Annotated in this window: 199 protein-coding genes, 3 tRNA genes, 2 rRNA genes, 1 other RNA gene, 1 pseudogene and 2 riboswitches (2 of these 208 running past the window's edge); of the genes and pseudogenes, 101 read left to right on the top strand and 105 right to left on the bottom strand. The window is 64.7% G+C overall.

Annotation, left to right across the window (positions count from 1 at the left end):
* The 3 genes from DL238_RS06995 to DL238_RS07005 form a co-directional block, all read left to right on the top strand.
* Window positions 1-2291 (top strand): 23S ribosomal RNA (locus DL238_RS06995); it begins 499 nt to the left of the window's first position.
* Between the two features lie 116 nt (window positions 2292-2407).
* A 5S ribosomal RNA gene (gene rrf, locus DL238_RS07000) occupies window positions 2408-2522 on the top strand.
* Window positions 2523-2623: 101 nt separating this feature from the next.
* Window positions 2624-2700: transfer RNA gene (locus tag DL238_RS07005), tRNA-Met, on the top strand.
* A 270-nt stretch (window positions 2701-2970) separates the two neighbouring features.
* Here the strand turns inward: DL238_RS07005 and cobU are convergent.
* From cobU to DL238_RS07050, 9 genes are read right to left on the bottom strand one after another with little or no spacing between them, the layout of a single operon-like run.
* A complete protein-coding gene (cobU, locus tag DL238_RS07010) occupies window positions 2971-3474 on the bottom strand; it encodes a bifunctional adenosylcobinamide kinase/adenosylcobinamide-phosphate guanylyltransferase (RefSeq protein WP_181883854.1) in 504 nt (167 codons plus the stop codon).
* Complete coding sequence (locus DL238_RS07015) at window positions 3471-4928, bottom strand: cobyric acid synthase (RefSeq protein ID WP_115491600.1); 1458 nt, start codon at window positions 4926-4928, stop codon at window positions 3471-3473. The genes cobU and DL238_RS07015 overlap by 4 nt, the downstream gene beginning before the upstream one ends.
* On the bottom strand, window positions 4916-5851 hold the full coding sequence (cbiB, locus tag DL238_RS07020) for an adenosylcobinamide-phosphate synthase CbiB (RefSeq protein ID WP_115491601.1): 936 nt from the start codon (window positions 5849-5851) through the stop codon (window positions 4916-4918). The genes DL238_RS07015 and cbiB overlap by 13 nt, the downstream gene beginning before the upstream one ends.
* The gene (gene cobD / locus DL238_RS07025; RefSeq protein ID WP_115491602.1) at window positions 5844-6827 is read right to left on the bottom strand and encodes a threonine-phosphate decarboxylase CobD; all 984 of its coding nucleotides are present in this window, start codon (window positions 6825-6827) and stop codon (window positions 5844-5846) included. Before cobD ends, cbiB begins: the two co-directional genes overlap by 8 nt.
* Window positions 6824-7534 (bottom strand): adenosylcobinamide-GDP ribazoletransferase, encoded by a 711-nt coding sequence (locus tag DL238_RS07030; protein ID WP_115491603.1) that lies wholly within the window; start codon window positions 7532-7534, stop codon window positions 6824-6826. Before DL238_RS07030 ends, cobD begins: the two co-directional genes overlap by 4 nt.
* The gene (locus DL238_RS07035) at window positions 7531-8106 is read right to left on the bottom strand and encodes a histidine phosphatase family protein (protein WP_115491604.1); all 576 of its coding nucleotides are present in this window, start codon (window positions 8104-8106) and stop codon (window positions 7531-7533) included. Before DL238_RS07035 ends, DL238_RS07030 begins: the two co-directional genes overlap by 4 nt.
* The gene (gene cobT, locus DL238_RS07040; protein ID WP_115491605.1) at window positions 8103-9119 is read right to left on the bottom strand and encodes a nicotinate-nucleotide--dimethylbenzimidazole phosphoribosyltransferase; all 1017 of its coding nucleotides are present in this window, start codon (window positions 9117-9119) and stop codon (window positions 8103-8105) included. The genes DL238_RS07035 and cobT overlap by 4 nt, the downstream gene beginning before the upstream one ends.
* Window positions 9116-9526: a DUF1636 domain-containing protein gene (locus DL238_RS07045; RefSeq protein ID WP_115491606.1), complete on the bottom strand. Its 411-nt coding sequence runs from the start codon at window positions 9524-9526 to the stop codon at window positions 9116-9118. The genes cobT and DL238_RS07045 overlap by 4 nt, the downstream gene beginning before the upstream one ends.
* Entirely contained in the window at window positions 9523-11442 is a 1920-nt protein-coding gene (locus DL238_RS07050) for a TonB-dependent receptor plug domain-containing protein (RefSeq protein WP_115491607.1), read from the bottom strand. Before DL238_RS07050 ends, DL238_RS07045 begins: the two co-directional genes overlap by 4 nt.
* 171 nt (window positions 11443-11613) lie before the next feature.
* Window positions 11614-11805, bottom strand: a riboswitch (cobalamin riboswitch).
* 72 nt (window positions 11806-11877) lie between these two features.
* A riboswitch (cobalamin riboswitch) is annotated at window positions 11878-12087 on the top strand.
* Between the two features lie 209 nt (window positions 12088-12296).
* Between DL238_RS07050 and DL238_RS07055 the strand changes: the two genes are divergently transcribed.
* The 14 genes from DL238_RS07055 to DL238_RS07120 all read left to right on the top strand — a co-directional run bounded on the left by DL238_RS07055 (window position 12297) and on the right by DL238_RS07120 (window position 34687).
* Entirely contained in the window at window positions 12297-12899 is a 603-nt protein-coding gene (locus tag DL238_RS07055; RefSeq protein ID WP_147290997.1) for a hypothetical protein, read from the top strand.
* Entirely contained in the window at window positions 12896-13510 is a 615-nt protein-coding gene (gene cobO / locus DL238_RS07060) for a cob(I)yrinic acid a,c-diamide adenosyltransferase (RefSeq protein ID WP_115491609.1), read from the top strand. Before DL238_RS07055 ends, cobO begins: the two co-directional genes overlap by 4 nt.
* Window positions 13507-14805, top strand: a complete 1299-nt coding sequence (locus tag DL238_RS07065) for a cobyrinate a,c-diamide synthase (protein ID WP_115491610.1) — start codon at window positions 13507-13509, stop codon at window positions 14803-14805. The genes cobO and DL238_RS07065 overlap by 4 nt, the downstream gene beginning before the upstream one ends.
* Window positions 14806-15039: 234 nt before the next feature.
* Complete coding sequence (locus tag DL238_RS07070) at window positions 15040-15513, top strand: RNA polymerase sigma factor (protein ID WP_115491611.1); 474 nt, start codon at window positions 15040-15042, stop codon at window positions 15511-15513.
* On the top strand, window positions 15513-16490 hold the full coding sequence (locus DL238_RS07075) for a FecR family protein (RefSeq protein WP_115491612.1): 978 nt from the start codon (window positions 15513-15515) through the stop codon (window positions 16488-16490). The genes DL238_RS07070 and DL238_RS07075 overlap by 1 nt, the downstream gene beginning before the upstream one ends.
* 93 nt (window positions 16491-16583) lie before the next feature.
* The gene (locus DL238_RS07080) at window positions 16584-20027 is read left to right on the top strand and encodes a TonB-dependent receptor (RefSeq protein ID WP_147290998.1); all 3444 of its coding nucleotides are present in this window, start codon (window positions 16584-16586) and stop codon (window positions 20025-20027) included.
* Window positions 20028-20117: 90 nt separating this feature from the next.
* The gene (locus DL238_RS07085) at window positions 20118-22868 is read left to right on the top strand and encodes a M16 family metallopeptidase (protein WP_115491614.1); all 2751 of its coding nucleotides are present in this window, start codon (window positions 20118-20120) and stop codon (window positions 22866-22868) included.
* Window positions 22869-23145: 277 nt separating this feature from the next.
* Complete coding sequence (locus DL238_RS07090; protein ID WP_115491615.1) at window positions 23146-26637, top strand: CHASE domain-containing protein; 3492 nt, start codon at window positions 23146-23148, stop codon at window positions 26635-26637.
* 108 nt (window positions 26638-26745) lie between these two features.
* A complete protein-coding gene (locus DL238_RS07095) occupies window positions 26746-27114 on the top strand; it encodes a response regulator transcription factor (protein ID WP_115491616.1) in 369 nt (122 codons plus the stop codon).
* On the top strand, window positions 27114-28247 hold the full coding sequence (locus tag DL238_RS07100) for a YaiO family outer membrane beta-barrel protein (RefSeq protein WP_115491617.1): 1134 nt from the start codon (window positions 27114-27116) through the stop codon (window positions 28245-28247). The genes DL238_RS07095 and DL238_RS07100 overlap by 1 nt, the downstream gene beginning before the upstream one ends.
* A complete protein-coding gene (locus DL238_RS07105; protein ID WP_115491618.1) occupies window positions 28244-29221 on the top strand; it encodes a HEAT repeat domain-containing protein in 978 nt (325 codons plus the stop codon). Before DL238_RS07100 ends, DL238_RS07105 begins: the two co-directional genes overlap by 4 nt.
* Before the next feature lie 68 nt (window positions 29222-29289).
* Window positions 29290-30645, top strand: a complete 1356-nt coding sequence (locus DL238_RS07110) for a glycosyltransferase family 2 protein (RefSeq protein ID WP_234031001.1) — start codon at window positions 29290-29292, stop codon at window positions 30643-30645.
* A gap of 161 nt (window positions 30646-30806) precedes the next feature.
* Window positions 30807-33638, top strand: a complete 2832-nt coding sequence (locus tag DL238_RS07115) for a TonB-dependent receptor (RefSeq protein ID WP_115491620.1) — start codon at window positions 30807-30809, stop codon at window positions 33636-33638.
* Window positions 33602-34687 carry a phytase gene (locus DL238_RS07120; RefSeq protein WP_234031002.1) on the top strand — a complete coding sequence of 362 codons (1086 nt, stop codon included), beginning with the start codon at window positions 33602-33604 and terminating at the stop codon, window positions 34685-34687. The genes DL238_RS07115 and DL238_RS07120 overlap by 37 nt, the downstream gene beginning before the upstream one ends.
* A gap of 116 nt (window positions 34688-34803) precedes the next feature.
* On the opposite strand, the gene DL238_RS07125 is transcribed toward DL238_RS07120, so the two are convergent.
* From DL238_RS07125 to DL238_RS07135, 3 genes are all read right to left on the bottom strand, one after another.
* Complete coding sequence (locus DL238_RS07125; protein ID WP_115491622.1) at window positions 34804-35562, bottom strand: TorF family putative porin; 759 nt, start codon at window positions 35560-35562, stop codon at window positions 34804-34806.
* A 104-nt stretch (window positions 35563-35666) separates the two neighbouring features.
* Entirely contained in the window at window positions 35667-37007 is a 1341-nt protein-coding gene (locus tag DL238_RS07130) for an ammonium transporter (RefSeq protein ID WP_115491623.1), read from the bottom strand.
* A gap of 11 nt (window positions 37008-37018) precedes the next feature.
* Window positions 37019-37357, bottom strand: coding sequence for a P-II family nitrogen regulator (locus DL238_RS07135; RefSeq protein WP_115491624.1), 339 nt, complete (start codon window positions 37355-37357; stop codon window positions 37019-37021).
* Window positions 37358-37528: 171 nt separating this feature from the next.
* Here DL238_RS07135 and DL238_RS16335 point away from each other — a divergent pair, with 171 nt between their 5' ends.
* The 3 genes from DL238_RS16335 (at window position 37529) to DL238_RS07150 (ending at window position 41705) form a co-directional block, all read left to right on the top strand.
* Window positions 37529-37852: a helix-turn-helix domain-containing protein gene (locus tag DL238_RS16335; RefSeq protein WP_234031003.1), complete on the top strand. Its 324-nt coding sequence runs from the start codon at window positions 37529-37531 to the stop codon at window positions 37850-37852.
* Window positions 37853-38042: 190 nt separating this feature from the next.
* Window positions 38043-39485, top strand: coding sequence for a class II fumarate hydratase (locus tag DL238_RS07145; RefSeq protein WP_115491625.1), 1443 nt, complete (start codon window positions 38043-38045; stop codon window positions 39483-39485).
* A 129-nt stretch (window positions 39486-39614) separates the two neighbouring features.
* Window positions 39615-41705, top strand: coding sequence for a malate synthase G (locus DL238_RS07150; RefSeq protein WP_115492818.1), 2091 nt, complete (start codon window positions 39615-39617; stop codon window positions 41703-41705).
* Between the two features lie 4 nt (window positions 41706-41709).
* On the opposite strand, the gene DL238_RS07155 is transcribed toward DL238_RS07150, so the two are convergent.
* The gene (locus tag DL238_RS07155; protein WP_234031004.1) at window positions 41710-42735 is read right to left on the bottom strand and encodes a radical SAM protein; all 1026 of its coding nucleotides are present in this window, start codon (window positions 42733-42735) and stop codon (window positions 41710-41712) included.
* Window positions 42736-42739: 4 nt separating this feature from the next.
* Window positions 42740-44161, bottom strand: a complete 1422-nt coding sequence (locus DL238_RS07160; RefSeq protein WP_115491626.1) for a dihydrolipoyl dehydrogenase family protein — start codon at window positions 44159-44161, stop codon at window positions 42740-42742.
* Between the two features lie 84 nt (window positions 44162-44245).
* On the opposite strand from DL238_RS07160, the gene DL238_RS07165 reads away from it, so the two are divergent.
* Entirely contained in the window at window positions 44246-45298 is a 1053-nt protein-coding gene (locus DL238_RS07165; protein WP_115491627.1) for a methyltransferase domain-containing protein, read from the top strand.
* The gene (locus DL238_RS07170; protein WP_115491628.1) at window positions 45295-46332 is read left to right on the top strand and encodes an SDR family oxidoreductase; all 1038 of its coding nucleotides are present in this window, start codon (window positions 45295-45297) and stop codon (window positions 46330-46332) included. The genes DL238_RS07165 and DL238_RS07170 overlap by 4 nt, the downstream gene beginning before the upstream one ends.
* Before the next feature lie 15 nt (window positions 46333-46347).
* Here DL238_RS07170 and DL238_RS07175 read toward each other — a convergent pair whose 3' ends face one another.
* Window positions 46348-47094 carry a glycosyltransferase gene (locus DL238_RS07175; RefSeq protein ID WP_234031005.1) on the bottom strand — a complete coding sequence of 249 codons (747 nt, stop codon included), beginning with the start codon at window positions 47092-47094 and terminating at the stop codon, window positions 46348-46350.
* Window positions 47073-47648 carry a TIGR04282 family arsenosugar biosynthesis glycosyltransferase gene (locus DL238_RS07180; RefSeq protein ID WP_115491630.1) on the bottom strand — a complete coding sequence of 192 codons (576 nt, stop codon included), beginning with the start codon at window positions 47646-47648 and terminating at the stop codon, window positions 47073-47075. Before DL238_RS07180 ends, DL238_RS07175 begins: the two co-directional genes overlap by 22 nt.
* Before the next feature lie 50 nt (window positions 47649-47698).
* On the opposite strand from DL238_RS07180, the gene DL238_RS07185 reads away from it, so the two are divergent.
* Window positions 47699-48511: a sterol desaturase family protein gene (locus tag DL238_RS07185; RefSeq protein ID WP_115491631.1), complete on the top strand. Its 813-nt coding sequence runs from the start codon at window positions 47699-47701 to the stop codon at window positions 48509-48511.
* Here the strand turns inward: DL238_RS07185 and DL238_RS07190 are convergent.
* Window positions 48498-49895: an MATE family efflux transporter gene (locus DL238_RS07190; RefSeq protein ID WP_115491632.1), complete on the bottom strand. Its 1398-nt coding sequence runs from the start codon at window positions 49893-49895 to the stop codon at window positions 48498-48500. The genes DL238_RS07185 and DL238_RS07190 overlap by 14 nt on opposite strands.
* A gap of 115 nt (window positions 49896-50010) precedes the next feature.
* Here DL238_RS07190 and DL238_RS07195 point away from each other — a divergent pair, with 115 nt between their 5' ends.
* From DL238_RS07195 to arsC, 4 genes are all read left to right on the top strand, one after another.
* Window positions 50011-50775, top strand: coding sequence for a class II aldolase/adducin family protein (locus DL238_RS07195; protein ID WP_115491633.1), 765 nt, complete (start codon window positions 50011-50013; stop codon window positions 50773-50775).
* The gene (locus DL238_RS07200; RefSeq protein WP_115491634.1) at window positions 50772-51002 is read left to right on the top strand and encodes a hypothetical protein; all 231 of its coding nucleotides are present in this window, start codon (window positions 50772-50774) and stop codon (window positions 51000-51002) included. The genes DL238_RS07195 and DL238_RS07200 overlap by 4 nt, the downstream gene beginning before the upstream one ends.
* A 12-nt stretch (window positions 51003-51014) precedes the next feature.
* On the top strand, window positions 51015-51569 hold the full coding sequence (locus DL238_RS07205; protein ID WP_115491635.1) for a (2Fe-2S)-binding protein: 555 nt from the start codon (window positions 51015-51017) through the stop codon (window positions 51567-51569).
* Window positions 51570-51712: 143 nt separating this feature from the next.
* On the top strand, window positions 51713-52057 hold the full coding sequence (gene arsC / locus DL238_RS07210) for an arsenate reductase (glutaredoxin) (RefSeq protein WP_115491636.1): 345 nt from the start codon (window positions 51713-51715) through the stop codon (window positions 52055-52057).
* A gap of 45 nt (window positions 52058-52102) precedes the next feature.
* Here arsC and DL238_RS07215 read toward each other — a convergent pair whose 3' ends face one another.
* Together DL238_RS07215 and DL238_RS07220 are read right to left on the bottom strand one after the other, a co-directional pair.
* Window positions 52103-53509, bottom strand: a complete 1407-nt coding sequence (locus DL238_RS07215; protein ID WP_115491637.1) for an MFS transporter — start codon at window positions 53507-53509, stop codon at window positions 52103-52105.
* A 52-nt stretch (window positions 53510-53561) separates the two neighbouring features.
* On the bottom strand, window positions 53562-54386 hold the full coding sequence (locus DL238_RS07220) for a glycerophosphoryl diester phosphodiesterase membrane domain-containing protein (protein ID WP_115491638.1): 825 nt from the start codon (window positions 54384-54386) through the stop codon (window positions 53562-53564).
* Between the two features lie 59 nt (window positions 54387-54445).
* Between DL238_RS07220 and lipB the strand changes: the two genes are divergently transcribed.
* Together lipB and DL238_RS07230 are read left to right on the top strand one after the other, a co-directional pair.
* Window positions 54446-55102: a lipoyl(octanoyl) transferase LipB gene (gene lipB, locus DL238_RS07225; RefSeq protein ID WP_181883856.1), complete on the top strand. Its 657-nt coding sequence runs from the start codon at window positions 54446-54448 to the stop codon at window positions 55100-55102.
* Complete coding sequence (locus DL238_RS07230) at window positions 55102-55359, top strand: hypothetical protein (RefSeq protein WP_234031006.1); 258 nt, start codon at window positions 55102-55104, stop codon at window positions 55357-55359. Before lipB ends, DL238_RS07230 begins: the two co-directional genes overlap by 1 nt.
* A gap of 18 nt (window positions 55360-55377) precedes the next feature.
* On the opposite strand, the gene DL238_RS07235 is transcribed toward DL238_RS07230, so the two are convergent.
* Window positions 55378-56487 (bottom strand): alkene reductase, encoded by a 1110-nt coding sequence (locus DL238_RS07235; RefSeq protein ID WP_115491640.1) that lies wholly within the window; start codon window positions 56485-56487, stop codon window positions 55378-55380.
* Window positions 56488-56655: 168 nt separating this feature from the next.
* On the opposite strand from DL238_RS07235, the gene DL238_RS07240 reads away from it, so the two are divergent.
* Window positions 56656-57465, top strand: coding sequence for a DMT family transporter (locus DL238_RS07240; protein WP_325048439.1), 810 nt, complete (start codon window positions 56656-56658; stop codon window positions 57463-57465).
* Between the two features lie 2 nt (window positions 57466-57467).
* On the opposite strand, the gene DL238_RS07245 is transcribed toward DL238_RS07240, so the two are convergent.
* Complete coding sequence (locus DL238_RS07245; protein ID WP_115491642.1) at window positions 57468-58790, bottom strand: DUF2254 domain-containing protein; 1323 nt, start codon at window positions 58788-58790, stop codon at window positions 57468-57470.
* A 159-nt stretch (window positions 58791-58949) separates the two neighbouring features.
* Between DL238_RS07245 and DL238_RS07250 the strand changes: the two genes are divergently transcribed.
* A complete protein-coding gene (locus DL238_RS07250; RefSeq protein WP_234031007.1) occupies window positions 58950-59891 on the top strand; it encodes a bacteriorhodopsin in 942 nt (313 codons plus the stop codon).
* Between the two features lie 88 nt (window positions 59892-59979).
* Here the strand turns inward: DL238_RS07250 and nadA are convergent, their stop codons facing one another.
* Together nadA and DL238_RS07260 are read right to left on the bottom strand one after the other, a co-directional pair.
* A complete protein-coding gene (nadA, locus tag DL238_RS07255; protein WP_115491643.1) occupies window positions 59980-60969 on the bottom strand; it encodes a quinolinate synthase NadA in 990 nt (329 codons plus the stop codon).
* Between the two features lie 92 nt (window positions 60970-61061).
* The gene (locus DL238_RS07260) at window positions 61062-61907 is read right to left on the bottom strand and encodes a hypothetical protein (RefSeq protein WP_234031008.1); all 846 of its coding nucleotides are present in this window, start codon (window positions 61905-61907) and stop codon (window positions 61062-61064) included.
* Window positions 61908-62041: 134 nt separating this feature from the next.
* Between DL238_RS07260 and DL238_RS07265 the strand changes: the two genes are divergently transcribed.
* Window positions 62042-64030, top strand: coding sequence for a BCCT family transporter (locus DL238_RS07265; RefSeq protein WP_115491644.1), 1989 nt, complete (start codon window positions 62042-62044; stop codon window positions 64028-64030).
* Between the two features lie 17 nt (window positions 64031-64047).
* Here the strand turns inward: DL238_RS07265 and DL238_RS07270 are convergent, their stop codons facing one another.
* From DL238_RS07270 to DL238_RS07285, 4 genes are all read right to left on the bottom strand, one after another.
* On the bottom strand, window positions 64048-64770 hold the full coding sequence (locus DL238_RS07270; protein WP_115491645.1) for a DUF4230 domain-containing protein: 723 nt from the start codon (window positions 64768-64770) through the stop codon (window positions 64048-64050).
* 15 nt (window positions 64771-64785) lie between these two features.
* On the bottom strand, window positions 64786-65658 hold the full coding sequence (locus DL238_RS07275; RefSeq protein WP_115491646.1) for an MBL fold metallo-hydrolase: 873 nt from the start codon (window positions 65656-65658) through the stop codon (window positions 64786-64788).
* A gap of 72 nt (window positions 65659-65730) precedes the next feature.
* Entirely contained in the window at window positions 65731-66189 is a 459-nt protein-coding gene (locus DL238_RS07280; RefSeq protein ID WP_115491647.1) for a DUF1465 family protein, read from the bottom strand.
* Between the two features lie 177 nt (window positions 66190-66366).
* Complete coding sequence (locus DL238_RS07285; protein ID WP_115491648.1) at window positions 66367-66564, bottom strand: YdcH family protein; 198 nt, start codon at window positions 66562-66564, stop codon at window positions 66367-66369.
* A 220-nt stretch (window positions 66565-66784) separates the two neighbouring features.
* On the opposite strand from DL238_RS07285, the gene DL238_RS07290 reads away from it, so the two are divergent.
* From DL238_RS07290 to tilS, 5 genes are all read left to right on the top strand, one after another.
* Window positions 66785-66940, top strand: coding sequence for a YdcH family protein (locus DL238_RS07290; protein WP_115491649.1), 156 nt, complete (start codon window positions 66785-66787; stop codon window positions 66938-66940).
* 87 nt (window positions 66941-67027) lie between these two features.
* Complete coding sequence (ptsP, locus tag DL238_RS07295) at window positions 67028-69301, top strand: phosphoenolpyruvate--protein phosphotransferase (protein ID WP_115491650.1); 2274 nt, start codon at window positions 67028-67030, stop codon at window positions 69299-69301.
* A gap of 121 nt (window positions 69302-69422) precedes the next feature.
* A complete protein-coding gene (locus tag DL238_RS07300) occupies window positions 69423-70265 on the top strand; it encodes a helix-turn-helix domain-containing protein (RefSeq protein ID WP_115492823.1) in 843 nt (280 codons plus the stop codon).
* Window positions 70266-70393: 128 nt separating this feature from the next.
* Window positions 70394-71302 carry a tetratricopeptide repeat protein gene (locus DL238_RS07305; RefSeq protein WP_234031009.1) on the top strand — a complete coding sequence of 303 codons (909 nt, stop codon included), beginning with the start codon at window positions 70394-70396 and terminating at the stop codon, window positions 71300-71302.
* Between the two features lie 28 nt (window positions 71303-71330).
* The gene (gene tilS / locus DL238_RS07310) at window positions 71331-72326 is read left to right on the top strand and encodes a tRNA lysidine(34) synthetase TilS (RefSeq protein ID WP_234031010.1); all 996 of its coding nucleotides are present in this window, start codon (window positions 71331-71333) and stop codon (window positions 72324-72326) included.
* Here the strand turns inward: tilS and DL238_RS07315 are convergent.
* The 3 genes from DL238_RS07315 to rimO form a co-directional block, all read right to left on the bottom strand.
* The gene (locus tag DL238_RS07315; protein ID WP_115491652.1) at window positions 72323-73168 is read right to left on the bottom strand and encodes a L,D-transpeptidase family protein; all 846 of its coding nucleotides are present in this window, start codon (window positions 73166-73168) and stop codon (window positions 72323-72325) included. The two genes, tilS and DL238_RS07315, sit on opposite strands and share 4 nt — an antisense overlap.
* 136 nt (window positions 73169-73304) lie before the next feature.
* Complete coding sequence (locus tag DL238_RS07320) at window positions 73305-74102, bottom strand: transglutaminase-like domain-containing protein (RefSeq protein WP_115491653.1); 798 nt, start codon at window positions 74100-74102, stop codon at window positions 73305-73307.
* A gap of 40 nt (window positions 74103-74142) precedes the next feature.
* Window positions 74143-75552: a 30S ribosomal protein S12 methylthiotransferase RimO gene (gene rimO, locus DL238_RS07325; RefSeq protein WP_115491654.1), complete on the bottom strand. Its 1410-nt coding sequence runs from the start codon at window positions 75550-75552 to the stop codon at window positions 74143-74145.
* A 75-nt stretch (window positions 75553-75627) separates the two neighbouring features.
* Here rimO and DL238_RS07330 point away from each other — a divergent pair, with 75 nt between their 5' ends.
* On the top strand, window positions 75628-76044 hold the full coding sequence (locus DL238_RS07330) for a DUF1761 domain-containing protein (protein WP_115491655.1): 417 nt from the start codon (window positions 75628-75630) through the stop codon (window positions 76042-76044).
* On the opposite strand, the gene DL238_RS07335 is transcribed toward DL238_RS07330, so the two are convergent.
* From DL238_RS07335 to serS, 3 genes are all read right to left on the bottom strand, one after another.
* Window positions 76041-77174 (bottom strand): potassium channel family protein, encoded by a 1134-nt coding sequence (locus DL238_RS07335; protein ID WP_181883857.1) that lies wholly within the window; start codon window positions 77172-77174, stop codon window positions 76041-76043. The genes DL238_RS07330 and DL238_RS07335 overlap by 4 nt on opposite strands.
* A 70-nt stretch (window positions 77175-77244) precedes the next feature.
* Window positions 77245-78006 (bottom strand): 5'/3'-nucleotidase SurE, encoded by a 762-nt coding sequence (gene surE, locus DL238_RS07340; RefSeq protein ID WP_115491656.1) that lies wholly within the window; start codon window positions 78004-78006, stop codon window positions 77245-77247.
* Window positions 78007-78124: 118 nt separating this feature from the next.
* Window positions 78125-79408: a serine--tRNA ligase gene (gene serS / locus DL238_RS07345; RefSeq protein WP_115491657.1), complete on the bottom strand. Its 1284-nt coding sequence runs from the start codon at window positions 79406-79408 to the stop codon at window positions 78125-78127.
* 146 nt (window positions 79409-79554) lie between these two features.
* Here serS and DL238_RS07350 point away from each other — a divergent pair, with 146 nt between their 5' ends.
* The 3 genes from DL238_RS07350 (at window position 79555) to DL238_RS07360 (ending at window position 85623) form a co-directional block, all read left to right on the top strand.
* Window positions 79555-80895, top strand: coding sequence for a sulfotransferase family protein (locus tag DL238_RS07350; protein WP_115491658.1), 1341 nt, complete (start codon window positions 79555-79557; stop codon window positions 80893-80895).
* 237 nt (window positions 80896-81132) lie between these two features.
* Complete coding sequence (locus DL238_RS07355; protein WP_115491659.1) at window positions 81133-82707, top strand: hypothetical protein; 1575 nt, start codon at window positions 81133-81135, stop codon at window positions 82705-82707.
* Window positions 82708-82836: 129 nt separating this feature from the next.
* The gene (locus DL238_RS07360) at window positions 82837-85623 is read left to right on the top strand and encodes a TonB-dependent receptor domain-containing protein (protein ID WP_115491660.1); all 2787 of its coding nucleotides are present in this window, start codon (window positions 82837-82839) and stop codon (window positions 85621-85623) included.
* Window positions 85624-85973: 350 nt separating this feature from the next.
* On the opposite strand, the gene DL238_RS07365 is transcribed toward DL238_RS07360, so the two are convergent.
* Genes DL238_RS07365 through DL238_RS07385 form a run of 5 tightly spaced genes read right to left on the bottom strand, consistent with a single transcriptional unit; the run spans window position 85974 to window position 99279 of the window.
* Window positions 85974-87572, bottom strand: coding sequence for a hypothetical protein (locus DL238_RS07365; protein ID WP_115491661.1), 1599 nt, complete (start codon window positions 87570-87572; stop codon window positions 85974-85976).
* A gap of 20 nt (window positions 87573-87592) precedes the next feature.
* Window positions 87593-91204 carry a hypothetical protein gene (locus DL238_RS07370; protein WP_115491662.1) on the bottom strand — a complete coding sequence of 1204 codons (3612 nt, stop codon included), beginning with the start codon at window positions 91202-91204 and terminating at the stop codon, window positions 87593-87595.
* Window positions 91201-93501 (bottom strand): hypothetical protein, encoded by a 2301-nt coding sequence (locus DL238_RS07375; protein WP_115491663.1) that lies wholly within the window; start codon window positions 93499-93501, stop codon window positions 91201-91203. Before DL238_RS07375 ends, DL238_RS07370 begins: the two co-directional genes overlap by 4 nt.
* Window positions 93498-98069 carry a DUF6603 domain-containing protein gene (locus DL238_RS07380; protein ID WP_115491664.1) on the bottom strand — a complete coding sequence of 1524 codons (4572 nt, stop codon included), beginning with the start codon at window positions 98067-98069 and terminating at the stop codon, window positions 93498-93500. Before DL238_RS07380 ends, DL238_RS07375 begins: the two co-directional genes overlap by 4 nt.
* Window position 98070: 1 nt before the next feature.
* The gene (locus DL238_RS07385; protein ID WP_115491665.1) at window positions 98071-99279 is read right to left on the bottom strand and encodes a ComEC/Rec2 family competence protein; all 1209 of its coding nucleotides are present in this window, start codon (window positions 99277-99279) and stop codon (window positions 98071-98073) included.
* 680 nt (window positions 99280-99959) lie between these two features.
* On the opposite strand from DL238_RS07385, the gene DL238_RS07390 reads away from it, so the two are divergent.
* Window positions 99960-100157 (top strand): hypothetical protein, encoded by a 198-nt coding sequence (locus tag DL238_RS07390; RefSeq protein ID WP_115491666.1) that lies wholly within the window; start codon window positions 99960-99962, stop codon window positions 100155-100157.
* Between the two features lie 396 nt (window positions 100158-100553).
* Here the strand turns inward: DL238_RS07390 and DL238_RS07395 are convergent, their stop codons facing one another.
* The 5 genes from DL238_RS07395 to DL238_RS07415 are packed head-to-tail and all read right to left on the bottom strand — an operon-like array spanning window position 100554 to window position 104594.
* Window positions 100554-101168 carry a class I SAM-dependent DNA methyltransferase gene (locus tag DL238_RS07395; RefSeq protein ID WP_115491667.1) on the bottom strand — a complete coding sequence of 205 codons (615 nt, stop codon included), beginning with the start codon at window positions 101166-101168 and terminating at the stop codon, window positions 100554-100556.
* Entirely contained in the window at window positions 101158-101886 is a 729-nt protein-coding gene (locus DL238_RS07400; protein WP_115491668.1) for a PIG-L deacetylase family protein, read from the bottom strand. Before DL238_RS07400 ends, DL238_RS07395 begins: the two co-directional genes overlap by 11 nt.
* Complete coding sequence (locus DL238_RS07405; protein ID WP_115491669.1) at window positions 101883-102977, bottom strand: acyl-CoA dehydrogenase family protein; 1095 nt, start codon at window positions 102975-102977, stop codon at window positions 101883-101885. The genes DL238_RS07400 and DL238_RS07405 overlap by 4 nt, the downstream gene beginning before the upstream one ends.
* On the bottom strand, window positions 102970-104052 hold the full coding sequence (locus DL238_RS07410; RefSeq protein WP_181883858.1) for a glycosyltransferase family 2 protein: 1083 nt from the start codon (window positions 104050-104052) through the stop codon (window positions 102970-102972). Before DL238_RS07410 ends, DL238_RS07405 begins: the two co-directional genes overlap by 8 nt.
* Window positions 104053-104099: 47 nt before the next feature.
* Window positions 104100-104594: a YciE/YciF ferroxidase family protein gene (locus DL238_RS07415; protein WP_115491671.1), complete on the bottom strand. Its 495-nt coding sequence runs from the start codon at window positions 104592-104594 to the stop codon at window positions 104100-104102.
* 297 nt (window positions 104595-104891) lie between these two features.
* Here DL238_RS07415 and DL238_RS07420 point away from each other — a divergent pair, with 297 nt between their 5' ends.
* The 5 genes from DL238_RS07420 to DL238_RS07440 all read left to right on the top strand — a co-directional run bounded on the left by DL238_RS07420 (window position 104892) and on the right by DL238_RS07440 (window position 111388).
* Window positions 104892-106985, top strand: a complete 2094-nt coding sequence (locus tag DL238_RS07420; protein ID WP_115491672.1) for a catalase — start codon at window positions 104892-104894, stop codon at window positions 106983-106985.
* A gap of 17 nt (window positions 106986-107002) precedes the next feature.
* The gene (locus DL238_RS07425; protein ID WP_115491673.1) at window positions 107003-107659 is read left to right on the top strand and encodes an SRPBCC family protein; all 657 of its coding nucleotides are present in this window, start codon (window positions 107003-107005) and stop codon (window positions 107657-107659) included.
* A complete protein-coding gene (locus tag DL238_RS07430; protein ID WP_115491674.1) occupies window positions 107659-108852 on the top strand; it encodes a zinc-dependent alcohol dehydrogenase in 1194 nt (397 codons plus the stop codon). The genes DL238_RS07425 and DL238_RS07430 overlap by 1 nt, the downstream gene beginning before the upstream one ends.
* Window positions 108849-109643 (top strand): SDR family NAD(P)-dependent oxidoreductase, encoded by a 795-nt coding sequence (locus DL238_RS07435; RefSeq protein ID WP_115491675.1) that lies wholly within the window; start codon window positions 108849-108851, stop codon window positions 109641-109643. Before DL238_RS07430 ends, DL238_RS07435 begins: the two co-directional genes overlap by 4 nt.
* 713 nt (window positions 109644-110356) lie before the next feature.
* Window positions 110357-111388 carry a HEPN domain-containing protein gene (locus DL238_RS07440; protein WP_115491676.1) on the top strand — a complete coding sequence of 344 codons (1032 nt, stop codon included), beginning with the start codon at window positions 110357-110359 and terminating at the stop codon, window positions 111386-111388.
* A gap of 10 nt (window positions 111389-111398) precedes the next feature.
* Here DL238_RS07440 and DL238_RS07445 read toward each other — a convergent pair whose 3' ends face one another.
* From DL238_RS07445 to sppA, 7 genes are all read right to left on the bottom strand, one after another.
* The gene (locus DL238_RS07445) at window positions 111399-111977 is read right to left on the bottom strand and encodes a type II toxin-antitoxin system VapC family toxin (RefSeq protein ID WP_115491677.1); all 579 of its coding nucleotides are present in this window, start codon (window positions 111975-111977) and stop codon (window positions 111399-111401) included.
* Window position 111978: 1 nt separating this feature from the next.
* Window positions 111979-112347 carry a hypothetical protein gene (locus tag DL238_RS16240; RefSeq protein ID WP_199798039.1) on the bottom strand — a complete coding sequence of 123 codons (369 nt, stop codon included), beginning with the start codon at window positions 112345-112347 and terminating at the stop codon, window positions 111979-111981.
* Between the two features lie 96 nt (window positions 112348-112443).
* Complete coding sequence (locus tag DL238_RS07455) at window positions 112444-115752, bottom strand: DEAD/DEAH box helicase (RefSeq protein WP_199798040.1); 3309 nt, start codon at window positions 115750-115752, stop codon at window positions 112444-112446.
* 186 nt (window positions 115753-115938) lie between these two features.
* Window positions 115939-116715, bottom strand: coding sequence for a Hachiman antiphage defense system protein HamA (locus tag DL238_RS07460; RefSeq protein ID WP_115491678.1), 777 nt, complete (start codon window positions 116713-116715; stop codon window positions 115939-115941).
* A gap of 412 nt (window positions 116716-117127) precedes the next feature.
* Window positions 117128-117817 (bottom strand): helix-turn-helix domain-containing protein, encoded by a 690-nt coding sequence (locus tag DL238_RS16340; RefSeq protein WP_199801464.1) that lies wholly within the window; start codon window positions 117815-117817, stop codon window positions 117128-117130.
* A 173-nt stretch (window positions 117818-117990) separates the two neighbouring features.
* A tRNA-Val gene (locus DL238_RS07470) sits at window positions 117991-118065 on the bottom strand.
* A gap of 64 nt (window positions 118066-118129) precedes the next feature.
* Entirely contained in the window at window positions 118130-120016 is a 1887-nt protein-coding gene (sppA, locus tag DL238_RS07475; RefSeq protein WP_115491679.1) for a signal peptide peptidase SppA, read from the bottom strand.
* A 113-nt stretch (window positions 120017-120129) separates the two neighbouring features.
* Here sppA and DL238_RS07480 point away from each other — a divergent pair, with 113 nt between their 5' ends.
* Together DL238_RS07480 and DL238_RS07485 are read left to right on the top strand one after the other, a co-directional pair.
* Entirely contained in the window at window positions 120130-121173 is a 1044-nt protein-coding gene (locus tag DL238_RS07480) for an aspartate carbamoyltransferase catalytic subunit (RefSeq protein WP_115491680.1), read from the top strand.
* 10 nt (window positions 121174-121183) lie between these two features.
* Window positions 121184-122416 (top strand): dihydroorotase, encoded by a 1233-nt coding sequence (locus tag DL238_RS07485; protein WP_115491681.1) that lies wholly within the window; start codon window positions 121184-121186, stop codon window positions 122414-122416.
* Window positions 122417-122425: 9 nt separating this feature from the next.
* Here DL238_RS07485 and DL238_RS07490 read toward each other — a convergent pair whose 3' ends face one another.
* From DL238_RS07490 to DL238_RS07500, 3 genes are read right to left on the bottom strand one after another with little or no spacing between them, the layout of a single operon-like run.
* Entirely contained in the window at window positions 122426-123808 is a 1383-nt protein-coding gene (locus DL238_RS07490) for an SPOR domain-containing protein (protein WP_115491682.1), read from the bottom strand.
* Between the two features lie 5 nt (window positions 123809-123813).
* On the bottom strand, window positions 123814-124479 hold the full coding sequence (locus DL238_RS07495) for a hypothetical protein (RefSeq protein WP_115491683.1): 666 nt from the start codon (window positions 124477-124479) through the stop codon (window positions 123814-123816).
* A gap of 11 nt (window positions 124480-124490) precedes the next feature.
* On the bottom strand, window positions 124491-125204 hold the full coding sequence (locus DL238_RS07500; protein ID WP_115491684.1) for a ParA family protein: 714 nt from the start codon (window positions 125202-125204) through the stop codon (window positions 124491-124493).
* Between the two features lie 301 nt (window positions 125205-125505).
* Between DL238_RS07500 and DL238_RS07505 the strand changes: the two genes are divergently transcribed.
* The 5 genes from DL238_RS07505 to bfr all read left to right on the top strand — a co-directional run bounded on the left by DL238_RS07505 (window position 125506) and on the right by bfr (window position 129542).
* A complete protein-coding gene (locus tag DL238_RS07505) occupies window positions 125506-126762 on the top strand; it encodes an SPOR domain-containing protein (RefSeq protein ID WP_115491685.1) in 1257 nt (418 codons plus the stop codon).
* 104 nt (window positions 126763-126866) lie between these two features.
* Window positions 126867-128219, top strand: coding sequence for a DUF418 domain-containing protein (locus DL238_RS07510; protein WP_115491686.1), 1353 nt, complete (start codon window positions 126867-126869; stop codon window positions 128217-128219).
* Window positions 128219-128599, top strand: a complete 381-nt coding sequence (locus tag DL238_RS07515; RefSeq protein ID WP_147290999.1) for a hypothetical protein — start codon at window positions 128219-128221, stop codon at window positions 128597-128599. The genes DL238_RS07510 and DL238_RS07515 overlap by 1 nt, the downstream gene beginning before the upstream one ends.
* Window positions 128600-128709: 110 nt before the next feature.
* Entirely contained in the window at window positions 128710-128898 is a 189-nt protein-coding gene (locus tag DL238_RS07520; RefSeq protein WP_115491688.1) for a (2Fe-2S)-binding protein, read from the top strand.
* A gap of 140 nt (window positions 128899-129038) precedes the next feature.
* Complete coding sequence (gene bfr / locus DL238_RS07525; RefSeq protein ID WP_115491689.1) at window positions 129039-129542, top strand: bacterioferritin; 504 nt, start codon at window positions 129039-129041, stop codon at window positions 129540-129542.
* A gap of 37 nt (window positions 129543-129579) precedes the next feature.
* Here the strand turns inward: bfr and DL238_RS07530 are convergent, their stop codons facing one another.
* Complete coding sequence (locus DL238_RS07530) at window positions 129580-130077, bottom strand: DUF2721 domain-containing protein (protein WP_181883859.1); 498 nt, start codon at window positions 130075-130077, stop codon at window positions 129580-129582.
* Window positions 130074-131471: a ribosome biogenesis GTPase Der gene (gene der, locus DL238_RS07535; protein ID WP_115491690.1), complete on the bottom strand. Its 1398-nt coding sequence runs from the start codon at window positions 131469-131471 to the stop codon at window positions 130074-130076. Before der ends, DL238_RS07530 begins: the two co-directional genes overlap by 4 nt.
* A gap of 228 nt (window positions 131472-131699) precedes the next feature.
* Here der and DL238_RS07540 point away from each other — a divergent pair, with 228 nt between their 5' ends.
* Window positions 131700-132377 (top strand): CHAP domain-containing protein, encoded by a 678-nt coding sequence (locus DL238_RS07540; RefSeq protein ID WP_115491691.1) that lies wholly within the window; start codon window positions 131700-131702, stop codon window positions 132375-132377.
* 6 nt (window positions 132378-132383) lie between these two features.
* Here the strand turns inward: DL238_RS07540 and DL238_RS07545 are convergent, their stop codons facing one another.
* Together DL238_RS07545 and DL238_RS07550 are read right to left on the bottom strand one after the other, a co-directional pair.
* A complete protein-coding gene (locus tag DL238_RS07545; protein ID WP_115491692.1) occupies window positions 132384-132713 on the bottom strand; it encodes a DUF3297 family protein in 330 nt (109 codons plus the stop codon).
* 90 nt (window positions 132714-132803) lie between these two features.
* Window positions 132804-133031 (bottom strand): hypothetical protein, encoded by a 228-nt coding sequence (locus DL238_RS07550; protein WP_115491693.1) that lies wholly within the window; start codon window positions 133029-133031, stop codon window positions 132804-132806.
* A 199-nt stretch (window positions 133032-133230) separates the two neighbouring features.
* Here DL238_RS07550 and DL238_RS07555 point away from each other — a divergent pair.
* Together DL238_RS07555 and tig are read left to right on the top strand one after the other, a co-directional pair.
* Window positions 133231-133315, top strand: a tRNA-Leu gene (locus DL238_RS07555).
* A gap of 56 nt (window positions 133316-133371) precedes the next feature.
* A complete protein-coding gene (gene tig / locus DL238_RS07560) occupies window positions 133372-135009 on the top strand; it encodes a trigger factor (RefSeq protein WP_115491694.1) in 1638 nt (545 codons plus the stop codon).
* 103 nt (window positions 135010-135112) lie between these two features.
* Here the strand turns inward: tig and DL238_RS07565 are convergent, their stop codons facing one another.
* Window positions 135113-136660: an amidase gene (locus tag DL238_RS07565; RefSeq protein WP_115491695.1), complete on the bottom strand. Its 1548-nt coding sequence runs from the start codon at window positions 136658-136660 to the stop codon at window positions 135113-135115.
* A 51-nt stretch (window positions 136661-136711) separates the two neighbouring features.
* On the bottom strand, window positions 136712-137329 hold the full coding sequence (locus DL238_RS07570; protein ID WP_234031011.1) for an ATP-dependent Clp protease proteolytic subunit: 618 nt from the start codon (window positions 137327-137329) through the stop codon (window positions 136712-136714).
* A gap of 155 nt (window positions 137330-137484) precedes the next feature.
* Between DL238_RS07570 and DL238_RS07575 the strand changes: the two genes are divergently transcribed.
* The gene (locus DL238_RS07575; RefSeq protein WP_115491697.1) at window positions 137485-138171 is read left to right on the top strand and encodes an ATP-dependent Clp protease proteolytic subunit; all 687 of its coding nucleotides are present in this window, start codon (window positions 137485-137487) and stop codon (window positions 138169-138171) included.
* A gap of 202 nt (window positions 138172-138373) precedes the next feature.
* Window positions 138374-139645, top strand: coding sequence for an ATP-dependent Clp protease ATP-binding subunit ClpX (gene clpX / locus DL238_RS07580; RefSeq protein WP_115491698.1), 1272 nt, complete (start codon window positions 138374-138376; stop codon window positions 139643-139645).
* A 273-nt stretch (window positions 139646-139918) separates the two neighbouring features.
* On the opposite strand, the gene DL238_RS07585 is transcribed toward clpX, so the two are convergent.
* The 7 genes from DL238_RS07585 to DL238_RS07615 all read right to left on the bottom strand — a co-directional run bounded on the left by DL238_RS07585 (window position 139919) and on the right by DL238_RS07615 (window position 144800).
* Window positions 139919-140479 carry a fasciclin domain-containing protein gene (locus DL238_RS07585; RefSeq protein ID WP_115491699.1) on the bottom strand — a complete coding sequence of 187 codons (561 nt, stop codon included), beginning with the start codon at window positions 140477-140479 and terminating at the stop codon, window positions 139919-139921.
* A gap of 151 nt (window positions 140480-140630) precedes the next feature.
* Entirely contained in the window at window positions 140631-141407 is a 777-nt protein-coding gene (locus DL238_RS07590) for an anti-sigma factor (RefSeq protein WP_115491700.1), read from the bottom strand.
* Complete coding sequence (locus DL238_RS07595) at window positions 141404-141973, bottom strand: sigma-70 family RNA polymerase sigma factor (protein WP_115491701.1); 570 nt, start codon at window positions 141971-141973, stop codon at window positions 141404-141406. The genes DL238_RS07590 and DL238_RS07595 overlap by 4 nt, the downstream gene beginning before the upstream one ends.
* Before the next feature lie 3 nt (window positions 141974-141976).
* Complete coding sequence (locus DL238_RS07600) at window positions 141977-142888, bottom strand: cation diffusion facilitator family transporter (protein ID WP_115491702.1); 912 nt, start codon at window positions 142886-142888, stop codon at window positions 141977-141979.
* 171 nt (window positions 142889-143059) lie between these two features.
* Complete coding sequence (locus DL238_RS07605) at window positions 143060-143686, bottom strand: hypothetical protein (protein ID WP_115491703.1); 627 nt, start codon at window positions 143684-143686, stop codon at window positions 143060-143062.
* A 15-nt stretch (window positions 143687-143701) separates the two neighbouring features.
* The gene (mtgA, locus tag DL238_RS07610) at window positions 143702-144373 is read right to left on the bottom strand and encodes a monofunctional biosynthetic peptidoglycan transglycosylase (RefSeq protein WP_115491704.1); all 672 of its coding nucleotides are present in this window, start codon (window positions 144371-144373) and stop codon (window positions 143702-143704) included.
* A 37-nt stretch (window positions 144374-144410) separates the two neighbouring features.
* Window positions 144411-144800 carry a winged helix-turn-helix transcriptional regulator gene (locus DL238_RS07615; RefSeq protein WP_115491705.1) on the bottom strand — a complete coding sequence of 130 codons (390 nt, stop codon included), beginning with the start codon at window positions 144798-144800 and terminating at the stop codon, window positions 144411-144413.
* Window positions 144801-144903: 103 nt separating this feature from the next.
* On the opposite strand from DL238_RS07615, the gene DL238_RS07620 reads away from it, so the two are divergent.
* Complete coding sequence (locus DL238_RS07620) at window positions 144904-145647, top strand: SDR family oxidoreductase (protein ID WP_115491706.1); 744 nt, start codon at window positions 144904-144906, stop codon at window positions 145645-145647.
* A 109-nt stretch (window positions 145648-145756) separates the two neighbouring features.
* Here the strand turns inward: DL238_RS07620 and rpoH are convergent, their stop codons facing one another.
* The 3 genes and pseudogenes from rpoH to DL238_RS16345 all read right to left on the bottom strand — a co-directional run.
* Complete coding sequence (rpoH, locus tag DL238_RS07625; RefSeq protein WP_181883860.1) at window positions 145757-146662, bottom strand: RNA polymerase sigma factor RpoH; 906 nt, start codon at window positions 146660-146662, stop codon at window positions 145757-145759.
* Window positions 146663-146798: 136 nt separating this feature from the next.
* Window positions 146799-147725: an RluA family pseudouridine synthase gene (locus tag DL238_RS07630; RefSeq protein WP_234031091.1), complete on the bottom strand. Its 927-nt coding sequence runs from the start codon at window positions 147723-147725 to the stop codon at window positions 146799-146801.
* A gap of 183 nt (window positions 147726-147908) precedes the next feature.
* Window positions 147909-148118, bottom strand: a pseudogene (locus DL238_RS16345) (GIY-YIG nuclease family protein); the annotation flags it as partial.
* A 49-nt stretch (window positions 148119-148167) separates the two neighbouring features.
* Here DL238_RS16345 and DL238_RS07635 point away from each other — a divergent pair.
* The 4 genes from DL238_RS07635 (at window position 148168) to rnpB (ending at window position 150540) form a co-directional block, all read left to right on the top strand.
* Window positions 148168-148560, top strand: a complete 393-nt coding sequence (locus DL238_RS07635; RefSeq protein ID WP_267897128.1) for a M67 family metallopeptidase — start codon at window positions 148168-148170, stop codon at window positions 148558-148560.
* 141 nt (window positions 148561-148701) lie between these two features.
* Window positions 148702-149349, top strand: coding sequence for a histidine phosphotransferase family protein (locus DL238_RS07640; RefSeq protein WP_115491709.1), 648 nt, complete (start codon window positions 148702-148704; stop codon window positions 149347-149349).
* 34 nt (window positions 149350-149383) lie between these two features.
* Window positions 149384-150103: an N-acetylmuramoyl-L-alanine amidase gene (locus DL238_RS07645; RefSeq protein WP_115491710.1), complete on the top strand. Its 720-nt coding sequence runs from the start codon at window positions 149384-149386 to the stop codon at window positions 150101-150103.
* Between the two features lie 54 nt (window positions 150104-150157).
* Window positions 150158-150540: RNase P RNA component class A (rnpB, locus tag DL238_RS07650), an RNA gene on the top strand.
* Window positions 150541-150553: 13 nt separating this feature from the next.
* Here the strand turns inward: rnpB and DL238_RS07655 are convergent.
* From DL238_RS07655 to nhaA, 3 genes are all read right to left on the bottom strand, one after another.
* The gene (locus DL238_RS07655; RefSeq protein WP_115491711.1) at window positions 150554-151876 is read right to left on the bottom strand and encodes a UDP-glucose dehydrogenase family protein; all 1323 of its coding nucleotides are present in this window, start codon (window positions 151874-151876) and stop codon (window positions 150554-150556) included.
* Between the two features lie 6 nt (window positions 151877-151882).
* Window positions 151883-152683 (bottom strand): metallophosphoesterase family protein, encoded by an 801-nt coding sequence (locus DL238_RS07660; RefSeq protein WP_115491712.1) that lies wholly within the window; start codon window positions 152681-152683, stop codon window positions 151883-151885.
* 105 nt (window positions 152684-152788) lie between these two features.
* Entirely contained in the window at window positions 152789-154018 is a 1230-nt protein-coding gene (gene nhaA, locus DL238_RS07665) for a Na+/H+ antiporter NhaA (RefSeq protein ID WP_115491713.1), read from the bottom strand.
* Between the two features lie 99 nt (window positions 154019-154117).
* Between nhaA and DL238_RS07670 the strand changes: the two genes are divergently transcribed.
* From DL238_RS07670 to DL238_RS07690, 5 genes are all read left to right on the top strand, one after another.
* On the top strand, window positions 154118-155518 hold the full coding sequence (locus tag DL238_RS07670) for a glycosyl transferase family protein (protein ID WP_115491714.1): 1401 nt from the start codon (window positions 154118-154120) through the stop codon (window positions 155516-155518).
* 398 nt (window positions 155519-155916) lie between these two features.
* Window positions 155917-156726, top strand: coding sequence for a hypothetical protein (locus tag DL238_RS07675; protein WP_115491715.1), 810 nt, complete (start codon window positions 155917-155919; stop codon window positions 156724-156726).
* Window positions 156727-156790: 64 nt separating this feature from the next.
* Complete coding sequence (locus DL238_RS07680; protein WP_115491716.1) at window positions 156791-157705, top strand: sulfite exporter TauE/SafE family protein; 915 nt, start codon at window positions 156791-156793, stop codon at window positions 157703-157705.
* Between the two features lie 23 nt (window positions 157706-157728).
* Window positions 157729-158478, top strand: coding sequence for a TIGR02186 family protein (locus DL238_RS07685; protein WP_115492830.1), 750 nt, complete (start codon window positions 157729-157731; stop codon window positions 158476-158478).
* A 111-nt stretch (window positions 158479-158589) separates the two neighbouring features.
* Window positions 158590-160275, top strand: a complete 1686-nt coding sequence (locus tag DL238_RS07690; RefSeq protein WP_115491717.1) for an ATP-binding protein — start codon at window positions 158590-158592, stop codon at window positions 160273-160275.
* Window positions 160276-160398: 123 nt separating this feature from the next.
* Here DL238_RS07690 and DL238_RS07695 read toward each other — a convergent pair whose 3' ends face one another.
* The 3 genes from DL238_RS07695 to DL238_RS07705 form a co-directional block, all read right to left on the bottom strand.
* The gene (locus DL238_RS07695; protein WP_115491718.1) at window positions 160399-161133 is read right to left on the bottom strand and encodes a 7-carboxy-7-deazaguanine synthase QueE; all 735 of its coding nucleotides are present in this window, start codon (window positions 161131-161133) and stop codon (window positions 160399-160401) included.
* Window positions 161134-161312: 179 nt separating this feature from the next.
* Complete coding sequence (locus tag DL238_RS07700) at window positions 161313-162128, bottom strand: M90 family metallopeptidase (RefSeq protein ID WP_115491719.1); 816 nt, start codon at window positions 162126-162128, stop codon at window positions 161313-161315.
* Window positions 162129-162190: 62 nt separating this feature from the next.
* On the bottom strand, window positions 162191-165139 hold the full coding sequence (locus tag DL238_RS07705; protein WP_181883861.1) for a valine--tRNA ligase: 2949 nt from the start codon (window positions 165137-165139) through the stop codon (window positions 162191-162193).
* A gap of 82 nt (window positions 165140-165221) precedes the next feature.
* Here DL238_RS07705 and DL238_RS07710 point away from each other — a divergent pair, with 82 nt between their 5' ends.
* The 4 genes from DL238_RS07710 to DL238_RS07725 are packed head-to-tail and all read left to right on the top strand — an operon-like array spanning window position 165222 to window position 168798.
* A complete protein-coding gene (locus DL238_RS07710; RefSeq protein WP_115491721.1) occupies window positions 165222-166334 on the top strand; it encodes an MlaE family ABC transporter permease in 1113 nt (370 codons plus the stop codon).
* On the top strand, window positions 166331-167245 hold the full coding sequence (locus DL238_RS07715) for an ABC transporter ATP-binding protein (RefSeq protein WP_115491722.1): 915 nt from the start codon (window positions 166331-166333) through the stop codon (window positions 167243-167245). Before DL238_RS07710 ends, DL238_RS07715 begins: the two co-directional genes overlap by 4 nt.
* Window positions 167246-167254: 9 nt before the next feature.
* Entirely contained in the window at window positions 167255-168208 is a 954-nt protein-coding gene (locus DL238_RS07720) for an MlaD family protein (RefSeq protein ID WP_115491723.1), read from the top strand.
* Window positions 168209-168213: 5 nt separating this feature from the next.
* On the top strand, window positions 168214-168798 hold the full coding sequence (locus DL238_RS07725; RefSeq protein WP_115491724.1) for an ABC-type transport auxiliary lipoprotein family protein: 585 nt from the start codon (window positions 168214-168216) through the stop codon (window positions 168796-168798).
* Between the two features lie 36 nt (window positions 168799-168834).
* On the opposite strand, the gene DL238_RS07730 is transcribed toward DL238_RS07725, so the two are convergent.
* The 6 genes from DL238_RS07730 to crcB are packed head-to-tail and all read right to left on the bottom strand — an operon-like array spanning window position 168835 to window position 172638.
* The gene (locus DL238_RS07730) at window positions 168835-169545 is read right to left on the bottom strand and encodes an ATP12 family protein (protein ID WP_115491725.1); all 711 of its coding nucleotides are present in this window, start codon (window positions 169543-169545) and stop codon (window positions 168835-168837) included.
* Complete coding sequence (locus tag DL238_RS07735; RefSeq protein ID WP_115491726.1) at window positions 169542-169784, bottom strand: hypothetical protein; 243 nt, start codon at window positions 169782-169784, stop codon at window positions 169542-169544. The genes DL238_RS07730 and DL238_RS07735 overlap by 4 nt, the downstream gene beginning before the upstream one ends.
* Window positions 169774-170427, bottom strand: a complete 654-nt coding sequence (locus tag DL238_RS07740; RefSeq protein ID WP_115491727.1) for an HAD-IA family hydrolase — start codon at window positions 170425-170427, stop codon at window positions 169774-169776. Before DL238_RS07740 ends, DL238_RS07735 begins: the two co-directional genes overlap by 11 nt.
* Window positions 170427-171023 carry an FMN-binding negative transcriptional regulator gene (locus DL238_RS07745; protein WP_115491728.1) on the bottom strand — a complete coding sequence of 199 codons (597 nt, stop codon included), beginning with the start codon at window positions 171021-171023 and terminating at the stop codon, window positions 170427-170429. Before DL238_RS07745 ends, DL238_RS07740 begins: the two co-directional genes overlap by 1 nt.
* The gene (locus tag DL238_RS07750) at window positions 171023-172225 is read right to left on the bottom strand and encodes an RluA family pseudouridine synthase (protein ID WP_115491729.1); all 1203 of its coding nucleotides are present in this window, start codon (window positions 172223-172225) and stop codon (window positions 171023-171025) included. The genes DL238_RS07745 and DL238_RS07750 overlap by 1 nt, the downstream gene beginning before the upstream one ends.
* 2 nt (window positions 172226-172227) lie before the next feature.
* Window positions 172228-172638: a fluoride efflux transporter CrcB gene (crcB, locus tag DL238_RS07755; RefSeq protein ID WP_115491730.1), complete on the bottom strand. Its 411-nt coding sequence runs from the start codon at window positions 172636-172638 to the stop codon at window positions 172228-172230.
* Window positions 172639-172900: 262 nt separating this feature from the next.
* On the opposite strand from crcB, the gene rpsU reads away from it, so the two are divergent.
* The 8 genes from rpsU to DL238_RS07790 all read left to right on the top strand — a co-directional run bounded on the left by rpsU (window position 172901) and on the right by DL238_RS07790 (window position 180381).
* Window positions 172901-173104, top strand: a complete 204-nt coding sequence (gene rpsU, locus DL238_RS07760; protein WP_010239009.1) for a 30S ribosomal protein S21 — start codon at window positions 172901-172903, stop codon at window positions 173102-173104.
* Window positions 173105-173252: 148 nt separating this feature from the next.
* Window positions 173253-173879, top strand: coding sequence for an FKBP-type peptidyl-prolyl cis-trans isomerase (locus DL238_RS07765; protein WP_115491731.1), 627 nt, complete (start codon window positions 173253-173255; stop codon window positions 173877-173879).
* A 31-nt stretch (window positions 173880-173910) separates the two neighbouring features.
* A complete protein-coding gene (locus DL238_RS07770) occupies window positions 173911-175659 on the top strand; it encodes a DUF4153 domain-containing protein (protein ID WP_115491732.1) in 1749 nt (582 codons plus the stop codon).
* A gap of 56 nt (window positions 175660-175715) precedes the next feature.
* Window positions 175716-176018: an Asp-tRNA(Asn)/Glu-tRNA(Gln) amidotransferase subunit GatC gene (gene gatC, locus DL238_RS07775; RefSeq protein WP_115491733.1), complete on the top strand. Its 303-nt coding sequence runs from the start codon at window positions 175716-175718 to the stop codon at window positions 176016-176018.
* 104 nt (window positions 176019-176122) lie between these two features.
* On the top strand, window positions 176123-177607 hold the full coding sequence (gene gatA / locus DL238_RS07780) for an Asp-tRNA(Asn)/Glu-tRNA(Gln) amidotransferase subunit GatA (protein ID WP_115491734.1): 1485 nt from the start codon (window positions 176123-176125) through the stop codon (window positions 177605-177607).
* Window positions 177604-177747 carry a hypothetical protein gene (locus DL238_RS16085; RefSeq protein WP_181883862.1) on the top strand — a complete coding sequence of 48 codons (144 nt, stop codon included), beginning with the start codon at window positions 177604-177606 and terminating at the stop codon, window positions 177745-177747. Before gatA ends, DL238_RS16085 begins: the two co-directional genes overlap by 4 nt.
* Entirely contained in the window at window positions 177740-179236 is a 1497-nt protein-coding gene (gene gatB, locus DL238_RS07785) for an Asp-tRNA(Asn)/Glu-tRNA(Gln) amidotransferase subunit GatB (protein ID WP_115491735.1), read from the top strand. Before DL238_RS16085 ends, gatB begins: the two co-directional genes overlap by 8 nt.
* A complete protein-coding gene (locus tag DL238_RS07790; protein WP_115491736.1) occupies window positions 179233-180381 on the top strand; it encodes an FG-GAP repeat domain-containing protein in 1149 nt (382 codons plus the stop codon). Before gatB ends, DL238_RS07790 begins: the two co-directional genes overlap by 4 nt.
* Window positions 180382-180438: 57 nt before the next feature.
* On the opposite strand, the gene DL238_RS07795 is transcribed toward DL238_RS07790, so the two are convergent.
* On the bottom strand, window positions 180439-181704 hold the full coding sequence (locus tag DL238_RS07795) for a serine hydrolase domain-containing protein (RefSeq protein WP_115491737.1): 1266 nt from the start codon (window positions 181702-181704) through the stop codon (window positions 180439-180441).
* Between the two features lie 182 nt (window positions 181705-181886).
* Here DL238_RS07795 and DL238_RS07800 point away from each other — a divergent pair, with 182 nt between their 5' ends.
* From DL238_RS07800 to DL238_RS07810, 3 genes are all read left to right on the top strand, one after another.
* Window positions 181887-182348 (top strand): tRNA (cytidine(34)-2'-O)-methyltransferase, encoded by a 462-nt coding sequence (locus tag DL238_RS07800; RefSeq protein ID WP_115491738.1) that lies wholly within the window; start codon window positions 181887-181889, stop codon window positions 182346-182348.
* 118 nt (window positions 182349-182466) lie between these two features.
* Window positions 182467-182994: a hypothetical protein gene (locus DL238_RS07805; protein ID WP_115491739.1), complete on the top strand. Its 528-nt coding sequence runs from the start codon at window positions 182467-182469 to the stop codon at window positions 182992-182994.
* A complete protein-coding gene (locus DL238_RS07810; protein ID WP_115491740.1) occupies window positions 182991-183812 on the top strand; it encodes a hypothetical protein in 822 nt (273 codons plus the stop codon). Before DL238_RS07805 ends, DL238_RS07810 begins: the two co-directional genes overlap by 4 nt.
* 79 nt (window positions 183813-183891) lie before the next feature.
* Here the strand turns inward: DL238_RS07810 and DL238_RS07815 are convergent, their stop codons facing one another.
* The 4 genes from DL238_RS07815 to DL238_RS07830 form a co-directional block, all read right to left on the bottom strand.
* A complete protein-coding gene (locus DL238_RS07815; protein ID WP_115491741.1) occupies window positions 183892-184197 on the bottom strand; it encodes a hypothetical protein in 306 nt (101 codons plus the stop codon).
* An 82-nt stretch (window positions 184198-184279) separates the two neighbouring features.
* The gene (locus tag DL238_RS07820; RefSeq protein ID WP_115491742.1) at window positions 184280-187132 is read right to left on the bottom strand and encodes a M16 family metallopeptidase; all 2853 of its coding nucleotides are present in this window, start codon (window positions 187130-187132) and stop codon (window positions 184280-184282) included.
* Between the two features lie 51 nt (window positions 187133-187183).
* Window positions 187184-189397 carry an acylase gene (locus DL238_RS07825; RefSeq protein ID WP_115491743.1) on the bottom strand — a complete coding sequence of 738 codons (2214 nt, stop codon included), beginning with the start codon at window positions 189395-189397 and terminating at the stop codon, window positions 187184-187186.
* A gap of 36 nt (window positions 189398-189433) precedes the next feature.
* Window positions 189434-190420, bottom strand: coding sequence for a hypothetical protein (locus tag DL238_RS07830; protein WP_115491744.1), 987 nt, complete (start codon window positions 190418-190420; stop codon window positions 189434-189436).
* A gap of 195 nt (window positions 190421-190615) precedes the next feature.
* Here DL238_RS07830 and clpB point away from each other — a divergent pair, with 195 nt between their 5' ends.
* Window positions 190616-193195, top strand: a complete 2580-nt coding sequence (gene clpB, locus DL238_RS07835; RefSeq protein WP_115491745.1) for an ATP-dependent chaperone ClpB — start codon at window positions 190616-190618, stop codon at window positions 193193-193195.
* Between the two features lie 54 nt (window positions 193196-193249).
* On the opposite strand, the gene DL238_RS07840 is transcribed toward clpB, so the two are convergent.
* The 3 genes from DL238_RS07840 to DL238_RS07850 form a co-directional block, all read right to left on the bottom strand.
* Window positions 193250-194218 carry a prolyl hydroxylase family protein gene (locus DL238_RS07840; RefSeq protein WP_181883863.1) on the bottom strand — a complete coding sequence of 323 codons (969 nt, stop codon included), beginning with the start codon at window positions 194216-194218 and terminating at the stop codon, window positions 193250-193252.
* Window positions 194219-194315: 97 nt separating this feature from the next.
* Entirely contained in the window at window positions 194316-197516 is a 3201-nt protein-coding gene (locus DL238_RS07845) for a TonB-dependent receptor domain-containing protein (RefSeq protein ID WP_234031012.1), read from the bottom strand.
* Between the two features lie 287 nt (window positions 197517-197803).
* Window positions 197804-198364 (bottom strand): hypothetical protein, encoded by a 561-nt coding sequence (locus DL238_RS07850; RefSeq protein ID WP_115491747.1) that lies wholly within the window; start codon window positions 198362-198364, stop codon window positions 197804-197806.
* Window positions 198365-198614: 250 nt separating this feature from the next.
* On the opposite strand from DL238_RS07850, the gene DL238_RS07855 reads away from it, so the two are divergent.
* Window positions 198615-201542 (top strand): TonB-dependent receptor plug domain-containing protein, encoded by a 2928-nt coding sequence (locus DL238_RS07855; protein ID WP_115491748.1) that lies wholly within the window; start codon window positions 198615-198617, stop codon window positions 201540-201542.
* Window positions 201543-201805: 263 nt separating this feature from the next.
* Here DL238_RS07855 and DL238_RS07860 read toward each other — a convergent pair whose 3' ends face one another.
* From DL238_RS07860 to DL238_RS07870, 3 genes are read right to left on the bottom strand one after another with little or no spacing between them, the layout of a single operon-like run.
* Window positions 201806-202714 carry a class I SAM-dependent methyltransferase gene (locus tag DL238_RS07860; RefSeq protein WP_115491749.1) on the bottom strand — a complete coding sequence of 303 codons (909 nt, stop codon included), beginning with the start codon at window positions 202712-202714 and terminating at the stop codon, window positions 201806-201808.
* A gap of 55 nt (window positions 202715-202769) precedes the next feature.
* Entirely contained in the window at window positions 202770-204449 is a 1680-nt protein-coding gene (locus tag DL238_RS07865) for a 2OG-Fe(II) oxygenase family protein (RefSeq protein WP_115491750.1), read from the bottom strand.
* Window positions 204449-205192, bottom strand: a complete 744-nt coding sequence (locus DL238_RS07870; protein WP_115491751.1) for a 2OG-Fe(II) oxygenase — start codon at window positions 205190-205192, stop codon at window positions 204449-204451. Before DL238_RS07870 ends, DL238_RS07865 begins: the two co-directional genes overlap by 1 nt.
* A 136-nt stretch (window positions 205193-205328) precedes the next feature.
* On the opposite strand from DL238_RS07870, the gene DL238_RS07875 reads away from it, so the two are divergent.
* The 4 genes from DL238_RS07875 (at window position 205329) to mtnP (ending at window position 209497) form a co-directional block, all read left to right on the top strand.
* Window positions 205329-206501 carry an acetyl-CoA C-acetyltransferase gene (locus DL238_RS07875; protein WP_115491752.1) on the top strand — a complete coding sequence of 391 codons (1173 nt, stop codon included), beginning with the start codon at window positions 205329-205331 and terminating at the stop codon, window positions 206499-206501.
* Between the two features lie 133 nt (window positions 206502-206634).
* Window positions 206635-207420, top strand: coding sequence for an SDR family NAD(P)-dependent oxidoreductase (locus DL238_RS07880; RefSeq protein WP_115491753.1), 786 nt, complete (start codon window positions 206635-206637; stop codon window positions 207418-207420).
* Between the two features lie 323 nt (window positions 207421-207743).
* Window positions 207744-208631: a crotonase/enoyl-CoA hydratase family protein gene (locus DL238_RS07885; RefSeq protein ID WP_115491754.1), complete on the top strand. Its 888-nt coding sequence runs from the start codon at window positions 207744-207746 to the stop codon at window positions 208629-208631.
* Window positions 208628-209497: an S-methyl-5'-thioadenosine phosphorylase gene (gene mtnP, locus DL238_RS07890; RefSeq protein WP_115491755.1), complete on the top strand. Its 870-nt coding sequence runs from the start codon at window positions 208628-208630 to the stop codon at window positions 209495-209497. Before DL238_RS07885 ends, mtnP begins: the two co-directional genes overlap by 4 nt.
* 39 nt (window positions 209498-209536) lie before the next feature.
* Here the strand turns inward: mtnP and DL238_RS07895 are convergent, their stop codons facing one another.
* The 7 genes from DL238_RS07895 to DL238_RS07925 all read right to left on the bottom strand — a co-directional run bounded on the left by DL238_RS07895 (window position 209537) and on the right by DL238_RS07925 (window position 216910).
* Window positions 209537-210577 carry a type II secretion system F family protein gene (locus tag DL238_RS07895; RefSeq protein ID WP_115491756.1) on the bottom strand — a complete coding sequence of 347 codons (1041 nt, stop codon included), beginning with the start codon at window positions 210575-210577 and terminating at the stop codon, window positions 209537-209539.
* Entirely contained in the window at window positions 210577-211548 is a 972-nt protein-coding gene (locus DL238_RS07900; RefSeq protein ID WP_115491757.1) for a type II secretion system F family protein, read from the bottom strand. The genes DL238_RS07895 and DL238_RS07900 overlap by 1 nt, the downstream gene beginning before the upstream one ends.
* A gap of 59 nt (window positions 211549-211607) precedes the next feature.
* Window positions 211608-212927, bottom strand: a complete 1320-nt coding sequence (locus tag DL238_RS07905) for an AAA family ATPase (protein ID WP_115491758.1) — start codon at window positions 212925-212927, stop codon at window positions 211608-211610.
* 26 nt (window positions 212928-212953) lie between these two features.
* Window positions 212954-213595, bottom strand: coding sequence for a CpaD family pilus assembly protein (locus DL238_RS07910; protein WP_115491759.1), 642 nt, complete (start codon window positions 213593-213595; stop codon window positions 212954-212956).
* Window positions 213596-213609: 14 nt separating this feature from the next.
* The gene (locus tag DL238_RS07915; RefSeq protein ID WP_407640843.1) at window positions 213610-215184 is read right to left on the bottom strand and encodes a type II and III secretion system protein family protein; all 1575 of its coding nucleotides are present in this window, start codon (window positions 215182-215184) and stop codon (window positions 213610-213612) included.
* A 20-nt stretch (window positions 215185-215204) separates the two neighbouring features.
* Window positions 215205-216275, bottom strand: a complete 1071-nt coding sequence (gene cpaB / locus DL238_RS07920; RefSeq protein WP_115491761.1) for a Flp pilus assembly protein CpaB — start codon at window positions 216273-216275, stop codon at window positions 215205-215207.
* Between the two features lie 143 nt (window positions 216276-216418).
* On the bottom strand, window positions 216419-216910 hold the full coding sequence (locus DL238_RS07925; RefSeq protein ID WP_115491762.1) for an A24 family peptidase: 492 nt from the start codon (window positions 216908-216910) through the stop codon (window positions 216419-216421).
* A 95-nt stretch (window positions 216911-217005) separates the two neighbouring features.
* Between DL238_RS07925 and DL238_RS07930 the strand changes: the two genes are divergently transcribed.
* Window positions 217006-218004, top strand: coding sequence for an alpha/beta fold hydrolase (locus DL238_RS07930; protein ID WP_115491763.1), 999 nt, complete (start codon window positions 217006-217008; stop codon window positions 218002-218004).
* Window positions 218005-218013: 9 nt separating this feature from the next.
* On the top strand, window positions 218014-219111 hold the full coding sequence (locus DL238_RS07935) for an NAD(P)/FAD-dependent oxidoreductase (RefSeq protein ID WP_115491764.1): 1098 nt from the start codon (window positions 218014-218016) through the stop codon (window positions 219109-219111).
* Here DL238_RS07935 and rnhA read toward each other — a convergent pair.
* From rnhA to ispH, 3 genes are read right to left on the bottom strand one after another with little or no spacing between them, the layout of a single operon-like run.
* Window positions 219108-219542, bottom strand: a complete 435-nt coding sequence (gene rnhA, locus DL238_RS07940; protein WP_115491765.1) for a ribonuclease HI — start codon at window positions 219540-219542, stop codon at window positions 219108-219110. The genes DL238_RS07935 and rnhA overlap by 4 nt on opposite strands.
* The gene (gene thrB / locus DL238_RS07945) at window positions 219539-220510 is read right to left on the bottom strand and encodes a homoserine kinase (protein ID WP_115491766.1); all 972 of its coding nucleotides are present in this window, start codon (window positions 220508-220510) and stop codon (window positions 219539-219541) included. Before thrB ends, rnhA begins: the two co-directional genes overlap by 4 nt.
* Window positions 220511-220532: 22 nt before the next feature.
* Entirely contained in the window at window positions 220533-221519 is a 987-nt protein-coding gene (gene ispH / locus DL238_RS07950; RefSeq protein ID WP_115491767.1) for a 4-hydroxy-3-methylbut-2-enyl diphosphate reductase, read from the bottom strand.
* 87 nt (window positions 221520-221606) lie between these two features.
* Between ispH and DL238_RS07955 the strand changes: the two genes are divergently transcribed.
* From DL238_RS07955 to tatC, 9 genes are all read left to right on the top strand, one after another.
* Window positions 221607-222257: a hypothetical protein gene (locus DL238_RS07955; RefSeq protein ID WP_115491768.1), complete on the top strand. Its 651-nt coding sequence runs from the start codon at window positions 221607-221609 to the stop codon at window positions 222255-222257.
* A gap of 64 nt (window positions 222258-222321) precedes the next feature.
* Window positions 222322-224067: an arginine--tRNA ligase gene (gene argS, locus DL238_RS07960; protein WP_115491769.1), complete on the top strand. Its 1746-nt coding sequence runs from the start codon at window positions 222322-222324 to the stop codon at window positions 224065-224067.
* Window positions 224068-224069: 2 nt separating this feature from the next.
* The gene (locus DL238_RS07965; RefSeq protein ID WP_115491770.1) at window positions 224070-225011 is read left to right on the top strand and encodes an SPOR domain-containing protein; all 942 of its coding nucleotides are present in this window, start codon (window positions 224070-224072) and stop codon (window positions 225009-225011) included.
* 118 nt (window positions 225012-225129) lie between these two features.
* Window positions 225130-226152 (top strand): beta-N-acetylhexosaminidase, encoded by a 1023-nt coding sequence (gene nagZ / locus DL238_RS07970; RefSeq protein WP_115491771.1) that lies wholly within the window; start codon window positions 225130-225132, stop codon window positions 226150-226152.
* 35 nt (window positions 226153-226187) lie between these two features.
* A complete protein-coding gene (locus tag DL238_RS07975; protein ID WP_115492832.1) occupies window positions 226188-226997 on the top strand; it encodes a segregation and condensation protein A in 810 nt (269 codons plus the stop codon).
* Window positions 226994-227611: an SMC-Scp complex subunit ScpB gene (scpB, locus tag DL238_RS07980; protein ID WP_181883865.1), complete on the top strand. Its 618-nt coding sequence runs from the start codon at window positions 226994-226996 to the stop codon at window positions 227609-227611. Before DL238_RS07975 ends, scpB begins: the two co-directional genes overlap by 4 nt.
* 71 nt (window positions 227612-227682) lie before the next feature.
* Complete coding sequence (gene tatA, locus DL238_RS07985; RefSeq protein ID WP_115492834.1) at window positions 227683-227943, top strand: twin-arginine translocase TatA/TatE family subunit; 261 nt, start codon at window positions 227683-227685, stop codon at window positions 227941-227943.
* A gap of 26 nt (window positions 227944-227969) precedes the next feature.
* Window positions 227970-228434, top strand: a complete 465-nt coding sequence (gene tatB, locus DL238_RS07990; protein WP_115491772.1) for a Sec-independent protein translocase protein TatB — start codon at window positions 227970-227972, stop codon at window positions 228432-228434.
* Between the two features lie 2 nt (window positions 228435-228436).
* Complete coding sequence (gene tatC / locus DL238_RS07995; protein ID WP_115491773.1) at window positions 228437-229231, top strand: twin-arginine translocase subunit TatC; 795 nt, start codon at window positions 228437-228439, stop codon at window positions 229229-229231.
* A gap of 245 nt (window positions 229232-229476) precedes the next feature.
* Here tatC and DL238_RS08000 read toward each other — a convergent pair whose 3' ends face one another.
* The 3 genes from DL238_RS08000 to DL238_RS08010 all read right to left on the bottom strand — a co-directional run.
* The gene (locus tag DL238_RS08000; RefSeq protein WP_115491774.1) at window positions 229477-229704 is read right to left on the bottom strand and encodes a hypothetical protein; all 228 of its coding nucleotides are present in this window, start codon (window positions 229702-229704) and stop codon (window positions 229477-229479) included.
* Window positions 229705-229854: 150 nt separating this feature from the next.
* Window positions 229855-230073, bottom strand: coding sequence for a hypothetical protein (locus tag DL238_RS08005; protein WP_115491775.1), 219 nt, complete (start codon window positions 230071-230073; stop codon window positions 229855-229857).
* A gap of 182 nt (window positions 230074-230255) precedes the next feature.
* Window positions 230256-230686 carry the end of an amidohydrolase gene (locus DL238_RS08010; protein WP_115492835.1) on the bottom strand. Its footprint extends 1237 nt past the window's final position, so only the last 431 of its 1668 coding nucleotides appear in the window; the start codon falls outside the window, past its right edge; the stop codon is at window positions 230256-230258.

The following is a 230686-nucleotide window of genomic DNA, read 5'->3' on the forward strand; positions in this document are numbered from 1 at the left end:
AGGTGAAAAGCACCCCGATTAGGGGAGTGAAACAGTACCTGAAACCGGATGCTTACAAGCAGTTGGAGCCCCTTTGGGGGGTGACAGCGTACCTCTTGCATAATGGGTCAGTGACTTAATCTATGATGCAAGCTTAAGCCGTTAGGTGTAGGCGCAGCGAAAGCGAGTCTGAATAGGGCGACAGAGTATCATGGATTAGACCCGAACCCCGGCGATCTAGGCATGGCCAGGTTGAAGGTGCGGTAACACGCACTGGAGGACCGAACCGGTGAATGTTGAAAAATTCTCGGATGAGCTGTGTTTAGGGGTGAAAGGCCAATCAAGCCGGGAAATAGCTGGTTCTCCGCGAAATCTATTGAGGTAGAGCGTCGGATGTATGCCGATGGGGGTAGAGCACTGGATGGGCTAGGGCTGCGCGAGCGGTACCAAACCTAACCAAACTCCGAATACCATCGAGTCTTATCCGGCAGACAGACGGCGGGTGCTAAGGTCCGTCGTCAAAAGGGAAACAGCCCTAACCTACAGCTAAGGTCCCCAAGTCATCACTAAGTGGGAAAGCATGTGGGAATCCCAAAACAACCAGGAGGTTGGCTTAGAAGCAGCCATCCTTTAAAGAAAGCGTAACAGCTCACTGGTCTAAATAAGGGTTCCTGCGGCGAAGATGTAACGGGGCTAAAGTGATGCACCGAAGCTTAGGGTGTACAGTTTACTGTACGCGGTAGCGGAGCGTTCCGTAAGCGAGTGAAGCCGAAGGGTAACCGACGGTGGACGTATCGGAAGTGCGAATGCTGACATGAGTAGCGATAAAAAGGGTGAGATGCCCTTTCGCCGAAAGACCAAGGGTTCCTGCGCAACGCTAATCGGCGCAGGGTGAGCCGGCCCCTAAGACGAGCCCGAAGGGGGTAGTCGATGGGAACCACGTTAATATTCGTGGGCCTGAAGATGTGTGACGGATAGCGGACGTTGTTTGTTCTTATTGGATTGAGCAGGCAGCCAAGTTGTCCCAGGAAATAGCCTCTTCATATAGACCGTACCCGAAACCGACACAGGTGGTCAGGTAGAGTATACCAAGGCGCTTGAGAGAAGTATCCTGAAGGAACTCGGCAAATTGCCTCCGTACCTTCGGAAGAAGGAGGCCCCATTATTGCGCAAGCAGTAGTGGGGGGCACAGGCCAGGGGGTAGCGACTGTTTAGCAAAAACACAGGACTCTGCTAAGTCGGCTTCAAGACGACGTATAGGGTCTGACGCCTGCCCGGTGCTGGAAGGTTAAGAGGAGGAGTGCAAGCTCCGAATTGAAGCCCCAGTAAACGGCGGCCGTAACTATAACGGTCCTAAGGTAGCGAAATTCCTTGTCGGGTAAGTTCCGACCTGCACGAATGGCGTAACGACTTCCCCACTGTCTCCAGGATATGCTCAGCGAAATTGAATTCTCCGTGAAGATGCGGAGTACCCGCGGTTAGACGGAAAGACCCCGTGCACCTTTACTGCAGTTTCAGAGTGGCATTAGGAAAGAGTTGTGTAGCATAGGTGGGAGGCTTTGAAGCGACGGCGCCAGCTGTCGTGGAGCCATAGGTGAAATACCACCCTGCTGTTTTCTGATGTCTAACCTCGCACCGTTATCCGGTGTAGGGACCCTCTGTGACGGGTAGTTTGACTGGGGCGGTCGCCTCCTAAAGAGTAACGGAGGCGCGCGATGGTAGGCTCAGGACGGTTGGAAACCGTCTGCGAGAGTGCAATGGCATAAGCCTGCCTGACTGCGAGACTGACGAGTCGAGCAGAGACGAAAGTCGGTCATAGTGATCCGGTGGTCCCTCGTGGAAGGGCCATCGCTCAACGGATAAAAGGTACGCCGGGGATAACAGGCTGATGATTCCCAAGAGCTCATATCGACGGAATCGTTTGGCACCTCGATGTCGGCTCATCACATCCTGGGGCTGGAGCAGGTCCCAAGGGTTTGGCTGTTCGCCAATTAAAGTGGTACGTGAGCTGGGTTCAGAACGTCGCGAGACAGTTTGGTCCCTATCTGCCGTGGGCGTCGATACTTGAAAGGAGTTGCCCCTAGTACGAGAGGACCGGGGTGAACGTGCCTCTGGTGTACCTGTCATCCTGCCAAGGGTGCCGCAGGGTAGCTATGCACGGACGGGATAACCGCTGAAAGCATCTAAGCGGGAAGCCTCCCTTGAGATTAGGTATCTTCGAACCGTCGTAGACCACGACGTTGATAGGCTGGGTGTGGAAGCGCAGTAATGCGTGGAGCTAACCAGTCCTAATAGTTCTGATCATGCTTGAGAATTTGCACCATCAACGACAGTCCTGCTTCGCAGGCTTCGATGATTGGAAGAATTTTCCAGCCAGGTAGACGCCTTGAATACCGCATCGATTATAACCCGCCCGCAAGCTTTATTGCTTCGTGGTCATAGCGCCTGTGACCCACCCGATCCCATCTCGAACTCGGACGTGAAACCAGGCAGCGCCGATGGTACTAGTGCAAAAGCACTGGAAGAGTAGGTCGCCGCGAGGCATTACAGCTTGCGGGCGCGGGATGAACCCATTCACAAGTCGAAGGGCTGACCCGCAAGGGCGGCCCTTTTGGCGTCTCTCATGGACGCCCACACTCGGTGACGCGGGATGGAGCAGTCCGGTAGCTCGTCAGGCTCATAACCTGAAGGTCGTTGGTTCAAATCCAACTCCCGCAACCACCAAGAACCCATACATCATTATCTCATTTCGCCTCGCTGCCTTCAGCGGGGCTTTTCGCGTTTGGTTGGGCATGCAGATTTGCTGCTTGCGAGGAGTGCTGCAGGAGGGGGGGCGCAGCGGTGTCCGCTCTGCACCCCGGAACTGGCCATTTCGACTGCCGGTCCAAGGCCTGAAGCCGTACGCCGGCTAGATCGCCAAAGGCGTGAATCCGGACCGGCTGCGTTCATTGCAGGTCCCGGGGCCGCGCTCCGAGCATCAGCGCAAAGAGTTCAAGATTTGAGGAACAGCGGCAAGCCTGCCGCGACAAGAACCACCGTATCGGCGGTTTGGGCGACCCGCTGGTTGAGCCTGCCGGCCTGGTCGCGAAAACGCCGGGCGAGGCTGTTTTCGGGTACGATCCCGTAGCCTACCTCGTTTGAGACGATGGTCACCGGATGCCTGCATTGGGCGAGGGTCGCGCAAAGCTCTTCGCCGGGGACATCCATTTCCGCCAGCATCAGGTTCGAAAGCCACAGGGTGAGGCAATCTATCAGGATTGCGTCGCCCTGGCGGTCGGCGGCGCGGATCGCATCGATCAGGTCGAAAGGTGCCTCGATGGTTTGCCATCGGTCCCCGCGATCGGCCCGATGGCGTTCGATCCGCTGCTGCATTTCGTCGTCGAACGGCTGCGCGGTCCCGATGAAGACGAGCTTGCCCGCGATCAACTCGGTGCGCTGCTGCGCATAGTGGCTCTTGCCCGATCGGGCCCCGCCCAGAACCAGCAGACTGCTCATGCCAGACTTGCCTTTGCCAGGGCGACGAGACCATCAATATCGAGCGCATCCTCGAGCACTTCCGCAATGTCGTCGAGCGCTGCGTCCACCCGCGTGGCGTGTGTGCCGCCATGTGATTGGGCACCGATCCGTGCCAGCAGAGACTGCCGCAAGGCACCCGAAGACATCAGACCATGGCAATAGGTGCCCATGACATTCCCCTGCGCATTTTGTGCCCCATCGGCACGTCCGTCGTCGAGCGTGCCGAAGGGCCGCGCCGTATCGGGGCCGGTCGTGTTGCCGACATGGATCTCGTAGCCGTCGAAATCCGCTGAAAGCGCCCGACCGCGCACCTGCACGATCCGCTTCTCGCTCGAAAGGACCGTTTCCACGGCCAGCAAACCCAACCCGTCGGCGTAACCAGCAGATCCTTCGAGCCCCTCAGGATCGCCGATGCTGCGCCCGAGCATCTGGTACCCACCGCAAATACCCAGGATGACGCCGCCGCGCCGGTGGTGGGCGATGATGTCTATGTCCCAGCCCTGTTCACGCATGAACACCAGGTCGGCGATGGTCGCCTTGGAACCAGGCAGAACGATCATGTCGGCAACCGGGATCGGCGTATCGGGCGGCACCATCACGAGTTCGACCGAGGGTTCGCTCTTCAGCGCATCGAGATCGTCGAAATTGGCGATGCGCGGGAGGATCGGGCAGGCGATGCGTTTCGGGCCGCTGCTGGCGGCGGCTGCGCGTTCGAGGACGACCGCATCCTCGCTCGGCAAGTGATGCGCTTTGGCGAGCCACGGCACCACGCCATAGCCGCGCCACTGCGTCAGCTGCTCGATGGCCGCGTAGCCATCGGTGAACAGCGCGGGATCGCCGCGGAACTTGTTGACGATGAAGCCGCGGATCATCGCCGCATCGGCGGGGTCGATCACGGCGCGCGTGCCGGCCAGCGCCGCGATCACGCCGCCGCGGTCGATATCGCCGACCAGCACGACCGGTACATCGGCAGCGCGGGCAAAGCCCATGTTGGCGATGTCGCCTGCGCGCAGGTTGATCTCCGCCGGGGATCCCGCGCCTTCGACGACCACGATATCGCACCGTGCGGAAAGGCGACGATAGCTCTCCATCACTTCGCCCAGCAGGGCACCCCGCGCCTGCCTGAACGATCCCGAACCCAGCGTGCCGCGCATCCTGCCATGAACCACGACCTGCGAGGTATGGTCCGCCTGCGGTTTGAGCAGCACGGGGTTCATGTCGACATGCAGCTCCGCCCGCGCGGCAACCGCCTGCAACGCCTGCGCCCGCCCGATCTCGCCGCCTTCGGGCGTGACGGCGGCGTTGTTCGACATGTTCTGCGGCTTGAACGGCAGCACCGCGATCCCGCGATTGGCGAGCGCGCGGCAAAGGCCCGCCACCAGCACCGACTTGCCCACGTCCGAGCCTGTCCCCTGCAGCATCAGGCCCGCCATGCAAATGCTCCCGCAATGATAAGCGTGATGAGCCAGGCGAGCGATACCATCCGGATTGCCCTGCGAAGATCGCCCGGCGTCGCCTCGCCGCCGCTGCCGATGAAGGGCTTGTTATGCCCGACCCCGTCGTAGCTGATCGGCCCGGCAAGGCGAACGCCAAGGGCGCCTGCCATCGCCGCCTCGGGCCAGCCGGCATTGGGCGATGCGTGGCGCGCATGGTCGCGCCACATGATGCGCCAGCCGCCAAGCCCGGCGATGCAGATCAGGATCGCGGCGAGGCGTGCGGGCGTGAAATTCGCGAGATCGTCGATCCGTGCGGCCGCCCAGCCGAAATCGCGCCACGGCTCTTCTAGATGGCCGATCATGCTGTCGGCGGTGTTGATCGCCTTGTACATCCAGATGCCGGGCAAGCCGAGGACCGCGAACCAGAAGACGGGCGCGATCACCCCGTCGCAGAAGCTTTCCGCCAGGCTCTCGATCGCTGCGCGCGCCACGCCAGCCTCGTCCAGTGCTGTGGTATCGCGGCCCACGATCATTGCCACTGCCTGCCGCGCCGCAGGAAGATCGCCCGAGGCAAGCGCGCTCGACACTGCGCGCACATGGTCGATCAGGCTGCGCTGGGCGATGGCCGGGAATGCGAGAAGCGCGATGACCGGCCAGCCGTTGTCGCCCAGCATCTGCCGGACGATCGCTTGAGCCGCCCAAGCGAGCAGACCAGCAGTCGCCACGGCCGCGAGCAAAGTCGCGATCCCGCCGAGGCGCCGCTGCCATGCGCTGCGGTCGGAACGGTTGAGGATCTCCGCGCCAGCCGAGATGATCCGAGCAAAGCCGCCGACCGGATGCCCCACACGCCGGTAGAGCCAGCCGGGCCAGCCGAACGCGGCATCCAGCGCCATCGCCGCCGCGAGCACCGGATCAGCCATCGCCCAGCGCCCTTGCAACGCGCTGCATCTGCGCTTCGTCGGCCGGGACGCCGAAACGCAACCAGTCGGGCCGATTGGCGAAAGGGCGGGTGAGGATGCGATGCCGGGCAAGGCGATCGAACTGCGCACCCGCGCTCTCCGCGCGGACGAGCCGGAACAGCGGCGAAGCGCCCTGCGGCTCCATGCCATGTTGCGAGAGCATCCGGTCGAACTGCGCGGCGCGAGCGGCCAGCGCGGCGCGCGTCGTGTCGATCCATGCGCTATCGGCATAGGCGTGTTCGCCGATTGCGAGTGCCGCGCCCGATAAGGGCCAGTCGCCGAGCAGATCGCGCAGGGCGGAGATGACGTCCGACGGCGCGATCGCGAAGCCCAATCTTACACCCGCCAGCCCGAAAAACTTGCCGAAGGATCGCAGCACGATAAGTCGGCGCGCGCGGTCGACTTCGGGCGCCATGCTGATCTGCGGCATGGTGTCCGCGAAAGCCTCGTCCACGATCAGCCAGCCGCCGGCCGCCTCCTGCAGCGCCAGCCAGTCGCGCAGCGTCGCGAGCGAGGTGACGCGACCATCGGGGTTGTTGGGATTGGCGATGACGAGAGCATTCGCCAAGTCGTCGGCGCGGGGCGCTTTTACAGAATGCGCCTGCGCGAACATCGCGGCGTGCGTCCGATAGGACGGCTCGAGATAGCGCCCCGGCAGGCCGAGGATCGCGGCAATCAGCCGCAGCCCGATCTCGCTGCCCGGCATCGCGCAGCACAGCGATGGATCGACGCCGAAATACTGCGCGGCCATCCCCTCCATCCGGGCCAGCGCCGAAGGATCGGGCAAAGCATGCCAGTAGGGTTCCAGATCGCCCGGCACCGGCCAGGGGCACGGATTGATCCCGGTCGACAGGTCGAGCCACTCTTCCCTCGTTCCGCCGAAATGCGCGCAGGCGTCGTCGAGCCTGCCGCCATGCCAGTCGAACGCGCCGCTCATGATGCGGCGAGCCAGGCGAGCAGCAACACGGTCTCGACAATCTCGATACCCGCGCCGTGGCTATCACCCGATATGCCGCCCAAGCGCGAACGGACCCAGAGCGCCCACAGCCCTGTCGCCGGAACCGCCACCAGAAAGGCGGGCGCAAGCCCGCAGAGGATCGCGGCGATAATGATCCAGCCCATCAGATCGTACCAGCGCAGCGCCATGGCGAACTGCGTACCCATGCCCTCATGCAGCGGCGCCAAATACTTGGCCCACAGCAGAGGGCCCATCCGGGCAATGCAGCAGATCGCGGGCAACACCCAGAGATCGCCCCCGCTCGACAGCGCCGAGAGCAACGCAAGCTTGGCGCACAGCTGCAAGCCGATGGCGACCACTCCGAAACTGCCGATATGCGGATCGGCGAGTATCTCCGAGATCCGGCTGGCGTCCTTGTGCGCCCCGCCCGAAGCATCGGCCACGTCGCCCAGGCCATCGAGATGAAGCGCACCGGTGATCGCCGCCCAGGCGATAAGCCCCGCCGCACCCGCGACCAGCGGATCGACCAATCCGCCCGCCCATACGCCGCCCCACACCGCGAGCCCCACGATCACGCCTGTCAGCGGGAACCAGCGCATCGCGCCCGCCATATCGCGCATGTCCGCGGCGACCGCAGGCAGCGGCACGCGGGTCATGAATTGGATGGCGAGGATGAGCGATTTCATGTGCGCAGGCCGACGATCTGTCCGCTTGCCGGTTCGCTCCCCTCGCCGCGCCAGACGCGGATCGAGAGCAACGCGCCATAGGACAGGTCGAACGCCCAGACGGCGCGATGATCCAGCCCCGTGAGAACCGAGACCGCCGCCCGCATCGCCCCGGCATGCGAGACCACGATGGCGGTTCTGTCCAGCTCGGCGATGGCATCGCGGATCCGGTTTCTGAACTCGCTCCAGCGCTCCCCATCCGGCGGCGGGTTCGCGTCCGGATCGGACCAGAAGGCCTGCAGGTGCTGGGGATCGACCGCCGCGGACGGCTTGCTGTCCCACTTGCCGAAACCCAGCTCCCGCCAGCGGCGATCCACCCTGAGCGGCAGCGCGCATGCATCGGAGATGAGCCGCGCGCCATCTTGTGCGCGGGTGAGATCGGACGTGACGATCTCTTCAGCGCCCAGGCTCGAAGCCCGATCGATCAGTTCCCGGTGCGCGCCCGGGGCCACCGGCTCATCATGATGGCCCAGCATCAGCCCGGTGCGCAGCGGGGGGGCGTGGCGCAGCAGATGGAGGTCGAACGGCTTCACGTCGCCCCCGCCACCGCAGCTTCGGCGAAGGTCGCCATCCGGTCATGCGCGGTCAGCGCGGAGCGGACGATCTGCGCCGCGACCGCCGCGCCCGAGCCTTCGCCCAGTCGCATGTCGAGCGCGAGCAGCGGATCGAGCCCGAGCGCGTCGAGCAGGCGACCATGTGCATTCTCGGCGGAACGGTGCGCCGCGAGGCAGTGATCGACGATGGCCGGTGCCTCTGCCGCGAGTGGTGCGATGGCCGCGCAGCCGATGAACCCGTCGAGCATTACCGGAATGCGCCTGTGGCGCGCGGCGAGAACCGCTCCCGCCATCGCCGCAATCTCGCGCCCGCCGAGCCGGCGCAGCGTTTCGAAGGCATTGGTACATGCGGTGCCATGCAGGGCCAGCGCATTGTCGACGAGCGCGCGCTTGCGGGCGAGGATCGCATCGTCGACGCCGGTGCCCCGTCCGACCCATGCCTCGGCCTTGCCGCCCAGCGCGGCGGCGCACAATGCCGCAGCGGGGGTGGTATTGCCGATGCCCATCTCGCCGGGAATGAACAGCTCGCATCCATCCGGCACTGCGGCTGCCCCGCGGTTCAGCGCGTCGAGGCATTCCGCCTCGCTCATCGCGGGTGCGCGCGAAATGTCGGCGGTCGGCGCGTCGAGGTCGAGCGGGATCACCGCAAGGCTCGCCCCGCAGGCACGGCTAAGCGCGTTGATCGCTGCCCCCCCGTGTTCGAAGTTCGCGACCATCTGGGCGGTCACCTCGGTGGGAAAGGCGCTGACGCCTTGCGCCGCGCAGCCATGATTGCCCGCGAAGACCACGACATCGATCCGATCCGCCTTGGGTCGGAGCGTGCCCTGCCAGCCCGCCATGAAGACCGCGATCTCCTCCAGCCTGCCGAGTGAACCCGCCGGTTTGGTCAGCTCCGCCTGCCGCGCGCTCGCGGCGGCGCGCCCCTTCGGATCGGGCTCGGGCAACGTGGCGAGCGCGTGCGCGAACGCGGCGGGATCGGCGAAAGCGGTCATGTCGCGACCTTTCGTTCGGGCGGCACGCGCACGATGAAGTGGCCCTTCACCCCTGCAGGCCAGTTCGCAAAAGCGACCTTGCCATGCTCGCTTTGGGCGTGATGCGCGGTGTATTCGAGGATCGCCTCGGCGCTCTCGCTGTCGGGCGCGAAGTCGCCGAGGACATACGCGATCTTGCCCGGCGCGCGCACATGCACGATGCAGTGCCGCTGACAGGCGAACAGGCACGGCATCTCTTCGATCGCGATGTCGGCATATCGTTCGCTCGCGCCCTGTGCCTCGCGCAGCGCCTGCGCGAGGCGCGCGCCGCCGCGCTGCCCGTCGTCGTCTTCGCGACGATCGGCGGACAGGCGGCAGGTGCTGCACACGACGACAGACGCGCCGCTGCTGGCAGGCGCCAGCGTCACAGCCGCGCCCTCAGGCCGACATGAACGCTGCGGCCCAGCGTGCCATATCCCTTGGCGGTGGCGTAGTCGGTGTCGAACAGGTTCTCGACCCGGCCATAGAGCACCAGCGGCCCGCTGACGTGCCATTCGCCACGCAGATCGGTCAGCAGGTAGTTGTCCAGCATGTCGCCGCCTGCCCGGTCCGTGCTTTCGCCCGAATAGCGCAGCGCGACGCTCAGCGAATGGCCCTGCCGCGCCTGATAGCCGATCGCGGCATTGGCGAGATATTGCGGCACACGCGGCAATTGCTGACCGAAGGTGGAACCCTCGGTGCGATCCTCCGCCTCGACCCAGCTGAAATTGCCGCGCGCGAAGATCGCGCCGAAGCGCGCGTCGCCCGCAAGCTCGACGCCGCGCGCGCGGGCCTGGTCGACATTGGCGTAGTAGCCAAAACGCTCAACATCGCTGCCGGGAATGAAGCATTCGGGCGGCAGCGGGCCCGGGGACGGGCAGTAGGCGAAATCGATCAGATTGTCGGTGTCGCGCTCGAAATACACCGCCGAGAACGTCACACGCTCATCCAGCAGATCTTGCTCAATCCCCGCTTCCCAGCCCTTGGCATGCTCGGGTTCGAGGTCCGCGAAACCATACTGGCTGAACAGCTGGTAGAGCGAGGGCGCCTTGAAGCCTTCGGAATAGTTCGCCCGCAGCCGCGTGCCCCCATCCCATGGCTCGAAGCTCGCGCCGGCGCCGAACACCGTGTTCTCGCCAAAGCGCGTGTGATCGTCGTAGCGCACCCCGCCATCGATCGTCAGCCCGGCGACCGGCGTGACGCGCGCCAGCGCATAAAGGCTGTTCGTGTCCGCCTGTGCGCGGGTCACCTCGACCGGCGCGGTATTGTCGCGCGGGGAGGCGGTGCGCATGCGCTGTTCCTCGCGCTCCGCCCCGAAGGAGACCTGCACCATATCGGACAGCGTCAGGTCGCCCTGATATTCGTAGCGGCGTGTGCGCCCCTGCGCGTCGAACGTCTGGTTGCGGACCGATCTCGCAGGATCGAAATTGTCGCGGTCGGTCCGGGTCTCGATGAAGGCGAGGCGGTTGATGAGCCGCCCGTCGAGCACGGTCGCGTTGATCCCAGCATAGGTCGCCCAGGTCTGCGTCACACCATAGGCAAGCGTGTCGCCCGAAGAGCCGTCGAAATCATTGCTGCCATGCGAGTAGTAGCCGCGCAGGTCTGCCGAGAGCGTGGGCGCGATCCTGGCTGTCAGAGTGCCACTGGCCGACTGGCGTTCGAACCCGTCCCGCTCGGTCCCGCTGGCGCGCGCGGAAATGCCGTCGGTGGTGAAGGTGCTGCCTGCGATCCGCCAGTCGAGCAGTTTGCCGCTGCCGCCGACGCCCGCGCGCGCATTCAGCGTGTTGCGCGATCCGCCCTCGATCGAGACACGGCCTTCGAGCGGCGCGGTGGGGCGGTTGGTGCGCACGTTGACCACGCCGCCGATGGCATTGCTGCCCCACAGGATCGACTGCGGCCCGCGCAAGATTTCGATCCGCTCGATATCGTCGGCGAACAGGTTGCCGAAATCCGCGCCGCCATCGGTGGTGGAGGCATCGGCCAGCCGCATCCCGTCGACGACGAGGACGGCCTGGCCCGCATCGGCCCCGCGTATGCGCAACGAGGTGGCGGTGCCGTAGCCGCCATTGCGGCTCAGGCTGATGCCGGGCGTGCGCACCAGCACGTCGGACACCGCGATGGGCTGGTCCTGCTCGATCCGCTCGAGGTCGAGCACGGTGACCGAGGACGACACGCGATCGGTCTCGACCGGCGTGCGGAGGGCGGAGACGACGATGGTATCGTCGGTGTCCTGCGCATGGGCGGCGGTGGAAAACGACAGAACAGCGGCGAGCGCCAGGATAGAAATACGATAGTTTTCGGGCATGAATATTCCCCAGAAGTGACACGACGCTCCGCGCGGATCGTGTCTGGGGAATGACGGGAACAGGCACCGCGAGGCGCACGCACCAGCCATCCCATCCGGCACGCGCCGCACGAGGCAATGGCTGTCGTTTCTCGAGGAAGACCCCGTTCGGCCGGCACACCCTGTCCGGACGAAGAACGACGGCGTCAGGCAGGTCTCCTGGCTCGCGGGTCGATGCCGGTCGGGCCGCCTTCTCGGGCCGCTTGCGCGCCCCAATGGCATGATGGCCGATGGCTCTCCGCTCACAGTTGCAGGGGCAGCCACGGTCTTGAACCGCGTTCCCTTTCAATCCCCTCTCGGGGAACCTGAAGCTTGACCGCCCGATATGCGGGGGCGAAGCGCGTGGCAAGCTGATTGTGCAATCGCGAAGCCTTGCCTGCGCTGCCGATCCTCCATATCAGGGGCGGCGTAACGGGTGCCCGCAAGGGCTTAATCGGGAAGTCCGCCAGGCTGGCATCGCCAGCCCAATCCGGCACTGCTCCCGCAACTGTAACCGGTGAGCGGACCGCCATCGCGCCATTGCAAGGGCATTGCGCCCTTTCGAGAAGGCGGCGGTATCGCGTCGAACCGGCAAGTCAGGAAACCGGCCCGTTGCCGTCGTTCTTCGCCCGGGCGGGATGTACCGGTCGAAAGAGGGTCCGATCCCTTGGTGGACGACACCTGTGTGTGCGTTGAAGAGGGAGGGCCGTCATCCGGCACTCGCGATCCTGTTTGTGCGCCATGGCCCCCGGTCATGGCCTTCTGTCCCGTGGCCCCTGCCTTTGCGGCTGGGCGCTCCGGGCAACGCATCGTTGCAACTTCAAGGGAGTCCAATGATGTCCGATCTATCCACCACCGCCCCGTCCGATCACGCGATCCGGCGGTTCGACATTCTCGTCTTCGCCGCGCTCGCCGCGGTCATGCTGGCGACCCGTCCGCATTCGCTGAGCGAATTCGTGCACCTGCCCGAAACCAGCCTCGCCAGCTTCCTAGTCGCCGGGTTCTACATCCGCCCGCGCCTTGCCTTCCTCGCGCTGTTCGCGCTGGCCTTCGCGATCGATCTCGCGGTGATCGGGATCGAGGGTGGCGAGAGCTTCTGCTTCACCATCGCCTACTGGATGCTGCTGCCCGCCTATTGCGTCATGTGGCTGGCGGGGCGCTTCGCCGCCGCGCGGCTCGAGGTGAAGCCCGCGCATCTGCCCGCACTGATCGCCATCGTCGCGGGCGCGGCATTCGTTTCCAACGCCTTTTCCAGCGGCGGGTTCTATGCGCTGAGCGGGCATTTCCCCGATGCGACGCTGGCCGGCTGGCTGCCGCGCCTCGAACGCTATTTCCCCGGCACGCTGATCGCCACGCTGAGCTGGACCGGCATCGCGGTGGTCGCGCATGTCACGGCGCGCAGCCTGACGGTCCAGCGCGTGCCGGACAGCACCCGGTGAGCGAGACCGACAAGGAAGAGATCGATCGCCGCCACCGTGCCCGCACCGCGAAGCGCAAGGCGGTGGTCGACAAGCGGATTGCGGCGGCGCAGGAGGACAAGGGCCTGCTGCTGGTCCTGACCGGGAACGGCAAGGGCAAGTCCTCCTCCGCCTTCGGGATGGTCGCGCGCACGCTGGGCTATGGCCACAAGGCGGCGGTGTTCCAGTTCATCAAGGGCAAGGAGGAAGTGGGCGAGCGCGCGTTTTTCGCACGCGATCCCAACATGCGCTGGGAACGCTGCGGCGAAGGCTTTACCTGGGAAACGCAAAACCGCGACCGCGATATCGCCGCCGCCCGCGCGGGGTGGGAAAAGGCGAAGGAGGCACTCGCCGATCCCTCGATCCACCTCGTGGTGCTCGACGAGCTGACCTATCTCATCACCTATCGCTATCTCTCGCTGGAAGAGATCATGCCCGCGATCGAGGCCCGGCCGCCGATGCAGCATGTCGTCATCACCGGGCGCGGCGCAAACGACGTGTTCCTGGAGGCGGCGGACACGGTCAGCGCGATCCGCGATGTGAAGCATGCCTTTCGCGCGGGGGTTCGCGCGCAGAAAGGCATCGATCTTTGACCGGCAGCGCGCGCTGCCCCGCGCTGATGGTCGCCGCGCCTGCGTCGGGGCAGGGCAAGACAACGATCACCGCCGCCCTCGCACGCCGCTACTGCGATCGTGGCCTGCGGGTGCGCGTGTTCAAGTGCGGGCCCGACTTCCTCGACCCGATGATCCTCGAGCGGGCGAGCGGGCATCCGGTCCTCTCGCTCGACCTGTTCATGGTGGGCGAGGATGATTGCCGCCGCCTGCTCTACGAGGCGGCGTGCGAGGCGGACATCATCCTTGTCGAAGGCGTCATGGGCCTGTTCGACGGCGATCCGTCGGCTGCGGATATCGCCGCCCGCTTCGGCCTCCCGGTGCTGGCGGTAATCGACGGTTCGGCCATGGCGCAAAGCTTCGGCGCGATCGTCCACGGCCTCGCCACCTACCGCAGCGATATCGCGCTGCATGGCGCGATCGCCAATCGCGTGGGAAGCGCGCGCCATGCTGCCATGCTGGAAGACAGCGTGCGCGCGCCGGTGCGCTGGCTGGGTGCAGTCGAGCGCAGCGCCGACTTCGCCTTGCCCGAACGCCATCTCGGCCTGCTGATGGCGGATGAGATTGCCGGCTTGGACGAACGGATCGCGGCCTGCGCGCGAGGGCTCCCTTCCGCAGTGGACGAGCTGCCGCCGCCGGTCACCTTTAGCCCCGGTACGAGCGAAGCCGCGCTTCCGCCATATCTCGAAGGACAACGCATGGCGATCGCCCGCGATGCCTGTTTCGCCTTCATCTATCCCGACAATCTGGCGGTGCTTCGCGAGCTGGGGGCGGACCTCCATTTCTTCTCCCCGCTTGCGGGAGACTCATTGCCCGATTGCGATGCGCTCTGGCTGCCCGGCGGCTATCCCGAACTCCATGCCCAAGCGCTGGCGAACAACCGCGCTTTCCTCGATGCGCTGCGTAGCCATCACGAACGGGGCCGGCCGATCCTCGCCGAATGCGGGGGCATGATGGTTTGCGCGCAGGAACTGCAGACGATCGACGGGCAATCGCATGGCATGGCGGGGCTGATGCCCGGCCGGACGATCATGCAATCACGCCTTGGCGGGCTCGGCCTGCAAGAGTGCCGATGGTCCGGTGGCACAATGCGCGGGCACGCATTTCACTATTCGCGAATGGAAACGCAGATGGAGCCTTTCGCGCGGTCCCGCAATCCGAATGGAGGATCCGACGAGGCAATCTACCGCCTGGGTTCGCTCCTCGCCAGCTACGTCCATCTCTATTTCCGGTCGGACCCCAACGCCTTGGCGGCAATCGTTCACGGGCATTTTTGACGACCCATCGGGCCGATAGCGCACAGCGCAGTTCCACATCGTGCGGGCCGGGCCTTCCAAGCCTACTCCCCCCTTACCTGCGGCCTGCCTACTAGCCGGCCATCGCCAGCCCCCGCGCCGCCGCCGATGAGGTGAGCGCATGCACGACACTCGACACCACTGGCTCTTTGCAAGCCAGACCATATCCGTATTGTCGGATTTCGGGTTCGCAGACGTCAGGATAGATAGAGGGATATGTCGAGGATCCCAGAGATGCTGGAAAAGGCGCGGCGGGCCGTTCTCCGTCGCGGCCTTTCACGCGAGGATGCTGACGAAATCGTGCACGAGGCTTTCATCAAGATCGATGCCTATGCGCAGGCCAGCGAAGTCCGGTCGCAGGAAGGCCTGCTCGTCTCGACGGCGATCAACCTGTCGATCGATAGCCAGCGTCGCGATGCGAGGGCACCCTTCGTCCAGCATCCCAACGTCCAGCTCGTATCCAGCAATGATCCCGATCCTGCCGATATTCTCGATGCGCGGGCGAGACTCGAGCACCTTTCGGCGGGCGTCGCGCACCTCAACGAAAGGACGCGCCGGATCCTGCTGCTGCGTCGGCTGGACAATCTGAGCTATGCCGAGATTGCCGAGCGCGAGCAGATGAGCGTCGCCGCCGTAGAGAAGCAGGTCGCTCGCGCGACTCTGAAACTCATGCAGTGGATGGAAAGCTGATGAGCCGCGGTGCGGATATTGCGAGAGGCAGGGATGCCGAAGCGGCTGCGTGGCTGGTGCGATTGGACAGCGACGCGGACGCACAATCCCGCGAAGCGCACGAAGCCTGGCTGGCTCAAGACGAAGAACACGCCCGCGCGTTCGAGAGGGCCGAAGAGGTGTGGTCCATGCTGCCCCGGGCTGCTGCGCAATCGCCTGTTGCAGCAAGCCACGGCCCCGGAAATGCCTCTGCGCCCAGGTGGGCGATGGCCGCCTGCCTCGCGCTCGTCATGCTGGCCGGCGCATTCGTCCTGACCCGGCTTCCCGGTCACCAGACCTTGCAGACTGCGCCTGGCGAGCAGGCGGTCGAACGCCTTGCCGATGGCAGCACCGCCTCGCTCGACACCATGACCCGCGTTTCGGTCGATTTCGACGACAACCGGCGGGCACTGACTCTGGACGAGGGCGAGGCCGTGTTCGACGTAGCGCACGATGCCGAGCGCCCCTTCATCGTGCGGGCCGGCACCATGCAGGTCCGGGCGGTGGGGACGCGGTTCGTGGTCCGCCATGTCGGCACCGATACGTCGGTGACCTTGCTTGAAGGCAGGATTGCCGTGTCCCGACTTGGAGAGGACGGGCGCCCGAAACCTGTCGCGATCGCGCAGGGCGGGCGCTCCCTGCGCAGCGGCGAGCGATTGCGATTGACCGTCAACGGCGGGGCACGGAGCGACCGGCGCGCGATCGAGGATGTGGCCGCCTGGCGGCGCGGGCGCGTGGTCTTCGATGACGTTCCGCTGGGCGAAGCGGTCAGCGAGTTGAACCGGTACGGAGGCGAACGGCTCGCAGTCGGTTCGGGCGTCGCGGGGCTTGCGGTATCGGGCAGCTTCTCCACCGCCGATCCCGCCAGCTTCGCCGAAGCAGTATCCGCCCTGCACAATCTTCACGTACGCGAATCCAGCCAGACGCTCGTTATCGAAAGTCCGGTGACGCAAAACTGAAAAAAAGTTTCGCGCCCCCTGTCGGTTTTGCAATGCAGCATCGTCTATGAGGCAGGGGCGGGCGGGACCGGCCCTTTTTTGAAGGGGGCCGAATTGTACCGTTCACTAACTACCTCTCTGCTTGCCATCGGTGCTGCCACGATCAGCACGGCGGCGTATGCTCAGGTTGCACCTGAAACCACCTACAGCTTCGATCTTCCGGCACAGCCGATGGGAGATGCGCTGACGTCCGTTGCCGAAAGGACGGGCACCAACGTCGTCTATAACGGACAGGATGTGGCCGGTCGCCGCGCTCCGGCCATCCGCGGTACCTTTACGGCACAGACCGCCTTCGAACGCATCCTGGCCGGTTCGGGTCTGACACTGATGCGCACCAGCAGCGGTGCTTTCGTCGTGTCCTCCGCCGCGCAGGGAAGCGCGACGAGCGGGCGCAGCGCGATTTCCGGATCGGTCACCGGGGCCAACAGCGGACGCGGGCTGGAAGGCGCGCTGGTCCGCATCGTGGAGACCGGGCAGACGACGGCGGTCGACAGCTTCGGCGATTTTCGCTTCGCGAATGTTCCGGCGGGCGACTACACGCTGGAGATATCGTTTCTAGGCTACGAAACGGTCAACCAGAGCATCAGCGTCGGTAGCGAGAAAGCTCGCAATCTGGCGATCGTGCTCGCCCAGCCCCAGTCGGAGGGCTACGAAATCCTGGTTTACGGCTCGCGCAGCGCCCGGGCCAACGCGCTCAATGTCCAGCGCACGGCCGAAAACAGTTCGGATGTCATTTCGGCGGACGATCTGGGAAACTTCACCGGCACGACCTTTGCCGAGGCCTTGCGCCGCGCGCCCGGCGTGGCCTTCCAGCGCAACAGCGTAACGGGTGATGGCACCAATGTGATCGTGCGCGGGCTGGAGCCCGACATGAACGCCGTGAAACTGAACGGGCTCAACCTGCCGGTCGGCAACGGCACGGGCCGATCGGCGGATCTATCGAACCTGCTGGCGGATTCGGTCGGGCAGATCACGATCCACAAGTCGCTCCTTCCCAGCCAGGATTCCTCGGGCACGGGCGGCCTCATCGAGATCGAGACGCTGTCTCCGCTCGATCGGCCGCGGCGCTATGCCAGCCTGCTCGTCGAAGGGGGCTTCACGCCCGACGATTTCGCGGATGATTTCCTCACCTCGGGGACGGTCTCGGGCACCTTCGGCGACAATTTCGGGCTCAGCGCCTCTGTCCAGTACCGGCAGAACAGCAACCGCTCGATCGGCTACAACGCCGGGTCGAACGGAGGGCGGCTGGCCTTCGGCACCGCGCTGCCGCTCAATGCCAACGGGCAGCCCATCACCGCACCGGAGGCGGTCGATCCGCTGGCAATCTTTCCCTTCGTGCCGGGCGACGACCGCGTCTTCCCCTCGGGCGTCAACACCACATTCTACAACAACGAGAACGAGACCTTTGCAGGTACCCTTTCCGCCGAATGGCAGGTCAGCGACGGGACGAACCTGAAGTTCGACTACCAGCACTCGCAGTCCAACTCGACCTTCTTCTCGCTCACCGACACCTTCACGACCCTGGCCGAATATGTCGTGCCGGCAGGTGGCGGCGAGGCGCAACTGATCCTGCCTCTGGACCCCGGAAACGAGGCGATCCAGCGCACGCAATCCTACAGCTACGACCCCGACGTGAAGCAGATCACGGACACGTTCAGCTTCAAGGGCCGCACCGAGGCCGGGCGCTTCACCATCAATTATCTGGCGGGCTATGCGCGCGGCACCGAAAGCCATCCGCGCCAGTTCGGGGTGCAATTGCGCATGCCCGAGGCGGATGCCACCGCCGATCTGTTCGCACCCGGGGCGATCGATCCCGTGACCGGACGCATTCTCACCGGCTTCGGCCCGCGTAGCGGGGAAGGCATCCCCCTTCCGCTGCTGAGCGATGCCGGCCGGGCGCTGATCAACGACCCGTCGGGCTTCACGATCGACAATGCGTCGGGCCAGTTCGACGACTTTTCGGGCAGCAATGATCGCTACACGGCAAGCGGATCGGTCCGTTGGACGCCGGGTGAAGGTTTCCTCAACTATCTGGAGGCCGGGGTGTTCTATGAAAACACCTCGTTCACCAGCAACCTGGTGCGCAGCCAGATCGGCGGGAACGTGCCGGTCACTTCGCTCGGGCTGGAATTCGTGCCCTCGGACCTTTCGCGCATCGGGATCGACGATGCGGGCTTTCTCGTGCTGAGCGAGGACTCAGTGCGCGATCTGGCCGACAACCTCGAAAGCTACCTCTCCACCACCGGGCTGACGATCAATCCGATCGTCCCCAATCCCGACCAGGAGAACGAGAAGACCGAAGAGGAAAATCTCGCGGCCTATGTGCAGGCACGGGTCGATATCGGCAAGCTCGAGATCGTGGGCGGGGTACGCTTCAATCGCACGAAGCTGGCGGCGACCAATCTCGTCTTCCCCGTCTACACCGGGCCGATCCTGCCGGAGAACGGCGGCGGCATCGGCAACGACCTGATCTTCCAGAACGAGTTCACCCGGCTGGTGACCGAGGAAGCGGTGGCGGAGGATTTCCTGCCGCGCGTGCTGTTCAACTACCGCGCCAGCGACGATCTCATTTTCCGGGGTGGTTATTTCCTGTCGGTGGCGCGCCCTTCGATCGGCCAGCTCTCGTCCGAAACGCGGATCGCCTTCATCAACTTCCCGATTCCCGGCCCGGAGGGTGTGAAACCGATCCTCCAGATCAACAGCGGCAACCCCAACCTGAAGCCTGCGAAGACCGACAATTTCGACATCAGCGCCGAGTATTATTCGGGCATCGGCATCTTCAAGCTGAGCGGGTTCTACAAGCGGATCGACAATCTGCTGCAGACCAACATAACCAACGGCCCCGCCGTGCTGGATGCGATCACGCTGCCCGATTACCCCTATTTCAACGGGCCCCCCTATTTCGATCCCGCCAACCCGAACTCGGTCTTCATCACGGGCGGCACGCCCGTGAACAGCGACGATGTGGCCGAATTGTGGGGGGTCGAGGCGCAGGCGGAGCGCCGTTTCGACTTCCTGCCCGGTATCTGGGGCGGCTTCGGCGTGTACCTCAACTACACCTATACCCAGAGTTCGCGCACCGACCGTTATACCTATGCCTACGAACCTGCGCCGGACATTGTGTATGAATTCACCGGCCTGCCGTTCGTGGAGCAGCCCCAGCATTCGGGCACCGCGGCGCTGACCTATGCCAAGTACGATATCGATGCGAACCTGACCTACGGCTACCAGTCGCGTGCGCTGGCGCTGTTCCGTCCGCGCGGTCTCAGCGATTACAGCGAGGCGGCCGAAACGCTCGATTTCCGCATCGCCTATTACCTGCGCCCGGACTTTGCCAACCTGCGGATATTCTTCGAGGCGAACGACTTGCTGAACGGCACCGGCGATCCCGATGTTGCCTACAGCTTCGGCGGGGAAATGGGCGTGCCGCGGTACTACAACCGCGCCACCTACCTCGGCGGCCGCCGCTTCAAACTGGGCGTCTCCGTCACTTTTTGACCCTCGCCGATCGCAAGCAAACCTCCCGTCGCCCGCCAACGTGCCTCCATTGCGGCACGTTGGCGGGGGGCTGAACCGAAAGCACCCCCGATGAAATCTTCCATTCTCGCGCTGCCGCTCGCTGCCATAGCCATCGCTGCCATGTCGCCGCAGGCGGCCACCGCCCAGCCGACCGTCGAATCCGTTCAGAAGCAGGACGAAATCCCGTTCGAGCAGTTCACTCTGCCCAACGGCCTGCGTGTCGTCGTGCACGAGGACCACAGCGTGCCCAAGGTGGCGGTCGCGGTCTGGTATCATGTCGGGTCGATGAACGAACCCGATGGCAAGTCCGGCTATGCCCACCTGTTCGAGCATCTGATGTTCAACGGATCGGAAAACCGCGACGACGAGTATTTCCCGCCCTTGCAGGAAATCGGCGCTTCAGCGGTCAACGGCGCAACCAGCTACGACCAGACCTATTATTTCGAGGTCGTGCCCACCGGCGGACTGGAGCGCGTCCTGTGGCTGGAATCCGACCGCATGGGCAACCTGCTGGGCGCGGTCACCCAGGCCAAGCTGGATGAACAGCGTGGCGTGGTGCAGAACGAAAAGCGGACCTACGAGAACCGTCCGTACTCGTCGATGGCGCAACTTCGCAACGAGGCGTTGTTCCCCGCCGGTCACCCCTATAACCATTCGGTCATCGGATCGATGGAAGACCTCGATGCGGCCTCGCTCGACGACATGCACGGATGGTTCAAGGACTATTACGGCGCCTCGAACGCGGTCGTCAGCCTGGCTGGCGATATCTCGGTGGAAGACGCCCGCAGGCTCGTGACGAAGTATTTCGGCGCGGTCCCGCCCGGCCCGGCGGTCTCGCGGCTCACCCAGGACCTCCCGCTGCTCGACACGACCAAGGCTCAGGTGGTCGAGGAAGCCGTGCCGCAGACCGCGATCTCGTGGGCTTGGCCGGTTCCGGGCCAGGACAGCGACGTCGGTCCGGCCCTGCGCCTCGCATCCAGCCTGATCGGCTCGGGGCGTCTGTCGCGTCTCAACCAGGCGCTGGTGGTCGACCGTGAACTGGCGACGACGGTCTTCGCCAATTACGAAAGCTACCAGCTGGCCGGTGTGTTCGAGATCGGCATGCGGCTGAAAGAGGGGGTGGACCCGGCCGAGGCGGAAACCGTCTTGCGTGAAGAGATCGATCACTTTCTTGCAGAAGGGCCGAGCGAGGCGGAGATGGAGCGGACGAAAACCGGCTGGTACAGCAATAATGTCCGTGCGCGGGAATCGCTGTTCGTCAAGGCGATGACGCTGGCCGGTGGCCTCGTGTTCGATGGCGATCCAGCAAGTTACCTGAAGGATCAGGCGCAGATCGAGGCGACCACGGCGACGGATGTGCGCGATGCCGCGCGCGAATGGCTCAATCGCCCGAACTATCAGCTCACGGTCGTCCCACCCCCGGATCGTCAGGCAGGGGCAGATGGTGCCGACCGCACGCAGCTGCCGCCCCTGCAAGGCTACCCCGAACTGACCTTGCCGGCGGTGCGTGAAGGCAAGCTCTCCAACGGGATCAAGGTCCTCTTCGCCGAGCGCCCGGGCACGGCGACGGTCGACATGTCGATGACCTTCGATGCCGGGAGCAGTGCCGATCTGGGGCGCAAGGACGGGATCGAAGGCTTTACCAACGGACTTTTGAATGAAGGGACCCAGAGCCTGACCGGCAACGAACTGGCCGACCGGGAAGAGCGGCTCGGCGCGCGCATCTATACCACGGGCGGTGTCGACACGACGACGGCGGTGGCCTCCGCGCTGGTGCGCAATCTTCCCGAAACGATCGACCTTTGGGCAGACATGATCCGCCATCCGGCTTTCCGGGAGGAGGATATCGCGCGCGCGAAAGCGCAGGCGCTGTCGCGTCTGGCGCAGTCGGAAAACAATCCCGATGGCTTGGCATCCGATGCCTTCGGCAGCGTCATCTACGGGGAGGATCATGCCTATGCGACACGCCTGGGCGACCGCCGCGCGGTGATCGAAAGCTACGATCGCGCCGACCTGACGGCCTTCTACGATGCTTACCTCCGGCCCGACAACGCGACGATCTATGCCGCTGGCGCCTCGGGGTTCGATACCGTCATGGCCGAACTGGAAGACGCCTTCGGAGACTGGAAGGCTCCGCAATCGCCTTTGGGGCAAAAGAACGTGGATGAGCTGCCCGCCCAGGATGCACCTCGCGTCATCCTGGTCGACAAGCCGGGCGCGATCCAGTCGGTCCTGCGCGTGGGACGGATCATGCCCAGCGGCCTCGACCCGATCAATTTCGATCTCGACATCGTCAATTCCGTGCTTGGCGGCGGCTTCACGTCAAGGCTGAACACCAATCTGCGCGAAGAGAAGGGCTGGACCTATGGCGCGGGGAGCGGAATTTCCTCGGCCATCGGGCCGCAGGCTTTCCAGATTTCCACCAGCGTACAGACCGACAAAACGAAAGACGCATTGGTGGAGATCAAGAAGGAACTCGATGGCATCACGGGTGAGCGCCCCGCCAGCGAAGCCGAACTGGAACTCGTCCGCCGTGGCGAGGTGCTGACCCTGTCCGATCGCTTCGAAACCAACAGTGCGATGGTGGGCTATCTGCAATATGTCGATCGCTTCAACCATCCGGTGAACTGGATCGAAACCTTGCCTGATCGCTATGCTTCGATGACGCCGGGGCGGATAACGCAGGTTTCCTCGCTGCTCGATCCCGAGGCGATGACGTGGGTTATCGTGGGCGACCTTTCGAAAATCGAGGACGATGTTCGAAGGCTGGGTCTGGGGCGGGTCGAGGTTCGTGCGCCGGATGGGAAGGTCGTGCGATAATCCATCCTCGCAGGGTCTAGGCTCCGCAAGCACATAGGAAGCAAGGGGCGACGCATGGCGAGACCGTGCGAGGCGCGCCTGTGGCCATACCAAGCTCATGAGACACCTCGCTGCTTGCAGCGGGGCGTTTCGCTTTGCCGATTGCAAGGCGGGGGCAAGCCTGAGTTCACGCCCAGGTTGACCGGTTGGCAGCGTCGGCGCGATTTCCCTTCGGACTTGTTAACTTTCCGTCCTTACCCCCGATACACAGAGAGGCTACGCTCGTATCCGGGATAGTATGGTTCAGATACAGACAGATATGCGCGAGGATATGCCACGCAGAGGTCTCGACCTGAGGCTCGTTCGCGATGTCGCTCTGCTGGCCATCGGCTACTTCGTTGGGGGCTATATCGGCATCTCGCTTGCCGTACCTCCGGGCTACGCAACGATCGTCTGGCCGGCATCGGGCGTTGCCCTTTGTGCCTTGCTGGTGCGCGGTAGCCGGGTTTGGCCCGGGGTCTGGCTCGGCTCCTTCGCGCTGAACGCCATAATGGCCTCCGGTGGTTCGACTACCCTCGCAGAAAGCTGGCCGGCCTTCGCGATTGCGACGGCGCTGGGGGTCGGAGCCAGCTTGCAGGCTGTGGCGGGGCTCGCGATGGCCCGGCGGTTTAACGCTGGCTTAGAGCTTGCCAACTTGCGGCGGCTTGTGGTCGCTCTAGTGTTGGTCGTCGTCCTCCCATGCCTTATTGCGCCTACGATCGGCGTGTCCACGCTGCTCGTCGCGGGGGCGATCGACCCTTCGATGGTTACCGGTAACTGGCTAACCTGGTATGCAGGCGATGTCCTTGGCGTATCCCTGATTTTGCCGATCCTGCTGTTGTCCAGCAGGTCGCCCGTCGCCGTCCGCTGGCGCGGTCGGTCGCTCCAGGGGGCAAGCACCCTCGTCGCGCTCAGCCTTGCCGGTACCCTGCTGCTCACCTTCTATGCTTGGCAGTTCCTCTCGGAACGCGAGTATAATCAGGCGGAGGCCAACCTTGCCGCGATGGCGGCAACCACGGATGGTGCCTTGCGCTATCGTCTGGAGATCTATCAGCGGGCTCTGGAGGGCGGGGCAGCCTTCGTGACAGTCAATGGCGCGCCCACGCCGTCGGAATGGCGAGAATATGTCGCCCGGCTGGATATCGAGCGGACTTATCCCGGGATGCACGGATTCGGAGTGTTCGAGGAAGTCGCGGATGATGATCTGGCCGAGTTCAGGCAACGGTTCGCCGGGGAGTTCGGTGACCGGTTTGCGGTGCATCCGCAGGTCGACCGCAGCCGGCATTTCATCATCAACCGCGTCGAACCGCTGTCCGAAAATCTGGCCGCACTTGGTCTGAATCTCGCTTTCGAAGAGGGGCGGCGCGAGGCGATTGCGCTTTCGACTGCACGGCAGGATCCGGTCCTGACCCGCCCGATCGTGCTGGTGCAGGATGAGGACCAGGGAGCGGGCTTCCTGCTGGTAAGCCCCATCCTCGACGAAGCGGGCCAGCCGACCGGCCGATGGGTCTTCGCCCCGTTGGTGGCGGAAGAACTTTTTACCGGGTTGACCCCGCAGCAGGGGACTGACTTCGCGTTCGAGGTTTTTCATGGCGACGAGCCCCTTGAAGAGGCGCTCCTCTACGCAAGCGACGAGGTGGCCGAAGACCCACGCTTCGAAGCCTTGAGGACTATCAGCATGGCAGGGCAACCATTCACCCTCCGCTGGTCTAGCCTTCGCGCTTTCGAGAACCGTTCTCTTTCCAGTGCGCCGGTGCTTGCCCTCTTCAGCGGGTTCACGATCACCATTCTGCTCGGCATTCTCCTCGTGATTTTTATCCGGCGGGAGAGCCATGTTCTTCGCGAGGTACAGGAAGCGACTGCGGAGCTGGCGGAGCGCAACCGCATGCTCGAACTGGCGGAGGCAACCGCACATATCGGGCACTGGCATCTCGACCTCGCCACCCATCAAATTCGCTGGTCCGACGAAGTTCATCGGCTTCACGGGCTCGAGCCAGGCGATACGCCGGAGCTCGAAAAGGCGATCGAGTTCTACCATCCGGACGACCGCAGCATCGTCGAGGAGTCGCTCGAGGCGGCGATGACGACGCACGTATCGTACCGTTTCAAGGCGCGGCTTCTGACGACCAAGGGCGACTTGCGTCACGTCGAGGTCCGCGGGCGCGTCGAAACGGACGAGTATGGCGAGCCCGCCGCTCTAATAGGCGTCATCATCGACCGGACCGATGAGACGCAGATGCGCGAACGGCTGACCGAAACGATCGAGGAGGCGCGCGCCGCCGACAGGGCGAAGTCGAGCTTCCTCGCGAACATGAGCCATGAGATCCGCACGCCGATGAACGGGGTTCTCGGGTTCACCGAACTGGCGCTGGCGGAAGAAAAGGTGCCCGAGCAGAAGCGGCGACTGCAGATGATCGCGGACTCGGGCAACGCGATGCTCAGGCTGCTCAACGATCTACTCGATTTCGCGAAGATCGAGGCCAAGCAGATGGCGATCGTCAGCGAACCGACCGATCTTCGGCACACACTGGGAAGCTGCCAGCGGTTGATGGAACCCGTTGCGAGGGAGCGGGGCATCGGGCTCATCCTCGAGATCGACCCGAAGGTCCCGGCCCGCATCAAGATCGACAAGATGCGCCTGCGCCAGATCGTCCTGAACCTGCTGGGCAACGCCCTCAAGTTCACCGAGGAGGGCGAGGTGCAAATCTCGGCTTCGATCAGCCGCCGCAAGGCCGACGAAGCGGACATGATCTTCATCACGGTGCGCGATACCGGGATAGGGATTGCCGAGGATCGTCTGGAGAGCATTTTTGGCAAATTCACCCAAGCCGACGATACGACCGCGCGGCGGTATGGCGGCACTGGCCTTGGTCTTCCGATCAGTGCCGAGCTCGCCGAACTGATGGGCGGCGAGCTTCGGGCCGAAAGCGAGTTTGGCAAGGGTTCCGTCTTCATCCTCAGCCTGCCTTTTCGGGAAAGCGACGAGGACGTTGTGTCCGAGCCCGTGGCGGCCCCGCTCGAAACCTGTTCTCACACGGTTCGGCTGAAGATCCTAATCGCAGAGGACAACCCCGTGAACCAGGAACTGACGATGGCCATGGTCGAGAAGAGTGGGCACGACTGCAGCCTCGCGCGGGATGGGCACGAGGCTGTCGAGGCGGTCGTACGGGCCAACCGCGAGGGGCAGCCTTTCGATATGGTCCTGATGGACATGCAGATGCCGAACATGGATGGTCTCGAGGCGTCCCGCGCCATTCGCGACGCGGGCATTGAAAAAGAGGCGCTTCCGATCATCGCCGTGACGGCCAATGCCTATTCCGACGATATCCAGCGATGCATGGACGCCGGGATGCAGGGGCACCTCGCCAAGCCGCTTCGGATGGGGGCGCTGTGTGCCGCGATCGGCCAATGGTCCCCACGCATAGAGAGCAGGGCGCAGCCGGTCGAGGAGCCCTTCGAGCAGGAAACCGACCCGCGTCTGAATGCGATGTTCGCGGACAGGAAGGTGGCTGCGATCGAGGCGATCGACGCCGCTATCGGCCAAGGTTCGCTGACGGAGGCCGAGAGAGACGAAATCGCAGGCCTGCTGCACCAGATCGCCGGTGTGGCTGCCTATTTCGGGCAGCAAGAGCTCGGCGACTTCTGCCGGGCGAGCCAGCATGGCCTGAAAGACGCAGGAGATATGGGGCAGGCATTGGCCTTGTTGGAGGCAGTTCGCGAGCGGCTGTTGCCGGGTCCGACCACCGTCTGATCCCGATTCGCGCCGTGTGCAGGCATTGCGAGACCTGCTTCCAACCTCATATGTTTAAGAACGCGTTCACTTCGACCCGCTATAACTCGATGATAAAAGGAGTGAAAAATGGCTGACATCCTCATCGCCGACGACGATCCGATCCTAGTCGAGATTCTCAAGTTCCGTCTCGAAGGGGCGGGCCATTCGGTGGTGGTTGCTCAAGACGGCGGACTGGCCCTGGAGACAGCGCGGGAAAGTCGTCCCGACCTGATCGTGCTCGATTCCATGATGCCGATCATGTCGGGTCCAGCGGTTCTGGCAGCGCTCAAGGGCGATCCCGAGCTGAAGCATATCCCGGTGGTCATGCTGACCGCACGGGACGGAGAAGCGGATATCGTCGCCGGTCTCAAAAGCGGCGCCGCGGAATATCTTACCAAACCTTTCATCCCGCAGGAGCTGCTGGTCCGCATATCCGGACTCGTCGAAGCTCCCTGATGGACCGCGCCCGTCGAACCTTCGCGCTCATCCTCGGCATCCTGAGCATGCCGCTCGCAGCGCAAGAGCCCGACACCCCTCGTGCGCAAAGGCTCGATACCGCGGCTCAAGCTTATGCCGGAGGCGACTTCGAGCGTGCGCGGGAAATCCTCCTGCCCCTGCTCGCAGCGTCGCCCGACGATCCCGATCTCCTGCGTCGCCTCGCGATGGTCGAAGCCGGTGACGGGCGGCTGGATCGGGCGAAGGAACGGATCGATGCGGCCACGCGACTGGCGCCCGACGATCTCGATGTCGCGCTTGCCCGGGCCTATATCCTGTACTGGCGTGGAGAGGTTTCGGCAGCACAGCGCGCCGCCGCCGCCATTTCCGCGCGCGATCCCGACTATCCCGAACTGGACCAGCTGACTGCGGCCCTCGCGCGGCAGGAAGCGGGCAATGGCTTTCGGATGAGAGCGATTTCGATCGGTGCCGGAATTTCCGATATCACGACGGCGAACGGTTTCAGTCAGACCTGGAACGACCAGACGCTGGTCGCCGCTTTCGACGTCTCCGGTGAGGATACGATCACGCTCGGCGCAAGGCGGGAGGAGCGCGCCGCAATCGATACGCGTCTAAGCGCGCGCATCGACCACCGTCTTGCCGACGGGTTCGTATATGTCGCTGCAACAGCGGTGCCCGCTCCCCATTTTCAGGAACGATGGAGCGTCGGTGCGGGGGGAGAGTTGCGGGCGACGCAAACAGTGACGGCGCTGATCGACCTTCGTGCCGCCGACTACGATACGGGCACCATCGCCGCAGTCCAGCCCGGCCTGCGCCTCGCGCTCGATCGGGACTTCGCGCTCACGGGCCAGGCAATCAACATCTTCGGCGGCGACGATGGCTATCGCCTGGGTGGATCGGTGAGGCTCGACTACGGCCGCGAGCGTGAAACCTCGCTTTTCCTGATCGCCGCCAGCTATCCCGATGCGGAGGCCGACGGTCTGCGGCAGCTGCGCAGCGTGGCGGCGGGCGTTCGTGTTCCCGTGACCGATACTCTCGCGCTCAATGGCGTCGGCAGCTATGAAAACCGCGAAGACAGCTATCGCCGCTATGCGGGCACAGTCACGCTGACTTATCGGTTCGAAGCGCGATGACGCTGTATCAGCACATCGTTCTGGCCACCGCGTTTGCCGCGGGCGCGATCACTCTTGCCTTCCTCTTTCTCGTCTTGCGTCGCCATGTCTCGGAAAGAAACCGTGCCCGCCGGGACAAACGTGATTCGGCGATAACCCGCAGCTATCTGCAGCGGGTGGCCGGCCACAAGGTGCCGGAGGAAAGCGCCTGGTCCCGCCAGGCCCGGCTAAAGGCAATCTCGCGAATACTCCCCCTGCTCAGGGGGGGCGAACGCACGCGCCTTATGCAGATCGCAGAACTCGACGGTGTGCTGAGGGAAACCCTCCGTATCTCTCACAGCCTCTTTCGAGCTAGGCGCATCAACGCCATCCAGTCGATGCAACGTTTCGGCAGCGAAGTCTGTATCGGCCGACTGCGAGAGATGATGTCCACCGACAATAGCCAGCGCGTCCGCCTTGAAGCTGCGTTCGCTCTCGCTGCCAATGGTTCGCTTCCGCCCCCGCGAGAGATCCTGCGCCTCCTGAAGGCACTGCGCCGGCAGCCGACCCGGCTCGACATCGCACTGCTCCGATCGGCGGCATCCGTCTATCCCGAACAGATGCTCATCTTGCTCGAGGACGAATTGCCCGATGCCTGGCGAGTGCAGGTCATCGACGCGCTCGGCTGGTCGGAATACATGGGCGCGATCGATGCGCTCGACAGGGCGTCCGAAGATCCCGACTCCGAAATCCGTTGTGCGGTAATGCGCGCCTCCGCGCGGCTCGGTCATCCTGCGGCGAGGCGCTGGATCATGATGGGGCTCGCGGATCGCGTGCCCTCGGTTCGGCTGCACGCAATCGCGGCGAGTGTTCGCCTCGGACTACGTACGGCGGTGCCGGCAATGACCCAGCTGCTGCACGATCCCGAATTGTGGGTCCGCCTGCGCGCCGAGCAGGCGTTGAGGCAGCTTGCACCCGCCGTGGATGTTCCACCGCAGGAGTCCAACGTCGCATGAGCTGGGCTGGAACCTTGGATGCTGCTGGCACCGGGATAGTCTGGATTGCGTCCGCATGTTTTCTCGTTGTGGCGCTTCGCAATATCGTTGCGCTGGTGCAGTTGTTGATCGCAGCCTGGGTGTTCATGACCCGCGTGAAGCCGGGCGAGGGCGCCCGCGATCTCTGGCATCGCTACGCCGACCTGTCCCTTCCCATTTCGGTGATTGCGCCAGCCTTCAACGAGGAGCTGTCCATCGTGCAGAGCGTGAAGGCGCTGCTGGCACTGGAATATCCCGAGCACGAAGTCATCGTGGTCAACGATGGATCGAAGGACGATACGCTGGGCCAGCTGATCCGATCGTTCGACATGTACGAGGCGCAATCGACGCAGATCGCGCAGTTGCAGCAGACCAGGATCCGCGGAACCTATCGCTCGCCGCGCTATCCGAACCTGCTGGTCGTGGACAAGGAGAACGGGCGAAAGGCCGATGCCGCCAACGCCGGAATCGGGTTCGCGCGGACCCCGCTCGTATGCGTCATAGATGCGGATTCGATCATCGAACCCGACGGCCTGCTCCGAGCGGCCGAACCCTTCATCTACGACGGCGAAGGCCTGATCGCGGTGGGCGGCGCGATCCGCATCGCCAATGGCTGCACGATCAAGGACGGATCGCTGCAGAAGATCGGTATTGCCAAGGAAATGGTGCCCCGTTTCCAGATCGTCGAATACCTGCGCGCCTTTCTGATGAATCGTGTCGCCAATGCCCATACCAACACGCTGACGCTGATCTCCGGCGCATTCGGGCTGTTCCGTCGCTCGACGCTGGTGGAGATGGGCGGTTACCGGCACGATACGGTCGGCGAAGATCTCGAGCTGGTCGTGCGCATGCACCGTTTCATGCGCGACAAGGGGCGCAAATATCGCATCGCCTTCGTGCCCGATATCGTCTGCTGGACGGAAGCGCCTGCCGCCCTTCGCGGTCTCGATAATCAGCGCGCGCGATGGCAGCAGGGCGCGCTGGAAACCCTCACGCGCCATCGCGGGATGATCGGCAATCCGAGATACGGGAGGATCGGCCTGCTCGCGATGCCGCAGATCGTGCTGGAAGACATTCTCGGGCCCCCCGCCGAACTGCTCGGCTACCTCGTCCTGCCTGCAGCCGCATTGCTGGGCCTGCTCGATCCGATGATGGCGATCGCGTTCTTCTTCGTGTCGGTCGTCTTCGGGTGCGCGCTCAGCCTGGGGACACTCGTCCTTGAGGAGCAGCAGCTCAGACGCACACCGTCGGCGCGGGATCTGCTGAGGATCGGCGTTGCAGCGGTGCTCGAGAACTTCGGCTATCGCCAGATCAATCTCTGGTACCGCCTGAACGGCATCCTTCGGTTCTTCCGGAAAGACAGCACCTGGGCCGCCGTGCCACGGGTCGGTTTCACCAGTTCCTGACGCTTCGTAGGCGCTGGGGCCTTCGACGTGCGCCACAAGGCGAGCGGTGCTGCGTCATCGTTTGGTCACCGCACCGTCCCCGAACCGTCATCCAGCCTACGTCGGCTCGTCATTCATCGCTCCTATCCGGCCAGTGAAACCGGACCCGGAGGGAACTGAGAATGAAGACAATCCGATTGACGTCGCGGGTGGGGCTGTTCGCCCTTGCCGTCGGAATCGCGACGCCTGCTATTGCGGGGGAGATCGGTGGCATGGTCGTCGACGCGACCGAAACGGCCTCTTTGCGAGCAGCCGAACTGCGGATCGAGGAACTGGACCGGCGCGCGACGACCGAACGCGACGGCAGCTACCTCTTCCAGGACGTTCCGGCAGGGACATACACGGTCGTCGCGCAGTATATCGGGGCGGACCCGGTAAGTCAGACCGTCACGGTCCCGGCTACTGGTCGCGTCCAGAGCAATTTCGCCCTCGGCAGCGAAACCGGATCGATCCTCGTCATCGGCCAGGCCGCCAACCAGGCGAGCGCGCTCGCTCGCAAGAAGAACGCCGATGGGGTGAGCGACGTGCTGACACGCGACGCGATCGGCCAGTTCCCCGACCAGAACGTGGCGGAAAGCCTGCGCCGCCTCCCCGGCATCAACGTCCTCAACGACCAGGGCGAGGGGCGCTTCGTGGCGGTGCGCGGGCTCGATCCGAACCTCAATGCGACGTCGGTCAACGGCGTGCGCATCCCTTCGCCGGAAAGCGACATTCGCGCCGTGGCGCTGGATGTCGTGTCGAACGAGATCATCGAATCGATCGAGGTCAAGAAGTCGCTCACGCCCGACATGGACGCCGACACCATCGGCGCCTCGATCGAGATCGAGACCACCAGCGCCTTCGACCGGCAAGACGATCTGCTCGTGGTCAAGCTGGGCGGAAGCTACAATGACCTCGCCGACCAGCTGACTCCCGACATCAGCGGCGATTTCGCGGTGCGACTGTCCGACAATTTCGGCATCACGGGCGGTGCCTCCTTCTACAACCGGCAGTTCGAAACCGACAATGTCGAAGCGGACGACTGGCAGGACGACGATGGCGTCCCCTATGCCGAAACCGTCGAATACCGGGACTATGACGTGGAGCGCGAGCGTTTCAGCGCCACTCTCGGCTTCGATGCGCGCCTCGGAGAGACCACGGAGCTCTACCTCAAGGGTGTCTACAGCCGCTTCGATGACCAGGAATCGCGCCGGCGCCTGATCTTCGATCTGGGCGATTCCAATGTGAGCGCCAGCGGCACCACCGCGACGTTTGATGACATCGGCGCAGAGGCTACTGTCGAGCGCGACGTGAAGGATCGCTTCGAACGGCAGGAAATCCGCACCGTCGTTTTCGGTGGCGAAAGCCAGTTCGGCAATCTTCGCGCGGACTATTCGCTCAGCTGGGCGAAATCGTCGGAGCGCGAAGACAATTCGCTGGACCCGGCGGTGTTCGCGCAGGATTTCGAGGATAGCGGCTTCGAGGTCGCGTTCGATTATTCCGACGAACGCATTCCCCAGTTCAACGTGACGGGAAACAATGCCGACTTCGTCGACCCGGAGCTTTACGGTCTGGACGAGATCGAGCTGACGGCCCTGTCCGACGCCGAGGACGAGGAATTCACGGGCCGGTTCGATCTCGGCTACGACATCTTCACCAATGGTGGCACGTTCTCGGTCGAAGCAGGGTTCAAGGGCCGCTGGCGCGAGAAGCGCTTCAATGGCGAGATCGAATTCTACGAGAGCGACGCCTACACGCTCGCCGATGTCGTCGGTTTCCCGCAGACCTACCGTCTTGCGGACATCTCGCCGGTCCCCAACTACAGCGGGGCGCGCGGCATCTTCGAGAGCCAGCGCGAGAATTTCGAACTGCAGGAGATCGACTCGCTCGTCGACAGCAACAACGAGGACTTCGTCGTCGATGAAGACATTCTCGCCGGTTACCTGCTCGGCCGTTGGGAATCCGACACGCTGCTGGCGATCGCCGGCGTGCGCTACGAGCGGACCGATAACGAGCTTGCCGGCAACCGGGTCGCGGTGTTCGAAGGCGGCCAGACCCTGCCCGACGGCACCGTAGCCGATGACGACACCGTGCTCGTCACCCCGCAGGCCTTCGAGCGCGATTACGAGCAGTGGCTACCGAGCTTCAACCTGCGTTTCCAGCCGAGCGATCCGCTGGTGCTGCGCCTGGCGGGCTACCGCAGCCTCGTACGTCCCACGCTCGAACTGCTCGCCCCGCGCGTCGAGATCGACGAGGATGATGAAGCGGTCATCGGCAACCCCGATCTGTTTCCCTTCAAGGCATGGAACCTCGATGCGAGCGCGGAATATTACTTCTCTAGCAATGGCGCGATCACGCTCGCCGCATTCTACAAGGACATCGAAGACTACATCGTCCCGCTGGTGATCGACACGCCCGGTACGCTGCAGGGTGTTGATTTCGAAGAGGCCGAATATGCCATCAACGGCGAAAGCGCCGAGGTCTTCGGAGTCGAGGTCGGCTTCTACCAGCAGCTCGATTTCCTGCCCGGCCTGCTTTCCGGCTTCCTCGTCCAGGCGAACTACACCTATACCGACGCCAGCGGCGAGGTAATCGACGGCGACGTCTCCGACATTGCGAATGTGACGAACTTCCGGGAAATCCCGTTGCCCGCCACCAGCAAGCATACGTTCAACGGGGTGCTCGGCTACGAAAAGGGGCCGGTCAGCCTGCGTCTCTCCGGAACCTATCGTGACGATTACCTCGACGAGGTGAATGCGGATGGGCCGGAATTCGACCGCTATGTCGACAGCCACTTCCAGCTCGATTTCAGTGCGCGCCTGCGGGCAAGCGAGAACATCCAGCTCTATTACGAGTGGGTAAATATTAATGATGCGGAGTATTTCGCGTATAACCGGCTCGCCGATCGGCAGAACATCTATCAGTACGAGGAATATAGTTGGACCATGAAATTCGGCGCGCGGGTGACCTTCTGATGCGCGCGGGGCTCAATTCGCTCCTCGCCGTCGGCTTCGCTTTGGCGGCGGCAGGATGTGCGACCACACCCATCATGGGCGATCCCGCAGTGCCGGTCTTCGCCACGGCGGAAACCGAGCCGGTCGGCACCACGAACGACGATGCGGCGGACGATCCCGCAATCTGGCGCAATGCGGCGAATCCGGCGAAGAGCCTGATCGTGGGCACCGACAAGAAGGCCGGATTGCACGTCTACGATCTGGAAGGACGCGATCTCGCGTTCCTCGGTGGCGGGCTGTACAATAATGTCGATCTGGTCGAGCTGCCCGATGGCAGGGTGCTGGTCGCAGCCAGCGACCGCACCGATCCGGCGCAGGCTCACATCCTGCTGGCGATGCTCGATACGCAGTCGCGGCAGCTCACGCGCATTGCCCGCGTCGCAGTGGGCGAGGGCGAAGGCTACGGCATCTGCATGGGCGAACCCGCAGCGGATGGAACGGTCGACATCTTCAGCGCACCGAAGAATGGCACGATTTACCGCACGCGCATAGCACTGGAGGGCACCGCGGTCAGCGATACGACCTCGATCCTCGCGACCGTGCCGAGCCAGCCCGAAGGCTGCGTGGTCGATCCGCGCACCGCCACGCTTTACGTCGGCGAAGAGGCGGCTGGCATCTGGGCGATCGACACAACCACAGGCGACAAGCGTCTGGTCGCTGCGGTCGATAATGCCCTGCTCGTCGCCGATGTCGAAGGGCTGGCGCTCGCGCCCGACGGTGAGGATGGTGGCTATCTCGTGGCCTCGAGCCAGGGTGACAGTGCCTTTGCGGTCTTTGAGCTGCCGGGCATGCGGCCTTTGGGTCGTTTCCGCGTCGCGCAGGGCACGCTTGGTGCGGTAGAGGAAACGGACGGTATCGCGCTCGATCCGCGCGATTTCGGGCCGGGGTATGAGGACGGCCTGTTCATTGCGCAGGACGGAATCAACCCGCCCTCCGCCCAGAACTTCAAGCTGGTGCCATGGGGCGCTGTTCTGGAAGCTCTGAAATCGCCCGCATCCACAAACCCCTGAGCTGCATCGCGTAATGCGGCAACGAGCCGGGGGAGGGGCCTCACGCTTGATGCAAAAAGAAAGGCCCGCCGCTTCGACAAGCGGCGGGCCCTGCATGCGCCCCCGAAGCGAGAAGCCTAGAAGCTGGCGCCGATGGAGAACACCACCGCCCCGTCCTGACCGGGCACATCGGGCAGGTCTGTGTCGATATAGGCGATGCCGAGCGTGAGGATCTCGTAGCTGTAGCTCGCGCCCAGGGACCAGTCGAGATAGCCGCCCGAACCGTAGTCGAGGCTGCCTTCCGAATAGCCCAGATGGGCTGCGAGGCTGATCCCGGTATCGGGAATGCCCGTGCCAAGATCGCCGTAGACATAGATGTTGTCGCCGCCGAGCGAATCCTGGTCCCACGCATAGGCCGCGCCGACGGTCGCCTCGACCGGGCCGAGCCCTGCGCTGACCGATGCGTAGGGCTCGAAATAGTCGCTGTCGCCTGCGGCATCCTCGCCATTGGGATAGATGTAGTAGAGCAGGCCCGCATCGACCGTCAGTCCCGGCGATACCTCGCCCGACCAGCCACCGTAAACGTCAAGCTCGGTATGGCCGTACAGCGCGCTGTCTTCCAGCGAAGAGGCCCAGGCGCCGACATAGAAACCGCTTTCGTGGCCGAAATCAATGCCGCCCTGTACGGCAATATCCTCGTCCGAGAAAGAGACCCCGCGGAAGCGGTAATCGGAAACGAGCGATACGTTGCCGCTGATCGAGAACGGGCTTTCGCTCGCGCTCTCCGATGCGCCGGCATCGGCGGACTGCGACTCCGGCGTATCCTGCGCCAGCGCAGGGCTGGCGAACATTGTGGTGGCGAGCAGTGCCGCCGGGGCAATCCTGGAAAAACGCATTGTCTTCTCTCCTCTGAAAATCGCCCTCTCCCCCCTCATCCGACCGGGGCCGCGTCCCGATCTGATTGTCGGGATCGCGAGCCCCCTCCGGCCCATTGCGTAAGTCAGTAGTTGTAGGCACGCTCCCCGTGTTCGCTGAGGTCGAGCCCGTCGCGCTCCAGCTCTTCGGAGACGCGCCCGCCGGTCACCAGCTTGGCGATGATCCATGCAATCGCCGCGCCCACCGCGGCCCAGCCGATCGCGACGCCGACACCCATTGCCTGGATGATGAACTGCGCGCCTGCGTTGTAATCCGCTTCGCCCGGTCCGCCGAGGCCCGGCATCATGGTGAAGGCAGTGCCGAGCGAGCCGACGATGCCCCCGATCCCGTGGATGCCGAAAACATCCGCGCTATCGTCCAGCCCCAGCTTGGGCTTGAGCATGGTGACGAACCAGAAGCACACCAGCGCAGCAGCTGCACCGATCAGGATCGCCCCGAACGGCCCGCTATTGCCGGCCGCCGGCGTCACCGCGACGAGGCCGGCGATGGCACCCGAGCAGCCGCCCAGAAGCGAGCCCTTGCGACCGCTGATGGTCTCGCCCAGCATCCAGAACAGCACGCCCGCAGCCGTGGCGACGAAGGTGTTGAGCACCGCGAGCGACGCAACGCCGTCGGCTTCCAGTTCCGAACCGCCGTTGAAGCCGAACCAGCCCACCCACAGCAGGCCCGTGCCGATCAGCGTCATGGTCAGCGAGTGCGGGGGCATCGGCTCTTTCGGGTAGCCCACCCGCTTGCCGAGGATGAGGCAGCCGACCAGCGCGGAAACGCCCGCGTTGATGTGGACCACGGTGCCACCGGCGAAGTCGAGCGCGCCCCATTCGAAGATCAGCCCGCCGGTCGCCCACACCATGTGTGCGATCGGGAAGTAGACGATCGTCAGCCAGATGGCGGTGAACACCATCATGGTCGAGAACTTGGCCCGCTCCATCGTGCCGCCCACGATCAGCGCCGCGGTAATCGCAGCGAAGGTCATCTGGAAGGCGATGAAGATGTATTCGGGGATCTCGACGCCGTCGGTGAAGGTCGCCGCGCCCGAATCGGAGGTGACGCCCTTCAGGAAGACCTTGCCGAAATCGGCGATGAACCGGTTGCCGGTGTCACCGAACGCCATCGAATAGCCGTAGGTAACCCAGATGATCATCGCGAGGCAGGCGACGCCGAGCACCTGGGTTAGGACAGAGGCCATGTTCTTCGTCCGGGCGAGGCCGCCGTAGAACAGCGCGAGGCCGGGCACGATCATCAGCATGACCAGCACGGTGGCAATGATCATGAAGGCGGTATCGCCCTTGGCGATGGTCGCCGCGGCTTCGACGGTTTCGGCCGGCGCCTGAAGCGCGAAGGCAGGCGTTGCGGCGAAGGCGGCAAGGCCTGCGGCGGCAATCGATCCTATGGAAAGCTTGGTCATGTTCGGCCCCCTCAAAGCGCGGTGTCGTCGGTTTCGCCCGTGCGGATGCGCAGCGCGGACGAGACGTCGAGCGTGAAAATCTTGCCGTCGCCGATGGCATCGGTCTTGGCAGCCGCAGCGATGGCTTCGACCGCCTTGGCGGCAACGGCGTCGGCAACAACGGTCTCGACCCGCACCTTGGGGACGAAACTCGTGTCGTATTCGGCGCCGCGATAGACTTCGGTATGGCCTTTCTGCCGGCCGAAACCCTTGGATTCCGAAACGGTCAGCCCTGTGACCCCCACCGAGGTCAGAGCCTCGACCACCTCGTCGAGCTTGAACGGTTTTATGATGGCGACAATTAGCTTCATGAGCCCCCCTGGCAGCTAAATTTCAGCAGACGTCCACCGAGCCCTCCAAATCTTGCTTGAAGGGTCATGGTTTTGTCATTTATGATGCATCGCACAAATTGCGGCAATCGGTCAATCGGTTAGGTGCGAGGGTCCAGCTTGGCTCAAGAGGCTGAAATGAGAGGGTTAGGCATGGCCGAGAGCAATATCGGGGGCGTGAAAAATTCACACCGTGCTGCAGGCGCGAGTCGCTATCCCGCAGGTGCGAATGAAGTGGAGGCGAGGTCGGCCCGCTCGTCCGATCCCCTGCTCGATTCCATGCGTCCCGATGAACTGCGCCAGGTGATGGACGCGCTCGGCTGCGCCTCGCAATCGGCTCTCGCCCGGGCGATCGGAGTCGATCGCTCGACCGTCAGCCTGTGGCTCGACGGGCGCATCGGAGTACCGCGTCCGATCGCAAAGCTGCTTCGCCTGCTGAAGATTCTCGAAGGTCGCGAAGGCCGGCCGGAAGCGTAGGGGCGTCTGGCGCGCCAGCTGTGGCGATCGGGGTTCGACGCCTTACCACGACGGCGGCGACCGTGCGCCCGAGCTCCGTCTTGCGCGCGCCGCTTTGGCACAAACCCGGCCCCCGCGCCCCCTGCAAGGGAACGGCGGGCCATGGTCACGGTTCTCCAAGCAGAAGCCGAACAAGGACTGCCAGACCACTATGGGCCACGAATACCGCGACATGCCGGTCGGCATCGACAGCGAGGGCGAGCGGGTCGAATTCGATTCGATGGGCCAGGTTCGCGTACCCGCAGACCGTTACTGGGGCGCTCAGACCGCGCGCTCGCTCACCTATTTCGCTATCGGCGAGGACCGCATGCCGATCGAGCTGTGCCGCGCCTATGGCTACGTGAAGAAGGCTTCTGCTGCCGTGAACCTGCGCGCGGGGCTGATCGCGCAAGACAAGCACGATGCCATCGCACAGGCGTGCGAGGAACTGATCGCGGGCGAGCTTGACGATCATTTCCCCTTGCGCGTCTGGCAGACCGGATCGGGCACGCAGACCAACATGAACGTCAACGAGGTGGTCGCGAACCGCGCGATACAGCTGCTGGGCGGCGAACTCGGCAGCCAGAAACCGGTCGCGCCCAACGACAATGTGAACAAGAGCCAATCGTCCAACGACAGCTTCGTCACCGCGATGCATCTCGCCGCGATCGGTGAGCTCGACGCTCGGCTGCTGCCCGAGATCGCCGCGCTCGCCGATGCGATCGAGACGCGGGCGGATGAGTGGATGGACCGGCCGAAGATCGGGCGCACCCACCTGCAGGATGCGGTGCCGCTGTCGGTAGGGCAGGAATGGAGTGCCTGGGCCGAGGCGCTGCGGTGCGCCATCGGGGAAATCGAAAGCGCGCGCGAGGGCCTGATGGCAATCGCGCTTGGCGGCACGGCGGTGGGCACCGGGCTCAATGCGCCCGACGGATTTTCCGAGGATGTCGCGGAGGAAATCGCGCGGCTCACCCGGCTGCCAGTCCGCACCGCGACCAACAAGTTTCATGCCCAGGCAACGCTCGACCCGATGGTCAAACTGTCCGCCTCCCTGCGCGGACTGGCGGTGTCGCTGATCAAGATCGCAAACGATGTGCGATGGCTTGCGAGCGGGCCGCGCTGCGGGATCGGCGAGCTCAATTTGCCCCAGAATGAGCCGGGCTCCTCGATCATGCCGGGCAAGGTCAATCCGACCCAGAGCGAGGCGCTGATGATGGTCGCCATGCAGGTGATCGGCCACGACAGCGCCAATGCGATGGCGGGCAGCTTCGGCAACCTGCAGCTCAACGCGATGCGACCCGTCGTCGCAGCCAATATTCTCCATTCGATCAGGCTGCTTGCCGATGGCTGCGGAAGCTTTCGCGAACATGCCATCGAGGGGACACGGCTGGACGACGAGAGGATCGAGCAGCATCTCGATCGCTCGCTGATGCTGGTCACCGCGCTGGTGCCCGAGATCGGCTATCTCGACGCAGCGCATATTGCCGAAGCTGCCGCCGCGAAGGGCACGACTTTGCGCGAGGAAGCGATCGCGAGCGGGAAGATCAGCGAAAAGGACTACGACCGGCTCGTTCAGCCGGCGAGCATGATCGGTGAAGGGCTGGCAGGGGCTTAGAATTTCGCGACGCAGTGTGCCGTAGCGGCAGGGGCGGCGCTGACCTCATCCGCATTTGACTCGCGCCCATCGCTCGCGCCAAGCGGGTCCGAAAGACGCTGAAGCGACAAGGAAGGGAAGAGAATGGCCATGCGCGAGATAGCGGGTTTGAAGGTTGCCGAAGAACTGGCCGCATTTGTCGAGGCGCATGTGCTGCCTGGCCTCGATCTGGACGCGGATCGCTTCTGGACGGGCGCGGCAGACATCTTCGACCGCTTCGTTCCGCGCAACCGCGATCTTCTGCAAAAGCGCGAGGCGATCCAGTCGAAGATCGACGCATGGCATCGCGAGAATCCCGCGCCCGTCGATGGCGAAGCCTACCGCGCCTTCCTGACCGATCTCGGCTATCTCGTACCCGAGCCGGAGAGCTTCACGGTCGATCCGCAGAACGTCGACCCCGAGCTCGCGCAGATCGCGGGGCCGCAGCTCGTCGTGCCCGTGCTCAATGCACGCTTCCTCCTCAACGCAGCGAATGCGCGCTGGGGCAGCCTCTACGACGCGCTTTACGGCACCGATGCGATCCCGGGCGAGCCTGCGAAGGGCGGCTACGATCCCGAGCGCGGCGCGCAGGTGATCGACTGGGGGCGCCAATTCCTCGATCGCGCGGTCCCGCTCCAGGACCAGCTATGGCGAAACTGGGACGGCGGCGAGCCGAAACTGAAGGCGCCCGCGCAACTCGTGGGCCGCAATGGTGACAACTGGCTGATCCGCCACAACGGCCTGCATATCGAAATCGTGATCGATCCCAATCATCCGGTGGGCAAGACCGACAAGGCGGGCGTGGCCGACATCGTCATGGAATCAGCGATCTCGACGATCTGCGATTTCGAGGATTCGGTCGCGGCGGTCGATGCCGAGGACAAGGTGCTGGGCTATTCCAACTGGCTCGGCCTGATGAAGGGGGATCTGCGCGAAACCTTCATGAAGGGCGGGGAGGAGATGACCCGCACGCTCAACCCCGATCGGCAATATGTCGATCTCGACGGCAACAGCTTCACCCTGCCGGGGCGCAGCCTGCTGCTGGCGCGCAATGTCGGTCATCTGATGACGACGCCTGCGGTGACCCTGCCCGATGGGGGCGGGGCACCCGAGGGCATCCTCGACGCGATCATGACCGCCACGATAGCCTGCCACGATCTCAAGCGGACCGGCGCCCTGTCGAACAGCCGAGCAGGCTCGATCTACCTCGTGAAGCCCAAGATGCATGGGCCCGAGGAATGCGCGATGACCAACGACCTGTTCGATGCGGTCGAGGACCTGCTCGGGCTCGATCGCCACACGATCAAGGTCGGCGTGATGGACGAGGAACGGCGCACCTCGGCCAATCTGGCCGCGTGCATCTACGAAGTGCGCGACCGGATCATGTTCATCAATACCGGCTTCCTCGACCGCACGGGCGACGAGATCCACACCGCGATGCGCGGCGGCGCGATGAAGCGCAAGGGCGCGATGAAGCAGACGCCGTGGATCGCCGCCTACGAGGATCGCAACGTGCAGATCGGGCTCGCCTGCGGCATGTCGCGCAAGGCACAGATCGGCAAGGGCATGTGGGCCATGCCCGACCGCATGGCGGACATGCTGACCGAGAAGATCGGCCACCCGCTTTCGGGCGCGAACACCGCGTGGGTCCCGTCGCCCACCGCCGCCACGCTGCACGCGACGCATTACCACCTTGTCGACGTGTTCGAACGGCAGGAGGAACGCGCGAAGGAAGGCATTGCGCCGCTCTCCGACCTGCTCACGATCCCGCTGCACGATGGCGAGAACTGGTCGGCGGACGAGATCCGAGCCGAGCTGGAAAACAACGCGCAGGGCATCCTTGGCTACGTGGTGCGCTGGGTCGATCAGGGGGTGGGCTGTTCCAAGGTGCCCGACATCCACGATGTCGGGCTGATGGAAGACCGCGCGACGCTGCGCATTTCGAGCCAGCATATCGCCAACTGGCTGGAGCATGGCGTGGCCAGCCCCGAAGAGGTCGACGAGGTGCTGCTGGACATGGCGAAGAAGGTCGATGCGCAGAACGCGGGCGATCCGGCCTACCGCCCGATGGCCGACGATCCGCAGAACAGCCTGGCGTTCCAGGCCGCGCGCGCGCTCATCTTCGAAGGGACCGAGCAGCCCAGCGGCTATACCGAGCCGCTGCTGCACGCCTATCGCCAGAAGGTTAAGGCGGGCAGCTGAGTCCTCAGCCCGAACAGCTCGCACCGCCCAGCACGCAGAAGCGTGCGCAGTGCGGGTGGTTCAGCTTCACCGCGACATTGGCATCGGCCAGCGTTTCGCCGAAGTCGAATTCCCGGTCGCAGGGGATCAGCGTACAGGCCACCACGCGCGGGGTCGGTTCGCCCTTGCGGTGGACGACCATGCGGCTGGTAGCGCACATGATGTCCGCCGGTGACTTGCCTAGGATGTCCCAGCACGCGCTCGTGATCTCGGCGATGTCCTTGTCCTCGTCCATCTCGGGGAAGAGCACGCAGAGCGCCGGGTTGTGCGCATCGATGCGGATGTTTTCGCGTGCGAACAGGTCGGCATAGCCCTCGCGTGCCTCGACCATGCCCTCGCCGGGCAGCAGTCGTCCGGCGACCGCGATGTGAAAGCCGTTGTCCGATAGCCATTTCAGCCCGTCGATCGCCGCGTCCCAGCTGTTCGCCCCGCGTTCGCCCTCGTGCACCGCCTTGGTATGGTGATCGAGGCTGACGCGGATCGTCAGCCGGTCGCCATGCGCCTCGCGCAGCGCGAGCAGCTTGGCCTCGTGGCGGCGCATCGGCTTCATCGCGTTCGACAGCACCAGCGCCTCGAACCCGCGCGAGAGCGCATCTTCGAGCATCGGCGCGAAGTGCGGGTTCATGAAGGGTTCGCCGCCGGTGAAGCCGATTTCGCGGGTATTCCAGCCGTCGCGCTCGATCTCGTCGAGATAGCGCGCCGCGTGTTCGTGCGTCAGGTAGATCAGCGCGTCGTTCGTCGGACTGCTTTCGATATAGCAGGTCGCGCAGGCGAGATTGCACAGCGTGCCGGTACACAGCCACAGCGTCTCCAGCTCGAGCAGCGGCACCTCGGCGCGTTGCGACCCGTCCGCGGTCACGTCGGGATCGGTGAACTTGCCTTCGGGCAGCGTGGCCGCCTCGACCGCGAAGGGCGAGGGGCCCTGAGGCGCGTTACGGCTCTTGGCGCGGCTTTTCGAGCGAGCCGTCTTCGTGTCGGTCATATCGGCCATTCGTCTACGAGAGTGTCTTTCTGAACCACGCGCGGGTCTTGGCGTAGCCGCGCGGGACGCTGCCGAAGACCGTGCCTTCCCAGGCACTGAAGGCGGCAGCCTTGGTGATCTCGCTGCGGGTGGGGTAGGCGACGATCGCCGATCCCAGCGCGAAGGTGCTCGCCTTGCCGCTGATCAGCTGGCTGAAGGGAAGCAGCAATTCGCCCGCATTCTTGCCGACGATGCTCGCTCCCAGAACCTTCTTGCCGTCCATCACCACCTTCATGTGGCCCTTGGTCGCGCCTTCCGCAATCGCGCGCTCGTTGTGGTCGAAGCCTTCGCGGATGACGGTGATCTTGTCGCCGTGCTTCTCGCGCGCTTCGGCCTCGGTCATGCCGATCTGGGCGACCTCGGGTTCGGTATAGGTGCACCAGGGCAGGGCGGACCAGTCGACCTTGGTAGGCAGGCCGGTGGTGATTTCGAGCGCGACATTGCTGCCTTCGTAGCCCGAGACATGCGTGAGGCGCGGGCCTTCGCGGCAGTCCCCGATCGCGTAGATGTGCTTCAGGTTCGTGCGCCGCCGCTGATCGACGGCGATGCCGTTGCGGCCCAGTTCGACACCGATCTCTTCCAGCCCATAGCCTTGCGTGCGGGCCTTGCGCCCGACCGCGACCAGCAGGTGCGTGCCCGCGATTTCCTGCCCGTTCTCGAGCGTGACGGTGAAGCTGCCGAGCGCGCCTGGCACGACCTTGGCGGCCTTGCCGGTGACGAACATCACGCCTTCGGCCTCCATCGTCTCGACCACCACCGCAACCGATTCCGGGTCGTCGCGGCCCATCGGCCGACCCGGTTCGATCACGGTGACCTCGCTGCCGAGACGGCGGAAGCTCTGCGCCATCTCCATGCCGATCACTCCGCCGCCGACGATGACGAGGTGCTGGGGCAGCCTGTCGAGGTCCCAGATGTTCTCGTTGGTGAGGTAGGGGACGGCGCCCAGCCCCTCGATCGTCGGAACGAAGGGTTCGGATCCGGTCGCGATCACGATCTTGGGCGCGGCCAGTTCGACCTCGCCGACCCGGACCTTGCGCCTTCCGGTGAAGGTCGCATGGCCGCGATAGACGTCGCAGCCCATCTCCTCGAAGCGTTCCTCGCTGTCGTGCGGTGCGATCTCGGCAATGGCGTTATGGATATGCGCGTGCACGCCCGCCCAGTTTACCTTGGCCGCCGTCATCTGAATTCCGAAGCGGTCCTGCACATTGGCCTCGGCCGCCCGCTTGGCAGCGGTGATCAAAGCCTTCGAGGGGACACAGCCATTGTTGAGGCACTCGCCGCCCATCTTGTCCGCCTCGATCAGCGCGACTTTCAGGCCGAACAGTGCACAGCCCCCGGCGGCGGTGAGCCCGGCCGCGCCCGCACCGATCACGATCACATCATGTGTGAATTTCATAGCTGCCCCTGAAACCAAGCTTGTCCGTCGAGCGAATGCGTGGTGTGTCTAGGACACATCCGACGTGAAGGGTCGAAAAGTTTCATGAATCTCGAAAACTCGCAAAACTATTATGGCGAAGTCCTGCAAGGCTCCGCCGACCTGAAGACCGACGCCTGCTGTACCCTAGACGCGCCACCGCCCGCGGTGGTGGACCTGCTACGCAAAGTGCACGAGGATGTGCGAGCGCGGTATTATGGCTGCGGTCTGGTCGCCCCGCAGGCGATCGAGGGTGCGCATGTGCTCGATCTGGGGTCCGGCAGTGGGCAGGACGCCTACCTGCTGGCGCAGATGGTCGGCGAGCATGGATCGGTCACCGGGGTAGATGCAACGCCGACACAGCTCACGGTCGCGCGCGAGCACGAGGACTGGCACCGCGAGCGCTTCGGCTACGCGAAGAGCAACGTGCGCTTCCTCGAAGGCGATATCGAGAAGCTGGGCGACCTGGACCTCGAGGAAGGCAGTTTCGACGTCATCGTGTCCAACTGCGTGATCAATCTGGTGGCGGACAAGTCGTCGGTGTTCGAAGCGGCGTACCGCCTGCTCAAGCCTGGCGGCGAGCTCTATTTCTCCGATGTCTATTCCGAACGCCGCGTGCCGGAGGGGCTGCGCGACGACCCCGTGCTGCACGGCGAATGCCTGTCGGGCGCGATGTACTGGTTCGATTTCATCGCTTCGGCCAAGGCGGCGGGCTTCCTCGATCCGCGCCTCGTCACCAGCCGTCCGCTGGGGATCAACGATCCGCAAATCGCGGCCAAGCTCGATGGCATCGCGTTCCATTCGGCCACCGCGCGTCTGTTCAAGCTGCCCGGTATCGAGCCGCTGTGCGAGGATTACGGCCAGGCCGTGCGCTACAAGGGCACGGTACCGGGCGAAGAGCGCGTTTTCGTGCTCGACGACCATCACCGGATCGAGCGCGGGCGGATGTTCCCCGTCTGCGGCAACAGCTGGAAGATGCTGGCCGACACGCGCTTTGCCGAGCATTTCGAATTCTTCGGCGACTTCGGCACGCATTACGGCATCTATCCCGACTGCGGCACGCTCTTCCCGCTCGCGGGGGCCGTTCCGCAGGTCGCCACCGGCGGCGGCTGCTGTTGAGCCGGATTCTCGTCACGGGCGCCGCCGGGCTGATCGGCGGCGAGGTTTGCGCGCGCCTGGTTGCCGCGGGGCACGAGGTCACCGCACTCATCCACCGCAATCCGCAAGTGTGCGGGAATGACGGATGGGATGTGCCGGTCGTCGAGAGCGTGCCCTGCGATATCCGCAAGGATCGGCTGGGCCTCGACCGGGAGACCTTCGACCGGCTGGCGCGCACGCAAGATCTGGTGGTGCACTGCGCCGCCACCATTCGCTTCGACCTGACCGATGCGGAATATGCCGAGGTCAACACGGCGGGCACTGCCAACGTGCTCGCGCTCGCCGAAGCGGGCGGGGCGGGGCTGCTGCATGTCAGCACGGCCTATGTCTGCGGCACGCGCAACGGGACTATTCTGGAGGATGATCCGCTGCCCGAAGCGGACGGTTTCGCCAATGGCTACGAGGCGAGCAAGGCGGCGGCCGAAGGCCTGGTGCGCGCATCGGGCATCGAATGGGCGATTGCCCGTCCGGGGATCACGCTCGGCGAATACGAGAGCGGGCGAATCCGCCAATTCGATGCGCTCTATCTGGCGTTCAAGCTGATGGCCGAGGGCCGCATCCGGCTAATTCCGGCGGCCGAGGATGCGAGCCTCGGCTTTGTGCCGCTGGACCATGTGGCCGGCGGGATTGTCGCGCTGGTTCAGAACTGGGAGGCGGCGAGGGGCCGGACCTGCCACCTCGTGGCATCGGAGCCCTTGCCAATGGCCGATTTCGCGGCCGGGATCGGCGGGGTCGAGGGGCTGCACGCGCCGACGCTGGTCGATCCGACCGAGTTCGACCCGGCCACGCTGCCCCCGCTCGAGCGGCGATTGAACAGTCGGGTCTCGGCACTCTACGCGAGCTATTTCCAGCGCGACCCACGCTTCGACGACCGCAATTTCCGCGCGCTGACCGGCATGGCGTCGCGCCCCGCCGACCGTGCCTATCTCAATCGGCTGATCGATTTCTGCATTGCCGAGGGCTTCCTCCCCGCCGCGCCGGTACTGGCGAACTGAACGAGCAGGGGGCGATCACCTCACATCGGAGTAGTCGCGCTCCATCCGGCCGCGCAGGCCCAGCGCCCACAAGATGCCGACCTTGAAGTAGATCCAGTTCGCCTTGAGCGGGCCCCATGCGGCGATCCGCCGGTCCGAGGTGCGCACGATGCGGCGCACCATGACGATCCGCCCGCGCGCAGCGAATTTCACGCACAGGTCCGCCTCTTCCATCACGATGTCGCCCGGCGTACAGCCGCCAAGCCGCAAGAAATCCGCGCGGCGGAAGAACATCGCATGGTCGCCGAACAGCAGCCGGACCCCGCGAAAGAACAGGTGCGGGCGGCACAGCAGCGGCGCGTACCAGGTCTTGATGTAATTGTGCGCGGAGGTGAGCCAGCGGGTCTTGTTGCCGGTGATCAGCGGCATGAAGCTGGCGAGGGCGATCCGGTCGTTGCGCAACGTCTTGCGGATCACCGCGATCATATCCCTGGGCGGGAAACTGTCCGCATGGACCACGCAAACGAGCGGAGCCTGCGCGGCTTCGACCCCGGCGTTGATCTGCCGCGCCCGTCCTCGCTCGGATTCGAGCACCCGCCAGCCTGCGCCTTCGCACAGCGCGCGCGTATCATCCTCGCTCTCGCCATCGACCACGACGATCTCGGCGGGGGCGGGATCGAGCGTCGCGAAATGCGCGGCAAGGGCGGGGATCGCGGCGGCCTCGTTCAGGACCGGGACCACGATCGCCACGCCCGCATCGTTCATTTCAGGAGTTCGGGCCACGCGTCGAGATTGTCGCCGGTGTCGATATCGGCCAGCTCGGGCAAGAGGTGTGGGCTGATCCCAAGCCTTTCGAACCGGCGCAGCGTCTCGGCGAAGACCGCGGGCGTGCTCCACGCCATGTTCGTGAAAAGCTGCGGGCACGGCTCGCTCAGGCCCAGCAGCCAATAGCCGCCATCCTGCGCCGGGCCGATCACCGCATCGCGATTGGGCAGGACGGTCGCCGCCTCGCGCAGGAGCGCGGCGGTCAGCCCCGGGCAATCGCTGCCGATCATGATGCCGGGCGTGGGCACGCGGGCGAGCCTGTCGCCCAGATCGCCGTCGCCCTGATCGCGGACGTCCAGATCCTCGCCCAGCAGCTCGCGGAAGCGCGCCGGATCGTCGCCCGTCACGCGCAGGTGGAACGGCAGGCCGCTCTCGCGCGCCTCGCGCACGGTCAGTTCGAGCAGCCTGGCATAGAGGTCGGCTGCGCCTTGCTCCCCCAAGGCAGGTATCAGGCGGGTCTTGGCCTTGCCCGGTTCGGGCCAGCGCGCAAAAATAGCGATCTCGGGCGTCATCGGTTCAAGCAATAGCGACAGGTTTCGCGTTTTCCCATAAGAGCCGGGCGATGGCGCGAATTTCTCCACTTGCGATTGCGGGCGTGGCGCTGATCGGGGGCCTGTGGCTCGCCGAAAGAGCGCGTCCGCTGCGCCGCCAGTCGCACGACACCGCGACGCGGCAGGTGCGCAACGTCGCGATCGGGCTGGGCACGATGGCGGTGGTCACCGCGATCGAGATGCCGCTGCTCAAGCGGATCGCAGAAGGAAACGTGGTCGCGCGGCGCGGGCTGGTGCAGGTTCTCCCGCTGCCGGGGCCGCTGAAGGTGCTGATCGGCGTCGCGGCGATGGATTATGCCTATTACTGGTGGCACATCGCGACCCACAGGATGCCTATCCTGTGGCGGCTGCACCGGGTCCACCACATCGATCCTGACATGGACATGACGACCGCGCTGCGTTTCCACGCCGCCGACATGATCGTGTCGCTGCCGTTTCGTATCGCGCAGGTGGCGATCAGCGGCGCGGACACGCGCATCCTGATGGCGCACCGTCGCTTCTTCGATGCCTCGGTGCTGTTCCACCATTCCAACCTCAGGCTGCCGGGGCGCTGGGACAATCGGCTCTCGCTGGTGTTCACGACGCCCAAGATGCACGGCGTGCATCATTCGAAGGTGCCCGAGGAAATGAACAGCAACTGGTCGAGCGGGATCAGCCTGTGGGACCGGCTGCACGGCACGCTGCGAAGGAAACCGCAGGACGCGATCGATATCGGAGTAGCGGACGGTGCTTCGCTCGCGGACCTCCCGCTCGCCAACAGCCAGATCGCGCCGTTTCGCGAAATGCCCGAGCCGCTGCCGCCGGGCAGCGTCAGCTTACGCTAGTCTGGCCCTTCTCGCTCTCGCTTTCCTCGCTTGCGTGGACGCCATTAGGTTCGCTCGCCAGCACCTTGCGCACGATCATCACCGCAACCACCCCGCCGATGACATTGGCGGCGAGTTCGGCGGCGTAGATCGCGTCCGAATCCCATAGCGGGCGCAGCAGCCAGCCGAAGGGCAGCATGACGAGGAACACGCGCGCGCAGCTTTGCGCCAATGCCAGCCCCGCCTTGTCGACCGCGTTGAGGATGCCGTTGCCCACGATCAGCAGGCCGAAACCGGCATAGCCCCACGCCGCAATCTCGAGATAGCGGGCGAACTGGCGGACAATGGCCGGGTCTTCGGTGAAGAAGCCCGCGAACCACTTCGCCGCTGCGACCAGGGCGACGGCCGTGACCAGACCATAGGCGATGCAGAACAGTGCCGCCCCGCGCGCCGCCGCGCGCGATCGTTCGGGCTGGTTGGCGCCCCAGTTCTGGCCCACGATCGCTCCGATCGAGCCCGAGAGTGCCAGCAGCGGTACGGTCGCGAAGCTCTGGAGCCGCCCGGCCGCACCGAAGGCGGCGACCGCATCCTGCCCTTCGAGCGCAATCAGCGCGGTCAGCACCGACAGGCCGATGGGGTTGATCGCGTTGGAGAAGGAGGCGGGGCCTGCCACGCGAACGATGGCCTTGATCGGCTCCATCGGCGCCTCGATCGCGCGGATGAGGGCCGGGTTGAACGGAAGGTTCGTCCGCCCGACGCAGATCACCGCGATGACGACCGCGACCGCCCAGCCGGCGAGCGTCGCCCATGCCGCGCCGGCAATGCCCATGCCCTCGATCCCGAAAGCGCCGGTGATCAGGATCGGGTCGAGCACCCAGTTCACCGCCGCGTAGACGATGTTGATGAAGCTGCTCATGTTCGCCTCGCCCTGTCCGCGCAGCACGCCGTTGAACCCCATCAGGACGAGCAGCAGCGGAAAGGCGAGCGCGAAGGGCTCCATGTAGTCGCGGATCAGCGGCAGCAGGTTGTCGGGCGCGTTCATCAGGCGGAACAGCGGCTTCTGCAGCAGCCACAGCGCCACGCCGAGCGTCACGCCGACCATGGTCGCGAAGACCACACCCAGATTCGCGCGCCGTGCGGCCTGGTCGCGGTCGCCCGCGCCCAGCGATCGGGCGACGACCGAATTGATCCCCACCATGACGCCCACGCCAAGGCTGGTCAGCGCGACGGTGATCGGGAAGATGAAGCTGATCGCGGCGAGCGGGTCGGGCCCCAGCTGCCCGATGAAATAGGCATCGATAAGGCTGATCGACAGGATCGCCGCCACGCCAATGATCATCGGCACGGTCTGCTTTACCAGGTGGCCCGGAATGCTCCCGCGCGTCAGCTTGGCTTGTTCGCTCATTGCCGCGCGCGGTAGCCGCAAGGGCGCGCAAGCTAAAGCGCCAATTCAGCCAGCTTGTGCGCAGCGGGGGCCATGCCCTATCATGCGCGGCAAACGCATGAAGGAGAGGCCGGAAATGGCGACGCAGGCGAAGCTCGATTACGAATGTTCGAAGGAAGAATGGCAGGCGCGGCTGGACCTTGCCGCCTGTTACCGCATCTTCGACCTGCTCGGGTGGTCGGAATCGATCTACAACCATGTCTCGCTCGCGGTGCCGGGCGAGGAGGGCGCGTTCCTGATCAATCCCTTCGGCCTGCTCTACGAGGAAGTCACCGCGTCGAATCTCGTGAAGATCGATGTCGAGGGGAACAATATCGGCGGTTCGCCCTACATGGTGAACAAGGCGGGCTTCACCCAGCACGCGCATTTCCACAAGCATCTGGGCGAGCGGGCCAACGCGATCTGCCACGTCCACACGACCGAGACCATGGCGGTGTGCAGCCACAAGGACGGGCTGCTGCCGACCAATTTCTACGCCTGCAATTTCCAGAACCAGATCGGCTATCACGATTTCGAAGGGGTGACGGTGCGCGCCGAAGAGGGCGATCGCCTGATCGAGAACCTGGGCGACAAGTCCATACTGATGCTGCGCAATCACGGTCCGGTGGTGATGGACAAGGGCATCCAGGGCATGTTCGTGAAGATGTGGGCGCTGCAGCGCGCGTGCGAGATTCAGGTCGCCACGCTGAGCATGGGCGAGCCGCATCTGGTGCCGCAGGAAGTCGTCGACGTGCACCAGCGCGATCTCTCGGTCATGCAGGGCCAGGGCGGCGCGGGCGTGTTCGATTTCGAAGCGTGGAAGCGCAAGGCCACGCGGATCGACGACAGCTGGCAGCAGTGAGCGATCCTGCGCCGGCCGAAGCGCGCCATTGCGGCAAGTGCGGCGGGCGCAGCGCCGAAGGCTTCGTTGTCGACATGGGTTATGGCGAAGTGAAGCCCGCCCGGTGGCAGGAAGGCACGCCGCAGACCGGCTGGACCGGCAGCGTGAAGGTCGACAAGAAGGAACTGAAACCGCTGCGCGCCTTCCGCTGCGAACGGTGCCATCTGGTCGAATTCTACGCGGATTGAACTGGTGATGCCGTGACGAAAATGACGGTCAACAACCGGCCGGTCGAGTATCTGCTCGACCCCGAGACCCCGCTGCTGTGGGCGCTGCGCGATGCGAGCAACCTGACCGGCACCAAATATGGCTGCGGCACCGGCGATTGCGGAGCGTGCATGGTGATGGTCGACGGCGTGGCGCTGCGATCCTGCCTCGTCACAATCGCCGAGGCGGAGGGGCGGCTGATCACCACCATCGAAGGCCTCAGCCGCGACCGCTCGCATCCCGTACAGCAGGCGCTGGTGGCCGAACAGGCGATCCAGTGCGGCTTCTGTACGCCCGGGATCGCCATCGCCGCCGCCGCGCTGCTCGAAAGCAACCCCGCGCCCTCGCGCGAAGACATGGACGCGGCGATCCCCAATATCTGCCGCTGCGGGGTCTATCCGCGGCTGGCCCGCGCGATCGAGCGGGCGGGGCAGGCGGCAAGCGGTGCGCAATCGATCGAGGCTGCGCCCCCGCCCGCAATCACGCCCGAAGAGGCGGCGCGCGACGTGCCGGCCTTGCGGCCCATCGACCCCGCGCGCCCCGACTAGTCGTCGCATGGGTTTCCGGACATCCGGACCACTATGCCTCTTCGTCGATCGTAATACCTCCGACGCGAATATATTCTCGGCTTGGTTGGGGATGGTGAGGAGGCTAGGCGGTTCTCGAACCGACAAACTGAAGGAACGCGGCGATGAAGGCGACCATCTGGCACAACCCGAAATGCGGCACTTCGCGCAAGACGCTCGCCATTCTGGAGAACCTCAGCACGATCGACCTGACCGTCGTCGAATATCTCAGGGATCCGCCAAGCCGCGAGAAACTGGCCCAGCTTTACAAGGATGCAGGCATTTCGCCCGCGCAGGGTCTGCGCAAGCGCGGAACCGACGCCGAGGAGCGCGGGCTGCCCGATGCCGATGCGGACACCATTCTGGATGCGATGGTCGCCGACCCGATCCTGATCGAACGTCCGCTGGTCGAGACCGAGAAGGGCGCACGGCTGTGCCGCCCGCAGGACAAGGTGCTCGAGATTCTCTAGCTTGGGGGCACGGGCCGGGGCGAGCAGGGCGGCTCGCCCGCGCCGTCAGTCCTCTGCGCTCGCCATCAATGCCGCGTCATTGTCGAGCCGGGTCCATCCGATCGCCATGACCGCGACGCAGAAACCGATGATCGCGGCGAAGCCCACCCAGTCGCTATGGCCGTAGAGCCATACGCCGAGCGCGGGGGCGTAGATATAGCTCGCGCCGTTGATGCTCGCGACCTTGCCCGAGACCTGGCCCTGCTCGGGCCGGCTGACCGCCAGCGATGCGCCGGCGGTGAAGCCGGGGCGGAAGAGGCCGAAGCCGAGCGCGGCGATCGCAAAGCCCAGCGCGATGCCGTGCAACTCGCTCGCGGTGCCGAAGATCGCGGCTCCGATCACGCCGAGAACCATGCCCGACAGCACCGATATGCGCGGGCCGAGATGCATGACCGGGATCAGGCCCCACTGCGCCAGCAGGGTCGCCACCGCGCCCATCATCAGCACGATGCTCACCGGGCCGGCGCCTGCGGTCGGATCGTCGCGCAGGCCCAGCCGGTCGAGCACGAGGAAGCCCGCAATGCCGAGCATCATCGCCTGCGCGTGCCCGCCGAGCAGGCCGGACAGAAGCCACGGGCGAATGCGCGCGTCGGTCCAGGCGAGGGTCGGTGCGTCGGAGGCTTCGGCCGTCAATCGCTGGCCGGCACGCGGGGCCGTACCTTCGGCCTTCGCCTTGGCTTCCGCCTGCGCGAACTCCTCTTCCGTCGCATGCCGACCTGCGCCGCTGCCGCCATAGGGCGCGTCGAAGGCAATCGCGTGCGTCGCATATTGCGGCTCGTCGTTGGGCAGGCGTAGCCGCAGCGCGATGATGGCGAGGATGCCGATCACGGCGAAGGCGAAGAACGGGCCGGTCAGGCCGAGCAGCGGAAAGATCAGCAGGGGGGCGAGAGCGGGGCCGATCACCGTGCCGAGTCCGAAGCTCGATGAAATAAGGGACAGCGCTTGCGTCCGCTCGGCGCGCGGGGTGCGGCTGGCGACGTAGGCCTGCACCGCCGGGGGCGCGGCCGAACCGAGCAGGCCGTAGAGCGAGCGGCACAGCGCGAACAGCAGGAGCGTGATCAGCGGGGTGAGCCAGCCTGACAGCCCGATCCACAGCACCGCGCCGCACAGGCCCATCGAGGCGACGAAGCCCGACAGGCCCAGCGCCATCATCGCCTTGCGGCCCCTGCGATCCGACCGGCGGGCCCAGAAGGGCGCGAAGCCGACCCACAGCAGCGCCGACCAGCTATAGGCGAGGCTGATCCACACGTCGGCGACGCCCAGCGCGGTCCCGATCGAAGGCATGACCGATTGCATCGCGGTGTTGCCCGCTGCCGAGACGAGCACGACGGTGAACAGCAGCGCCAGCCGCCCGCGCGGAATGCCGGGCTGCGGCAGGTCGTGCACGGTTTCGGTGTGAGGGGCGTCGGCCATGCGCGCGCGACGCTAGGCCGCGCGCGTCAGGCTGGCAATCCGGCGCGAGGCGCTACTCGAAAGTCTCGCTCATCGTCGCGACATCGGGGCCCGCCAGCTGGCGATGGATCGCTGCAAGAATGCCCAGCATCAGCACGATGATCACCGCGTTGACCGCCGAATTGACGAGGCCGGAACCGACCAGCATCACTTCTTCCCCCATCAGGCCGAAGACCAGCATAACGATCAGCCCGATCACTGCGCTGACCACTGCGAGGGCGATGAACAGCAGCAGGTAGAACAGGAACAGCCGCACCGAATTGCCCTTGGTCAGTCGCCAGGATCGCAGCAGGGCGGTGAGTGGGTTGTAGACCTTGTCGATCGCGATGATCGGCGCGAGCAACGAGAATTTGACCGCCAGGTAGATGAAGACGACGAACAGCACGATGCCCGCGATCACCGCCAGCGCGGTGATCTGGCTCGTGATCGCAATTCCCATCAGCAGGCCGCCGACGATACCGGCGCCGACGTAGAAAATGATCGTCGCGGCGATGGAGGTCAGAAAGCCGATCGCGCCGACGGCGATCGCCTCGCCCACGGTGGGGCGGTTGTTAGCCCGCAGCAGCGCAAGCAGCGCGAGCGTGCCGACCGTCTGTGCTATCACCAGCAGCAGCATGATCCACCAGATGTCCGCGTAGACTGCCGTCAGCTGTTCGAGTGCGGCGGCGGGATCGTCCGAATTGGGCTCCATCGTGAAATTGGCGGCCTCCGGCATCAGCAGCGCGAAGGCGAGATAGGGCAGGAAGAAGAACACCCCTGCCACGACGGTGACCACGCCCATATTGGACTTGATCAGATTGAGCGCGTCGGTCCACGCGCGATTCATGTCGAGCTTCATGGCAACCCCCTTGTCGGTGGCTCTTGATAAGCGGCGGGTCATGCGCCACGCAAATGAAAATGCCCGACCTTGAACAGATCGAATGGCGCGTCTCCGAAGAGTGCGTGCCCTACCGCGAGGCGCTGGCCGCAATGGAGGCCCGCAACGCCTCGATCCAGGCGGGCACGGCGCGCGAGCTTTTGTGGCAGCTCGAACATCCGCCGGTCTACACCGCCGGCACCAGCGCCGCGGCGAGCGAGTTGCTCGACCCGCGGTTCGAGGTTGTCGAGGCCGGGCGGGGTGGTCGCTATACCTATCACGGCCCGGGCCAGAGGGTGACCTACGTCCTGCTCGACCTGCGAGAACGCGGTAAGGACGTGCGCCGTTTCGTCCATGCGCTCGAAGGCTGGGCCATCGGGGCGCTGGCGCAGTTGGGTGTGGAATGCTGGACCGTGCCCGAACGCGTCGGCATCTGGACCAAGGGGCCCGACGGGCGTGAGGCGAAGATCGGCGCGATCGGCGTGCGGGTCCGTCGCTGGGTCACGATGCATGGTTTCGCGGTCAACCTCGATCCGGACCTGTCGCATTTTACCGGCATCGTACCATGCGGGATCGAGGAATTCGGCGTCACCAGCCTCGCCGACCTCGGTATCGCGCTTGCGCCTGCGGCATGGGATGAGGCATTATATGCCGCAGCGCCCGACTTTCTCGAGGCGCTGCAACGGCAGGACGCTTGATGACGGGCAAAATCAGGGGCTTAACCGGAACCGGCCTGACCGCGTTGGCGCTGCTGCTCGCGGCATGTGGCGGCGGGGACGAGTCGGTCGAAGAGAACACGAGCGAAGACACCGGCCCGCAGGGCGAGGTGCGCGGCGGCACGATCAGCGATGCGATGCTGCCGATCGCGATGGTCCAGTCGCAATCGCCCCAGCGCGGCGGCGACAGCGATGGTGAAGATAGCGAAGAGGATGAAGAGGCGGACGACGCCGAATAGCGCCGCCCGCCCGATCGATCAGGCCGCCGAAGCCTGCTCTTCCTCCAGCGTCGGATAATCGACGTAGCCTTCCGCTCCCGGAAGGTACCAGCTCTTCGGCACGTTGACGTTCTCCGCCAGATCCGCCCCCTTTGCGATCCGCACGGGCAGATCGGGGTTGGAGATGAAGGGCCGCCCGAAGCTGATCGCATCGGCGCGACCGCTTTCGACATCCTTGGCTGCGTCCTCGGGCCCGTAGTCGCTGTTGAGCACCAGCGGCCCAGTGTAGATAGAGCGTATGTGTGCGTCCTGCTGCGGCACGTCGGTGCGTCCGTAGGTGCCCTCTGGCCCCGGCTGGCGCAGTTCGAGGAACGCGATCCCACGATCCTGTGCGACCCGGGCCGCCGCGCCGAAGGTTTCCGCGGGATCGGGATCGTCCGCCCCCTGCGTTTCGCCGTTGGGCGAGAGGCGCAAGCCGACGCGGTCCGCACCCCACACGTCGATCAGCGCATCGAGCACTTCGCCCAGCAGGCGCGCGCGGTTTTCCGCCGATCCGCCATATTCGTCCTCGCGCAGGTTGGTGCTGCGGCGCAGGAACTGGTCGATCAGGTAGCCATTCGCGCCGTGCAGCTGCACCCCGTCGAACCCAGCGGCCTTCGCGTTTTCGGCGGCCTTGCGATAATCCTCGATCACGCGCGGGATTTCGTCGATCGGAAGCTCACGGGCCTGCACGTAATCCTTCCGCCCGGTCGGCGTATGCGCGTGGCCTGGCGCGGTCGTCGCGCTGGCGGAAACGGGCGGCTCACCGCCGAGGAAGTCGGGATGGACGATCCGCCCCATGTGCCACATCTGGAGGACGATCCGGCCGCCCTCTTCGTGCACGCCGTCGGTGATCTTCTTCCACGCCTGCGTCTGTTCGTCGTTCCAGATGCCCGGTGCATTGGGCCAGCCCAGACCCTCCACGCTGATCCCGGTCGCTTCGGTGATGATCAGACCCGCGCCCACACGCTGGCGGTAATAGGTTTCCATCATGGCATTGGGCATGAAATTCGGCGGCGTCGCGCGCCCGCGCGTCAGCGGTGCCATGAAGATGCGGTTGGGCGCGGTGATCGCGCCGAGGCGCAGCGGCTGGAACAGGGCGTCGTGCATGAAAGGTGGTTTCCTGTTTTTTGTTGACCCTTTGGTGCTGGAGCGAGGTAGGGGCGCGCCATGGGCACGACAAGCGAGACGCGGGATAGATCGCCTTGGGCGTCGGCAAGCCAAAATCCTGACGATGCCCCGCGCGCCTGGCACTGGGTCGCGCTCATTGCCGGGAACATGGCGCTGGCGCTTGGCCCGTGGTCGGTCCGGCTGGCCGACAGCGGCCCGGTGGCGGCGGGTTTCTGGCGGCTCGCGCTGGCACTGCCGATCATCTGGCTGATTGCGCGCCGCGCAGGGCAACCGGTTCTGGGCGTGCCACGACGGATCGCCTTTCTGGTGGCGCTGGGGGCGCTCGCCTTCGCGTTCGACCTTGCCAGCTGGCATATCGGGATCGAGCAGACACGGCTGGGCAATGCGACATTGTTCGGCAATGCGGGCAGCATCGTGCTGCTTTTCTGGGGAATCGTCGTCGCGCGAACGATGCCGGCGCGGGCGGAGTGGGCGGCGATCATCCTCGCGCTGGGCGGGGCGGCAATCCTGCTGGGGCGAAGCGCCGAGATCAGCGCGAGCACGCTGGTGGGCGATCTTTTCTGCATTACAGCCGGGTTCCTCTACGCGGTGTATCTCCTGTGCCTGCAGGATGCGCGCAAGACGCTGGGCAGCTGGGGGCTGCTCGCACGGGTGTGCCTGGTTGCCGCGCCGGTGCTGCTCTTCGTCGCGCTGCTGCGCGGCGAGCCGGTGTGGCCGCGCGACTGGACTCCGCTGCTTGTGCTCGCGATCCTCAGCCAGGTGATCGGGCAGGGACTGCTGGTGTTCGCGCTGCGCGCCTTTCCGCCGATGATCATCGGGCTGGCCCTGCTGACCCAGCCTGCGGTCGCGGTCGGATACGGTTTTCTTGCGTTCGGCGAGGTGCTGGGCCCGCTCGATCTCGTCGGGATGGCAATGGTCGGTGCGGCGCTGGCGGTTGCGCGCGCGCGCACCGGGTAGGCTCAGTCGGGCCGGTCGCCGACGCGTTGCACGAACAGGGCATAGCGCGCCTCGACCTGTTCGAGGTCCGGTCCGGCCAGATTGGCACTCGCCTGCCGCATCAGCTGATGCGCTTCGTCCCGCACGGCCTTGCGGCGTACCGGATCCTTGATCGTCGTTGCCGTGCCTTCGAGTGTCTCCAGCATGACGACCGATGCGGCCGGACTCGTGGAGACGCCGTTGCGGATCGTGCCGAAACCGCGGGCGAGATAGTGACCGAAATCGTCCGCCATCGTTCTGAGAGGCTGCTGTCCGTCTTCGTCCGGCTCGCTGATCGACCAGTTGAGGTCGCGCCGCCCCAGCTCTGCGGTCGCCGCGCCGATCCAATGCAGGGCGGAAATCGCGGTGAAGGGATCGTTGATACCGGGCGAAAGCGCGCGCAGGCCGATTTCGACCAGCTCGTCGATCATGAAGTGCAAATCCTGCGTCGGCGTTCGCGTATCGCCCAAGGCAAGGCAGTCGCGAACCTTCTCGTTCCAATCTTCGCCCGGCGCCTCGTCCCAGTATCCGATGGCGACCGCCGAATGGACGAAATCGCCGGTGCGCACCGCCATCTGCAATTGCGCCCCGCTGTTGCGCGCCACCTCCAGCAATTGGTTCCAGTTTACGACCTGGATGTAGCCCGCTCCCTGCGCGTAGACGGGGGTACCTTCGCGCACTTCGCCTTCGACCCGCGCCTTCATGGGACCGTCGAAATTGCGCTCGATTGCCGCCAGAAGCCTCCGCCCGATGCCTTCGAGTACGGCGTTGATGCGGATCGAGGAGGGCACGTGGTTGAGGAAATAGACCAGCACCGCGACCGACACGCCCATGAGGAGATAGGCGATGAAGAGCGAGAGCTGCGGCACGAAACCGGGAAAGGCCGTGCCTTGAGAGAGCACGCCGCCTTCGTCGGGCATGCGGACAGAACGCAGGACGGTGATCGCATAGACGAAGGTACCGATGAAGGTGGCGAGGCTGATCTGGTTGCCTCGATCCTCCATGTAATTCGTCAGCAGGCGTGGACCGTAATTGCCGCTGGCGAAGGCAACCGCGGCGATGGTGATGGAGAACAGCGTGGAGGCGACACCGATCATCGACCCGGCAATAACGGTCAGCATGTTGCTGGCGCCTTCGGGGCGGGCGGGCTGGAGCCAGTTCAGGTCGTTCATCCAGGAGGCGTATCCGGCGCGGTCGAGCTGAATGGTCACGGTTGCCATTATCAGGGCGAGTACTGCGAACACGGCCGGGAAGAACCAGTAACTGGCATTTACGTCGCTCAGCAATTTGCGCAGTCTGGCAATCATCGCCGGGTCGTCTCCTTCGGATCGATCATGGTCTTTGGTCCAGTCCGTGGACTGTCCTGCAACGAAACGCACGGTTCGCCCTTATGGTTAGCGAATTGCACAATTGGCGCGTTCGTGGGATTGGGCGGCCGGTCGCGCTCCGCACGCGAAAGGACGTTCATGGCTGCTTCGATGATCGAATCCCCTTCCATAACCGACAACACGGTAGTCACCCCTCCGATCCCCGAAGCCGATACTGCCCTGGCCGACCAGCTGGGCAATATCGAAAACATCGTCATGCTGACGACGCAGCAATATACGCTGGGTTCGCTGATCCTCATGGTCAGTTACGGGGCATGTTTCGCCTTCATCCTGTACTTCCTGATGAGCGCGCAGAGCCTTGCCCCGCGCTATCGCCTCGTGCCGGTCCTGTCGGCGGTGGTCATGGCCAGCGCCGGCCTCAGCCTGCTTCAGGAATTCACGCTGTGGAAAGCGAGCTTCGCCTTCGTCGACGGCATGTACCGTCCCTTGGCGGAGAACGAGACCTTCACCAATGCCTTCCGTTACGGCAACTGGACCATCACGGTGCCGATCCTGCTGACCCAGCTGGCGATCGCGATGGGCCTGAAAGAGCAGGACATCCATCGCAGGTCGCTGCGCATGGCGGTGCCGGGAGTGCTGATGATCTGGACCGGGCTTTACGGCCAGTTCGGCGAGGTCGGCGATTTCTCGCATCTCAACCTGTGGGGCGTGATTTCTTCGATCTTCTTCCTGTGGCTGGTGCTGGAAGTGCGTCATACGCTGGTTTCGGGGATCAACAACACACCGGACATCCTGCAGCCCTGGCCGAAGAACCTGTGGTGGTTCTTCCTCGTCACGTGGGGGCTCTATCCGCTCGCCTATGCGCTGCCGCAACTGGGTGCGACCGGCGATATCGTGCTTGCCCGCCAGGCGATCTATTCGGTGGCCGACATAAGCTCCAAGCTGATCTATGGCATCATCCTCTCGCGCTTCGTCCTGCGCCGGAGCGCGTTCGAGGGCTACATGCCCGCGGCCGAGGTATTGTCCGGTGCGCCGGGCAAGCCGAACACGGGCGGTCCGGGCCTGCGCCGCGCGCCGTAAGTTCACCAGATCGTCTCCCTGACGGTCCAACGAAGAAGGCCGGGGTGGTGGTTCGCCCCGGCCTTTTCGTTTCTCGGTGGATTGCGGATCAGTCGATCTTGCTCAGATCGCCCTTGCCGATCGTGCCGCTCGCCATCTCCAGCATTCGGTCGAGGCTCTGCTTGGCTTTCATCCGCAGGCCTTCCTCGATCTCGATCTGCGGGGTGAGGTCGCGCAGCGAAGTGTAGAGCTTCTCCAGCGTATTGAGCGCCATGTAGGGGCAGATATTGCAGTTGCAGTTGCCGTCCGCACCCGGCGCGCCGATGAAGGTCTTCTCGGGCAGCGCCTTTTCCATCTGGTGGATGATGTGCGGCTCGGTCGCGACGATCAGCTTGTCGCCCTCGAAGGTCTCGGCGAATTGCAGGATGCCGCTGGTCGAGCCGACATAGTCGGCGTGCTCGACGATTGCGGGCGGGCATTCGGGGTGCGCTGCGATCGGCGCGCCGGGATGCTGCGCCTTGAGCTTGAGAAGCTCGGTCTCGCTGAAGGCCTCGTGCACGATGCACACGCCCGGCCACAGCAGCATGTCGCGATTGAACTTGCGGTTGAGATAGCCGCCAAGGTGCCGGTCCGGCCCGAAGATGATCGGCTGGTCCCTGGGGATCTGCTCGAGGATCGTCTCCGCACTGGAACTGGTCACGATCACGTCCGACAGGGCTTTCACCTCGGTCGAGCAGTTGATGTAGGTGAGCGCGATGTGATCGGGGTGCGCCTCGCGGAAAGCCTTGAACTTCTCGGGCGGGCAGCTGTCCTCGAGCGAGCAGCCGGCGTCCATGTCGGGCAGGACGACGATCTTCTCGGGGCTCAGGATTTTCGCGGTGTCGGCCATGAACTTCACGCCGCAAAAGGCGATCACGTCCGCATCGGTCTCTGCCGCCATCTGCGACAGCTGGAGCGAATCGCCCACGAAATCGGCGAGGTCCTGGATCTCGGGTTTCTGGTAGTAGTGCGCCAGGATCACCGCATTGCGCTCCTTGCGCAGGCGGTCGATCTCGGCGAGCAGGTCGTCGCCGGAGGGCGGGCGGGATTGATCGTTCATCGGTATAGGGCCCCGGTCGTTCGTGTTGCGGATCGCATATAGAACGAACGGGGCGTCAAGCGAGTGTGTTCCGCGCAAAGGCGATGCGGGCCTTACATCTCGAACCCGGGCGGAAGGAACGCTTCCATCGGGCGATCGGCACCGGGCGTACCCGCGACCACCAGGTCGGTGATGGCGTACCCGATCGGACTGTAGGCCAGCAGCATCGAGAGGATGAAGACGCTGGCATAGATGCCCGTGCCCCACAGGTAGGCTGGATGGATGCGCCCATCTCGCCGCCAGTCGTTGAACATTCCAATCAGCGGAAAGACGAAGGTAAGCGCGATCGTGATGGTCCAGGCATTCGGAATCATCAGCGGCATGGGCAGCAGTCGACCGAGGCCTGGCCCGGTCAGGACGGCCATAGCGACCAGCATCAACCGTCGGTGCCAGCCCGTATACCGTTGCTGCCATAGCGCCCAGTAGGCAAGGCCGCCGAAGCACAGCAGCGTCGCGATGTTGCTGATCAGGAATTCGTTCATCGCGAAGAAGAATGGCCCGCCATTTCGCCGCGCGACGAGGATCATGACCGTGCAGCCCGCGGCGATCATCCCTGGAATCCAGAAATAGGCAAGTTTGCCGAGCGAGCGGTGCAGCGGCCAGTTCCTGCTCACCGCGGTCACATGCTGTGCGAGATAGAGCGCAAGCCAGCCCATGAAGATGCCTGCATGCACATGCACTGCCAAGGGAGCGGCGAAGGTCGAACGCCCCATCGCGAGGTTGAGTGAGAAGCCTGCGATGATCACGGTCGCCATGACGAAGGCCATGACCATGAAAAAGCGAGAATTGTTCCGGCGTTCTTGGGCCGGAGGTGCAGCCAGAGTTGCCATGGGAAAATCATCCCGATTAAAAGGGGCGACCGTTCGGCGGAAATACTTCCGCTTGTAGCACGAGGTCAATGCCGCTCGTCGGGTGGTTCCGGCGGTTGATGGAAGGCTTGGCGTCGCAAACCTGGAGCTCGGGCCTTGAAGGTAACCCCGTTCTTCGCCCGCTCGCCTTGCCCCGAGGCTTCGGGGATGCGACAGCCCCGGCCATGACCGATCCCGTATTGCAAGAAGCCTCCGACGATCCATCGCAGTTGCGGCTGGTCGCCAATCGTCCGGTGTTTTTCGGATCGGCCATCCTGATCGTGGCCTTCGCGCTGTTCGGCGCGATTTTCTCGGAAACGGCAGGGCAGGTGTTCGATCGCATCCAGGCGCTGATCGTCGCCGATTTCGGCTGGTTCTACATCCTCACGGTTGCCGGTTTCCTGGTCTTCGTCGTATTTCTCACGCTCAGCAAATACGGCGACATCAAGCTGGGCCCCGACTGGAGCGAGCCGGAATACAGCCACCTGTCGTGGTTCGCGATGCTGTTCAGCGCCGGCATGGGGATCGGCCTCGTGTTCTTCGGCGTGGCGGAACCGATGCTCCATTACGCCGATCCGCCGCGGGGCGACGCGCTCAGCGTCGATGCGGCGCGGCAGGCCATGGTGCTCACCTTTTTCCACTGGGGCGTGCATGCCTGGTCGATCTATGCCGTGGTGGGCTTGGCCCTGGCCTATTTCGCGTTCCGCCGCGGCCTGCCGCTGACGCCGCGTTCTGCGCTCTATCCGCTGCTGGGCTCGCGCATTCACGGGCCGATCGGCCATGCGATCGACATTTTCGCGGTGCTGGGCACCATGTTCGGCGTGGCCACCTCGCTCGGTCTGGGTGTGCTACAGGTCAATGCAGGCCTCGCCTTCATCGCCGGAGTGCCGCAATCGGCGGGTATCCAGATCGCGTTGATCGCGGGGATCACGCTGCTCGCCACGCTGTCGGTCTATCTGGGCCTGGATAAGGGCGTGAAGCGCCTGTCCGAATTCAACATCCTGCTGGCGGTGATCCTGCTCGGCTTCGTCCTGGTGACCGGTTCGACGATCTTCCTGCTGCAGGCCTTCGTTCAGAACACCGGTGCGTATCTGGGCCAGGTGGTGGAGCGGACCTTCCGCCTCTACGCATACGAACCGAACGAATGGCTGGCCAACTGGACGCTGTTCTACTGGGGCTGGTGGATCGCGTGGTCGCCCTTCGTCGGCATGTTCATTGCGCGCATTTCGCGCGGGCGCACGATCCGTCAGTTCGTGGGCGGCGTGCTGGTGGTGCCGGTCCTGTTTACCTTCCTTTGGATGACGGTCTTCGGCAACACCGCGATCTCGCTCGACATGACCGGGGTCGCGCCGCTTGCCGGGATCGTTCAGGACAACGTGCCGACCGCGTTGTTCGCTACGCTGGCAGAGCTGCCGCTGTCGTCGATCACGTCGATCGCCGCCACGCTGCTGATCGTGACCTTCTTCGTCACCTCGGCGGATTCGGGGGCGCTGGTGATCGACACCATCACCAATGGCGCAGCGGAGGCCCCGCCTGTCTGGCAGCGCGTGTTCTGGGCGATCTGCGCGGGCGCGGTTGCGGCCGTGCTGCTGGTCGCGGGCGGGCTGCAGGCGCTGCAGACGGCCGCGATCGCGAGCGCGCTGCCCTTTGCGGTGGTGATGGTCTTCATCTGCTACGGCCTGCTCAAGGCGCTCGCCATGGAGAAGACCGGCGGCGTGCCCGCTTACGGCATGTTGCCCGCGCAGCCGCTCGATGCGGAAACCAGCTGGAAGAAACGGCTCTCGACGATCACCGGTTCGTTCCGCAAGGAGCAGGTGGCAGAGTTCCTGGAGGAAAAAGCACTGCCCGCGCTGGAGGACGTGGCAGCGGAAATGCGCCGCCGCAGCCTTGCGCCAGAAGTCACCCGCGAAGGGGGCGACGTATTGCTATCGGTACCCCATGGCGAACACGGCACCTTCAGCTACGAAGTGCGTGCGCGCGCCTTCCGCGCGCCCAGCTTCGCCTGGGCCGAGGCACACCGCCCGGGCGATGACGACAAGCGACACTTCCGTGCGATGGCGCGCAGTTCCGAAGGCGGTCATCCGCTGGATGTGACGGGTTACACCACCGAACAGCTCATCGGCGACCTGCTCAACCGTTACGCTCACTTCCGCCACGCGCGGCGGCTCGCCTGATCACCGGCGATTGGCGGCTAGCGGGTCGAAGCCCTTTCCGCAGGGGGCGTCGCGGCGGAAGCATCGGACGATCCCGGCAGAGCGGTCGACCTATCGCCATCGAAGCTGACTTCGACCGTAACCCCGCGATAGCCGGCAGCGGCGAGCGGGACGGCGATGTTCTGCTGTACGGCGGCGCGCGCAGATGCGTGCGCAAGTTCCATCAGCGCGGGGCTGCGCGCGCTGTCGACCGCCTCGCGCTCCGCGATCTGCGTGTTGTTCCGGCTGAGATCGTCTTCCGCATCGCGGGTGATCCAGATCCCTTCGCGCATGTATTTCGCGCGCGCTTCGTCGAGATTGGGCTTGCTTAGCTGCAGGGCAGGCAGGCGCACGCCCATCGTCTGCGTTTCGGCATTCCACGACAGGCGCGAACGGTCGACTTCCGACAGGTCGACCGAATAATCGACCCGCGCCGGGATGACCGCGATCTGGCGGCTCTGCAATGCGCCGAAGAGGCGGCTGTCGGTGCTCGCGACAACCGGCGCGAACTCTGCGGTGAAGACCACGAGGCGGTTCTGCTTCTCGAACGAGACCAGCGTGGTGCCGATCGGGTCGCCCATCCGGTTGGGGCCATAGGTCCTCCAGCCGATCCACGCGATCGCCGCGATCAGCAGGATGACGAGCAACCAGGGCAGGAACTGCGGACGCGACTTCTTCACGCGGGTTTCCGTCTTACCGGTTTTGGTCTTTTCATCACTCACGACAGTTCGTCTCCACTAGATGGCGGCCCATCTTTCGCCAGAACGGGTAACCAAGTTTCGCCGTTCCAGATCGATCAGATGGGCATGGACCGACATTTGCGCTGCTTTCTCGAGCCGCGGGTCTAACCCTTTGTACATGATCGGTATGAACTCAGGCAGACTGCGCGGGGCGTCGCCGAGAACCTTCAGGATCTGCCGTTCGCGCTGGCGACGGTGCCCGATCATCGAACGCACCAGCTGTTGCGGGCGATCGACCGGCTTGCCGTGGGCGGGATAATACACCTTGTCCTCGCGCTCGTAGAGCTTGGCGAGGCTTTCCATGTAATCGCTCATGTCGCCGTCGGGCGGTACGATGACGCTGGTCGACCAGCCCATCACATGATCGCCCGTGAACAGCGCGCCGCTCTCTTCCAGCGCGAAGCAAAGATGGTTGGAGGTGTGGCCCGGAGTGGCGACCGCGCGCAAGGTCCAGCCATCGCCGCTGACGGTGTCGCCGTCGGCCATTACGCGATCGGGCTCGTAGGTTGTGTCGAAGGCTTCGTCCGCGCGCGGTCCGTTGTCCGCGATCACCAGCTTGGCACAGCCCATGACCGGCGCGCCGGTTTTCTCGGCGAGCGGGGCGGCGGCGGGCGAATGGTCGCGGTGGGTGTGGGTGCACAGGATCGCGCTGATCTTCGCATCACCGGCGGCCGCGAGGATCGCATCGAGATGCTCGACTTCGGCAGGGCCGGGATCGATCACCGCACGGTCTTCGCCGGTGCCGACCAGGTAGGTCTGGGTGCCCGTAAAGGTGTAGGGCGAAGGGTTCGGGGCGAGCACGCGCGTGACGAGCGGCTCGGGCCGCTCGGGCGTGCCGACGGGCCAGGGGCGGGGAGGAATGTCGACCATCGCCCTGCGATATGGCCATCGTGCCCCCGCATGTCACGGGTGGATGGAGCGCCGCGCCCTTGCTCTGCTTCGCTAGCTTTGCGCGAAGACCCGGTCGAGGCGGGCCTGGATACCGTCGATCGGCTGGCGCGAGATGGGGTGCCGTTCGCGATATTCGCGGTCGATCCGCGCCACGCGCGCATGGAGCCGCTGGGTATCGGCGACGAGGCGTTGGGTCGGCAGGTCGAGCAGCGCCATCAGTTCAGCGCTGGGGCTGCGGTCCGGCGGCAAATTCGTATGCCGCTCCCACTGCAGGTCGCTCATCTGCCCGGCCAGAAACGCGCGATGGTTGAGGAGCCATGCGAGCACGTGCATGACGCGTGTCGTGGCCTTGAGGCCTTCGCATTCCAGCGCCCGGCGCAGCGGCAGTTCGACCGGCATCAGATCGCTGACCGCCGGCGCGAAGACCGTGCGCACCTCGTCGGCTAAGACGTTGGCCTCGCAGTATAATTCCTCGACGATCAGCGCCGTAATGTCGGTTGTCTTTGGCATCGCGAGATTGGGCCTAAGCCGCTCGCATCAGTGCGATAAGAGCGTTGCGCGCGGTTGTCCCGCGAAGGGGCGGTCGCCATCCGCCTGTGCATAATCTTCGCGTGCGTCAGGCGCTCCTTCGCGATCCGCCGCGTCCATCGACCCTCTTCGATACGGGCGGCGACTCGAGCCGACGGATCAGGCGATGATATCGGGGATGAGTTCGTCCTCGATCGCCGCCATCCGGTCGCGCAATTGCAGCTTGCGCTTCTTGAGCCGGGCGATTTGCAATTGGTCGGGCGATTCCATCGCCGATAGCGCCGCGATCGCCGCATCGAGATCGCGGTGCTCCACCCGCAATTGTTCAAGCCGCTTGCGCAATTCCGCTTCGGTCACCTGACCCGTTCCCCATCCACGACGAACTCGATCCGAATCGCAATCCGACGCGTGCCGGCCTGCGTTGATCGCACGGCCTCATATCACCCCTTCGCAGGAATGCGATTGTGTGGTTTTATAGTCCGTGCGGAGGCCCGACGGGCCAGTGAGTCCCATCGGTGTCCCCGCGCGGTTCGCGTTTCGGCGAACGGCTTCGACACACGAAGAGGAGAAGAGGCTCATGAACGCTTCGCACATCACCGCGCTCCAGACCAAGCACGCCACGCTCGACCAGGCGATTGCAGAGGAAATGCGCAAGGCTGCGCCGGATGATGGGACGCTTCGAAGCCTCAAGAAGCAGAAATTGCGCCTCAAGGAAGAGATGGCGGGCGGCTGACGCCCGCCTTTCCCGCCGACCGGCAAAAGCCGGACAGGAATGCGAAGGGATTTCCCCTGCGCCGCGCAATGAGCTAGTCCCCATGGCATGAGTGCGACGCTAGCGGCCCGGCAGATACTGACCGGACTTCACGGACTGATGGCAACGCGCCTTTCGGCGCAGGAAAAGCTCGACCGCACGGTAGAGGTGGTGGGCGAAGCTCTCGATAGCGAGGTATGCTCGATCTACCTCCTGCGTGGAGGCATGCTAGAGCTGTTCGCCACCAAGGGCCTCAACCAGTCCGCCGTGCACGTGACCCGCATGGCGGTCGGCGAAGGATTGACAGGAACGCTGGTCGCCCATGGCGAGACGCTGAACCTCGCCCAGGCAAAGGCGCATCCGGACTTCCAGTATCGCCCCGAAACGGGCGAGGAGAAGTTTTCGAGCTTCGCGGGCGTGCCGATCGTCTATCGCGAGCAGGCGGTGGGCGCGCTCAACGTCCAGCATGTCGATCCGCGTCGCTACGAGGATGTCGAGATCGAGGCGCTGCAGACCACCGCCATGGTACTCAGCGAGCTGATCGTGAACGCGGGGCTGATCGACGAGCATTCGGCGGAAGAGGCGATTCCCGAGCGCACCGGCCCCGCGCAGCTGACCGGGCTGACGCTCGTGACTGGCCTTGCGAGCGGCGCGGCGGTCTATCACCAGCCGCGCGTCACCATCGACAAGGTCGTGGCCGAGGACACCGAGTTCGAGCGCCAGCGGGTCTATCGCGCGTTCGAGCGGATGCGCGAACAGATCGACCAGATGGCGCAGCAGGCCGAATTCGGCGCGGGCGGCGAAACCGACGAAGTGCTCAAGGCCTACAAGGCCTTCGCTTACGACGAGGGGTGGAGCCGCCGGATCAACGAGGCGATCGATGCAGGCCTGACCGCAGAGGCGGCGATCGAGCGGGTCCAGCAACGCACGCGGATGCGCATGCGCGAGATCGACGATCCGCTGCTGGCCGACCGCATGCACGACCTGGAGGACCTGTCGAACCGACTGCTGCGGATCGTGTCCGGCCAGATGGGCACGGCGGCGACCACCGGCCTCAAGAAAGATGCGATCCTGATCGCCCGCAATCTGGGCCCGGCGGAACTGCTGGAATACGACCGCCGACGGCTGAAGGGCGTGATCCTCGAGGAAGGCTCGCTCACCAGCCATGTGGTCATCGTAGCGCGCGCGATGGGTATTCCCGTGGTCGGCCGGGTTCGATCCTTGCGCGGCATGATCGGGGAGGGCGATCATGTCCTGCTCGATGGCGATGCCGGAGTGGCCCACGTCCGCCCGCAGAACGCCACGCTCGATGCCTTCGAGGCGCGCTTCACCAAGTCCAAGGAGCGCCGTGCGGCCTATGCCGAGCTGCGCGATGTCGAACCGTTCACGCGCTGCGGCACGCGCATCCAGGTGATGATGAATGCCGGGCTGCGCGACGATCTGACCACTTTGTCGATGGTCGGTGCCGACGGCATCGGACTGTTTCGAACCGAATTCCAGTTCCTCGTCTCCGCCACGCTGCCGCAGCGCGAGAAGCAGACGCGGTTCTACAAGGACGTGCTCGATGCAGCAGGCGACAAGCCCGTGGTTTTCCGCACGGTCGATATCGGCGGCGACAAGTCGGTCCCCTACCTGTCCAACGACAGCAGTCTGGCGGACGAGAACCCGGCGATGGGCTGGCGCGCTCTGCGCCTGGCGCTGGAGCGCGACGGATTGTTCAAGGCGCAGGCGAGGGCGCTGATCGAAGCTTCGGGGGGGCGCACCCTGCGGGTTATGTTCCCCATGGTGAGCGAACCGTGGGAATTCGATGCCGCCAGGAAGGTGTTCGAGGAGCAGCGCGAATTTCTGCGCGCCCGCAAGCGGATCATCCTGCCGGAAAATATCGAATATGGTGCGATGATCGAAGTACCCGGCCTGGTCGAGGTGCTCGACGTGCTGGTCCCCAAGGTTTCCTTCCTGTCGGTCGGCACGAACGATCTCACCCAGTTCCTGTTCGCCGCCGATCGCGCCAATCCCAAACTGGCGGCGCGCTACGACTGGCTCAGCCCGGCGATCCTGCGGTTTCTGAAACGTATCGTCGATGCGACCACCGGGCACCAGGTCGCGCTCGGCCTGTGCGGCGAGATGGGCGGGCGCCGGCTCGAGGCGCTGGCGTTGTTCGGGCTGGGCTATCGCCGCCTGTCGATCACGCCCGTTTCGGTCGGCCCGATCAAGGAACTGATCCGCCAGATCGACCTGGCCGAGATTACCGCCTTCATGAACCAGCTCTGCGCTCAGCCGCCGACAGACCCGCGCCAGGCGATCGCCCAGTGGGCTCAGGATCGGGGCATCGAAGTCGACTGACCGTGCTGCGCTTGCGAAAAAGGCGCGAAATCAGACCTCGGAGGCGTTGGCTTCGCGCGGGAAGCTCGCTAGACCCACGTTCTTGCAGGGCACTCTTGCAACAGGGGCTGTAAGGATGGTCATGGCCGAAGACGAAGCCGGATTCGAAATCGATAACTCCGAGCCCACGGCCCCGGGCGATCGGCTGCGCGCGGCGCGCGAAGCAAAAGGCATGTCGGTCGACGACGTGAGCGCGGCGACGCGCATTCCCAAGCGCCACCTCGAAACGATCGAGGACGGCGACTTTGCCGAGCTTCCCGGACGCACCTATGCGATCGGTTTTTCGCGCAGTTATGCCAAGGCGGTCGACCTCAACGAAGATGAGATCGTCAACGAGGTGCGCGACCAGCTCGGGATCGAGGACCCCTCCGAACGTCACCGCGACGGGACCATCCATCAGACCGAGGATCCTGCACGCCTCCCTTCGCGCAAGCTGCTGCTGGCGTCTATCGTCGCGGCGATCGTACTGATCGCGGGTCTGTTCGCCTTCTGGGGGACCTATTTCGATCCCGAGGCCGGGCCGGATTCGTTGCTGGCCGAAGAAGAGCAGCGCACGCAGGCACAGCAGCAGGCCCAGGCGGCCGCGACGCAAAGCGCGCGGCAGCAGCCGATTGCGAGCGGTCCGGTGGTGTTCACCGCGAACCAGGAGGTTTGGGTGCGCTTCTACGACGGCGTTGAATCGGACGTCCTGATGGAAAGCATCATGGCCGAAGGCGACAGCTACACCATACCGGACACGGCCGACGATCCGCAGATTCGCACAGGCCAGCCTTACGCCTTCGATATCACGATCGGCGGGCAGGAAGTCCCGCTGCTGGGCGAAGACGATGTGGTCATCAGCGATGTGCCCGTTACTGCGGAAGCACTGCTGACGCGCGATGGCGTCGGCCTGCCCGCACAAGGCGGCAATGGAGCGGCGCAATAGGAATTTCGGGATCATAGGGGCGGCGGTTCAGGCCCGGTTCGAACGCTGTTCGGCACGACGCCCGCACGAATTGGAATACGAGGGAGACCATGATTTTGCTTAATCCTTCCGCAAAACCTCGCGCGGTGATGTTCGGTGCTCTGGCAGGCCTGCTGCTGACCTCGGGGGCGCCGGCGCTCGCGCAGGACAACGGGGATGCGCGCATCCGCAAGCTGGAAGCCGAAGTCCGCGCGCTCCAGCGGCGGGTCTTTCCCGGTGGCGATGGACGCTATTTCGAACCCGATATCTCCGCGCCCGCCAATAGCGGGCCGAGCAGCGCCACGCAGACGACCGCTGTGACCGACATTCTGGCGCGGCTGGACGCGCTCGAATCCTCGATCCAGTCCCTCACCAGTCAGGTCGAGCTGGCGAACAACACCCAGCAGGGGATCGAGCAGAGGCTTTCGGTTCTCGAAAACAATGCGGCGACGCGGACCGCTTCGGCCACGCCGAGCGCGGCACTTCCCGGAACGAGCGGCGTATCGTCTGCTGCCACCACGACGCAACCGCGCACGGCAGCGCCTGCTCCTACACCTGCCCAGAGCTCGGGGCCGAGCGCGGAGCGGCTTGCGGCGGTGCGCGCGATTGCCAAGCCTTCGACCGACGATGCGGGCGACGACGATTATTCCTACGGCTTCCGTCTGTGGGAAGCGGAGTTCTATCCCGAAGCGCAGCAGGCGCTCGCCGCGTTCGTCGAGCAATATCCCGACCACTGGCGCACCACCTACGGCCGCAACCTGTTGGGGCGTGCCTTTCTCGACAATGGCCAGGCGCGCGAGGCCGCGCCGTGGTTCCTGCAGAACTACCAGGCCGACAACGACGCGGCGCGTGCACCCGACAGCCTTCTCTATCTCGCCAAGGCGATGATCGAACTGGGCGATACGAATCGCGCGTGCATCGCGCTGGCGGAGTTCAGCGAGACCTATCCCGCGATCGCATCGGGCCGGTTGAGCGACGAATACCAGTCCAGCCGCCGGCAGGTCGAATGCCCGGGATAGGGTAAGGTCCCAGGGTGAAGATGCGAGGGTGAAGCTCCCGACCGGACATAAGGTCGACAGGTTTCGTACCGAGCTTGAAAAGCTCTGGATCGAACACGACGAGGGGCGGGCGCTGGGCATTGCCGTGTCCGGCGGTCCCGACAGTCTGGCCCTGATGCTGCTGGCGCATGCCGCGCTTCCCGGACGCGTGGTCGCGGCCACCATCGACCACGCGCTGCGGGCCGAGAGCGCGCAGGAGGCGGCTTTCGTGAGCGATCTGTGCGCGTCGCTGGGCATTCCGCACCAGACCCGCCGGATCGAAGTCGCCGACGGCAATCTTCAGGACCGGGCCCGCGACGCGCGTTACCGGGCCCTGCAAGAGGCATTTTTCGAGCTGGGGGCGGATACGCTCGCAACGGCGCACCATGCCGACGATCAGGCCGAAACCGTGCTGATGAGGCTCAATCGCGGCAGCGGGGTCTCGGGCCTTGCCGGGATCCGTGCCCATCGGGTCGACGTGAATTTCGATCTGCTGTCGGAGATGCTCGTCGTGCGCCCGCTACTCGAATGGCGCAAGGAAGAGCTTGCGCAGATCGTCGACGAGGCGGGAATCGAGCCGGTCCGCGATTCCTCGAACGAGGACGAGCGGTTCGACCGCGTGCGAATGCGCAATGTGCTGCGCGAAGCGGACTGGCTCGACCCGGTCGCCGTGGCGCGCAGTGCCCGCATCCTGCAAGACGCCGAACGCATCGTCGACGAGGCGATCCGTGATACTTACCGGAGAAGCGTATTCGCGGAAGGCGAAGCGGTCTGGTTCCACCGGGGCGACACCTTCCTGATCGAGGTGGAGATCGTCAGCCGGATACTCAAAGAGTTCGGATCGACACCCCGCGGATCGGCCGTCGCGACGATGGTCGAGGCGCTGCGCAAGGATGGTGCAGCCTGTCTGGCCGGCGTGATGGCCAAGCGCGCCTGGCACCAGAAAGACCCGCTGACACAGGTCGACGCCTGGAAATTCGAGCGCGAACCGCCGCGCAATTCCTAGCCGATCGGCGAGCCCATCTGCATCGTCTTGCCGCGGGTGATGATGACCTTGTCGCCCTTGCTCGCCACCGCGAAAACCTTGGCCGCGAATTCGTTGGGCAGGCCGATGCAGCCGTGGCTGGCATAGCCGTTCTCGACCTGCGAGCCGTGCAGGGCGACGCCATCGCTGGTCAGGAACATCGAGTACGGCATTGGTGCGTTGTTATACTTCTCTGACACGTTGTGACGCATCTTGTAACGGATCGGGAAGGTGCCGAGCGGGGTAGGGTGCTCCTGTGTGCCGAGCAGCACGGCGGCTGCCCCGATCTCGTAACCGCCGCGGAAAACCGAGATTACGCGTGCGTCTAGATCGACCGTCATCACGATCTTGCCCGGCGGCACGCCCTCGGTGTCCCAGTGCCATTCGCCATAGCGGATCGGACCGTCGATCGGCAGCACGCGCTTGACCACCATCTTTTCGGCGCGGGCGGGGGTGGAACGCGAAGCGACCGCGCGCTCGCGCGCGTCGTAGATCACGTCACCATCGGCGGCGCGGTCCTCGCCCGCGGGGCGGGCCGTGGTGCCCGGCGTGCCCTCGATATCGACGGTTTCGTCCGTCAGATCGAGGCTATCCTGCGGATCGGCCGATGGTTCGGATTCCAGTGGCGAGGCGTCGTCCCCATCCGCTACGCTATCGCCGAACTTCGACGGATCGACCGGAATTGCATCCTCGATGTCGGGCGCCGCGGCAGTGGTTTCACTCGTTGCGGCATCATCGAGATAGCGCGCGGCAATCGACGCGCCGCCCAATAGCAGCACGAGGGCGAGCGTTGCTCCGCCAATCCAGATAAGAGCCTTGGTCATGTGTCCATCTCTGCCTCGCGCGCGCGCAAAATCATAGCTTACCCAGGCGCGCGTCTCTCCATTGGACGGTCTAGCGGCAAAAGGTTAATTGCCTTTTCGGCTTCGCACGCCGGGAGCAAGGGAGGCGGTTCGCCGGTCAGACCCGCTCTACGCGGACGTCCTTTTCGCACAGGTCGATGAGGCCGAAACTGGTCAGGAAGCTGACATCGGCGGCATCGCGGCCGACCCCGATCTTTACGATGTCTTCGGGCGTCGCCATGCCGGTCGCATCGACCAGCTGCCACGTTCCGCCGCTTTCCGATCCGGGATCGTGCAAGAAGACCTCGGCCACGGCATGGAAATCCTGCGGCGTGACGTCGGGGGCGTAGCACGCGACAAAGCGCGCGGGGATCACGCTTGCCCGCGCCAGCGTGACGACCATGTGCGCGTAATCGCGGCAGATTCCGCGCCGTTCGATAAAACTGTCGGTTGCCGTAGTCTCGGGCCCCGAACTGCCGGGCGCGTAGGTAAACTTGGACGCCACCCAGTCGCGGATGGCTTCGATACGCGCGCCGCCGGAGGTTCCGCCGAACTCGTCGTCGACGAAGGTCTGGAATTTGTCTGCGATGCAATAGCGCGAGTCGAACAGGTATTTCACGGGCGCGGCGGGCATCTGGTGCGGTTCGAGCTGTTTGAGCGATGCGAGGTTGACCATTTGTCGCCGGATTTCGACGCGTGCCTCATGCTGTACCTCGAAGCGCCCGTCGGCGCGCACCCACACCCGCTCCCCGATGTCTTCCTGCGCGGGAATGCGGGCGCAGCGGGCGGCGTCGGTCAGTCCGGTCTTGCAGGACAGCAGTTCCTGCTCGGGAATGTCCGCCACCGCGAACTGCAGCAAGGCGTCGGTGGGGGCCTTCGTGGTGAAGGCGAAGCTGGATCGGATCGAGATGGCCATACCCCGGCAACGCACCGCGAGCCTTTAGTGCCAAGCAGGATCAGGCTTTTTCTTCGGGCACCCCGAAAAGGTCGTGTGCGTCGGCATCCTCGATCGCGACATCCACGATATCGCCAGGCGAAAGGCTTGCGGGCACATTGCGGAGGAAAACCTGCCCGTCGATTTCGGGCGCGTCGGCCTGGCTGCGCCCGGTCGCGCCGATATCGCCGTCCTCGTCCGGCTCGCCGACCTCGTCGATGATCACCGGGAGGGTGCGCCCGACCTTGGCGGCCAGCTTGGCGGTCGAGATCCGCTCGGTCACTTCCATGAGCCGGGCGTAGCGTTCCTCGATCACCTCGGCGGGCACGGGATCGGGCAGGGCATTCGCCGCTGCGCCTTCGACCGGCTCGAACCGGAAACCCCCGACCCGGTCGAGCTGTGCATCCTCGAGCCATTCGAGCAGGTATTCAAAATCTTCCTCGGTCTCGCCGGGGAAGCCGACCACGAAGCTGGAGCGGACTGCGATATCGGGGCAGATCTCGCGCCAGCGCTTGAGCCGTTCGAGCACCTTGGCCTCGTTCGCCGGGCGCTTCATGCGTTTGAGCACGGCCGGTGCGGCGTGCTGGAAGGGAATGTCGAGATAGGGCGTCAGCAGCCCTTCGGCCATCAGCGGGATGACCTGGTCGACATGCGGGTAGGGGTACACATAGTGCAGCCGCACCCAGGGCGGCGTGCCCTGATCGGTGCGCAGCTGGCCCAGTTCGCGCGCCAGATCGGTCATGTGCGCGCGGACAAGCCTTTTCTCGGAATCCTGGGGCCCCTTCCACTCGCGCGCCTCGTGCCGGGTGTCGACGCCATAGGCCGAGGTGTCCTGGCTGATGACGAGCAGCTCCTTCGTGCCCGCCGCGACCAGCTTTTCCGCCTCGCGCAGCACGGCATCGATCCGCCGGCTGGCGAGCTTACCACGCAGCTGCGGGATGATGCAGAAAGCGCAGGAGTGGTTGCAGCCCTCGGAAATCTTGAGATAGCCGTAATGGCGCGGCGTCAGCTTGATGTCGGCGAGATCGGGCTGCGGGATCAGGTCCACATACGGGCCCTGGCTGGGCGGCGCATGCGTATGCACGGCCTCCACGACCTGCTCGTACTGGTGCGCCCCCGTCACCGCGAGCACCTGCGGATGCGCGGCGCGGATCGCGTCGGCTTCTTCGCCCATGCAGCCGGTCACGATCACGCGGCCGTTTTCGGCAATCGCCTCGCCGATCGCCTGCAGGCTTTCCTCCTTGGCGGAGTCGAGGAAGCCGCAGGTGTTGACGAGGACGATGTCCGCGCCCGCATAATCGGGCGACATGGCATAGCCGTCCGCACGCAGGCGGGTGAGAATGCGCTCGCTGTCGACGAGCGCCTTGGGACAGCCGAGGCTGACCATGCCGACCTTCTTGGGATCGGGGATAGAGGTGGTGGTTGTGTTCATGATTGGTCGCGCCCTCTACACCCGAACTCCCTGTTGCGCTAGGCGCTGCGTGGAACGCCAACGGGAGCGAGAATCATGGGCCGGATCGATTTGCTGACGGTGTTTCTTGGCGCTGCAGTGTTCTTCCTCGTCGGGATGGTCTGGTATGGCGTGCTCCTCGGCAAGGTCTGGAAGCGCGCCATGGGCCGCGACGAGGGTGCCGGTTTCAGCGGCGAGCGACCCCTGTGGCTGGTCTTCGGCCTGACTTTCGCCTTTGCGTTGCTGATCTCACTGACGCTGGCCCATCAGTACGCAATGTCCAACCCCAGCCCGCGCGCGATGATGATGATCGCTGTCGGCTATGGCCTCATGCTGATGGTGCCCGCAGTGGGCATCCGCTATCTCTACATGAACGTGCCGGGCAAGGTCTTCGCGATCGATGCCGGGTTCTTCGTCGTGGCGATGGCCGCGATGGGCGCGGTGCATCATCTGGCGGCGACGGTAACGATCTAGCGGCGGGCCTCTGCCTGCTTGGCGCGGCCATTGTCGCTGCCATCGCCGCGTTCCTCGCCTTCGACCGTAGGAACGATCTCGACCACGATATCGCCCGGACGCAGGCTCTGGCACTCGTCTTCCCAGAAGCCCAGCGCCTCGCCATTGCGATAGATCCGCAGGCCGCGGCCGCCGGTGCGCAGATCGGAAATCGCGCAGCCGCATTCCTCCGCGGTGACCGGCCGCTCGACCAGTTGGACCCGGCCCGAAATCGACGCGAGATCGGCGAGATAATCCGCAATATGCGCGCCCTTGACGCTCCCTGCGAGCAGGAGGCCGGTGAAGTGCACCGGGTTGATCACGTTGTCCGCACCCGCCTGTCGCGCGATACTCTCGTTGTCGCTCGCCCGCACGACCACGCTGATCGGCACGGCAGGGGCCAGCGCGCGCACGGTCAGCACGATCAGGATCGACGTGTCGTCGCGCCCGGCGGACACGAGCACGCTCTGCGCGCGGTCGATCTTCACCGCCTTGAGCGTTTCGTCGCGGGTGGCGTCGGCGGCCATGATGTTGCAGCCCAGCGCCTCTGCCTCGGCCAGGCGCTCCTCGCTCGGATCGATCACGACGATGCATTCCGGCTCGGTCCCGCGTTCGATCAGTTCGTTGACCGATTCGGAGCCGGAAACGCCGTAGCCCAGCACCACGACATGGTCGGCCAGCTTTTCCTGAATGCGGTTCATGCGGAATTTCTCCCAGCTGCGCTGAATGATGAAGTTGTAGGCGGTGCCGACGAAAATGAAGAGCACGGCGAAGCGGACCGGCGTCACGATCACCGCTTCGACGAGGCGGGCGCGGTCGGTGATCGGCGCGATGTCGCCGAAGCCGGTCGTCGTGATCGAGATCATCGTGAAGTAGACGACGTCGAGAAAGCTGACCTCGCCGTCGAGATTGTCGACCAGCCCCTCGCGATCCCACCAGTGGATCATGACGACGAGGAAGATGAGGCCGAGTGCAAGGCCGAGGCGGATCGTCAGGTCGCCCCACACCGGCACCTTCAGTGCGCGGCGCAGCGGCTGGAACTTGGGCCCGCGCACGTCGCGCGCGGCCGCACCTTTGCCGACCCTCTCGACCTGCTGTTCGCTGCGGCTCATGGCTGGCATTCGCTCATTGCAGAAGCCCGCCTAGCCACGCGCAGGGGCCACGGCAACATGTCTCTGGATCCTAGCCGTAGCGTTCGCCCAGCTCGCCGAGCGAGGCGTGGTGGGTAAGATCGAGCTGCAGCGGGGTGACGGACACGCAGCCGTCGTCGATCGCCTCCAGATCGGTGCCGTGGTCGAGCGTGTGCTCGATCGCCTGCAGCCCGAACCAGAAATACTGGAAGCCGCGCGGGTCGCGCCCTTCCACTACCGTGCCGCGCGAGTAATCGTGAAAGCCCTGACGCACTGCGCGGATGCCTTTGATCGCGTCGCCGGGGAGGGCGGGGAAGTTGACATTCACCAGCGTGCGCCTGGGCAGCGGCGTGTCGAGCAGCGGACCGAGGACCTTGGGGCCCCACATCCGCGCAGCCTCGAACGTGTCGTCGGTCGCAGCGCCTTCCTTGCTCGTCACCTGGCTCAGCGCGATCGAGCGAATGCCCGCGAGTGCGCCTTCGATCGCGGCGGACACGGTACCCGAATAGGTGATGTCGTCGCCCAGGTTCGCGCCCCGATTGACGCCCGACAGGATCACGTCGGGATCGCCGTCCATCACCCGGCGCAGGCCCATCGTCACCGCATCGGTCGGCGTGCCGGTGACCGAGAAGCGCCGCTTTCCATGCGTGCGCAGCCGCACCGGGCGGGTGAGGGTGAGCGCGTGGCCCATGCCCGACTGTTCCTCGTCCGGCGCGCAAATCCAGATATCGTCGGAGAAATGCCGCGCGATCTCCTCGAGCACTTCGAGGCCGGGGGCGTGGATGCCGTCGTCGTTGGTGAGGAGGATTTTCACTTCGATATGCCTCGTGTTTCGTTCGTGCTGAGCCCGTCGGACTCGAAGAGGGGCCAGAGGCCGAACCGCGAACCAGCCGCACGCCCTTCGACAAGCTCCGGACGAGCGGCGACGCCTCTTACTCCGGCACCAGCCGGGTCAGGCCGCCCGTATAGGGATGCAGCGCCTCGGGCACGTCGACCGAACCGTCGGCATTCTGATAATTCTCAAGCACCGCCACCAGTGTCCGGCCGACCGCCAGGCCCGATCCGTTGAGCGTATGGACGAACTCGGTCTTCTTCCCGCCCCGCTCGGGCCGGTAGCGTGCGTTCATCCGCCGCGCCTGGAAATCGCCGGTGTTGGAACAGCTGGAAATCTCGCGATATGCGCCCTGGCCGGGCAGCCATACTTCGAGGTCGTAGGTCTTGCGCGCCCCGAAGCCCATGTCGCCGGTACACAGCAGCATCTTGCGATAGGGCAGGCCGAGCGATTGCAACACGCCTTCGGCACAGGCGGTCATGCGGTCATGCTCTGCCTCGCTGTCCTCGGGCCGCACGATGGAGACCAGTTCGACTTTCTCGAACTGGTGCTGGCGGATGAACCCACGGGTGTCCTTACCCGCTGCCCCGGCTTCGGAACGAAAGCACTGGGTGAGAGCGGTGAGACGCAGCGGCAGGAATTCGCCCTCGATGATCTTGCCCATCACGCTGGCGGTCAGGCTCACCTCCGACGTCGGGATCAGCCAGCGGCCATCGGTGGTCTGGAAGGAATCTTCGGCGAACTTGGGCAGCTTGTCGGTCGCGAACATCGCAGCGTCGCGCACCAGCACCGGTGGGTTGCATTCGAGGTAGCCGTTCTCGTTCACCTGCCGGTCGAGCATGAACTGGCCGATGGCACGGTGCAGCCGCGCGATCCCACCGCGCAGAAACGTGAAGCGCGCGCCCGCGATATCGGCACCGATCTCGAAATCGAGGCCGAGGGCGGGGCCGATATCGGCATGTTCCCTGGGCTCGAAATCGAAGCTGCGCTTCTCGCCCCAGCTCGACAGCTCGACATTCTCTTCCTCGCCCATCCCGTCGGGCACGTCTTCGGCCGGAATGTTGGGAATGCGTGCGAGCAGATCGTCGAGCTCGCCGCCGATGGTACGGGACTGCTCCTCGAGATGCGGCAGGGTGGCGGCCTTCAGCTCGCTCACTTCGGCCTTGAGCCGCTCCGCCTCGTCCGTGTCGCCCTTCGACATCGCCTGGCCGATCGCCTTCGACGCGGCGTTGCGGCGGTTCTGTGCGTCCTGCAATTCGGTCAGCACAGCGCGGCGGCGCGCATCGAGGTCGAGCAGTTTGGTGGAGACCGGCTCGGCCCCGCGGCGGGCGAGCCCGGCATCGAACGCTTCGGGTTCGCGGCGGATCGTGGCGATATCATGCATGGCAAGCGCCTATGCCGAGCGTGCGGATAATTGGCCAGTGACAAGTTGACGCAGACGCACCCGGATGGGCAGTCCGGGGCACAATCGGGGTCGCCGTCCGTTGGTCGCGATCAGGGGCGCATGGCCTGACACGACAGGAAAGACGTATGAGCACTCACGCGGCCCCCAGGCGCACGCCCTTCATCGACATTGCGCAGACTGCGATCGGGTTGGGTCAGAAGCTAGGCCTGGTGGCGCCTTCGCGGCTCGAAAAGACGGCATTGATGGACCATGCGGCGGCGGAGACTGGGCTCGACGATTTTGGCGATCCGTGGTTCGAGCAGCCCTTCGGAGTCCTGCTCGATTCGATCCGCGAGGAAGCGCGGCTCAACACCGCCGGAGAATTCGCAGCGCGGCTGCAATTCGGCAAGGTCCTGCGCGACCGGCTGTTGGCGTTCGACTGGTTCAGGCGCCATCCCGAAATCCTCGAACGTTCGATCAAGCGCCCGGTGGTGATCGTGGGCCCGATGCGTTCCGGCACCACGCGGCTGCATCGCCTGCTCGCCAGCGATCATCGCTTCAGTCACATGCGCAGCTTCGAGACAATCGCACCCGTTCCGCGCCCCGATTTCGAAGAGGTTCTCGCCGGTCGAAAGCGCGACTTCCGCCCAACGCTGGCAAAGCGCGTGATGATGATCGCGCGGCTGGCCAATCCGCGCACGCTGTCGATCCATCCGACCGGACCAATGCAGCCCGAGGAAGAGCTCGGCCTGCTGGTCAACTCGATGTACGGGATGAAGCACGAGGCCCAGTGGCGCGTGCCGACCTACGGCCGCTGGTGCGAGCGGATCGATGCGACGCCCGCCTATCGCCACCTCGCGGACCTTTTGCGCCTGATCGGCTGGTCACAGCAGGTGAGCGAGATTCGCCCGTGGATTCTCAAGACCCCGCAGCACATGCTCGATCTGCCTGCCTTGCTGAATGTGTTCCCCGATGCGCGGATCATCTTCACCCATCGCGACCCGACCAAGGTGGTGGGCAGCGCCGCTTCGCTCGCCTGGAACCAGACGGCGATCCATTCCGACGAGGTCACGCCCTACGAAGTCGGCGAGGAATGGATGCGCAAGAGCGTGCTGCAGGTCGAGCGGATGATGGCGGCCCGCTCGCTGGTCCCGGCCGAGCGGCGGATCGACATCGGCTACGACGCGATGGAACGCGACTGGCAGGGCACGATGGCGCGGATCTACGCCTTCCTCGACCTGGACATGGCTCCCGCCGTGCCCGCGATGCAGCGCTATCAGGAGCGAACGCGCAATCTCAAACGCAAGCCGCACAAGTACAGCCTCGCACAATTCGGCCTGGAAGAGGCCGAGGTCCGCAACCGGTTCACCGCTTATGCTGCCCGGTTCGGAATTCCCGATGAGGGCGCCGGCACTGCCGAGAGGGCCAGCGACTCGGACTCGCCAATCGCCAATCCAACGTTCGGGCGGACGGCCGGCACACACTAGGTCCCACAGGTTTTCCGGTACGCCGTCATGACGGACGGTCGTTAATTCGCCCCTTGTGGCATTTCTGCGACTTGCGACCCGCGGACTTCGGCGGTGCAAAAAAAGCGTCACGTAACCGCCGCCAAACTGTCATCGGGATGGCCCGAAACTGTCATTCGCCATCTCTAGCGACCCTCTCGCGATCAAAATTCGCGTCCGTAATGTTCGATTCTTCGGTTTTTGAGGGGACCGCTCGCTGTGAAAAATCTCCATCGCTCGCTCGTCATCGGTTGTAGCGCGCTGGCTCTTGCCGGCTGTGGCGCCGACGAAATTGTCTCGCCCGGTACGGGCGGCAACGTGACCATCAACAATCCTGCCCCGGCACCGGCCCCCACGCCGACGCCGACCCCGACGCAGGCGCAGGTGACCCCGGCTGCCGGGTGTCCGACCATCGCGAATCCGACCGGGCTGAACGATCTCGGCACGATCAGCGGCCCGACCGGCGAATATCGCCGCTGCCGCCTGCCCGGGAGCTTCACCGCATCGAGCACGCTGCCCGCCGTCAACGGCCTGCTCTACGAACTGAACGGGCAGACCGACGTCGGCACCGACCAGGGCTTCGCCTCGACAAACACCGACGTCACGCTGACGATCGAGCCGGGCGTGATCATCTACGCATCGGGTAACGACTTCCTCAACGTGAACCGCGGAAACCAGCTGAACGCGATCGGCACGGAAGCCGAACCGATCATCTTCACCAGCCGCGACAACGTTCTGGGCAGCAACAATGCCGACTCGTCGGGCCAGTGGGGCGGCGTGATCCTCTCGGGCCGCGCGCCCGTGACCGATTGCTTCCTCGGTGCCGAAGCCACCAATAACTGCGAACGCCGCGTGGAAGGCGCGACCAACCAGATCCTGTACGGCGGCGCGCAGACTGGCGACAGCTCGGGCACGCTCAGCTACGTGCAGATCCGTTATTCGGGCTTCGCGCTCGCCAATGGTGACGAGCTCCAGTCGCTCACCACGGGCGGTATCGGTTCGGGCACCACCCTCAACCACATCCAGACCTACAACAGCTCGGACGACGGCGCGGAATTCTTCGGCGGCGTGGTCGAGGGCAGCCGCTTCATCATGGTCGGCGCTGAAGACGACTCGCTCGACACCGACACCGGTGTGAAAGCGTTCTTTGACCAGTTGCTCGTCGTACAGCGCAACACTGCGTCGGACACTGTCATCGAGCAGGATTCGGACGGTAACGAAAATGTCGGCCCGCGGACCAATACGCGGATCAACAACGCGACCTTCGTGATCGACAGCGCCACCGGCGATCGCGGCATTCGTATCCGCGGATCGAGCGACTTCACGCTGCTCAACTCGCTGCTCGTAGAAGAAGACGGCACGGCATGCCTGAACGTGCAGGGCACATCGCTGAACGGCGCAGCCGGCAGCAATGCCGACGAAGCAGGCCCGGTCGTGTTCAACTCGGTCGCGCTCGATTGCGCCACCAACTTCCGCGACGGCGGCGGCAACACGGCGGCCCAGGTCGAAACGCGCTTCGATGCGGGCACCGGCAACACCAAGGACTTCAGCAACACGCTGCAGCGCCTGACCGGTGTGACCACCGGGGCCGCCTTCATCAATGGCGCGAACGAGAACGGCTACACGCCGATCTTCGACGCCACCACGGTCTCCAGCTTCTTCTCCACCCGCACCTACATCGGCGCGGTGACGAGCCAGGCCGACAACTGGGCCGAAGGCTGGACCTGCAACTCGCCGACCGTGACGCTCGGCCTCGACAACACTGGCGACTGCAGCACGCTGCCGACCGCCTGATCGAGTGACTGGCCGGGGGTGTCCGCCGCGACGCGGGCACCTCCACCACTCGATAGCACGTGAGACCGGTCCAAGCTGGACCGGTTGCGACCATTTTTACGGACCTTAATGATGAGGGGGTCTTCTACCATGTCCACCGGCAAGCAGTTGGCAGGGCTGCTGTTGCTCTCCACCGCGCTCACCTTCCCGGGTGTCGCATTCGCGCAAGGCACGGGGTCGGCCCCGTCCGGCAATGCGGCGTCGCAGCCGGAGACCGACACTCCCGCTCAGGAGCCGATCGATCCGGCTTCGGAACCGGAGCAGACCGACCAGCCCGAGGGCGAGGTCGACATCTCGATCCCCGGTGGCAACGTCATCACCGTGACCGGACGACGCGGGCCGCGCGACGTGACGCGCAGTTCGGCCCAGGTCATCAACGTCCTGAGCACCGAAGACATCGCGCGCACGGGCGAAGGCGACATCGCCGGCGCGCTGAGCCGCGTGACCGGCTTGTCCAACGCAGGCAATGGCCGCGTTTTCGTTCGCGGCCTCGGAGATCGTTACTCGCTGGCGCTGCTGAACGGCTTGCCGCTTCCTTCTCCCGAGCCGCTCAGCCGCGTGGTTCCGCTCGACATTTTCCCGACCGATATCATCGCGTCCTCGCTGGTTCAGAAGTCGTACTCCGCCAACTTCCCCGGTGAATTCGGCGGCGGCGTCATCAACCTGACGACGCAGGCGATTCCGGACGAGAGCTTCCTCGAAGTGAGCTTTGGCGTCAGCGGCGATACCGAAACGACCTTCGGCGACGGCTTGCTCTATTACGGCAGTGACTGGGACTGGTTCGGTTTCGACGACGGCACGCGCGATGCCTCGCTCGCGCTCGACAGCTATCTCAATGGCACGACCGAACTTGAGGAGCTGCCCCTCACCGACCGCCAGGCCATCGCCAGCACGCTGGCGCGCCCGAACCTCATCCTTCTGCAGAAGACCGACGATCTTCGTCCGAACTTCTCGGGCGGCCTGACGGGCGGGACGAGCTTTTTCGTCGGCGATGATGCCGAGCTCGGCATCATCTTCACCGCCAACCTCAGCAACTCGCTGCGCAACCGCAACGTGCTCCAGCAGCTCCCGGTTCGCCAGTCCGAAGTGACCCCGGCGGAAGATTTCTCGCGTTTCGTCACCGACAACCGCGTGCTCGCCAACGGCCTGCTCGGGTTCGGCCTCAAGTTCGGGGATCAGCAGATCCGCTGGACCAACCTCTACATCCGTGACGTGCTGAAGCAGGCTTCGCTCACCCAGGGCCGCATCATCGTCGGTTCGGGCAATGACGGGTTCGACAAGAAGATCCAGCGCACCGGCTGGTTCGAACGCCAGCTGATCGATTCGCAGATCGTCGGCGAGTTCGAATTCGACGGGTTCGATCTCGATCTGCGCGGCGGCTTTGCCCAGACCGATCGGGAGAGCCCCTACGAATACCGCTTCGACTACGTGAGGACGAACAATCCGAACGATCCGTTCGGCGACTTCTTCGTCAACCCGCTCGACAACAACCTGCCCGGAGGCCAGGCCAGCGTCACCTTCTCCGACCTGACCGAGAAGGTCTATTATGGCGGCGCCGACCTGACCGTTCCCATTGCCGACATCGTTTCGGTCACTATCGGCGGCGCCTACACCGATACCGAGCGTTATTCGGAGCGTCGGGAGTTCCAGTTCGACGCACCGAGCAACTTCCCCACGGGTATCGGCCTGCTGCGGCCCGACCTGTTGATTGCACCTGCGATCATCGAGGGGTCGAACGTGCCTGGCTTTGCCGGTCCGGGCGTGAACTCGCCGGTCGACTTCCGCGAGCTGACCGAGGATACCCCGGCGTTCGATGCGGGGCTCGAAATTCTTGCGGGATACATCAAGGGCAATCTCTCGCTGTTCGAAGGCCTGACAGTGGATGCGGGCGTGCGCTACGAAGACGCGACCCAGACGGTCTCCCCGGCGCAGATTTTCACCAACCAGCCGAACCTCGGCGCGGTGACCAATATCGAAAACGACTATTTCCTGCCTTCGGGCACGATCACCTACGAATTCGACAATGGACTGCAAGTGCGCGCCAGTGTGTCGAAGACGATCGCGCGCCCGCAGTTCCGCGAATTGCTGCTCCAGTCCTACACCGATCCGGAAAGCCTGCGGTCCTTCACCGGCAACCCGGCTCTGCAGGACAGCGAGCTTACCAACGCGGAAGTTCGCGCCGAATACTACTTCGACCAGAACAGCCGGATTTCGCTCGCGGGCTTCTACAAGGATATCGAGAACCCGATCGAGGCCTTCTCGCAGTTCACCGACAACACCCAGTCGACCAGCTTCGCGAACGCGCCGGCCGCGCAGCTTTACGGCGCCGAATTCGAGCTGCAGTGGAATCGCGATCTGTACGATCTCGGCTCGTTTTTCGAAAACAAGCGCGCGCTCCTGATCGCGAACTACACCTACACGCAGTCCGAACTGCAGGTCGACGAGGACGATGAGACCTTCATCTTCGTGACCGGCGTGGGCGCAAGCCCGCGTGCGGCGACGAGCCTGTTCCGTGACGGCGATCCGCTGGTCGGCCAGTCGGACCATCTCGCCAATATCCAGATCGGCATGGAAGACACCGAGAAGCTGAGCCAGATCACGCTGCTGTTCTCCTACGCCAGCGAGCGTGTGACCAGCCGCCTCGGCCAGAACGCGGGCGGCCTGCCGGACATCATCGAGAAGCCGGGCGCACGCCTCGACCTCGTGTACCGCCAGGGCATCGACATCGCGAGCGTGCCGCTCGAACTGAAGCTTGAGGCGCGCAACCTGACCGGGACCGACAGTTTCGAATTTGTCGAGAACGACACGGGACGCGTCGACGTCAACAGCTACCAGGTCGGCACGAGCTTCGCGCTTTCGCTATCCGCCGAATTCTGAGCTGACCACAGACTGAGGGGCGAGGGCTCGCAGCACTGCTGCGGGCCCTCTTCCTTTGTGCGAGGCGAGACCGCTATTCGCTCCCCCTTCGGACACCACAGTCCGCCACTGGAACCGACAGGGTTGGTGCGATGTCCGGACGCAGTTTCATCGAGTGATCTGAGTGCCCCTTTTCATTTCCTTTGGCGCACCACTTCTGGTCGAGCATAGCAACCGCACCTTCGAGGCGCGGAGTACCGCGGGGCAGGATCGTCGGATTTTCCAGAGTTCGCGATGAACTGAGTTATTCGAAGGCGGGCCTTCCCCTGAAGCAGAAGCCCCGACGCAATCGTTGCCGCCTCGGAGCAGGGCTAAATCCGCGCCAGCCGCATCGCCAGCTCGGCCCGCTGCACGTCGGGGACCTTCGTACCGAGGGTGTCCGCCAGCTGGCTCACGAATTCGTTGGCCTGTTCAATCCGCCCGGCTTCTGCCTGGGCGAAATCGGTGGGGATGCGTGGCGGATCCTCCACCCCCTCGGGGCGCTCGTCCATTTCCACGATCGACTGGCTCGCGTTCCCCGCGCCGAGGGGAAACCAATAGATCGCAGCATCGGAATCCTGCTGATTGTCCTTGCCCTGGACGACGCCGTAGGCGCAGGATTCTCCCTGACGGACCGGGACACAGGCGACATTGGCATTGGTCTGCATCGCCGAGCTCCACGCCCGCCCGAACGTACCCACACTGCCACCGGTCTGGGAGAACCAGGTACCGGCGGCATAGATATTGACCATGGCGATCGACATCTTTGTAATATCGTTCGGCCAGTACACCTGCGCGACCAGGAAGCCGTCGGTTTGCGGCCGCAGCCAGACCGAATCCTTCCTCGTGCCTCTATAAAGCAGTGTACCGCCCTTCATCATGCTCACGGCGCCAGCGACATTGGCCGATGCCATCGCAGCATTGCCGTTGATCACGGCATTGCCGTTAACCGTTAAGCCGTCCAGCGTTGCTCCGCCAGTGACCCTGGCACCTCCGCCGACCGCGAGCGAGCCGAGCGTGGCGGCGTTGGCGACCCTGAGAGAATTTGCAGTCGCATCGGCCAACGTCGCAGTGCCTGCCACACCCAGCGTGGAACCCAGTACGGCGGCGCCTGCAACCGTCAGCGTAGCTCCGGCAGCAACGTCGCCTTCGAGCTTCGATGTCTTGAGCACCTGCAGCGAATTGGCGGCGATATCCGGCTCTGCGACCATTACGGTAACGGAGAGGTAGGTATCCACCGTCTCACCCTCTTGCTGCACGCTCGCCTTCAGCTGGAAGGTGGTGGCGTGGGTAAGCGGGGGCGAGGTCCAGCTACGCACGTTTGTGACGTTGACCACCTTGTCGTCGTAGATGATCGTATAGGTTGCGATATCGGAACCGTTCCAGCTTAGCGTCACCTGCTCGCCGTTGCGCACCATCGGCTTGGATGCAGCGAAGTTGCCGACGTAGAAACCGTAGGGAAACTTGACCAGATCGAAGCTGTTGTCGCGCTGTTCGAAGCCGCTCCCGCTTTGGGTCGAACTGGTCTCGTAGGCATGGATGGTGGTGGTCCCCATCGCCTTGTTGACCGGGATGTTGTAGATCTGGAAGCTCAACCCCTCGACCGTGATCTCCTCATCCTCCGGTTTGATCGGGGTGGCGACGAACAGTCCGGTCGTTCCGATCTGCGAGATCCGCCACGTATTGGAGGGGTTGCAGCTGACGAGGATCCCGGAAGCATCGCCGGTCAATTGCTGCGGGTCATCCCCTAGCTGGATTTCGAATTCGATCTTCTGGCAATAGATGGCCCTGGTCGTGTTGTTCGACACAACGAAGACGAGCGACGACATCGACGGGCTGCCTGAAGCCGGGCTGACCTGGAGCGGTGAAGGATTGGTGGTGATCCCGTAGGAAAGCAGGCCTTCGTTGCCTACGTTGTCGATATGCGTCACGATGCTTCTCCCCTTCCGGATCAGGTTTTGTCGATGGCTCCGCGCAGCCGCATCAGACCGCTGCGCAATTGTGCGTTGTCATTGGAAAAATCGGCCAGCTGATCGCTCTGCTGTAGGTCGAAGGCCTCCCATTCCTTGCCGTCGAACTGCAGCCAGTCCCAGGTTCCGTTGCGTTCGGACGGCAGCGGCAGGATGACCGAAGTATTCGTCGCGAGTGGATCGACCGGCGTGCCCGGCGGCCCTACCGCAGCGACCGTGGTGGTGCGAGACAGCAGCGGGCCGGCGTGGAACGTCACGTTCATCGCCGCGAGGGCGGGTTCGACGAATTTCTCGTCGATACTCACTTCCACCTGCGGGAGGATCCCCGTGGTCGCGTGGACCGGCGCGCGCGGATCGACCAGCATGGTGACCGCCGCGTTGGAAGATCGAGCGAAGGACAGGTCGAGGAAATTGCCCGGCTCGATCGCGCGGACGTAATCCGAATTGAGCGGGACCATGCCACCATCGGGCAGGCGCACGGCGTTGAAACGCGAATAGTCGTCCCCGGTGAAATAGCCAATCAGTCCGTCATCGCGCAGCGCCACCTCGCCCAGCCGGACGGGGAACGTGTAGCCGAGGAATTCCGGCGGCGCGGCCCCGAAGGTCCATTGCCATGACGGATCGGTCATGGGCATGCCGGCAAGGTCGTAATCGACCGCCAGCCGCACCATCGCCAGCGGACGTCCGACCAGCACGGACAGGTTCTGATCGCTCCGCGCGCCGAGCGGATCGATGGTCCAGAGCGTTTCGTCGATGGTCCGGTAATATGTGACGAAGGCATCGGGCCCGGCCTTCACCAGACCTGCGACCATTTCGTTGAGATGTGGCAGCTTGCCCAGATCGGCCTGGCCGACGCCCGGGCCGAAATCCCACGAAACCTTCCGATCGCCATTTGCATCGACGATCTCTCGCAGTTCGCCGACGAAATTTCCGTCCGGACCGTAGCACGACAGCGCACGGTCGATGTGGTTGGGCAGGATCCAGGCGCAGACGGGATTGGTGCCGCTGTTCTGGATCACGATCTTGCTGTCGTCGGTTGCCGACAGGAAGTTCAGCTGGATTTGCGCGGGCTGCAGGATTCGCGGAGAAAGCTGGATGAAACGCTGCGGCCCCAGCGCCATGATCGGCACCGGCGGGGTCAGATCGGGGCTGCGCACCGGCGCGAACTTTTCGTAATTGGTGGAGTTCACCACTTCGATCGACTGTCCGAACAGATCGACGACCGCGAGCCGCTCGAAACAGAACTGGCCGGACCGCATTTGCTGGAAATCGCTCGTCGGCCAGCCCCGAAACGGCTGCGGCACCGGGCCGAGGACGGGCACGAAACCATGTTCGTCACCGATCAGCTTGCCGATTGGGGAATCGCTGGCCGGAACGCGGTTGGCCTCGCCATCGCGGCGCAACAGCAAATGGTTGAACCCGTCGAGCGTCTGCGAAAGGAAATCCCAGCCGTCGGTGTCCTCGATAAATGTATCGAGCGCGGACAGCTCTGTGGAGTCGAGATCGGGGTGGCGGACCTGGAAATCCTCCAGCCGGCGGCGGAAATTGAAGCGCGCTTGCGGCGTGAGAAGCGTGGTGCCCGACAGGTCGAAGAATTTGGGACTCGCGGCAGGCAGATCGGGATCGGTCAGCCGGTATTCTTCGCCATCGAACGTCCAGTTATCAGCACCGTCCCGATCGTGCGCGATCGGGTAGAACTGGACCTTCCACATCAGGAACATCGGGATCCACGGCTGCTGCCACGGGGGGCGAGCTATTTCGGGCAAGGTCCCGATCATGTCTTTGCACTCGCCGATCTGCTTCGCGAGGGCATCGATCACCGGTTGGGCGGGATCATGCAGCGCGGTTGAGGCAATCATCGTGGCGCTTGCCGCGTCGAGGAAGAAGGCTTCGTCGAACAATGCGGGCATCACGATCGGAACGCGCGTCAGATCGGGCACTGGAATTGTGCCCTGCATTGCGGCGACATTCACTCGTGTCGTCTGCGCGTATTCCAAGCCGCTGACCAGTTGTCCGGCAACGCGGCAGGCGAGCGTCTCGCGTTCCAGAAGCAAATCGCCCGACTTCGCCCCGGCAACCAGCACGACCGGGTCGTTCGGCTTGTAGAAGGCATTGCTGTTGAAGCGTCTGAGGCGATAGCCCTCCGGCAAACCGCGCGCGGCGGCGAACTTGCGCGCGGCGGTATCGAGCTCTTCCTGGGTTGCACCTGTCGGAACCTTACCCGCCGCGGTTTCGACCAGTCTGGCTTGCTCGACCACGATCGCGGCAAGGCCGCCGGGATTGGCCGGATCGAGTTCCCGGTCGAACCGGGCGATGCTGAAGCGCGAATCCTCTGCAGCCAGTGCCCGCTGCTGCGTGGGCGGAAGGAACTCGAACAACCCCGCAGTCCACCACAGGTCGTAGAGACGTGCCTGCAAGGCCTGCAGGCTCATGGCCGAGAGATCGAGCGCCTGCTGGTCGCGATTGAGCGTCCCCAGCCAATCGGGCGAAAGGTTGGGATCGTCCCAGTCGACCGGCGTGTCGGGATAATCGGGCGCGCCCGGCGTGCTCTGCGGATCGTCCGGCTCGCGGATGATCTGCCATGCGAACCGGGCATTGGCTGTGCCGTACCATGCCTTGTGGATCGCCCTGTCGAGCAGCAGCGGCCCGTTCGGCTGGTCGAGCACCGGCAGAAGATTATACTGGAACGCCTCGAGCAACCGGGCATGGATTTTTTCGTTTCCCACTGCCTGATCGCCGATCAGCGCGGTCAGCGCATCGATCGAGCTGTTGCCGACCGCCAGCGTTGCGGTATCGGGCCGGTCCGACTGCGGGATGGGCCCGGCCGGATCCCAGCCGATCGCATTGCTGGCCCCGGTATAAAGCGAGGTATTGCAGACATCGGTCGGTTGCGGATCGATCGTCCAGCCAAGTTCCGCCAGCCGAGCATCGAACCCAGCCTTGTCGACGACCCCGGCAAGCACATCCTTCGCCGGGTCCGAATACCAGCCGGACACGAGGTAGCTTACGGTACCCGCGCCCACCTCGGTCAGCGGATCGTGGAAGGAGAAGACGTTTTCGCCATAGGGCTGGAAGGCGGAAAATGTCACATCGCCCGGGCCGGTTGCGTCTAGGAACATCGGCGCCCCGCTCTCGCTCCATTGGTCGAGCGGCACGGCACGGCCGATATTGGTGACCTTGAGCTGCTGCGGGCTGCCCGGATCGATATAGGGCGTGGTACCTTCGTTTGGATCGAGGAAATCGCTTTCGACGACCCAGGCGGCCACCTGCCTTGAATCGAGCTCGCCCGAAGTCCGCGTGACCAGCCAGCGATTGGGCACCAGTGGATAGCGCGTGCTGCTGGTGGCCGCATCCTGCATCCCGTGGCGGAGCGCGCGCGGCAACAGCCAGTGGAGGTAGATGCCGTTCGCCTCGGGCTCGTTGTTCCAGTGGGCGGCGGTATTATCGCTGAAGGCGGCCGGCATGGGCGAGCCGAAATTCTCCAGATTGCGGTAGTTCATCCGCCAGCGCTGAAAGTTCTGGCCCTTGCGGACCATGTCGTTGACCACCAGCGCATGCAGCTGGACCGGGACGAGCAAGGGGGTCTGTGTCATTCTTGCGCGCTCCCGCGTCCCACATCCATGCGGAAGGATATCGCCTCGGGCGACTTGACCATTTCCATGGCGAACTGCCCCGGTCCGATGGCGCTGCCCAGATAGCCCGCGCTTTCCATCGTCGGCACCATGGCCGCAGAACCCTCGTTGACATTGAGCACCGAATCGTCCGCCGCGCCCGGAACGCCGCGAAAGACGGCAGGCATGCTGGTGCCGGTGGGCCTGCCCGGCGGATCGGCGAGCTGGCGCAGATCGATCACATTGCCGTCCTCCAGCCCGAAACACAGGCCCTGTTGCGGTTCGGCGAGCATCACCACGTCGGGCACGTCGAGGAACAGCGCCAGCAGCACATTGCCCGAAAGCCGATCGAGACGCAGCAGCTTGAGCGGAGTCTTGGCAGAATCGCCCTTAAAGCCTCTTAGCTGCAATCCCGGCCAGCCGCTGACGACGGCCGAGCGGATCAGTATGCCGGTCATCGCTTCGTCCGGGCCGCTGCCTTCGTGGTCGCCGACCGCCGCGCCGAGCAACCGGTTCCGGATCGCCATTGCTTCGGCAGTGATCGCCTGGTCGATCACGCCGCGCATCGTCTGGGTGAAGAACGTGTCCTTCGAAGAGGTCATGCCGATGCTCAGCGCGCCATCGATCAGTGCCCTCTGCCAGGCGGGGTCGACGTAGAAGAAACGCAGTGATTCCACCGGCAATGCGAGCTGATCGGGCACGAAATGGTTAAATGGAATGTCGTAGAGCAACTGCTTGTGCGCCAGCCATTCGGCCACTGGAAGCAGGTCGTCCTGCACCTCCTCGGCCAGAAAGGCCTGCACTGCCGGTTCAGCGAGAAAGTCCTTCGCGTTCTGCACCGGATCGGGCGGCACGGCAGGTGGCAGCGCGCCGACGGGTTCGCCGAACATGCCCTCCTTCAACGCCCCCACCGCGGTGCCGAGCGAAGTGTTGACGACGTCGCGGAAAACATCGCGCACGGCCCCGCTTTTGACCACCGCGGAAAGATCTGCGGTGCTCGCCTCGCCCGCATCGTGCAGGCGGTCCATCAGCCGGCCGAGCAATCGGCTGGACGACCGGCGATAGCGCAGCAGTGCCTGGCTGAAGGGGCCATCTGCCAGCGCCAGCGCGCGTCCGATCGACCAAGCGGCGGAATAGCTGTGATCGAATATGCCATTATCGGGATCGTAGATCATCCGCGCATCCGAGGAGGGCGCGTGATAACCCTCGCTAGGCACCGGTAGCGGCTGCGCGATCGTGGGCGTCAGCGGGCCGCGGTACCAGGCGTAGGTCCGCTCTCCCTGTTCGGTCTGCCAGCTGCGCGGAACATAGCCATGCGCCAGCCGGTCGAGCGTGGCCTGCATCGCCGGGTTCGCCGACGGAGCAGGCGCGGCAATCTTGCGGCGCAGCAGCAATTCATCCGCATTGTCGAGGCCCGGCTCGGCGAGATTTTCCACCAGCTGGCGGAAATCGAGCGGGTCGGTCTGCGAAAGGAAGGTCCAGTTGTAGAGCGAGACCAGCGCGATGTCCTTGTCCTCGGCCGGGTTCGACGGCTTTTTCGGCCACTGCGCCTGGTCTTTGAGCAGCGAGTAATACCCTTCGAACGAAACGAGATGGACGACGTAGCGCGTCCCGCGCGGTCCCGTGCTCGTCAGCAAGCGATTGCCGGTCACCACCGAGAACCAGCCTGCCTCGTCCAACCGCATGAAAGCCTGGTCGGAAACATCGACCTCGCGCACATGGGTGAGATATTTGAGCTCGCCCAGCTTGGGCGCCAGCATCTTGAACACCGGTGCGGTCACGCGGATGTGGTTGCAGGAGGACTGCTTGATGTCGTCGGGCAGTCGGGCCGGGTCGATCTCGGGCTTCAGGACGTCGGCTTCGGGCCCGAGGAACTCGCTCACCGTGCTGGTCAGGAAGGTTTTGTTGGTCTGCGGATCGAGCGCAAGCTCGCCTTCGCGGAATGCAAGCAGGCACAGCCACGGCACGGTGCGATCGGTCGGGTCGGTGTGCCGCACCCACGGCAGAACGCGCCGGGAGAGGACGACATTGGGCAGATATTGCCCATATGTCGAATTGCCGTTGTCCGGCGGGTAGACGCTATGCACCTCCGTCGACGGCAGCGAAAATTGCGGCCCGCGCACCTCGAAGTTCTGGGTCACCGGATTGTCGAAGTAGGTGCCGGTATCGATCCCGGTGATGCCCGAGCTGGCGCTGATCGTATACGTGCCGTCGGCGAGCGAGGGCAGGTAATTGTCGTGGAAGGCGATCTCGCCCGGATTGAGTGTGGTGCCGGTCATGCCTGCGTTCCGATCTCGAGCGGTTCGTCCACGAATATCGCCCCGGCCCCTGCCTGCATCGCCGCCAGCGATCCGTTGGCGACCTCGGCCAGATCGAGCTCGGCAAAGGTCGCATGGATCGCGTTGCGCGCATCGAGTACCGGCTGGTCCATGATCTTGCCGATATCGGCGAGTGCGGTGGTGGACAGGTGCGGCATCGGGCCGACCGGCGGAAGTCCGGCACGCAGCGGATTGGGCCCGGGCTGGAGCGGATCGTATTGCAGATCGTCGCTGACGCTGATCGCGCCCGTTCCCGGGCCGAGCTGGGCGGGCGGCACCGTGATGCGCAGGCCCGAAAGCTGGTTCTGCACCAGTCCGCTACCCGTCGGCAGCGTGTCGTTGCGGCCCGCGCCCCATAGCGCCACCGGAACATCGCCGCTGCGCGCCTCGACCGTCCAGGTCGCATCGAGCACATTTTGCTGGCTCGCCTGCTCGATGACCTTGAGACGCGTGAAAGAGGACCCCTGCGCCTGCATCGGCTTGATGGTGAGCTGGCTACCGCTGGCGAAGGGGGCCGTGTCATCGCCGATATAGAGTTCGCTCAATGGAATCTTGCAATCGGCTGTGAAGGTAAAGGCGTCGGGATGCACGAGCCACGGCTGTACCGGCTGCGCCGAAGCCTCGCTCGCATTGCGCGCCAGCGTCTGGTCGGCGAGCGGAGCCGCCGCCTGCATCCCGGCGGCGGCGGTGATGCTTACGACATTGCCAGGCGGCGGCAGTACTTGGGTGAAGGTGCCCCAGTCCTGATTGTCGAGCGCGCCCCCGCCCGATTTGGAACCGAACTCGACCGTGAAGGAAATGATGTACCAGTGGACTGTAACCGCTCCGCCCGTCGGCGGTCCCCACAAGGTGAGATCGGCACCCAGCTCGACGGTGAAGGTCTTCGAACACAGAAGGAGATCGGCCTTGTACGAAGCGCCCACCGTCACGCCGATATCGGCGATGAAGCGGAACGGATTGTACCAGGCAATGATATCGGCGTGTGCATCGAACCACGCCTTCAGATTGCCCGCCTGATAGGTCACGCCGAGCTGGCCACCCGCCATCAGCGCGGCCGGGGTAATGGCGAAGTAAAGCCCCCCGGACAGCGTTACCGTGTCCCCGATCGACCACCGGAAGCCGATCCGCGGCTCCTTGGGATAGTGATCGGGGACGGTGAAATAGGGGCTGTAGCCGCCTGCGGTGACGACGAAGTCCCCGGCATGGCCGCTGGGCGGGTACCAGACTTCGAAAGCGGCCCCGCCGGTCAGCTTGCAATTGGTATCGAGCAGGTAGGAATTCGGCGAAAGCACCGCTGAGACCGAAAAGAAGCCGTCGGTGGGATCGAACACGGCTTCCAGCTGAAGCTCGATATAGGCGTAGACCTCTGGCCCGGCCATCGGAAAGCGGCCCTTGGACAGGCCGATCAGCGCCAACTCGAAACGGTTGCCGAATTCGCCGATCAGCAGGGCGGTCGAATTGATGACTTCGAAGGTAGAGAACTTGATGCCGAGGCCAAGCCAGAAATCGCCCGCCGAGGGCCGGACCCATGGATTGCTGCCCCCCATGACTTTCTGCAGCACGATCAGCGGCGTGGGCTTGGGGCCGAGCACCGCCGGGTCCGACAGCGCCGCAACAAAGGGGAACTGGAACACTTCGTCCTGCGCCGGGATGCGCAGGTAATTGTTGTAGCCGAAGCCGCCACACAGGCCGTTGACCAGGAAATAGGGCGGGCCGCCGATCAACGCATCGATGCTGGAGAAGACGAACATCGAAGTCTGACCGGAGAACTCGGCATAGCCGCCCATGGCGGTGGCACCGAAACCTTCGGCCTGGACCATCAGCATGCCGCCGAATTCGCGTGTGACCGGGGCCACTGGCGGGAAATTGACGAAGGCTCCCCCGATGCTGAAAGCCGTGCTGGTATAGTCGATGCCCAGTCCGTCGATATGGAAATGCGGGTCGAAACTCGACAGCGGCGATCCCACCGCCAGCCCCTGCACCCCGATGTCGAGCCCAGCCGCGGTCATCGACGCATCAATGACGAACCACAGCACGCTTTCCTGATAGCGCACGCCCACCTTCTGGAAAGTGACCGGGCCGAAGCTCTTCTGAATATTGAACCAACTGGTGCCGTCGGCGGCAGCCTGTGGCGCGGGGACGGTGCCCGCATTGGGACCACTCGCTGCACCCGCGCGACCGGTGGAGGGCGAGGTGACGGCATCTGCCGCCGCAGGAGTGCCGATCGACAGCGGATAGGTGTTGCCGCCGAAATCGATCACGGCGGAGAGCGCCACCTGTCCGGGCAGGCCCTGTCCGGGCAGCGTCGGATAGTTTGCCGGGATCTTGGCATTGATCGCCGCGATTTCGGCCTGCTGCGCGGGGACAGACGGGTCGAGCGCCGAGGAGGCGATAAGCGCCTGCATATCGCGCACGTCGATCTTCTCGTCTCTGGACAGGACGTGGTTGAGCACCGGCAGGTTCGAGAGGTCGAGCGGCTTGTCGATGGCGACGCCGAAATAGAACACCCACTTGTTCGCCGTCATATCGTGATAGGCAACGAACACCGCGTTGCCGTAGCTCGCCGAGGCCATCGTCAGCGTCAGGCTCTTGAGCGTGAAATCGTAGGTGAGGCCGATTTCCTTGATCGAGAGAGTGAGCCCCGCGGGCAGTTCGGGGATGTCGGCCTTGGGCGCAAAGGCCCCGGCAATGGTCGCGAATTCGAGATAATCGGCCGGGGTCTTGGCGCTCCAGCTTGCCGAGATCGCCGTGTCCGAAGGAGAAGTGGTGAAATCGATGATGAAGATATTGCCTGCTACATCGACCGTCCCCGTCAGATCCTTGCGATAGCCGCCGGTCACCGACGTCATCGCGAAGCCGAGCCTGATCTCCAGCATGTCGGCGCCGAGCGGGATATCGCCCGTTATGCCGAAGGCGAAATCCTTGGTCTTGGTGTTGAGGCTGGTAGCTATGTCCTTGACCGTGGTGTCCTGCACCCATTTGGGCGGTTCGCCGACGTTGAAAGTCTTTGCTGCGTAGGTGACGAACTCGCCGATCGGAATCGACTGCCCCTCGCCGGTCTTGCCCGTGAAGGTCCAAGCCTCGCCAGTCGAGTAATCCGCGCGCACCTCAAGGTCGACTGACGCGACGGTGAAGGTGCCGCTGAGATGCGCTTCCACATTGCCGCCGGTGTAGCCGATTTCGAAGCCCAACTGGTCCACCACCAGCCCTAGGTTGACTCCGGTATTGATCGCCCAGAAGCCGACCACATCGACCGAAAAATGGTAGTTGGCGCTGGCGGCGGAGAAGCTCAGCTGGTCGATTGCGAGATCGGGCAGGCCCTGCACCGGGCCGACGAATTCCTCGATCAATTCGCTCAGGACGATCTTCGAACCGTCGGCCAGATAACCGCTGACCGTGAAGTTCGGGTAGAAGGCGGTCAGCTTGAGATCTGCCTTGGGCGTGATCGCGAAGGTGCCGCCGAAGATCAGCGATGGAAAAGGCGCGCTGAAAGGCGTGGCGACCGCGAAGGCGAGGAACAGGTCGTGCGCCTGCAGCACCTTGTTGGTGCTCTGAATGGTGACGACGTCCCAGGTCGCCTCACTCTTCACGGTAAGGCCGATGGCACTGACCGCCGAACCGTCGGGCATTACGTCCATGTAGAGGTCGGTCAGCGCGAGCGAATTGCCCGGGGTCATCGTACCCGGCGGCGGCAGGGTAGAGCCGAGGTCGGCCCCGCCCACGAGCGTTGCAAGTTCGCTCAGCGTGGCATCTATCACGTCGGTCAGGTTCGCGTCGAAACGGATCGGCGCGGTGAGCGACGTCGCCTGGACCGATAGCGGCAGGCTGTAATTGCGGCCCGATGCTTGGAAGGGGATGTCTGCCCCCAGCTTGACATAGGGCAGCAGGGGCGGATCGCCGCCGCCGGGGACCGGCAGCGAATAGGCGTCCATCCCGAAGCCGACCGTGATATTGGTGGCGATGAAAAGATTGATCCCGGTCAGCGCCGGTCCAACCAGCTTGAAGCTGGTCAGCAGCGTGCCGTTTTTGGTCATGGCAAGGTCGCCGGAAAGATCTTCGGTGGTCAGTCCGAGCAGTGCCTTGAGCCCGCCCGACAGACTGCTGAAATCGAGCGTACCGGCAAAGGCGATGGTCGGTCTGGCCGAAGTCAGCATCATGCTCGGCGTACCGGTAAACGGCAGATCGGCGCCCAGGTTGCCTTCGAACTGGGCAAAGGCCTTGTCGAACCGCCAGCTCGCATCGCCGGTGGCGACAAGTTGCAGTTGCGCCTCGCCCGACCCATCGAGTGTGAAGGTGGCGGCAACGGTCATCGCCGCGAAAGGCCGGTCGATCCCCCGCCCGTGAACGGTGATCGAATCGACAGTTTCTGTGAAGGGCGTCGCGGCGGGTGTCAGCGCCAGGTGGCCATGGGCGAGGTAATCGCTTGCCAGCGTGGTCAGCGCCGCGGAATTCAGCGTTGCGATATCGAGACTGTACGACGCCCCCGAAAGGCCAGCCCGCACCAGAGTCTTGAGGGTCGCGATATCCATCTTAGAGGCCGTCAAGCCAGGTTTCGATCCGGCCGGCGATAATGCCCGTTTCGAGGATGTCCTGAGCGATGACCTGCCGAAACAGGAAGTAGCCGTTGTTGGTAAAGCCGTAAAAGCCGGTGTTCGCCGCGCCCGGACCCGCATTTGCCGGATTTTGCAACCAGTGGAAGGTTCCTGATGTGTTGCTCAGCGTTGGATAGGGCGCCCAGGGTCCGGTCAGGATGGCGGCAAGAGCTTGATGGGTATTGTATCCGAGGACCTGGGTGGAATCCATGAAGTAGTCGACGACTTGCGCATGTGCCCCAATACGCCCGGCTCCCTGCCATGCCGTGATCACGTTGAAGCGCGGCAGCTTGTGACCGTCGGTAAGAATTCCCACGCTGATGAGCGCCTGCCGGGGGTTGAACAGATTGCGCTGGGCGGCGGTGGGCAGACCTGTAAGGCTGCCGTGGTGCGGCACCTGGAATATCTCGGCATCCTGCACCTGCGCGGCATGGTTGAGCCGCACGTAGTCCATCGTCGTTTGCGTGGCGTCGCCGGTGATGACGACCTTCTCGGCGCCGATCTGCGCAACCACCATGAGGCTCGCTGAATTGGACACGTCGGTCCAGGTGGCAGTGGCCGCGGGCACGTTGCCCGCGACGATCCGCAGGCTCCATGCGGCATGACCGCCTACCCCAGGGACCGCTGGACCCTGCGCCAGCTCCAGGACGCCAGCGGGGAGCGCGACTGGCGGGGCGGGTGCCGTATAGGCATTGGCGTTGGTCCAGGTCTGTAGCTGCTGAACGCCTGCATTGATCGTCACTTCGGTGAGCGGCGGATTGCCGATGAACCCCAGGTTCGCCGCCAGGGCGGTCTGCGAATAGTGGCCGAGCGGGCTTGCGGGCCCGTTGGACATACTGAAGTAGATGTGGTCCGCATTCACATTGTTGCCGCCGAGACCCCAGTACAGCAGGGAGAGCAACTGGTTGTAATGATCGCGGTCGGGGTGGGTAAGAATCACTGTGACAGGATTGCCGCCCGACCAGGCTCGCATCGTGGTGCCCGCGCCGGTGAAAGTGCCCGCATTGAGATCGCCCACACTGCCGCAATCGACCACATAGACATGGCCCGTCGGGCTGCGGATGATCGTGCAGTCGCCTTGCCCCATGTCGACGAAATAGAAGCGAAACTCGGCCAGTTCGTCCGCCCTCCCACCCGAACCCGGCACATACGATCGGGCAAGGCATCGCAATACTGTTCGTCAAAAATCGCGCCTAGAATCAAATGGCGCGATCTATAGTGTCGAGCTAGCACCGCGAATTCTGATAGGCAATCGCCAATTCGCAAGAAAATAGCCGCTATAGATAGTATCTCGACTTGTCTTCGACCGTTATGGCGCGCCGTTCCGCATGCTTGAGACAGAAGTGGGAGGGGAGGCGTGTCGGGGCCCGTGGATTCGGAGTTGGATCCGGCCCTCCGCAATGCCCATTTCGGTTATGCCCTGCGAATTTGCACGCGATACCCAAAAAAAGTTTCTTCGCGAAATATTGCAAGACGATGTTGGAAAAACATTTTCTTTGGATCATCAAGGCTCAGCATTCAGAGAGGCAGTGATCATGTATCCTTTGCGTTACCTAAGATGATTAGTCGATCAGGAGACTTCGACGTGACTCGGAATCTATGGTTCGCCAGTGTTTACTCGGGCGACCTTTCACTGGAATGGAGACCGGCTCTTGGTAATTGCTATAAACGAGGCTCACTTCGATCTGGACTTTATCGATGAAATTATGATCTCGCCACGGATCCTGCATCGGCAGCGTTCCTACAGGATGTATCGCGCAGGCGGATAAGGACTCGGCTGCTTCGCGAAGTTGACGAGGGCCCGGTCGCATTGAACAAGCCGACCCAGTGGACATCGAGGCGATCAAGGTTGGCCAGAAATGCACGATCAGCGGTCGTAGCTATTCGCGCAACGGCGAGCGCCTCCATCTGATCTTCTACACTGTAGGATCACAGGCGGGCCTGGAAATGTCGTGGGACGGTTGGCCGGGTTCCGACTTCCCACGTGTCATGAGCATGACGTTCGGTGACCAGAGCTGCCGATGATCACCGAGTACCAAGTCGATACCCCAAAGCTCGATACGGCCTTGGAACAAGGATAGTTGGAAGAAACCGGTTAAGTTAGCCGCGATAGAAGTTAATCTTCCGGTTGAGACCACTGCTTACGTGCTCCGTCACAGCGTGATTACGGATTTGGTTCGAAGTGGTCTGCCTGTGCTTACTGTCGCGCAATTATCTGGAATTAGCGTTGCGATGATTGACAGGCACTACGGTCACTTGGTACACTCGCATGTCGAGCAGGCATTTGGCTGCCTCGCAAATCTGACTTCTCGGCGTCCGTCAGGAAGTGGGCCGGATGGAGACTGTCGGCTCATGCTGGGGCGACCGACCAAAGCTGCCCTCAGCAAACGACCCCGTCGCGGCCATCGGCAATAGCTCGCATTAAGCGGTCGGACGCTTCGAAGCAGCGCCTTCCCGAGCGAAAGTCTTGTGCAGGCGGTCGATGCGATATTGGGGCCAAACTCCGCTCGCCGCGCTTAGCCAAGGCAATGACTCGGCGAAGATAACCCGGGCACTCTGTCCATCCACCGGCAGGTCGTTGGGGCCGGTCCAGTTGACCAGCAGGCATACGCCATCGTGGGCGAGGCTTTGCCAAGCGAGGTCCGCGACCTGCGCAATCTCTTTGTTCGAGAGAAAGTAGAGGATCTCGGAGAACACGATGAGGTCGAAAGTCCCTTCCGGCCATTCCCGGGGAACTTCGGCTCGGACGAGCGAGACGTGGTCGAGATCTGCGAGGCGCGATTCTGCCAGCCACAAAGCGGCAGACGAGACGTCGATGCCCAGAACCGCGTCGCATATGCTCGTCAGTTCCGCGGTCAGCACGCCATTGGCGCATCCGACCTCCAGCGCACGCTCGAATCGGTTGGGAAAAAGCATCGCCAGCGTCGCATGCCGTTTGGCCGCCTCGTAGGCCTCGTTCTCAAAGCCCCATGGATCGGGGTCGCTCGCGAAGAGCGCGTCGAACGTCTGCCGCCGGTCCGACGGGTCATCTTTCATAGAAGAACACCTCGGGATGGCTCGCGAAGTGCTCGAACAATGCGGGCGGCATTTTGAACCCTGCCGGATCGTCGTCGATCAGGTCGGTCATTTGGGAGACATAGGCATCCATTGCGTCGCGCTTTGCACGGTGAAACCGGCTGTCGAAGAACATGCCCAAGCGGTCTGGCACGGGACGCTCGCCGAAGCGCCCCCACACCGCGAAGCTCCAGAGCGCGGCGTTCGACAGGTCGGAGAGCATCCGCGCCACGATTGCGGCAGTCCGGTGATCGCAATGCGGATCCTCAACCCACGTCGACCAGATCGACTCAAAATTCGCGCAGCGGCGTTCCAGAAGGCGATCGACGATCTGCGGGGCGCTTTCGTCCGTCGTCTTGCCATCGGGCAGATGCGCACGGACCACGCGAATCGATTTGTCGGGAGCGAGCGCCGTCAGCGCGTTTTCGAACTCGGCCGCTCGCGCCGCAACCCGCCGCGCGGTGCCGAATTTCCGCGAGTTGGGGTGCGAGCCTTCACCATCGGTCAGCAACAGGATAGTGACCTCGCGCCCGCCGGCCAGCGCTGCCGCCAGCGCCATGCCGCAGCCCAATGTCTCGTCGTCCGGATGCGGGGCGATGATCAGCAATCGGCCCGGCGGAGCCAGCGCCTCGAGCGACACGTGGCGGACTGACTGGGCAGCGCGCAGGACCGAGCCTTCGGGCAGAGTGGGAACGCTCATAGCTGTTCGGCGCGCGCGGCTGCCGCTGCCAAGGCCTCGGCCGACTTGCCGCGTTTCGCGTCGGGCATGGCTTGGCACAGAAACAGGCGCAGGTCCCTCATCATGCGGTGAACGAACGAGCCCTCGAAATGCGCGGCCATGCCGAGCGCGCGCTCGACATTCTCCATGACCAGCCGACACGCATCCTCGGTCGCCTCACGTGCGAGCAAGGATAGCGCGGCCTTGCGGTCCTCAGCTCCGGCCGCTTCGACTTCATGGGCAGCGCGCAGCAGCCAAAGTCGGGCCGATTCTATCGCGATCGCGCTGGCAACGATACGGCGCTGCTGGCTCGGATCATCGGCGCGCTTGCGGTCGGTCAGTTGCCCCAGCATTGCATGATACAGCGCTTCGGCAGCGCCGAGATGGGCCGCGCAGTAGCGCCAGATACCACCTTCGAAATGAGGTTCGCGCAGATAATCACCCGGGGCGCCAATCAGCGCATCGTCGCGGACCTTAACCCCTGAGAACTCGTATTGACCAGACTGGGTGGCACGCATCCCACCCATCGACCAGGCCGAATAATCGCACCGCTCCGGCTCGTCCACCGGGACGAGCAGCAACTGCTGGCCTTCCGCCTTCGCGACCGTGACAATTGCCCGGCCGACCAGCCCGAGGCCGGAGGCGAAGCGCTTCGCTCCGGTTAGCGCCAACTCGCCCTCGCGACGATCGAAGCCGAGCGGATCGGCGGGATCGTCGGCACCCCACACGCCGAGAAGCGCGCCTGCTTCAATTGCGCTCGCCGCATTGCTCGCGGCGCCCTCGCTGCCGTACAGTGCGATCAGCTTGACCGCGTTCATGTGGCCTTCGAACAACCTTGCTAGCGACAGATTGGCCCGGCCCAGGGCGCGCAAGGCATCGAATGCATCGCGCGTTCCGGCCGGCTCGCAGCCCCAGCCTTCGCCGCCCCACCGCTTGGGCAAGCAGGCGCGCAGCCAGCCGCGTTCGGCCAACAGCGAAACCTCTTCGGAAAGCGAACCGCCCGAGCAATCCGAGGCCGGAGCCAATTGGCGAACCGCCGTCTCGAGCTCTCTTGTCGAAGCCGCGTCAGGCATCGTCCAGACCGTAGCTAGCCGCAAGCTTGCGCGCGATCTGCAGTTCGCGCTGCACGGCGCTGAACGTCATGGGGGCGCAGGTTTTCGGGAGCTCATGAAACCCCCGGCTCGCGCCGCCAATTATCTCCATCCACAAGGTCGCTTCGTCGTGCAGGAGCCAAACCGGCTTTAAGCGGGAATCGCATTCCGGATCGGCGGAAAGCGCACGTTCCGCCAAGGCATCGCCGCATCCCCCCAATGCCCGTCCGGTCAGGCGGGCGGAGGTGCGGGTTCCGAAATTCTCCATCGCATTTACCGTGAACCCCGCCCCGAGCATCGCATCGCACAACGCGCGATCTTCCCCGACGGGAGGGGTCGGCAGGCCGCCGAGCCTGAAATAGCTGGCCGCATTCATCGCCAGGCTCGCGCCGGAGGGTCGGAGAGCGAGGGTACATGCCCGCCCACAGGTCCAGTACCGCCAGAGGCGGTCGCACAGGCCGAGATAGGCGCGCTCTGCATCGCCGACTTCGCGGACTTGCGCAGGCAGCGCAGAAAGCTCGGCTTCATCGAGCAAGACATCCTCGCAGATGAGGTCGTAGCCTTCTGACAGGAGGCGGAGCCCTTTATCGATCCAGCCCTTGCCCACCATCGTGTCGGCATCGGTGGTGAAGAGAGCACCTTGGGGTGCCGCCCGTACCGCCATATCGAGCGCGAGCCTGCGGGAGTGCGGCGCGTTGCAGATCGTGCGATCGAAGGACACCTCAACCGCAAGGAACGGTATGCCCTCGCGCAGAGCCCATCGCTCGATCAGCTCGGGCGAAGAATCGCTTGTATCGTTCAACACGAACACTGCGCATCCGGTGAAGGGCACGCCATGCATGGCAGCGGAAATCGCCTTGAGCGTGGTGGGGAGGCGGCGTTCCTCGTTGCGTACCGGGATGGCGATTGCGAAGTCGCAACCGCGCTTCAGTGAGCCCCTGCAACCCATTAACTCGGCCTTGCCAACGAACGGCGGGCTCGCAAGAAGGGCAGCAAGTTCGGCTTCTTCCGCCGATGCCGGTCCTCGGCCCAGTCCTTCGTGGGAAAAATCGGGCATGGAAAGTTGGGGCCGGACCTCATGGTGCCCGACCCCGGCCATTGCAGTCATTTCGCCGCCAGGTTTACGCTGCGTTCGGCAAGATCGCTCAGGTTATCATCCGTGTCGTAGATGTCTTCGGTGATCGCATCGAGTTTGGCGACATGATCGCTCTTGCCGAGCGCTTCGGCGAAGGCCTTGGAGGTGCCGAAGCCGCAGATGCCGTAATGGCACATCCGCTGGTACTGGGCGACGATCACCACGTCGCGTACGTCATCGTCGGAGATATCGGCATCGAGGGCGTGCTTGCGGGCCTCCTTCACAAGGCCTTCCATCCCCTTGCAGTGCTCCTTTTCGTCGATCCCGCAATCGTCGAGCAGTCCCTTAATCGTCTTGGTGTGCTTAGCGATGCCTTCGGCACCCTTTTCCAGCTTGGTCTTGAGCTTGGCGTCGCCTGCCTTTCTCGCAAGTTCGCGCACGACCTTTTCCATCTGGTCGTTGGCGGACCAAAGGTCGGCCAGTTCTTCGGTGTAGCAATCGGTGAGGTTTTCGGGGGCGGACATAGGATGTTCCTTCACGGTTGGCTCGCACTCGCGAGACCTTTCGCGAGCGGGTATCCTAATGGCGAAGCAGGTATTCGTTCCCGAACCGACAAATACAAATTTCGACCATCATCAAATGTTAGTTTATACTTCAAACAAGACTTGCCAAAACGGACCGTGAGAGAATTCGCCCTCAAGCTAATATTTGTTAGAGATACACTTTTATTGACGTTGTTGCAGATATTTTTCGTCGAGAATGCAACCCTTGGCGAAGGGCGCCGTTGGGGAGGGATAGATACCCCAACTTCGGAGCACTCGATGGCCAAGGAATTCGACCTTTCGGACGGTGGCGCAAACCACCAGAAGCCCAAGAGCGACGATGACGTGATGACGACCGCGCAGGGTCATCCGATCGCGGACGATCAGAACTGGCTCACCGCCGGTCCGCGCGGGCCGCAGTTGCTCGAAGACCATATCGCGCGCGAGAAGATCTTCCATTTCGACCATGAACGCATTCCCGAGCGGGTTGTTCACGCCCGCGGGTATGGTGTGCATGGTCATTTCGAGCTGAAGAAAGCGATCCCGCAATATTCGCGGGCGCGCATCTTCAATGAAGTGGGTGTAAAGGTGCCCACCTTCACGCGCTTCTCCACGGTAGCGGGCAACAAGGGCTCGCCCGACTTGGCACGCGACGTGCGCGGGTTCGCGACCAAGTTCTATACGCAGGAGGGCAACTGGGACCTCGTCGGCAACAACATCCCGGTGTTCTTCATTCAGGATGCGATCAAGTTTCCCGACCTGATCCATGCGGCCAAGCCCGCGCCCGATCGCGGCTTCCCGCAGGCGCAGACCGCACACGACAATTTCTGGGATTTCATTTCCCTCAGCCCCGAAGCGATGAACATGGTCATGTGGATCATGTCCGACCGCACGATCCCGCGCTCGTTCCGGTTCATGGAAGGCTTCGGCGTCCATACTTTCCGGCTGGTCAACGAAAAGGGCGAGAGCCACTTCGTCAAGTTCCACTGGAAGCCGAAGCTGGGCCTCCAGTCGGTGGTCTGGAACGAGGCGCTCAAGGTCAACGGGATGGACCCCGACTTCCATCGCCGCGACATGTGGGACGCGATCGACGCCGGCGACTTCCCGCAATGGGATCTCGGCATTCAGGTCTTCGACGAGGATTTCGCGGAGGAGTTCGAATTCGACGTCCTCGACGCGACCAAGATCATTCCCGAGGAACAGGTCCCGGTGGAGATCATCGGCACACTGACGCTTGACGCCAATGTCGACAATTTCTTCGCCGAGACCGAGCAGGTTGCCTTTTGCACGCAGAACATCGTGCCGGGCATCGACCACTCGGACGATCCGCTGCTGCAGGGCCGCAATTTCAGCTATCTCGACACGCAGCTCAAGCGGCTGGGCGGTCCCAACTTCACCCACCTGCCGATCAACGCGCCCAAGTGCCCCGTGCGGCATTTCCAGCAGGACGGGCACATGGCGATGAGCAACCCCAAGGGTCGCGTGAATTATGAGCCCAACAGTTGGGGCGACGGTGATGGTAAGGAAGAGGATCGCGGTCCGCGCGCCTGCCCAATGAACGGGTTCACGAGCTACGAAGCCCCGGTCACCGGGCCCAAGGTGCGGGTGCGCAGCGAAACCTTCGCTGATCACTACAGCCAGGCGCGCCAGTTCTACATCAGCCAGACCCCGGTCGAGCAGACCCACATGGCCAATGCGCTGACCTTCGAACTCTCGAAGGTGGAGCGCGTGAGCATCCGCCAGCGGATGGTCGGCCATCTGCGGCACATCGACGACGGTCTCGCGCAGGAGGTCGCTGATGGCCTGGGCCTCGCCGAACTGCCCGCCAAGGTGCCCGCCGCGCGCGAGCCGATCACCGACCTGCCTGAGAGCCCGGCGCTCTCGATCCTCAAGAATGGACCCGACAGCTTCAAGGGCCGCAAGCTCGGGATCTACATCGCCGAAGGCGGCGATGCGGGCGTGGTCAAGGCGCTCAAGGACGCAGCAGAAGCTGCGGGCGGCATGGTCGAAATCGTCGCGCCGCATGTCGCGGGGGCCAAGCTCTCCGACGGCAAGATGATGGAAGCGGACGAGAAGATCGATGGTGGTCCATCGGTGGCCTACGACGCTGTCGCGGTGGTGATGAGCGAGGCTTCCGCCAAGCGGTACAACACCGACAAGCCGAGCATCGACTTCGTCAACGACGCTTTCGCCCACGCCAAGTTCGTCGCCTACGTCCCCGCGGTACAGCCGCTCTTCGAAACGGCTGGCGTGTGGAACTGGATGGACGACGGCTTTGTCGACGTTTCCTCGGGCAAGGATGCCGCGAGCAATTTCATCGAGAAGTGCGGCAAGCTGCGCTTCTGGGACCGCGAGAGCGTAAAGCAGGATTGAGTGGGAAGGACACGGACATGAAACAGACCCGACAAATAGGCATCGCAGGAAGTGTCGCGGCCGCAGGGGTCGCACTGGGGGCCGCCGCCTTCGGCGCGTTCCTCTCGCGCCGCCACCAGGGCGGCAGGGACGATGCGCCGCAATTCGCACGACGCACCAACCAGGGCGAACACGCCCTGGTCGGCCGCTCGGTCACGATCCGCAAGCCCGCCGCCGAACTTTACGCCTACTGGCGGGATTTCGCGAACCTTCCCGAGTTCATGGAGAACGTCGAGACGATCACCAAGCAGGGCGGCGCGAAAGGCCGCGCGGTGTGGACGATCAAAGCTCCCGGTGGGACCAGCGTCGACCTGAAGACCGAGATCGCCGAGGACGTCGAGAACGAGCGCATCGCCTGGCGATCGCTCGACGGGTCGGACATCAACACAAAGGGCGAGGTTACCTTCACGCAGGCGCCCGGCGATCGCGGTACGCGCGTATCGCTTCACATCGAGTACGACGCCCCGGGCGGTGTGGTGGGCCGCGCGCTCGCCAAGGCCTTCCTGCGCGAACCCGAGGTGCAGGCGAGGCACGACCTCAAACGCTTCAAGATGCTGATGGAAACCGGCGAAATTGCAACCTCCGCGCACCGCAAGAGCGAGACGCGAGAAGCAAAGCAACAGGAGAACGCATAATGCGCGCACTTACATGGCAAGGTACGCACGATGTGCGAGTGGACAACGTGCCCGATCCCGAGATCATCAACCCGCGTGACGCGATCCTCAAGATCACCTCGACCGCGATCTGCGGGTCCGACCTGCACCTTTACGATGGCGTGATCCCCGGCGTGCTGCCCGGCGACGTTCTCGGCCATGAATTCATGGGCGAGGTCGTGGAGACCGGGAAGGACAGCACGCTCAAGAAGGGCCAGCGCGTCGTCGTTCCCTTCACGATCAGCTGCGGCAACTGCTTCCATTGCCAGATCACGCAATACTCGGCCTGCGAGAATTCGAACCCGGCGGAAAAACAGGACATGTCCGCCACGCTCTATGGCCATCCAATGTCCGCGCTGTTCGGCTACTCGCACCTCACCGGTGGCTATTCCGGCGGGCAAGCAGAGTATGTGCGCGTGCCGTTCTCCGATGTCGGCCCGATCGTGATCCCCGATCACCTGGAGGACGATAAGGTGCTGTTCCTGTCGGACATCCTGCCGACCGGCTGGATGGGCGCTGAGAATGCCGAGATCCAGCCCGACGATACCGTGGCGGTCTGGGGTTGCGGCCCGGTGGGGCTGTTCGCCGTGCAGTCCGCGCTCGTGATGGGCGCGAGCAAGGTGATCGCGATCGATCATCATCCGCACCGGCTGGAACTGGCGAGGCAACTCGGCGCGGAGGTCATCAATTTCGAGACGACCGAAGTGCGCGAGGCGCTGATGGAAATGTCCGGCGGGATCGGCGTGGATGCGGTGATCGATGCGGTAGGGATGGAATCGCACGGCTTCGCGGTCGACAACATGCTTGACATGGTGAAGCAGACCATCGGCATGGGGGCGGATCGCGCGGCGGCGCTCAAGCAGGCGATCCTCGCGGTGCGCCCCGGCGGGCGCGTGTCGATCCCCGGCGTCTATGGCGGGATGACGGACAAGTTCCCGCTCGGCGCGCTGATGGAGAAGGGCCTGAAGGTTAATTCGGGCCAGACGCACGTGCAGCGCTACACCAAGCCGCTGCTCGACAAGATCGAGGATGGCACTCTCGACACCACATTCCTGATCTCGCACCGCCTGCCGCTCGAAGACGCTGCGCGCGGGTACAAGAACTTCCGCGAGCAACAGGACAGCTGGACCAAGGTGATCCTCAAACCCGGCATGGAAATGGAGAAAGCTGCATGAGCAAGCACCCGATCGACAAGCTTTCCGGTTTCTGCGTCGTCACCGGCGCGTCCAGCGGGATCGGATTGGAACTCGCCAAGCTCGCTGCGAAGGACGGATGCGACCTGCTGATCGTGGCCGACCGCGATCTCGCCTCCGCCGAAGCCACGCTGCACGATTGCGGCGCGGCATCGGTGGAGCGGATCGAAGTCGATCTCGGCACCGCGAAGGGCATCGAGGATCTGATGAACAAGATCGGCGAGCGCGAGGTCGACGTCCTGATCGCGAACGCGGGGCACGGCCTCGGCGATGCGTTCTTCGTCCAGCAGTGGACCGACATTGCGCATGTGATCGATACCAACATCAAGGGGACGGTGTCGCTGGTTCACAAGGTCGGCGCGCGCATGGTGCTGCGCGAACGGGGGCGCATCCTCGTCACCGGCTCGATCGCGGGCGACATGCCCGGCGCGTATCAGCTCGTCTACAATTCGACCAAGGCTTTCGTGAACGATTTCTGCGTCGGGCTGGCGAACGAGATCAAGCACACCGATGTCGTGATTTCCTGCCTGATGCCCGGCGTGACCGACACGCAGTTCTTCGAGCGCGCCGGGATGGAAGACACGCAGGCCGGGCAGATGGACAACAAGTCCGATCCGGCGAAGGTCGCCCGCGATGGCTATCACGCGCTTCTCAAAGGCGAGACGCAGGAGGTCAGCGGCATCATGAACAAGGTGCAGGACCTGTTCGCCGACATTCTCCCAGACGAACTGGTCGCGCAGATGCACCGCCGCCTTGCGCAGCCCGAGCGCTAGCCTGGGCCAAAACTTCTCTGACAGAATTAGCCGCGAATTTCTGAATCGTATGGCACAGGACCTGCCTCCAAGCCTGGAGTTGCTTCCCTAATGGTCACACACAGGCGCTATTGTCGGAACGTCGGCGGCGCATGTTCCTGACAGCCGCCGTGGAGGGTGCGCCCCTTTCTCCGACAGAAGATACCGACACCCCTGCCGCGCGAAAGGCTTATTCAAGCGATTGCCGACGACGATGAAGGAGCACTGCTTTCGCGGTTGGAGGCCCCCGAACTCGAACGCGAAGGGTCATCGGTAAGGTAGCGTGATCGACGCCATCTGATTGCTGTGTCGCCAACCCGACAGAGTCCGCTTACGGTAGATGCCGAAGCATTCTCTAACGACCGAAATTAGGGCGCGTAGCCGACTGCCCGCTTTTCCCAATCGCTGCCAGGCAGAAAGTGGGCCGTGAGCGGAATGGCAGTTATCGGACGAACGACGCCTACAGCTGCCTTTAAAAAGGAGGTGCCAGCTACAGCCATCGATCAAGAGTCTCCAATTGCGCTATCGCGCAGTGGCTGCAGCAATACCGCGATCTCATCGGCGACGGAAGCTAGCGCCCTCACGCGTTCGACCAATTCCTCGCGTTCCGCCCGCAGTGACTGCTCAGCGGCCTCGCTCTTGCGCCTGGCTCGCTCCTCTTCGGGCTCGTCCTTCGATGGAGCAGCCGTGATGACATGGTGGAAGGATATGCGGGCCTCTACAACTTCGCCCAGCCTTTGTGGGTCGTCGCCGGCTCACGCCTCTACCCGCACCGGCCGCAAGCAACCCTCAACATTCAGCAGGACATGGCCGCGGATTTTTCCGGCCCGTTCAGCGGCCGCACCGGTGCTGGCGAACTTCTCCGCCTGTTGAACCAGCCCGATCATCCCTCGCGCAGCCGGATTTTCACCGCGCTCAAATGGTACAACCACGCCAATGAATCCCAGGCGGGTGCGGATCGCGAGCTGCTCAACCTCGCGGTCGCCTTCGAAGCGCTGTTCAATCTCCCCGCCGGCGCCAAGAGCGACCGGCTCGCCGATTCGATCTCACTCATTCTCGGCCGCCCTGAACGCATTCAGGACTGGGCGACGCAATTTTACGCCGCACGGTCGCGCGTCGCGCACGAAGGCGTGGCGCGCGAGCTCTATTACCGGCCCGCAGCCAAGCAAAAATCCGCCGGCGACGAGCGCTTCGGCTCGCTTATGCTGTCGGGGCGGACGATCTTTCAGCTCTGCATGGCGACCCTGCTTAGGGGGATGGCACTCTCTGACGAGGCTCATCTGAGCGAGAAGCTGGTAAGCAACACCGATCGCTATAGGCGGATCTGCGCCCGGCTGAGCGAGAGCGAGGCCGATCCCCCGCAGGGCCTCGCCGCGATCGAACTGATCGTGGAGCAGATCGGGCAACATCGGTACGTGCAAAGCACGCCCATCGATATCGATCTCATGCTCGGTGCGTTGCGCCGGGCAGCCGCGGCTGCGCTGTCGTGCGAGCCGCCGCCAAGGGCGCCGATCGAGGAAGCGCTGCGGCGTTGTGCCACACCAGCGACGGCAACGGACTTGTTCGAACGACTGGATGGCGTGCGGCAATTGGCCGATGCTTTCAAGGCAGCTAATGTGGCGGCGCTATCGGCGCACGAGCGGGTATTGCAGCTCCTGACCGCCGAGGTGTGGGACCAGACATTCAGGACCTATTTTGCGTTGAAGCGCGACCGCGAACCGCAATAACCTGGTGGGATCATTCCTTCGCCGGCGCCGTGCGGTAGAATAGCGCGCGCCCGGTCGGGACGAGCTGCAGCAGGAAATCGAACTCGACGATGTTGCGCGTCAACACTGTGTATCCCAGCTTCTGGGCTTGCAGGAACAATGTGCAGTCCTGCAGCGCCTTGAACTTCGCGTCCTGCGCATAGCCTTGGAGCCGGCAGAGCATGCCGGCGAGCAGCGCAGCCCTTCCGAGCACGTCGGCATCGGGCGTGCACATGCGGTGATCGGGCATGGCCAATATCTGCGCCCGCACCGCGCCGACCACGATGGCCGTCCGGCTGTCTTCGGGACGCAGCACGCCGAGCGTGTGCATCAGCTCCTGGACCGCGACGGTCGAGTGATTGACGTGCCGCGTATCGACGAGCTGTTCGACAAGATCGGGCGCACGCCCCTGCATCTGGTCGATATAGACGCAGGTATCCAAGAGGAGCGCCTGGCCCGCGACTTCTTCCGCGTTGGCGAACGGAAGCTCGGAGTCCTTGCGGCGCGCGAGCGTGTGGCCTGGGTCGAAGCGCGCCCAGCGGCGTGCGCCGTCGATGTCGAACCCCGACACGTCAGAAGCCGAGCTTCAGGTCCGGATCGACGGTGCCGCGCACGGCTTTGAAGCTCTCGGCGAACCTGTCCTCGAGCGCGACGCTGGCGAGCGCGAATTCGATGAGGTCGGTATCGGCCTGGATGCCGGTTTGCGCCTTCGCCTGACGGACGAGCGCCGGACTGACGCGACCACCGATCCGCCCTCCCTTCTCATCGAGGAGGCCGGAGCGCTCGGCCGCGGCCATAACCGCCTCAAACCGCCTCTCGCGTCCGCCGAGAAACTGGCCAGTACCCGCATCGCGCAGAACCCGGCTCTTTCGGCTGACGCCGCTTGTCCCCGTGCCATGGCTCTTCGCCGCGCCTTTGATGCTGCTGCCTTTCTTGGCCATTTCGATTCGTCCAACAAAATTACATTTTGTCTAACGTATGCGCATGCACGACTTTTCGCAAGGGCCGGACATCCAACAATGACTCGGCGGGGCGCGTCAGACATTCCATAGGTCCGGCGGGCCGAGGTAGCTGATGTCGATACGCCCGGGCTCGGCCGACACGGTCACCCGCAAAAGACCTGCCCGATCAGCATTAAGCGGGGCGAGCATCACGCCGATCTTATCGCCGGTTGCCGACAAAATCGCCGGCTGACCGTCAAGATGATGGGCGCGTAAGGGCATGCCGGGTGGCGGAGGTGGTGCGACCGCCCAGCTGACGTTCGCCCAGAATTTCTGCTCCGACCAGGTCCGGCTATCGATAGGCACGAACCCGTAAAGGAATTCGAGCCAGATCGGCTTGGTCTCAGGCGTGGGCCAGTCGGGCATGGCGCTCCACTGCGCCAGGGCCGGGGTCTTGAGCCAAGCCCGCAATTCATCGCCGGAGCTGAAAGCCGCGCCCGTGTCCTGGACGACCTTGATTGCCGCCAGCCGCGAGTTGAAGCCCGCCTGGATCAGCAACGAAGCCGATCGCAGCAGCGTGCCGGTTTCGAGTGCAGGCACGGCCAATCCCAATTCATGATCATCGACCCGAAAGTCGCCGAACAGATCATCGTTGGCGGTCGCGCGCACGCGGATCGATTCCATTGCCCATGGCAGCCGATACACCAGGCCGCCTTCGATGAACTGCAACACTTCTCCCTGGTGTTCGCCACCCAGCCCCGCGAGAGGCTGACCGAGCAGCCAGACGCGCAGCACGTCGCGCCAATTGGCCGGCATCGGATCGGGCGTGAACGGCGAGAAGGGGAAAACGAGCTCGGCGACGCCCGTGATCGCTGCGATCGCCGCTTCGGCGTCGTCGATAAGAAGCGCCGCGTTTGCACTGATCAGCAGCGCGTTCGCCTGCTCCGCAACCGCGTCCAAGGCATGGCCTGCCTTGAGGCCTAGCCCTGCAAGAAAATAGCCGCGCCGCTGCGCCGCTGTCGATTGGGCCCAGATCAAGCGCGTCCGCGCAGCCAGGGTGCCGCGCATGATCGCCTGGCTGGGAGCATCCATGCGCAGCAGCCGCCGCTGCCAGAGCGACGAATGGAGAACGGCGTCGAGTGTGTTTTCGACTTCATCGTAGGGCACGTCGTGCTCGCCGATCAGACTGAGGATTGCGGTGTCGAGCATCGCCAGATGCTGCTCCCACGCGGCGAGGGCGCGTTCGCGCAGCTTCGGCTTCTCGCCGGCGATCTCGGGAAACTCCCAAGCGACCGCGTTGTTCGCGACATATTCGACGAGCTGCGCGATATCGCCGCCATGCTTGTGGTGCAGTCGGCCGAGCAGCTCGATGACGAGCCGCACCAAGCCGCTCTCCATTTCGCGCGCGCCGAGGTCTGCAAGCAGTTCCTCCCACTTTGCGCGCTTCTTCGCGACCTTGTCGAACATGGGATAGAGCACCAGACCCTCCACATCGACATAGGCGCGGCTCGCGCGGCCGATTACGTTCTTGAATTCGGATGCATCGATCCGCTCGCCGGATCGGTGCAACGAATGCATGATCAGCGCCGTGGCGGAGAGATTAAGCCCCTGCGCAAGCGTCGCCGATGAAGTCGTCACCTTGAGAATGCCCTCGCGCAGCAGGCGTTCGATCTCCTTGCGATAGGCCGTCGGCAGCGCGCCATGGTGCAGCGCGACACCCAGTTTCAGGCTTTTGAGGATCGCATGATCCGCGCCGAGCCATTCGGCGCCGAGCGCGAGCGCCGTGTTTAGGTGATTGGGATGGTCGGTGAGCAGCGACGACAGTGCGCCGCGCTCGTGCAGATCCACGACGACGTCGGCAAAGGGTTCGACGCTCCGGCGCTCGGGACAATAGATGAGAACCGTTTGACCATCATCGACGAGTCGCCACGCGGTGGCGAGACAGAGTTCGCGCTGATCGCAAGGATAGAGCTTGGTCCGCTTGCGCTTGGGCTTGACCCAGTCGGGCGGGACCGATCCGGTCAGATAGGTCTGCACCCACGGCTTTTCCTCACCAACCGTGAGGTTCAGACGCGCGTTGAACCCGTTCCAGACCACTTCGCCAAAGCGTAGCCGGGTCGGCCGCCAGGCATTCTTGATCAGTGTTCCTTCGGCATCGCGGCGCAGCCAGTTGGCGAAATCTTCGAGCTGCTCGCCGTCGGGCAGGATCGCCGACAGGCAGACGATGCGGCGCTCGGCGGCATCGTCGCGCCGCAACAGGCGTTGGACCTGGACTTCATAGCGAACTTCGCGCTCGTTCAGACCGATCATATGGCCCTCGTCGAAGATCAGCAGGCCGACATCGTCGAGTAGGCTCGGATCGTTGCGCAGCGCGAAATCGAGCTTTTCGGGCGTAACGACCACGATGTTGCGTTCGCGGATTGCGTCCTCGTCGAGGCCGCTGTCGCCAATGCTTCCATACAGTGCCGAGATGGTTTTCCCCAGGGGGCCGAAGCTGCGCTGGAGGATCGCCTCGGTCTGCGCGGACAACGCGCGCAGCGGCGTGACGAAACCGACACGCCGCCCGCCGGCAAGGCAGCGCAGGATGCAAAGCTCTGCGATGCGGGTCTTGCCTGCTGCGCTGGTCGGCAGCGAGACGACCAGATCATCGAGCTGGTTTGCGGCCCGCTGGGCGGCTTCAAGTTGGGAGGGCCACAAATCGACTTCCGCGCGCGCGCGCCGTAGCATCGACGCCAAATATAGCGCGCGCAGTGAAGACCAATCGGCGGCAACTCCGCCAGCCGGCTCGAGCGGGATGACTTGGTGGAAGGTGCAGCCCCAATGATCCCGGAGCAGGTGGATCGCGATCCTGTGTGCCCACCATTGCGGAACGAGATTGAGCGCGGCCGCGGCGTCCAGCCCGATGCGAAGCTGCGCGATCGCCCGCTCGACCAGGCCGCCATCGCCGCGCTCAAGCGCAAGCAGATAACAGGACATGGCGCCGAAAAACTGATCGGTAAGCGCCAAGTCGACACTGTCGAACAAGATGGAGTTGTCGTCTGCACCGCCCGGCTCGGCGGGCGCCTCGATCGCCGCTTCGATATTGGCGGCGATCTGGGCATCGGTGGCGATACCGGACGCCTTGAATGCGATGATCGTTTCTTTGAGCCGGGAGAAGTCCCGCCGTATCAAATCGCCCAGCGCCCGTTCGATCGGCGAGAAATTTTCATCGGCACCGACGATGGCGAGAAGCGAATAGGCACGCGCGGCCAGATGCGCGAGATGATAGGCCGATGCGGCCATGACGAAATGAAAGTCGCGCTCGACTTCGGCTCGATCGCCCTTGGCGATCACCGACTCCAGCGCGGACGCGGCCTGTTCGAATGCCAACCGCGCCACCACCGGATCGCCATTGAGGTCGCGCATGCGAAGCCCCTGCTCGAATAGCGCATAGGCATAGGCTTTGAGATCGTAGCTAAGTTGGGGGGAAAGGCTGGTGCATCGGCGGGAAGCGCTCCGTCCTGCCAAATCATCGCACGCGATTGCCCGCGGGCGATCAGCCGCCCGCGAAATCCGGGTGTCGCGGCCTGTTCGATCGCGGCCTGGATCGCCTCAGGGTTGTTGGGCATTGGCGATCACGCGATCATAAACGGCGCCGACGAAAGCGGCATGTCCCTCGACCCGCAGGCCAACGCTCCATTGCGGAAAGGCGCCGGGATAGGCCTGAAGCGACGCCGTCAGCATCGCATCGGGCGCATTGCCGGAGAAAGTGAACAGGAGGTGCCGAACCATGTTCGGCTGAATGCCGAGGTTGAGCGTCGCATTGTCGATAGCGTCGGCCAGCGGTTCGTTGCCGAGATCGACCAGCCGGGCGGAGATGAACGTCAGCGCATGGCCCGACGGAAGGCCGGATTCCTTGTCGAGTCCAGCCCGGGCTTCTGTAACGACCTGTCCGGTCAGCGCGACGCGGCTCTTGGCCTCGGTCTTCAGGAAGGTCAACTGATGCGAATTTGGGTCCTGAGCGATGCCGATCACGTCCTCGCCGCGCATCGCCATGTTACGGTGGTCTTTCCATCGCAGCCGCTTGATCGGCACCTGATATCCGGTGTGCGCGGCGATCCACTCGGTCGCCATGATCTCGCCTAGGTCACCGGAGCGGATCGCCTTGGTCGTTGGCAGCTTCCCCTCGACCAGCGCCGCGGCTGCCGGCTTGCCGAGTTTCCGCAGTACGCGCACGACATGCTCCTCGGAAGCATAGTGACCCGGCACAATTGCCGCAGTGGCATCGATACCGTCTTGAAGCTGCGTGGCGGTGCCGGTCAGGACCCGCAGATCATGCGGTCCCACTTTGCTATCGGCTGCACCGCACCAAGTATCGAAGTGAACCATTCGAACTGCATGGCATCAACCAACGTCTTTACGCAATAATTTAGACTAACCGAGCGAGTTGCTGTCGAACCCGATCGGCGCGTTGACGTAGGCTGCTTGCGCCGGAGCTGCCCAGCGGCCTGTCTCCCGTATCCACAACTGTAGGCATCGCCGAAGCCGGACGACGGTTGCCCAGAGCGATTCCCGACCTCTGCTCGGGTCAGGCATGAAAGCATCCGTCAAGCGTGGAAATACTCGACGATAAGACGACCTCGCGGGGGCATTTCTCATCCCTTGAACGAAGGGCAGCTTTTAGAAATTGCGACCTCGGTCAGGAATGGTCGACTTGAAGCCGCAAAGGTGCCCTTGCGCCGGCTCAAAATCACGGCACCCCGGCCTTGCCCAAGCGAGATAAGCTAGCGCTTATAGGTTGCTATCTCACCGTCGTGCCCAAGTATCTTTCTATACTGTCGACCGTGATCAATGTGCGCCTACCGACCTTAATTCTGTGAAGGGTGCCATTTCGCATGAGTTTGTCGATTGTTGTTCGACCCAATCCTGTAGCTTTTTGGACTTTCGCGATGGATGCAGTTAGGTCCCCTGGCTCGATCGCCGACACCACCTTGATCGCCGGCTCACATTTGGGAGGACCTGACGGTGATCCGCTAAGCGTTGCCTTCGGACTACGAGATAAGGACTGATTCGCAACATTCGCAGGGGAATTCGCACAATAGCGATCAAGCACCTTGACCAGCGAGGTTTCAGAAAAGCTGATACCAGTGATCTGAACCGAAGGGATGCCACCTTGGACAGGAACTTCTTCAAGTCGAACAGTTCCCCCATTCAAGGCTGCGCTGACGTTATCCGATGCGATAATCCTCACCCATTCCGCAGTCGGGATCTGAGAATCCCGTATCGTCTCGATCAGACCTCCGTGCGGTCTGATTTCCCGTATCAGTGCATAGGTTTTGATTAATCCAGCAGCGGCAAAGTCAGCTAGCAGAGTTTCCGCAGCATCCAAATCTCGAGCCGCGACGAGCTTAATGGCTGCGGGTGGATGGATTGGTCGATGGGCTGACATGCTCTCTTTCTCATCTTTCGGATGGCAGGGTGTGCCAACCAATCGTGAAAAAGCGGTAACCCTCTGGTTGGATGCGGAAATCGGGACAATCTGCGCTGACGGCAAACCAAAAACCTATCGCGCCAACATCCCCGCCGACGTTCGCCGGTGTCCATCCAGGTTTTTCATGTTTTTTTCATGGACCGACTCTCCGATCCGCGTAAGTCATGGAAAAATGGTGGGCGCGGCAAGGATTGAACTTGCGACCCCACCCGTGTGAAGGGTGTGCTCTACCACTGAGCTACGCGCCCGACAGCCGCACCTTGGCGGGTCGAGCGGCGCATTTGCCAATCCTGCGCGCTCAGCGCAAGCCGTTTAATCGCCAAAAACGCGTGCAACCATCGACAGCCAGTGTGCGTCCGCTCCGGGCGCCGCACCGCGGATTGCGCCCGCCTGCTCGGGGCAGCCGAGGCAATAGGCGCGCATTCCCGGGGTTTCGAGCAGGCGCTGCATGTCCCGCGCCACGCGGGCGGGGGTCTGCGCCTCGCGCCGCGCGGTGACGGCGAACAGGTCGCCCCCGCCGGTTTGCGCGTCGTCGCCGGTCAGCAGCTGGCGCAGCAGTGTCTGGTACTCGTCCTCGCCGCTGCCGAGGTAGCGGGCATGCCAGTCGCCGTCTTCGAGCCCGGCCTGCTCGGCCACCCAGGCAAGGGCGGTGTCGAGATCGCCGAACTGATCGACGAGGCCGTTCTGGCGCGCGGTGCCGCCATCCCACACGCGGCCCTGGCCGATCGCATCGATCTGCGCCGGGGTACGGCCGCGCGATTCGGCGACGAGGCGCACGAAACGGTCGTAGCCGTTCTCGATACTCGCCTGCAGGATCTGCTCGGTCTCCGAATTGAAGCCGCCGATGAAGTCGGGCTGGCCCGAGAGCGGGGTCGTGGTCACGCCGTCGGCGCTGACGCCGATATTGTCGGCCAGCCGCTCGAAGGTGGGAAGCACCGCGAAAATGCCGATCGAGCCGGTGATCGTCTCGGGCTCGGCAAAGATGCGGTCGGCAGGCGTGCTGACCCAGTAGCCGCCGCTCGCCGCGACATTGGCCATGCTGACCGCGACTGGAATATCCTTCGCCTTGTGGCGCAGGATCGCTTCGCGGATCATCTCCGAGGCGAGGACCGATCCGCCGGGCGAATCCACCCGCACCACCAGGCCCTTCAGGTCGTCGTCCAGCGCATCGTCGAGCAGCTTGGCGATCCGGTCGCCGCCGGCGGTGCCGGGGCCCGCATCGCCATCGACGATTTCGCCCGCGATGGTGACCACGCCGATCACGTCGCCGACCTCGTCGAAGGGATTGTCCGCCAGCCAGTTCTTCAATTCGGTATGCGCGAAGGCGCCCGGCGAAGTGTCGCCGGTATCCTCGCCCGCGATTTCCGCGACACGGGTGCCGAAGTCGGTCCAGCTGCCGAGTTCGTCGACCAGACCCGCGTCCTTCGCCGCCTCGGCGAGGTCGCCATTGGTCGAGGCGACCCACGCGGCGGGAGTCTGCGCCACACGCTCAATCTCGATCTGCGGGCGCGCCTTCTTCACGCGCGCCTGCCACTCGTCCCACAGCTCGCCATAGAGCGCCTGCGCATTCTCGCGCGCGGGTTCGGACATGGAATTGCCGAGGAAGGGTTCCACTGCGGACTTGTAGGTGCCGACCTTGAACACCCGGGCATTGACGCCGAGCTTGTCGAGCAGCTCGCCGTAGTAGAGGCGGTTGCCGCCGGTACCTGCGATGACTGCGCCACCCAGCGGGTCGAGCCAGACCTCGCTGGCGTGCGCCGCCAGACGAATGCCGTCGTCGGTATAGGCCGTGCCATAGGCGAGCACCGGCTTGTCCGCCGCGCGCACCTTGTCCAGCGCTTCGCCAACCTCGCGCAGGTGGACCGCGCCTGCGCCGAGGAAGCCGCGCAGGTCGAGCACGACCGAATTGATCCGGTCGTCCTCCGCCGCGGTTTCGAGCGCGTGGATCACCTCCTGCACGTCGTGCTCACCCGTAGGTGCCTGGGCGGAGAACAGCGCGGCGAAGGGATCGATCGGCGCGCGTTCTTCCACGATGAAGCCGTCGAGGTTCATCATCAGTGCGCCGTCCTTGATCCCCGCAGGGCCGGGCCGAGCGGTCAGGATGGCGAACAGCAACGCGAAAAACAGCAGCAGGAATAGCAGCGCCAGGCCATCCTTGATGGCGACAAGCAGCTTCCATACGTTTTTCGCGAATTCCATCTGGCCAGATCCCCGTTGGTTTTAGCTTTCCACACCTAATGGCGCGCTGGCGAAGGTGCCAGCCGAATGTACTTGAGCGGCCCATATCGCTCGACTAGTGACTTCGCCCGACCATGGCATCGGCAGGATCATCGAACGGCTCGGACCGCTTCCCCACCGGAGGGCATGCTTTTCCCCATCCCAGCCTGACCGGCATCGCGCAGCTGGAGCGGCACGAGATCCTCTACCTGCTGGCCGAGGCGGAGCAGTGGGTCGAATTCAACCGCCAGCCGGACAAGCACTGCGACCTGCTGTCGGGCATGACGATCATCAACGCCTTCTTCGAAAATTCCACGCGCACGCTGCTCAGCTTCGAGATCGCGGGCAAGCGGCTGGGCGCGGACGTGGTCAACATGCATGCCGCGCAATCGAGCGTGAAGAAGGGCGAGACGCTGCTCGACACCGCGATCACCCTGAACGCAATGCGCGCCGATGCGATCGTGATCCGCCACGGATCGAGCGGCGCAGTCGACCTGATCGACGGCAAGGTCGATTGTCCCGTATTGAACGCAGGCGACGGCAGCCACGAACATCCCACGCAAGGCTTGCTCGACGCGCTGGCGCTGCGCCACGCGCTCGACGAACGGGGTGAGGGCGCGGAGGACTTTACCGGCCTCGTCGTGACGATCTGCGGCGACATCGCACATAGCCGCGTCGCGCGTTCGAATATCCTGTGCCTGCAGGCACTGGGTGCGAGCGTGCGGGTCTGCGCGCCGCCCGCGCTGATGCCTGCGGGGATCGAGATGATGGGCGCGCGGCCCTATGTCGATTTCGACGCCGCGCTGGAGGGGGCGGACGTGGTGATGATGCTGCGGTTGCAGGCGGAGCGGATGAGTGGGCAATTCATCCCCTCCACCCGCGAATATCACCACCTCTACGGGCTGACGCAGGAACGCTTGCGTCGCGCTGCGCCCGATGCGCTGGTGATGCATCCCGGCCCGATGAACCGCGGGGTGGAGATCGACAGCGACGTGGCCGACATGCTCGACCGATCGATCATCACCCGACAGGTGGAGATGGGCGTGGCGGTGCGGATGGCGTGCCTCGACGTCCTCACCCGCCGTGCCCGCGGCCTGCCGGGCTGGGAACGCCCGCTGGGCGCGGGGCAGTGGCAGTGAGGGGTCGGCAATGAAGCAGGGCCAGCCCCTTTCCTTCGTCAATGGCAGGATCGTGACTCCGGACGGCGTCGCCGAAGACGGCGCGGTCCGGATCGTCGACGGGAGGATCGCGGCTGTCGGTACGGAAGCGGCGCAGGACGGCGACGAGACGATCGACGCGAAAGGCAAGCTGGTGGTGCCGGGGCTCGTCGATCTCGGCGTCTTCGCGGTCGACAAGCCCGCGTTCCATTTCGGCGGTATCAGCCGCGCGGCGCTGATGCCCGACCAGTCGCCGCCGCTCGATTTCCCCAGCCGCGTCAATTACATCGCGAAGAGCGGCAAGCCCGATTTCTGGGTCCATCCGCTCGCCGCCGCGACCCGCGGACTGGAGGGCACCGAGCTCGCCGAAGTGGCGTTGATGCGCGAGGCGGGCGCGCGCGGGATCGCGACCGGGCGGCGCTGGATCGCCGACAGCGGCGTGATGCTGCGCGTGCTGCGCTATGCCGCGATGCTCGATCTGGTGGTCGTCAGCCATGCCGAGGACAGCGGGCTGGCGGGCGATGCGGTCGCTACGGCGGGCGAGATGGCGACCCGGTTGGGCCTGCCGAGCGCACCTTCGGAAGCCGAAGCGCTCGCCGCAGCGCGCGATATTGCGCTGGCAGAAATGACCGGCGCGCGGCTCCATCTGCGACAGGTGACGACGGCGGGGGCGCTGGAACTGGTGCGCGCGGCCAAGGCGCGCGGCGTGTCGGTCACCTCGGGCGTGACGCCGGCGCATTTTATGCTCTCGGATCTCGCGATAGGCGATTTCCGGACCTTCGGCCGGCTCTCGCCGCCGTTGCGCAGCGAGGATGATCGCCACGCGGTCATCGCAGCCATCGCCGACGGCACGATAGACGTGATCGCGAGCGGCCACGACCCGCGCGGGCCGGAAGACAAGCGCCTGCCGTTCAGCGATGCTGAGCCGGGCATGGCGGCGGCGGAAACGCTGCTTTCTACCACGCTGACGCTGGTCCGCGACGGAGTGATCGATTTCCCGCGCATGTGCGACCTGCTGGCGGGTGCGCCCGCACGGCTGCTGGGCGTCGAAGCAGGGGAAATCCGTGAAGGCTTCGAAGGCGATATCGCGCTGGTCGATCCGGAAAAGCCGTGGGTGGTCGACCGCCGCAAAATGGAGGCGACCGCCGACAACACGCCGTTCGACGGGCAGCCGATGCAGGGCCGTGTCCTCGGCCTGTGGAAGGGTGGCGTCAGGGTAGACTGACGCCTTGCTTCAGCGGCTGGCGACGCGGCGTCCGGAATCTAGCGTGCCGGGAAGCGGCTTGCTCTCTTCCCATGCGATACATCCCTGACCGGCCTTCTTGACCGTGGCGCAAAGCGACCTGGCGCTGGTCGCGGCGAGATTGCCGGCGGAGAGGCGGTAGTAGATCTTGCCGCGCACCTTGGCGCGCGTGATCACCTGCTCGCGCCCGGCAACCTGCGGATAGCGCTCCGACAGGATGGCCCAGCCGCGCCTGGCGTCGGCCTCGCTGCCGTAGCTGCCCAGTTGGACGAGGTGCGAACCGCCTGCGAGGTCCTGCGACGAGGCAACGCGTGCCGTCGGCTTCGGCTCGGCCTTCGGGGCAGGCTGCGGGACCGCTGCCGCCACTTGCGCCACGGCACGCGGCGGGGCCTTCTGCACCACCGGACTGCTCACGACGCGCGATGCGGCGACCGCATCGTCTTCGCCGAAAGCACTGCCGAAATCGCGCGGGGCGTTGTTCGCGCCCGCAGAGTTCGCGCCGACCGAGGGGTCGAGCGGTGGCAGGCTGCGGGTAGGAGCGCGCGAGGCGAGCAGATCGACCGCCGGCAATTCGCCCGATGCTGCGACGCGAGTGTCCGCAGCCGGGCGGCCCATGTCCGCCTTCGCGCCGGCCTGGGCAAGCAATTCGCCGGTGGCCGCAGCTGCGCCGAGCGCAAGGCGCGCGGGCATTCCGTCGTCGACCTGTGGCTGTACGCCGAGCAGGTTGGCGACGCGGATGGTATATTCCTCGGGCCGCGCGGTGCGGGCCCACGACGAGATGCGCTCATCGAGTTCGTCGGGCGCGACGTCCTGTGCCGCGATGATCCGCGCGGCTGCCCACTGGCCGCCGAGCGCATGTGCATAGGCGAGGTTCTGGCGCACGCGTGCGGTGTTCTGGCCCGCGCGCAACGCATTGCTCAGCACCTGTGCGCCCATCTCCGGATTGCCGGCGAGGGCGTAGGCGAGGCCGAGATCGGACGGCGCGATGACATCGCGCCATTCGCCCAGCGTCTCGAGCGCGGCCCGCTGTTCGCCGGTCGCGATCGCTGCGAGAACGAAGCCAAGCGCGGTCTGCGGACTAACGTCGCCCAGCACCAGCGCATCGTCGAAAGCCTGGAACGCGGATACGAAACGGCCTGCAGCGAGGTAGGACGATCCGAGTTCCGCCTTGGCAGCGGGATCGGACGGCGCAGCCAGGGCCGCAGCCTCTGCCAGAGCGACCGCCTTTTCGGTCTCGCCGTCGGCGCGCGCGGCAGCGGCATCCGAGGCCGATGCGCTGCGCGAACCGCCGATCCCGCCCGCACACCCGGTAAGGGCGAGCGCGGCGGTGGCGGTGGCTGCCAGCATGGCGTGCTTGATGGTAGGACGGATCATCGCAATTATCCTTCTCGGGTTTGCCGCGACTGGACGCGGGCGACGAACTGATCGAGTTCGGGAATATCGGCCAGCATCGCGTCGAGCGCTTCGGTCACCAGCGCCTGCGCGCTGCGACCGGCCAGTGTGCAGGCCATTCGCAGTTTGAGATGGCGCTCCTGATCGAGCCGAAGGGTGAAAGCGGTCCGCTTGGCCTTCGGCTGGGGCCGCGCCGTCTCGACGGGGCGGGGGCGCGGCAGGCGGGGTGCCTTCGTGTTGATCGGAGTGACATTCTCGAATTCGTTATGGAGAGCCGCGCTTTCCGGTTCGGACTCGTCCACTGCCGTCGCGCTCGACGGGTTGGAAATGCTCGTTGCATGGCGGCCGAGCGGCGCGAAATTGTCCTCTGCCTCCTGGCTTTCCGCCCCCGGCGCGCCTGCATCCTCCGCTTGGGGAGTGATAGCGCCTGCACTCGAGGTCGAACCGCCCGCAGATTGCGCAGTGCCCTCGGGCGCATCGCCAAGGTCGTTCCAGCCGAGGTCTTCGAGCGCGTCCGGGGGTTCCGGATCGTGCGCCTGCGCGCCGTGCATCGTCCCGTCGATCATCGGCGACTGGCGACGCATGGCGGGTTTCGCGCCGCCCTTGCGGGCGAGCAGCGACGGCGACAGCGAGGCGTAATTCATGTCGCTCATTTCAGGGCTATCTATTGCGCAATGCGACGGCCGAAGCCGCCCTGGCGGGGTGGATGCGGCATGTGGAGCGAAGTGCCCGGGGCGGAAAACACCGTTCGGCGGAAATTCTTTTCGAGACGGTCGGCGACGTAATTCCACAACGCCGCGACTTCGGCAGAGGAGCGGCAATCGGGATCGATTTCCATCACCGTGCGCCCGTCGATCATCGAGGCGGCGAAATCGGTGCGATGGTGGAGCGTGACGGGCGCGACCGTGCCGTGCTGGCTCAGCGCGACGGCGGCCTCCCCGGTGATCCGCGCCTTGGGCGTCGCGGCGTTGACCACGAAGACCAGCGGCTTGGCCGCGCGTTCGCACAGGTCGACGGTGGCGCCCACGGCGCGCAGGTCGTGCGGGCTGGGGCGGGTGGGTACGACGATCAGCTCGGCGACAGAAATCACCGATTGGATCGCCATGGTGATCGCGGGCGGGGTGTCGATCACCGCCAGCTTGAAGCCCTGGCTGCGCAGGGTCTTGAGATCCATGGCGAGGCGCGCCACCGTGGTCTGCGCGAAGGCGGGATAGTCTGCCTCGCGCTCGTTCCACCAGTCCGCCAGCGATCCTTGCGGATCGATGTCGATCAGGACGACCGGGCCGGCGCCGGCGCGTTGCGCCTGCACGGAAAGGTGGCCAGACAGCGTGGTCTTTCCCGATCCGCCTTTTTGTGAAGCCAATGCCAATACCCGCACGGGCCAAGTCCCCCAGAATGAATCCTCACCATGCGCAATCACGCCCTGATAGGGCTCGATGCAGTGCAATCTTTTACAGGATACCCTTTATTTAGGGTTAAACGTCACGCCGATGGTGAGGACAGCGGAAGAGCGCTGGGGATTGGCAAAAGGCGCGCTCGATCCCCGTTTTGCGTCGCGAAACGGGGCATTTGGCACGCAGGCCGTGGCATGGCGGGACCTGCGATGGTAATTGGGCGTTAACCAGCTCGCGTTAGCGCGAGGCTGCATGATTGCGTTAGGCGTAGGAACGGGGACCACCATGACCAAGCGATACGGGCGCGATTTCGGCCTCAGGGCGGCATTTGCGGGTGTGCTCCTCACGTTTCCCGCACTGGCGCTCGCCGATGTGAACGCCGGCGTCGCCGCATGGCAGCAGGGCGATTACGCGACCGCCGTGGCGGAATGGCGCGGGCCTGCGAATGCGGGCGATGCCGATGCGCAGTTCAACATGGGCCAGGCCTACCGGCTCGGCCGCGGGGTGGAGCAGAACACCCGCCAGGCAGAGGTCTTCTATGCCAAGGCCGCGGCTCAGGGACATGCGAAGGCAGCCGACAATCTCGGCCTGCTGCTGTTCCAGAACGGGCGCCGCGAGGATGCGATGCCCTACGTCGTCGATGCCGCGCAGCGCGGCGATCCCCGCGCCCAGTACCTCCTCGGCATCGCACACTTCAACGGCGACCTTGTGGAACGCGACTGGGTGCGTGCCTATGCGCTGCTGACGCTCGCCAATTCGGCGGGGCTTCCGCAGGCGGCCAGTGCGGTGCAGCAGATGGACACGCATATCCCGCTCGACCAGCGCGAGGCCGCGCAAACGCTCGTCCCGCAACTGAAGCGCGCCGCCGATGCGCGCCGGGCAAGCCAGCTTGCGGCGGCCGATCTCGATTCCGTGCCCGATCCTGCGCCGGCCGGCCAGCCGCGTGCGATGAGCGATGCGGGGCGCATGCCTGCCCCTGCAGGCGCGATCGCGACGAGCCGCGCGCAGCGCATTCCGCGCGCCGTTCCCGAAACCCGCGTCGCGCCCTCGGTGGCCGCTGCGCAGTCCGCAATTGCCGAAGCCAGCCGCGTGACCGGGACCGAAAGCCCCGGAGATGCAGGCGTGACCTTTGCGCGTCGCTCGGCCCCGGACATGCAGCCCGGTCGGCTCGATCCAGGCCGCGTCGAAGCGCAGCCGACCACGCCGGTCGTTGCGCGCCCCGCGCCGCAGCCCCGGCCGCAACCGGAGCCCGCGCGGGCGGTCCCCGCACGCGAGGCGCGCGCCGCTTCGGAAGGAAGCGTCCAGCGCGCTATGGATGGTCCCTGGAAAGTCCAGCTCGGTGCCTTTGCGGTCGACGGCAATGCCGAACGGCTGTGGGCGCGCCTGTCCGGACGGGCCGAACTCGCCGGGGCGACCCGCGTGCTCGAGCCGGTGGGCCGGGTGACCAAGCTGCTCGCAGGCGGCTATGCCAGCCGCTCCGATGCGCAAACCGCCTGCAATGCGCTCAAGCGCAGCGGGCAGGAGTGCCTCGTCACGCGCTGAGTCACGCGCTGAGCACTTCGTCGGCGGCAACATGTTGCCCGTCAAAGACAATTCCCATGCGCGCGAGCGGGTGATAGGCATGCGTGCACAAGGGGGATTACCAGATGACCGAACCGACCGCGGCGGGAACGCCGGATCAGGACGTGCGCGTAACCGATGCGGACGAGAGGGCTGCGCCGATCTCGGCCACAGGCGGCAATCGCTTGCTCAGCCTCGATTTCACGCGTGGGATCGCCGTGATGGGTATCCTGGCGGCCAATATCGTCGCCTTCGGCCAGCCGATGATCGCCTATATGTGGCCCGACGGCTTCCTGACGCCGCATGGCGCGGCATCCGACCAGCTTTGGGTCGCCCAATTCGTGCTAATCGACGGCAAGATGCGCGGCCTGTTCACCCTGCTCTTCGGTGCGGGCATGATCCTGTTTCTCGACAAGGCGTGGGAGCGCGGACAGGGCAGGGGGCTGCAGTTCAGGCGTCTCCTATGGCTCCTCGCGTTCGGCCTGATCCATTTCTTCTTCATCTGGCGCGGTGACATTCTGACGCTCTACGCCATGTGCGGGATATTCTGCCTGCTGTTCGTGAAATGGCGGCCGAAGACGCAACTGGGCGTCGGCATCACCTTCTATCTCGTCGGCGCGGGGCTTTTCAGCGCGATCTCGGGCTTCTTCTACTGGGTGATGGAAGCCGGCGGGGCAAAGGCGATGGCGAGCCAGGGCGCGCAGACCGGCGGCCCGTCGACCCCCGCCGAAGTTCGCGGGGAATTCGCCACGATGAAGACGCAGGGTCTGGATACCGCACAGGCCGAAACGCCGCTGATCCAGTCGGGCGACTACTTCGGCTGGGTCCACTACAACCTGACCGAGCACTGGGCCGAGCCATTGAGCGGGATTCTGATCTTCGGGTTCGAGACGATCCCGCTGATCCTGATCGGCATGGCGCTGTATCGTTTCGGACTGTTCGACGGTCGACTGAGCGCCAAGAAACAGGCGATCTGGGGTGCTATGGGCGTGGCTGTCGGCCTTGCCGGTTCGCTCGCGATCGGCCTTTGGACGCTGGAGCGGGACCTCAGCTTCTACGCCACTTTCCTTAGCTTTGTGGGCACGAGCACCTTCGTGCGCCTGCCCTTCGTGATCGGCCTCGCCGCGCTTCTCGCGCTGATAGGCCCGAAGGCGACCGGCTGGCTCGGATCGAGAGTGAGCGCGGCGGGACGCATGGCGTTCTCCAACTATCTGGGCACCTCAATCCTGATGCTGCTGGTGTTCCATGGTTTCGCGCTCGGCCTGTATGGCGAACTGACCCGCCCGCAGCTCTACATCGTCGTGGGCGTGACGTGGATCATCATGCTGGCGTGGTCGAAGGCCTGGCTCACGGTGTTCCGCTTCGGCCCGCTCGAATGGCTGTGGCGCTGCCTGACCTACGGCAAGCTGTTCGCGATCCGGAGAGAGCGCGGCGCCTAGTGAGAAGGGCAGCGCTCGCGATCGGCCTCGCGGCCCTGCTTGCCGGGTGTTCGCAGCCTGTCGGCAGGCATGACATTCCGGGCGGGTACACTGGAACCCTTACGGACGGGCAGGCCTATCGGCTCGAGATGAGCGAGGATTTGGACTATCGCTTCTGCCGTCCGGACGACACGCAATGCGCCGATCCCGAGCATCTCGGCAGCTATCAGGTCGTGCGGCTGGGCGCCAAGTCGATCGTCAGGTTCCCGCTGCTTTGCATCACCCCCGATGGGGCCTGCGCGACCTACGAGGCCAATGCGAGGCGGACCGGCGGCGGTTCGGTCGAGCTCGATTTGGTCGACGCGTCGGGCACAAGTCACGTCTTCGTGAAGGACCTCTAGGCAGCCTTGGGGAGCGGCGGGTGTGACGCTGGGTACTTTCCTCTTGTTTGTGAGAACAAGTCGCATTAACAATGGCCTTGCGAGTCGTTCTCAGGAGGTCTCCACCCGCAATGTACGTCTGCATTTGCAATGCCATTCGCGAAACCGAGCTGCGGCGTGCCGCACGGCATTGTTCGGGCGATGCGGAAGCCTGCTACGCGATGCTCGGCAAGCGTCCGCAATGCGGGTCGTGCCTGTGCGATGCCGACGATATCGTGTTCGAGGAACGCGAGCTGGGCTACACTTCCGCTGCGGCCTAGTATCGTTCTCAAGAGAAACGCGCCATTGAGAGGCGCTTGCAAAAGCCCGGAATTCCGGGCTTTTTTCTTGTCCGGCTCTTGCGCAAGAAGCGTCTCGCCGTCATGACCGTCGGCAACAGGCGGACACAGGAGCACGGGCCATGAAGGGCGACGCCAAGGTCATCGAATATCTCAACCAGGCGCTCACGAACGAGCTGACCGCGATCAACCAGTACTGGCTGCACTACCGCGTGCTCGCCGACTGGGGCGTGACCAAGCTGGCCGAGTACGAGCGGCACGAATCGATCGACGAGATGAAGCACGCCGACTGGCTGGCGGAGAGGATCCTGTTTCTGGGCGGGCTCCCCAACTTCCAGGCGATCCACAAGCTGAAGGTGGGCGAGACGGTCGAGGAAATCCTCAAGGCCGATCTCGCGATCGAGATGGAGGCGATCCCGCTGCTCAAGGATGCGGCGGAATACTGCCAGGAAGTGAAGGACTACACCTCGGGCCAACTGTTCGAGAATATTCTGCGCAGCGAGGAAGAGCACGTCGATTTCCTCGAAACCCAGTTCGACATGATCGAACGGATGGGCCTGCACAACTACGTCCAGCTGCAAAGCCATCCGGCGGGCGAGGGCGAGACCGACGCCAGCGCGCCCTAGCGCGCTCCCGCCCATCGCCGGGGCCTATCGCGGGCGCCTATTGCCGACGCTTGTCCGAAACCCTGCTGGCCGGGCCTTTCGCGGCGATCGCCGTCTCGCGGAAAAAGAAGGCGAGGCCGGTAATCAGCAGCGCCATCGTCGCCACCCACAGGATCGCGATCAGGGTGCCGATCTTGAAACTGATCGAGGCGGACACGAAGAGCGCCGCGATCAGCACGCTGATGAGGCCCGCAGCCGCAGTCGAGAACATGACCGCGCGCTGCGCGATGCCCCGGCGGCGTTCCAGCCACGCGAGTTCATCCCCGCATGGCTCCTCGGGCTTGTCTTCGAAGCGGGCTTCGAGCCGTTCGATGCGGTTAGCCACCCACGTCAGCCGCGACATCATCACATTCATGATCGATCCGATGCCGACCAGCAGGAAGGCCGGAGCCAGGCTGAATTGCAGCATGTGCAGAACGCGCGGGGTGCTCGAGGTCTTCTCGAGCAGGTCGAGCGCCGCCTGAGGAGCGCCTACGACGAGGACAAGGTCGATCATTGCTCGCTCGCGTAAGGGTTCTTCGAGGTCTTGAGCACGACGCGCACCGGCACCGCGCCGAAGCCCAGTTCGCGGCGGATGCCGTTCACCAGATAACGCTCGTAAGAGGTCGGCAGCATGTCGAGCCGCGTCCCGAAGACAACGAAGCGCGGCGGGCGCGTGCCCGCCTGCGTGATGTAGCGCAGCTTGATCCGCTTGCCGCCAGGCGCGGGCGGCGGGTTCGCCTCCAGCGCATCGTCGAACCAGCGGTTGAGCGCCGAGGTGGAGACGCGCTTGCTCCACGCCTCGCGCAGTTCGAATGCGGCGCTCAGCAGCGGGTCGATCCCCTTGCCGGTCTTCGCGCTCACGGCGAGGACGGGCAGGCCTTTTACCTGCGCCAGCCCTTCGTCGAGCGCGCCGCGAATGCCGTTGAACAGCTTGCTCGGCTCTTGCGCGACATCCCACTTGTTGATTGCGATCATCAGCGCGCGCCCTTCTTCGAGCGCGAGGCTGGCGATCTTGAGGTCCTGGTGTTCCAGCCCCTGCGTCGCATCGAGCAGGAGCACCACGACTTCGGCGAAATCGACCGCGCGGCGGGCGTCCGCGACGGAGAGCTTCTCCAGCTTTTCGACCACGTTGCGCTTCTTGCGCATGCCTGCGGTGTCGATCAGGCGGATCTCGCGGGTGTCGCCGCTCTGCGGGTCGGTCCACTCCCAGTCGATCGCGATCGAATCGCGGGTGATCCCGGCCTCGGGCCCGGTCAGCAGGCGGTCCTCGCCCAGCATCCGGTTGATGAGGGTCGATTTGCCCGCATTGGGGCGGCCCACGATGGCGAGCTTCAGGGGCCCGCGAAGTAGCCCGTCGTCGTCCTCGTCCTCTTCGATCTCTTCGGCATCGGCGGCATCGGCCGCGTCGCTCTTCTCGCCGATGATCGGCCAGAGCGCCTCGAACAGGTCGGCGGTGCCTTCGCCATGTTCGGCCGAAATGCCGAGCGGGTCGCCCAGGCCCAGGGCATAGGATTCGAAGATCCCCGCATCGCCGCTGCGCCCTTCGGCCTTGTTGGCGACGAGGATGACCGGCACGTCCGCAGCGCGCAGCCAGTTGGCGATTTCCGTGTCGAGCGGGGTCAGGCCAGCGCGCGCATCGATCACGAATAGTACCGCGTCGGCATCCTCGATGCTGACCTCGGTCTGGATCCGCATGCGGCCGGGCAGGGTGCTCGGGTCCTCGTCTTCCCAGCCGGCGGTATCGACGACGGTGAAGCGCATCCCGGCCAGCGTGACATCGCCGAAGCGCCGGTCGCGGGTGACGCCGGGCTGGTCGTCGACCAGCGCCAGGCGCTTGCCCACGAGCCGGTTGAACAGCGTGGACTTGCCCACATTGGGGCGACCGATGATGATGACGCGGGGAAGCATGATGTGTCGCCAAGTGGCGTTTCGCACCGCGATTGGCAAGCGCGGCGCATATGTAACAAAGTATGGTTGATTTGCGTTAACCAAACTTGAGAGGCCGATTTAAAGAGGCGACCGGCAAAAACTTGCCGCATGATCCCTCGCCCCCGAACCTTTCTCGCCCCCCTGCTAGCAGCGACAGCAAGTATCGGAATATGCGGCGCTTCCTATGCGCAGGTTCATGCATTGCCGATGGCCAATGCCGCCATGAGCGGCCAGGAATTGCCGCCTTACCTGCAATGCGTGCCCTATGCCCGCGAGGTGTCGGGAATCGATATCTATGGCGATGCGCATACGTGGTGGGAACAGGCGGCCGGCCGGTTCGAGCGGGGCGCCACCCCGCGCGAGGGCGCGGTCATGGCTTTTGTCCCGACCGGCAACATGCCGCTGGGCCACGTGGCGGCGGTTGCCCGGGTGATCGATTCGCGCACCGTTCTGCTCGACCATGCGAACTGGTCGCCGATCGACGGGCGGCGCGGCCAGATCGAACGCAATGTGAAGGCGGTCGACGTCTCGCCGAACAACGACTGGAGCGAGGTGCGTGTATGGTACCATCCCCTTCAGGCGCTGGGGACCACGGCTTGGCCGGTCCACGGCTTCATCTATTCCGACGGAACCCCGCGGGCGCAGCCACGCCAGCAGTTCGCCCGCGCGACCCCGCAACCGACCCGCGCCGAACCGTCGAAGACGTTCCTGGCAGCCTTCGCGTCCACCCCGGAACGTTCGACCGCGCCCCAACGCGTGGCACCGCAGCGCAGGGCCACGGCGCCGCGCATAGCATACGAAACCGCGCGGCCTCTGCAGCCGCGACCTGCTTCGGATAGCGGTGATCGGGAAGTCGTCCGGCGCGCGGTCGCGCTGTACGACTGATCGGCGTCAGCCCTCGGCCTTGGCGACGGGGGCGTCTTCGCCCAGATCCTCGAACCAGGCTTCGACCGGCCCATTGAGCTTCAGCGTCAGCGGCTGGCCGTTGCGGTCCATCGTCCGCCCGGCCTGAACCCGCACCCACCCCTCGGTGATCGAATATTCCTCGATATCGGTGCGCTGGCGGCCCTTGAAGCGGATGCCGACGCCGCGTTGGAGCACTTCCTGATTGAAATGCGGGCTGCGCGGATTGACCGACAGTTCCATTGGCGGAAGGTCTGCGCCTTTCGCGGCGGCTTCGGGCGCCTCTGCGGGCGTGTTCTCAGGGGTTTCGTCAGTCATGACGCAGGCCGATAGCCAGCGCTACGTCACCTGACAATACGGGCCAGACAAATGGGTGTGGCGCGATGGCCAGGAATGGCCTTCGGGCGATCAGTCGGGCGCCAGATTGGCTGCGTAGAGCGAGAATTGGCGGGTATTGGGCGCCTTGAGACCTGCATCGCGGCGTTCGCGATCGATCTCGCTCGTCCACGAATTGCGCACGAGGAGGGGATTGCCGCCGGGGCCATCCTTCTCCAGCTCCTTCGACGACAGGCGCCCGTTGGCTGGATTGACCAGCGGAATCCTGAGTTTTCCTAAGATGTCGATCGTTTTCGTCATATTGCTTCCGTCCGATTTTGACGCTTATATTACATTTTGAAGTCTTAACGTAACGAAAATGTCACAATCAAGAGGGGAATGCGGTTCTGCGCTGTTTTCGGCCCGGAGGGGCGCGGCGCTTGCCCTTTGCTTCGGGACGCTCTAGATGCGCCGGTCTGTCGTGGATGACAGCCGTCGTCCGCGCGTCCTCGTTCGGATTGCGGGCGTGGCGGAACTGGTAGACGCGCTTGGTTTAGGTCCAAGTATCGCAAGATGTGGGGGTTCGAGTCCCTTCGCCCGCACCAGGTCCGGCACTTCCAGCGATCAGCAACCTTAACCGGAAAGCACGTAAGACCACTCCATGCAGATTACCGAGACCACCAATGAGGGCCTCAAGCGCGCCTACCGCATCACGATCCCCGCGAGCGAGATCGACGAGAAGATCAAGGCCGAGGTAAAGCGGATCGCGCCGCAAGTGCGCATGCCGGGCTTCCGTCCGGGCAAGGTGCCTGCCAACCTCGTGCGCAAGATGCACGGCGAACAGCTGCATGCGCAGGTGGTCAACGACACCATCCAGTCCTCGGTCGACGAACTGATCAAGGAAAAGGGCGTGCGCCCCGCAATGCAGCCGGCGATCGCGCTGGATGACGATTACGAGGAAGGCAAGGACGCCGACATCGACGTCACGCTCGAAATCCTGCCCGAGATCGACGCGCCCGACACCGACGGCATCAAGCTCGAGAAGCTGGTCGTCCCGGTGGACCAGAGCGCGATCGACGAGACGCTGCAGCGCATCGCCGACCAGAACAAGACGTATGTCGATGCTGCCAAGACCAAGAAGGCGGCCGATGGCGACCAGGTCATCATCGATTTCGTCGGCTCGATCGACGGGACCGAGTTCGAAGGCGGCAAGGCCGAGGACGCCCCGCTGGTGATCGGCTCGGGGACCTTCATCCCCGGCTTCGAAGACCAGCTTAAGGGCGTGAAGACGGGCGACGAGAAGACCGTGAAGGTCACCTTCCCTGAAGATTATCAGGCCGAGCATCTTGCCGGCAAGGACGCCGAATTCGCGGTCACGGTGAAGGCCGTGAAGACGCCGAAGGACAGCGAGATCGACGACGATTTCGCCAAGTCGCTGGGCCTCGAAAGCGCGGACAAGCTGCGTGAGCTGGTCAAGGCGCAGATGGAGCAGGAAACTGCCGGCCTCACCCGCACGCAGATGAAGCGCCAGCTGCTCGACACCCTGGCCGCGGGCCACGACTTTCCCGTGCCGGAGAAGATGGTCGATGCCGAGTTCGAACAGATCTGGCAGCAGCTGACGCAGGAAGCGGAGCGCGAGGAAGATCCCGATGCCGCGCTCAAGGAAATCGAGGGCGAGCGCGAGGATTACCGCCGCATTGCCGAGCGCCGCGTGCGGCTTGGCCTGCTGCTGTCCGAGATCGGCCAGTCCAACAACGTGCAGATCACGTCGCAGGAAATGTCGATGCTGATGCAGCAGGCTGCGCAGCAGTACCGCCCGGAAGACCGCGATCGGTTCATGCAGTTCATCCAGAACGATCCGATGGCCGCCGCGCAGCTCCGCGCGCCGCTCTATGAGGACAAGGTCGTCGATTTCCTGTTCGACAAGGCCGAAATCGAAGAGCGCGAAGTGACCCGCGAAGAGCTGGAAGCCGCGATCGAAGCCGAAGAGAGCACCGAGGCGGAAGCCGCCAAGGCGAAGAAGGCCCCGGCCAAGAAGAAGGCGCCCGCGAAAAAGCCCGCCGCCAAGAAGGCTCCGGCCAAGAAGGCGGACGACGCCAAGGCGGACGACAAGGCCGAAGACAAGAAGCCTGCCGCGAAGAAGGCACCCGCCAAGAAGCCTGCCGCGAAGAAGGCTCCTGCCAAGTCTGCGAGCGACGATAAGGCCGAAGACAAGAAGCCTGCGGCCAAGAAGGCCCCGGCGAAGAAGCCTGCCGCCAAGAAGGCACCTGCCAAGAAGCCGGCAGCCAAGAAGGATTGATCCGGGCTGCGATCGGCTCGATCATAGAGAACCGAAAGGGGCGATCGGTACGAACCGGTTGCCCTTTTTCGTTGGCCCCTTTCTCGTTAGCCAAGACTTCCCGCTATTCGGCCGGGTCGCCCGCGTCGGTCATCCAGCGTCCGAAATCGACCGTGGGAAGCGTTGCGGTTCGCGCGCGTTCGTAGGCCGCACCTGCTTTCAGCACCTCCCAGTCCTGCCACTTGCCTCCGATGATCGACAGGCCCACGGGCAGGTCCTCGATGCCGCCCATCGGAACGGTGAGGTGCGGATAGCCCGCGATCGCGGCGGGTGAGCCGAAGCCCACGCTGCCGTTGAAATTGTCGCCATTGACGAGGTCGCTCATCCAGGCGGGCCCGCGCGTCGGGGCGACGAGGAAGGCAACGTCGTTCTCGGCCATCAGCCGGTCGATGGTGAGCTCGCCTGCTAGGTGGACGGCGTTCTCGCGCGCGGCTTCGTAGGCGGCGCGATCGGTGGTGCCCTCCGCCAGTTCGAAAATATCCTGCCCGAACCAGCGCAGTTCGGCCTCGGCATTCGCTTCGTTGAAGGCGATGAGGTCGGCGAGGCTGCGGGGCGTGTCGCGGCCCTCGATCTCGGGGATCGAGGCGAGATACTTGTCCATTCCCTCGCGCAGCTCGAACAGCAGCACCTGGAAACTGTCGCGGCCCATTTCCTCGTTCGGTTCGAACTCGATATCGACCAGCTCCGCCCCCGCCGCCTCCATGTCGGCGAGTGCGGCATCGAAGACTGCGCGCAGGTCGGCACGGTTGCCCGCCTGGTTGCGCATGACGCCGATGCGCACGCCCTTGAGCGAGGCATCGCCGAGGCCTTCGGCGAAATCGCGCGCGTAGGTATCCGCCTCGGCGGTCGCCGGGTCGGCGGGATCGCTCCCAGCAAGCGCGCTCAGCAGCATGGCGGCATCGCGCACGCTCGTTGCCATCGGCCCGGCGGTGTCCTGCGTGCTGGAGATCGGCACCACGTGCGTGCGGCTGATCATGCCCACGGTCGGCTTGAAGCCGACCACGCCATTGATGCTGGCGGGGCAGGTGATCGATCCGTTGGTCTCGGTGCCTATGGCGGCCCACGCGAAGCCCGCGGCAACCGCTGCCGCGCTGCCCGAGGACGACCCGCAGGTATTGCGGTCGATCGCATGGGGATTGCGGGTGAGGCCGCCCACCGCGCTCCACCCGCTGGTCGAGTTGAAATCGCGGATATTGGCCCATTCGGACAGGTTCGTCTTGCCCAGCACCACGCCGCCCGCCGCGCGCAGGTTGGCGATCATCGGCGCATCGCGACCGGTCATGTTGCCTGTGAGCGCAAGGCTGCCGGCGGTGGTCGGAAACTCGCGGGTCTCGATATTGTCCTTGACCAGCACCGTGCTGCCCCAGAGTGGACCACGCGCTTCTCTTACTTCTCGCCGGGTTTCGTCGAAGTCCTTGGCGACCATGACTGCGTTCAACGTCTCGTCGTATCGCCCGATGCGGTAAAGGTTGGCTTCCGCATCGAGGACCTGCCGCGGGGGTATTTGCTCGATTACGCGAACCGGGCCTGGGCGTATTTCGCTATCCTGCGCGCTGGCTGGAGTAGAGGCGAGGGCGACCGCCGCTGAGGCGAGCAAAATGCTAGTTTTCATGGGGCGCGAAGCTGCGTCAGCGCCGCGCCCCAGTCAATTGCCCTTGCGGTCTTACCCGAAGGTCACGTCCTTCGCGCTGTCGATCACCGTACCGAGGATGCCGTAATCCTTGGCTTCCTTGGTGTTCATCCAGAAATCGCGATCGATGTCCTTCAGCACCTTCTCGTGCGTCTGGCCGGTCGCATCGGCGATCTTCTGCGCGATGCGTTCGCGCATCTTGACGATTTCCTGCGCCTGGATGGCGATGTCGCTCGCCGGGCCGCGCGCACCGCCGGAGGGCTGGTGGATCAGGAAGCGCGTGTTGGGCAGGCAGAAACGGCGCTCTGCCGGAACGCTCAGGAAGATGTGCGTCGCGATGCTGGCGACCCAGCCGGTGCCGATCATGGCGACGGGCGAGGCGATGAAGCTGATCAGATCGTGGATCGTGTCGCCCGATTCGACATGGCCGCCCGGCGAATTGACGATGACCCTGATGGGCTCGTTGCTGACATGGTCGAGATAGAGCAGCTGCATCGAGATGCGCTCCGCCATCTTCTGGTCGACGCCGCCGAAAATCAGCACGGTGCGCGCGTCGAGGAACTTGTTCATCATCGCCGCGCCGGCGTTGGAGATGTCCTTGTCCTGCTCCTCTTCGTCGTCGGAGCGGAAGGGAAGGGGGGCGTTGGGCATCGACATAAATCAGGCTCCTTCGGCGCATCGCCTTTACGAATTGGGCATCGCGCATGTTGTTGCGGCACAACTGGCGTGGGCGGGCTTTCCATTCAAGCCTTGATGATGAAAGGATGACACCAGATATAGGCGCCGAAGAGACATAAGGACCTTTCATGCAATTCGACGAATCCGGCTATTTCCGCGATCCCGCCACCGGCGCCTTGGTGCCCGTCGTGGTCGAACAGACCAGCCGTGGCGAGCGCAGCTTCGATATTTTCAGCCGCCTGCTGCGTGAACGCATCGTGTTCATCACCGGGCCGGTAGAGGATGGCATGGCCAGCCTCGCGGTGGCGCAGCTGCTGTTCCTCGAATCCGAGAACCCGTCCAAGCCGATCAGCATGTACATCAACTCGCCCGGCGGGGTGGTGACGGCCGGCATGGCGATCCACGATACGATGCAGTACATCCAGCCGCGCATTTCGACGGTGTGCGTCGGCCAGGCGGCTTCGATGGGCAGCTTCCTGCTGGCCGCGGGCGAGCCGGGGATGCGGATTGCGCTGCCCAACGCGCGGATCATGGTCCACCAGCCTTCGGGCGGGGCGCAGGGGATGGCCTCGGATATCGAGATCCAGGCGCGCGAGATCCTGCGCATCCGCAAGAACATGAACGAGCTTTATGCCAAATATACCGGCAAGGCGCTGTCCGACATCGAGGAAGCGATGGATCGCGACACATTCCTCGCTGCCGACGAGGCGATGAAGTTCGGAATCGTGGACAAGGTCTTCGAAACCCGGCCACACGGCGACTCCGGCAGTGACTCGGCCGACGAAGAGAGCGGTTCGGGCGGCGCGCCGGACTGATGCCGGCAGGCCCGGCGGCGATGTCGCCGGGCATCAGGTTTCTGAAATCGCTGGCACAAATGTGCTCGGGGATTCTTCGAAGGGCACTCTTCAGCCCTTCGCAAGATGATCCGTGCGATAGAGCCATCGGTTGCAATGACGCGCGCGAAAGTTACATTCGGTAGGTTCCCGCCCATGCGGGGATTCGAGGATTGAAAAGGTTATGAGCAAATTGAGCGGAACGGATAGCAAGAGCACGCTGTATTGCAGCTTCTGCGGCAAATCGCAGCACGAGGTGCGCAAGCTGATCGCCGGGCCGACCGTCTTCATCTGCGATGAGTGTGTCGAGCTGTGCAACGACATCATTCGCGAAGAGACCAAGGCGGGCCTGACCGGGCGCAAGGAAGGCGAAGTGCCTTCGCCGTCGGAGATCTGCGCCACGCTCAACGATTACGTGATCGGGCAGGAACGCGCCAAGCGCGTGCTCTCGGTCGCCGTGCACAACCACTACAAGCGGCTGAAGCATGCGGGCAAGCAGGACGGGGTGGAACTCGCCAAGTCCAACATCCTGCTCGTCGGGCCGACGGGTTCGGGCAAGACCCTGCTCGCGCAGACGTTGGCGCGCACCTTCGACGTGCCCTTCACGATGGCCGATGCGACCACGCTGACCGAAGCGGGCTACGTGGGCGAGGATGTCGAGAACATCATCCTCAAGCTGCTCCAGGCCTCGGACTACAATGTCGAGAAGGCGCAGCACGGGATCGTCTATATCGACGAGATCGACAAGATCACGCGCAAGGCGGAAAACCCCTCGATCACCCGCGACGTGTCGGGCGAGGGCGTGCAGCAGGCGCTGCTCAAGCTGATGGAAGGCACCACGGCCAGCGTGCCCCCGCAGGGCGGGCGCAAGCACCCGCAGCAGGAGTTCCTGCAGGTGGACACGACCAACATCCTGTTCATCTGCGGCGGTGCCTTCGCCGGGCTGGACAAGATCATTGCCGACCGGTTGCAGAAGCGCTCGATCGGCTTCGGCGCGCATGTCGCCGACCCGGACAAGCGCCGGATCGGCGAACTGCTCGAAAAGAGCGAGCCGGAAGATCTGCTCAAGTTCGGGCTGATCCCCGAATTCGTCGGCCGCCTGCCGGTGATCGCCTCGCTGCACGACCTCGACGTCGATGCGCTGGTGACGATCCTGCAGGAGCCCAAGAACGCCATCGTCAAGCAGTACGCCAAGCTGTTCGAGCTCGAAGGCGTCGACCTGACCTTCAACGACGAAGCGCTGCGGGCGATCGCCGAGCGTGCGATCAAGCGCAAGACGGGCGCGCGTGGCCTGCGTTCGATCGTCGAGGGCCTGCTGCTCGACACGATGTACGACCTGCCCGATCTGGAAGGCTGCAACGAGGTCGTGATCGACAAGGAGGTCGTCGAAGGCCGCAAGGAACCGGTCCGCGTGTTCGACGGCGAGGGCAGCAAGCGGGCGTCCGACGCGGCCTGATCCGCATCGCCGAGGGGGCGCGGCGATGGCTTAGGCCATCATCGCGCCGCCCGGCAGCCCCCGCGACCCGCTCGCCTTTTCCGAAACCGACTGGACATCCGCGCCGAGCGCTCGTCTCTCCGACGCCACCCGCGTGTGCGGCTGCTGCCCGTCGGATACCTTCCCGGCGAACGAAAAACCCCGCCCGGCAGGAGGGGAGCCGAGCGGGGTCCGTGATGCGACGCCGGAGCTGGGTGCGGGGTGGATGAGCCCGGCGCCGCAAGGGGAAAGAAATCAGTTCGGCAGGAAGACGCCGTCGGTGACATGGATCACGCCGTTCGACACATCGACATCGGCCTGCGTGACCGCCGTGGTGCGGCCTGCGCCGTCGGTGATGACGATCGTTTCGCCCGCAAGCCGTGCGGTCAGTTCGCCGCCGCCGAGCGTTTCGATCGTGTAGCTGCCGCCGTGCTGCTCGATAAGGCCGGTCAGCGTCGCCGCATCCACATCGCCCGACACCACATTATAGGTCAGGATATTGGTCAGCGTGCCCTTATTGGCCGGCTGGACGAGCGTTTCGACCGTGCCCGCGGGCAGCTTGGCAAAGGCGGTGTCGGTCGGCGCGAAAACGGTGAAGGGACCGGGGCCCGAAAGCGTCTCGGCGAGGCCGGCTGCCTGAACTGCCGCGACGAGCGTGTTGTGGACGCCCGTGCTCTGGGCGGCCTGCACAACGTTGGGCTGGCTCATCTCCTTGTGATGGTCCGCGAGCGCCGGACTGGCGCCTGCGAGGCCGAGCCCCGTGGTCAGGGCAACGGCGGCGAAAAGGGCGGTGGTGATCTTGCTGTTCTTACGCATCGCTCGAAATCTCCTTGATGCTCGCAAGCCCCTCCCTCGCTTGCGTCGTAGTTACGCAGGCCACCGGCGTGCGGATGCATTTTCGAGTGAATTTTTTGCGCGCCGCGCTGCGGCCGCCGGATACACCCGCAATATCGCGGGCCAGTGCAGCCTAGATCGCGGCGAACGCACCTTCAGCAACGACCGGCCCGGCGGGCTGCTCGGGCGGCTTGCCCCCCAGCGGCTCGCGGGTCAGCACCATTTGCGAGCCGTCGTGAATCATCGCGGCAAGCGCGGGGTCGAGAGGGACCCGCCGTTGCTCGCCCGGCGCGACGACGCCGAGCGAGCGCACCTGTGCTCCTTCGCCCGGCGGCACCAGCCACAGCTCGTGATCGTGGATGCCATCGGCGCTGAGGCCGTCGGCAGCGACGAGCAACTCGGCGCGATCGGGCAGGTAGGTGACGCCGATGCGCAGCGGCGTGTCGGCGATCGGGATCGAGGCGACCAGCGGCGGCTGCGATGCGGCGATCGAGTTGGGCGCATCGCCCGTCGCCGGGTCGTCGGCCGGGCCAAGCGGCACGAAGAGCAGTGTGAGCGCGGCGATCGCGGCGACCGCGCTCCCGGCTGCGATCCGCTGCCACAGCACCACACGGCGCTGCATCGCGACGACGGGGCTGACCTGCTCGCTCTGCTCCTCGACCTCGCGTGCGATGCGATCCCACAGATGGTCGGAGGGCGCGGCCGCGCCCGCATCGTCGAGCATCGGGGCAAGGCGCTGTTCCCATTGCGCGGCAAGCCCCGCAAAGGCCGGCTCGCGCGCCAGCCGCCCGCGCGTGGCGAGCAGCGCCTCGCCTTCCAGCAGGCCCATGGCGTATTCTGCCGCGAGCCGCTCGTCCCCATCCAGCTGCGGGCCGGGGCGGTTCGGATCGGTGTGATCGGACGCGCTCATTCGCCGCGCTCCATGCATTCGCGCAGGCGATAGAGCCCGCGTCTTATCCAGCTTTTCATCGTGCCGAGCGGCACGCCCTCGCGCTCCGCCATCTCCGCATAGGTGCGCCCTTCGAGAAAGGCGGTGCGGATTGCGCTGCGCTGCGGCTCGTCCAGCGCGTCGAGGCAGGCGTGGACGCGCGATGTGCGTTCTTCGTCGATCAGCATCGCCTCCGCGCCCGGCCCTCCATCGGCCAGCGCCGCAGCCTCGTCGACCGGCACGGCGCCGCGCCGTACCTTGCCGGTGCGCAGGCGATCTACCGAGCGGTTGCGCGCGAAAGTGGCCAGCCACGCGATCGGGCTGGCGCGCTTCCCGTCGTAGCGTGCGGCATTGCGCCAGAGAGAGATATATACGTCCTGCAAGGCGTCTTCGGCTTCTTTCCTGTCCCCCAAGATACGGTAGCAGATGCCGAAAAGCTTCACATTGGTGAGGCGGTACACCTCTTCGAGCGCGCGGCGATCGCCCTTCGCCATGCGCAGCATCGCGGCGTTCAGTGCCTCGCGGGCTTCGGGGCTGGAGGGTGTCATCCCTCAGCAGCCGCTGCCACAGTCGCGTTTCTGTTCGATCTGAAGCGTGGCATGGCCGATATTGTGATCGTGCTCGAGCCTGTGCGCAATATGCGCCAGGAATTCATCACCCGGATGGCCCGCGGGCATCACCAGGTGCGCGGTCAGCGCGGTTTCGGTGGTCGACATTGGCCAGATGTGCAGGTCGTGAACCTCGGTGACGCCCGGCTCCTTCTCCAGTGTCGCGCGCACCGCGCTCTCGTCGATCCCCTCGGGCACGCCCAGCAGGCCGAGTTTCAGGCTGTCGCGCGCGAGGCCCCAGGTGCCCCAGCCGATCACCGCCAGGATGACCAGGCTGGTGACCGGGTCGAGCCAGATCGCGCCGGTCAGCAGGATCGCCGCGCCCGCGACCACCACGCCGACCGATACCAGCGCGTCGGCCGCCATGTGGAGGAAGGCGCCGCGAATGTTGAGATCGTCCTTCCTGCCCTTGAGGAAGAGCAGCGCGGTGGCGGTGTTGATGACGATGCCGACTCCCGCGACCCAGATCATGGTCCAGCCCTCTGGCTCCACGGGATCGAGCAGGCGGTCGATCGTCTCGAACAAGATCGCGCCGATCGCGACCATCAGCAGCGCCGCATTGGCCAGCGCGGCAAGGATCGTGCTGCTCTTCAGCCCATAGGTGAAGCGGGCGCTGGGCGGACGCTTGGCCGCCGCGCTTGCGCCCCAGGCGATCAGCAGGCCGAGCACGTCGGACAGGTTGTGGCCCGCATCCGCGACCAGCGCCATCGACCCGGAGAGGTAGCCGAAACTCGCCTCGACCACGACGAACACGGTGTTGAGCGCGACGCCTATGGCAAAGGCGCGCCCGAAATCGGCCGGAGCGTGGCTGTGGCCATGCCCATGCGCGTGATCGTGCGAGTGATCGTGACCCATCGATCGGTTGCCCTTTGCCGTCTGGCTGCGTTCTCCAGCGGGGAACTAGGGATGCAGCCCATTCTTGCGCAAGAAAAATCTCGTAAATTCAGCCAGATATGGAATATCATTCGAAATCTTCGAGTGACTCAGATCACCTGTCCGGCGCTTCAAGTCGCTGAATAGACCTCGCTATTTGTCGGGATTGGGGAGCGAACAGCCTGACAGTGTCCCGCGTGGTTCCTGCTCGAGCCGCCGCTCCAGTGCTGCGAGCCGCTGGGCTGCGAGCGAAAGCCCCGTCTCGCGCGGACCCGTATCGAGCGGTACGGTGCGCCCGGACGTGCCGTTGCCCACGGGCGGCTGATAGACCCAGATGGTGCCGCCGCTATTCGCCGCCGCTCTGCGATAGAGCGCGCGGGCCTTGTCGGGATCGCAGGAAACGCCGCGTCCTTCCTCGAAGCGCACGCCGAGCTCCAGCTGCGCCTGCTTGTTCCCTGTGCTGGCAAGCCGTGCCACCTGGCCGAGCGGCAGGCTGGCGAGAGACTGGCGGTTGCCAAGGAGTGCCGTGCGCAGAGTGTTCGAAGCCTCGATACAGGCGTCGGACCGCGCGTCTGCATTCCTGCACGCGAGATCGTACAGGTTCATGGCGACGGCCAAACGTTGCAGGTCGTTCTGCGGGAGCATGGCGGCATTCGCGGTCGCATCGAAGGGCACACCCATATAGGCAGTCGGCGCTGCGCAGGCCGACAGGGCGATGGCGATCCCGGCGATGGCGATCGCGGGCTTGCGCTGGGGCGCGGTGCGGGACGCAAAGCGCATCTGCCCTCCTACGGATTACTCATAGACGCACGCATCGAGCCCTTCGCGCGCCATGGTATCGACCGCGCGCGCCATCCGGTCGCCGTGGCGGCGCAGCCAGCCCTGCGGGTTCTTGACCTCGCGTTTCTTGGGGCTGGGCAGGGCGACCGCCATGCGCGCGGCCTCCGAATTGCTCAGCCGGTCCGCCCCGTGACCGAAATAGCGCAGCGATCCCGCCTGCGCGCCGTATGTGCCAATGCCGGTCTCGGCGACGTTGAGATAGACTTCCATGATCCGCCGCTTGGTCCACAGCGTTTCGATCAGGACGGTGAAATAGGCTTCCAGCCCCTTGCGGAAGAAGCCGCCGCCTTGCCACAGGTACACGTTCTTCGCGGTCTGCTGGCTGATCGTGGAGCCGCCGCGCAGCCGCTTGCCCGATGCGTTGTCGCGCATGGCGGCCTGGATCGCGGCATAGTCGAACCCGTCGTGCTCGCAGAAATTCTGGTCTTCCGCCGCGATCACCGCGCGCACCAGGCTGCGGTCTATGTCGCCCAGGCTTTCCCAGTCCTTGGTGAAGCCATTCTCGTCCATCAGCATGGTCGCAGTGGCCGGGACCGGCACGAAGCGCCAGAGCACCGTCAGGAACAGGCTCAGGCCGATGAACACCGCGACCAGCGCGGTCAGGATCTGGAGCGTGCGGAACAGCATTGCGCGGCTGTCTAGAAGGTTCGGCGCAAGGCGACAATCATCCGCGTTCCTGGCGCCGGTCGTAGTCCGCGCGGGCCTGCTCTATCCGCGCGACATTCTTTTCCGCCCACTGCCAGACGCCGCAGAACGCCTCGGCCAGTTCGTGGCCCAGATCGGTCAGGGCATATTCGACGCGCGGTGGCACTTCGGGGAAGACGGTGCGGGATACCAGCCCCTCGCGCTCCATCTGGCGCAGCGTCTGGGTCAGCATCTTCTGGCTGATGCCGGGCAGGGCGCGTCCCAGCGCGCTGAAGCGGGTAGGCCCCGCCTCTTCGAGCGATTCGATGACGAGCAGCGTCCACCTGTCGGCAACGCGGCCGATCGTCTCGTCGACCAGTTCGTTGATTTTCTGGTCGTCGTGATAGCTCGCAACCGCGGAACTCGTCATATCTTACCTCCGGGTAAGTACCGCACTTCAAGGTGCCTGCTTTCCAATGGAGAGTGAAGGGATAATCTGGCGCCATGTCCAGACGCAAATCGGAGAAAGCGACATGAAGACCAGCGGCAACACCATCCTGATCACCGGCGGCGGCAGCGGCATCGGGCGCGAACTGGCGCGGCGGTGGCACGACCAGGGCAATAGCGTGATCGTAGCCGGGCGAACGCTCGCCAGCCTCGAGGAGACCGCGAAGGGCTACGATGGCATCGAAGCGATGACGCTGGATGTCGGCGATGCGAAGGACATCGCGCGCTTCGCCAAGGAGGTCGTCGCGCGTTTCCCGGCTCTCAACGTGCTGGTCAACAACGCGGGGATCATGCGGTTCGAGGATATTTCGGGCCAGCGCGACCTGAGCGATGCCGAAGCCACGATCGAGACCAACCTGCTCGGCCCGATCCGGTTGACCGACGCGCTGCTCGGGCATCTGAAGACGAAGGCCGACGCCGCGATCGTCAACGTGTCCTCGGGCCTCGCCTTCGTGCCCATGCCCAAGACCGCGACCTACAGCGCCACCAAGGCCGCGCTGCACAGCTACACCGTGTCGCTGCGGGCCAAGCTGGAAGGGCAGGTCGAGGTGATCGAGATCATTCCGCCCGCGGTGCAGACCGAGCTGACGCCGGGCCAGTCGACGCGCGAGGGCTATATGCCGCTGGACGATTTCATCGACGAGACGATGGAAGGTTTCCGGACCGACGAGACGCCGCCGGAAGTGCTGACCAAACCCGTGCTGTTCCTGCGCAATGCGGAAGCGGAAGGCCGGTTCGACAAGGCCCTGGCGATGACCAGCCAGTTCTGAGAGCGGTTCGGCCTGGTCCAGTACCGAACGAAAAAGGCGCGCACCGAACGAAAAAGGGGCGCATCCAACAGCGGATGCGCCCCTTTTTATTCTCAGATCCGGATGCGGATTACGCCGCGAGCGGCATCAGCTTCTCGCCCGCGATCCGCTGCATCGCCTTCTGCAGCTTCTCGAACGCGCGCACTTCGATCTGGCGGATGCGTTCGCGGCTGACGTCGTAGACCTTGCTCAGCTCTTCGAGCGTCTGCGGGTCTTCGGTCAGGCGGCGCTCGGTCAGGATGTGCTTCTCGCGGTCGTTGAGCGAATCCATCGCCTCGATCAGCATTTCGTGGCGCACCTGCGCCTCCTGCGAATCCGCAGTGGTCTCGTCCTGCAGGGGGCGGTCGTCGGTCAGCCAGTCCTGCCACTGACTGGCGTTTTCTTCCTCGCCGCGCATCGACACGTTGAGGGAGGAATCGCCGCCCATCAGCATCCGGCGGTTCATGTTGACCACTTCCTGCTCGGGCACGCCGAGCTCGGTCGCGATCGTCTTCACGTCGTCCGGGTGGAGATCGGTGTCCTCGTAGGCATCGAGGTTGCGCTTCATCCGCCGCAGGTTGAAGAACAGCTTCTTCTGCGCGGCGGTGGTCCCCATCTTCACGAGGCTCCACGAACGCAGGATATATTCCTGGATGCTCGCCTTGATCCACCACATCGCGTAGGTCGCGAGGCGGAAACCGCGATCGGGCTCGAATTTCTTGACGCCCTGCATCAGGCCGACATTGCCTTCGGAGATGAGATCCGAGACCGGCAGGCCGTAGCCGCGATAGCCCATCGCGATCTTGGCCACGAGCCGCAGGTGGCTCGATACCAGCTGGGCCGCCGCTTCGGGGTCTTCGTGCTCTTCGTACCGCTTTGCGAGCATGTATTCCTGCTCGGCGGTCAGCACGGGATACTTCTTGATCTCGGACAAATAGCGGTTGAGGCTCTGCTCCCCACCAAGGGCCGGAATGGCTACTGCCTTGCTTTTACTCACTTGGTCCCTAACCTTTCTCTAGTCGACCCCACCCCCTCTTTGCGGGAACGGACCCCTGATGGGCATCCGGAAGCGTCGGGCCACTGAATGCTTTATAGGCCAACTCGTGCGCGAATTCGAGCGCTGTTCATCGATTTCAACGAGCGATTTCGTCGATCAGTTCCGCCATGTCATACGGGATTTGGGCGGTGTACTCGTGCCATTCCCCGCTGACGGGATGAATGAAGCCGAGGCTAGCGGCGTGAAGCGCCTGCCTGCGGAAAGACAACTTGTCGAGAATCGGCCGTAAGGCCTTCGGATCGCGTCCATATTGGGGATCTCCCAATAAGGGATGACCGATTGACGCACAGTGAACGCGGACTTGGTGCGTGCGCCCGGTCTCGAGCCGGCATTCAAGAATGCTTGCGACGCGCAAAGATTTGGTTGTCCGGTAATGCGTCACCGCGTGCTTCCCGCGGGTCGCATCGGGGGGCAGCACCGCCATCTTCTTGCGGTCCCGGTCCGACCGGCCGAGCCGGGCGTTGATCGTCCCCTCGGCGGGCCTGGGCGTCCCTGCGCAGATCGCCACATAGCGGCGCGAGATCGAATGGTCGGCGAACTGCTTCGCCAGCCCCTCATGCGCCAAATCGGTCTTGGCGACGACCAGCAGCCCGCTCGTATCCTTGTCGATCCGGTGGACGATGCCGGGCCGCTCGACCCCGTTGATGCCCGACAGGGCACCCCGGCAGTGGTGGAGCAGCGCGTTGACCAGCGTGCCGTCGCGATTGCCCGCCGCCGGGTGGACGACCATGCCCGCCGGCTTGTCGACCACGATCAGGTCCGCATCCTCGTAGACGATGGTGAGCGGGATATCCTGCGGCTTGGCCTCCAGCGGGACGGGCGCGGGCACCCGGATGGCGAAAGGCGTCCCCGCCTCGACCTTGGCGGAGGGCGAGGTCGCGGGCTTGCCCCCCACGTCGACCGCGCCGTCGGCAATGAGTGCCTTGATCCGCTCTCGAGAAAGGTCGGTGGCGTCGGCCAAGGCCTTGTCGAGGCGGGTGAAGGACCGAGTTTTGCCCTGGATACTCTCGGCCCGTTCGGCGCCTCTCGAAGGAACGAGCGACCCTTCGACAAGCTCAGGGTGAGCGGGTTTTTCAGATCCCTCTCCCCCCGCTCGTCCTGAGCTTGTCGAAGGACCGTCCTTGCTTCTTGCCAAGTGCGACACGCTTTCCCAGTCTCCGCGGATCAGCGCCTGCTTTTTCGCCCGGGACCACCCCTTTATCCGCCGCTCCGCCTCGAAGGCTTCCTGACGAGTCGGGAATTCCTGGCTCCATACCAGTTCGACCGGAAGCCTCTCCGAGGTGAACCCGGCCGCTTGCCCGGAACTATGCGCAGCTATGCGCTGTTCGAGATTGTCCGTATGCCCGGTGTAGTAGGCTCCGCCGTGACAATGTAGCATGTAGGCCCAGAACGGCATTGTCCGGCGTTAAGAAAAGTACGATCCTTCGACAAGCTCAGGATGAGCGGTGCTTCAAATCACACATCTCGCGAGTGCGGCCATGCTAACCCATGCGGCCAGCGCCCACCCCCAGGAATGCTGCGGCCTGCTGCTGGGCGAGGGCGGTCGCATTACGCACGCGCAGCCCGCCGCCAATGTCCATCGGGACCCTGCCACCCATTTCGAAATCGACCCGCGCGACCTGATCGGGGCGTTCAAGGCGGAGCGTGCGGGCGGGCCGCAGGTGATCGGCTATTACCATTCGCACCCGACCGGCGATCCTACGCCTTCGGCGACCGACCGCGCGCAGGCCGCGCACGACGGGAAGCTGTGGGCAATTGTTGCGCGTGACGCAATACGGTTGTTCAGGGATGGGGAGGAGGCGTTCGAGGCGCTTTCCTACGAAGTCGCGCCGCGCTAGGCAGGCCGCGATGAATCGACACACCACGACCTTTCCTGCCATCACGAAAACGCACCAGTTCGAGCGTGGCTTTTTTGCCCTTGGACACTGTGTCAGGTGTGTCAGAACTCCAACAATGGCAGCGCAGCCCGGAAAGGCATCATGAGCGAGACCGATCCCCTTCTGCTGGCGAGCCAGCTGTGCTCGCGCCTGTGCCACGACATGCTTTCGCCCGTCGGCGCGCTGTCGAACGGGCTCGAACTGCTGGCGGACGAGAAAGACCCCCAGATGCGCCAGCGCTGCTTCGAACTGCTGGAGCAGAGCGCGCGGACCAGCGCCGCCAAGCTCAAGTTCTTCCGGCTGGCCTACGGCGCGGGCGGCGGTTTCGGCGAGCAGATCTCGATCGACGAGCCCAAGGCGGTGATCGAGACGCTGGCCGCCGATGCCAAGCGGATCGAGCTCAACTGGCAGCTCACGGCACCGACCTTGTCCAAGACCGGGGCGAAGGTCATGCTCAACCTCGCGCATATCGGGCTCGATGCGTTGGTGCGCGGCGGCACTCTCGATATCGGGGCGGAGGATCGCGACGACGTGACCGAGATCGTGGTGCGCGCGACCGGCACCAAGATCGCCTTTGATGCGCAGGTCGGCGAAGCGCTGGGCGGCAAGCTCGATCCCGAAGACCTGACCGGTCGCACCGCGCCCGCGCACGTCCTCGCCGTGATGGCCGAGCGTTCGGGCGGCGTCATCCAGACCCATGCCGACACGGGCACGCTGCTGCTGGGCGCGACACTGCCGCATGCCGAGTGAGCGCGGCATGGGCGGGGCAAAAGAGAGGAATGCGATGATCGAGCGGCCGGACAGCGAGCTGATCCATCACGAGCGCCTTTCGCCCAATTACGACGAGCGCGATGCGCCGGTCTCGATGGTGGTGATCCATTACACCGAGATGCAGAGCGCGCAGGCCGCGCTCGACCGGCTGACCGATCCCGAAGCCAAGGTTTCCGCCCATTACCTCATCAGCGAGGCGGGCGAGGTGACCCGGGTGGTGCCCGAGGACAAGCGCGCGTGGCACGCGGGCGTTTCCTACTGGCGCGGCGAGACCGACGTGAACACGGTCAGCGTCGGGATCGAGCTCGATCACCCCGGTCACAAATTCGGCTATCGCGACTTCGCCGAGGCGCAGATCGACGCGCTGATCCCGCTGCTCAATGCGATTGTGAAGCGCTACGACGTGCCGCGCGCCAACGTGGTCGGCCATTCGGACGTCGCCCCGCAGCGCAAGATCGACCCGGGCGAGTTGTTTCCGTGGGCGCGGATTGCGGATCTCGGCCTGTGCCTGCCACGCCCGACCAAGCTCGAACTGGGCGATCCGTTCGACAACGACGGAGCGTTCTACCTCGCGCTCGAACGGTTCGGTTACGACATCAGCGACGGGCGCAAGGTGGTCGAGGCGTTCCAGCGCCGCTGGCGGCCCGAACAGATCGACGGCGAGATCGACGGGGAGATCCGCGCGATCCTGTTCCAGCTGCTGCTCGACCGCGATCGGGGGCTGGCGCGGTAGCGCGGCGCGGCAAGGCGCTACACATTCGCCGCAGGCACGCTATATCGGGCCCCGCCAGGAGGCTGGGCAGCCGCGGGTGCGCAAGCACGCGAGGAAAGTCCGGGCTCCACGAAGCAAGGGTGGCGGGTAACGCCCGCCGGGGGCGACCCCAGGGAAAGTGCCACAGAGAGTATACCGCCGATGGCCCCTAAAGGGCACAGGCAAGGGTGAAAGGGTGCGGTAAAAGCGCACCGGGGGCCTGGTAACAGGTCCCGTCATGGCAAACCCCACCCGGAGCAAGGCCGAATAGGGATCCCGCGCCAGAAATGGCAGGAACGCTTCGTTCCGAGGAGGTCCGGGTTGGCTGCTCGAGCGTGCTGGCAACAGCACGCCTAGATGAATGGCTGCCGCCTCTCGCAAGGGAGGAACAGAACCCGGCTTACAGGCCTCCTGGCACTTGAATCCGCTGTCCTACTCGCGGCCCACGCTCGTATAGTGGAAACCTGCCTCACGCATGTCGGCGGGATTGTAGATATTGCGGAGATCGACGAGGATCGGCGCCTTCGCAAGCTGCTTCACCCGTTCGAAGTCGAGTGCGCGGAACACGTCCCACTCGGTCACGATGACGACCGCATCGGCGCCTTCGATCGCGGCGTAGGGGTCGTCCATCATCTCGACCTCGGGCATCAGCGGCTTGGCCAGCTCCATGCCCTCGGGGTCGAATGCCGCGACCGTCACTCCAGCATCGCCCAACGTCTGAGCGACCGCGATCGCGGGCGAATCGCGCATGTCGTCGGTGTTGGGCTTGAAGGTCAGGCCCAGCATGGCGACACGCTTGCCGCGCGCTTCTTCGATGCCGCCCAGTGCGTCGACGACCTTGCGGCCCATCGCGCGCTTGCGGCTGTCGTTAACCTTCACCACCGCCTCGACGATCCGCGTGGGGCTGTCGTAATCCTCGGCCGTCTTCAGCAGCGCGAGCGTATCCTTGGGGAAGCACGACCCGCCATAGCCGGGCCCGGCGTGGAGGAACTTGGACCCGATGCGGTTGTCCATCCCGATGCCGCGCGCGACGTCCTGCACGTTCGCGCCGACCTTCTCGCACAGATCGGCCACTTCGTTGATGAAGGTGATCTTGGTCGCAAGGAAGGCGTTGGCGGCGTACTTGATCAGCTCGCTCGTGCGGCGGCCGGTGAACAGGATCGGGGATTCGTTGAGGAACAGCGGGCGATAGACTTCGCGCATCACGTCGCGCCCGAAATCGTCCTCCGCACCGATCACGATCCGGTCGGGCCGCTTGAAATCGCCGATGGCCGCGCCTTCGCGCAGGAATTCGGGGTTCGATACGACCGAAACCTTCAAGCCGCGCTCGGTGGTCGCCGGGCTTTCGGCGAGGATCCGCTCCACCTCGTCACCGGTGCCCACCGGCACGGTCGATTTGGTCACCACGACCGCATCATTGGTCAGCTTCTCGCCGATTTCGCGTGCGACGGCATGGACGAACGAAAGGTCCGCATGGCCATCGCCCCGGCGGCTGGGGGTGCCTACCGCGATGAAGATTGCGCCCGCTCCGGCGATCCCCTCCGCCATGTCGGTGGTGAAGGACAGGCGGCCCGCGCGAGCATTGGTTTCCACCAGCGTATCGAGCCCGGGCTCGTAGATCGGCATGATCCCCTGGCGCAGCCGCTCGATCTTTTCGGCATCCTTGTCGATGCAGACGACCTCATGGCCGAAGTCGGCGAAACAGGCACCGGATACAAGGCCGACATAACCCGACCCGACCATTGCGATTTTCATATTAGCTCAGCCCCATTTCACGATTTCGATCGCTTCGCCATCCTCGCCTTGCCTTGCCTGGATATAACGGCGCGTCTCGCCCTCAAGCACGAGTGCCGTTAGACGCCCGAAACGGAATGCACCAGTGTCGATCCCGATACGACCAGGACGATTCTCGACTTCCTCGAAAATGGTGTGGCCGTGCACGATGACCTTCTCGAAAGCACCCGAATGCGAGAGAAACCTCTCCCGAATCCAGAGCATGTCCTTTCGCGACTGCTCGTCGAGCGGGCGGGACGGATCGATCCCTGCGTGCACGAAGGCATAGTCGCCGGCGAGGATGATTTCCTCGAAGCTGCGGACGAAATCGCGATCTTCCTGCGGCACAAGCGTATGCAGGCGATCGCGCAACTGATCTAGATCGAGCTGATTATATTCGTCGAAGCCGATCCCGTAGCTCAGGATGGTTTCGCGGCCGCCATGCTTGAGGAAGTGCTTCAGCACGTCGCGATCCTCGAAGCTGTCGAGAAACATTTCCTCGTGATTTCCCGCGAGGTAGCGGACCTTGCGCTGCTGGCCCCATTCGCGGGCGCGCGCGATGACCTGCGCGCTTCCTGGCCCACGGTCGACCAGATCGCCGAGCAGGATCATCGTCGTGTCCGCGCTCTGCGCCTCGGCATCGTCGGTCTCGATCGCATCGATCAATGCGTTGAACAGCCGGTCGCAACCATGAATGTCGCCGATGGCGTAGAACCGCGTGCCCGACGGGGTCGACGGGGGCGGCGCGGCGGGCGCTTTGCGGAAGAGGGTGCGTAGCGGTTTCAGCATGGCTGTGTGGAATAGCGAACGCGCCTTGGCCTCAGGTGAACCACTGCTGCGCGGACGCCGCGCGAGATAGGCCTATCGACACAAGATCGCAAGCATATCCCCCGCTTATGGCGTCGCGTCGGCAGCGCGCTCGTACACGGCGTTTTCTTCCGGGTGCCTCGTGGTGATGCGCAGTGCGACATAACCGACGATCGCCGAAATGATCGAACCGAGCAGGATACCGATCTTGGCTTCGTCGATCACCAGCTGATTGCCCTTGAATGCCAGTTCGCTGATGAACAGCGACATGGTGAAGCCGATCCCCGTCAGGATCGTGACCCCCCAGATTTCCATCCAGTTCGCATTTTCCGGCTTGCGCGCGATCCCGAGCTTCACCGCAGCGACGATGACGGTGAAGATGCCGAGCTGCTTGCCGAGGAACAGGCCCGCCGCGATTGCGACCGGCAGTGGGGAGAAAATCTCGCTCATCTCCATGTCGAGCACGTGGACGCCCGCGTTGGCGAACCCGAAGATCGGAACCACGAAATAGGCGCTCCACGGGGCCAGGCCATGCTCCGCCTTTTCCAGCATCGAGTGTCCGTCGTCCTTGCGCATCGGGATGGTAAGGGCCGCGAGCACGCCCGCGATGGTCGCGTGCACGCCGGAGAAGAGCATCGCGAGCCACAGGAGGACGGCGGCGAGAATGAAGGGAAGGAAGCTCTTCACGCCGAACCGGTTCATGCCGACCATCGCCCCGAAGACGCCGATCGAGATGACCAGCCACATCATGTCGAGCTTTTCGGTATAAAAGGCTGCGATCACCAGCACCGCGCCGATATCGTCGACGATCGCCACGGTGAGCAGGAACAGTCGCAGCGAGGCAGGCACCCGGCTGCCGAGCAGGCCGAGAACGCCCATCGCGAAGGCGATGTCGGTGGCAGCGGGAATGGCCCAGCCGCGGATCAGATCGGGGTCGCTGCCCGCTATCGTGACATAGATCAGCGCCGGCACCGCCATCCCCGCGACTGCTGCCATGATCGGCAGAGTGCGCTTGTCCGCGCTGGAGAGCTGCCCCGCGAGAAGTTCGCGCTTCACTTCCAGCCCGACCACAAAGAAGAACAGCACCATCAGGCCATCGTTGATCCACAGGTGCAACGTGTTGAGGTAGAAGACTTCTTTTGGCCAAAGGTAGTTGTAGAACAGGCCGTGGTAATCTGCCGCCAGGGGCGAATTGGCCACGACCATCGCCGCAGCTGCCACCAGGATCAGCAGGACCCCGGCCGAGGCATCGCTGACGAACAGCGCGCGTACGGGGGCGATGGCGCGGCGGATGGGGCGGCGGATCGGTTCAAGCATGGCAGCCCTTTTTCTCAATCTTTGGCGCGTTGCAAGGCCCCGTTGGCTTCGGTAGACAACGGACTCAGGGGAAATACCGACCTGAGGGGGACGGGGGGCATGGTAGCGGTGGCACTCACGCCAGTCGACTGGCTGGTTCTGATCCAACACGAACTGCTTCTGTTCGCTAGTCTTTTCTTTCTTTTCGGCACGCTGGACGAGCTTGCGATCGACGGGCTTTACCTGATCGGGCGGATGCGAGGGAAAATTGTCACGCCCCGCATCCTTCGTCGCGACATGGAGGGGCGTGGCCTCAGCGGACCGGTCGCGGTGATCGTACCCGCCTGGCACGAGAGCGACGTCATCGGCCCGACGATGCGGCACATGCTCGCGGTCTGGCCGCAGGCGCAGCTGCGCCTCTATGTCGGCTGCTACGCCAACGACCCGGAGACGATTGCAGCCGCGACGCGGGCAGCGCGCGGCGACGGGCGGGTAAGGATCGTCGTCCATGCTGCGCGCGGTCCGACCACCAAGGCGGATTGCATGAACCGGCTCTATCGCGCGATCGAGCAAGACGAGCGCCGCGAAGGACGGGCCTTCCGCATGCTTGTGATGCACGATGCGGAGGACATGGTCGATCCGGCGGCGCTGCCGCTGTTCGATGCGGGGTTGGCGCAGGCCGACCTGATCCAGTTGCCGGTTCTGCCTGCACCGCATGCGGGCTCGCGCTGGGTATCGGGGCATTACATGGACGAATTCGCCGAAGCCCATGGCAAGGCAATGGTGGTGCGTGACTGGCTGCGGGCCGGCTTCCCCTTGGCCGGGGTGGGTTGCGCCATCGCACGCGAGCGGCTGAGCGATCTCGACGCCCGGGCGGACGGGCGCGGACCCTTCGACGCAGAGAGCCTGACCGAGGATTACGAACTCGGCCTCAACATCTTCGAAGCGGGCGGGCAGGGCACCTTCCTGCGCGTACGCGGCGACGATGGTGCGCTGGTCGCCACGCGTGCATATTTTCCGCGGCAGCTGGAAACTGCGGTCCGCCAGAAGACGCGCTGGATTTGCGGAATAGCCCTGCAGGGCTGGGACCGCATGGGCTGGTCGTCCAGGCCGCTCGACGGCTGGATGCGGCTGCGCGACCGGCGCGGGCCCTTTGCGGCGCTCGTGCTCTTCGTCGCTTACCTGCTGATCGTGGTGAGTGGTATCTTGCTGGCGGCGCAGAGCTTCGGCGTGGCGACGCACGCAGCGTTCACTCCGCTGACCGAGGCCCTGTTGATCGCCAATGGCGCGAGCCTGGTATGGCGAGCGCTGTGGCGCGCCGTCTTCACGGCGCGCGAATACGGGATCGGAGAGGGCGTGCGGGCAGTCGTGCGCATTCCTGTCAGCAATCTCATCGCAATCATGGCCGGGCGCCGCGCGGTCGCGCAATATGTCGGCAGCCTTCGCGGCGCGATCCTACGCTGGGACAAGACCGAGCACCGTGATCATCCTGCGATCCCGCGCTCGACGGTGCTGACGTGACGGCGCAGGCTCAGACCCGAAGGCGCGGCGCGGGGCGGCCGCTGGTCGCCATCCTTTCGCTGCTGACGGTCTGGGTGGTGATCCGCGCGAGCGTTTGGGAACCGCCCTTCGCACTTCCGTCGCCCGAGACGCTCTTCGCACAGGCGCAGGCGGATGCTGGCGGGAGCATCGCCCGATCTCACGCTGAGACCGAGAGCGGGCAGACACGCGTTTCTCGGGAGCGGAGAGCGCTCGCATGGCTTGCGGACTTCGGGGCGTCTCGAATAGAGGTAGGGCGGGCGAGGATCGAGGGCCGTCGCTATGCCTCGGCCGCAGGTGCCCGGCGAGACCCGATTCCGTTCGCGCGAGCGCGCAGTTCGGCCAGCCACCAGAGGCTTTTCGCAGCCGCTTATGGCACGATGCCCGCATATGCGTCGCTGATAGAGCGAGCGGCCCCGCAGGGACTTTCGGGCACGCCGGGGCAGGCACGCCGTCTTTCGATCGCCGGGTCGCGACCGGCGCGCCCGGGAGCAAGGGAGCCCGGCGCGAACACCGCCCCGCGCGATCGGTGGGCGGCGGATGCATGGCTGCTGGTTCGCGAGGGCAGCAATCGGCAAGCTTTCGCCAGCGTCAATCCGGCGGCGCTGGGCGCCAATCAGGTGGGGATCGTCGTGCGATACGCACTCGCACCCGCAACGCCCCTCGATCCCCATGCCTATGTCCGGGTGAGCAAGGCGCTGGTCGCGGATGGCGAGGGAGAGGCGGCGGCGGGCGTCAGCATCGCCCCGCTACGCAAGGTGCCGCTGCGCATTCACGGCGAGCTGCGCGTGACCGATCGCGCGGGCTTAGGGGGGGCTGCAACCGAGGTGCGCCCTGCAGCTTTCGTGACGACCGGCCTCGCTCGACAGAAGCTGATGCCGGGCGTCGAGGGCGAAGCATATCTCCAGGCGGGCTATGTCGGCGGCGATTTCGCCACCGGCTTTGTCGACGGCAAGGCGACGCTGGAGACGCCTCTGATAAAGCGTGAGGCGGGTCGGGTCGCGGTCGGCGCAGGGGCGTGGGGCGGCGCGCAGCGCGATGCCTCGCGCTTCGATATCGGCCCCACGGCGAGCGTTTCGCTGGCCACCGGGAGGGTGTCGCTGCGTGGCTCGATCGACTACCGATTCCGAGTCGCGGGCGACGCTGTTCCCGGCGACGGGCTGGCCGTGACGCTCGCCGCATCCTTCTGACGCGGATTATCGGGTGAGCGCGCTTTATTCGGGCGTCTGAACGCAGTACGGCCTGTAGCCGTTCATGGACGTCTATCTTCCCATCGCCAACCTCTCGGTCAACGGGCTGGTCATTGTCGGGCTCGGCGCGCTGACGGGCATCCTGTCGGGGCTGTTCGGCGTCGGCGGCGGATTCCTGACGACTCCGCTGCTGATCTTCTACGGCATCCCGCCCACCGTCGCGGCCGCTTCCGCTGCCACGCAGGTGACGGGGGCCAGCGTTTCGGGCGTGCTCGCGCACAACCGGCGCGGCGGGGTCGACTATCGCATGGGCGGCGTACTGGTGGTCGGAGGGATCTTTGGGGCTCTGATCGGGGCGGGGCTGTTCAGCTTTTTCCAGTCGATCGGCCAGATCGATGTGGTGATCAACATTCTCTACGTCTTCATGCTGGGCTCGATCGGCGCGCTGATGCTCAAGGAGGCGCTCGCCGCGCTCAATATCCGCCAGTCGAAGAGCCAGCAGCGCGCGGCCAAGCGCCGCCACCACCCGCTGGTCGCGGCGCTGCCCTATCGCTGGCGCTTCTACGGCTCGGGCCTCTATATCTCGCCGCTCGCGCCGCTCATCCTCGGTTTGGGTGTGGGCATCCTGACCATGCTGATGGGCGTCGGCGGGGGCTTCATGCTGGTGCCTGCCATGCTCTACGTGCTCGGGATGAGCGGCAAGGTCGTCGTCGGGACGTCGCTGTTCAACATCCTGTTCGTGACCATGGCGACCACCATGACCCATGCGCTGACCACGAAGGCGGTGGACCTCGTGCTCGCGGCGCTGTTGCTGGTCGGCTCGGTGCTCGGCGCCCAGTTCGGTACGCGCCTCGCGCTCAAGCTCAAGCCCGATCTGCTGCGTCTGGCGCTGGCCACGATCGTGCTTCTGGTGGCATTGCGGATGCTCTTCGGGCTGAGCATCCAGCCCGACGAGGTCTATTCGGTGGTCAACCTGTGAGGCTGCGCGCGCTCTCACGGTTGGTGGTCGCAGTTCTGGCGTCTTTGGCATTGCCCGGCGCGCTCAACGCGCAGCGCGATCCGGTGCTGGTGCCCGAGGTCTCGCAGAAGGAAGTGCAGGTCCGCCAGGGCTTCACGGGGACCGAGCTGTTGCTGTTCGGCGCGGTGATCGATCCGGCCGCCCGGGAGCGCGGGTTCGACGTCATCGTCGTTCTCAAAGGGCCGGCGGAGCCCATCCGCCTGCGTGAGAAGCGGCAGATCGGCGGCATCTGGATGAACGCGGAGAGCACTGCGTTCCGGTCCGCACCCACCTACTTCGCGGTGGCTTCCAGCCGCCCCATCGAACAGATCGTGGACGCGCGCACGGCCGCGATTTTCGAATTCGGCACCGAATTCATCCAGCTCAGCCCCTCGGGCTCGATCAACTTGGAAGAGCAGGCCCGGATGCGTGCCGGACTGGTCGACCTGCGCGAACGCCAGGGGCTGTATCGCACGATCGAGGATGGCGTGACCGTACGCGAGGGCGTGCTCTATCAAGCGCGGATCGGCCTGCCGTCCAATGTGCAGACGGGTCAGTATACCGCGGAAACCTTCGCCGTGCGCGATGGTCGCGTCATGGCATCCGCCGTGGCGGAGGTGACCGTGCGCAAGGTGGGTTTCGAGCGTTTCGTGGAGGTGTTCGCGGATCGGCAACCACTGCTCTACGGCCTTGTCGCGATCTTCCTGTCGTTGCTGATGGGGTGGCTGGCCGGACGGATTTTCGGCCGCAACTGAGGGCCTTGGTTCTTGGGTGCCGTCGCCGATTGACCCGATCTTAACCTTGCTAGCGCTAACATCCCGGCAGTTTTGAAGGCTGTCTGACGAACGAGGGGCGCTCGCATAGGCATGACTGATTTGGCGGGACACGATTTTCGGCAGGGTAAGGCCGCCACGGCGAGTGGCGACCACACCGGCGTGCCGCGCGCGCACAGCAACACCTCGCGTCCCATCGGCGTGGTGCTCGACGTGTCGGGTGCCGGGGCGATCGTGGCGCTCGATACCGAGAGACTGACCGAATGCTCGCAGGACGAGGATCCTGCGCTTGCGCTCGCTGGCCAGGTCGGCAGCCAGGTCAAGATCCGCGCGGGGGCCGACTGGCTGCTGGGCACCGTCCGCAACCAGCGCCGCGACCGCAGGGGCACCGGCGGGATCATCGCCGAGGTCGACTTCCTGGGCGAGGGTGCCGAGGAAAAGCTCACCGGTCGCATCCGCGGTTTCCGGCGCGGCGTCACGCGCTACCCCGTGCCAGGCGGAATGGTATTCGCCGCCAGCACCGACGACCTGCGCAGCGTTTTCGCGAGCGACGGCCGCGATTTCATCGAAGTGGGTACGGTTTTCCCCACGCGCGACATCCGCGCAGGGCTCTACATCGATCCGCTGTTGGGCAAGCATTTCGCGCTGCTCGGCTCGACCGGGACCGGCAAGTCTACCTCGACCGCACTGCTCCTCCATCGCATCATCGAGGCCGCGCCGCACGGCCACGTGATCATGGTCGATCCGCATGGCGAATATGCCAGCGCCTTCAAGGAAAGCGGCGCGATCCTCGACGTCGGCAACCTCAAGATGCCGTACTGGCTGATGAACTTCGAGGAGCACTGCGAGATTCTGCTCACCAGCCGAGGGAACGACCGGCAGGTGGATGCCGATATCCTCGCCAAGTGCCTGCTTGCGGCGCGGAGCAAGAATCGGCTGGCCGAAGGGCTGGCCAAGATCACCGTCGATTCTCCCGTTCCCTATCTGCTCTCCGATCTCTCCGCCGCGCTTTCCAAGGAGATGAGCGACCTCGACAAGGCGACCGGGACCGCGCCCTACATGCGGATCAAGACCAAACTCGACGAGCTCAAGAGCGATCCGCGCTACCAGTTCATGTTCTCCGGCATGCTGGTCGGCGACACGATGACCGAGTTCCTCGCCCGCATCCTGCGCCTGCCGACCGATGGCAAGCCGATCTCGATCATCGACGTCTCCGGCGTTCCGTCCGACATCACGAGTACCGTGGTTGCGGTGCTCAGCCGGCTGGTGTTCGACTATGCCACCTGGGCCCGCGACGAGCGGACCCGGCCGATCCTGCTGGTGTGCGAGGAAGCGCACCGGTATGTTCCCAGCGAGGCGAACTTCGAGAGCTCGGCGGTGGGCAAGGTGCTGAGCCGGATCGCGAAGGAGGGGCGCAAGTACGGCGTATCCCTCGGCCTCGTCACCCAGCGCCCTTCTGACCTTGCCGAAGGCGTGCTCTCGCAGTGCGGCACGATCATCTCGATGCGGCTCAACAACGAGCGCGACCAGGCCTTCGTCAAGGCCGCGATGCCCGAAGGGGCGCGCGGCTTCCTCGACTCGATCCCCGCGCTGCGCAACCGCGAATGCGTCATCTGCGGCGAGGGTGCGGCGGTGCCCATGCGCGTGACCTTCGACACGCTGGAAGAGGCCAAGCGCCCCGCATCCGAGGACCCGAGCTTCAGCGCCCTGTGGCGCCAGAGCGGGGGCGAGGAAGACGCGCTGCACCGTATCGTCCAGCGCTGGCGCAGCCACGTCTGATCTCGGGGTTCGCCGAAGCGAACCCGTGCGCCACCCGCCCCGCCTCCCCACCCGGCCACCAAGGGTACACCCATCATGTGGTGGCCGGGTGGGGAGGCGGGGCGGGTGGTCTGCACCAACAAATCACGTCCCCCGCGTATCTCCGAACAGATGGATATGCAGCCGGTCGGACAGGCGGAAGCCGTGTTCGAGGCATAGCGGCACGAGCCATTCCTGACGCGCCCGCAAAGTATTGCTGTCGGTCCCTTCGGGCATCACGAAAACCCGCCCGCGCGGCAGGGCATGCGCGCGCACCAGCTCGCGCACTTCCTCCACGTCGGAAGGCTCGGCCACCACGAACTTGAACACCGCGCGCCCGTCGCTGACGTAAGTCCTCAGCACCTTGGGCACGATCGCAAGATCGCGCGCATTGCCCGAATGGGCGAGCTTGGGGCTGACATTGAACTGGTCGACCCACACATCGAGCTTGGGCGGCGGCAGCGCGGTGCCGTTGGTCTCGATCTCCACCGTCAGGTCGGGCAGGGCCGCGAGCAACTGAGCCAGCGCAGGCGCCTGCAGCATCGGCTCCCCGCCGGTCACGACGAGCCGCCGCTGGCCCAGAGCCTCGATCCGCGCGGCCACGTCTTCCACCGCCCGCGTGACCTGATTGGCCTTGCGATCATAGGTCTCGCCACCGCGATGCGGGCGCTCGTCCCCGTCGAAATGCCAAGTGTATGCGGTGTCGCACCAGACGCAACAAAGGTTGCAGCGCGACAGGCGCATGAAGGCCGTCGGTTCGCCCGCCGATGGCCCTTCGCCCTGCACGGAAGCGAAGATTTCCGGGCCTCCGGCGTCGTCGGTGGCGAGAACGAGGTTCATGGTCTTGTAGGTTTCCTGACACACCTGACACAGTGTCCTAGGGCAAAAATCCGGTCAGGCGCACAGGCACCGCAGGCATCGGTTTTGCGGCAAGCGGGGTGAACGGTCATGGAGCGGGGAATGCCATAAAACCCGGCCGTAGGAAATTCGGCTGTCGTCGTTCCTGCCCGACCACACGGTCAGTGCCATTCTGCCGGATCGAGCGCGAGGAGCTTCGCCAGCTGGTCATAGAGCGCGGGCATCTGCTCGCGCATCGCGCGCGGCCGCTCGAAGAAGGTGACGATGGCCTCTGCGAAGAATTCCTGGTGACTGGTTGCGCCATAGGGGTCGATCAGCGTGGGCTGCCCGTTTTCGACCCGCTGCACCTGATCCTCGAAAGCGTCGAGCATCGCCCTTTCCCAGCCCGCGTAGGCCTGTCCCTTGCGCAGGATAGGGATGCCGTTGGTGTGGCCGGAGAGGCCGTCCAGCTGGTGGGCGAATTCGTGGATCACGACATTGTGCCCGTCCTCGGCGTCGAGGCCGCCCTGCAGCGCATGGTCCCATGACAGGATGACGGGGCCCCGCGCCCAGCTTTCGCCCAGCGTTGCGTGCCTGTTTTCGTGCACGAAGTTGCCGTCGTGCGTGTCGCGGTTGGTGAGGAAGGCCGACGGGTAGATCAGCACGTTCCTGAGCGTATCGTACCAGACCGGGCTGTTGACGACGAGCAGGCAGGCCTGCGCCGCGATCGAAAGCTTCATGTCTTCGCTGACTTCCAGCCCGTTCTGGCCGCGGAAGGTGATCTGATCGAGGAAGAGGTTGATCTTCCCCTCCAGCGCGGACCGCACCGGTGCCGGCAGGCGACGCACGAGTGGCACCAGCCTCTCCACCACCGCACGCTGCTTCGGCGTGAGCGACGACGCCAGCAGCGCCCTGCGTTTGCGCTGCTTCGAGATCCGGCGGTAAAGCAGGAATGCGGCAATGAGCAGCGCAATGCCGAGAATGATCCAGAGCGTCATCCCGCACAGGTAAGACTGCGGTCACGGCTTTGGTAGGAGGCAAACGTCAGGGACGTGCAGGCCTACCCCAGCCGCGCCAGCGCATGGCGCAACCGGTCGATCTCGCTGGCGTGGAACGCCGCGTCGGCCTTGGCTTTCTCGACCGCCTCGGGCTTGGCTCTCTCGACGAAGGAGGGGTTGGACAGCCGCTTGTCGAGCGATCCGAACTCCTTCTGGCTGGCTTCCATCGCCTTGGTCAGCCGCGCCTTTTCCGCCTCGACATCGACATGCCCTTCGAGCGGGATGATGAAGGCATCCTCGCCCGCGGCGACCTGCATCGCGGGGCCTGCCGGAGCTTCTTCGCCGACATGCAGAGGGGTGAGACGGGCAAGCCGTTCGATCGCGGCCGCGCTACGCTCGACCACGCGTGCGCCCAGCGGGGAGGGGGTGGGGAGCCACGCTTCCAGCTTGGCACCGGGCGCGATGCCCAGCTCGTTCTTCGCCGCGCGGGTCGCGGTGGTCAGCGCGATGACCCAGTCGATCGCGGCGACGGCATCGGCATCGACCTGCGCCTGCGGTTCGGGCCACTGGGCAAGGATCAGGTCGTAAGGGCGCGGTGCGTCCTCGGATGCCTGCGCGTGCCACAGTTCTTCGGTGACGAAGGGCATGAAGGGATGCAGCATGACGAGGATCTGGTCGATCGCCCAGCCAGCGACCGCGCGGGTTTCCGCGGCGGGGCTCCACTCCTCCCCATTCTGGGGAGGAGCGACGACCGGCCCTTCGGCAGAGCTCAGGACAGGCTTGATCAGTTCGAGATACCAGTCGCAGAAGCGGTCCCACACGAAGTGGTAGATCGCGTTGGCGGCGGCGTCGAAGCGCAGGTCGGCCAGCGCCTTGTCGATCGTGGCCTTGGTTTCGATCACCTCGCCGATGATCCACGAATTGACCGCGAGGCGCGCAGGCGGCGCGGCGATGCTCTGCGATGCGCCGATGCCGTTGGTCTGGCAGTAGCGCACCGCGTTCCACAGCTTGGTGGCGAAGTTGCGATATCCCTCGACCCGCTTCTCATCCATCTTGATGTCGCGGCCCTGGCTTTCCATCGCTGCCATGAAGAAGCGCAGCGCATCCGCGCCGTACTGGTCGATCAGGATCAGCGGATCGACCACGTTGCCCTTCGACTTGCTCATCTTGGAGCCGTCGGCGGCGCGCACGAGGCCGTGCAGGTAAAGCTTCTCCCACGGCTTTTGGCCAGTGTTGAAATAGCCCGCCATCAGCATCCGCGCGTCCCAGAAGAACAGGATGTCGAAGCCGGAGATCAGCAGCGAGTTGGGGTAGTGCTTTTCGAGCAGGTCGGTCTTTTCCGGCCAGCCGAGCGTGGCGAAGGGCCACAGGGCGCTGGAGAACCAGGTGTCGAGGACGTCCTCGTCCTGCCAGATCGGATAGTGCTTTGTCAGGTCGAGCTGGTTCTGGAAAATCGCTTCGATAACTTCGTGGCGGCCCGCGAATTCCCGAATTTCGAGATCTAGCCCGCCCCGCTGGAGGAAAGCCGACACCTTTCGCTCTGCCTCAGAGGTATCCGGAGCGACAAAGCACTCATCTTTTTCAAGCGTTGCGTTCAACTGCTTGGGAGCGTGTGGCACGTCGATCCCGACCACTCGCCCTTCTTGCACCGCAGGCCCATACCAAGCCGGAATGCGGTGGCCCCACCACAGCTGGCGGCTGACACACCAGGGCTGGATGTTTTCCATCCAGTTGAAGAAGGTCTTCTCCCACGTCTTGGGGACGATCTCGACCTCGCCGCTGCGCACCGCCTCGATCGGCTTTACCGCGAGCTTTTCGGCGTCGACATACCACTGGTCGGTCAGCCACGGCTCGATCACCACGCCGCCACGGTCGCCGAAGGGCGTCGCGATCTGGCGCGGTTCGGCGTCGTGCTCGACTTCCTCGCCCTTCTTGGTCTTGGCGATGTGCGGGATCAGATGTCCGTCGGCCTTGAGCCGCGCGACGACCGCTTCGCGCGCGCCGTTTAGTTCGTCGCGGCGGAAGCGGTGCAGGCCGATGAATTCCTCGGGCACCAGCCCGTCGGCGGTCTGCACGACATCGCCGTTCTGATCGAGCATGTTGAGCATCTCGGCGGGCGCGAAGCCTGCGCGCTTGCCGACCTCGAAATCGTTGAAGTCGTGCCCCGGCGTGATCTTCACCGCGCCCGAGCCCAGGTCGGGGTCGGCGTGCTCGTCCGCCACGATCGGGATGCGGCGCCCGGTGATCGGCAGGATGACTTGCTTACCGACGACCGATGCGTAGCGTTCGTCGGTCGGATGCACCGCCACGGCCATATCGGCGAGCATGGTCTCGGGCCGCGTCGTCGCGACCTCGATGTAATCCTGCCCGTTATCGAGCGTTACCCCGTCTGCGAGCGGGTACTTGAAGTGCCAGAAGCTGCCGGGAATCGTCTGCTGCTCGACCTCGAGGTCCGAAATCGCGGTCTTGAGCTTCGGGTCCCAGTTCACGAGCCGCTTGTCGCGGTAAATCAGCCCGTCGTTGTAGAGGTCGACGAACACCTTGGTGACGGCCTTGGAGAAATGCTCGTCCATCGTGAACTGTTCGCGGCTCCAGTCCATCGAACAGCCCAGCCGCCGCAGCTGGCCGGTGATGGCCCCGCCGCTTTCGGCCTTCCAGTCCCACACCTTCTGCACGAAATCCTCGCGCGAATAGTTGGTGCGCTTGTCCTGCCGCTCTTCCAGCTGGCGCTCGACCACCATCTGAGTCGCGATCCCGGCATGGTCCATGCCGACCACCCACAGCGCATCCTTGCCGCGCAGCCGCTCGTAGCGGACCACGATGTCCTGCAGCGTGTTGTCGAGCGCGTGGCCGATATGCAGGCTGCCCGTGACGTTGGGCGGCGGGTTCACGATCGTGAAGGGCTGCGCATCCGGGCGAGCGGGCCGGAAGGCGCCAGTCTCCTCCCAATGCGCGTACCAGCGCGCCTCGATATCGGCGGGTTCGAAAGTGGTGGAAAGCGTGTTCGTCATAACGAACGCCATAAGCAGCCGATGCGCCGCTTGTCACCCAATGGCTTGTGATACGCACACTTTGCCCGCATAGCGATCCGCGATGGCGACCGAGGCGACCTACACGCTCGAGAAGGATGGCGACGGCCGCACCGTTCTCCGGCTCGCCGGACCCTACCTGCTATCCAGCATCGGCAGCGTGGAGCGCGGCCTGCGCTCGCTCGACGAGAGCTTCTCCGCCATCGACCTCGGTGACGTGACCGAGATCGACACCGTCGGCGCGTGGTTCGCCTGCACGTTGGCGCGCAAGAACGACGCCGACGTCGTCAACGCCAGCGAGCGCGCGGAGCGGCTGATCGACGCCGTCGGCCAGAGCGAGAACGAGGCGCAGATGGAGGCGACACGTCTGCCTCTGTTCGAGCGCGCGTCCGGAACGATGGGCGAAAAGGTCTTCGAAGGCGGCCGCGGGGTCACCAGCATCGTCGGCTTTCTCGGCCAGATCCTGATGGGGTTCGGCGCGCTGATCCGTCACCCGCGCCGGTTCCGTTACCGCGCGCTGGTCCATCAGTTCGAGTCGGTCGGGGTCAATTCGCTGCCGATCATCGGCTTGATGAGCTTCCTGATCGGGATCGTGATCGCGCAGCAGGGCGCGACCCAGCTGCAATATTTCGGCGCCGAATCGCTGACCGTGAACCTCGTCGGGCGGATCACCCTGCGCGAACTCGGCGTGCTGATGACCGCGATCATGGTCGCGGGCCGCTCGGGCTCAGCCTTTGCCGCGCAGATCGGCACGATGAAGCTGACCGAGGAAATCGACGCGATGCGCACCATCGGCATTTCCCCGATCGAGGTACTGGTGATCCCGCGCATCCTCGCCTGCGTTTTCATGATGGTGCTGCTGGGCTTCTACGCGTCGGTCATGGCGGTGATCGGCGGGGCGGTGATCTCAGACGTGATGCTGGACATTCCGTTCTGGACGTTCCTGTTCCGCATCCAGGAGGTCGTGCCGACCTACGACGTGTGGGTGGGCCTGGTGAAGGCGCCGGTCTTCGGCCTGATCATCGCGATCGCGGGCTGCTATCAGGGCATGCAGGTGCACGGAAATTCCGAGGAAGTCGGCAAGCGCACCACCAAGGCGGTGGTCCAGGCGATCTTCACCGTCATCGTGCTCGATGCCTTCTTCGCCGTGTTCTTCACGAATGTGGGGTGGGCATGAGCAGCATTGTCGACGACATTTTCGGCGAGAGCAGGCCCGACAGTTTCGAGCGGTTTCGCGGCGAATATCCGGTGCGCGTGCGCGGCCTCGTCAACAGTTTCGGCGAGCAGACGATCCACGACAACCTCGATCTCGATGTGAAGCGCGGCGAGATCCTGGGCGTGGTCGGCGGATCGGGCACCGGCAAGTCCGTGCTCATGCGATCGATCATCGGCCTCCAGCAGCCCGATGCGGGCGAGATCGAGGTCTTCGGCCAGTCGATGACCGATGCCGAGCCGGACGAGGCGCTAGGCGTGCGCAATCGCTGGGGTGTGCTGTTCCAGGGCGGTGCGCTGTTCTCCACCCTCACGGTGGGCGAGAATGTGGAAGTGCCGATCAAGCAGTTCTACCCCGACCTCGCTCCCGATATCACGCGCTCGATCGCGCGCTACAAGGTGGCGATGTCGGGCCTGCCGGAAGAGGCGGTCGCCAAGTATCCGTCCGAACTGTCGGGCGGGATGCGCAAGCGCGCCGGGCTTGCGCGCGCCCTCGCGCTCGATCCCGAACTCCTGTTCCTCGACGAGCCGACCGCAGGCCTCGATCCGATCGGGGCTTCGGCGTTCGACCAGCTGACCAAGGGGTTGAAGCAGACGCTCGGCCTCACCGTGTTCCTCATCACCCACGACCTCGATACGCTGCACGAAATCTGCGACCGGGTGGCGGTGCTGGCCGACAAACGCGTGATTGCGGTCGATACGGTGCCCAACCTGATGAAGCTCGATCATCCGTGGATTCAGGAATACTTCAACGGCCCTCGCGGTCGTGCGGCTCTCACCGCGCAGGCGCTGGACGAACTGCGCCAGCACATGGACAAGCCAATCGCGGCGGAGGCCGTCAAAGCGTTGGACAAGTCCAACGAGAGCAAGGCATAGGCGACAAGCATGGAGACTAGGGCAAATCATGTGTGGGTGGGCGCGGTAACGCTCGTGCTGCTCGCCGCGCTGGCGCTGTTCATCGTCTGGATCGCGCGACTGGGCGAGAACGACCGCAAGGAATACGACATCTTCTTCAAGCAGTCGGTGTCGGGCCTCGCCGATGGCAGCCAGGTGTCCTTCGCGGGGGTTCCGGTGGGCCAGGTGCGCGAGATTTCGCTATGGGAAACCGATCCCGGTTTCGTGCGCGTGCGCATCGCGGTGCAGGATGACGTGCCCGTGCTCGTCGGTACGACTGCCACCGTGCAAAGCTCCTTCACCGGGGTTTCGACGATCCTGCTCGACGGCGCGCGCAAGGGCCGTCCGCCGATCGATTGCGAGACGACCGCCTGCCCCGAAGGCGTGCCGGTGATCCCGCCCAAGGCGGGTGGCTTCGGCGAAATCCTCGCCAATGCGCCGCTGCTGCTCGAACGGCTGGCCACGCTGACCGAACGGCTGACAATGCTCCTTTCCGACGATAACCAGCAGCAGCTGGCCGGCATCCTGCGCAACACCAATGCGATTTCGGCAGAGGTCGCGGATGCCTCCCCGCAATTGCAGGGCGCACTGGCCGAGATGCAGATCACCCTGCGCGAGGCGAGCGAGGCACTCGATGCCTTCGAAAAGACCACGCAATCGACCAATGATCTGATCAATCGCGAAGGCGAGTCGATCGCGGACGAACTGCGTGCCACGCTGCAGAAGGCGAACCGGTCTGCCGACGCGCTGACCGCGACGCTCGAACAGGCGCAGCCAGCGGTCCGCACGCTCAATACCGAGACCCTGCCAGCGGCGACCACGACTTTCGAGGATCTGGAGGCGACCAGCCGTTCGCTGCGCGAGCTGACCCAGCGGCTGGAAGACAAGGGCGCGACCGATCTTCTGTCTTCGCCCAAACTGCCCGACTACGAACCTGAGGATTGAGAGCGATGTCGATTTTCCGCCTGATAGTCCTTGGTGCTGCGCCCCTGGCGCTCGCAGGTTGCATCAGCATCGGCGAAGACCCGCCGCCCGCGCTGCTGACGCTGACGCCGGACGCGCAGATCGAAGTGGGCACCGGCCCGACGGGGGAGGCGAGCGCGGCCCTGACCGTGATGCTCCCCGAAACGCCCGGCAGCCTCGCCGTGACGCGGGTGCCGGTGCAGGTCGATGCGTCGACGATCGCTTATCTGAAAGATGCAGTATGGGTCGATCGCCCCGCCAGGCTGTTCCAGAATCTGCTGGTGACCACGATCCGGGAGCGGACCGGACGACTGGTGCTCGACGATGTGGAGAGCCGCAGCGGAACGACCACCAGGTTGCGCGGCACGCTGCGCGACTTCGGCTATGATGCGCAAAGCGGATCGGTGATCGTGACCTACGACGCCATCCGCGAGACCGGCGGACAGCTCGAGACGCGGCGGTTCAGCGCCAGCGTGCCCGGCGTGCCCGCCGAGGCGAGCCCCGTGGGCGCTGCGCTCAACGATGCCGCCAACGAAGTCGCGCTGGATGTCGCGACCTGGGTGGGCGGTTAAGCCTTTTCCTTTTAACGATGTGCCGGAACGTGCGGGCTAGCTGCGCGCGGCCCGCGCGAATTCGATCGCGCGGGTAAACTCGGCCTCGCGGGCATCGCGGCGCGCGCGCGCCTCCTCGTCGATGCCCCACTGTTCGGCCTGGTAATCCTCTTCGAGGTTGGCCGCCGCCCAGAGCGCCTTTGCATCGGCATCGTCGCGCAGGCCCGACAGGGCCACGCAGAGCGACGCGGCGAGCGAGCTTGCCGCATCCAACCCTGCAAGAACAAAGACGTTTTCTTTTTCGAGACGCGCGCGGATCGCTGTCTGGCTCGCTTCGGACTGGGGCCGGTGGATGATGCCGTGGGTGCGGTTGAGCGTGATCGCCAGATCCGCCTCGATCTGCGCCACGACCGGCTCCCACACCTGCGCCTGCCGCCGCGCGACCGCCTCGTCCGGCTCGGCGCGGTAGCACAGCGTGTCACCGTCCGCGAAGGCGAGCAGGCGGTCGATCACCGCATCGCGGTTGCTCTCTATCGTGTCGATCGCACGATCCGCGAGGTCGCGTAGCGCGAAGGCACTCGCGTCGAATTCCTGTGGCGCTTGGGCCCATTCGCGCCGGAGCAGTTCCGCCAGCGCTTCGGTGGGCACCACCTGCGGCGCGCCGAGGCGCGTCTTGACCGGCCGCCCGTCGAGGTGGACCTGCCAGCCGCGCCCTCCATCGGGTCGGGTCGCTTCGGCCATCGTTGCTTCCTGCCAGAACCGCTTCACCGCTGCTCCCTCTTCCAGCGCCGGGCGAGCAGGATCGGCACGGCGAAGAACAGCACGGGGCCGGCCACGAAGGCAATCGGGCCGAGCATGCCGCCCTCTATTCGCCCGACCACCATCATCGCCCCGACGAAGGTCAGGAAAATCCCCGCCAGCCGCACGAATTGCAGCGTCCAGTAACGGCGCGCGGCGCGGCTCACGTCGGCATCGGAAGCGCCGTCGGATTGCGGATCATTCGCCAAGCAGGATCTCCGTCAGGTGGGCGGGGGTCTGGGCCACGATGTCCGCGCCCGCGTGCAGCAGCTCTTCGGGCTCGTGATAGCCCCAGGCGACGCCGATCGCGCGCACGCCCGCCGCCTTGGCCATCTCGATATCGAAGCTGGTGTCGCCGATCATCACCGCATCGGCAGGGGTCGCTACGCATTCGACGAGCGCCGCCTCCAGCATCGCGGGATGCGGCTTGGACGGATGCCGGTCCGCGCCCTGGAGGCTGTCGAAAAGGTCTTCCAGACCATGCGTTGCGATCGTCGCCCGCAATCCGCGGTCGGACTTGCCGGTGGCGACGGCGAGGCTCCAGTCCGCGCCGCGCAGCGCGCGCAGCGTTTCGCGGATGCCGGCGTAGAGCGGCTCCTGCAGTGCGCCGCGCTCGCGCGTGGCGCGGAAGCTCGCCTTGTAGCTCTCGACCACGGCGGTCGCCTGCTCCTGCGCCGCGTCGGGTGCCAGCTGCACCACCGCCTGTGGCAGGCTGAGGCCCACGATCCGGCGCACGGCATTGCGGTCGGGCGCGGGCAGGCCCGCCTGCGCAAAGGCGGCCACCATCGAATCGCACACCGCCGCCTGCCCGTCGACCAGCGTGCCGTCGCAATCAAAAACCGCGCAGCGCATCACGCGATGCCCCGCATCAGGGTCGCGATCGCGCCCTTTCCCTGCGCGTCCTGCCCCGCAGCGATCGTCTCGCGTTCGGGCGCGCTTTTCTTCTGCGACAGCTTGAGGGTGGGGCGCCAGGCCTCCACTTCGAGCTCGAAACCGACGATCCCCCTGAACAGCCGGGTCCAGGTCACCTCGCTCGCTTCACCGGCGCTCCACTCCTCGCCTCCGATCCGGCCCTCGTGCTTGGCGATCACTGCGTGGAGAAAGGCTTCAAGCCCCTCGGCGTCCATTTGCCGCACGCGGCCTTCCATTTCGAGCGCGACGTAATCCCACGTCGGCACCGTATCGCGATCGGCGTACCAGCGCGGCGAGACGTAGGCGTCGGGGCCGTTGACCGTCACCAGCGCGGTTGCGCCTGCCAGATGCGGGCTCAGCGCGTTGTTGCGCGCCAGATGAAACTGCACCGCGCCGTCGCCGGTCGAGAGCAGCGGGGTGTGCGCCACGCGGGGGCCGTCGGGCGTGGTCAGGAACACCATGCCGAAGCCGATCTGGTCGATCAGCGTTTCGAACAGCTGCCGGTCTTGGGATCGGAACTGCGGATTGGGATGCATCAGCGCTTTCCTGCGGGCTTGCCTTTGGGCTTGCCCTTCGCGCCCGCCTTGCCCTTGGCGGTGGCCTTGGACACGGTGCGAGAGCGCCGCTCGCCCCGGCGGGCCTTGCGATATTGCTTGGCGTGCTGCCTGGCCGCCTGCTTCTTCTCTTCCTTCGACTTGGGCGGCGCCTCTTCGCGCAGCGGCTGCGCATCGCTCAGCGAGAGGTCGAAGCCCATCTGCTCCATCGTCGCGGCGAAGTGCTCGGGCAGGTCGGCGGTGACATCCAGCTGCCCGCCGCCGGGCTGGCTGAGGATCAGGCGGCGCGCGTGCAGGTGCATCTTGCGGCTGACGCTGCCGGTCAGGAAGGCTTCCTGACCGCCATACTTGCCGTCGCCCACGATCGGGTGGCCCATCGCAGCGCAGTGCACGCGCAGCTGGTGGGTGCGCCCGGTCAGCGGTTCCAGTTCGAGCCAGGCGGCCTTGTTGCCCGCCCGCTCGACCACGCGGTAGCGCGTCTTGGCCGGCTGCCCGTCTTCCATGTCGACATGCATCTTCTCGCCGCCGGTGCCCGGCTGCTTGGCGAGCGGCGCGTCGATCTCGCCGACATGCTGCTCGGGCACGCCGACCACCAGCGCCCAGTAGACCTTCTTGGCGCTGCGGCCGGAGAAGCGCTTGGAAAAGGCGGCTGCGCTGCCCGGAGTGCGCGCGATCAGCAGAACGCCCGACGTATCCTTGTCGAGCCGGTGGACCAGCCGCGGCCGCGGGGTATCCTCGCCTTCCACGAAGGCATCGAGCAGCCCGTCGACATGGCTGTAGGTCTTGCTGCCCCCCTGCGTGGCGAGGCCCGGCGGCTTGTTGAGCACGATCGCGGCGGGCGTTTCCTTGATGACCATCGCGCGCGCCTGGTGGCGCTCGTCCTCGGTCAGTTCGCGGCGCGCGCGCGGGGCCTTCGCCTTCGCGGGGTTGCCCGGCGGGATGCGCAGGACCTGCCCGGTTTCGAGCCGGTCGTCGGGCTTGGCGCGCGATCCGTCGACGCGGATCTGCCCGGTCCGCGCCCAGCGCGCGACGGCGGCGAAGCCGACTTCGGGCAGGTGGCGCTTGAACCAGCGGTCCAGCCGGATGCCGTTATCGTCCTCTGCCACGGTGTATTGGCGCACCTGGCCCTTCTCGGGGCTTGGCGCGGGCGCCGACGTTTCGTTTTCGTTGTCGTTATCGCTCATGATCAAAGCACCCGCATGATTGTGAGGCCGAAGACCAGCGCACTGATCGATAGCGAGATCGAGAAAACGACGTAGAGCAGGGCGATCGCCAGCTGCCCCCGTTCGATCAGCAGCCAGGTCTCGAGGCTGAAGGCGGAAAAGGTGGTGAACCCGCCGAGCAGGCCGACACCGAGTATCAGCCGCAGCGGATCGGCATAGGCACCGGCGAACCCGCGCGCGAGGCCAACCGCCAGCACACCCATCAGGAGCGAGCCGATGGCATTGGCGGCAAGTGTCGCCCACGGAAAAGTGCTGACCGCCGGCGCACCGAGCCACGCGGTCATAGCGCGCCCGAGATTATAGCGCAGCACGGCACCGATGCCGCCACCAAGTGCGACACCGAGCGAGGCGGTGATGGGGGAAAGACTGGTCATTTTCGCGAGCCTACCTATAGTGGCAGGTGCCTCGCGCCAAGCGTCGAAGCGCCTTTCCATCCCCCGGCCCGAAGGGCGTCATGCCGCAGGGTGGGCGGGTTCCCCTTGCGCGCCGAGCGTGATTTGCGTATAAAGCCCGCAATGGAGCTGGCCGCTTCCCGGTTTTCGGGGCGTTGCCGGCCTCTTCCACGTTATAATTCCGCCGGTTTCGCGCGTGTTTCCGCGAATCGGAAGGCTATGAACTGAAAGGCGTTAGACCAGTATGCAAATCATCGTGCGCGATAATAATGTCGACCAGGCGTTGCGGGCTCTTAAGAAAAAGCTGCAGCGTGAAGGCGTCTATCGCGAGATGAAGCTTCGCCGCCACTACGAAAAGCCGAGCGAGAAGCGCGCGCGCGAAAAGGCAGCAGCCGTCCGCCGCGCCCGCAAGCTCGAGCGCAAGCGCGCCGAGCGCGACGGTCGCTAGGACGCAGACGGGGCTGGCGTTATCGCTGCGCCCCGCTCAACCTCAGTCTTGAACTGACGAACGGCTTGCGCCAGATGGGCGCGAGCCGTTTGGCGTATCTAGGCGCCATGAAACCAGCATCACGCCATAATCTTCCAGGATCTGCTCAATGACGGAAATCACGCGCGTTCCCCTCCGCCCGATCGCGAAGGGCTCGCTCACCAAGCTCTGGATCGGCGTGATCGTGGCGATCGCCCTCGCCGTGCTGCTCGCATGGAGCCTCGCGCCGCAGGGCTATGGCCTGACCGTGCTGGAAGAGGGCGAAGGCCCGACTCCGACCGAGGAGGACGTGATCTTCGTCAATTATACCGGCAGGCTGGCCGACGGCACGGTCTTCGACCAGTCGCAGCCGCTTCCGCTGCCGGTCGAGGGCATTTTCCCCGAAGGCAACCCGCTGCCGCTGGCCAACATGATCCCCGGTTTCGTCGAAGGCGCGAAGCAGATGCGCAAGGGCGGACGCTACGAGCTGCGGATCCCCCCGGCAGAAGGCTATGGCGAAGAGCCGCGGACCAACCCGCAGACGGGCGAGACCGTGATCCCCGCGAACAGCGACCTGATTTTCGAAGTCGAGCTGATCGATTTCATGAGCCGCGCCGAGTTCGACCGCCGCGTGCAGGTCATCACGCAGATGATGGAGCAGCAGCAGGGCGCGATGATGGGCGGACCCGGCGGCCAGCCGCCGATGGGACAGCCCCTGCCTGAAGGAGCGCTCGAAGGGGCTGCACCTCCGCAATAAAGCGCCTAGGGTCCTCCAAGGGGAGGAAGTGATGGACGAAGTGGGCGTGCACGAGGACGGCGGCACCGAAGGTGCCACCGCGCGTAGCCGGGTTGAGATCGACTGGCCGCTGCGCCCGTGGATCTTCGCAGGCCTGCTCGCGCTTGCGGGCCTCGCGATTTATTTCCTCACAGACGAGGCGGGGGACAGCGGACCGCGGCTCGCCGCCGCCGCCTTCATCGCCTTCGCCTGCGGGGCGTTCGTCTTCACCGCCGAGCGCGGGCGCCTGCTCGCCCCGGCAATCTTTTCGATCGTCACCGGGCTCGTCGTCGGCGGGCTGACCTGGCGCGCGGTGGGCGCTGGCAATGATGTGGCGGACGGCGGCTACGCTCTTGCCGCGGGATTCTTCGCCTGCCTGCTCGCCGTGCCGCTGTTTCAGGCGGACGTCCACCGGCGCTGGTTCCGGACCGATTACAAGGACATCCACTACTTCGTCTGGACCGACGCCATCACCGCCGCGGGCGCTTTCATATTCTTTCTGATCGCGTGGCTGCTGATCTGGCTGGTCGCCGCATTGCTCGATCTGGTGGGCATTCCGCTGCGCGACCTGGTCGAGACCGGATGGTTCACCGCGATGTATGCCGGGCTGACGGTGGGCGCGGGATTGGGGACGCTCCGCAATCAGTTGAAGATCATCGGCACGCTGCAATCTGTGGTGCTGCTGGTGCTCTCGATCCTCGCCCTGCCGCTCGCATTTGCGATTATGGTGTTTCTCGGCGCGGTTGTGGTCTCGGGGCCGAGCGTGCTGTGGGACGCGACCGACAGCGCCACTCCGGTGCTGCTCGCGATCGCCATCGGCGCCTATGTGCTCGCCAACGCGGTGTTGCGCGACCGCGATGCCGATATGGTGGGCGGCGCGGCGCTCAAGTGGTCGGGCTATGCGCTGGCGCTCGGCATCCTGCCGCTGACCGTGTTCGCCGCCATCAGCACTGGCGTGCGGATCGACCAGCACGGCCTTTCGCCCGAGCGGCTTTGGGCGCTGGCATCGGTCGGCGTGGCGGTCGCCTTCGGGCTCGCCTATTTCGTCGATGCGCTGGTGGGGGCGCGCGGAAGCTGGGGAGAGCGCTTGCGCGCCTCCAACCTACGGCTGGCGATGGCGACCGCGATCTTCGCGCTGTTCCTCGCGTTGCCGATGCTCAATTTCGGAACGATCGCCACCAGTGATCAGCTTGCGCGGCTCAAGAGCGGCGCGATTTCGGTGGAGGAGTTTGATTTCTCCGCCCTGCGCTGGGATTTCGGCGAACCGGGGCGCAACGCGCTGGCGCGGTTGGTGAAATCGACGGATGAGGCAATCGCCCAAGGCGCAAGACGGGCGCAATTGCAAGAGTCGCGGCCCTATCGCTGGCATCGCGAGGCGCCTCAGCCCGATGAGGTAAAAATCGCTTGGCAGGGCGGCGAGAAGACAGTGCACATGGCGATCGAAGCTTACCTCGCGGCCAATGGCGCCTACTGTGGGCGGGAAGAGCGCTGCACAGCAATCCTTGCGGATGAGGTGAGCGACGGCGCGCCGCTATTCGTCGTAACCAATGGCGACATGACACAGTATTACGGCGTGAACGCGCAGGGCGAGGTGGAGGAGTATTTCGTCCAGAACGGACGGCTCGTCTCGCGAGAGCAAAGCAACCAGTTCGTCCTTAATGCCAAGGAGAACAAGGAGCCGCCAACCAACGTCGAACTGCGCCCGTTCGAAGGTCGCCAGCTCTATGTCGATGGCGCGCCGGTGGGCCAGCCCTTCAAATAACGTTTCAGGCGCAAGCGCCGCTTGATGGTGCGGTGCCGCACGGCTAACGCATCACCATGTCAATCACTCGCGAAGAAGTGGCCAAGATCGCTAGCCTCGCGCGCATCCGGATGGATGACGCGGAGCTGGATCGCATGGTCCCCGAACTCAACAACATCCTGGGCTGGGTCGAGCAGCTGGGCGAGGTCGATACGTCCCAAGTCGAGCCGATGACCGCCGTGATCCCGCAAGCGACGCGGCTGCGCGACGACGTGGTCGATGCCGACCCGCTGACCGCCGGCGGGCGGCGCGAGGATATCCTCGCCAATGCGCCGGCGGCCGAGCACGGCTTCTTCGGCGTGCCCAAGGTGATCGAGTAGTCTCGGTCTCAGAAATTCCCGCTCGTGCTGAGCTTGTCGAAGCGCGGGCATGGCCTGGACCGAGGGGTTCGCCCTTCGACAGGCTCAGGACGAACGGATATTAAATGAGCGAAGACCTTACCAATCTCGGCGTCAAAGCCATCCGCGACGGGGTCGCCGGTGGCGATTTCACCGCGCGCGAAGTGGCCGAAGCCTTCAACGCCAATGTCGCCGCTGCGAAGGACCTCAACGCCTTCATCGTCGCCACGCCGGAGAAAGCTCTCGAAGCCGCCGACGCGGTGGATGCAAAGCGCGCCAACGGCGAGGATCTGGGCAAGATGGGCGGCGTGCCGATCGGCATGAAGGACCTGTTCTGCACCGACGGCGTGCAGACCACGGCCGCCAGCCACATCCTCGAAGGCTTCGTGCCCCAGTACGAAAGCACCGTGTCGGCCAACCTGTGGAAGGCGGGCGCGGGGATGCTGGGCAAGCTCAACCTCGACCAGTTCGCGATGGGTTCGTCGAACGAGACGAGCTATTTCGGCAACGTCCTCTCGCCGTGGAAGAAGGAAGGCAGCAATGCCGCGCTGATCCCGGGCGGGTCTTCGGGTGGCTCGTCCACCGCAGTCGCCGCGCGGCTCGCTCCGGCAGCGACCGGCACCGACACCGGCGGCTCGATCCGCCAGCCTGCCGCCGTCACCGGCATCGCCGGGATCAAGCCGACCTACGGGCGGTGCAGCCGCTGGGGCGTGGTCGCCTTTGCGTCCAGCCTCGACCAGGCGGGGCCGATGGCGCGCGACGTTACCGATTGCGCGATCATGCTGGAGGCGATGGCCGGGTTCGATCCGAAGGATTCGACCTCGCTCGATATGCCCGTGCCTGAATGGGAGAAGGGGCTGAACCCCGATCTCAAGGGCAAGAAGGTCGGAATTCCGCGCGAATACCGCATGGACGGGACCGACCAGGCGATCCTCGACAGCTGGGAACGGGGCAAGGAATGGCTGCGCGATGCGGGCGCCGAGATCGTCGATATCTCGCTGCCGCACACCAAATACGCGCTGCCCGCCTATTACATCATCGCCCCGGCGGAAGCCTCCTCCAACCTCGCGCGCTATGACGGCGTGCGCTATGGCCTGCGCGACCTGCCCGAAGGGGCTGGCCTGCAGGACATGTACGCCGCGACCCGCGCGGCGGGCTTCGGCGACGAGGTGAAGCGGCGCATCCTGATCGGCACCTATGTGCTCAGCGCAGGCTTCTACGACGCCTATTACACGCAGGCGCAGAAGATCCGCACGCTGGTGGCGCAGGACTTCGAGAAGGCGTGGGAGAGTTGCGACCTGATCCTCGCGCCGACCACCCCCAACGCGGCTTTCCAGCTGGGCGGCTTCGACGGCGATCCGCTGGCGATGTACCTCAACGATGTGTTCGCCGTGCCCGCCTCGCTCGCAGGCCTGCCCGCGATGAGCGTGCCCGCAATGCTCAACGGCGACGGCCTGCCGCTGGGCCTCCAGATCGTCGGCAAGCCGTTCGACGAACAGGGCGTGCTCAACGCCGGGCTGGCGATCGAGCAGCGTAGCGAATTCGACGCCAAGCCGGAGCGGTGGTGGTGAGCGGCGAGGCCATCTTCACGCTCGTCGCTGCGCTGGCGGTGACGGCGGTCATGGCGATCCCGGCCATCGTCGCGCGCCGCCTGAACCACGGCGAAGCGCGGATCGAGAATTTGAGCAAGGAGCCTTCGGGCGATGACTAATTACCGCATCCAGGGCGCGACGGGCGAATGGGAGGTCGTGATCGGCCTCGAGGTCCACGCGCAGGTCACCTCCAACGCCAAGCTGTTCAGCGGCGCGTCGACCGAATTCGGCGCGGAGCCCAACACGCAGGTCAGCCTGATCGACGCCGCGATGCCGGGCATGCTGCCCGTGCCCAACCGCGAGTGCATCCGGCAGGCGGTGCGCACCGGCATGGCGATCGAGGCGCAGATCAACGCGTGGAGCCGGTTCGACCGCAAGAACTACTTCTACGCCGACCTGCCGCAGGGTTACCAGATCAGCCAGCTCTACCACCCCATCGTGGGCGAGGGGCAGCTGCTGATCGAGGCGGACGAGAAGGCGGGCATTCCCGAGGACAAGATCATCGGGATCGAGCGCATTCACGTGGAGCAGGATGCGGGCAAGCTGATGCACGATCAGCACCCGACGATGAGCTACGTCGATCTCAACCGCGTGGGCATCGCGCTAATGGAAATCGTCAGCAAGCCGGACATGCGCTCTCCCGCCGAAGCAGGTGCTTACGTGCGCAAGCTCAGGTCGATCCTGCGCTATGTCGGCTCGTGCGACGGGAACATGGAAGAAGGCTCAATGCGCGCGGACGTCAACGTCTCCGTGCGCAAGCCGGGCGAGGAATTCGGCACACGGACCGAGACGAAGAACGTCAACTCGGTGCGCTTCGTGATGCAGGTCATCGAATACGAAGCGAACCGGCAGGTCGATGTGCTCGAGAATGGCGGGACGGTCGACCAGGAGACGCGCCTGTTCGACGTCGCCACCGGCACCACGCGTACCATGCGCAGCAAGGAAGACGCGCACGACTATCGCTACTTCCCCGATCCGGACCTGCTACCGGTCGAGCTCGACGATGCCTTCCTGAGCGAGTGCCGGGAGAGCCTGCCCGAACTGCCCGACGCCAAGCGCGCGCGGTACGAAAATGAGCTGGGCCTCACGCCCTACAATGCGCGCGAGCTCACCGCAGAGGTCGAGACCTTCGGCCGCTTCGAAACGCTGCTCTCGGCCACCGCGACCCGTATCGGCAAGCCCGAGAAGCAGGTGGCTACGCAGGTCGCGAACTGGGCGCTTTCCGTCGCGCCGGGCGTGATGAAGTCGCTCGGTGACGAGGCCGATCCGGCACACGCCAGCTCGGGCGCGCAGGCCAGCATCCTCGCGATGCAGGACAAGGGCGAGATTTCGGGCGGACAGGCCAAGGAGATTTACGAGATCGTCCTCAAGACCGGCCGCGACCCCGAAGAAATCGCCGACGCCGAAGGCCTCAAGCAGGTCTCCGACACCGGCGCGATCGAGGAAGCGATCGACGGCATCATCGCCGCCAACGAGGACAAGGTGGCCGAGTATCGCGGCGGGAAGGACAAGCTGTTCGGCTTCTTTGTCGGCCAGACGATGAAGGCGATGCAGGGCAAGGCGAACCCCGCGGTGGTGAACCAGATCCTGAAGGACAAGCTGGGGTGAAAAATGCCGCTACCCGGTGGTGCGGGGCGGGCGCGATCGTCCTTTGTCTGTCGGTCGCCGCGACGGCGGGCCCGTTGTGGGCGCAAGAAGGCGAACCCGCGTTCCGCCAGCACCCGTTCCTGCTGTTCGATGAAGCGGACAGCCGCACGGCCGATGTCGCGCTCGCCGACCTCGACGGCGATGGCGATCTCGACGTCGCAGCCGCGAATGGGCGCCACTGGCCGCAGCAGGACTGGATTTTCCTCAACGAGGGCGGCGGTCGCCTGCTGGAAGCCCGTCCGTTAGGCGAGACGCGTTCTTCAAGCTACACGATCCGCCTTGGCGATCTCGACGCAGATGGCGACTCCGACGCGGTCGTGGTGCGCGATAATCTGCCCGCGCAGGTCTATCTCAACGACGGCAAGGCTGGTTTCACGTTCGCATCGGATATCCCGGGCAGTGCCATCCCAGCGCGGTCCGCGGTGCTGGCAGACCTCGACGGCGATGGCCTGCTCGACCTCACCGTGGCGGCGCGCCGCGGAGCCGACCGGATCCATTACGGCCTTGCCGGAGGAGCGTTCGGCGAGGCGGTCAGCCTGCCCGATGACGGATTCGGGTCGACCGGTCTCGCCGCAGCGGACGTCGACGGGGACGGCGATACCGATCTCGTGGTCGCGCGACGCGATGGAGCGGCCAGCGTAGTCTTCGTCAATCAGGGCAAGCGTGCCTTCGCGGCCCGGCATATTGCGGGCAGCGAAGGCGATCATCGCAAGGTGGTCGTGGGCGATTTCGACGACGACGGGCGGATGGATATCGTGCTGGTCGCGATCGAAGGCCGGCACAAGCTTTACCGGCAGGCGGCCGACGGTGCTTTCGCGGCGCCCGCGCTTTTCGGCGAGGGGGACGATATCGTCCAGGCGATCGCCGCCGGAGACCTCGACGGGGATGGAGATCTCGACCTCGTGGCCGGAGCCGACGGCACGAACATCGTTTTCCGCAATACGGGGCACGGTGGCTTCGAAAGCGAAGTTTTGCCGAGCGAGTTGGCGGACACCTACGGCGTGGCGCTGGACGACATGAATGGCGACGGCATCCTCGATATCGTCATCGCCAATTCCGATGCGCCCAACGAGATCGTGCTTGGCCGATCCGGCGCGGACGACTGAGCGAGGGCGCGCCGCCCTCTGCATCGTCTTCGTCCGCCCCGAAAATTCCTAATATTTTCAAACGTAGTTCGCGTAGGGCGTGCCCGTCAGCATCAGCGCGGCCTGGTCGATGAAGGGGCCGCCGCTCGATCCGTTGGACATGACCACGATCGTCCTGCGCAGGGCGGGGTCGCCCAGCGCGTTCGAAACGTAGGATTGGCCGTTCATGCCCCAGTGGTGATACACGATCCGGCCTTCGCGCCGCTCCAGACCCCAGCCGATCCCTGCGGGCACATTGCCCTTGGGCGCGTCGCGTTCGGTCTGCGGGGTAAGCATCAGTGCCCGACCTGCCTCCGGCAGCAACCCCTCGCGCTGCGCGGGCGGTGGCGGGAGCATGAGGGCAAGGAAGCGGGCATAGTCGGTCGGTGTCGTTCGCAGGCTGGACGCGGCATTCGCCAGCGCCATCTGCGGGCGCTCCCAGCGATAGGCGCCGAAGCCGTCGAGCCGTTCGTCGTCGAAGCTATCGATCACGCGAAAAGCCGCACGGTAATCGTCGAGCGTGAAGCTGGTCAGCGGGCGGCCCCATCGCTGCGAAATGCGATACAGCTGCGCACCCACCTTCTGATCGAAGAACGACGGCTCGAGCGTATTGACCCCGTCATCGCCCAGCACATGCCCCAGCGCCTCCCGATCGACGCGGCCTGGCAGCCAGAGCATCGCCATGTCGTCCAGCGCAGCCGGTGCGAAGAGGTATCGGCTGCACAATTCCTGCAGGCTGTGGCCAGAGATACGCTCGATCGCTGCCTGCACCCACTGGAAGGCCTGCCCCGAATAGGAATAGCCGGTGCCAGGAGCAAATGCGGGCTCGATCACGGTGGTCTCGTCCCGCTCGGGCCAGTTCGGAAGCCCGGTCGCGTGGGTCAGCGCGTGGCGCACCGTGACCTGCGTCGACCATGGGTTGTCGGAAAGCCTCTCGGGCCGGTGATAGTCGATCAGCCGGTCGTCGAGGCCAAGCAGGCCGTGTTCGATCATCTGCATCGTGACGTAGGCGGTGACCGGCTTGCTGAGCGAGGCGGCCTGAAAGAGGGTCTCGGGGCCGACCGGCTTGCCGCTGGCCACGCTCTGGACGCCGTAGGCCCACGTCCAGGCGATATCGCCGTTTTCGTAGATCGCTGCGGACGCACCTGGGATGGAATGCTTGCGCGCCAATGTTTCGAGTGTCTCGAGCGCACGGTCGTCGGGCACCCAGCTTTCTTTCGTCTCGGCCTGTGCGCGGGCCGGCCAGGCCGAGGCTGCCATGGTCGCGCCGCCCGAAGCGATGAGCATCCGCCGAGTTAGTCTCATCGCATTCCTTCCTTCGGCGTAAGCCGAGTACGGTGCGCTGGCCGCAGGGCCGCATCGTCCAGGACGATTCGAAGTACTGCTATATCACAGGATCGGTTGCTTACCGCGGAAACTTGCCGCCCCCTGCGCGCGTACCGGCGGAGGCGGTGGATCGAAAGCGGTTGCAGGACTACAGCGGGGCCATGACCGCGATCGTCCTCGTCCATCCCGAAATCCCCGGCAATACCGGCGCGGTCGGGAGGACCTGCGTGGCGCTCGACCTCGAACTCATCCTGATCCACCCTCTCGGCTTCACGATCACCGATACGCGGTTGAAGCGCGCGGGGCTGGATTACTGGCAGCATATCCGGCTGAGCGAATACGCCAGCTGGGATGCGTTTCTTGCCCAACGCGCGCCGCGCGCAGACCAGCTCTTCCTGTTCGAGGAATACGCCCCGCGCAGCTTCTACGAGCCGGACTATCCGGCGGACGCCTACCTCGTCTTCGGGCGTGAGACCAAGGGCCTGCCGCCCGAGATCGTCGAGGCGCATCGCGAACGCCTGGTGAGCCTGCCGATGCGCAGCGACAAGGTGCGTTCGCTCAACCTCGCGAACACGGTCGCGGCGGCGGCCTACCAGGCGATGCGCGGCAGCTTTCTGCCCTAGAAATACCGTAGAAATACCGTAGAAATACCGTAGAAATACCCGTGGGCGAATCCGGCTAGCCGGGTCGAACCTTCCGGGCTAATTCGACAACGGGATCAGAAACTTGGGGGGGATTGCGATGCGAATCTGGCATTTCGCACTGATGCTGCTGGCTTCGACCGGAACGGTGCAGGCCCAAATGCTCGAAAACACGCCGGTCGATGGCGGGCGCGCCGATGAGGACAACAGCTGGAAGTATTTCTATTTCCACAAGAACGGGGTCAGCCAGGAGCAGGCCCGTGCCGATATCATCCAATGCTACGGCTACACGCAGAACCTCACGCTGATGAAGCAGGGGTCCAATCCGACCTACATGTCCGTGCCCTATGGCGGCACGACCGGGCTCAGCCCGCTGGCGGCCGGTCTGGTGGGCGGGGCCGGAGGCCTCGCGGGCGCCCTGATTGCAGGGTTCATGAATGCCGGAGAGCGCCGGGCGATGGAGCGTACGAACCTGCGCAAATGCTTCGGTTTCAAGGGCTACGACCGCTACGAGATGACCAAGGAAGAGCACGAGGATCTGCACGAGGGCGATGCCGACGTCGTGCGTGCAAGGCTGGTCGCGCTCGCGACCGGCGAAGCCCCTGCCGAGGAAAGGCTGGTACCATGAAGCGCTGGTTCTATCCGTTTGCGGCCGCCATGGCGCTGGCCGTGCCTGCCGCCGCCGCAGCGGGCGATCAGGAAGTCCGTCAGCTCAAGAGCAAGGACACGCTCGATCCGGCGTCGGGCAAGGCCTATTTCTACTACGAAACCGACGTGAACAAGTTCGACGTCTTCTTCCTGCGCAGCATGACCGAGGCCGAGCAGGAGACCTTCTTGAAGGGCCGCGCCGCCGCGCTGGCCGAAGCGCGGGTGAAGCTGCGCGAGCGGCGTGACGGCGCGCCGGGCGTGTCGGACGAGGAACTGCTGCCCGACGCAGCGTTCGCCTATGTCGACGACGATATCCGCAATCTGGTGCGGCTCGACAGCGGCCGGGTGTACGAGAAGGATGGCGATCGGCGGACCTATGTGGCCGAAGTACCGCCGGGCGAATACACGATCTTCGCCGCCGGGGTCGACGGCTTCACCGGCGGGACCTGCATGTGCATGGGCACGGTGAGCTTCGATGCGCCGGCGGGGTCGGTCGTCGATCTCGGCACGATCCTCGTGGCGGACGAAGTCGGCCCGGAGGAAATCCCCGAGCTGGCGGCCTACGAAGCGCCCGAATATATCCGCAGGAAGGCGCTGCCCTTCAAGATCGCGCTCCGGCTCCCCCGCGCGGGCGATGCCAAGCCCGCGCTGTTCGCCGACAGCCCGACGGTTGCGGCGCAGTTCGAGGCTGCGGGGCCCATTCCCAATTTCCTCGGCATGCTCGTCAACCGGATGGCACCGATCGAGGGCGTTTTGACCTATGACGAGGACCGGATCGTGGAAGCCGCGCAGCGATAGCAGGTCCCCGCGAGAAGAAACGAAAAAGGCCGCCGGGGCGCAAAACCCCGGCGGCCTTTTTTCTATTCGGTCAGGCTGCTCAGCCCTGGCGTTCGCCGGTCAGCGGCATGTCGCCGAATGCGCCTGCGTTGACCTTGCCGGTCAGCTGGTCGCCATTGACGGTCGCTTCGCAGTTGAGCTCCATGGGCATCGGGACGGTCATGTCCATCTTCCACTTGAGCGTGTCGCCGGCGATGGTGCCGTCCTTCACGTCCATCGAACCCATTCCGCCGGCCATCGAGCCGGTGAAGGTGTTGCCATCGTCGCCCGGGACGACGGTGAAGGTGCCCTTTTGGTCGCCCATCGGGCTCTTGACGACGGTGTCATAGGTTCCGGCTACGGACATAAGCGATACTCCTCTCGTGTGTAGGTAGTCGTGTGTGGGTAGGGCGGGCCATCGCCCGCACCTACATTCGTGTCAATAACGCTTACTCTGCCTCGATGGTTTCCACCGGCAGGCCGAGCCGTTCGAGTTGCGGGCGGACCTGTTCGGCATCGCCCACCACGACCCAGACGAAGCGATCCGCGCTGATCGCAGCGCGCGCCGCATCGTCAAGGCTTTGCGCCGTTTGCGCGCGATAGGTGTCGGCCAGCGTTTCGTAATAGTCCATCGGCCGGTCGTAGAGCACGTTGTTCTGGATCCCGCCGAGCACCGCGCCCGAGGTTTCGAACTGGCCGGGAAGCTGGCGGATTTCGTTGTTCACGATCCGGACCAGTTCCTCGTCGGTCACGCCGCTGGTGGTCACGAACTCGTCCACCTCGCGGATCAGCTCGGCCAGCGAGTCGCCCGTGCGGTCGGCCTGGACCGGTGCCTGCACGAGATAGGCGACCGCGTTCTCGTCGATCGAGACGCCGCCGCGCACGCCATAGCTCCAGCCCTTGGTCTCACGCAGGTTCATGTTGAGCCGGGCAAGAAAATTGCCGCCCAGTGCGTTGTTGGCGTTGACGAGATCGGTGATCGTATCGTCGCTGGCGCTGGCAGGCGTGATCTGGCCACCCAGAATGAAGCTCTGCGGCGAATTGGGCCGGTTGATGAGGACGATGCGGCTCGATTCGGGCGCCTCGGCCATGTTCGAGAAATCCTTCTCGCCCACCGGCGTGGCGGGCGCGGACCAGTTGCCGAAAGCTTCCTCGAGGCCTGGGAGAACTTCGCTCAAGGCGAGGTCGGAGACGACGAAGACCTGCGCATTGTCCGGCCGCAGCCACGTCTGCTGGAATTCGACCAGGTCGTCGCGGGTGATCGCCTGCACCGTTTCCACCGTTGCCTGGCCGCCATAGGGGTTGGTCGCCCCGTAAACGAGCGGGTTCAGAGCGCGGTAGGCGAGGCCCTGCGGCGTGCGCAGGCTCTGCTCGATGCCGGTGATCTCCTGCGCCCGGATGCGCTCGAGCTCGTTCGCGTCGAAGGCCGGATTGCGCACGATGTCGGCCATCAGGTCGAGCGAGGGATCGAGATTGGCGCTCAATGCCGAAAGCGTGAAGGTCGACCGGTCGGACCCGCCGCCGACGCTGATATTGGCTCCGAGCCGTTCCTGCGCCTCGGCGATCTCGCGCGAGGACATCGAGGTCGTGCCCTCTTCCATCAGGCTGAGCGTCAGCCCTTCGACCCCGCGCAGGTCGACCGGATCGGCCGCCGAGCCCGCATCGAAGCTGATCGAGACACGGGTGGCAGGCACCGCGTCGCGCTGCGCGTAATAGACGGTGATCCCGTTCGAGAGCGTCGTCTGCGTGACATCGGGGAAATCGAGTTCGGTCAGCGGGGCGAGGTCGGGCGCGGGGCGCGTCTTGGTCACCGTGATTTCGCTGGCCGCCGGTTCGGCATCGTCGCCGCCTTCTTCGCTCCCGCCGACACTGGCGGCTTCCTCGTACTCGCCGGTGCGCTCACCGGGTTCGAGCACCATGGTAAGGGCGGGGCGGGTCATCCATGTCTGCATCGCCGCCTTGATTTCTGCAGGCGTGAGCGTGGCGAGGATATCGAACTGCCGCTCGAAGAAACCGGGATCGCCAGCCAGGACTTCGCCCTGCGCCAACGTCACAGCCTTGCCGCCGAAGCCGCCGACCTGCTCGAGACCGCGGATCGTGCCCGCAAGATCGCTGGTCGCGGCGCGGCGCACTTCGTCCTCGGTCGGACCTTCGGCGATGTACTCGGCGATGATCTCGTTCAGGCGTTGCTCGACCAAGGCGGCATCTACGCCCGGTTTCACCACGGCGCCGATATTGAGGATGCCGACGCGCTGGAAGGCATAGTTGCCCGCGCTCACCTGGACCGCCAGCTGTTCGTCGCGCACCAGCATGTTGTCGAGCCGGCTCGAAGCGAGCCCGCCAAGGATGTTCGCCCCCACCGTCAGCGCGGTCAGATCGCGATCGGTGATGCCGGGGACCGAGTAGTACTTATCGATGCTGGTCGCAGCGACCTGATCCTGCATCACTTTGCGCACGTCTTCTTCGAGCACGGTAACTTCGGCCCGCGCCGGCTCGTTCACCGGACCGCGCGCGATCGAACCGAAATACTTCTCGACCAGTGGGCGCGCCTCGGCGGCGGAAATGTCGCCTGCCAGCACCAGTGTCGCGTTGTTGGGGCCGTAGTTGTCGCGGAACCAGTTCTGCACGTCTTCGAGGCTTGCGGCGTCGAGATCGGCCATCGAACCGATCGGGGTGTGATCGTAGGGGTGCCCGTCGGGGTAAAGCGTGTTGACGATCTCGTAGAAGACGAGGCCGCCGGGCTGGTTGTCGCCCTGCCGCTTCTCGTTCTGGACCACGCCGCGCTGGTTATCGAGCTTCTCTTGCGTCACCGCGCCGAGCAGGTAGCCCATGCGATCGCTTTCGAGCCACAGCGCCCGTTCCAGCGCGCCGGTCGGCACGGTCTGGAAATAGTTGGTCCGATCGAAATCGGTCGTGCCGTTGTAATCGGTCGCGCCCATTTCCTGGAGGTACTGGAAATAGTCGTTGGGCGCGTTTTCCGATCCGTTGAACATCAGGTGTTCGAACAGGTGGGCAAAGCCGGTCTGGTCCTGCGGTTCGTCCTTGGAGCCGACATTGTACCACACGGCCACGCCCACGATGGGGGCCTTGCGGTCTTCGTGCACGATCACGGTCAGGCCGTTTTCGAGCTCGAATTCCTGGTAGGGAATGGCGACCTGTTCGACCAGATCCTCCAGCGGCGCGACGTCCTGCGCATCGGCTGCCTGGGCAGCGCCTTGCGCCTGGACCGGCGTAACGACGAGCGCGGGCGTCGCCAGCGCTATGGCGAGCGCGGCGAGGCTCGTCTTGGTGGTCTTGATCATGCTTTTCCCCTAAGTCTCAATGAACTGAATTCGTGGCGCAAATAAGCACGCTCAGCGTGCGCTGGAAACCGTCTTCCTGGTGGTCGCGGCGGTCAGCACATCGTCGCGCCAGAAGTGCACCGGCTTGAAGCGATGCTGGATGAACAGCGTGGCCTGATCGGCGTAATGCGGGCTGTCTGGGCGGTTGGTCGCCGCCCCGAAAGGCTGGATCGAGCGCGAGGTGACCGGCTGGCCTTCCAGCCATTCGACCCACTGTATGAAGCTGTCGCCATGACGCACGGCCAGCCGCCCGTCTTCCGCCACGTCCCAGGTGGTGGATGCGCGTAACGTGTCCGATCCCCCGTCGAGCGGCAAGTCCACGTCGCCCTGGCGCAGCCGCAGCAGATCGCCCATCGGCGGGGTCAGGCGGCCGAAATGCTCTTCCAGATGGTCGCGCGCCTTGGCCAGCTCCTCGACCGCGTCGGGCCATGGCGTCTTCTGGTAGCTCGACGACATGAATTCGCGGATCATCAGCAGCGCGATCGCGTCCGAACGGCCGATATTGTCGGCGGTGTAATCCCATTCCAGCATCAGCGCGCGTGCTTCGGCGAGGTCGGGATGCACGCTCGGGTCGATCGCCTCGATGTCGCGCATCATGCGGTCGACATAACCCATGCGTTCGTAGCCAGTGTCGAACTTGATCGCCTCGAGCGTTTCGCGGTCGAGCCGGTCCGCGCTGCTCATCAAAATCCATGCGCGCCGCCCGCGATTGGTCATCTTCTCCTCGATGCCCATTTCGGGTACGAAGTCGCCCGGGTCGAGGTCGCTGCCTTTGCCCGCGGCGAAATAGGGCGTGTTGTTGGCGTTCATCAGCCAGCCGCTCGCCGGGTTGAGATATTGCGGCAGGCTGTCGTAGGCGACCTTGTCGGTCCACAGCGTCGCGCTGGTGTCGCCCGGCAGGACGCCGCGCCAGTCGTAGCCTTCGGCCCGGTCGGGGATCGCGGCGTTGTAGATATAGGCGATGTTGCCCTCGGCATCGCCATAGATGAAGTTGGTCGAAGGCACTTGCCCGCGCGCCATGATTTCCTGCCATTCGGCGAGGTTTTCGGCCTTGTTCAGGCGGTAATATGCGTCGAGCTGGTCGATGCTGCCAAGCGCGGCGAAGCGCACCGCGAAGGCACCATCGTCGTTCTTGATGACGGGCCCGTGGATGCTGCGATAGACCGTGCGACCAACCGGCAGGGTGAAAGGGCCGAACTTGACCGGCAGGGTGACGTCGGTCGCTTCCAGATCGCGCCATTCGCCGTCGAAGCGATAGCGCATGCCGCTCTCGTCCAAGGTGAGTTCGTAGATATCGATCATGTCGGGCGTGTTGACCGTGTTGGTCCAGCCCAGGTTCTCGTTATGGCCGAGGAAGGGGAAGGGGCTGCCGGGGAAATTGGCGCCCGCGAAGTGCCAGCCTTCGCCGCTTTCGACGACCATCTCGTACCATGCGACCGGGCCGCGCCACGGTTGGTGCGCGTTGGAAACGAGGATCGTCGGTCCGCCCGACTTCTCCGGCGCGACTGCGAAGGCGTTCGATCCGGCCATGCGGAAATCCTCGCCATAGGTGCCGGTGGTGGGGAGGTCTGTGCGGGCCTGCGGCTCGCCTTCCCGATCCATGATGCGCGGTGCATCTTCGATCGAAGCCGTATCGAGGCGGGGGCCGTATTCGGGCGGCAGCGGCTCGCCCGCGACCAGGGGTCCAAGGAACCTGTCGAGCCCGAAGAAGAAGGGCTGTCGCAGCGCGAAGCCGGCCGCCACGTCGATTCCGTTTACCGGGAACAGGCTGCCGAGCTTCACCTCGCCGGGGTTGGCCTCGGCATAGTCGTTCATGCCGACCGCATAGGCATCGAGCAGCGCGCGCGTGTCTTCGGGAAGACCCGCCCATTCGCGTTCGGCAGTGCCGCGCGCATCAAGCAGGTGGTAGACATAGTCGACCGCCGCGCCGTCTTGGCCCGCGATCGCGCCGTATCGCCCCCGGCTCATCGCGACGACATCCTGAAGCGTGGTGAAATCGTCCTCGCTATGCGCGATGGCGACGCCGTAGGCGACGTCGGGGTCGGTCGCGCCGTAGATATGCGGCACGCCGAATTCGTCGCGAATAATCTCGGCCTTGTAGGTCCGGTCGCCGTCCGGGGCGACGCCATCACGGGCGAAAAACGGCTCCCACGTCATCAGCGCGATCGCCGCGATCAGCACCAGCGCAAGCAGGCCCAAGCCCGCAAAACCCAGAATTCGCCTCATTCCGTCCCATCCCCTGTGGTATCAGTCCCTGTGGAGTTATTCGGCCGGCTGCCCGGCTCTTTCATTTTCACTAGCAAGCTTCTGCGCCCAGTCCGACCCCGGCCTATCGGCTATCTCGGGCGCGAATCTCGGTGCGAGCACGGTAGTCGCGATCAGCAGCGCGGTGTTCCCGATCTGGCGGAGCAGCGTGGTCGCGACCAGCAGCGCGCTCAGCGATGTCTCGTCGACACCCATGCCGCGGGTGATCTCCATCGCCACGACCAGAAACACCAGGTCGCGGTTGGGGATCAGCGGCAATTGCTGGACCAGCATTTGCACGGTGATGAACAGCAGCCAGGTCTCGAACGGCACGAAGGGCAGCACGACTGCGTATTGCAGCACGAGGAACAGGTTGGTCATCGCCACCCGTCCCATGTGGATTGCGAACACGCCCAGCCCGCGCGCGAAGCTCACTCCGAAGACTGACCGGCGGAAGATGATGATCGCGGCGGTGCCGATGATCGCCACCAGCACCATCGCGATCAACGGCCCTTCGGTGCGCCCGATGATCCGCGCGATCAGCGCGTCCTCGCCGCGCACCGCGAAACTTGCGACGAGCACGACGGTGAAGATGGCGGAGGCGATCCCCCCGAGGATCGTCGAATCCTTGACCCCGTGAAATGCCTGGGCGGCCCGCAGCTTCAGGCTTTCGCGCGCCCACATGGCGAACCACACGTCACCCGAATAGCCCAGCACGACCGCGTTGAGCGCGCGCTTGCGCAACAGCGCGTACCAGCCTGCCGGGCCGGCTTTCGGCCAGATCACCTTGAAGGCCAGGCGTTCCGCCACAGGTCCGACGACGAAGCCGAAAATGTAGAGGACGAAGAACATCGCCTCGTCGGGCAACTCGCCGAGCACGTCGCGCAGGCCGAAATTGTACAGCTGGCGCGCGATGACCGCGATGATGAGCACGGTCCACGCCCACCCGATGATCTTGCGATGTCTATCGAGAAAGGCGGAGACCTGCCTGAACCGATCCTTCACGGGCAATTGGCTCCCAAACCTGTCGGCACGCCGTGCGCGCCGACCCCTTGCTTGTCAATGGCATGCGCCGTTCGTCGCGTTTCGTCCCGGTGCGATACGTGATCGTCCATCGAAGATGCAAAAATTCGCACACGCCCCTTACGTTGCAAGGAAGCAACATTATTTCTGCATCCAAGTGGCAGAAGGGGACGTCAGATGAACCTCGAACAATTTACCGACCGCGCGAAGGGCTTCCTGCAATCCGCGCAGACCACCGCGATCCGGCTCAACCACCAGCGGATCACGCCGCTCCACGTGCTCAAGGTGCTGCTCGACGACAGCGAGGGCATGGCGTCGGGGCTGGTCCAGCGCGCGGGCGGCGATCCGGTGAAGGCCGAACAGCGGGTCGATGACGAATTGGGCCGCATCCCGGCGGTGACCGGCGGCGGCGCGCAGCAAAGCCCCGGGCTCGACAACGACACGGTCCGCGTGCTCGATTCCGCACAGCAGATCGCCGACAAGTCGGGCGACAGCTTCGTCACGGTCGAGCGGCTGCTGGTCGCGCTCGCGCTCGCATCCAACACCAAGGCGGGCGGCGTGCTGGCCGATGCAGGCGTCGATGCCAAGGCGCTGGAGCGTGCGATCGCGGATTTGCGCGGCGGGCGCACGGCGGACACCGCGAATGCCGAACAGGCTTATGATGCCATGCAGCGCTACGCCCGCGACCTGACGCAGGCCGCGCGCGACGGCAAGCTCGACCCGGTGATCGGCCGCGACGAGGAAATCCGCCGGACGATCCAGATACTCGCCCGCCGGACCAAGAACAACCCCGCGCTGATCGGCGAGCCGGGCACCGGCAAGACCGCGATCGCCGAAGGGCTCGCGCTGCGGATCGCCAATGGCGACGTTCCCGACAGCCTGAAGAACCGCACGCTGATGGCACTCGACATGGGCGCGCTGATCGCGGGCGCGAAATATCGCGGCGAGTTCGAGGAGCGGCTGAAGGCCGTGCTCGACGAGGTGAAGGGATCGGATGGACAGATCATCCTGTTCATCGACGAGATGCACACGCTGATCGGGGCGGGGGCCTCGGAAGGCAGCATGGATGCGTCCAACCTGCTCAAGCCCGCACTCAGCCGCGGCGAGCTGCACTGCATCGGCGCGACCACGCTCGACGAATACCAGAAATATGTCGAAAAAGACCCGGCGCTGCAGCGGCGTTTCCAGTCGGTCTATATCGACGAGCCGAGCGTCGAGGACACGATCTCGATCCTGCGGGGAATCAAGGAGAAGTACGAGCTGCACCATGGCGTGCGGATCACCGATGGCGCGATCGTCGCCGCCGCGCAGCTTTCCAACCGCTACATCCAGAACCGCTTCCTGCCCGACAAGGCGATCGACCTGATGGACGAGGCCGCCAGCCGCATCCGCATGGAGGTGGAGAGCAAACCCGAGGAGATCGAGCAGCTCGACCGGCGGATCATCCAGCTCAAGATCGAGGAGCAGGCACTCGCCAAGGAAAGCGACGAGGCCAGCGTGGAACGGCTCGAGAACCTGCGCGAAGACCTCGCCAATCTCGAACAGCGCTCGTCCGAACTGACCACGCGCTGGCAGGGCGAGCGCGACAAGATCCACGCCGAGGCGCGGATCAAGGAAGACCTCGACGCGGCGCGGCTGGAGCTTGAGCAGGCGCAGCGCGCGGGCGACCTCGCCAAGGCGGGCGAGCTGCAATACGGGCGCATTCCGGAGCTCGAGAAGAAGCTGGAAGATGCCGCCGGCCACACCGCCAACGCGCTGCTGCGCGAGGAAGTGACCGAAGAGGATATCGCGGGCGTCGTCGCGCGCTGGACCGGCATTCCGGTCGACCGGATGCTGGAAGGCGAGCGCGAGAAGCTACTCAAGATGGAAGAGGTGCTGGGCAAGCGCGTGATCGGCCAGACCGCTGCGGTCGAGGCGGTCTCCAAGGCCGTGCGCCGCGCGCGTGCGGGCCTCAAGGACCCGGGCCGCCCGCTCGGCAGCTTCCTGTTCCTCGGACCCACCGGCGTCGGCAAGACTGAGCTGACCAAGGCGCTCGCCTCGTTCCTGTTCGACGACGACAACGCAATGGTCCGCATCGACATGAGCGAGTTCATGGAGAAGCACGCGGTCGCGCGGCTGATCGGCGCGCCTCCGGGCTATGTCGGCTACGAGGAAGGCGGCGTGCTGACCGAGAGCGTGCGGCGCAGGCCCTATCAGGTCGTGCTGTTCGACGAGGTCGAGAAGGCGCACTCAGACGTCTTCAACGTGCTTCTGCAGGTGCTTGACGACGGACGCCTGACCGATGGGCAGGGCAGGGTGGTGGACTTCTCCAACACGCTCATCATCCTGACGTCGAACCTCGGCAGCCAGTACCTGTCGAACATGACCGACGACCAGCAGGTCAGCGATGTCGAGCCGCAGGTGATGGACGTGGTGCGCGGGCATTTCCGCCCCGAATTCCTCAACCGGCTGGACGAGATCATCCTGTTCCACCGCCTGAGCCAGGCGGACATGGCGCCGATCGTCGAATTGCAGGTCGCGCGGGTGCAGAAGCTGCTTGCCGATCGCAAGATCGAGCTGGAGCTGACCGAGGCGGCCAAGCGCTGGTTGGGGCGGGTCGGCTACGATCCGGTCTATGGTGCAAGGCCGCTCAAGCGTGCGGTGCAGCGCTATGTGCAGGACCCGCTGGCCGAGCGGCTGCTGCAAGGCGAAGTGCCCGATGGCAGCACGGTGAAGATCGACGAGGGCGACGGTCAGCTTGCGATCACGCTCGATTGAACCTTGCAGGGGGTCTCGGCGTCACAGGGGCGCCGGGACCGGCCGGTTGCCGGCTCAGTACGGCAGGCCCGCAGGCCCCGTTAGATCCAGCGGCGACCGGCGTATCCATTTCGAAAGGATGATCTTGCGTCCTGCGACGACCGGCAATCCGGCGTGTGCCGCATTGCGCGCCGGTTGCATGTTTGCCGAGACATTGGAGAAGCAGAGCGCGTCGCCCGTATTGCCCCGGAACCGCAGATTCGGCGTGGGGAAGTGTATTTCCCCCCCCTCGTAATCCTCGTTCAGATAGATGAGGAAGGTCTGAATTCGCTGGTTTTGCTCGCCGGGCAGTGCATCGTGATGGAGCTTGTACTCCTGGCCGGCTTCGTAGCTCAGAACCTGCGTGGGCTCGCCCTGTTCTGGACGCGATCGAGATGCCGCGGCGATCCTTCTGTTGATCGCATGCAGAAAGGGCGTCTCCTCTGTCAGCGTGAAAGCTGCAGACGAGGAATTGCGGATCGGATCGTCAACGAGTTGTCCGGTCTGGGGGTGGACGACTTGCGACCGCCTCAAGGCGGGGGAGGCCAGTTCGACAAGCGACTTGCACTCGCGCCGCGTGAGGAATTCGCGGAACACTAACACCAATGGATCGCGGCACAATATTTCGGGCGAAAAGGAGCGTCCCGGATTCCCTTCAGGATCGAGCTGCATCGCATCGATCAGCCTGGCATGCCGCGTAGCAGTGGGTTCGCGATAGCTCGCCAATTGCTGCAGGGCGCCCTGCCAGTCGCGTCGTGATTGCCCATAGCCGTGGGCGAGCATTGCTGCGAGGGGCCCGCGGGCTGCTTCGTAGCCCAGTTCGACTGCACGCCGGAAAAGCGCGGTCGCTTCATCGAGATCGCGCCGGATCGAGATACCCTCGACACGCCAGTATGCGAGGATGAAAGCCGCCTCGCCATTGCCTTCGGCTAGCTGGCTGCGAAGCGCTGTGACGGCGCGATCCAGCTGTTCACTATCAGTCAGATGCCTGACGTCTTCGGCCAATCCCATGAGCTGCACCTATCATATGATCCCCAAAAAAGAAGGGACCGGGCTTTGCAGCCCGATCCCTCTTTTTCGACGTCAGGTTGTTGCCTCGAGCTTAGAACTCGGCGCGAACACCTGCGTAGAACACCCGGCCGCGGACCGGATAGATGGCACTGCCACCGCCGATGCCGGTGAGATCGAGCGGCGGATTGGTGTTGAGAATGTTGTCTACACCAAGGTCGAAATCGAACATGTCGTCCACGTTAATTTCGACACGCGCATCGTGGTAGAATTGCGCATCATATTCAATGATGTCCGCGAAATCCAGGTTCTGGGGCGCGCGATCCTGAAGGCCGTTAACGTCTTCATACGAGCCGCGAAGCATTTCGCCGATGAACTGCATTTCATAGCCTACCGTCACATCGCCAAAGTCGAAATCGATGTTCCAGCGGAACTCGTCCTGCGGGTCGCCCAGTTCGCTCAGGATGCGGTTTTCGAAGTCGGGATTGGTAAGATCCTCGAAATTGCTCCGGTTGAACAGGTGGGTGTAGATGAACCGCGTCGCGATGCCGACGTTGGGTGAAAGCTCCGTGACATACGAAATCTCGGTATCGATCCCACTCACCGTGCGCTTCGCGAAGTTGAAGCCCGCGATGATGGCATCATTATCGAGAATCTGACCCGGGACTTCCTGGCTCGGGCCCAGGCCCGCGCCACGATACCGCTCGAACGCATCACAGAACTGGTTGTCCAGATCCGGCAGGTCGTAGCAGGTATTGACCACGGTCTGTGCGCTCGGCGCGGAGATCACGTTGTTCACCGTAATGTCGAAATAGTCGACGGTGACCGACAGCCCCGGGACGAAGCGCGGCTGGAACACCGCACCGATCGTGTAGGAATCGGACGTTTCCTCGGTCAGGTCTGGGTTGCTGCCGCTCTGGAATTCCAGCGAGTAGTTGGGGAGCGTCGCAATCGAAGCGAGGAGATCCGGACCCAGGTCCGCTTGGCAGTTGGCCGCACGGAATTGAGAGCCGGCACCGATATTCTGCGCACGGCACGGATCCTGGAAACCAGGAGCGAAGTTCTGGGAAAGCGGGAACGCAGTTTCCGTCAGGTTCGGGGCGCGGACCGACCGACCGTACTGAGCGCGGAAGCGAATGTCGCTGACCGGAGCCCATTCCACACCACCGTTATACGCCCAGGTGGTACCAACCGCGCCGCCGTAATCGGACACGCGCGCAGCGCCGCTGACGGTCAGCTCTTCGAAGAAGGGCATATCGGCGAGGATCGGCAGACGAACTTCGCCATACGCTTCCTTCACTTCGAAGGGATCGGGAGCGAAGGTCGGCAGAGCGTTATAGAACGTCCGGCCGTTTTCGACGAGCGGGTCTGCCTGATAGAACAGCTCCTCGCGCCGATATTCACCGCCGACCGCAAAGCCGATCGGGCCACCGGGCAGTTCGAAGAAGCCGCCCGTGTTGCCGGAAACGAAGCCCGAGACAACGAACTGCTCGAGAGTAGCGTTCGAGGTGGTCTCCTCAACGACATAATCGCCAGCTGCCGAGTTGTCGGCTGCGCCGAACGGGTTGTAAGGCACGCAGTTTGCGATTTCTTCGGCGAGCGAATCCGGGTCGTCATAGGCAACTGCCGCTGACGGATCGATCTGCGAACGGCAGACGATCTGACCAGTCGTAGGATCGCGGGCGGCATCGAACGCCAGCAGGAAGCGCTGCGGAAGAATATTCCCGAGGATATCGGTCGCTTCCTCGACCTTGCCGTAGTTCACGGCCAGTTCGTACTGCCAGCCGTCCATGAAATCGCCACGGACACCGCCGACGATGCGGTAGACGTCACGTTCTGAACGCTCGTCGCGGTTGCCCAGGTCGAGAAGGAAGCGCGAGATGTCGAAACGGAACGAACCATCCGCGATTGCTGCGCGATCAGCTGCCGTAAGCGTCCTGGACGTTCCCCGAGTGAGGGAGCCACGACGCCCCGAATCGAGAAGCGCCTGGGCGATGGTGGCGCGGGCCGCCGGGCTCAGGAACGGGTTGTCGAGACGCGGCGCTTCGCGAGAATCACCAAAGGTGAGGAATTGCCCCTGAAGGAAGGCCGGCGAAGACTGCTGGCCCTGGGTCTTGATCTTGGTGTACTTGGCTTCGATGAAGGGCACGAATGCTGGCGCAATCTCGTAGTTTGCCAGGAGATTGATGTTGTAGCGCTCTTGATCCGGCAGCACGCTCAGCAAGGTTGCTTCGCGGCCGGTCTGCCCGTTGCCGCCGATCGCCGTACCGATCGGGCCCGTGCCGACCAGGCCGTCTGCATTTTCGGCGATGATGTTGCCGTTGGCGTCGAACAGCAGGATGTCGTTATAGGCAACGCCGTTAACCCCGATCTGGCTGTCGGGAACGTCGGCTTCGAACCTCGAAATCGGAACAAGCGTGTTGAAATAGATGCTGCGTGAACGCAGGTCGCGGAAGAACACGCTGTCCGGGATGCCATCGCTACCGTTGGTCAGGCCCGGGCCATCGATGTCCACGGTGGCGAAAGCGTTGTTCTGGCGCAGGAACGACACATCCGAGCCGTAGACGCGCTGCTGGTTCGAATATTCGCCATGAACCGTGACATTGCCGCGACCATCGGCGAAATTCGTGCCGGCCAAGCCAGAAATGTAATACGAAGGGAACGTGCCCTCGTAATTGAGACTGGTACGACCACGCAGCTGGATGCCTTCGTAGTCGCTCTTCAGGATGAAGTTGACGACCCCGGCGATGGCGTCGGAACCGTAAATCGCGGAGTTACCGCCGGTCACGACGTCGACCCGCTCGATCAGGTCGGTCGGGATGGTGTTGACGTCGGTCGACGTACCGTTCGACAGGATGTCCGAGGGCACGTGGCGGCGACCATTGACCAGGGTCAGGGTCCGCGCGGTGCCGAGACCACGAAGGTCGAGAAGGTTCAGGCCGGTGGTGCCGAGGAAGCGACCAGCGTTCGTCTGACCGAACGTGCTGCGCAGCTGCGGCAGATCGTTGAGGGCGTCGCCCACATTGATGTTGGCCTGATTGAAGATCTGCTCACCTTCGAGGATCGTCACGGGAACCTGAGAGTCGAGGTTCGGACGGGCGATGCGCGAGCCGGTAACGGTGATGATCTGGCCGGTGGGCTCTGCAGGCGACGCCTCTGCATCTTCGGCTGCTGCCGGGCCGGGAGTTTCCGACGTCTGGGCAAAGGCGGGTGCCGTCAGGGCAAGGGCAGCGACACCCGCGGTGGCGTAAAGCGCACTCCGGCGTCCTGCGACGGTGGTAAACATGGTTTTCATTGATCTTTCCCCCAAGAAAGAGCCGGCTGCAACCCGGCGGAATGTGACGCAATTTTCCAAAAAGGGCAGCCCCATTTTGGTTACCTTCGGCCATGCTCAAGGCGACGTGCCCGCGCAAATGAAAAGGCGTGGCTTTGCAGGCTTTGTGGCCGAATGTTGCAGTTGTGCAACAACGGGGTGACAGGCCTGCGAAACGGATCGAGTGGCGCCGGGTTTTGGCTGAATCGCGCTGCGACGCGGCCCCTGTTGCTTCGTGGCTCTCGCCTGTCGTGCCCTGCCGGCAAGTCCTACTCGACGCGCACGCCCTTGACCCCGAGTTGTCCGTTAATCCGAATAAAGTAAGAGCCCAGCGATGCCGTCTTGAACTCGACGCTCTGCCCGGCCTTCGGAGGGGCGAGCCGCATCGGCGCGCTCGTGATGCGCCACACCGAACCTTCGGCCGTCGTGATGAGGAAGCCGCGCCGGCCCGATGTGCGGACCTGGGTGATGGTTGTCTGGAGCGTGTCCATCTTCTCGTCGTCGTCGTCGTCGCGGCCGCCGAACAGGTTGTCGGGTATCGAGAAGCCGAAGAGTCTGCGCTTCGTCTGCCGGACGTCTTCGCGATCGACGATCCGTACGTCCCCCTGTTCGCTCGCCGCGACGACTGCACCGACCTCGCGATCGTAGCATGCAAGACGTTGGCCCGAGTCGGCGATCTGCCGACACTCGGAAAGGCGTTCGAGGTAGCCGGGCGCCGCTTTCCCTCCATCGGGTTCCTGCGCAAGTGCCGGGCCGGCCGCTGCGCCGAGCAGGCAGGCGAGTGCAGCGTTCCGCAAGGAAGCTGCCAGTGTGTCCAGGGCATTGGTCATAAGGGAAATTCCATGCTGTTTCGATGGCCGACGGGATGGCCCGATATCAGAAAGCGCGGCGTCGGCGCTAGCCTGCAGCGCGGCATTGCGGACTGTCACTGAAAAGTCACAGGCGTTTCTCGAAGGTCGTGGTGTGCACGTGCCGACGCTTGAAAGGGCAAGGGGCGCTGACTTAAGCAACCCTCAATCGGCGTAATAACCGATCAATTCGTGTGCGCTTGAGGCACATTTCCTTAGGAAAGGGATCTTAATGACCAACCGTTTTAACAAGGCGGCCTTGCTCACCGGTACCATCATGGCCGGTGCTATGGTTGCGACGCCCGCGATGGCGCAGGGGACGCCGGACGAGCCGGCGCTCGAAGCGACGCCGGACGCGGAGAACGCGACTACCGATGAAGGCCTGATCGTCGTTACGGGTTCGCGCATTGCGCGTCGCAACATCGAGACCGCTGCCCCCATCGCAGTCGTTAACTCAGAAGAGTTCGAACTGTCGGGTACGGTCAACGTCGAAAACGTGATCAACACGCTTCCGCAGGTCGTGCCGGGCACGACGTCGTTCTCGAACAACCCCGGCAACGGTGCCGCCACGCTGAATCTGCGCGGCCTCGGCTCGACCCGCACGCTGGTGCTGGTCAACGGCCGTCGTTACCTGTCGTACGACACCAACCAGATCGTCGACCTCAACACGATCCCCAGCTTCCTGCTCGACTCCGTTGACGTGGTGACCGGCGGTGCGTCCGCCGTCTACGGTTCGGACGCGCTGGCCGGCGTCGTCAACTTCCGCCTGCGCGATGTCGTGGGTGCCGAAGTCGGCGGCCAGTATTCGATCACCAATCGCGGCGACGGTGCGCGCTACGAAGTTCACGGCGCGATCGGTACGGAATTCGCCGACGGCCGCGGCAACGCAACCGTCTTCGCCGAGTACTTCAACCGTGAATCGATCTTCCAGGGCGATCGCGACTTCTCGTTCTTCGCACTCGGCGGCCTGAACAACGCCGGCACGCTGGTGCAGGGTGGTTCCTCGCTTCCGCCTGAAACACGCCTTACCTATCAGGGGAACGCTCCCGACGCGGCGGTTGAGGCTACCGCCTTCGGCGCAAACGGTCTGGGCATCTTCGGTACGCCGGGTTCGCTGCGCAATTACAACGCGGCAACCGACGCCTACAACTATGCGCCGGTCAACTACCTGCAGCTTCCGCAGGAACGCTACCTGCTGGGTGGCTACGCAGACTACGAGATCGGGGACGGTCACGAAGTCTACACCGAAGCCACTTTCGTTAACAACCGCGTGGCTTCGGAACTCGCCGCGACGCCGATCCTCGTGAACATCGATCTGCCGATCGCGCGGGTCTCGCAGTTCCTCGACGCAGCTACGGTCGCGCAGCTAAATGCGCTCGACGCAGCCGAAACCGGTGACCAGGCTGGTGACGGCGCAGTCAGCGTTCAGGTTCGTCGCCGTCTGCTCGAAACGGGTGGCCGCAACAACCTCGACGAACGTAACGCCTTCCGTGTGCTCGGCGGCGCTCGTGGTCCGCTCGGCAGTTTCCTGAATTACGACGCATACTACATGTATGCTCGCACCAATAACCAGCAGTCGCAGCAGGGTAACGCTTCTACCTCGCGCTTCATCGACGGTTTGACCGGCAATCTCGGCACTGCCGACCCGATCAACATCTTTGGTGCCAACACTCTCACCCCGGCTATGGTCGATTCGTTCAGTGTCAATTCGACGAATGGCGAAACCTCGAGCATCCAGGTCGCGAGTGGTGTGCTTTCGGGTACGTTCGGGGACTTCGCGATCGGTGCGCAATCCGATCCGATCGGCTTCGCGTTCGGTGGCGAATACCGCAAGGTTGCCGCCAGCTATAACCCGGACACGTTCCTTGCGTCGGGCGACGTGCAGGGCTTCAACGCCGGTCAGCCGACTTCGGGCGGTTACGACGTTCGCGAGCTTTTCGCCGAGCTCAACGTGCCGATCCAGTTCGGTAGCGCGCGTCTGGAACTGAATGGTGCCGCTCGTTACTCGGATTACTCGCTCGACGCGGTCGGCGGTGTGTGGACCTACGCCGGTGGCGTGGAATTCCAGCCGATCCCGGACATTATCTTGCGTGGCCAGTACCAGAAGGCGACCCGTGCACCGAACGTGGCGGAACTCTTCCAAGGCGATGCGGTCAACTTCCCGCAGGCGGTCGATCCTTGCGCGGATGAGAATAATGCCGGTAACGCCACCATTCAGGCACTCTGCGTGGCGCAGGGTGTCCCGGCGGCAAACCTGTTCCAGGGTGAGCAGTCGCTGGTGCAGCCCGACGCGCAGATCCAGACCGTGGTTGGTGGTAACCCGGATCTCGCGGAAGAAACGTCGGAAAGCTACACCGCCGGTGTCGTTTTCCAGCCGCGGTTCATTCCGGGTCTGACGATCACGGCCGACTACTTCAACATCACCATCGAGGATGCGATCAGCGTGCTCACGCTCGATCAGTTGTTCTCGCTCTGCTTCGAACAGGCACAGGATCTCAGCGATCCGCGTTGTGACAACGTCAACGTGCCGCGCGATGCGCAGGGTGCCTACACCCGTGTCAGCCCGCCCATCCAGCGTGGTCTGAACATCGCCGAGTTCAGCGTTTCGGGTGTCGACCTCGAAGTGTCCTACGGGATGGCAGTTCCGTTCTCGCTCTTCACCGACACCAATGAGCAGCGTCTGAACCTCTCTTTCGTCGGCACGTGGTATGACAGCGCCCTGACGAAGCCGGACGCTGGTGACCCTTCGGTCGAAATCGAATGTGCGGGCTACTTCGCGAGCCAGTGCGGCGAGCCGACGCCGGAGTACAAGTGGACTTCGCGTGCCTCGTTCGTCGATGGCCCGGTGACCACCTCGATCCGCTGGCGTCACCTCTCGGGCGTGGAGGACGAAGGTCGTCCCGACGAGTCGATCGATGCCTACGATCTGGTCGACCTGACGTTCTCCTTCGCAGCGAGCGAGAAGCTGACGTTCAACGTGGGTGTCAACAACCTGTTCGACACGTTGCCCGGGACGCCGGTGTACGATGCTGCCGGCAACGTCATCAACGACCCGAACAGCCTGCTGCTGGGTGCAAACCAAGAGCAGGCGAACACCTTCCCGAGCACCTACGACGTGCTGGGCCGCGATTTCTTCGTGAGCGCGCTGCTCAAGTTCTAGTCGCGATTACGGTTGATCAACCGCAAGGACGGCGGGCTCTCACGAGCCCGCCGTTTTTGTTTGTGCTACCTGTCTGGAAATGGCCGCATTCGGAGGAGGGGCGGTCGCCGCCATACGCTGCTCAGGCAGCCGGACGGCGCAGGCCTTGTTTTCTCGCGAGTACTCAATCGGTCGTCCGACCCGGTAGAACGGCCCGATTGGTGCGGCCATCTGTCTGTCGACAGCAACCACCCGTCGCTCCCGATGCTGAGGGCCCTTTGCAATTATCCGCGTTTGAAGCGGAGCATCTCTGCGAAGACGCGTCCTGCCGCATCCTTCAGGGTTTCGCCTGACACGAGCGTGAGGCCACAGCTTGCGAACGCCCCGAGAAAGGTGTCGCGCGCATCGGCGGTTGCGCTGGCTCGTTTGAGGGAAGCGATCCGGTCACGCTCGTTGCAGGCCTGCGCAGCGATATTGTCGAGCAGGGCGCACACACCTTCGATGCTGTCACCTGCCTCGGCGCCCATGATGAGCGAGCGACGCACGGCTTCGGGAATTTCCCAGCCGGCGGAGTGCTCGCCAAAGCGGGCCCTCCCTTCGCGCACGACCTCGGCCACGGTCCGGACCGCCGCCGGCCATGGTCGGTTCTCCCGCGCAAGATGCGCCTTGGTCCGTTCGATCAGATCGAGTTCGTCGAGCAGCCACGCGATCTGTTCTGCCCGCGCAACATTGTGCTCTAGGATAGCGCCGTCGCCGCGGTGCACGATAAACGCGATCCGCGCATCGTCGCGCGCCACGCGCGCCACCTCGGCTGCGACCCTGGCCGTGTCGCCATATTCAACGCCGAACTGGCTGACGATGGCATCGAAGGCCAAATCTTCAAATGGGAGCCGTTCCATCGCCACACCCGCGCGAATGTCGATGCCCGGAGGTCCCTGGGGCAGGTTCGGGCAGAGGTCTATTCCGGTGCGCTCGAGCTGAGGATTGGCCAGGCCCAACCAGTGGAGCACGCGTGCATCGCCGGTCGCCAAGTCGAGGACCTTCGCTGCTGGCGCTAGGTCCAGTGCCAGTGACCGCCAATGCCCTTCGAGCACTGCGAAAACCGATCCCCATCGTGCCGGCAGGCACCCGACACCCCTGCCAGCGCGTTGCCTTGCCCAGAATTCATTCCAGGCGTCGTTCGTCGCGTTCATCGGACCCCCTCCGATTATCGCTATGTTATGCGGCCCTCAGCGCACTATGTCGCGCTTAAGCCAGAACATCAAATGCCACGGTCAGGCGCGTCCCTGCGGCGAAGGGGGTCGTGCCGTGGTAGAGCGTGCTGGGAAACAGGGCGCAGTATCCGGCGCGCGGCTCAATCACGTGGATCGGCGGCAGGTCGAGCCGCAGATCCTTGGGTGGCCGACCGAGCTCGAGCGCGCCCTGGCCTTTGTCCTGACCCTCCGGGAGGTGGAGATAAAGAGCCGACGAGAGCACGCCCTGCGGATGGATGTGCGAGGCGTGGTGGTCGCCGCGCGCGTGCAGCTGGACGGACCACGATCCCGCAAGCGACCAGGGCGAGGCCCGGTAGCGCAGCAGCGGATGGGTGGAGTCCACAGGAGGAAGTCCTTCCCGATAATCTTCGAGCGTGGCGATGATCGCACTGCGCAGCGCGGCCAGTTCGGGCTCGGTCCGGTCGAAAAGTCGGCCCCGCGTCTGGGTGCCGCCGCGCAGCGACTGGTCGTACGGGAAGGCGGAATGCTCGTGTATCGCGCGCAACCGGTCCAGCGCCGGTGCGACGACCTCCTCGGCATCGGCCAGGGGCATTAGACGTACCAAGCCCTCTTGGCCGTGCAGCCAGTCCGCGCGTTCATCCCGCGTGACCCGCCACAGAATGCCGATGAGCGCCCAAGTGCGAACATACATCGGCTCGTGGCGCAAGGCGCGATCGAGCCACTGCTGAGCTGTGCCCCATTGCTCGGTGCGCAGGGCGTGTCGCGCCTCGTGAATTGCGCGATCGAGCGTATCTTCGCTCAGGCGAGCGAAGGCCCGTTCGGCCTGTGCGTCCTCGCCTGCGGCGCTGGCGAAAGTGGCTTCGAGCATGACGAAGTGCTCGACATTCGCGAACCGGGCCTGTGCGTGGGATGCCCACTCGGCTGCCTCGTTGAAGAGCTCTGCCGCCGCGAGGGCGGCGATATGCGCGGCGGGGATATTGGGATTCTGCGGTGTGCGCCCGCCAGCCTCGACGTAGTGGCTCGCAAAGTCGTCGTCCCCCTCGGAGCGACGCAACTGTGTCAGAAAATCGAGACCGGGCCGCCACGCCGGGGCCTGGTCCACGATCTGCCGGGTGACCGTGAGCGCACCGTTCCGATCGCCATTGATGTCGAGCGCCTGCGCCTTTGCCAGCCACAGGTGGGGATTGCCGGGATCATGACGCAGCGCGAGGTCGATCCGAACCAGCGCATCGGCCTCGCAACGTTCGAGGGCGACGCGGGCGCGGCCCGCAAGGGCGCGCGGACTGTCCGCCTTCAGGTCGAGCGCGCGGTCGTACCAGCGTGAAGCCTCCACCAGATCGCCAGCCAGCCTCGCAGCATTGGCGCGGGTCGAGCAGTAGCGCGGATCGCGCGAACCCGCCGTCTCATACTGCGCGAGGGTTCCCACCGCGTCGCTGGGGTGTCCGGATTCGGTCTGTGCGATCGCCTGGTTGATCGCATAGGGCAGGTGGCTGGGCGCAAGCCGCAGCGCGTCGCCGAAACGTTGCGCCGCGAGCGCGTGGTCGCCGCGTCGCAGAGCGATATTGCCCGCGCTGTTGTGCAACTCGTGCTCGCGTGGATAAGCGCCCAGCGCCTCGGTTATGATCCGTTCCGCCTCCTGCGGCGATCCACCCCGCTCGGCAGCGATCGCGCGCTCGTGCCAATCGCGGGGAAGGGGACGGGGGGGCGTGGCCATCAGCGGTCGCGGAACCAGCCGGTGATCGCCAGGCGGCCAGGAGGCGCGAAGGGTGGGACGAAACTGACCAGATGGCTCTGCGGCACCGCGAACATGTTGAGCGCGTTGAACCGCGGACGGAAACCTTCGACCACATCGCCGTCCTCGTCCAGGAACAGCAGGTAGCCGCCCCAGTCGGGGTGCCAGTCCTCGCGCGCGAAGTTGAGGACGTAGGCGACCTTCCAGCCTTCGGCCACGTGGCTGTCGCTATGCCTGCCAAGGTAATGCTGCGGAGCGAACATCGTCGCCTGACCGTCGGCGCTGGCAAGATCGTCGAAGCCGGTCACTTCGCGCACCAGGTCCATCATTGCGGGGGCGTTGAGATGTTCGAGCAGCAATTCGTGCGGGCCGCCGGGGTTCCAGCCTTTCTGCACCGCTTCGACGAGCGAGAACTGCGCGTAGCGGAAGCCGTAATCGCCGCGTGCGCTTGCCTGGGCGGCGGCATTGGCCATGCGGTTGACCTGATCCGCGCCGCCGGGCGCGGCGATCTCCGCGTTGGAGAAGCCGCGTGGCGGCGTGTCGGGGCTGTCCCCCGCGCGCACCGCCATACCCCAGGGCGTCGCCTGCATCAGGATCGCCTGGATTTCCTCTGCCGCCTCGCGTGTGAGCACGTCGCGGATCTGCACTCTGCCGCTTTGCGCGAAACGGTTCGCGAGCGCTGCGCGGTCGAGATCCGGGTTCAGTTCGAAGAGCGTTTTTGCCATCGCAGCCCTCTTAGGCGCTGGTCGGTTTTGGAGGCAAGCCGCACGCTGTGGTGGGCGCTTGACACTCTCGCGCGTGCCCGCCACTTCGGTTGCGAAACGAAACTCGGGTTAAAACAGAGATCGGGAGAGAGACAGAATGGCAGATGCGTATATCGTGGAGGCGGTGCGGACCGCCGGGGGCAAGCGCGGCGGCAAGCTGGCGGACGTGCATCCGGTGGATCTGGCCGCGCAGACGCTCGACGCGCTGATCGAGCGTACGGGGATCGATCCCAAGGCGGTGGACGACGTCATCATGGGCTGCGTCAGTCAGGCGGGCCAGCAGGCGATGCAGGTGGGGCGCAACGCGGTGCTCGCGTCCAAGCATTTGGGCGAGGGCACGCCCGCGGTCACGATCGACCGGCAGTGCGGCTCCTCGCAACAGGCGATCCAGTTCGCCGCACAGGCGGTGATGAGCGGCACGCAGGACGCCGTGATCGCCAGCGGGGTGGAGAGCATGACCCGCGTGCCGATGGGCTCTTCCGCGATGTTCCACATGAAGGAAGGGCTGGGCAATTATAAGTCGCCGGGACTCGAGGAGAAATATCCGGGCGTCCAGTGGAGCCAGTTCATGGGCGCCGAGATGGTGGCCAAGAAGCACGACATCTCGAAGGACGAGATGGACCGCTTCGCGTTCGCCAGCCACGAGAAAGCCGCCGCCGCCACCAAGGCGGGCGCCTTCGACAGCGAAATCGTGCCCATCCCGATCCAGACCGAAGACGGCGAGGAGATGCACACGGTGGACGAGGGGATCCGCTTCGATGCCAGCCTCGAAGGGATCGCGGGCGTCAAGCTGCTCAGCCCCGACGGCCGCATCTCCGCTGCGCTCGCCAGCCAGATCTGCGACGGGTCGAGCGCGGCGCTGATCGTCTCGGAAGCGATGCTCAAGGAGCACGGCCTCACCCCGCTGGCGCGGATCGTCGACATGACGGTGACCGCGGGCGACCCGGTCATCATGCTGGAAGAACCGCTGTTCGCGACCGACAAGGCGCTTAAGAAGGCGGGTCTGAGCATCGACGACATCGATCTCTACGAGGTCAACGAGGCGTTCGCGCCCGTGCCGATGGCGTGGCTGAAACACACCGGTGCGGACCCGGAGAAGCTCAACGTCAACGGCGGCGCAATCGCGCTCGGCCACCCGCTCGGCGCGAGCGGGACCAAGCTGATGGCAACGCTGGTCCACGCGCTGCATGCGCGCGGCAAGAAGTACGGCCTGCAGACGATGTGCGAAGGCGGCGGCGTCGCCAACGTGACGATTATCGAGGCCTTGTAAGTCGATTCGAACGGTTCAAACTCGCTCGGTCTGAGCCTGTCGAAGCACCGCACTTTGCTGTGCCTTGCGCGCGAAGAAGGACGGCCCTTCGACAAGCTCAGGGCGAGCGGGACAAGACATCAGGAGAGATAGAATGGAAATTTCCGCAAACACCCCAGCAGTCGTCACCGGTGGCGCCTCCGGCCTCGGCCTTGCCACCGCGCGCGCTATCGCCGCGAAGGGCGCGAAGGTCGCGATCTTCGACATGAAGGAAGACGAGGGCGAGAAGGTCGCCAAGGAACTCGGCGGCACCTTCTGCAAGGTCAACGTGACCAGCGAGGAAGAGGTCGCCGCGGCCTTCGCCAAGGCGCGCGAAGCGCACGGGCAGGAGCGCATTCTCGTCAACTGCGCCGGGATCGGCAACGCGATCAAGACCGCCAGCCGCTCCAAGGAAGACGGCAGCATCAAGCACTTCCCGCTCGCCGCGTTCGACTTCGTGATCCAGGTGAACCTCGTGGGCACCTTCCGCTGCATCGCGCATGCGGCGGCGGGCATGCTGACGCTCGACCCGCTGAACGACGACGGCGAGCGCGGCGCGATCGTGAACACCGCATCGGTTGCCGCCGAAGACGGCCAGATCGGCCAGGCGGCTTACTCGGCCTCGAAGGGCGGCGTCGTCGGCATGACCCTGCCGATCGCGCGCGACCTGATGGGCGAGGGCATCCGGGTGAACACGATCCTGCCCGGCATCTTCCACACCCCGCTGCTGATGGGTCTGCCCGAAAAGGCGATCGAAGCTCTCAACGCCTCGGTCCCGTTCCCCAAGCGCCTCGGCAAGCCGGAAGAATACGCCAAGCTGGCGATGGTGATGCTGGAGAACACCTACTTCAATGGTGAGGACGTCCGCCTCGACGGTGCGATCCGCATGGCGCCGCGTTGAGCAATATCCTCCCCGTTTCTCCGTGAGGAGAAACGGGGAGGGGGACCGCCGGCCGGAGGTCGGCGGTGGAGGGGTATCGCTTCGCCGACCTTCCCCTCCGACCGACGCCTCCGGCGTCGCCCACCTCCCGTTTGCACTGCGTGAAAACGGGGAGGATCTGGCCGCACCGCCACCCTTTCCTACCTCGCCCGCCATGCTCTATCGCCGCGCGATGATCGCCTGCGCGCAAACCGAGCAACGCAACCAATCCGGTACGGGCGCGCCCCCGGCGGTTTTCTCTCCCAGAACACTGTGTCAGGTGTGTCAGCGAGGAGATTGCCGGGATGCCTGACTTCACCCAGATCAAGCTCGCGATCGACGGCCCCGTCGCCACGATCACGCTCCATCGCCCGGAGAAGATGAACGCCTTCACGCACCAGATGCGCGACGAGATCATCGAAGCGATCGACATCACCGATGGGGACGATGCGGTGCGCGCGGTGATCGTGACGGGAGAGGGCGAGCGAGCCTTTTGCGCCGGGGCCGACCTGACCCCGCCGAAGAACCCGGATGGCACGGACAAGCACGTCTTTTCCGACCCGGCCACGGTCGACGACCTGTCCGATCCGCTCGTGCGCGATGGCGGCGGGCGGCTCGTCCTGCGGCTGTTCAATTCGCAAAAGCCGCTGATCGGCGCGTGCAACGGCGTGGCGGTCGGCGTCGGTGCGACGATGCAGCTGCCCTTCGACATGCGGCTGTGTTCGGACAATGCGCGCTTCGGCTTCGTCTTCGCGAAGCGCGGGATCACGCCGGAGGCGTGCTCCAGCTGGTTCCTCCCGCGTCTCGTCGGCATGTCGAAAGCGCTCGAATGGTGCATGACGGGGCGGCTCTTCGATGCGCGTGCAGCGCTCGAGGCGGGGCTGGTCCGCTCGGTCCACCCACAAGGCGAGCTGATGGACGCTGCGCGCACGCTGGCGAACGAGATCGCCGAGAACGCCGCGCCGCTGTCGGTCGCGATGACTCGCGCGATGCTATGGCGGCTTTCGGCCGAGGATCACCCGATGAAGGCGCACCGGATCGACAGCCGCGCGATCTACCGTCTCTCGCGCGGGCCCGATGCAAAGGAAGGCATCGCCAGCTTCCTCGAGAAGCGGCCCCCCGAATTCACCGGCAAGGTCAGCACCGACATGCCCGATTTCTATCCCTGGTGGCAGGAGCCCGAATACAAATGAGTGAAGCTTGGCACATCGGAGTCCTTGGGGGCTCGGGCCTTTACGAAGGCATCGAACTGGAAGGCCAGCAGCAGATCGAGGTTGCCTCGCCCTTCGGCGAACCCTCGGGCCCGGTGACCACCGGCACCATCGGCAACGTGCGGCTGAGCTTCATGGCGCGGCATGGGGCGGGGCATGCGAAATCGCCCGACACGGTCAATTACCGCGCCAATATCGACGTGATGAAGCGCTGCGGCGTGACCGACCTGGTCGCTATCAGCGCCATCGGATCGCTGCGCGAGGAAATGGCCCCGACGCATTTCGTGGCGGTCGACCAGTTCATCGACCGCACCAGCGGGCGCGTACAGAGCTTCTTCGGAGAAGGGCTGGTCGCGCATGTCAGCCTGGCCGATCCGATCTGCCCGCGGCTCAGCGCACTGGTCGCGGGCGCGGCCAAGGCGAGCGGTTCGACTGTCCATCGGGGCGGAACCTATATCGCCATGGAAGGCCCGCAGTTCTCGACCCGCGCCGAAAGCCGCATGTATCGCGGCTGGGGCGGCGACGTGATCGGGATGACCGGCATGCCCGAGGCGCGGCTCGCCCGCGAGGCGGAGCTGCCCTACGCGATGCTCGGCATGGTCACCGACTACGACAGCTGGCGCGATGAAGAAGCCGGGGTCGAGGCGTTCGACATCCTCTCCGTGCTCAAGGGCAATGCTGATCGTGCCCGTGCGATGCTGGACGAACTGGTCGCGACGCTGCCCGACACGCGCGCGCCGAGCCCGGTCGATACCGCGCTCGAGCATGCGATCATCACTGCGCCCGAGATGCGGGACAAGGCGCTGATGGCGAAGCTCGACGCAGTCGCCGGAAGAGTGCTGGGCTAGGGCGCTCGGGGCCGGGGGCGCGATGGCACCCCCGGCTTGCTACATCAGCGCATCGCTGATCGAGCAGCCTGCGGGGCCGAGAATGACGATGAACAGCACCGGCAGGATGAACAGGATCAGCGGGATGGTCATGATCGCGGGCAGGCGCGCGGCCTTTTCCTCGGCACGCATCATCCGCTCGTTGCGGAACTCGGCTGAGAGCACGCGCAGTGCCGAGGCGAGCGGCGTGCCGTAGCGTTCGGTCTGCACCAGCGTCGTGACAACGCCCTTCACCGCTTCCAGATCGACCCGGTAGGCGAGATTGTCGAACGCGGTCTTACGGTCGTTGAGGAACGACAGCTCGATCGAGGTGAGCAGGAATTCGTCGGCCAGTTCGGGATAGGCGCGGCCCAGTTCCTTGGCGACACGGTTGAACGCGGTGTCGATCGTCAGGCCGGCCTCGGCGCAGATGACCAGCAGGTCGAGCGCGTCGGGCAGACCCTTGCGGATGGCGTCGGTGCGCTTCTTCGCCTTGTTCGCGATGTAGAGTTCGGGGCCCTTGTAGCCGAGGAATACCGCGGCGGAGAGCGCGCCCAGGCGCTTGAAATTGCCCCACTCGGTGAAGGCGTCCGAAAGATAGAAGACGTAGAATGCGACAATGCCGAGCACGATGGGCAGGATTGCCCGCGCGCCGATGACGTAGACCGCATATTCCTTGTTGCGGATGCCCGCATGCGCGAGCTTCTGCTGCACCTGCTCGACCTGGCTGGCCTGCAGAACGTTGAAGTTGGTCAGGGTCGACTTGACCTTGTCGGTCTTCTGCGTGCGCCGCACCAGGCTCTTGCGCTTGCGCCCGTGCTCCTTGACGATCCCGGCCTTCAACTCGTCGCGCCGGGCGTTGAGCGCCTTGATCCGCTTGGCCATCGGATCGCGCACGGTGACCGCGGCATAGATCGCCAGCATGACGGACATTGCGGCGACACCGGCAAGCACGGTCGCGACGAGAACCACGTCCACGCCGAGCAGCGTGGGACCGCTGGCCGGCGCGCCGAATAGCAGGGCGGGGGCGAGAACGAGCGTTGGGGCGGCGTCGATCGGCATCAGATCTCGAAGCTCACCATCTTGGCCATGATGAAGACGCCGATACCCATCCAGCCGAGGCCGCCGAGACCGATCACGATGAGGCGCTCATCAGTGAAGAAGGTGCCGATGTAATTGGGATTGATCCACCAGATCATCGCGAAGACGATAAACGGCAGCGAGCCCACGATATAGGCCGAGGCCTTCGATTCTGAACTCATCGCCTTGATCTTGAGCTTCATCTGCGCGCGCTTGCGCAGCACGTCGGAGAGGTTGGACAGCGTTTCCGCCAGGTTGCCGCCCGTCTCGCGCTGGATGGCCAGGGTGATGCAAAAGAAGTTGAATTCTGCCATGTCGAGGCGATCGGCACTGACCTGCATCGCTTCCTCCATCGATCGACCGATCTTGATCCGTTCGATGATGCCCTTGAACTCCACGCCGACCGGGCCCGGAATTTCCTGCGCGACCACCGCCAGCGTCTCGGTTACCGGAAGGCCCGAACGAAGGCCGCGCACCAGCAGGTCGATCGCATCGGCGAAGCGTGCGGTGAACTGTGCCGAACGGCGTTTGATGAAGAAACCGACGACGAGGTGCGGCAGCCCGGCCCCGATCAGCAAGCCGGCGATCGCGGCAAGCGCGAGAGCACCTGTCTGGAAGTATACGATTACGCTGACGATCAGGACCAGCGTGAGCGTTACGTAGAGATACTGGCTCACCGACCAGTTCTTGCCGGTGCGCTGAAGGCGCATCGCCAGCGCCTCTGCACGCGAGCCCGATCCTGCAGCCTTGTGGACCTTCGGTTTGCGGGCCGCCATCGCCTTCTTCATCTGCGATTCGACTTTGGCGTCGTGGCTTTCCGAATGCCGGTAGCGCACGCCGCTCAGCCGCCGTTGCAGCTGCTTGCGTGTCGAGGGCCCGGCATAGCTCGCGTAGAAGAGCGCGAGTGTCGCCATCAGGCCGAGCATGATGATGAATATCTGGAAGAAGTCCATTGTCGCCGTCAAATGCCGGCAGCCGTGGTGCAACGCAGCCCTGTTGAGGGCGCGCGCCGTCAGGCGTCGGCTTTCGCTGCCCCCTTCGTCTTGCCCTTCTTCGCATCTGCGGGCTTCGCCTTCTTCGAAGTCGACAGAAGGGCCTTGAGGTCGAGCGATCCGATCAGTGACTTCTTGCTCTTAGGTTCGTCCGATTCCACCGCCTCGTCGCCGGTCGAAAGGATGCGGTCGACGACATTGCGCAGCTGGCTCGTCACCTTGCTGGTCTTGTTGGCTTCGACGAACGCTTGGCCCAGCTTGGCTGCCTGGGTGGCGGCCTTGGCATCGTAGGGGAGCACGAAGTCGACCTTGCGCTCGATCGAGGCTTCGTAATCGGCGCGGCTGATTTCGACCTGGGCACTCTGCGCCTTGTTGGCGACGATCAGCGTCTGCGCATGCGGAGCATAGGTCTTGAGCCAGCTCAGGATGCGGATCGAGTCGCGCGCGGAAGCGAGGGTGAATTCGCACACCAGGGTGATGATGTTCACGTCCGCCAGAAGCTGGGGGAAGTTGATCAGCATGTTGCGCGGCATGTCGATCACCGTGATTTCGAACGACTGGCGGAATTCCTCCTCCAGCTGCACGAAGGCGGCGCCATCGGTCATCAATGGAGAGTTGATCGGCGCTTCGGCGGAAAGGACCGCCAGATTGTCGTTCGCGCGGATCATGGCGCGTTCGATGAACAGGCCGTCGATCCGGCTGGGATTGTCGATCGCATCGGTCAGGCCGCGTCCAGGCTCCAGGTCGAGCGTGAGTGCACCCGTGCCGAAATGCACGTCGAGGTCGAGCAGTGCGGTCGGAAGCTTCTGCTCGTCGCTGAACAGCCATCCGAGCGAAGTCGCCACGGTCGAGGCACCCGCGCCACCGCGCGTGCCGACAACTGCGGTCGAGATGTGACGCTTGGCGGCCTGGCTATCGATGGGCTTGGGCGCACTGAAGACCGTCTGTGCCTCGTTGAGCGCGTCGCGCACCTGACCCGTGGCAAGCGGCTTGAGCAGATAGTCGTGAATCCCGCTCGCGAGCAGATCGCGATACAGGCGTACGTCGTTCACCTGGCCGACCGCGATCACGACGGTGCCCGGCTCGCAGACTTCGGCGAGGGCGTTGATCTCGGTCAGCGGGTCGCTGCATTCGGACAGGTCGACGACCAGGATATTGGGGCTCGACGTGACCGAAAGGCTCTGGATCGCGTTACGCAAACCCCCCTTGGCGCATTTTTCGGGTGCCCAGCCGAGCTCGGCGACCACCGGTCGCAAGGTATCGAGCGCGGTATCGTCGCAGATGAATGCGGCGAAGGGATCGCGGTTGCCGGACATGCCTGAATTCCACGGTGCGTTCATCGTGCTTCCTCGTTCGAATTTCTGGCTCAGTCCGGTCCGCCGGCGGTGGCGCTTGTGCCACTGCCGGACGCTGGAGCGCCGCCACTCCGATAGGCCTCGATCGCGCGGTTGGAGCCGCTGACGCCGGCGCTGCCATGGCTGGTCTGGCCGCGGATGAGGTCTTCCGGATTGGCGACCATCGCCGCGTAATTGCTGTTGGTGGCGCAGCCGTAGTTTCGGCTCGTGGCGTTGGCGAAATTGCCATCGTAATCGTCGGACCAGTCGGGGCAGCCCGGCACGCTCGCGACCGAGCGGGTCACGACGACGCGGGTCCTGCCCGGTTCGACGAAACCTTCGGTCACGGGGGCCTCGTCGCTCAGCAGCAGGCCGTAACGATCGACGATCGCGGCTACCGCATCGACAGTTGCGGGGCTGGCGCTGTCGGTCTCGACCGAGACCCGGTCGCCGTAACGCAGGTCGAGCGCTTCGAACCAGCCGGCTAGCCGGCGCTGTTCGGGTACGGGCACGCCGCCCGGTCCGGCTGCGATGTCGAGCGTGTAATTCGTGCGTTCGACCACCGGCTGGTTGGTGCTGTAGACCGAGCGGTTGAGATCGCCGCTGCACGCACCGAGCGACAGGGCGAGGCCGGAGGCGAACATGGCGGCGATCATGCGTTTGCGATTGGTCATGGCCTGGGGTTCCCTCAATTATTGATGCTGAAGCCGGGCGCGGCCGAAGCGCTGCGTTCCTTGCGGCGCTGCTTGCCGGCGCGGCGTTCGCCGCGCTGCGGCGCTTGGGAGATACCGGGGCCAGTGGATTGACGCTCGCTGGCGCGAGGCATCGGACGCACCGCTTCGCCATTCTCGCGCACGGTTTCCTTGAAGCCCAGCTGGCTCAGCACGTCGGGGCTGTTGTAGCCGTCGGTGGGCAGTCGGATGTCGCTCGCATCCACAGGCTTCACCAGATAAGGCGTGATGACGATGACCAGTTCGGTCTCGCCCTTGCGGAATTCGGTCGATCGAAAGAGGTTGCCCAAGATCGGCACGTCGCCAAGCCCCGGGGCCTTGTCGATCAGGTTCTGAGAATTGTTGCTCATCAATCCGGCGATCATCATGCTCTGACCCGAACCCAGCTCGGCCGTGGTCGATGCCCTGCGCGTTATCAGCGCGGGAATCTGCACGCCGTCGAGCTGGACCGCACCCTGTGCGGACAGCTCCGACACTTCGGGGGCCACCTGGATCGATATTCTCCCGTCTGAAAGGACGGTGGGCGTATAAGTCAGCTTGACGCCATAGTTGCGGTATTCGACCGAGGTGGCGCCCAGCCCCTGGCTGATGGGTATGGGAAACTCACCCCCGGCCAGGAAGTCTGCGGTATTTCCCGACAGCGCCGAGAGGTTGAACTGAGAGAGGGTGCTGACGAGGCCGTTCGTTTCGGCAAGGTCCAGCGCGGCTCCGATGTCGAGGCCGAACAGATTGCCCAGGCCAGCGATCGTAGTGTCACCTCCGCGAGTGACACGCGAGGTGCCCGGCGTCGAACTGTCGAAACCGGTGAAGGTGCCGCTACCTCCCGGCGTAAACTGGGGAAAGGAATTGCGCCCTCGGGCAACCCCGAACTGGAAACCGTTCGTTCCATCGAAGGTGGCGAGGTTGGCCCCGAGATTGCGTACCAGCGAACGGCTGACCTCGGCGAAGCGGACCTGCAAGTTGACCTGCAGCGGCGTCGCAGTGTTCAACCGGGCGATCACGTTGGCTTCATCGCCGAGAAAGGCTTCGACCAGTCGCTCGGCCTCCGCCGCATCTTCGGGCGCGGCGACGGTGCCCGTCAGCAAGACGGTGTTGCTGCCCATGGTCGCGACGGAAATCTTGGCGTCGGGCATCGCCAGCGACAGCATCTGGTCGAGGCTTCCGATATTGGATCCGACGCGCACGTTCGCCGCCCAGATCACATCGCCTGCGGCATTGCTGGCATAGACGGTGGTCTCGCCGCCCGACTTCCCGAAGAGGTAGAGCTGCCTCTGCGATTTCACCTGGATATCGGCGATGGTGTCGTTCGCGATGAACACATCGGCCATCTGGCCGGGAATATTGACCAGTTCGCCCTTGCCGATCGACAGCACGACATCCTGCGTCGGGCGGATGATCGACTGCGCGTCAGCGATGGTCGGCATCGCGGCGAGCGGAGCTGCGAACAGCGCGGCGCCGAGCAGCGCCGGACGCAGGCCGCGCCTTCTGGCGCGTGCCGACGCAGGCATGACTGTGCTAAGCTTGGCGGTCATTGGGTTGGCCTTTTTCATGATCAGTCGCGCCCCTCGATCGGGGCCACTCGCGCAGTGTCGGTCTTGACGGTGCCCGTCCGGCCTGCGCCGACAACCGTGGTTGCCTGGCCGCGCGTGACGCGGACCTGCGGGCCGCTCGGCGCGGCGGGCGCCGGTGCGCCGTCGGGGCGGGCCATCGGCACGGGATTGGGCTGGACCGGCCCGGGAGGGGCAGACTGCTCCTGTTGCTGGGGTTGGGCGCTGCGGATCGCAAAACGCGAGACATCCGATCCGGTGACGTAGGATGCGGCGGTGTCGCTCGGCATGGCGCGTGCGCGCGCCAGAAGCCGCTCTTCCTCTTCCGGCGTCGCATCGTCGGGGATGGAAATCGCGCCCGAGGCGAGCGCGCGTTCGAGGTCGCTCGGATTGTCGGCGATCGAGCGCAGCGAAAGGCTGAGCGTGCCGACGGTCTGTGCGACCGAGATCTTCTCGGCGATCTTGGGCGTGACTTCGAGCGTGACGGTGCTGGAGGGGCGAGCGACGGTCTGGCCTTCGGCCGCGCCCTGTGCGGTCGACTGGTCGACGGCGAGCACGCGCAGGTTGCGCAGGATCGTCTCGGTCGCCTTCAAGCCATTGGCGTCGTGGGTCATCATCAGGTCGACGCGGTCGCCGGGGAATACGAAACCGGCCACGCCGGTGTTGGCGTTGACCGGAACGGTGATCGCCCGCATGCCGGGGCCGAGCGCCGCTGCGAGGAACCCGCGGTCGCCCGGTGCGACGAGGCCACCCTGCGTCACCGGCTCTCCGGCAGTGATCGGATAGCGCACAACGGTGCCCAGCAGCTGGGTCACGTCCGCCTCGCCATCGATGAAATAGGCATCCTGCACCAGTTCAACCGGCCAGGCTTGGAAACCGATGGCATCCTGCGTGATGATCGTGCCGACCGGCAGGCCGCGCTGGGCAACGAGCACGCGGGGCCCGGTGGGTTCGGGGGCGACTGCCGCGACCGCATCCGGAGCGGACGAACCGGCGAACATGCTGCGCGCGATAAAGGCCGTTCCTGCCGCGATGACAAGCGCCGCCAGCAACAGAACGAGCTTCTTCCTATCCATGACTTAACAGTTCCCCAGATCGATCCAGAGCCGACCGGTGGCCGACATGCTTGCCGTGCATATTGGTTGAGTGGTTAAAATGGGGTTCACTTCGCAATCAGGCATTTGCTGCGGGACACGCGTTCGCGCGGCATCTCGCGTGGCTAGACCTGGAGGCCGATCGCCTGCCCGGCAGCGGGAAAATAATGCGCAGCGAGCACCCACAGGCCGGCCGCCGAAATTGCGACGCCGTAGGGGATGGCGAGCCGATCCTTGCGGCGGCGCATGATGTGCCATGCACCGAATACCAGCGTCAGCACGCCGCCCAGCAGCGCCATCAGCACCACCAGTTCGAGGAACAGCATCGGCGCGATCCACAGGGCCAGCGCGGTCAGTAGCTTCACGTCGCCGCCGCCCATCGCGCGCATTGCGAACAGGCCGGCGAGGATCGCGAAGGCCAAAAGCGCAACGCCGAATTGCAGCGCCACGCCGGGCCAGAGCGAAAGCCCGCTGGCCCACCAGAACACCGGTGCGCCCAGCGCTACCGCACCCGTGAGCCAGTTGTCGATCCTCCGCGCCTTGAGGTCGGTAATCGCAGCCGTCACCAGCGCGATTGCCAGTCCGGCCAGCAAGCCATATTGCAGGTAATCGATCATGTCAGGTGGTGCCCCGGCTCCCTCGTTCGGGGACCCGTGCTACGCGTTGGCGCTTACCAAAAAGTAACCAAGATCATGGGGGCCGCGAGATAGCGATGAAGCCAGAGGATAGCCCGGCCGGAAATCCGGTCCGAAACGATGCACCGGCCTTCGACCGCCGTGTCATTCCGGACGCCGCCACCGAAACCCATTGGGAGGCGGCAGATGACGAGAAAATCCGGCGGATCGACTGGCCCGCGAGGAGCGCGAGCGAGGCACGCGGTTCGATCCTCTTCCTGCCGGGGCGGGGCGATCACTACGAGAAATACCTCGAAACGCTGGACGAATGGCACCGCGACGGCTGGCATGTGACGGCCAGCGACTGGCGCGGGCAGGGTCTCTCGGGCCGCCTGGGCAACGACGCGCACACCGGCCATATCGACGATTTCGGCATCTGGACCCGCGATCTCGCGCATTTGTGGGAGGGGTGGATCGCCAAGACACCTGGGCCGCACGTGCTCGTCGGCCACTCGATGGGCGGGCACCTCGTGCTGCGCGCGCTGATCGAAAAGCGGGTCGCACCCGATGCGGCGGTTCTTTCGGCGCCGATGCTGGGCCTCGTGGGCACGCCCGGCCCGCTCTGGCTGTTGGAGCCGGTATCGAAGACGTTGGCGCGCCTTGGCGATGCACGGCGTCCGGCGTGGAAGACGAGCGAGAAGCCCGGCGCGCTGCCCGAGGATCGCGGCGCCTTGCTGACGCATGATGTCGAGCGGTATCAGGACGAATTGTGGTGGCGCAACGCGCGTCCCGACGTGGCGATGGGGCCGGCGAGCTGGGGCTGGGTTGCCGCCGCGATCCGGTCGCTGCGGATGATCGAGGCGAAGGGTGCGCTGGAGAGCGTGGATGTGCCGGTCCTGCTGTTCGGCACCACCAACGACCAGCTGGTCGCCTGGGACGCGATCGAACGGGCCGCCGCGCGCCTGCCTTTCAGTGAATTGCTGACCTTCGGCGACGAGGCGCACCACGAGATATTCCGCGAGGTGGACCAGGTGCGTGGGCGCGCGATGGACGGCATCTCCGATTTCCTGGATCGCAAAGCGCCACGCCGCTCCTAGATCGTTTTCATGCCGGATTACGACCTAGCGATCATCGGTGCGGGGATGGCGGGCGCAAGCCTTGCCGCCGAAGTGGCGCCCCATGCGCGCGTGCTGCTGCTCGAGGCGGAAGACATGCCCGGCTACCATACCACAGGGCGGTCCGCTGCGTTCTGGGAGGAATGCTATGGGGGACCCGCGATAGTCCCGCTCAGCCGTGCGTCGGAAGCATTCCTGAGGGATGGCGGCTTCCTCAGCCCGCGCGGCGCGCTCTATATCGGACGGGAGCGGGACAGCGCGAAGCTCGATGAGTTCGAAGCGCGCTTCGCGGGCAGCGGCGCCCGGTTCGAACGGCTGCAACCGGGCAAAGCGCACGCCTATGTTCCCAATCTGCGAGCCGAGTGGCGCGAGGCGATCTGGCAGCCGCATTGCGCCGATATCGATGTCGCGGGGCTCCACCAGCATTACCTCAAGAGCGCGAAGCATGCGGGTGTCGACCTCGTGACGCGTGCGCGCATCGAAGCGATCGATCGTCGTGGCGATGGCTGGCGGCTCCATGCAAGCGATGGCCGGGAGTTTCGCGCCGCGGCGATTGCCAATGCGGCGGGCGCGTGGGCGGACGGGCTGGCCCAGTTGGCCGGGGCCAACCCGCTCGGCATCCAGCCGCTCCAGCGCACCATGTTGCAGGTCCGCGCCGATCCCGCGCTGCCGCGCGGCGGCCCCTTGACGCTCGACATCTCGGGGCAGTTCTACTTCAAGCCCGAAAGCGCGCAGGCAATGTGGTTCAGCCCGCATGACGAGACGCCGGTGCCGCCAGCTGACGCGGCTCCCGACGAACTGACGATCGCGCAGGCGCTCGACCGGTTCGGGTCCGTCCTTGACGCCGATATCGTGAAGATCGAGCGGACCTGGGCCGGGCTCAGAAGCTTCGCGCCCGATCGCAAGCCGGTCTATGGCTGGGACCGGCAGGTGCCCGGCTTCTTCTGGTTTGCAGGGCAGGGCGGCTTCGGTATCCAGACCGCGCCCGCCGCCGCGCGCCTTGCGAGCCAGCTTTTCCTGGATGCGCCGCGCGATGCGATGACCGAGGGACTGGACGCCCGCGGCTTTTCGCCTGCGCGCTTCGGCTAGCGCAGGCTCTCCGCGGCATCGCTGGCCAGCCTGTCGACCCGCTCGTTCTCGGCATGGCCCGAATGGCCTTTCACCCAGTGCCAGGTGATGCGGTGATGCGCGTTCAGGTCCGCCAGCCGGCGCCACAGGTCCTCGTTCTTCACCGGGGCCTTGCTCGCGGTCTTCCAGCCGCGCTTCTGCCATCCGGGCAACCACTTGGTGATCCCGTCGATCAGGTACTTGCTGTCGGTATAGAGATCGACGGCGCAGGGCCGCTTGAGCGCCGAGAGCGCTTCGATCGCGGCGGTCATTTCCATGCGATTATTGGTCGTATCGGCCTCAGCCCCCGACAATTCCTTCTCGGTCGCACCCCTGCGCAGCAGCGCACCCCAGCCGCCGGGGCCGGGATTACCCTTGCAGGCCCCGTCGGTGAAAATCTGCACGTCACTCATGATCGGAAAGCGCGCTCGCCTTCCTCGCGATAGAATGCAAGCCGGTGCGCGAACTGCATCGGGGGCTTGCGGTGGACAAGTCCGTCGGCGGGGGTCGCGAACCAGTCTTCGACGCGCGTTGCCACGAAGCGCAGGCACGCGCCCTGCGCGAGGACGGGCAGGGCCGCACGCTCGCGCGAGGAGAGTTCGCGGCGGCTTTCGTAGCCGGCGATCAGCGCGGCTCCGATCTCCGGGCGGAAGCTGTTATCGGCAAGATCGAAACACCACGCGGCGTGCGTGACAGCCAGATCGTAGGCCAGCATGCCGGTGCACGCGAAGTAGAAGTCGATCAGGCCCGTGACCGAAGTCTGCAGGAACAGGACATTGTCGGGAAACAGGTCCGCGTGGATCGTGCCCTCCGGCAAGTCGCGGGGCCACGCATCGATGATCGCTGCGCCGCAATCGGGCAGGATGGCGGTTAGCTCCGGATCGATCTGCGCAAAGCGGTCCTCCTGCGCACGCAGCATGTCGACACAGGCGGGTGTCGAGAGCGCGGACGTGCGGCTACGGGCGAAGTCGGACGAGGCACCGTGCAGGTCCGCCAGCGCCGCGCCGACGGCATGAGCGTGGTCTTCGCCCGGCTGGTCGATCGAGACGCCGGGCAGGAATTCGATCAGCGCGGCGGGCTTGCCCCGCACCTCCACCATGCGCTCGCCATCGCGCGTATGGATCGTGCGCGGCACCGGCTGGTCTTTTCCCGCAAGGTGATCGAGCAATGCGAGGAAGAACGGCAGGTCGCGCGGATCTGTCCGCGCTTCGAAAATCGTGAAGATATAGCGGTGCGATGCGCCATCACGCTCGGTCTCGACCAGCCAGTTGGAGTTCGAGATTCCCTCGGCGATGCCTTTCGCCGATTGCAGGGCCCCGACATCGTAGCGGCTCAGAAAGGCTTCGATCTCGGCAGCGGAAAGATGCGTGTAGACCGCCACGGTTGCAGATGCGCGCGTGGCGCTATTCCACCAGGTGACGCGGGAGCTTGAAGGTCATCTTCTCTTCGGTGAACAGCACCGGGCGCTCTTCGATGGTGCGCCATTCGGCCAGCTTGTCGACCACCTCGCGCACAAGCGTTTCGGGTGCCGAAGCCCCTGCGGTCAGCCCGACGGTCTCCACGCCTTCGAGCCATCCAGCCTCGATCTCGCTCGCCCGCTGGATCAGCTTGGCCGGCGTGCCGAACCGCTCGGCAACTTCGACGAGTCGCAGCGAGTTCGAGGAATTGGGGGCACCGATCACCAGTACGAGGTCGCTGTCCGGGGCGAGCTGCTTGACCGCCGCCTGCCGGTTGGATGTGGCGTAGCAGATGTCCTCCGCCTTGGGGGCCACGATCTGCGGATACCGCGCCTCGAGCGCTTTCACGATCTCGCCCGTATCGTCGACCGACAGGGTCGTCTGGGTGAGGAAGGACAGCTCGTCGTTCTCGCCGAAGGGCAGGTTCGCGACATCCTCCACCGTCTCGACCAGCGTCATCGTGCCTTCGGGCACCTGGCCCATCGTTCCGATGACTTCCGGATGGCCTTCATGTCCGATGAAGATGATGTGCCGCTTCTTTTCCAGCTGGCGTTCGGCCTGGCGGTGGACCTTGCTGACCAGCGGGCAGGTCGCATCGACATAGAGAAGCTTGCGCCGTTCGGCTTCGGCCGGCACTTCCTTGGGTACGCCGTGGGCACTGAAGACGACCGGCGCATCGTCGGGCACTTCGTCCAGTTCTTCCACGAAAACCGCGCCTTTCGCGCGCAGGCCGTCGACGACGTAGCGGTTGTGGACGATTTCATGCCGCACGTAGACCGGTGCGCCATATTTCTCGAGCGCACGCTCCACGATCTCGATCGCGCGGTCCACCCCGGCGCAAAAACCGCGGGGCGCGGCGATCAGGATGGTCAGGCCGGGGCGATCCAGCTTTGCGTCGCTGCGCAACTGCTCGGGGGGAAAGGCGGCGTTCATGCACCCCTATCTAGCCATTATGCTCGCGCGCCGCTAGGTGCGCGGCACGAGTTTGCGAACAAGACCGATCAGGGACCCGAACCGATAATGCATCCTGCCGTCCGCTACATCACCCCGGCCATCGCCCTGCTGGCGCTTGCGGGCTGTTCCAACGAAGGAAGACTCGTGGTCGACCAGGGCGTGGGCGTACAGGCGGTGCGCAGCCTGTGCCCGGCCGTGGGCATTCCGGACTATACCGGCGATATCACCACCTTCCGTTCCCCGAACAGCCGCCTCGCGAGTGACCTCGACATCGAGGCGAGCATCACCAACCTGCGGACCACCTGCGACGAAGCGGGCGACCGCATCTACGCGAATGCCACCTTCGATGTGTACGCGAGTCGCGCCGATACACGGGGATCTCGCACGGTCGAGCTGCCGTACTTCTCCGTCGTACTGCGCGGCGGAAGCTCGGTCGTCACAAAGCGGGTTGGCACCGTCAGCGTAACCTTCGCTGACGGGCAGGATCGTGCGGTCGGCCAGGGGCAGGCGGGCGCGTTCATCAACCGCGCCGACGCGACCTTGCCCGACGACGTGCGCAACCGCGTGACTCGCGAGCGCCGCGCCGGGGATGTCGATGCTGCGGTCGATCCGCTGTCCGATCCCGAAGTGCGCGCCGCGGTGCAGGCGGCGACTTTCGAACTGCTGGTCGGCTTCCAGCTCTCCGAGGAACAGCTGGCCTACAACGCCACGCGCTGATCCGCCGTTGGAGTTCCGGCCGCGCTCTCTTGCTCGCGCGGCCAAACCGGCTAAGCGGGCGCACATGTCCGATACCAAGACCCTTTATGCCGCTTATGCAGAGCGGATCGATGCCGTGCTCTCCGCGCTCGAGATGGAAGGCACGCTGCCGCCCGACGTGAATCGCGCGAATGTGGCGGTGGAGCCGCCGCGCGATCCCTCCCATGGCGATATCGCCACCAACGCCGCGATGGTCCTGGCGAAGCCCGCCAAGACCAATCCGCGCGCGCTGGCCGAGCAGATCGTCGCCCATCTGAACCGCGATCCAGATATCGAAAGCGCCGACATCGCCGGCCCGGGCTTCATCAACCTGCGCCTCGCCGACCGTGCGTGGATCGACGAGGTACGGGCGATCGCGACGCTCGGCGATGGCTATGGCCGTTCCGGGCTGGGCGAGGGCGACCGCGTCAACGTGGAATATGTCTCCGCCAACCCCACCGGACCGATGCACATGGGCCACTGCCGCGGGGCGGTGGTGGGCGATGCGCTGGCCAGCCTTCTCGAAGCGACGGGGCACAAGGTCACGCGTGAGTACTACGTCAACGACGCCGGCGGCCAGGTGGACGTGCTCGCTCGCTCGGCGCATGTCCGTTATCGCGACGCGCTGGGCGAAGAGGTCGGCGAGATTCCCGAGGGCCTGTATCCGGGCGAGTATCTGATTCCGGTCGGCAAAGCGCTAGCCGAGGAATTCGGTGACCAATACGCCGCCGCGCCAGAAAGCGATTGGCTGCCGCTGTTCCGTCCGCGTGCGGTCGCCGCGATGATGGATCTCATCCGCGCCGATCTTGCCAAGCTGGGGATCGCGCACGACGTCTTCGCCTCCGAGGCCGAATTGCAGGCCGCAGGCAAGCCCGCCGAGGCCGAAGCCTGGCTACGCGAGCAGGGCCTCGTCTATGATGGCGAGCTGGAAAAGCCCAAGGGCAAGACGCCCGAGGACTGGGAGCCGGTCGAGCTGCCGCTGTTCCGTTCCACCCAGTTCGGCGACGACCAGGATCGCCCGATCCGCAAGTCGAACGGCAGCTGGACCTATTTCGGCGCCGATCTCGCCTATCATATGCAGAAGGCGGAGAACGCCGATGCGCTGATCGACATCTGGGGCGCGGACCACGCAGGCACGGTCAAGCGGATCAAGGCCGCCGTGGCTGCGCTTTCGCAAGGGCAGGGCAAGCCGATCCCCTTCGACGTCAAGCTGGTCCAGATGGTCCAGCTGATGCGCGATGGCGAGCCGGTGAAGATGTCCAAGCGTTCGGGCAATTTCGTGACGCTGGCGGACGTCGTCGACGAGGTCGGCAAGGATGTCGTGCGCTTCACCATGCTGACCCGCAAGCCCGAGGCGCAGATGGATTTCGACTTCGCCAAGGTGGTCGAGGCGAGCAAGGACAATCCGGTCTTCTACGTGCAGTACGCGCATGCCCGCATCCGTTCGACCATGCGCAAGGCGGCGGAAGAGGATCTCGCCCCGTCGGACGAGGCGCTGGACAGCCTCACCGCGGACGACATCGCGCTCGTCAAAATGGCCGCGCAGTATCCGCGGGTGGTCGAATCGGCGGCGCAGGCCCGTGAGCCCCATCGCATCGCTTTCTATCTGTACGACCTCGCCGCCGAGTTTCATTCCTTCTGGAATGCCGGAAACGATGATCCGTCAAAAAGGGTCATACTGACACAGGACCGCAAGCTTAGCGCGGCAAGGCTTTATCTGGTCGCGCAGATAGGTCAGGTTGTTCGCAATGGACTGGGTCTCCTCGGGGTGGAGGCCGTTGAGGAGATGTGACGATGGTCGATCGGGACGGTCAGAACATTCGCGATCCAGCGGATCGCGAGCAGGGGGACGAGACCGCCTCGGTCGAGACTACGGACGAAGGACAGGGCGATTCGCAGGCTCCCGAGCCCGAAGAAGGCACCCAGGCCGAGGAGCAGCACGTCGAAAACACGCCCGCCATGCCGCTGGAAAGCGGGTCCGACGAAGGCGGAACGGTGGCCGAAGATCGGCACGAGCTTTACGATCTGGACGAGACCGATGGGGACACTGAGATCGACGAAGGCGAGGAAGACCTTGTGACCGGGGACGATGATCTTGGCCTGGTCAGCGACGACGATGCCCTACCCTGGCTCGAATCGTCCGACTACGACGAGGTAGAAAGCGTCGATGCATGGCGCGTCACCGGTTTCGTGGTGCTCGGCCTGGTCATGCTGGCGTTGCTGGTCGGCGGGATCTGGTACTTCACCCAGCGCGGCGACAGCGGCGAGCCGGAGGCCGACGGCAGCACGATTGCCGCGCCCGATACACCCTACAAGGAACGGCCCGAGGACCCGGGCGGCAAGACCTTCGAAGGCACGGGCGACATGGCGCCGGCCGTGGGCGAGGGCGAAAGCCGCGAAGGCCGCCTCGCCGAGAAATCCGCCACGCCCGAACCGATCGCGAAAGCCGACCCGGTCGAAGAACCGGCGGAACGCCCCAGCACCCCGGCTGCGACCGATAACCGCATTGCCGTGCAGGTCGGCGCCTATCGGGACGAAGCGACCGCGCGGGAAGGCTGGCGCCAGCTCAACCGCCAGACCGACGCGCTGTCGGGCGTCGAATACCGGATCGTGCGCGGCGAAGCCGATATCGGCACGGTCTATCGCCTGCAGGCGCTGCCCGGTAATATGAGCGCCGCTCGCCGTCTCGCCAGCGCGCTGGAGGCAGATGGAGTCGCGAGCCAGATCAAGCGGTAGATACCTGCGCACACGTGATCGAACCCCGGGTGCGCAGGCCTGCTGCGCCCGGCTTTCCACCGCCACGCGGGGCGCGCGGCTTGCAGGTGGTGCGGTTTGCGGCCACTTTTGAAAGATCATGACCCCAGCAATCTTCGGCTGTTCCGGCCCCGAACTCACGGCCGACGAACGCGATTTCTTCCGCGATGCGGACCCGGCTGGCTACATCCTGTTCCAGCGCAATTGCGTGGACGCGGACCAGTTGCGGCGACTGACCGATGCCTTGCGCGAGATTCACGGGCGCGAGCGGCTACTGGTCTCGATCGACCAGGAAGGCGGCCGCGTGGCGCGGCTCGGCCCGCCCGAGTGGCACAGGTGGCCCGCGCCCGCGCGGTTCGGCGAACTCTATGCACGCGCGCCCGCCTCCGCCATCGAGGCGCTGCGCCTCAACAGCAAGGCGATGGCGACCGAGCTGGCTGCTGCGGGGATCTCGGTCGATTTCCACGCGCCCTTCGATGTCGCTCGTCCGGAGACCGACGACGTGATCGGCGACCGCGCTCTCGGTTCCGATCCGATGCAGGTCGCGGCGCTGGGGCGCGCGATCCTCGACGGGATGGCGGCGGGCGGCGTGGTCGGCTGCCTCAAGCACATGCCGGGCCACGGACGCGCGACTGCGGACAGCCACAAGGAACTGCCCCGCGTGGAGGCTCCGGATACCGAGCTTGCGGTCGACATCGCCCCATTCCAGACGCTCGCCCAGCGCGCGAGCATAGGAATGACCGCGCATATCGTCTTCACCGAGTGGGATGCGGAGCGCCCGGCCACCCAGTCGGCGTGGGTGGTCGAGAACATCATCCGCCACCGGATCGGCTTCGACGGCCTGCTGCTGAGCGACGATATCGACATGCAGGCGCTCGACGGATCGATCCCCGAGCGCTCGGTCCGCGCGCTCGAAGCGGGGTGCGACATCGTGCTCAATTGCTGGGCGAAGATGGACGACATGGTCGGCATCGCCGAAGCCTGCAGCCCGATCCGGACCGAGAGCGCTGCCCGGCTGGACGAGGCGCTGGCCAGCGTGACCCGGCCCTCCGAGACCGCCGTGATCGAGGATCTGTGCGCGCAGCGCGACGCGCTGTTCGCGGCGGCGGGCCTCTCGCTGTGATCGATCGCCCTTCGACCGAGGCCGAAGGCGGCACAATCCTCGATTTCGGGCCGGCGGGCAGCGACGACTGGGCCGGTGTCGCCGCGCCGGACGTCACGGGCAGTCCCGGTCAGGGCGCGCTGTATCTCGCGCTCGACGGGTGGGAAGGGCCGCTCGACCTGCTGCTCGAACTGGCGCGCAAGCAGAAGGTGGACCTGCGCGAAATCTCGATTCTGTCGCTGGTCGATCAGTACCTCGATTTCCTCGACGGTGCGGAGCAGTTGAAACTCGAAGTCGCCGCCGACTATCTCGTGATGGCGGCATGGCTGGCCTACCTCAAATCCGCGCTGCTGCTGCCCAAGGACGAGCAGGAGGACCCGAGCCCCGAGGAGCTGGCGCTGAGGCTGCAATTACGGCTCCAGCGGCTGGGCGCGATGCGCGAGGCTGCCGGCCGCCTGATGGGCCGCGACCGGGTGGGCCGCGATGTCTTCCTGCGCGGCGCGCCCGAGGGATTGCGGACCGATCGCACGATCAGCTGGCAGGTGGAGTATTACGATCTCGTCCGGGCTTACGGGCAGGTGAAGGCCCGCAATGCGCCGGCACTTCACACCGTGCGCGACCGGCAGGTGATGACGCTCGAAAGCGCGCTCGACCGCGTTTCGTCCATGCTGGGCGTGACGCTCGACTGGATGGAGCTGCGCGACTTCTTGCCACCGGCAGCCGATGCCAAGCTGCGCAAGTCGGCGATGGCGAGCAGCTTCGTCGCGGCGCTGGAACTCGCGCGGACCGGGCGGGCCGAACTCGCGCAGGACGATATTTTCGGCCCCTTGCGCCTGCGCCGTATTCGCGGCGGAGCACAAGCGTGAGCGGGCAGGGAAGCGACGGCGAACCCGGTGCGCTAGACCGCGCGCTGGAAGCGACGCTGTTTGCCACCGAGGATGCCCTCACGGTAGACCAGATCGCGACCCACCTGGGCGATGCCGACAAGGCCGATGTACGCTCCGCCCTCGCGCGGCTCGCGCAATTCTATGCCCCGCGCGGGATTCACCTCGTGGAGCGTGGCAAGCGCTGGCACTTTCAGACGGCACCCGATTGCGCGCACCTGCTGCGCAAGGAGCGCGAATCGCTGCGCAAGCTCAGCCGTGCGGCGACAGAGGTGCTCGCGATCATCGCCTACCACGAGCCGGTCAGCCGGGCGGAAATCGAGTCGATTCGCGGGGTACAGACCTCGGGTGGGACGCTCGACGTGCTGATGGAAGCGGGGTGGGTAAAGCCGGCGGGACGCCGCGAAGTGCCGGGCCGGCCGGTGATCTATGCCACGACGCCAGATTTCCTGCGGCACTTCAGCCTGGAATCGCGCCGGGACCTGCCAGGAATCGACGAATTGCGCGCCACCGGCATGCTCGATCCCGTGCAGGAGGCCTTCGAGGCGGAAATGGCCGAACCATCGGACGAGGGTGATGCGTCGCCTGAGCAATGATCCGCGCAGCAGCGCTGGAAGTCCTGCCCGGCAATCCCTATAGCAAGTCCCAAGGTCATGCAGAGGCACATATGTTCGGTCAAATCGGTATCTGGCAAATTCTCATCGTCGCGCTGGTCGTGCTCGTATTGTTCGGGCGCGGGCGGATTTCGGAAATGATGGGCGATTTCGGGAAGGGCGTCAGCAGCTTCAAGAAGGGCCTCAACGACGATGACTCCAAGCAGGACGACAAGCCTGCCGCGCGCATCGAAGGACCTGCCCATGAGGCGAAGCCCGCGGGCGAAACGGTGAACGAGAGCAAGTCCGCCGAGACCACCGACCGTACGTCCTGATCGGTAGAAAGGGGCTGGAATAGCCCATGTTCGATATCGGCGCCGCCGAAATCCTGGTGATCGCGATCGTCGCGATTCTCGTGATCGGCCCCAAGGACATGCCGATGGCGATGCGTACGGCTGGCCGATGGATCGGCCAGATCCGGCGCGTCTCCAGCCATTTCCGCGCGGGCATCGACGCCATGGTGCGCGAGGCGGAGATGGAAGACATGGAAAAGAAGTGGCAGGAGCGCAACGCGCAGATCATGCGCGATCACCCCGGTGAAATGACGCCGCTACCGCCGAGCCCCCCCGCCGACGACGCTTCCGGCCCCCAAGATGAGCAGGAGGGGGCGCGAGCTTCTGCTTCACACGACCCGCACTCGGACGATCCTGTTCCCAATGAGGGTCCGTCCCCGGCATCCGCCGAAGCGCGCATGCGTCCGGTGGACAAGGACATCGAAAGCGGGGCGGAGCCGCAGCTCCCGCTCGAGAAAGACGGCAAGGCCTGAGAATGGGTATCCTGCGCGATATCGACGAAACCCAGGCTCCACTGATGGAGCATCTGGTGGAACTGCGCGGGCGGCTGCTGCGCTCGGTCCTCGTGCTGGCGGTGGCCTTCGGCGTATGTTTCTACTTCGCCGACGATATTCTCGCCTTCCTCGCGCGGCCGCTGGCCGAGGCTTTTCCCGAAGGGAAGGGACGGCTGGTCTATACCAGGCTGTACGAGGTGTTCTTCGTCGAGTTGAAGGTCGCGCTGTTCGCGGCTTTCTGCGTCAGCTTCCCTGTGATCGCCAACCAGTTGTGGGCCTTCGTCGCGCCCGGTCTCTATGCGCGCGAGAAGAAAGCGTTCCTGCCCTTCCTGATCGCGACCCCCGTGCTGTTCACGGCTGGGGCGAGTCTTGCCTATTTCGTCGTCATGCCGACGGCATTCCGCTTCTTTCTCGGCTTCCAGGGCGAGGCGGCGGGCCTGCCGATCGAGGCACTGCCCAGCGCGGGCGATTACCTCAGCCTCGTGATGCAGTTCATCCTCGCTTTCGGGATCAGTTTCCTGCTGCCGGTGCTGCTGCTCCTGCTCGAGCGCGCCGGCATCGTGTCGCGCGCATCGCTGGCCAAGATACGGCGTTACGTGATCGTCGGCGTCGTGGCAGTCGCAGCCGTGGTAACGCCGCCTGATCCAGGGTCGCAGCTGATCCTTGCCGGGCCGCTCTACCTGCTGTTCGAAGGATCGCTGCTGCTGATGCTGATCCTCGAGCGGCGCGAGCGGGGCAAGGAAAGCAGCGAGCCGGAGACGACCACGTCCGCCTAAGCACGGCGCCATGTTCGGCGCGATCTCGATGCGGCGCACTCCCCGTACAGTGCCGTTCCCTATGTCCTTAGCCAATACATGGCGCCACAGGCAGGCGATCTGCTTCGCGGGCTTCTAGAACGACACGGAAGTGCGGTGTCGGGCAATGCGTTCGAGCACGGAAATCTCGGCAAGTCATATCAGACAACAAAAAAGGGCCCCCGAAACGGGAGCCCTTCTTCGTAACTCGGTAAGTCGCGGTGGACTTACGGGCTGACGGCGTCGGGAACTTCGTCGTTGTCTTCGTCGCTGGCAGCAACCACGACACCGGCGATGATCGCGGCAACCGCAAGCGCGCCGAGGAGGGCGCCGCCACCAAGTTCGCTTTCGCCTTCGACCGGAGCCGAAGCGCGATCGAACGAAACTTCAGCAACCGCAGGGGCTGCAGCGAGCGACAAAGCGGCAGCGGCAGCGGCCATGGTGCGGATCTTCATACGAACGTCTCCTTGGGTGTATTCTTGTTTTTCAAAACTGTCGGCGGGCTAATGGCTGTTTTCCGGATCGAATGCAATCCGAAAAATTCCCTAAAAGCAACGGTGCAATCTGTTGTTGCCTAATAGCAACGCTCGGTTTTGGACTTTGTTTCAGGCGCTGGTCGGCAGGTCCACGTCATCGTCGTTTTCGGTGACAAGCAGGACCGTGGCGACAACCGCGGCGAGGCCGATCGCGCCGAGGATCACGCCGGGCCCGCCACCCAGTTCACTATCGCCTTCGACCGGCGCCGCCGTGCGTGCAAGCGATTCCGCGGCAAGCGGGGCGCTGGCGAGGACCAGCGCAGTGGCGAGTAGGGCAAATTTGTGCATTTTCCAAATCTCCTTGCAGCCTTGCGGCGAAACCTGAGCGATCAGAAGCAATGCACACGCTCGGCGCGCGCTGGCCACCCCCGCCAAGCAATCGAGGGCGCGTTACGCCGGGCGTGTGTAAATTTGATTACCAGGTTCCTGCGATAACCGAAGAGCCTCTGATCTTGGGCGGTTTAATGTGCCTAGTCGCCTTTGCGGTAAGCCCGCGTTCCACCAACCCAGGTCTCCAGCACCTCGGTGTCCCGGATCGCTTCGGGTGAGATGCGAGAGATATCCCGATCGATTACGACGAAGTCGGCGCGTTCCCCTTCGACCAGTCGCCCGAAGCGTCCCTCGGCCATTCCGGCATAAGCGGCGTCGCTGGTGAAGCCCTGCCAAGCTTCGAGGCGCGAAAGCCGTTCGGCCGGCATCCACCCCCCGGGCGGTAGGCCATCGCCGTCGATCCGCGACATCGCCACGGCGAGCCCGACGAAGGGATTGGCCGATTCGACCGGTGCATCCGAGCCGAGCGCGAGGCGCGCGCCGGCGTCCTCGAGGCTCGACCATGCATAGGCCCCCGCCAGGCGATTCTGACCCAATCGCGCTGCGGCCATCAACCGGTCCGATGTCTGAT

Origin of the sequence: Alteriqipengyuania lutimaris (assembly GCF_003363135.1) — a bacterium.
GTDB classification, from domain to species: domain Bacteria; phylum Pseudomonadota; class Alphaproteobacteria; order Sphingomonadales; family Sphingomonadaceae; genus Alteriqipengyuania; species Alteriqipengyuania lutimaris.

Excerpts from the sequence above, each read along its gene's own strand:
- cobU (WP_181883854.1), bottom strand. The coding sequence starts at position 3,474 with ATGAGCAGTCTGCTGGTTCTGGGCGGGGCCCGATCGGGCAAGAGCCAC.
- DL238_RS07015 (WP_115491600.1), bottom strand. The coding sequence starts at position 4,928 with ATGGCGGGCCTGATGCTGCAGGGGACAGGCTCGGACGTGGGCAAGTCG.
- cbiB (WP_115491601.1), bottom strand. The coding sequence starts at position 5,851 with ATGGCTGATCCGGTGCTCGCGGCGGCGATGGCGCTGGATGCCGCGTTC.
- cobD (WP_115491602.1), bottom strand. The coding sequence starts at position 6,827 with ATGAGCGGCGCGTTCGACTGGCATGGCGGCAGGCTCGACGACGCCTGC.
- DL238_RS07030 (WP_115491603.1), bottom strand. The coding sequence starts at position 7,534 with ATGAAATCGCTCATCCTCGCCATCCAATTCATGACCCGCGTGCCGCTG.
- cobT (WP_115491605.1), bottom strand. The coding sequence starts at position 9,119 with ATGACCGCTTTCGCCGATCCCGCCGCGTTCGCGCACGCGCTCGCCACG.
- DL238_RS07050 (WP_115491607.1), bottom strand. The coding sequence starts at position 11,442 with ATGCCCGAAAACTATCGTATTTCTATCCTGGCGCTCGCCGCTGTTCTG.
- DL238_RS07055 (WP_147290997.1), top strand. The coding sequence starts at position 12,297 with ATGTCCGATCTATCCACCACCGCCCCGTCCGATCACGCGATCCGGCGG.
- DL238_RS07070 (WP_115491611.1), top strand. The coding sequence starts at position 15,040 with ATGTCGAGGATCCCAGAGATGCTGGAAAAGGCGCGGCGGGCCGTTCTC.
- DL238_RS07075 (WP_115491612.1), top strand. The coding sequence starts at position 15,513 with ATGAGCCGCGGTGCGGATATTGCGAGAGGCAGGGATGCCGAAGCGGCT.
- DL238_RS07085 (WP_115491614.1), top strand. The coding sequence starts at position 20,118 with ATGAAATCTTCCATTCTCGCGCTGCCGCTCGCTGCCATAGCCATCGCT.
- DL238_RS07090 (WP_115491615.1), top strand. The coding sequence starts at position 23,146 with ATGGTTCAGATACAGACAGATATGCGCGAGGATATGCCACGCAGAGGT.
- DL238_RS07095 (WP_115491616.1), top strand. The coding sequence starts at position 26,746 with ATGGCTGACATCCTCATCGCCGACGACGATCCGATCCTAGTCGAGATT.
- DL238_RS07100 (WP_115491617.1), top strand. The coding sequence starts at position 27,114 with ATGGACCGCGCCCGTCGAACCTTCGCGCTCATCCTCGGCATCCTGAGC.
- DL238_RS07105 (WP_115491618.1), top strand. The coding sequence starts at position 28,244 with ATGACGCTGTATCAGCACATCGTTCTGGCCACCGCGTTTGCCGCGGGC.
- DL238_RS07115 (WP_115491620.1), top strand. The coding sequence starts at position 30,807 with ATGAAGACAATCCGATTGACGTCGCGGGTGGGGCTGTTCGCCCTTGCC.
- DL238_RS07125 (WP_115491622.1), bottom strand. The coding sequence starts at position 35,562 with ATGCGTTTTTCCAGGATTGCCCCGGCGGCACTGCTCGCCACCACAATG.
- DL238_RS07130 (WP_115491623.1), bottom strand. The coding sequence starts at position 37,007 with ATGACCAAGCTTTCCATAGGATCGATTGCCGCCGCAGGCCTTGCCGCC.
- DL238_RS07135 (WP_115491624.1), bottom strand. The coding sequence starts at position 37,357 with ATGAAGCTAATTGTCGCCATCATAAAACCGTTCAAGCTCGACGAGGTG.
- DL238_RS16335 (WP_234031003.1), top strand. The coding sequence starts at position 37,529 with ATGGCCGAGAGCAATATCGGGGGCGTGAAAAATTCACACCGTGCTGCA.
- DL238_RS07145 (WP_115491625.1), top strand. The coding sequence starts at position 38,043 with ATGGGCCACGAATACCGCGACATGCCGGTCGGCATCGACAGCGAGGGC.
- DL238_RS07150 (WP_115492818.1), top strand. The coding sequence starts at position 39,615 with ATGCGCGAGATAGCGGGTTTGAAGGTTGCCGAAGAACTGGCCGCATTT.
- DL238_RS07155 (WP_234031004.1), bottom strand. The coding sequence starts at position 42,735 with ATGGCCGATATGACCGACACGAAGACGGCTCGCTCGAAAAGCCGCGCC.
- DL238_RS07160 (WP_115491626.1), bottom strand. The coding sequence starts at position 44,161 with ATGAAATTCACACATGATGTGATCGTGATCGGTGCGGGCGCGGCCGGG.
- DL238_RS07165 (WP_115491627.1), top strand. The coding sequence starts at position 44,246 with ATGAATCTCGAAAACTCGCAAAACTATTATGGCGAAGTCCTGCAAGGC.
- DL238_RS07180 (WP_115491630.1), bottom strand. The coding sequence starts at position 47,648 with ATGACGCCCGAGATCGCTATTTTTGCGCGCTGGCCCGAACCGGGCAAG.
- DL238_RS07185 (WP_115491631.1), top strand. The coding sequence starts at position 47,699 with ATGGCGCGAATTTCTCCACTTGCGATTGCGGGCGTGGCGCTGATCGGG.
- DL238_RS07190 (WP_115491632.1), bottom strand. The coding sequence starts at position 49,895 with ATGAGCGAACAAGCCAAGCTGACGCGCGGGAGCATTCCGGGCCACCTG.
- DL238_RS07195 (WP_115491633.1), top strand. The coding sequence starts at position 50,011 with ATGGCGACGCAGGCGAAGCTCGATTACGAATGTTCGAAGGAAGAATGG.
- arsC (WP_115491636.1), top strand. The coding sequence starts at position 51,713 with ATGAAGGCGACCATCTGGCACAACCCGAAATGCGGCACTTCGCGCAAG.
- DL238_RS07215 (WP_115491637.1), bottom strand. The coding sequence starts at position 53,509 with ATGGCCGACGCCCCTCACACCGAAACCGTGCACGACCTGCCGCAGCCC.
- DL238_RS07220 (WP_115491638.1), bottom strand. The coding sequence starts at position 54,386 with ATGAAGCTCGACATGAATCGCGCGTGGACCGACGCGCTCAATCTGATC.
- lipB (WP_181883856.1), top strand. The coding sequence starts at position 54,446 with ATGCCCGACCTTGAACAGATCGAATGGCGCGTCTCCGAAGAGTGCGTG.
- DL238_RS07230 (WP_234031006.1), top strand. The coding sequence starts at position 55,102 with ATGACGGGCAAAATCAGGGGCTTAACCGGAACCGGCCTGACCGCGTTG.
- DL238_RS07235 (WP_115491640.1), bottom strand. The coding sequence starts at position 56,487 with ATGCACGACGCCCTGTTCCAGCCGCTGCGCCTCGGCGCGATCACCGCG.
- DL238_RS07240 (WP_325048439.1), top strand. The coding sequence starts at position 56,656 with ATGGCGCTGGCGCTTGGCCCGTGGTCGGTCCGGCTGGCCGACAGCGGC.
- DL238_RS07245 (WP_115491642.1), bottom strand. The coding sequence starts at position 58,790 with ATGATTGCCAGACTGCGCAAATTGCTGAGCGACGTAAATGCCAGTTAC.
- DL238_RS07250 (WP_234031007.1), top strand. The coding sequence starts at position 58,950 with ATGGCTGCTTCGATGATCGAATCCCCTTCCATAACCGACAACACGGTA.
- nadA (WP_115491643.1), bottom strand. The coding sequence starts at position 60,969 with ATGAACGATCAATCCCGCCCGCCCTCCGGCGACGACCTGCTCGCCGAG.
- DL238_RS07265 (WP_115491644.1), top strand. The coding sequence starts at position 62,042 with ATGACCGATCCCGTATTGCAAGAAGCCTCCGACGATCCATCGCAGTTG.
- DL238_RS07275 (WP_115491646.1), bottom strand. The coding sequence starts at position 65,658 with ATGGTCGACATTCCTCCCCGCCCCTGGCCCGTCGGCACGCCCGAGCGG.
- DL238_RS07280 (WP_115491647.1), bottom strand. The coding sequence starts at position 66,189 with ATGCCAAAGACAACCGACATTACGGCGCTGATCGTCGAGGAATTATAC.
- DL238_RS07290 (WP_115491649.1), top strand. The coding sequence starts at position 66,785 with ATGAACGCTTCGCACATCACCGCGCTCCAGACCAAGCACGCCACGCTC.
- ptsP (WP_115491650.1), top strand. The coding sequence starts at position 67,028 with ATGAGTGCGACGCTAGCGGCCCGGCAGATACTGACCGGACTTCACGGA.
- DL238_RS07300 (WP_115492823.1), top strand. The coding sequence starts at position 69,423 with ATGGCCGAAGACGAAGCCGGATTCGAAATCGATAACTCCGAGCCCACG.
- DL238_RS07305 (WP_234031009.1), top strand. The coding sequence starts at position 70,394 with ATGTTCGGTGCTCTGGCAGGCCTGCTGCTGACCTCGGGGGCGCCGGCG.
- DL238_RS07315 (WP_115491652.1), bottom strand. The coding sequence starts at position 73,168 with ATGACCAAGGCTCTTATCTGGATTGGCGGAGCAACGCTCGCCCTCGTG.
- DL238_RS07320 (WP_115491653.1), bottom strand. The coding sequence starts at position 74,102 with ATGGCCATCTCGATCCGATCCAGCTTCGCCTTCACCACGAAGGCCCCC.
- rimO (WP_115491654.1), bottom strand. The coding sequence starts at position 75,552 with ATGAACACAACCACCACCTCTATCCCCGATCCCAAGAAGGTCGGCATG.
- DL238_RS07330 (WP_115491655.1), top strand. The coding sequence starts at position 75,628 with ATGGGCCGGATCGATTTGCTGACGGTGTTTCTTGGCGCTGCAGTGTTC.
- DL238_RS07335 (WP_181883857.1), bottom strand. The coding sequence starts at position 77,174 with ATGAGCCGCAGCGAACAGCAGGTCGAGAGGGTCGGCAAAGGTGCGGCC.
- serS (WP_115491657.1), bottom strand. The coding sequence starts at position 79,408 with ATGCATGATATCGCCACGATCCGCCGCGAACCCGAAGCGTTCGATGCC.
- DL238_RS07350 (WP_115491658.1), top strand. The coding sequence starts at position 79,555 with ATGAGCACTCACGCGGCCCCCAGGCGCACGCCCTTCATCGACATTGCG.
- DL238_RS07360 (WP_115491660.1), top strand. The coding sequence starts at position 82,837 with ATGTCCACCGGCAAGCAGTTGGCAGGGCTGCTGTTGCTCTCCACCGCG.
- DL238_RS07370 (WP_115491662.1), bottom strand. The coding sequence starts at position 91,204 with ATGACACAGACCCCCTTGCTCGTCCCGGTCCAGCTGCATGCGCTGGTG.
- DL238_RS07375 (WP_115491663.1), bottom strand. The coding sequence starts at position 93,501 with ATGACCGGCACCACACTCAATCCGGGCGAGATCGCCTTCCACGACAAT.
- DL238_RS07380 (WP_115491664.1), bottom strand. The coding sequence starts at position 98,069 with ATGGATATCGCGACCCTCAAGACTCTGGTGCGGGCTGGCCTTTCGGGG.
- DL238_RS07395 (WP_115491667.1), bottom strand. The coding sequence starts at position 101,168 with ATGAAAGATGACCCGTCGGACCGGCGGCAGACGTTCGACGCGCTCTTC.
- DL238_RS07400 (WP_115491668.1), bottom strand. The coding sequence starts at position 101,886 with ATGAGCGTTCCCACTCTGCCCGAAGGCTCGGTCCTGCGCGCTGCCCAG.
- DL238_RS07405 (WP_115491669.1), bottom strand. The coding sequence starts at position 102,977 with ATGCCTGACGCGGCTTCGACAAGAGAGCTCGAGACGGCGGTTCGCCAA.
- DL238_RS07410 (WP_181883858.1), bottom strand. The coding sequence starts at position 104,052 with ATGCCCGATTTTTCCCACGAAGGACTGGGCCGAGGACCGGCATCGGCG.
- DL238_RS07415 (WP_115491671.1), bottom strand. The coding sequence starts at position 104,594 with ATGTCCGCCCCCGAAAACCTCACCGATTGCTACACCGAAGAACTGGCC.
- DL238_RS07420 (WP_115491672.1), top strand. The coding sequence starts at position 104,892 with ATGGCCAAGGAATTCGACCTTTCGGACGGTGGCGCAAACCACCAGAAG.
- DL238_RS07425 (WP_115491673.1), top strand. The coding sequence starts at position 107,003 with ATGAAACAGACCCGACAAATAGGCATCGCAGGAAGTGTCGCGGCCGCA.
- DL238_RS07430 (WP_115491674.1), top strand. The coding sequence starts at position 107,659 with ATGCGCGCACTTACATGGCAAGGTACGCACGATGTGCGAGTGGACAAC.
- DL238_RS07435 (WP_115491675.1), top strand. The coding sequence starts at position 108,849 with ATGAGCAAGCACCCGATCGACAAGCTTTCCGGTTTCTGCGTCGTCACC.
- DL238_RS07440 (WP_115491676.1), top strand. The coding sequence starts at position 110,357 with ATGGTGGAAGGATATGCGGGCCTCTACAACTTCGCCCAGCCTTTGTGG.
- DL238_RS16240 (WP_199798039.1), bottom strand. The coding sequence starts at position 112,347 with ATGGCCAAGAAAGGCAGCAGCATCAAAGGCGCGGCGAAGAGCCATGGC.
- DL238_RS07455 (WP_199798040.1), bottom strand. The coding sequence starts at position 115,752 with ATGCGCGACCTCAATGGCGATCCGGTGGTGGCGCGGTTGGCATTCGAA.
- DL238_RS07460 (WP_115491678.1), bottom strand. The coding sequence starts at position 116,715 with ATGGTTCACTTCGATACTTGGTGCGGTGCAGCCGATAGCAAAGTGGGA.
- sppA (WP_115491679.1), bottom strand. The coding sequence starts at position 120,016 with ATGGAATTCGCGAAAAACGTATGGAAGCTGCTTGTCGCCATCAAGGAT.
- DL238_RS07480 (WP_115491680.1), top strand. The coding sequence starts at position 120,130 with ATGGCATCGGCAGGATCATCGAACGGCTCGGACCGCTTCCCCACCGGA.
- DL238_RS07485 (WP_115491681.1), top strand. The coding sequence starts at position 121,184 with ATGAAGCAGGGCCAGCCCCTTTCCTTCGTCAATGGCAGGATCGTGACT.
- DL238_RS07490 (WP_115491682.1), bottom strand. The coding sequence starts at position 123,808 with ATGATCCGTCCTACCATCAAGCACGCCATGCTGGCAGCCACCGCCACC.
- DL238_RS07495 (WP_115491683.1), bottom strand. The coding sequence starts at position 124,479 with ATGAGCGACATGAATTACGCCTCGCTGTCGCCGTCGCTGCTCGCCCGC.
- DL238_RS07505 (WP_115491685.1), top strand. The coding sequence starts at position 125,506 with ATGACCAAGCGATACGGGCGCGATTTCGGCCTCAGGGCGGCATTTGCG.
- DL238_RS07510 (WP_115491686.1), top strand. The coding sequence starts at position 126,867 with ATGACCGAACCGACCGCGGCGGGAACGCCGGATCAGGACGTGCGCGTA.
- DL238_RS07520 (WP_115491688.1), top strand. The coding sequence starts at position 128,710 with ATGTACGTCTGCATTTGCAATGCCATTCGCGAAACCGAGCTGCGGCGT.
- bfr (WP_115491689.1), top strand. The coding sequence starts at position 129,039 with ATGAAGGGCGACGCCAAGGTCATCGAATATCTCAACCAGGCGCTCACG.
- DL238_RS07530 (WP_181883859.1), bottom strand. The coding sequence starts at position 130,077 with ATGATCGACCTTGTCCTCGTCGTAGGCGCTCCTCAGGCGGCGCTCGAC.
- der (WP_115491690.1), bottom strand. The coding sequence starts at position 131,471 with ATGCTTCCCCGCGTCATCATCATCGGTCGCCCCAATGTGGGCAAGTCC.
- DL238_RS07540 (WP_115491691.1), top strand. The coding sequence starts at position 131,700 with ATGGCCAATGCCGCCATGAGCGGCCAGGAATTGCCGCCTTACCTGCAA.
- DL238_RS07545 (WP_115491692.1), bottom strand. The coding sequence starts at position 132,713 with ATGACTGACGAAACCCCTGAGAACACGCCCGCAGAGGCGCCCGAAGCC.
- DL238_RS07550 (WP_115491693.1), bottom strand. The coding sequence starts at position 133,031 with ATGACGAAAACGATCGACATCTTAGGAAAACTCAGGATTCCGCTGGTC.
- tig (WP_115491694.1), top strand. The coding sequence starts at position 133,372 with ATGCAGATTACCGAGACCACCAATGAGGGCCTCAAGCGCGCCTACCGC.
- DL238_RS07565 (WP_115491695.1), bottom strand. The coding sequence starts at position 136,660 with ATGAAAACTAGCATTTTGCTCGCCTCAGCGGCGGTCGCCCTCGCCTCT.
- DL238_RS07570 (WP_234031011.1), bottom strand. The coding sequence starts at position 137,329 with ATGCCCAACGCCCCCCTTCCCTTCCGCTCCGACGACGAAGAGGAGCAG.
- DL238_RS07575 (WP_115491697.1), top strand. The coding sequence starts at position 137,485 with ATGCAATTCGACGAATCCGGCTATTTCCGCGATCCCGCCACCGGCGCC.
- clpX (WP_115491698.1), top strand. The coding sequence starts at position 138,374 with ATGAGCAAATTGAGCGGAACGGATAGCAAGAGCACGCTGTATTGCAGC.
- DL238_RS07585 (WP_115491699.1), bottom strand. The coding sequence starts at position 140,479 with ATGCGTAAGAACAGCAAGATCACCACCGCCCTTTTCGCCGCCGTTGCC.
- DL238_RS07590 (WP_115491700.1), bottom strand. The coding sequence starts at position 141,407 with ATGAGCGCGTCCGATCACACCGATCCGAACCGCCCCGGCCCGCAGCTG.
- DL238_RS07595 (WP_115491701.1), bottom strand. The coding sequence starts at position 141,973 with ATGACACCCTCCAGCCCCGAAGCCCGCGAGGCACTGAACGCCGCGATG.
- DL238_RS07600 (WP_115491702.1), bottom strand. The coding sequence starts at position 142,888 with ATGGGTCACGATCACTCGCACGATCACGCGCATGGGCATGGCCACAGC.
- DL238_RS07605 (WP_115491703.1), bottom strand. The coding sequence starts at position 143,686 with ATGCGCTTTGCGTCCCGCACCGCGCCCCAGCGCAAGCCCGCGATCGCC.
- mtgA (WP_115491704.1), bottom strand. The coding sequence starts at position 144,373 with ATGCTGTTCCGCACGCTCCAGATCCTGACCGCGCTGGTCGCGGTGTTC.
- DL238_RS07615 (WP_115491705.1), bottom strand. The coding sequence starts at position 144,800 with ATGACGAGTTCCGCGGTTGCGAGCTATCACGACGACCAGAAAATCAAC.
- DL238_RS07620 (WP_115491706.1), top strand. The coding sequence starts at position 144,904 with ATGAAGACCAGCGGCAACACCATCCTGATCACCGGCGGCGGCAGCGGC.
- DL238_RS07640 (WP_115491709.1), top strand. The coding sequence starts at position 148,702 with ATGAGCGAGACCGATCCCCTTCTGCTGGCGAGCCAGCTGTGCTCGCGC.
- DL238_RS07645 (WP_115491710.1), top strand. The coding sequence starts at position 149,384 with ATGATCGAGCGGCCGGACAGCGAGCTGATCCATCACGAGCGCCTTTCG.
- DL238_RS07655 (WP_115491711.1), bottom strand. The coding sequence starts at position 151,876 with ATGAAAATCGCAATGGTCGGGTCGGGTTATGTCGGCCTTGTATCCGGT.
- DL238_RS07660 (WP_115491712.1), bottom strand. The coding sequence starts at position 152,683 with ATGCTGAAACCGCTACGCACCCTCTTCCGCAAAGCGCCCGCCGCGCCG.
- nhaA (WP_115491713.1), bottom strand. The coding sequence starts at position 154,018 with ATGCTTGAACCGATCCGCCGCCCCATCCGCCGCGCCATCGCCCCCGTA.
- DL238_RS07670 (WP_115491714.1), top strand. The coding sequence starts at position 154,118 with ATGGTAGCGGTGGCACTCACGCCAGTCGACTGGCTGGTTCTGATCCAA.
- DL238_RS07675 (WP_115491715.1), top strand. The coding sequence starts at position 155,917 with ATGCCCGCATATGCGTCGCTGATAGAGCGAGCGGCCCCGCAGGGACTT.
- DL238_RS07680 (WP_115491716.1), top strand. The coding sequence starts at position 156,791 with ATGGACGTCTATCTTCCCATCGCCAACCTCTCGGTCAACGGGCTGGTC.
- DL238_RS07690 (WP_115491717.1), top strand. The coding sequence starts at position 158,590 with ATGACTGATTTGGCGGGACACGATTTTCGGCAGGGTAAGGCCGCCACG.
- DL238_RS07695 (WP_115491718.1), bottom strand. The coding sequence starts at position 161,133 with ATGAACCTCGTTCTCGCCACCGACGACGCCGGAGGCCCGGAAATCTTC.
- DL238_RS07700 (WP_115491719.1), bottom strand. The coding sequence starts at position 162,128 with ATGACGCTCTGGATCATTCTCGGCATTGCGCTGCTCATTGCCGCATTC.
- DL238_RS07705 (WP_181883861.1), bottom strand. The coding sequence starts at position 165,139 with ATGACGAACACGCTTTCCACCACTTTCGAACCCGCCGATATCGAGGCG.
- DL238_RS07710 (WP_115491721.1), top strand. The coding sequence starts at position 165,222 with ATGGCGACCGAGGCGACCTACACGCTCGAGAAGGATGGCGACGGCCGC.
- DL238_RS07715 (WP_115491722.1), top strand. The coding sequence starts at position 166,331 with ATGAGCAGCATTGTCGACGACATTTTCGGCGAGAGCAGGCCCGACAGT.
- DL238_RS07720 (WP_115491723.1), top strand. The coding sequence starts at position 167,255 with ATGGAGACTAGGGCAAATCATGTGTGGGTGGGCGCGGTAACGCTCGTG.
- DL238_RS07725 (WP_115491724.1), top strand. The coding sequence starts at position 168,214 with ATGTCGATTTTCCGCCTGATAGTCCTTGGTGCTGCGCCCCTGGCGCTC.
- DL238_RS07740 (WP_115491727.1), bottom strand. The coding sequence starts at position 170,427 with ATGCGCTGCGCGGTTTTTGATTGCGACGGCACGCTGGTCGACGGGCAG.
- DL238_RS07745 (WP_115491728.1), bottom strand. The coding sequence starts at position 171,023 with ATGCATCCCAATCCGCAGTTCCGATCCCAAGACCGGCAGCTGTTCGAA.
- DL238_RS07750 (WP_115491729.1), bottom strand. The coding sequence starts at position 172,225 with ATGAGCGATAACGACAACGAAAACGAAACGTCGGCGCCCGCGCCAAGC.
- crcB (WP_115491730.1), bottom strand. The coding sequence starts at position 172,638 with ATGACCAGTCTTTCCCCCATCACCGCCTCGCTCGGTGTCGCACTTGGT.
- rpsU (WP_010239009.1), top strand. The coding sequence starts at position 172,901 with ATGCAAATCATCGTGCGCGATAATAATGTCGACCAGGCGTTGCGGGCT.
- DL238_RS07765 (WP_115491731.1), top strand. The coding sequence starts at position 173,253 with ATGACGGAAATCACGCGCGTTCCCCTCCGCCCGATCGCGAAGGGCTCG.
- DL238_RS07770 (WP_115491732.1), top strand. The coding sequence starts at position 173,911 with ATGGACGAAGTGGGCGTGCACGAGGACGGCGGCACCGAAGGTGCCACC.
- gatC (WP_115491733.1), top strand. The coding sequence starts at position 175,716 with ATGTCAATCACTCGCGAAGAAGTGGCCAAGATCGCTAGCCTCGCGCGC.
- gatA (WP_115491734.1), top strand. The coding sequence starts at position 176,123 with ATGAGCGAAGACCTTACCAATCTCGGCGTCAAAGCCATCCGCGACGGG.
- gatB (WP_115491735.1), top strand. The coding sequence starts at position 177,740 with ATGACTAATTACCGCATCCAGGGCGCGACGGGCGAATGGGAGGTCGTG.
- DL238_RS07795 (WP_115491737.1), bottom strand. The coding sequence starts at position 181,704 with ATGAGACTAACTCGGCGGATGCTCATCGCTTCGGGCGGCGCGACCATG.
- DL238_RS07800 (WP_115491738.1), top strand. The coding sequence starts at position 181,887 with ATGACCGCGATCGTCCTCGTCCATCCCGAAATCCCCGGCAATACCGGC.
- DL238_RS07805 (WP_115491739.1), top strand. The coding sequence starts at position 182,467 with ATGCGAATCTGGCATTTCGCACTGATGCTGCTGGCTTCGACCGGAACG.
- DL238_RS07810 (WP_115491740.1), top strand. The coding sequence starts at position 182,991 with ATGAAGCGCTGGTTCTATCCGTTTGCGGCCGCCATGGCGCTGGCCGTG.
- DL238_RS07815 (WP_115491741.1), bottom strand. The coding sequence starts at position 184,197 with ATGTCCGTAGCCGGAACCTATGACACCGTCGTCAAGAGCCCGATGGGC.
- DL238_RS07820 (WP_115491742.1), bottom strand. The coding sequence starts at position 187,132 with ATGATCAAGACCACCAAGACGAGCCTCGCCGCGCTCGCCATAGCGCTG.
- DL238_RS07825 (WP_115491743.1), bottom strand. The coding sequence starts at position 189,397 with ATGAGGCGAATTCTGGGTTTTGCGGGCTTGGGCCTGCTTGCGCTGGTG.
- clpB (WP_115491745.1), top strand. The coding sequence starts at position 190,616 with ATGAACCTCGAACAATTTACCGACCGCGCGAAGGGCTTCCTGCAATCC.
- DL238_RS07845 (WP_234031012.1), bottom strand. The coding sequence starts at position 197,516 with ATGAAAACCATGTTTACCACCGTCGCAGGACGCCGGAGTGCGCTTTAC.
- DL238_RS07850 (WP_115491747.1), bottom strand. The coding sequence starts at position 198,364 with ATGACCAATGCCCTGGACACACTGGCAGCTTCCTTGCGGAACGCTGCA.
- DL238_RS07855 (WP_115491748.1), top strand. The coding sequence starts at position 198,615 with ATGACCAACCGTTTTAACAAGGCGGCCTTGCTCACCGGTACCATCATG.
- DL238_RS07860 (WP_115491749.1), bottom strand. The coding sequence starts at position 202,714 with ATGAACGCGACGAACGACGCCTGGAATGAATTCTGGGCAAGGCAACGC.
- DL238_RS07865 (WP_115491750.1), bottom strand. The coding sequence starts at position 204,449 with ATGGCCACGCCCCCCCGTCCCCTTCCCCGCGATTGGCACGAGCGCGCG.
- DL238_RS07870 (WP_115491751.1), bottom strand. The coding sequence starts at position 205,192 with ATGGCAAAAACGCTCTTCGAACTGAACCCGGATCTCGACCGCGCAGCG.
- DL238_RS07875 (WP_115491752.1), top strand. The coding sequence starts at position 205,329 with ATGGCAGATGCGTATATCGTGGAGGCGGTGCGGACCGCCGGGGGCAAG.
- DL238_RS07880 (WP_115491753.1), top strand. The coding sequence starts at position 206,635 with ATGGAAATTTCCGCAAACACCCCAGCAGTCGTCACCGGTGGCGCCTCC.
- DL238_RS07885 (WP_115491754.1), top strand. The coding sequence starts at position 207,744 with ATGCCTGACTTCACCCAGATCAAGCTCGCGATCGACGGCCCCGTCGCC.
- mtnP (WP_115491755.1), top strand. The coding sequence starts at position 208,628 with ATGAGTGAAGCTTGGCACATCGGAGTCCTTGGGGGCTCGGGCCTTTAC.
- DL238_RS07895 (WP_115491756.1), bottom strand. The coding sequence starts at position 210,577 with ATGCCGATCGACGCCGCCCCAACGCTCGTTCTCGCCCCCGCCCTGCTA.
- DL238_RS07900 (WP_115491757.1), bottom strand. The coding sequence starts at position 211,548 with ATGGACTTCTTCCAGATATTCATCATCATGCTCGGCCTGATGGCGACA.
- DL238_RS07905 (WP_115491758.1), bottom strand. The coding sequence starts at position 212,927 with ATGAACGCACCGTGGAATTCAGGCATGTCCGGCAACCGCGATCCCTTC.
- DL238_RS07910 (WP_115491759.1), bottom strand. The coding sequence starts at position 213,595 with ATGACCAATCGCAAACGCATGATCGCCGCCATGTTCGCCTCCGGCCTC.
- DL238_RS07915 (WP_407640843.1), bottom strand. The coding sequence starts at position 215,184 with ATGACCGCCAAGCTTAGCACAGTCATGCCTGCGTCGGCACGCGCCAGA.
- cpaB (WP_115491761.1), bottom strand. The coding sequence starts at position 216,275 with ATGGATAGGAAGAAGCTCGTTCTGTTGCTGGCGGCGCTTGTCATCGCG.
- DL238_RS07925 (WP_115491762.1), bottom strand. The coding sequence starts at position 216,910 with ATGATCGATTACCTGCAATATGGCTTGCTGGCCGGACTGGCAATCGCG.
- DL238_RS07930 (WP_115491763.1), top strand. The coding sequence starts at position 217,006 with ATGAAGCCAGAGGATAGCCCGGCCGGAAATCCGGTCCGAAACGATGCA.
- DL238_RS07935 (WP_115491764.1), top strand. The coding sequence starts at position 218,014 with ATGCCGGATTACGACCTAGCGATCATCGGTGCGGGGATGGCGGGCGCA.
- rnhA (WP_115491765.1), bottom strand. The coding sequence starts at position 219,542 with ATGAGTGACGTGCAGATTTTCACCGACGGGGCCTGCAAGGGTAATCCC.
- ispH (WP_115491767.1), bottom strand. The coding sequence starts at position 221,519 with ATGAACGCCGCCTTTCCCCCCGAGCAGTTGCGCAGCGACGCAAAGCTG.
- DL238_RS07955 (WP_115491768.1), top strand. The coding sequence starts at position 221,607 with ATGCATCCTGCCGTCCGCTACATCACCCCGGCCATCGCCCTGCTGGCG.
- argS (WP_115491769.1), top strand. The coding sequence starts at position 222,322 with ATGTCCGATACCAAGACCCTTTATGCCGCTTATGCAGAGCGGATCGAT.
- DL238_RS07965 (WP_115491770.1), top strand. The coding sequence starts at position 224,070 with ATGGTCGATCGGGACGGTCAGAACATTCGCGATCCAGCGGATCGCGAG.
- nagZ (WP_115491771.1), top strand. The coding sequence starts at position 225,130 with ATGACCCCAGCAATCTTCGGCTGTTCCGGCCCCGAACTCACGGCCGAC.
- tatA (WP_115492834.1), top strand. The coding sequence starts at position 227,683 with ATGTTCGGTCAAATCGGTATCTGGCAAATTCTCATCGTCGCGCTGGTC.
- tatB (WP_115491772.1), top strand. The coding sequence starts at position 227,970 with ATGTTCGATATCGGCGCCGCCGAAATCCTGGTGATCGCGATCGTCGCG.
- tatC (WP_115491773.1), top strand. The coding sequence starts at position 228,437 with ATGGGTATCCTGCGCGATATCGACGAAACCCAGGCTCCACTGATGGAG.
- DL238_RS08000 (WP_115491774.1), bottom strand. The coding sequence starts at position 229,704 with ATGAAGATCCGCACCATGGCCGCTGCCGCTGCCGCTTTGTCGCTCGCT.
- DL238_RS08005 (WP_115491775.1), bottom strand. The coding sequence starts at position 230,073 with ATGCACAAATTTGCCCTACTCGCCACTGCGCTGGTCCTCGCCAGCGCC.